Source organism: Pseudomonas paraeruginosa (assembly GCF_003025345.2).
GTDB classification, from domain to species: domain Bacteria; phylum Pseudomonadota; class Gammaproteobacteria; order Pseudomonadales; family Pseudomonadaceae; genus Pseudomonas; species Pseudomonas paraeruginosa.
In genome coordinates this window covers 727,773-956,924 of record NZ_CP020560.1, presented here as the reverse complement: position 1 = coordinate 956,924, position 229,152 = coordinate 727,773, and the positions used below count along the sequence as shown (strand labels likewise).

The 229,152-nt window shown below is 68.3% G+C and carries 193 protein-coding genes, 10 pseudogenes and 1 riboswitch (2 of these 204 running past the window's edge); of the genes and pseudogenes, 120 read left to right on the top strand and 83 right to left on the bottom strand.

The genetic code is table 11. The annotated features are described in order from the left end of the window. The 6 genes from exaC to B7D75_RS04615 all read left to right on the top strand — a co-directional run. Window positions 1–1,291, top strand: partial view of an acetaldehyde dehydrogenase ExaC gene (exaC, locus tag B7D75_RS04640; RefSeq protein WP_053813409.1) — the 3' portion only. Its footprint begins 230 nt before the window's first position; the window shows 1,291 of its 1,521 coding nt (coding positions 231–1,521); the start codon falls outside the window, past its left edge; it ends in the stop codon at window positions 1,289–1,291. 205 nt (window positions 1,292–1,496) lie between these two features. Then, the gene (gene eat / locus B7D75_RS04635) at window positions 1,497–2,945 is read left to right on the top strand and encodes an ethanolamine permease (RefSeq protein ID WP_003155254.1); all 1,449 of its coding nucleotides are present in this window, start codon (window positions 1,497–1,499) and stop codon (window positions 2,943–2,945) included. 60 nt (window positions 2,946–3,005) lie between these two features. Next, the gene (locus tag B7D75_RS04630; protein ID WP_012074408.1) at window positions 3,006–4,400 is read left to right on the top strand and encodes an ethanolamine ammonia-lyase subunit EutB; all 1,395 of its coding nucleotides are present in this window, start codon (window positions 3,006–3,008) and stop codon (window positions 4,398–4,400) included. Window positions 4,401–4,410: 10 nt separating this feature from the next. Next, the gene (gene eutC, locus B7D75_RS04625) at window positions 4,411–5,232 is read left to right on the top strand and encodes an ethanolamine ammonia-lyase subunit EutC (RefSeq protein WP_034081731.1); all 822 of its coding nucleotides are present in this window, start codon (window positions 4,411–4,413) and stop codon (window positions 5,230–5,232) included. Window positions 5,233–5,392: 160 nt separating this feature from the next. Further along, complete coding sequence (locus B7D75_RS04620; RefSeq protein WP_003156278.1) at window positions 5,393–5,854, top strand: GNAT family N-acetyltransferase; 462 nt, start codon at window positions 5,393–5,395, stop codon at window positions 5,852–5,854. Between the two features lie 46 nt (window positions 5,855–5,900). Next, window positions 5,901–6,797, top strand: a complete 897-nt coding sequence (locus B7D75_RS04615) for a substrate-binding periplasmic protein (RefSeq protein WP_107113784.1) — start codon at window positions 5,901–5,903, stop codon at window positions 6,795–6,797. On the opposite strand, the gene B7D75_RS04610 is transcribed toward B7D75_RS04615, so the two are convergent. After that, complete coding sequence (locus tag B7D75_RS04610; protein WP_107113783.1) at window positions 6,690–8,273, bottom strand: serine/threonine-protein kinase; 1,584 nt, start codon at window positions 8,271–8,273, stop codon at window positions 6,690–6,692. The genes B7D75_RS04615 and B7D75_RS04610 overlap by 108 nt on opposite strands. 193 nt (window positions 8,274–8,466) lie before the next feature. Here B7D75_RS04610 and B7D75_RS04605 point away from each other — a divergent pair, with 193 nt between their 5' ends. The 3 genes from B7D75_RS04605 (at window position 8,467) to ppa (ending at window position 10,573) form a co-directional block, all read left to right on the top strand. After that, window positions 8,467–9,132: a DedA family protein gene (locus B7D75_RS04605; protein ID WP_058129391.1), complete on the top strand. Its 666-nt coding sequence runs from the start codon at window positions 8,467–8,469 to the stop codon at window positions 9,130–9,132. 2 nt (window positions 9,133–9,134) lie between these two features. Continuing rightward, complete coding sequence (locus B7D75_RS04600; protein ID WP_053816699.1) at window positions 9,135–9,965, top strand: M90 family metallopeptidase; 831 nt, start codon at window positions 9,135–9,137, stop codon at window positions 9,963–9,965. 80 nt (window positions 9,966–10,045) lie between these two features. Next, a complete protein-coding gene (gene ppa / locus B7D75_RS04595) occupies window positions 10,046–10,573 on the top strand; it encodes an inorganic diphosphatase (RefSeq protein ID WP_003093248.1) in 528 nt (175 codons plus the stop codon). Between the two features lie 64 nt (window positions 10,574–10,637). Here the strand turns inward: ppa and B7D75_RS04590 are convergent, their stop codons facing one another. Continuing rightward, on the bottom strand, window positions 10,638–11,354 hold the full coding sequence (locus tag B7D75_RS04590; protein WP_003150475.1) for a response regulator transcription factor: 717 nt from the start codon (window positions 11,352–11,354) through the stop codon (window positions 10,638–10,640). Window positions 11,355–11,548: 194 nt separating this feature from the next. Here B7D75_RS04590 and mucE point away from each other — a divergent pair, with 194 nt between their 5' ends. The 9 genes and pseudogenes from mucE to B7D75_RS04545 all read left to right on the top strand — a co-directional run. Beyond that, complete coding sequence (gene mucE, locus B7D75_RS04585; RefSeq protein WP_107113782.1) at window positions 11,549–11,818, top strand: mucoid induction factor MucE; 270 nt, start codon at window positions 11,549–11,551, stop codon at window positions 11,816–11,818. A 346-nt stretch (window positions 11,819–12,164) separates the two neighbouring features. Then, window positions 12,165–12,854 carry an aquaporin Z gene (gene aqpZ / locus B7D75_RS04580; protein WP_012074400.1) on the top strand — a complete coding sequence of 230 codons (690 nt, stop codon included), beginning with the start codon at window positions 12,165–12,167 and terminating at the stop codon, window positions 12,852–12,854. A gap of 164 nt (window positions 12,855–13,018) precedes the next feature. Further along, entirely contained in the window at window positions 13,019–14,026 is a 1,008-nt protein-coding gene (locus tag B7D75_RS04575) for a FecR family protein (protein WP_043101472.1), read from the top strand. Between the two features lie 18 nt (window positions 14,027–14,044). After that, entirely contained in the window at window positions 14,045–16,345 is a 2,301-nt protein-coding gene (locus B7D75_RS04570) for a CHASE2 domain-containing protein (protein WP_107113781.1), read from the top strand. 350 nt (window positions 16,346–16,695) lie between these two features. After that, a complete protein-coding gene (locus B7D75_RS04565) occupies window positions 16,696–17,622 on the top strand; it encodes an ABC transporter ATP-binding protein (RefSeq protein ID WP_053816696.1) in 927 nt (308 codons plus the stop codon). After that, a complete protein-coding gene (locus B7D75_RS04560; RefSeq protein WP_012074397.1) occupies window positions 17,619–18,353 on the top strand; it encodes an ABC transporter permease in 735 nt (244 codons plus the stop codon). Before B7D75_RS04565 ends, B7D75_RS04560 begins: the two co-directional genes overlap by 4 nt. 9 nt (window positions 18,354–18,362) lie before the next feature. Further along, a complete protein-coding gene (locus B7D75_RS04555; RefSeq protein ID WP_034081718.1) occupies window positions 18,363–20,165 on the top strand; it encodes a GldG family protein in 1,803 nt (600 codons plus the stop codon). Window position 20,166: 1 nt separating this feature from the next. Then, complete coding sequence (locus tag B7D75_RS04550) at window positions 20,167–21,174, top strand: DUF4340 domain-containing protein (RefSeq protein WP_053813401.1); 1,008 nt, start codon at window positions 20,167–20,169, stop codon at window positions 21,172–21,174. 249 nt (window positions 21,175–21,423) lie between these two features. Next, window positions 21,424–22,287 (top strand): annotated as a pseudogene (locus tag B7D75_RS04545) (DDE-type integrase/transposase/recombinase); the annotation flags it as partial. A gap of 29 nt (window positions 22,288–22,316) precedes the next feature. Here the strand turns inward: B7D75_RS04545 and B7D75_RS04540 are convergent. Further along, a protein-coding gene (locus tag B7D75_RS04540) for an IS3-like element ISPa32 family transposase (RefSeq protein ID WP_107113780.1) occupies window positions 22,317–23,455 on the bottom strand; the annotation gives its coding sequence in 2 pieces (ribosomal slippage) (window positions 22,317–23,206 and window positions 23,206–23,455; 1,140 coding nt in all). Window positions 23,456–23,523: 68 nt separating this feature from the next. Between B7D75_RS04540 and B7D75_RS04535 the strand changes: the two are divergent. Further along, window positions 23,524–23,769 (top strand): annotated as a pseudogene (locus B7D75_RS04535) (integrase core domain-containing protein); the annotation flags it as partial. A 133-nt stretch (window positions 23,770–23,902) separates the two neighbouring features. On the opposite strand, the pseudogene B7D75_RS30070 reads toward B7D75_RS04535, so the two are convergent. The 7 genes and pseudogenes from B7D75_RS30070 to B7D75_RS04505 all read right to left on the bottom strand — a co-directional run. Beyond that, window positions 23,903–24,097, bottom strand: a pseudogene (locus B7D75_RS30070) (helix-turn-helix domain-containing protein); the annotation flags it as partial. Window positions 24,098–24,190: 93 nt separating this feature from the next. Further along, on the bottom strand, window positions 24,191–25,585 hold the full coding sequence (locus B7D75_RS04525; protein WP_107113779.1) for a hypothetical protein: 1,395 nt from the start codon (window positions 25,583–25,585) through the stop codon (window positions 24,191–24,193). Further along, a complete protein-coding gene (locus tag B7D75_RS04520) occupies window positions 25,582–26,508 on the bottom strand; it encodes a ParA family protein (RefSeq protein WP_239481363.1) in 927 nt (308 codons plus the stop codon). The genes B7D75_RS04525 and B7D75_RS04520 overlap by 4 nt, the downstream gene beginning before the upstream one ends. Before the next feature lie 14 nt (window positions 26,509–26,522). Then, window positions 26,523–26,930 carry a hypothetical protein gene (locus tag B7D75_RS29690; protein ID WP_239481362.1) on the bottom strand — a complete coding sequence of 136 codons (408 nt, stop codon included), beginning with the start codon at window positions 26,928–26,930 and terminating at the stop codon, window positions 26,523–26,525. Beyond that, on the bottom strand, window positions 26,927–27,343 hold the full coding sequence (locus tag B7D75_RS04515) for an SAM-dependent methyltransferase (protein WP_107113778.1): 417 nt from the start codon (window positions 27,341–27,343) through the stop codon (window positions 26,927–26,929). Before B7D75_RS04515 ends, B7D75_RS29690 begins: the two co-directional genes overlap by 4 nt. Window positions 27,344–27,436: 93 nt before the next feature. After that, the gene (locus tag B7D75_RS04510; protein WP_107113777.1) at window positions 27,437–27,634 is read right to left on the bottom strand and encodes a hypothetical protein; all 198 of its coding nucleotides are present in this window, start codon (window positions 27,632–27,634) and stop codon (window positions 27,437–27,439) included. A gap of 395 nt (window positions 27,635–28,029) precedes the next feature. After that, complete coding sequence (locus B7D75_RS04505) at window positions 28,030–29,196, bottom strand: enolase C-terminal domain-like protein (RefSeq protein WP_107113776.1); 1,167 nt, start codon at window positions 29,194–29,196, stop codon at window positions 28,030–28,032. A 156-nt stretch (window positions 29,197–29,352) separates the two neighbouring features. Here B7D75_RS04505 and B7D75_RS04500 point away from each other — a divergent pair, with 156 nt between their 5' ends. The 3 genes and pseudogenes from B7D75_RS04500 to dxs all read left to right on the top strand — a co-directional run bounded on the left by B7D75_RS04500 (window position 29,353) and on the right by dxs (window position 32,470). Next, the gene (locus tag B7D75_RS04500; RefSeq protein WP_053816693.1) at window positions 29,353–29,595 is read left to right on the top strand and encodes an exodeoxyribonuclease VII small subunit; all 243 of its coding nucleotides are present in this window, start codon (window positions 29,353–29,355) and stop codon (window positions 29,593–29,595) included. Beyond that, window positions 29,592–30,479, top strand: a complete 888-nt coding sequence (locus tag B7D75_RS04495; protein ID WP_043099381.1) for a polyprenyl synthetase family protein — start codon at window positions 29,592–29,594, stop codon at window positions 30,477–30,479. The genes B7D75_RS04500 and B7D75_RS04495 overlap by 4 nt, the downstream gene beginning before the upstream one ends. 108 nt (window positions 30,480–30,587) lie before the next feature. Next, window positions 30,588–32,470, top strand: a pseudogene (gene dxs / locus B7D75_RS04490) (1-deoxy-D-xylulose-5-phosphate synthase). Window positions 32,471–32,652: 182 nt separating this feature from the next. Here the strand turns inward: dxs and B7D75_RS04485 are convergent. The 13 genes from B7D75_RS04485 to nrdR all read right to left on the bottom strand — a co-directional run bounded on the left by B7D75_RS04485 (window position 32,653) and on the right by nrdR (window position 42,373). Next, a complete protein-coding gene (locus tag B7D75_RS04485) occupies window positions 32,653–33,450 on the bottom strand; it encodes a cobalamin-binding protein (RefSeq protein ID WP_043099383.1) in 798 nt (265 codons plus the stop codon). Beyond that, window positions 33,450–33,869, bottom strand: a complete 420-nt coding sequence (locus tag B7D75_RS04480; RefSeq protein ID WP_034081705.1) for a hypothetical protein — start codon at window positions 33,867–33,869, stop codon at window positions 33,450–33,452. The genes B7D75_RS04485 and B7D75_RS04480 overlap by 1 nt, the downstream gene beginning before the upstream one ends. Then, window positions 33,866–34,483: a GTP cyclohydrolase II gene (gene ribA, locus B7D75_RS04475; RefSeq protein ID WP_012074386.1), complete on the bottom strand. Its 618-nt coding sequence runs from the start codon at window positions 34,481–34,483 to the stop codon at window positions 33,866–33,868. Before ribA ends, B7D75_RS04480 begins: the two co-directional genes overlap by 4 nt. A gap of 130 nt (window positions 34,484–34,613) precedes the next feature. Then, window positions 34,614–35,258, bottom strand: coding sequence for a TIGR02281 family clan AA aspartic protease (locus B7D75_RS04470; RefSeq protein WP_003155194.1), 645 nt, complete (start codon window positions 35,256–35,258; stop codon window positions 34,614–34,616). A gap of 4 nt (window positions 35,259–35,262) precedes the next feature. Then, on the bottom strand, window positions 35,263–36,006 hold the full coding sequence (locus tag B7D75_RS04465; RefSeq protein ID WP_012074385.1) for a substrate-binding periplasmic protein: 744 nt from the start codon (window positions 36,004–36,006) through the stop codon (window positions 35,263–35,265). An 8-nt stretch (window positions 36,007–36,014) separates the two neighbouring features. Next, window positions 36,015–36,530, bottom strand: coding sequence for a phosphatidylglycerophosphatase A family protein (locus tag B7D75_RS04460; protein ID WP_012074384.1), 516 nt, complete (start codon window positions 36,528–36,530; stop codon window positions 36,015–36,017). After that, a complete protein-coding gene (gene thiL, locus B7D75_RS04455; RefSeq protein ID WP_043099385.1) occupies window positions 36,523–37,491 on the bottom strand; it encodes a thiamine-phosphate kinase in 969 nt (322 codons plus the stop codon). The genes B7D75_RS04460 and thiL overlap by 8 nt, the downstream gene beginning before the upstream one ends. Before the next feature lie 18 nt (window positions 37,492–37,509). Further along, window positions 37,510–37,989: a transcription antitermination factor NusB gene (gene nusB, locus B7D75_RS04450; RefSeq protein ID WP_012074382.1), complete on the bottom strand. Its 480-nt coding sequence runs from the start codon at window positions 37,987–37,989 to the stop codon at window positions 37,510–37,512. Further along, complete coding sequence (gene ribH, locus B7D75_RS04445; RefSeq protein ID WP_003093311.1) at window positions 37,986–38,462, bottom strand: 6,7-dimethyl-8-ribityllumazine synthase; 477 nt, start codon at window positions 38,460–38,462, stop codon at window positions 37,986–37,988. Before ribH ends, nusB begins: the two co-directional genes overlap by 4 nt. 117 nt (window positions 38,463–38,579) lie before the next feature. After that, window positions 38,580–39,677, bottom strand: a complete 1,098-nt coding sequence (ribBA, locus tag B7D75_RS04440; RefSeq protein WP_003093313.1) for a bifunctional 3,4-dihydroxy-2-butanone-4-phosphate synthase/GTP cyclohydrolase II — start codon at window positions 39,675–39,677, stop codon at window positions 38,580–38,582. A gap of 26 nt (window positions 39,678–39,703) precedes the next feature. Further along, complete coding sequence (locus B7D75_RS04435) at window positions 39,704–40,363, bottom strand: riboflavin synthase (RefSeq protein ID WP_107113775.1); 660 nt, start codon at window positions 40,361–40,363, stop codon at window positions 39,704–39,706. Window positions 40,364–40,546: 183 nt separating this feature from the next. Continuing rightward, window positions 40,547–40,709, bottom strand: a riboswitch (FMN riboswitch). Between the two features lie 81 nt (window positions 40,710–40,790). Next, entirely contained in the window at window positions 40,791–41,912 is a 1,122-nt protein-coding gene (gene ribD / locus B7D75_RS04430) for a bifunctional diaminohydroxyphosphoribosylaminopyrimidine deaminase/5-amino-6-(5-phosphoribosylamino)uracil reductase RibD (protein ID WP_053816690.1), read from the bottom strand. Continuing rightward, entirely contained in the window at window positions 41,909–42,373 is a 465-nt protein-coding gene (gene nrdR, locus B7D75_RS04425) for a transcriptional regulator NrdR (protein ID WP_003107181.1), read from the bottom strand. Before nrdR ends, ribD begins: the two co-directional genes overlap by 4 nt. A 198-nt stretch (window positions 42,374–42,571) precedes the next feature. Here nrdR and B7D75_RS04415 point away from each other — a divergent pair, with 198 nt between their 5' ends. The 3 genes from B7D75_RS04415 (at window position 42,572) to trxA (ending at window position 44,630) form a co-directional block, all read left to right on the top strand. Further along, window positions 42,572–43,030 carry a YbaY family lipoprotein gene (locus B7D75_RS04415; RefSeq protein WP_185269328.1) on the top strand — a complete coding sequence of 153 codons (459 nt, stop codon included), beginning with the start codon at window positions 42,572–42,574 and terminating at the stop codon, window positions 43,028–43,030. Continuing rightward, window positions 43,027–43,689, top strand: coding sequence for a class I SAM-dependent methyltransferase (locus B7D75_RS04410; RefSeq protein WP_012074376.1), 663 nt, complete (start codon window positions 43,027–43,029; stop codon window positions 43,687–43,689). The genes B7D75_RS04415 and B7D75_RS04410 overlap by 4 nt, the downstream gene beginning before the upstream one ends. Window positions 43,690–43,760: 71 nt before the next feature. Next, window positions 43,761–44,630, top strand: coding sequence for a thioredoxin (gene trxA / locus B7D75_RS04405; RefSeq protein WP_012074375.1), 870 nt, complete (start codon window positions 43,761–43,763; stop codon window positions 44,628–44,630). Window positions 44,631–44,655: 25 nt separating this feature from the next. On the opposite strand, the gene B7D75_RS04400 is transcribed toward trxA, so the two are convergent. Then, window positions 44,656–45,012, bottom strand: a complete 357-nt coding sequence (locus B7D75_RS04400; RefSeq protein ID WP_034081699.1) for a hypothetical protein — start codon at window positions 45,010–45,012, stop codon at window positions 44,656–44,658. Between the two features lie 132 nt (window positions 45,013–45,144). Between B7D75_RS04400 and B7D75_RS04395 the strand changes: the two genes are divergently transcribed. The 6 genes from B7D75_RS04395 (at window position 45,145) to B7D75_RS04370 (ending at window position 49,597) form a co-directional block, all read left to right on the top strand. Beyond that, complete coding sequence (locus tag B7D75_RS04395; protein ID WP_043099398.1) at window positions 45,145–45,717, top strand: DUF2796 domain-containing protein; 573 nt, start codon at window positions 45,145–45,147, stop codon at window positions 45,715–45,717. 88 nt (window positions 45,718–45,805) lie between these two features. Next, window positions 45,806–46,510 carry an ABC transporter ATP-binding protein gene (locus B7D75_RS04390; protein WP_053813393.1) on the top strand — a complete coding sequence of 235 codons (705 nt, stop codon included), beginning with the start codon at window positions 45,806–45,808 and terminating at the stop codon, window positions 46,508–46,510. Window positions 46,511–46,512: 2 nt separating this feature from the next. Next, the gene (locus tag B7D75_RS04385; RefSeq protein ID WP_033998287.1) at window positions 46,513–47,778 is read left to right on the top strand and encodes an ABC transporter permease; all 1,266 of its coding nucleotides are present in this window, start codon (window positions 46,513–46,515) and stop codon (window positions 47,776–47,778) included. 17 nt (window positions 47,779–47,795) lie between these two features. Then, window positions 47,796–48,314: a DUF3299 domain-containing protein gene (locus B7D75_RS04380; RefSeq protein ID WP_012074371.1), complete on the top strand. Its 519-nt coding sequence runs from the start codon at window positions 47,796–47,798 to the stop codon at window positions 48,312–48,314. 148 nt (window positions 48,315–48,462) lie between these two features. Next, the gene (gene oprG / locus B7D75_RS04375; RefSeq protein WP_012074370.1) at window positions 48,463–49,161 is read left to right on the top strand and encodes an outer membrane protein OprG; all 699 of its coding nucleotides are present in this window, start codon (window positions 48,463–48,465) and stop codon (window positions 49,159–49,161) included. Between the two features lie 79 nt (window positions 49,162–49,240). After that, a complete protein-coding gene (locus B7D75_RS04370) occupies window positions 49,241–49,597 on the top strand; it encodes a SirB2 family protein (protein ID WP_043099400.1) in 357 nt (118 codons plus the stop codon). On the opposite strand, the gene B7D75_RS04365 is transcribed toward B7D75_RS04370, so the two are convergent. From B7D75_RS04365 to B7D75_RS04340, 6 genes are all read right to left on the bottom strand, one after another. Further along, the gene (locus tag B7D75_RS04365) at window positions 49,598–50,527 is read right to left on the bottom strand and encodes an NAD-dependent epimerase/dehydratase family protein (RefSeq protein ID WP_003153847.1); all 930 of its coding nucleotides are present in this window, start codon (window positions 50,525–50,527) and stop codon (window positions 49,598–49,600) included. After that, window positions 50,520–51,404: a dTDP-4-dehydrorhamnose reductase gene (locus B7D75_RS04360; RefSeq protein ID WP_003153849.1), complete on the bottom strand. Its 885-nt coding sequence runs from the start codon at window positions 51,402–51,404 to the stop codon at window positions 50,520–50,522. Before B7D75_RS04360 ends, B7D75_RS04365 begins: the two co-directional genes overlap by 8 nt. A 269-nt stretch (window positions 51,405–51,673) precedes the next feature. Then, window positions 51,674–52,624, bottom strand: a complete 951-nt coding sequence (gene feaR / locus B7D75_RS04355; protein WP_003153851.1) for a transcriptional regulator FeaR — start codon at window positions 52,622–52,624, stop codon at window positions 51,674–51,676. Window positions 52,625–52,773: 149 nt separating this feature from the next. Next, on the bottom strand, window positions 52,774–53,349 hold the full coding sequence (locus B7D75_RS04350; protein WP_107113773.1) for a DUF3156 family protein: 576 nt from the start codon (window positions 53,347–53,349) through the stop codon (window positions 52,774–52,776). Beyond that, a complete protein-coding gene (locus B7D75_RS04345; protein ID WP_079976407.1) occupies window positions 53,324–54,817 on the bottom strand; it encodes an APC family permease in 1,494 nt (497 codons plus the stop codon). Before B7D75_RS04345 ends, B7D75_RS04350 begins: the two co-directional genes overlap by 26 nt. A gap of 190 nt (window positions 54,818–55,007) precedes the next feature. Beyond that, window positions 55,008–56,495: an aldehyde dehydrogenase family protein gene (locus B7D75_RS04340; protein ID WP_034081693.1), complete on the bottom strand. Its 1,488-nt coding sequence runs from the start codon at window positions 56,493–56,495 to the stop codon at window positions 55,008–55,010. 228 nt (window positions 56,496–56,723) lie between these two features. Between B7D75_RS04340 and B7D75_RS04335 the strand changes: the two genes are divergently transcribed. The 5 genes from B7D75_RS04335 to B7D75_RS04315 all read left to right on the top strand — a co-directional run bounded on the left by B7D75_RS04335 (window position 56,724) and on the right by B7D75_RS04315 (window position 62,119). After that, window positions 56,724–57,392: a helix-turn-helix transcriptional regulator gene (locus tag B7D75_RS04335; protein ID WP_043099404.1), complete on the top strand. Its 669-nt coding sequence runs from the start codon at window positions 56,724–56,726 to the stop codon at window positions 57,390–57,392. A gap of 173 nt (window positions 57,393–57,565) precedes the next feature. Beyond that, window positions 57,566–57,940, top strand: a complete 375-nt coding sequence (locus tag B7D75_RS04330; RefSeq protein WP_058135562.1) for a hypothetical protein — start codon at window positions 57,566–57,568, stop codon at window positions 57,938–57,940. Next, the gene (locus B7D75_RS04325; RefSeq protein WP_012074365.1) at window positions 57,937–58,143 is read left to right on the top strand and encodes a helix-turn-helix transcriptional regulator; all 207 of its coding nucleotides are present in this window, start codon (window positions 57,937–57,939) and stop codon (window positions 58,141–58,143) included. Before B7D75_RS04330 ends, B7D75_RS04325 begins: the two co-directional genes overlap by 4 nt. 210 nt (window positions 58,144–58,353) lie before the next feature. Then, complete coding sequence (locus B7D75_RS04320) at window positions 58,354–61,332, top strand: thioester reductase domain-containing protein (protein ID WP_043099408.1); 2,979 nt, start codon at window positions 58,354–58,356, stop codon at window positions 61,330–61,332. Window positions 61,333–61,429: 97 nt separating this feature from the next. Further along, on the top strand, window positions 61,430–62,119 hold the full coding sequence (locus tag B7D75_RS04315) for an SDR family oxidoreductase (protein ID WP_012074362.1): 690 nt from the start codon (window positions 61,430–61,432) through the stop codon (window positions 62,117–62,119). A gap of 19 nt (window positions 62,120–62,138) precedes the next feature. Here the strand turns inward: B7D75_RS04315 and B7D75_RS04310 are convergent, their stop codons facing one another. Then, the gene (locus B7D75_RS04310) at window positions 62,139–62,783 is read right to left on the bottom strand and encodes a response regulator transcription factor (protein WP_012074361.1); all 645 of its coding nucleotides are present in this window, start codon (window positions 62,781–62,783) and stop codon (window positions 62,139–62,141) included. A 499-nt stretch (window positions 62,784–63,282) separates the two neighbouring features. Between B7D75_RS04310 and B7D75_RS04305 the strand changes: the two genes are divergently transcribed. Beyond that, window positions 63,283–64,482, top strand: a complete 1,200-nt coding sequence (locus B7D75_RS04305) for an EAL domain-containing response regulator (RefSeq protein WP_058145568.1) — start codon at window positions 63,283–63,285, stop codon at window positions 64,480–64,482. 517 nt (window positions 64,483–64,999) lie between these two features. On the opposite strand, the gene B7D75_RS04300 is transcribed toward B7D75_RS04305, so the two are convergent. The 6 genes from B7D75_RS04300 to B7D75_RS04275 all read right to left on the bottom strand — a co-directional run bounded on the left by B7D75_RS04300 (window position 65,000) and on the right by B7D75_RS04275 (window position 74,274). Next, window positions 65,000–66,139 (bottom strand): fimbrial protein, encoded by a 1,140-nt coding sequence (locus B7D75_RS04300; protein WP_034081685.1) that lies wholly within the window; start codon window positions 66,137–66,139, stop codon window positions 65,000–65,002. Between the two features lie 108 nt (window positions 66,140–66,247). Then, window positions 66,248–69,277, bottom strand: coding sequence for a two-partner secretion domain-containing protein (locus B7D75_RS04295; RefSeq protein ID WP_034081684.1), 3,030 nt, complete (start codon window positions 69,275–69,277; stop codon window positions 66,248–66,250). Window positions 69,278–69,366: 89 nt separating this feature from the next. Next, window positions 69,367–70,119: a fimbrial biogenesis chaperone gene (locus B7D75_RS04290; protein WP_043099418.1), complete on the bottom strand. Its 753-nt coding sequence runs from the start codon at window positions 70,117–70,119 to the stop codon at window positions 69,367–69,369. Then, complete coding sequence (locus tag B7D75_RS04285; RefSeq protein ID WP_107113772.1) at window positions 70,116–72,662, bottom strand: fimbria/pilus outer membrane usher protein; 2,547 nt, start codon at window positions 72,660–72,662, stop codon at window positions 70,116–70,118. The genes B7D75_RS04290 and B7D75_RS04285 overlap by 4 nt, the downstream gene beginning before the upstream one ends. A 276-nt stretch (window positions 72,663–72,938) precedes the next feature. Next, window positions 72,939–73,685: a fimbrial biogenesis chaperone gene (locus tag B7D75_RS04280; protein WP_043099420.1), complete on the bottom strand. Its 747-nt coding sequence runs from the start codon at window positions 73,683–73,685 to the stop codon at window positions 72,939–72,941. A gap of 25 nt (window positions 73,686–73,710) precedes the next feature. Continuing rightward, entirely contained in the window at window positions 73,711–74,274 is a 564-nt protein-coding gene (locus B7D75_RS04275; RefSeq protein ID WP_107113771.1) for a fimbrial protein, read from the bottom strand. Window positions 74,275–74,732: 458 nt separating this feature from the next. Between B7D75_RS04275 and B7D75_RS04270 the strand changes: the two genes are divergently transcribed. The 6 genes from B7D75_RS04270 to hpaC all read left to right on the top strand — a co-directional run bounded on the left by B7D75_RS04270 (window position 74,733) and on the right by hpaC (window position 80,601). After that, a complete protein-coding gene (locus B7D75_RS04270) occupies window positions 74,733–75,557 on the top strand; it encodes a molybdenum cofactor biosynthesis F family protein (protein ID WP_034081678.1) in 825 nt (274 codons plus the stop codon). Window positions 75,558–75,564: 7 nt separating this feature from the next. Then, complete coding sequence (locus B7D75_RS04265; RefSeq protein ID WP_107113770.1) at window positions 75,565–76,953, top strand: aspartate aminotransferase family protein; 1,389 nt, start codon at window positions 75,565–75,567, stop codon at window positions 76,951–76,953. After that, window positions 76,950–77,711 carry an SDR family oxidoreductase gene (locus tag B7D75_RS04260; RefSeq protein ID WP_012074350.1) on the top strand — a complete coding sequence of 254 codons (762 nt, stop codon included), beginning with the start codon at window positions 76,950–76,952 and terminating at the stop codon, window positions 77,709–77,711. The genes B7D75_RS04265 and B7D75_RS04260 overlap by 4 nt, the downstream gene beginning before the upstream one ends. 337 nt (window positions 77,712–78,048) lie before the next feature. Beyond that, window positions 78,049–78,339: a DUF2218 domain-containing protein gene (locus B7D75_RS04255; RefSeq protein WP_058135558.1), complete on the top strand. Its 291-nt coding sequence runs from the start codon at window positions 78,049–78,051 to the stop codon at window positions 78,337–78,339. A 157-nt stretch (window positions 78,340–78,496) separates the two neighbouring features. Next, a complete protein-coding gene (gene hpaB / locus B7D75_RS04250; protein ID WP_034081675.1) occupies window positions 78,497–80,059 on the top strand; it encodes a 4-hydroxyphenylacetate 3-monooxygenase, oxygenase component in 1,563 nt (520 codons plus the stop codon). A 29-nt stretch (window positions 80,060–80,088) separates the two neighbouring features. Next, window positions 80,089–80,601, top strand: a complete 513-nt coding sequence (hpaC, locus tag B7D75_RS04245; RefSeq protein ID WP_043099427.1) for a 4-hydroxyphenylacetate 3-monooxygenase, reductase component — start codon at window positions 80,089–80,091, stop codon at window positions 80,599–80,601. A 33-nt stretch (window positions 80,602–80,634) separates the two neighbouring features. Here the strand turns inward: hpaC and B7D75_RS04240 are convergent, their stop codons facing one another. Further along, a complete protein-coding gene (locus B7D75_RS04240) occupies window positions 80,635–81,051 on the bottom strand; it encodes a PaaI family thioesterase (RefSeq protein WP_003157014.1) in 417 nt (138 codons plus the stop codon). A 43-nt stretch (window positions 81,052–81,094) separates the two neighbouring features. Continuing rightward, window positions 81,095–82,054, bottom strand: coding sequence for an AraC family transcriptional regulator (locus B7D75_RS04235; protein WP_107113769.1), 960 nt, complete (start codon window positions 82,052–82,054; stop codon window positions 81,095–81,097). 312 nt (window positions 82,055–82,366) lie between these two features. Here B7D75_RS04235 and B7D75_RS04230 point away from each other — a divergent pair, with 312 nt between their 5' ends. From B7D75_RS04230 to B7D75_RS04205, 6 genes are all read left to right on the top strand, one after another. Beyond that, entirely contained in the window at window positions 82,367–82,900 is a 534-nt protein-coding gene (locus tag B7D75_RS04230) for a 2,4'-dihydroxyacetophenone dioxygenase family protein (protein ID WP_003093399.1), read from the top strand. A gap of 70 nt (window positions 82,901–82,970) precedes the next feature. Then, on the top strand, window positions 82,971–84,230 hold the full coding sequence (locus B7D75_RS04225; protein ID WP_033998307.1) for an MFS transporter: 1,260 nt from the start codon (window positions 82,971–82,973) through the stop codon (window positions 84,228–84,230). Continuing rightward, window positions 84,227–85,285 (top strand): 2,3-butanediol dehydrogenase, encoded by a 1,059-nt coding sequence (locus tag B7D75_RS04220; protein WP_107113768.1) that lies wholly within the window; start codon window positions 84,227–84,229, stop codon window positions 85,283–85,285. The genes B7D75_RS04225 and B7D75_RS04220 overlap by 4 nt, the downstream gene beginning before the upstream one ends. A gap of 14 nt (window positions 85,286–85,299) precedes the next feature. Next, window positions 85,300–86,025, top strand: a complete 726-nt coding sequence (locus tag B7D75_RS04215) for an SDR family NAD(P)-dependent oxidoreductase (protein WP_107113767.1) — start codon at window positions 85,300–85,302, stop codon at window positions 86,023–86,025. 84 nt (window positions 86,026–86,109) lie between these two features. Further along, on the top strand, window positions 86,110–87,414 hold the full coding sequence (locus tag B7D75_RS04210) for a carbohydrate porin (protein WP_107113766.1): 1,305 nt from the start codon (window positions 86,110–86,112) through the stop codon (window positions 87,412–87,414). A 152-nt stretch (window positions 87,415–87,566) separates the two neighbouring features. Continuing rightward, entirely contained in the window at window positions 87,567–89,246 is a 1,680-nt protein-coding gene (locus B7D75_RS04205) for a GMC family oxidoreductase (RefSeq protein WP_107113765.1), read from the top strand. 105 nt (window positions 89,247–89,351) lie between these two features. Here B7D75_RS04205 and B7D75_RS04200 read toward each other — a convergent pair whose 3' ends face one another. After that, window positions 89,352–89,612, bottom strand: a complete 261-nt coding sequence (locus B7D75_RS04200; RefSeq protein ID WP_107113764.1) for a DUF2790 domain-containing protein — start codon at window positions 89,610–89,612, stop codon at window positions 89,352–89,354. Window positions 89,613–89,966: 354 nt separating this feature from the next. On the opposite strand from B7D75_RS04200, the gene bfmR reads away from it, so the two are divergent. The 4 genes and pseudogenes from bfmR (at window position 89,967) to B7D75_RS04180 (ending at window position 93,306) form a co-directional block, all read left to right on the top strand. Next, window positions 89,967–90,707 carry a two-component system response regulator BfmR gene (gene bfmR / locus B7D75_RS04195; protein ID WP_012074337.1) on the top strand — a complete coding sequence of 247 codons (741 nt, stop codon included), beginning with the start codon at window positions 89,967–89,969 and terminating at the stop codon, window positions 90,705–90,707. Further along, a pseudogene (locus B7D75_RS04190) lies at window positions 90,704–92,007 on the top strand (sensor histidine kinase). Before bfmR ends, B7D75_RS04190 begins: the two are co-directional and overlap by 4 nt. 128 nt (window positions 92,008–92,135) lie before the next feature. Then, the gene (locus B7D75_RS04185; RefSeq protein WP_012074335.1) at window positions 92,136–92,765 is read left to right on the top strand and encodes a ferric reductase-like transmembrane domain-containing protein; all 630 of its coding nucleotides are present in this window, start codon (window positions 92,136–92,138) and stop codon (window positions 92,763–92,765) included. Window positions 92,766–92,796: 31 nt separating this feature from the next. Then, entirely contained in the window at window positions 92,797–93,306 is a 510-nt protein-coding gene (locus B7D75_RS04180; RefSeq protein ID WP_012074334.1) for an HvfX family Cu-binding RiPP maturation protein, read from the top strand. A gap of 190 nt (window positions 93,307–93,496) precedes the next feature. Here B7D75_RS04180 and B7D75_RS04175 read toward each other — a convergent pair whose 3' ends face one another. From B7D75_RS04175 to B7D75_RS04165, 3 genes and pseudogenes are all read right to left on the bottom strand, one after another. Beyond that, window positions 93,497–94,246: an HvfC family RiPP maturation protein gene (locus tag B7D75_RS04175; protein ID WP_034081667.1), complete on the bottom strand. Its 750-nt coding sequence runs from the start codon at window positions 94,244–94,246 to the stop codon at window positions 93,497–93,499. Then, window positions 94,239–95,069 carry an HvfB family MNIO-type RiPP peptide maturase gene (locus B7D75_RS04170; RefSeq protein WP_107113763.1) on the bottom strand — a complete coding sequence of 277 codons (831 nt, stop codon included), beginning with the start codon at window positions 95,067–95,069 and terminating at the stop codon, window positions 94,239–94,241. The genes B7D75_RS04175 and B7D75_RS04170 overlap by 8 nt, the downstream gene beginning before the upstream one ends. 74 nt (window positions 95,070–95,143) lie before the next feature. Then, window positions 95,144–95,607: pseudogene (locus B7D75_RS04165) on the bottom strand (HvfA family oxazolone/thioamide-modified RiPP metallophore). Window positions 95,608–95,945: 338 nt separating this feature from the next. Here B7D75_RS04165 and B7D75_RS04160 point away from each other — a divergent pair. Together B7D75_RS04160 and B7D75_RS29505 are read left to right on the top strand one after the other, a co-directional pair. Then, the gene (locus B7D75_RS04160) at window positions 95,946–97,187 is read left to right on the top strand and encodes a cyclic di-GMP phosphodiesterase (RefSeq protein WP_107114651.1); all 1,242 of its coding nucleotides are present in this window, start codon (window positions 95,946–95,948) and stop codon (window positions 97,185–97,187) included. A gap of 157 nt (window positions 97,188–97,344) precedes the next feature. Then, window positions 97,345–97,743 carry a hypothetical protein gene (locus B7D75_RS29505; protein ID WP_181263680.1) on the top strand — a complete coding sequence of 133 codons (399 nt, stop codon included), beginning with the start codon at window positions 97,345–97,347 and terminating at the stop codon, window positions 97,741–97,743. Between the two features lie 3 nt (window positions 97,744–97,746). On the opposite strand, the gene ampR is transcribed toward B7D75_RS29505, so the two are convergent. Next, a complete protein-coding gene (ampR, locus tag B7D75_RS04150) occupies window positions 97,747–98,637 on the bottom strand; it encodes a LysR family transcriptional regulator AmpR (protein ID WP_034081665.1) in 891 nt (296 codons plus the stop codon). 147 nt (window positions 98,638–98,784) lie between these two features. On the opposite strand from ampR, the gene B7D75_RS04145 reads away from it, so the two are divergent. Then, window positions 98,785–99,978: a class C beta-lactamase PDC-41 gene (locus B7D75_RS04145; protein ID WP_034081664.1), complete on the top strand. Its 1,194-nt coding sequence runs from the start codon at window positions 98,785–98,787 to the stop codon at window positions 99,976–99,978. 62 nt (window positions 99,979–100,040) lie between these two features. Next, a complete protein-coding gene (locus B7D75_RS04140; protein WP_058135552.1) occupies window positions 100,041–100,439 on the top strand; it encodes a hypothetical protein in 399 nt (132 codons plus the stop codon). A 1,151-nt stretch (window positions 100,440–101,590) separates the two neighbouring features. Here the strand turns inward: B7D75_RS04140 and B7D75_RS04130 are convergent. The 3 genes from B7D75_RS04130 to B7D75_RS04120 all read right to left on the bottom strand — a co-directional run bounded on the left by B7D75_RS04130 (window position 101,591) and on the right by B7D75_RS04120 (window position 107,812). Then, window positions 101,591–105,847: a PAS domain-containing hybrid sensor histidine kinase/response regulator gene (locus B7D75_RS04130; RefSeq protein WP_107113762.1), complete on the bottom strand. Its 4,257-nt coding sequence runs from the start codon at window positions 105,845–105,847 to the stop codon at window positions 101,591–101,593. A gap of 124 nt (window positions 105,848–105,971) precedes the next feature. Beyond that, complete coding sequence (locus B7D75_RS04125) at window positions 105,972–107,162, bottom strand: sugar transporter (RefSeq protein WP_107113761.1); 1,191 nt, start codon at window positions 107,160–107,162, stop codon at window positions 105,972–105,974. Between the two features lie 152 nt (window positions 107,163–107,314). Further along, window positions 107,315–107,812: a GNAT family N-acetyltransferase gene (locus B7D75_RS04120; protein WP_043099444.1), complete on the bottom strand. Its 498-nt coding sequence runs from the start codon at window positions 107,810–107,812 to the stop codon at window positions 107,315–107,317. A 419-nt stretch (window positions 107,813–108,231) separates the two neighbouring features. On the opposite strand from B7D75_RS04120, the gene ppnN reads away from it, so the two are divergent. The 4 genes from ppnN to B7D75_RS04100 all read left to right on the top strand — a co-directional run bounded on the left by ppnN (window position 108,232) and on the right by B7D75_RS04100 (window position 113,182). Further along, window positions 108,232–109,617, top strand: a complete 1,386-nt coding sequence (ppnN, locus tag B7D75_RS04115) for a nucleotide 5'-monophosphate nucleosidase PpnN (RefSeq protein ID WP_034081656.1) — start codon at window positions 108,232–108,234, stop codon at window positions 109,615–109,617. A 116-nt stretch (window positions 109,618–109,733) separates the two neighbouring features. Next, entirely contained in the window at window positions 109,734–110,321 is a 588-nt protein-coding gene (locus B7D75_RS04110) for a biliverdin-producing heme oxygenase (RefSeq protein WP_053813378.1), read from the top strand. Between the two features lie 27 nt (window positions 110,322–110,348). After that, the gene (bphP, locus tag B7D75_RS04105) at window positions 110,349–112,535 is read left to right on the top strand and encodes a bacteriophytochrome BphP (RefSeq protein ID WP_058145579.1); all 2,187 of its coding nucleotides are present in this window, start codon (window positions 110,349–110,351) and stop codon (window positions 112,533–112,535) included. Window positions 112,536–112,612: 77 nt separating this feature from the next. Further along, entirely contained in the window at window positions 112,613–113,182 is a 570-nt protein-coding gene (locus B7D75_RS04100; protein ID WP_003157057.1) for a COG3904 family protein, read from the top strand. A gap of 124 nt (window positions 113,183–113,306) precedes the next feature. Here B7D75_RS04100 and B7D75_RS04095 read toward each other — a convergent pair whose 3' ends face one another. Beyond that, window positions 113,307–114,113: an APH(3')-II family aminoglycoside O-phosphotransferase gene (locus B7D75_RS04095; RefSeq protein WP_003157056.1), complete on the bottom strand. Its 807-nt coding sequence runs from the start codon at window positions 114,111–114,113 to the stop codon at window positions 113,307–113,309. Window positions 114,114–114,162: 49 nt separating this feature from the next. Beyond that, window positions 114,163–115,074 (bottom strand): 4-hydroxyphenylacetate catabolism regulatory protein HpaA, encoded by a 912-nt coding sequence (gene hpaA, locus B7D75_RS04090; protein ID WP_033998328.1) that lies wholly within the window; start codon window positions 115,072–115,074, stop codon window positions 114,163–114,165. A gap of 218 nt (window positions 115,075–115,292) precedes the next feature. Here hpaA and B7D75_RS04085 point away from each other — a divergent pair, with 218 nt between their 5' ends. The 8 genes from B7D75_RS04085 (at window position 115,293) to hpaI (ending at window position 122,694) form a co-directional block, all read left to right on the top strand. After that, complete coding sequence (locus B7D75_RS04085; protein WP_004368426.1) at window positions 115,293–115,952, top strand: fumarylacetoacetate hydrolase family protein; 660 nt, start codon at window positions 115,293–115,295, stop codon at window positions 115,950–115,952. 10 nt (window positions 115,953–115,962) lie between these two features. After that, the gene (locus tag B7D75_RS04080) at window positions 115,963–116,742 is read left to right on the top strand and encodes a fumarylacetoacetate hydrolase family protein (RefSeq protein WP_053816668.1); all 780 of its coding nucleotides are present in this window, start codon (window positions 115,963–115,965) and stop codon (window positions 116,740–116,742) included. Next, on the top strand, window positions 116,739–118,199 hold the full coding sequence (gene hpaE, locus B7D75_RS04075) for a 5-carboxymethyl-2-hydroxymuconate semialdehyde dehydrogenase (RefSeq protein ID WP_034081648.1): 1,461 nt from the start codon (window positions 116,739–116,741) through the stop codon (window positions 118,197–118,199). Before B7D75_RS04080 ends, hpaE begins: the two co-directional genes overlap by 4 nt. Before the next feature lie 131 nt (window positions 118,200–118,330). Next, a complete protein-coding gene (hpaD, locus tag B7D75_RS04070) occupies window positions 118,331–119,254 on the top strand; it encodes a 3,4-dihydroxyphenylacetate 2,3-dioxygenase (RefSeq protein WP_012074316.1) in 924 nt (307 codons plus the stop codon). 10 nt (window positions 119,255–119,264) lie between these two features. Beyond that, window positions 119,265–119,657, top strand: coding sequence for a 5-carboxymethyl-2-hydroxymuconate Delta-isomerase (locus B7D75_RS04065; protein ID WP_012074315.1), 393 nt, complete (start codon window positions 119,265–119,267; stop codon window positions 119,655–119,657). A gap of 92 nt (window positions 119,658–119,749) precedes the next feature. Beyond that, window positions 119,750–121,054, top strand: coding sequence for an MFS transporter (locus tag B7D75_RS04060; protein ID WP_003157583.1), 1,305 nt, complete (start codon window positions 119,750–119,752; stop codon window positions 121,052–121,054). A gap of 17 nt (window positions 121,055–121,071) precedes the next feature. Further along, window positions 121,072–121,875 (top strand): 2-oxo-hept-4-ene-1,7-dioate hydratase, encoded by an 804-nt coding sequence (gene hpaH / locus B7D75_RS04055; RefSeq protein ID WP_003157584.1) that lies wholly within the window; start codon window positions 121,072–121,074, stop codon window positions 121,873–121,875. Window positions 121,876–121,887: 12 nt separating this feature from the next. Beyond that, a complete protein-coding gene (hpaI, locus tag B7D75_RS04050) occupies window positions 121,888–122,694 on the top strand; it encodes a 4-hydroxy-2-oxoheptanedioate aldolase (RefSeq protein ID WP_053813374.1) in 807 nt (268 codons plus the stop codon). A gap of 88 nt (window positions 122,695–122,782) precedes the next feature. Here hpaI and B7D75_RS04045 read toward each other — a convergent pair whose 3' ends face one another. Continuing rightward, window positions 122,783–123,271 carry a DUF934 domain-containing protein gene (locus B7D75_RS04045; protein ID WP_107113760.1) on the bottom strand — a complete coding sequence of 163 codons (489 nt, stop codon included), beginning with the start codon at window positions 123,269–123,271 and terminating at the stop codon, window positions 122,783–122,785. Next, window positions 123,268–124,941 (bottom strand): nitrite/sulfite reductase, encoded by a 1,674-nt coding sequence (locus tag B7D75_RS04040; RefSeq protein ID WP_107113759.1) that lies wholly within the window; start codon window positions 124,939–124,941, stop codon window positions 123,268–123,270. The genes B7D75_RS04045 and B7D75_RS04040 overlap by 4 nt, the downstream gene beginning before the upstream one ends. A 104-nt stretch (window positions 124,942–125,045) precedes the next feature. On the opposite strand from B7D75_RS04040, the gene ccoG reads away from it, so the two are divergent. From ccoG to B7D75_RS04020, 4 genes are all read left to right on the top strand, one after another. Then, window positions 125,046–126,767, top strand: coding sequence for a cytochrome c oxidase accessory protein CcoG (gene ccoG / locus B7D75_RS04035; protein ID WP_079741047.1), 1,722 nt, complete (start codon window positions 125,046–125,048; stop codon window positions 126,765–126,767). Window positions 126,768–126,864: 97 nt separating this feature from the next. Beyond that, window positions 126,865–128,280 (top strand): GntR family transcriptional regulator MpaR, encoded by a 1,416-nt coding sequence (mapR, locus tag B7D75_RS04030; protein WP_033998400.1) that lies wholly within the window; start codon window positions 126,865–126,867, stop codon window positions 128,278–128,280. A gap of 264 nt (window positions 128,281–128,544) precedes the next feature. Continuing rightward, window positions 128,545–129,972: a cytochrome-c oxidase, cbb3-type subunit I gene (gene ccoN, locus B7D75_RS04025; protein ID WP_012074307.1), complete on the top strand. Its 1,428-nt coding sequence runs from the start codon at window positions 128,545–128,547 to the stop codon at window positions 129,970–129,972. Between the two features lie 83 nt (window positions 129,973–130,055). Next, entirely contained in the window at window positions 130,056–130,298 is a 243-nt protein-coding gene (locus B7D75_RS04020; RefSeq protein ID WP_012074306.1) for a hypothetical protein, read from the top strand. 15 nt (window positions 130,299–130,313) lie between these two features. Here the strand turns inward: B7D75_RS04020 and hpaR are convergent, their stop codons facing one another. After that, window positions 130,314–130,736 carry a homoprotocatechuate degradation operon regulator HpaR gene (hpaR, locus tag B7D75_RS04015; RefSeq protein WP_012074305.1) on the bottom strand — a complete coding sequence of 141 codons (423 nt, stop codon included), beginning with the start codon at window positions 130,734–130,736 and terminating at the stop codon, window positions 130,314–130,316. 85 nt (window positions 130,737–130,821) lie between these two features. Continuing rightward, a complete protein-coding gene (locus B7D75_RS04010; protein WP_107113758.1) occupies window positions 130,822–132,030 on the bottom strand; it encodes a Bcr/CflA family multidrug efflux MFS transporter in 1,209 nt (402 codons plus the stop codon). Window positions 132,031–132,423: 393 nt separating this feature from the next. Between B7D75_RS04010 and B7D75_RS04005 the strand changes: the two genes are divergently transcribed. After that, window positions 132,424–133,680 carry an OprD family porin gene (locus tag B7D75_RS04005; protein ID WP_012074302.1) on the top strand — a complete coding sequence of 419 codons (1,257 nt, stop codon included), beginning with the start codon at window positions 132,424–132,426 and terminating at the stop codon, window positions 133,678–133,680. Between the two features lie 29 nt (window positions 133,681–133,709). On the opposite strand, the gene tyrS is transcribed toward B7D75_RS04005, so the two are convergent. Further along, entirely contained in the window at window positions 133,710–134,948 is a 1,239-nt protein-coding gene (gene tyrS, locus B7D75_RS04000; protein WP_107113757.1) for a tyrosine--tRNA ligase, read from the bottom strand. 745 nt (window positions 134,949–135,693) lie between these two features. Between tyrS and B7D75_RS03995 the strand changes: the two genes are divergently transcribed. The 6 genes from B7D75_RS03995 to B7D75_RS03970 all read left to right on the top strand — a co-directional run bounded on the left by B7D75_RS03995 (window position 135,694) and on the right by B7D75_RS03970 (window position 144,523). Next, window positions 135,694–135,993 carry a hypothetical protein gene (locus B7D75_RS03995; RefSeq protein WP_003157161.1) on the top strand — a complete coding sequence of 100 codons (300 nt, stop codon included), beginning with the start codon at window positions 135,694–135,696 and terminating at the stop codon, window positions 135,991–135,993. Window positions 135,994–136,118: 125 nt separating this feature from the next. Next, complete coding sequence (locus B7D75_RS03990) at window positions 136,119–137,906, top strand: cholesterol oxidase substrate-binding domain-containing protein (RefSeq protein WP_012074298.1); 1,788 nt, start codon at window positions 136,119–136,121, stop codon at window positions 137,904–137,906. 787 nt (window positions 137,907–138,693) lie between these two features. Then, the gene (locus tag B7D75_RS03985) at window positions 138,694–139,950 is read left to right on the top strand and encodes an HlyD family secretion protein (protein WP_079741046.1); all 1,257 of its coding nucleotides are present in this window, start codon (window positions 138,694–138,696) and stop codon (window positions 139,948–139,950) included. Window positions 139,951–139,959: 9 nt separating this feature from the next. Continuing rightward, a complete protein-coding gene (locus B7D75_RS03980; protein ID WP_034081631.1) occupies window positions 139,960–142,119 on the top strand; it encodes a peptidase domain-containing ABC transporter in 2,160 nt (719 codons plus the stop codon). Continuing rightward, window positions 142,119–143,537 carry a TolC family protein gene (locus tag B7D75_RS03975; RefSeq protein WP_107113756.1) on the top strand — a complete coding sequence of 473 codons (1,419 nt, stop codon included), beginning with the start codon at window positions 142,119–142,121 and terminating at the stop codon, window positions 143,535–143,537. The genes B7D75_RS03980 and B7D75_RS03975 overlap by 1 nt, the downstream gene beginning before the upstream one ends. A gap of 95 nt (window positions 143,538–143,632) precedes the next feature. Further along, on the top strand, window positions 143,633–144,523 hold the full coding sequence (locus B7D75_RS03970; RefSeq protein WP_058135543.1) for a LysR family transcriptional regulator: 891 nt from the start codon (window positions 143,633–143,635) through the stop codon (window positions 144,521–144,523). Here B7D75_RS03970 and B7D75_RS03965 read toward each other — a convergent pair. Beyond that, entirely contained in the window at window positions 144,510–145,121 is a 612-nt protein-coding gene (locus tag B7D75_RS03965) for a LysE family translocator (protein ID WP_107113755.1), read from the bottom strand. The two genes, B7D75_RS03970 and B7D75_RS03965, sit on opposite strands and share 14 nt — an antisense overlap. Window positions 145,122–145,326: 205 nt before the next feature. Then, window positions 145,327–147,204, bottom strand: coding sequence for a sigma-54-dependent Fis family transcriptional regulator (locus tag B7D75_RS03960; protein ID WP_058129418.1), 1,878 nt, complete (start codon window positions 147,202–147,204; stop codon window positions 145,327–145,329). A 331-nt stretch (window positions 147,205–147,535) separates the two neighbouring features. Between B7D75_RS03960 and B7D75_RS03955 the strand changes: the two are divergent. From B7D75_RS03955 to B7D75_RS03930, 6 genes and pseudogenes are all read left to right on the top strand, one after another. Beyond that, window positions 147,536–147,628 (top strand): annotated as a pseudogene (locus tag B7D75_RS03955) (SDR family NAD(P)-dependent oxidoreductase); the annotation flags it as partial. 17 nt (window positions 147,629–147,645) lie between these two features. Next, complete coding sequence (locus tag B7D75_RS03950; protein WP_034081620.1) at window positions 147,646–148,686, top strand: ATP-NAD kinase family protein; 1,041 nt, start codon at window positions 147,646–147,648, stop codon at window positions 148,684–148,686. A 22-nt stretch (window positions 148,687–148,708) separates the two neighbouring features. Further along, window positions 148,709–149,683: a thiamine pyrophosphate-dependent dehydrogenase E1 component subunit alpha gene (locus B7D75_RS03945; RefSeq protein WP_034081619.1), complete on the top strand. Its 975-nt coding sequence runs from the start codon at window positions 148,709–148,711 to the stop codon at window positions 149,681–149,683. Window positions 149,684–149,715: 32 nt separating this feature from the next. Next, complete coding sequence (locus B7D75_RS03940) at window positions 149,716–150,735, top strand: alpha-ketoacid dehydrogenase subunit beta (RefSeq protein WP_012074287.1); 1,020 nt, start codon at window positions 149,716–149,718, stop codon at window positions 150,733–150,735. Continuing rightward, window positions 150,732–151,844, top strand: coding sequence for an acetoin dehydrogenase dihydrolipoyllysine-residue acetyltransferase subunit (locus tag B7D75_RS03935; protein WP_003151801.1), 1,113 nt, complete (start codon window positions 150,732–150,734; stop codon window positions 151,842–151,844). Before B7D75_RS03940 ends, B7D75_RS03935 begins: the two co-directional genes overlap by 4 nt. A gap of 43 nt (window positions 151,845–151,887) precedes the next feature. Further along, complete coding sequence (locus tag B7D75_RS03930) at window positions 151,888–152,949, top strand: 2,3-butanediol dehydrogenase (protein WP_239481366.1); 1,062 nt, start codon at window positions 151,888–151,890, stop codon at window positions 152,947–152,949. Window positions 152,950–153,032: 83 nt separating this feature from the next. Here B7D75_RS03930 and B7D75_RS03925 read toward each other — a convergent pair whose 3' ends face one another. Together B7D75_RS03925 and B7D75_RS03920 are read right to left on the bottom strand one after the other, a co-directional pair. Beyond that, window positions 153,033–153,701 (bottom strand): TIGR04211 family SH3 domain-containing protein, encoded by a 669-nt coding sequence (locus B7D75_RS03925; RefSeq protein ID WP_003151799.1) that lies wholly within the window; start codon window positions 153,699–153,701, stop codon window positions 153,033–153,035. Between the two features lie 427 nt (window positions 153,702–154,128). Beyond that, window positions 154,129–155,040, bottom strand: coding sequence for a LysR family transcriptional regulator (locus tag B7D75_RS03920; protein ID WP_012074284.1), 912 nt, complete (start codon window positions 155,038–155,040; stop codon window positions 154,129–154,131). A 102-nt stretch (window positions 155,041–155,142) separates the two neighbouring features. Here B7D75_RS03920 and B7D75_RS03915 point away from each other — a divergent pair, with 102 nt between their 5' ends. From B7D75_RS03915 to B7D75_RS03900, 4 genes are all read left to right on the top strand, one after another. Beyond that, window positions 155,143–155,520 carry a YybH family protein gene (locus tag B7D75_RS03915; protein ID WP_003151795.1) on the top strand — a complete coding sequence of 126 codons (378 nt, stop codon included), beginning with the start codon at window positions 155,143–155,145 and terminating at the stop codon, window positions 155,518–155,520. Window positions 155,521–155,532: 12 nt separating this feature from the next. Then, window positions 155,533–156,519, top strand: coding sequence for a zinc-binding alcohol dehydrogenase family protein (locus B7D75_RS03910; protein ID WP_058174480.1), 987 nt, complete (start codon window positions 155,533–155,535; stop codon window positions 156,517–156,519). Between the two features lie 13 nt (window positions 156,520–156,532). Beyond that, a complete protein-coding gene (locus B7D75_RS03905) occupies window positions 156,533–157,024 on the top strand; it encodes a YybH family protein (protein WP_053813358.1) in 492 nt (163 codons plus the stop codon). Between the two features lie 217 nt (window positions 157,025–157,241). Next, a complete protein-coding gene (locus B7D75_RS03900) occupies window positions 157,242–158,951 on the top strand; it encodes an amidase (RefSeq protein ID WP_012074280.1) in 1,710 nt (569 codons plus the stop codon). Here the strand turns inward: B7D75_RS03900 and B7D75_RS03895 are convergent. The 3 genes from B7D75_RS03895 to dkgB all read right to left on the bottom strand — a co-directional run bounded on the left by B7D75_RS03895 (window position 158,852) and on the right by dkgB (window position 161,344). Continuing rightward, the gene (locus tag B7D75_RS03895) at window positions 158,852–159,385 is read right to left on the bottom strand and encodes an SRPBCC family protein (protein WP_052151127.1); all 534 of its coding nucleotides are present in this window, start codon (window positions 159,383–159,385) and stop codon (window positions 158,852–158,854) included. The two genes, B7D75_RS03900 and B7D75_RS03895, sit on opposite strands and share 100 nt — an antisense overlap. Before the next feature lie 76 nt (window positions 159,386–159,461). Then, window positions 159,462–160,400, bottom strand: a complete 939-nt coding sequence (locus B7D75_RS03890; protein ID WP_003157311.1) for a cyclase family protein — start codon at window positions 160,398–160,400, stop codon at window positions 159,462–159,464. Between the two features lie 125 nt (window positions 160,401–160,525). Beyond that, window positions 160,526–161,344, bottom strand: coding sequence for a 2,5-didehydrogluconate reductase DkgB (gene dkgB / locus B7D75_RS03885; protein WP_107113753.1), 819 nt, complete (start codon window positions 161,342–161,344; stop codon window positions 160,526–160,528). Between the two features lie 207 nt (window positions 161,345–161,551). On the opposite strand from dkgB, the pseudogene B7D75_RS30065 reads away from it, so the two are divergent. Beyond that, a pseudogene (locus tag B7D75_RS30065) lies at window positions 161,552–161,644 on the top strand (hypothetical protein); the annotation flags it as partial. A 65-nt stretch (window positions 161,645–161,709) separates the two neighbouring features. On the opposite strand, the gene B7D75_RS03880 reads toward B7D75_RS30065, so the two are convergent. After that, a complete protein-coding gene (locus B7D75_RS03880; protein WP_003157314.1) occupies window positions 161,710–162,138 on the bottom strand; it encodes an Rrf2 family transcriptional regulator in 429 nt (142 codons plus the stop codon). An 83-nt stretch (window positions 162,139–162,221) separates the two neighbouring features. On the opposite strand from B7D75_RS03880, the gene B7D75_RS03875 reads away from it, so the two are divergent. The 5 genes from B7D75_RS03875 to piv all read left to right on the top strand — a co-directional run bounded on the left by B7D75_RS03875 (window position 162,222) and on the right by piv (window position 167,273). After that, window positions 162,222–163,154 (top strand): NAD(P)/FAD-dependent oxidoreductase, encoded by a 933-nt coding sequence (locus B7D75_RS03875; protein WP_074197476.1) that lies wholly within the window; start codon window positions 162,222–162,224, stop codon window positions 163,152–163,154. Window positions 163,155–163,286: 132 nt separating this feature from the next. Further along, window positions 163,287–163,850 carry a DJ-1/PfpI/YhbO family deglycase/protease gene (locus tag B7D75_RS03870; protein WP_058145591.1) on the top strand — a complete coding sequence of 188 codons (564 nt, stop codon included), beginning with the start codon at window positions 163,287–163,289 and terminating at the stop codon, window positions 163,848–163,850. A 22-nt stretch (window positions 163,851–163,872) separates the two neighbouring features. Beyond that, window positions 163,873–164,658: an exodeoxyribonuclease III gene (gene xth / locus B7D75_RS03865; RefSeq protein WP_107113752.1), complete on the top strand. Its 786-nt coding sequence runs from the start codon at window positions 163,873–163,875 to the stop codon at window positions 164,656–164,658. Between the two features lie 187 nt (window positions 164,659–164,845). Continuing rightward, window positions 164,846–165,355 carry a GrpB family protein gene (locus B7D75_RS03860; protein WP_034081610.1) on the top strand — a complete coding sequence of 170 codons (510 nt, stop codon included), beginning with the start codon at window positions 164,846–164,848 and terminating at the stop codon, window positions 165,353–165,355. A gap of 529 nt (window positions 165,356–165,884) precedes the next feature. Continuing rightward, complete coding sequence (piv, locus tag B7D75_RS03855) at window positions 165,885–167,273, top strand: protease IV (protein ID WP_107113751.1); 1,389 nt, start codon at window positions 165,885–165,887, stop codon at window positions 167,271–167,273. Between the two features lie 177 nt (window positions 167,274–167,450). Here piv and B7D75_RS03850 read toward each other — a convergent pair whose 3' ends face one another. Next, window positions 167,451–167,732, bottom strand: a complete 282-nt coding sequence (locus B7D75_RS03850) for a peptidylprolyl isomerase (RefSeq protein ID WP_003157456.1) — start codon at window positions 167,730–167,732, stop codon at window positions 167,451–167,453. A 345-nt stretch (window positions 167,733–168,077) separates the two neighbouring features. Between B7D75_RS03850 and B7D75_RS03840 the strand changes: the two genes are divergently transcribed. Next, window positions 168,078–168,821, top strand: a complete 744-nt coding sequence (locus B7D75_RS03840) for a class I SAM-dependent DNA methyltransferase (protein ID WP_003157457.1) — start codon at window positions 168,078–168,080, stop codon at window positions 168,819–168,821. 36 nt (window positions 168,822–168,857) lie between these two features. Here the strand turns inward: B7D75_RS03840 and B7D75_RS03835 are convergent, their stop codons facing one another. Both B7D75_RS03835 and B7D75_RS03830 read right to left on the bottom strand, forming a co-directional pair. Continuing rightward, complete coding sequence (locus B7D75_RS03835) at window positions 168,858–169,877, bottom strand: fatty acid desaturase family protein (protein ID WP_052151126.1); 1,020 nt, start codon at window positions 169,875–169,877, stop codon at window positions 168,858–168,860. A gap of 16 nt (window positions 169,878–169,893) precedes the next feature. Beyond that, window positions 169,894–170,778: a PaaX family transcriptional regulator C-terminal domain-containing protein gene (locus B7D75_RS03830; RefSeq protein ID WP_407692171.1), complete on the bottom strand. Its 885-nt coding sequence runs from the start codon at window positions 170,776–170,778 to the stop codon at window positions 169,894–169,896. Window positions 170,779–170,955: 177 nt separating this feature from the next. Here B7D75_RS03830 and B7D75_RS03825 point away from each other — a divergent pair, with 177 nt between their 5' ends. Then, a complete protein-coding gene (locus tag B7D75_RS03825) occupies window positions 170,956–172,251 on the top strand; it encodes an OprD family porin (protein ID WP_107113750.1) in 1,296 nt (431 codons plus the stop codon). 42 nt (window positions 172,252–172,293) lie between these two features. On the opposite strand, the gene B7D75_RS03820 is transcribed toward B7D75_RS03825, so the two are convergent. Further along, complete coding sequence (locus B7D75_RS03820; RefSeq protein ID WP_034081606.1) at window positions 172,294–173,937, bottom strand: acetolactate synthase large subunit; 1,644 nt, start codon at window positions 173,935–173,937, stop codon at window positions 172,294–172,296. A 7-nt stretch (window positions 173,938–173,944) separates the two neighbouring features. Beyond that, window positions 173,945–174,169, bottom strand: coding sequence for a hypothetical protein (locus B7D75_RS03815; protein WP_012074272.1), 225 nt, complete (start codon window positions 174,167–174,169; stop codon window positions 173,945–173,947). Window positions 174,170–174,235: 66 nt separating this feature from the next. Between B7D75_RS03815 and B7D75_RS03810 the strand changes: the two genes are divergently transcribed. Both B7D75_RS03810 and B7D75_RS03805 read left to right on the top strand, forming a co-directional pair. Then, window positions 174,236–174,955, top strand: coding sequence for a B3/B4 domain-containing protein (locus B7D75_RS03810; protein WP_034081605.1), 720 nt, complete (start codon window positions 174,236–174,238; stop codon window positions 174,953–174,955). Between the two features lie 28 nt (window positions 174,956–174,983). After that, window positions 174,984–175,622, top strand: coding sequence for an FMN-binding negative transcriptional regulator (locus tag B7D75_RS03805; protein WP_012074270.1), 639 nt, complete (start codon window positions 174,984–174,986; stop codon window positions 175,620–175,622). 7 nt (window positions 175,623–175,629) lie between these two features. On the opposite strand, the gene gcvA is transcribed toward B7D75_RS03805, so the two are convergent. Further along, complete coding sequence (gcvA, locus tag B7D75_RS03800; RefSeq protein WP_033998375.1) at window positions 175,630–176,562, bottom strand: transcriptional regulator GcvA; 933 nt, start codon at window positions 176,560–176,562, stop codon at window positions 175,630–175,632. 179 nt (window positions 176,563–176,741) lie between these two features. On the opposite strand from gcvA, the gene B7D75_RS03795 reads away from it, so the two are divergent. Further along, window positions 176,742–177,515: an SDR family NAD(P)-dependent oxidoreductase gene (locus tag B7D75_RS03795; RefSeq protein WP_012074268.1), complete on the top strand. Its 774-nt coding sequence runs from the start codon at window positions 176,742–176,744 to the stop codon at window positions 177,513–177,515. A 91-nt stretch (window positions 177,516–177,606) separates the two neighbouring features. Here the strand turns inward: B7D75_RS03795 and B7D75_RS03790 are convergent, their stop codons facing one another. Continuing rightward, complete coding sequence (locus B7D75_RS03790; protein WP_034081602.1) at window positions 177,607–178,629, bottom strand: GlxA family transcriptional regulator; 1,023 nt, start codon at window positions 178,627–178,629, stop codon at window positions 177,607–177,609. 169 nt (window positions 178,630–178,798) lie between these two features. Next, the gene (locus tag B7D75_RS03785) at window positions 178,799–179,674 is read right to left on the bottom strand and encodes an N-acetylmuramoyl-L-alanine amidase (protein ID WP_234599964.1); all 876 of its coding nucleotides are present in this window, start codon (window positions 179,672–179,674) and stop codon (window positions 178,799–178,801) included. 275 nt (window positions 179,675–179,949) lie between these two features. Here B7D75_RS03785 and pqsL point away from each other — a divergent pair, with 275 nt between their 5' ends. Further along, the gene (gene pqsL / locus B7D75_RS03780; RefSeq protein ID WP_033998379.1) at window positions 179,950–181,155 is read left to right on the top strand and encodes an FAD-dependent monooxygenase PqsL; all 1,206 of its coding nucleotides are present in this window, start codon (window positions 179,950–179,952) and stop codon (window positions 181,153–181,155) included. A gap of 12 nt (window positions 181,156–181,167) precedes the next feature. On the opposite strand, the gene bfiR is transcribed toward pqsL, so the two are convergent. After that, window positions 181,168–181,812 (bottom strand): two-component system response regulator BfiR, encoded by a 645-nt coding sequence (gene bfiR, locus B7D75_RS03775; protein WP_033998380.1) that lies wholly within the window; start codon window positions 181,810–181,812, stop codon window positions 181,168–181,170. After that, a complete protein-coding gene (gene bfiS, locus B7D75_RS03770) occupies window positions 181,799–184,090 on the bottom strand; it encodes a two-component system sensor histidine kinase BfiS (protein ID WP_043100478.1) in 2,292 nt (763 codons plus the stop codon). Before bfiS ends, bfiR begins: the two co-directional genes overlap by 14 nt. Before the next feature lie 236 nt (window positions 184,091–184,326). Between bfiS and B7D75_RS03765 the strand changes: the two genes are divergently transcribed. The 3 genes from B7D75_RS03765 (at window position 184,327) to B7D75_RS03755 (ending at window position 188,870) form a co-directional block, all read left to right on the top strand. Then, window positions 184,327–185,949, top strand: a complete 1,623-nt coding sequence (locus tag B7D75_RS03765; protein ID WP_003151352.1) for an acyl-CoA synthetase — start codon at window positions 184,327–184,329, stop codon at window positions 185,947–185,949. 117 nt (window positions 185,950–186,066) lie between these two features. Next, window positions 186,067–187,848 carry an acyl-CoA dehydrogenase C-terminal domain-containing protein gene (locus tag B7D75_RS03760; protein WP_107113749.1) on the top strand — a complete coding sequence of 594 codons (1,782 nt, stop codon included), beginning with the start codon at window positions 186,067–186,069 and terminating at the stop codon, window positions 187,846–187,848. Window positions 187,849–188,003: 155 nt separating this feature from the next. Beyond that, a complete protein-coding gene (locus tag B7D75_RS03755; RefSeq protein WP_034081597.1) occupies window positions 188,004–188,870 on the top strand; it encodes an MBL fold metallo-hydrolase in 867 nt (288 codons plus the stop codon). Between the two features lie 39 nt (window positions 188,871–188,909). Here B7D75_RS03755 and B7D75_RS03750 read toward each other — a convergent pair whose 3' ends face one another. Next, window positions 188,910–189,950 (bottom strand): D-alanine--D-alanine ligase, encoded by a 1,041-nt coding sequence (locus B7D75_RS03750; protein WP_012074258.1) that lies wholly within the window; start codon window positions 189,948–189,950, stop codon window positions 188,910–188,912. Window positions 189,951–190,045: 95 nt separating this feature from the next. Further along, a complete protein-coding gene (nmoA, locus tag B7D75_RS03745; protein WP_053816644.1) occupies window positions 190,046–191,101 on the bottom strand; it encodes a nitronate monooxygenase in 1,056 nt (351 codons plus the stop codon). A gap of 107 nt (window positions 191,102–191,208) precedes the next feature. Here nmoA and nmoR point away from each other — a divergent pair, with 107 nt between their 5' ends. The 6 genes from nmoR to B7D75_RS03710 all read left to right on the top strand — a co-directional run bounded on the left by nmoR (window position 191,209) and on the right by B7D75_RS03710 (window position 200,195). Beyond that, entirely contained in the window at window positions 191,209–192,063 is an 855-nt protein-coding gene (gene nmoR, locus B7D75_RS03740; RefSeq protein ID WP_107113748.1) for a LysR family transcriptional regulator NmoR, read from the top strand. A 78-nt stretch (window positions 192,064–192,141) separates the two neighbouring features. Then, a complete protein-coding gene (gene ppgL, locus B7D75_RS03735) occupies window positions 192,142–193,308 on the top strand; it encodes a gluconolactonase PpgL (RefSeq protein WP_043100490.1) in 1,167 nt (388 codons plus the stop codon). Between the two features lie 779 nt (window positions 193,309–194,087). Next, complete coding sequence (mexG, locus tag B7D75_RS03725; protein ID WP_012074254.1) at window positions 194,088–194,534, top strand: multidrug efflux RND transporter inhibitory subunit MexG; 447 nt, start codon at window positions 194,088–194,090, stop codon at window positions 194,532–194,534. Window positions 194,535–194,541: 7 nt separating this feature from the next. Then, entirely contained in the window at window positions 194,542–195,654 is a 1,113-nt protein-coding gene (mexH, locus tag B7D75_RS03720) for a multidrug efflux RND transporter periplasmic adaptor MexH (RefSeq protein ID WP_043100492.1), read from the top strand. 12 nt (window positions 195,655–195,666) lie between these two features. Continuing rightward, window positions 195,667–198,756: a multidrug efflux RND transporter permease MexI gene (mexI, locus tag B7D75_RS03715; protein WP_043100494.1), complete on the top strand. Its 3,090-nt coding sequence runs from the start codon at window positions 195,667–195,669 to the stop codon at window positions 198,754–198,756. Beyond that, window positions 198,753–200,195: an efflux transporter outer membrane subunit gene (locus tag B7D75_RS03710; protein ID WP_033998390.1), complete on the top strand. Its 1,443-nt coding sequence runs from the start codon at window positions 198,753–198,755 to the stop codon at window positions 200,193–200,195. Before mexI ends, B7D75_RS03710 begins: the two co-directional genes overlap by 4 nt. A gap of 10 nt (window positions 200,196–200,205) precedes the next feature. Here the strand turns inward: B7D75_RS03710 and B7D75_RS03705 are convergent, their stop codons facing one another. After that, entirely contained in the window at window positions 200,206–201,210 is a 1,005-nt protein-coding gene (locus tag B7D75_RS03705) for a methyltransferase (protein ID WP_034081428.1), read from the bottom strand. Between the two features lie 698 nt (window positions 201,211–201,908). Between B7D75_RS03705 and B7D75_RS29500 the strand changes: the two are divergent. The 8 genes and pseudogenes from B7D75_RS29500 to phzM form a co-directional block, all read left to right on the top strand. Further along, window positions 201,909–202,394, top strand: a pseudogene (locus tag B7D75_RS29500) (PhzA/PhzB family protein); the annotation flags it as partial. 33 nt (window positions 202,395–202,427) lie between these two features. Continuing rightward, window positions 202,428–202,916 (top strand): phenazine biosynthesis protein, encoded by a 489-nt coding sequence (locus tag B7D75_RS29495; protein ID WP_041025452.1) that lies wholly within the window; start codon window positions 202,428–202,430, stop codon window positions 202,914–202,916. Window positions 202,917–202,951: 35 nt separating this feature from the next. Continuing rightward, the gene (gene phzC, locus B7D75_RS03690; protein ID WP_043104239.1) at window positions 202,952–204,169 is read left to right on the top strand and encodes a phenazine biosynthesis protein PhzC; all 1,218 of its coding nucleotides are present in this window, start codon (window positions 202,952–202,954) and stop codon (window positions 204,167–204,169) included. Beyond that, window positions 204,166–204,789 (top strand): phenazine biosynthesis protein PhzD, encoded by a 624-nt coding sequence (phzD, locus tag B7D75_RS03685; RefSeq protein WP_003157855.1) that lies wholly within the window; start codon window positions 204,166–204,168, stop codon window positions 204,787–204,789. Before phzC ends, phzD begins: the two co-directional genes overlap by 4 nt. Beyond that, the gene (phzE, locus tag B7D75_RS03680; RefSeq protein ID WP_107113745.1) at window positions 204,786–206,669 is read left to right on the top strand and encodes a phenazine biosynthesis protein PhzE; all 1,884 of its coding nucleotides are present in this window, start codon (window positions 204,786–204,788) and stop codon (window positions 206,667–206,669) included. Before phzD ends, phzE begins: the two co-directional genes overlap by 4 nt. A 13-nt stretch (window positions 206,670–206,682) precedes the next feature. Further along, entirely contained in the window at window positions 206,683–207,519 is an 837-nt protein-coding gene (gene phzF, locus B7D75_RS03675) for a phenazine biosynthesis protein PhzF (protein WP_012074246.1), read from the top strand. A 25-nt stretch (window positions 207,520–207,544) separates the two neighbouring features. Beyond that, entirely contained in the window at window positions 207,545–208,189 is a 645-nt protein-coding gene (gene phzG, locus B7D75_RS03670; RefSeq protein ID WP_043104244.1) for a phenazine biosynthesis FMN-dependent oxidase PhzG, read from the top strand. Between the two features lie 243 nt (window positions 208,190–208,432). Next, window positions 208,433–209,641, top strand: a complete 1,209-nt coding sequence (gene phzM / locus B7D75_RS03660; protein WP_107113744.1) for a pyocyanin biosynthetic protein PhzM — start codon at window positions 208,433–208,435, stop codon at window positions 209,639–209,641. A gap of 103 nt (window positions 209,642–209,744) precedes the next feature. Here the strand turns inward: phzM and B7D75_RS03655 are convergent, their stop codons facing one another. The 8 genes and pseudogenes from B7D75_RS03655 to pchR form a co-directional block, all read right to left on the bottom strand. Next, complete coding sequence (locus tag B7D75_RS03655) at window positions 209,745–210,989, bottom strand: RhtX/FptX family siderophore transporter (protein ID WP_053816640.1); 1,245 nt, start codon at window positions 210,987–210,989, stop codon at window positions 209,745–209,747. A 69-nt stretch (window positions 210,990–211,058) separates the two neighbouring features. Next, the gene (fptA, locus tag B7D75_RS03650; RefSeq protein ID WP_058129650.1) at window positions 211,059–213,218 is read right to left on the bottom strand and encodes a Fe(3+)-pyochelin receptor FptA; all 2,160 of its coding nucleotides are present in this window, start codon (window positions 213,216–213,218) and stop codon (window positions 211,059–211,061) included. Between the two features lie 89 nt (window positions 213,219–213,307). Further along, on the bottom strand, window positions 213,308–215,032 hold the full coding sequence (locus B7D75_RS03645) for an ATP-binding cassette domain-containing protein (protein ID WP_107113743.1): 1,725 nt from the start codon (window positions 215,030–215,032) through the stop codon (window positions 213,308–213,310). Then, complete coding sequence (locus B7D75_RS03640) at window positions 215,029–216,741, bottom strand: ABC transporter ATP-binding protein (protein ID WP_107113742.1); 1,713 nt, start codon at window positions 216,739–216,741, stop codon at window positions 215,029–215,031. The genes B7D75_RS03645 and B7D75_RS03640 overlap by 4 nt, the downstream gene beginning before the upstream one ends. Then, window positions 216,738–217,787, bottom strand: a complete 1,050-nt coding sequence (pchG, locus tag B7D75_RS03635) for a pyochelin biosynthesis thiazoline reductase PchG (protein WP_058163177.1) — start codon at window positions 217,785–217,787, stop codon at window positions 216,738–216,740. The genes B7D75_RS03640 and pchG overlap by 4 nt, the downstream gene beginning before the upstream one ends. After that, window positions 217,784–223,213: a pyochelin non-ribosomal peptide synthetase PchF gene (gene pchF, locus B7D75_RS03630; RefSeq protein ID WP_107113741.1), complete on the bottom strand. Its 5,430-nt coding sequence runs from the start codon at window positions 223,211–223,213 to the stop codon at window positions 217,784–217,786. The genes pchG and pchF overlap by 4 nt, the downstream gene beginning before the upstream one ends. After that, window positions 223,210–227,519 (bottom strand): annotated as a pseudogene (pchE, locus tag B7D75_RS03625) (pyochelin non-ribosomal peptide synthetase PchE). The gene pchF and the pseudogene pchE overlap by 4 nt, the downstream one beginning before the upstream one ends. 194 nt (window positions 227,520–227,713) lie before the next feature. Then, window positions 227,714–228,601, bottom strand: coding sequence for a pyochelin biosynthesis transcriptional regulator PchR (gene pchR, locus B7D75_RS03620; protein ID WP_003157556.1), 888 nt, complete (start codon window positions 228,599–228,601; stop codon window positions 227,714–227,716). 230 nt (window positions 228,602–228,831) lie between these two features. Here pchR and B7D75_RS03615 point away from each other — a divergent pair, with 230 nt between their 5' ends. Then, window positions 228,832–229,152, top strand: partial view of a (2,3-dihydroxybenzoyl)adenylate synthase gene (locus B7D75_RS03615; protein ID WP_003157555.1) — the 5' end (the start) only. 1,323 nt of this gene lie beyond the right edge of the window; 321 of the gene's 1,644 nt are visible here — the first part of the coding sequence; its start codon is at window positions 228,832–228,834; its stop codon lies off the right edge, out of view.

The following is a 229,152-nucleotide window of genomic DNA, read 5'->3' as shown; positions in this document are numbered from 1 at the left end:
GCAGGAGCGCTCGAACATCCTGCTGAAGATCGCCGACCGCATCGAACAGAACCTGGAACTGCTCGCCGTCACCGAGACCTGGGACAACGGCAAGGCCGTGCGCGAGACCCTCAACGCCGACATCCCCCTGGCCGCCGACCACTTCCGCTACTTCGCCGGCTGCATCCGCGCCCAGGAAGGCTCCGCCGCCGAGATCAACGACAGCACCGTGGCCTACCACATCCATGAGCCGCTGGGCGTGGTCGGGCAGATCATCCCGTGGAACTTCCCGCTGCTGATGGCCGCCTGGAAGCTGGCCCCGGCGCTGGCCGCCGGCAACTGCGTGGTGCTCAAGCCGGCCGAGCAGACCCCGCTGGGCATCTGCGTGCTGCTGGAACTCATCGGCGACCTGCTGCCGCCGGGCGTGCTCAACGTCGTCCAGGGCTTCGGCAGGGAGGCCGGCGAGGCCCTGGCCACCAGCAAGCGCATCGCCAAGATCGCCTTCACCGGTTCCACCCCGGTCGGCTCGCACATCCTCAAGTGCGCGGCGGAGAACATCATTCCCTCCACCGTCGAGCTGGGCGGCAAGAGCCCGAACATCTATTTCGAAGACATCATGCAGGCCGAGCCGGCGTTCATCGAGAAGGCCGCCGAGGGCCTGGTGCTGGCCTTCTTCAACCAGGGCGAGGTGTGCACCTGCCCGTCCCGCGCGCTGGTCCAGGAGTCGATCTACCCGGCGTTCATGGAAGAAGTGCTGAAGAAGGTCAGGGCGATCAAGCGCGGCGACCCCCTGGACACCGAGACCATGGTCGGCGCCCAGGCCTCGCAGCAGCAGTACGAGAAGATCCTCTCCTACCTCGACATCGCCCAGCAGGAAGGCGCCGAAGTGCTCACCGGCGGCAGCGCCGAGAAGCTCGAAGGCAACCTGGCCAGCGGCTACTACATCCAGCCGACCCTGCTCAAGGGGCACAACGGCATGCGCGTGTTCCAGGAGGAAATCTTCGGCCCGGTGGTCGGCGTCACCACCTTCAAGGACGAGGCGGAAGCCCTGGCCATCGCCAACGACACCGAGTACGGCCTCGGCGCCGGCCTCTGGACCCGCGACATCAACCGCGCCTACCGCATGGGCCGGGGGATCAAGGCCGGCCGCGTGTGGACCAACTGCTACCACCTGTACCCGGCCCACGCCGCGTTCGGCGGCTACAAGAAGTCCGGCGTCGGCCGCGAGACGCACAAGATGATGCTCGACCACTACCAGCAGACCAAGAACCTGCTGGTGAGCTACGACATCAATCCGCTGGGCTTCTTCTAAGACCTCGGATCGGCCGCGACCGCTCTTTCCCGGAGCGGTCGCGGTGGCTCGTGAAACTCGCCGCCGAGGCTGACGGCGGCGCCCCTTCCACCTCCTCGCCAGGCCGATTGCAGAGCGGCTGGCACAGCTATTGCCTGCGTTCACCACGTACAGCACACCACCGGGAAAACCCGGGGTCGATAACAACAAGATGAGGTGAAAACCCATGTCCCTCGAACAAACCGGCCATGCGCCCGCAACCTCCGGGGTCGACTTCGAAAGCGTCGACGCCGACTACTTCCAACACCGTCAACTGAAGAAAGGCGCCGCCGGCTGGGTCCTGCTGGTCGGCCTCGGCGTCGCCTACGTGATCTCCGGCGACTATGCCGGCTGGAACTTCGGCCTGGCCCAGGGTGGCTGGGGCGGGATGTTCCTCGCCACCCTGCTGATGGCCACCATGTACCTGTGCATGTGCTTCTCGCTGGCCGAACTGTCCTCGATGATCCCCACCGCCGGCGGCGGCTACGGTTTCGCCCGCAGCGCCTTCGGTCCCTGGGGCGGCTTCCTCACCGGCACCGCGATCCTCATCGAATACGCCATCGCCCCGGCGGCCATCGCCTGCTTCATCGGCGCCTACTGCGAATCGCTGTTCGGCGTCGGCGGCTGGCTGATCTACCTGGTGTTCTACATGGTGTTCATCGGCATCCACATTCTCGGCGCCGGCGAGGCGCTGAAGCTGATGTTCATCATCACCGCGGTAGCGGCCATAGCCCTCGGCGTGTTCATCGTCGCGATGGTTCCGCACTTCGACCCGGCCAACCTGTTCAACATCCCGCAGACCACGGCGACCGGCGCCAGCAGCTTCCTGCCGTTCGGCTATGTCGGGGTGTGGGCGGCGATCCCCTACGCCATCTGGTTCTTCCTCGCCGTCGAAGGCGTACCGCTGGCCGCCGAGGAGACCGAGAACCCCAAGCGCGACCTGCCGCGCGGCCTGATCGGCGCCATGCTGGTGCTTCTCGCCTTCGCCGCACTGATTCTGGTCGTCGGGCCGGGCGCCGCCGGGGCCAAGGAGCTGATGGGCTCGGGAAATCCGCTGGTGGAGGCGCTGGAGTCGGCCTACAAGGGTTCGACCTGGATGAGCCAGTTCGTCAACCTGGTCGGCCTGGCCGGGCTGATCGCCAGCTTCTTCTCGATCATCTATGCCTACTCGCGGCAGATCTTCGCCCTCTCCCGCGCCGGCTACCTGCCGCGCAGCCTCTCGCTGACCAACCGCAAGAAGGCGCCGGTGCTGGCCCTGGTGGTGCCGGGGGTGATCGGCTTCGGCCTGTCGCTGACCGGCCAGGGCGACCTGCTGATCCTGGTCGCGGTGTTCGGCGCGACCATCTCCTACGTGCTGATGATGGCCGCGCACATCACCCTGCGCGTGCGCCGTCCGGACATGCAGCGCCCCTACCGCACCCCTGGTGGCGTCCTCACCTCCGGCGTGGCCCTGGCGCTGGCCTGCGTCGCGGTGGTCGCCGGCTTCCTGGTCGATCCGCGGGTCGTGGTCGGCGCGGTGGCGATCTACGCTGTACTGATCGGCTACTTCGCCCTGTACAGTCGGCATCATCTGGTGTCCGGCACCCCGGAAGAGGAGTTCGCCGCGATCCAGGCGGCGGAACAGGACCTGCGCTGAGCGACAACGACAAGCAAAGCCCGGCCCGCCGCACGGCGAGGCCGGGCGCTGGAGAAACACATGGCACGATTCACCCATAGCGTCGGCGGCGAGACCTACCGTTTCGACAGCCTCAAGGACGTGATGGCCAAGGCCAGCCCCGCGCGCTCCGGCGATTTCCTCGCCGGCGTCGCGGCGAGCAACGACGGCGAGCGGGTCGCCGCGCAGATGGCCCTGGCCGACATCCCGCTCAAACACTTCCTCGACGAAGCGCTGATCCCCTACGAGGACGACGAGGTCACCCGCCTGATCATCGACACCCACCAGCGCGACGCCTTCGCCCCGGTGTCCCACCTCACCGTCGGCGGCTTTCGCGACTGGCTGCTCGGCGACGCCGCCGACGAGGCCAGCCTGCGCGCCCTGGCTCCGGGCCTGACGCCGGAGATGGCGGCGGCGGTGTCGAAGATCATGCGCGTCCAGGACCTGGTCCTGGTGGCGCAGAAGATCCGCGTGGTCACCCGCTTCCGCAACACCCTCGGCCTGCGCGGCCGGCTCTCCACCCGCCTGCAGCCGAACCACCCGACCGACGACCCGGCCGGTATCGCCGCGAGCATCCTCGACGGTCTGCTGTTCGGCAATGGCGACGCCATGCTCGGGATCAACCCGGCCACCGACAGCATGGCCTCGATCTGCGCCCTGCTGGAGATGCTCGACGCGATCATCCAGCGCTACGAGATTCCCACCCAGGCCTGCGTGCTGACCCACGTCACCAGCTCCATCGAGGCGATCAATCGCGGCGTGCCGCTGGACCTGGTGTTCCAGTCGATCGCCGGCACCGAGGCGGCCAACGCCAGCTTCGGCATCAGCCTGAAGATCCTCCAGGAAGGCTACGAGGCCGGGCTCAGCCAGAAGCGCGGCACCCTCGGCAACAACCTGATGTACTTCGAGACCGGCCAGGGCAGCGCGCTCTCGGCCAACGCCCACCATGGCGTCGATCAGCAGACCTGCGAGACCCGCGCCTACGCAGTGGCGCGCCACTTCAAGCCGTTCCTGGTGAACACCGTGGTCGGCTTCATCGGTCCCGAGTACCTGTACAACGGCAAGCAGATCATCCGCGCCGGCCTGGAAGACCACTTCTGCGGCAAGCTGCTCGGCGTGCCGATGGGCTGCGACATCTGCTACACCAACCACGCCGAGGCCGACCAGGACGACATGGACATGCTCCTGACCCTGCTGGGCGTCGCCGGGATCAACTTCATCATGGGCATTCCCGGCTCCGACGACGTGATGCTCAACTACCAGACCACTTCCTTCCACGACGCCCTCTACGCGCGCCAGACGCTGGGCCTGAAGCCAGCGCCGGAATTCGAGGACTGGTTGCAGCGGATGGGCATCTTCACCCAGGCCGACGGGCGTATCCGCTTCGGTGAGGAACTACCGCCGGCGTTCCGCCAGGCCCTGGCGCAACTGGCCTGAGGAGACGCCGATGAACGACAAGCACCTGCCCGACGCCAACGCCGAGAACCCCTGGCTGCCGCTGCGCCAGCTGACCCCCGCGCGGATCGCCCTGGGCCGCACCGGCACCAGCCTGCCGACCCGCCCGCAACTGGACTTCCAGTACGCCCACGCCCAGGCGCGCGACGCCGTGCACCTGCCCTTCGACCATGCGTCCATCGGCGACGGCCTGCGCCAGCGCGGCCGCGACAGCCTGCTGCTGCACAGCGCCGCCGCCGACCGCCACGTCTACCTGCAACGCCCGGACCTCGGCCGGCGCCTCGACGAGGCCTCGGTGCGTCGCCTGCGCGAGCACGCCGCCGGCTACGACGGGCAGATCGACCTGGCCATCGTGGTCGCCGACGGCCTCTCCGCGCTGGCCGTGCAGCGTCACACCCTGCCCTTCCTCGAACGCCTGGAGGAACAGGCGCTGGCCGAAGGCTGGTCGCTGTCCCCGGTGGTCCTGGTGGAACAGGGACGGGTGGCGGTGGCCGACGAGATCGGCGAACTGCTGCGGGCCAGGATGAGCGTGATCCTGATCGGCGAGCGTCCCGGCCTCAGCTCGCCGGACAGTCTCGGCCTGTACTTCACCTGGGCGCCACGGGTCGGTCTCACCGATGCCTACCGCAACTGCATCTCCAACGTCCGCCTGGAAGGCCTCAGCTACGGCATGGCCGCGCACCGCCTGCTGTACCTCATGCGCGAGGCCTGCCGGCGGCAGCTTTCCGGGGTCAACCTGAAGGATGAAGCCGAGGTCCAGTCGCTGGAAGGCGACGCTCCGCGCACCGGCAACTTCCTCCTGGCAAGGGACTGAGCCCCGGCCGAAGGACGGGCGGGCGCCAGCCGCCCGCTCTTCGCACCATTCGGCCGCTCGCCTGGATTGCGCTTTGCAGGGAGATTGGGCAGCATCGGGACATTGCTGGCATGCAGCCTGCATCGTTCCGACAGCCCCTTCCCGCACCGCGAGGTCCGTCATGCGAATCGTGCAAGCCACCCTCGAACACCTCGACCTGCTGGCGCCGCTGTTCGTCAGGTACCGCGAGTTCTACGGCATGCTGTCCTACCCCGAGTCGTCGCGCAAATTCCTCGAGAAACGCCTGCGCCGCAAGGAGTCGGTGATCTACCTGGCACTGGCCGACGAAGAAGACCGGCTGCTCGGTTTCTGCCAGCTCTATCCGAGCTTTTCCTCGCTGTCGCTCAAGCGCGTATGGATTCTCAACGACATCTACGTCGCCGAGGAAGCGCGCCGGCAACTGGTCGCCGACCACCTGCTGCAGCACGCCAAGCAGATGGCCCGGGACACCCATGCGGTGCGCATGCGGGTGTCCACCAGCGTCGACAACGAGGTGGCGCAGAAGGTCTACGAGTCGATCGGTTTCCGCGAGGACCACGAGTTCAAGAACTACACCCTGCCGATCAGCGACGAACTAAGCTGAAGGCAGAGGTTCTCCCACTACCCGATCGCGTAGCGCAGAGGCAACCATGGGTTCGCGCCCTTCGTCGCACTGGCCCGCAGTCCTGCTCGGCCTGCTCCTGGCCGTGGCCGGCGCGCAGGCCGACACCCTGCGTGTGGCAACCCTCGACTGGGCGCCCTACGTCGGCCCCGACCTGCCGGGGCACGGCCTCGCCAGCCGCATCCTGGCCGAAGCCCTGGCGCTCGACGGGCATCGCGCGGAGCTGGTCTTCCTGCCCTGGCAGCGCGCCCTGAAGGAGACCGCCGAGGGCCGCTTCGACGCCCTGATGCCGGCCTACCTGTCGCCCGAGCGAGGCGAACTGTTCCATGCCACCATTCCCCTGCTCGATTCGCAGCTGGGCTTCTTCCGCCAGCGCGAACGCCTCCTGCCGGTCGACCCGGCGCACCTGGAAAGCCTGCGTCCGTACCGCATCGGCGTGGTCCGCGGCTACGTCAACCGGCAGGACTTCGACGCCGACCGCAGCCTGACCAGGGACACGGTGACCAACGACTGGCAGAACCTCGAGAAGCTCCTGCGCGGGCGTATCGACCTGGCCGTGGTCGATCGCTACACCGGCTACCATCTGCTGGCGCGCAACGTGCCGGCGTTGAAGGACCGCCTGGTGTTCATCGAGCCGCCACTGGAAGTCAAGCCGCTCTATGTGCTGGTGCCGAAGAAACTCGGCCGCGGCGCGGCCCTGGCCGCCAGCCTCGATCGCAACCTGCGCCTGATGCGCCGCAGCGGCCGGCTGGAGCAACTCATCGCCGAAGCGCACCTGGAACGCAGCGGACAGACCCGCACGCTGGCGATCGATCCGCTAACCGGCCAGGCCGACCAGCAGCGCCAGCCCGACCAGGAGCAGGACCAGCAGCACCCCGCCCAAGCCCGGCCGGCGTGGCGGCTGGGCTCGCTGGGGATGCGCTAGCGGCCTCTGCAAGGCCAGCCAGAATTCCGACAACGCCTCGAAGCGCGCCTCCGGCCGCGGCGCCAGCGCCCGCGCCAGGACGCCGTCCCAGCCCACCGGCAGGCCCGCGTGACGCTCGCCCAGCGGCTCGTAGCGGCTGCCGGCGGCGCCCTCCGTGGTGGCGACCGGCGGCCAGCGCCCACTGAGCAGCCAATAGAGCAGCGCCGCCAGGGCGAACTGGTCGGCACGGCCGTCGGCCGCCTCGCCACCGCGCAGTTCCGGTGCCAGTGGCACGATCCCGGCCGGCATGGCCTGGCGCGCCACGCCCGGCAGAATCGCCGCGGCCTCGGGGAGGAACAGCAGGCGTCCGCCCTCGTCCAGCAGGATCTGCCGCGGCGCCAGCCACAGCCCCTGCACACCGCGCCGCTGCAGGGCGCGAACGGCCTCGATCAGTTGTTCCAGCAGGACCAGAGCGCATTCGGGATCCAGCGGCAGGTGCGCCGGCGCCCAGTCTTGCAGGCTACGCACCGGCCACTTCGGCGGGGCGAACAGCTGGTAAGCATGCCGGCGCGGCCGTTGCGACGACAGCACCCGTGGCAGGCTTTCCACCCGGCAACGGCGCAACGCCCACTCACGCTGCCAGAACGCTTCGTCGGCGTCCGTCATCGCGAGCAGCAGCCAGGCCTCACGACCCACCTCGTCGCGGGCGCGGAACAGTCGCCCGGACGGGCCGAATGCACAGGCCGCCTGCAAGGTCCAGCCGTCCAGGCACTCGCCCGGCCGCGCGCTGCGCAGCGCCGGCCAGCCGGCGTGCCGTGGCGCCGGGGGCGCCGCCCCCATGGCCCCCGGCAGGACCAGCGCCACCGCTCCCGGCGCCTGCAGCAAAGGTTGCAGTACCTCGTCCAGGCGCTCCTCGGCCAGCCCGGCGCAGCGCTCGCCGAGGGCGCGCAGGTCGGCCACTTCGAGCAACGGCTGCGGCGCCAGCAACAGCGGCTCGCCTGTCACCTGGGCCAGGTTGTGCTGGACCAGCGCCAGTTCCGCGCTGCTGCCCAGCGCCTGGCCACTGCCGCCCAGGCGCTGCAGGCTGCCCCGGCGATTGCGCAGCAGGCCGACCGCGCCGCACTGGAAGAAGTGCACGCCGCCGTCGTGGACCAGCAGCAACCCCGCCGCCAGTTCCAGCACCCCCGGCTCGCCCTCCCGGCGTCGGCGGTACAGTTGCATGTTCAGCGAGGCGAGCACCTGACGTACCGCCTGCGCTTCCGGCCAGCCCTCGGGAGTGCAGGCGTAGTCGGCGAACAGGCCGTCGAGATGTCCTTCGAGCGCCTGCACCACGTTGGCGCAGCCATGTCCCCAGAGCAGCGCCAGGAGAAACGCCGGCGCCCGCCCGGGGCGCGCCACGAGCCACTCGGCGCGGGCCCGCGCGGCCTGCCCGGCGAGGTCGCGCCCGGCACCCAGCGTGAAGCTGAGCGCTGGCCGGGCATCAGGCTGGAATGTCATGGCGGGTCCTTCCCTGCTAGAAATTTCTCCTGTTCTTGCAGGCTTTATGCCGACCAATTTCGGAAAAATTACCGAAACATCCTGCAATCAGTGGTTTTGCCGGGATCGCGACAAACAACCCCCCGCCCATCCGGACGCCCCCCTATAATGGCGGCCCTCTGCCGCTCAACGCGTTGTCTCCGCAGGTTGCTCAATGGACTTCAACCCAATCGATCTGATCCTTCACCTGGACACCTACCTGGCCATGCTGGTCAGCAATTATGGCGTCTGGATCTACGCCATCCTGTTCCTGGTGATCTTCTGTGAAACCGGCCTGGTGGTGACCCCGTTCCTTCCCGGCGACTCGCTGCTGTTCATTGCCGGCGCCATCTGCGCCACCGGCGGCATGGATCCCTGGCTGCTCGGCGGCCTGCTGATGATCGCGGCGATCACCGGCGACAGCACCAACTATGTGATAGGCAGGACCCTCGGCAAGCGGCTGTTCAGCAACCCCGACTCCAAGGTGTTCCGCCGCGACTACCTCGACCGCACCCACGAGTTCTACGCCCGCCACGGCGGCAAGACCGTGACCCTGGCGCGCTTCCTGCCGATCGTGCGGACCTTCGCGCCCTTCGTCGCCGGCATGGCGAAGATGCATTACCCGCGCTTCGTCATGTTCAGCGTGGCCGGCACCGTGGCCTGGGTCGGTGGCCTGGTGACCCTGGGCTACTTCTTCGGCAACGTGCCCTTCATCAAGAAGAACCTGTCGCTGCTGGTGATCGGCATCATCCTGCTGTCGCTGCTGCCGATGATCCTCGGCTTCATCCGCCATCGCCTGCAGGTCAGCGCCGCCAAGCAGGCCAAGGCCCAGAGCGACTGAACATGTGGTCGTTCCGCGCCTGGCGGCGCCGACGCCTGCTGGCGCGCCACCCGGTGGCGGACGAACTCTGGCGGCAGGTGCGCCGGCACCTGCCGATCCTCGACGGCCTGGACGCCGACGAGGACCGCCGCCTGCGCGAGCGGGCCGTGCTGTTTCTCGCCGACAAGCACCTGACCGCACTCTCCGGCGTCGATCTCGACGACTTCGGCCGCCTGCTGCTGGCGGCGCAGGCGCAACTGCCGCTGCTGCACCTGCCGGACCTGAACTGGTACCAGGGCTTCCATGAACTGGTGCTGTATCCCGACGACTTCGTCAGTCCGCAGAAACACCGCGACGCCAGCGGCGTGGTCCATGAGTTCGACGACGAACGCAGCGGCGAGACGTCCCTGCAAGGGCCGGTGGTCCTGGCCTGGCCCGGCGTCGTCGGCGGGGGCGGCTGGGACGCCTACAACCTGGTGATCCACGAGCTGGCGCACAAGCTGGACATGCTCAACGGCGACGCCAACGGCCTGCCGCCGCTGCATGCCGGCATGCGCATCGGCGACTGGGCGAGCGCCATGCAGGCCGCCTACGACGAGATGAACGCGCTGCTCGACCGCGACCCCGACGCGCAGACCGCCATCGATCCCTACGCGGCGGAAGACCCGGCGGAATTCTTCGCGGTCACCAGCGAGTACTTCTTCAGCGCCCCGGACCTTCTCCACGAGGCCTACCCGGCGGTCTACCAGCAGCTCCAGCTGTTCTACCGCCAGGATCCGCTGCAACGCCTGCGGCGCCTGCAGGCCGAGCACCCGGACTACCGCGAGGCGGCGGGCGGCACGACTAACGGCTGAATGCCGGTACATGGCATCGCCAGGCGAATATGCCTATAATCGCGGCCTCTTTTTTGGCCAGAAACCTCTGGAGTCAACCCATGAGCTACAGCAAGATCCCGGCCGGCAAGGACCTGCCGAACGACATCTACGTCGCTATCGAGATTCCGGCCAACCATGCGCCGATCAAGTACGAGATCGACAAGGACACCGATTGCCTGTTCGTCGACCGCTTCATGGCCACCCCGATGTTCTACCCGGCCAACTACGGCTTCATCCCCAACACCCTGGCCGACGACGGCGACCCGCTGGACGTGCTGGTGGTGACCCCCTATCCGGTGGCGCCGGGCTCGGTGATCCGCGCCCGTCCGGTCGGCGTCCTGCACATGACCGACGAAGCCGGTGGCGACGCCAAGCTGATCGCGGTGCCGCACGACAAGCTGAGCGTCCTATACAAGGACGTGAAGGAATACACCGACCTGCCGGCCCTGCTGCTGGAGCAGATCAAGCACTTCTTCGAGAACTACAAGGATCTGGAGAAGGGCAAGTGGGTCAAGGTCGAAGGCTGGGGCAACGCCGACGCCGCCCGCGCCGAAATCACCAAGGCCGTGGCCGCGTTCCAGAAGTAAGCGCCGCCCAGCCAGAAAAAGCCCCGCACCCGCGGGGCTTTTTCATTTCCGCCGGCGCGACGGGTCACTCCCCGGCCGCCACGCTCTCCAGGCGGTAGCCGTAGCCATAGATGGTCAGCAGTTGCCAGCCACGCTCGGCGGTCAGGCCGAGCTTGTTGCGCAGACGGTAGATGTGGGTGTCCAGCGGTCGCGAGGAAAGCACCTCCTCGTGAGGCCAGAAGCGCTCGTAGAGATATTCCCGCGACAGCGGCCGCCCCAGGTTGGCGAACAGGCAGCGAGCCAGGCGGTATTCGCGCTCGGTCAGGCTGATCGGCGCGCCGGCGCGGGTCACGGTCAGTTCGGCGTCGTCGAAGCTGAGGTCATTGAAGGTCTGCCTCTCGTGCTGCGCCGGTCGCGTCGCCGCGTGGCGACGCAGCACGGCGGCGACCCGCGCCTTCAGTTCGTTGGGGCGGAACGGCTTGCTGACGTAGTCATCGGCGCCGCTGTTCAGCGCCTGCACGATGTCCTGCTCGGCGTCGCGGCTGGTCAGCATGATCGCCGGCGGCGGCGCGTCGAGATGCTCGCGGCTCCAGCGCAGCAACTGCAGGCCGCTGAGGTCCGGCAGCTGCCAGTCGAGGATCAGCAGGTCGAAGGTTTCCCGCTTGAGTTGCTTGAGCAGGTCCTCGCCCCGGGAGAAACGGTGCACCACCCAGGCCTGTTCGCCCTGCGCGGGTATCTGCTGGAGGGTCTGCTCGACCCGGTCCAGTTCGGCCGACTCGTCGTCCAGTATCGCGACACGCATAGAAAGCTGGTCCTGTTCAATCGGGCTATCGCCCTTTTTTCGCTCCAGGAACGGTTGATTACGTACAAATCTGAAGAATTGTGACGAATCTCTCTGGTGGCGACCAGCCCTTGATAGCCTGATTCCAAATAGCCATTAAGCGGGACAGAGAACCCGCGCGCCAGTGCCAGCCTGACTATCAAGGAGTCGTAGCCATGGGTTTCCGGCCAGTTCGCCAACGTTTGCGTGACATCAACCTGCAGGCCTTCGGCAAGTTTTCCTGCCTGGCCCTGATCCTCGGCCTCGAATCGGTCGGCCCGCCGTCCACCACTCCCCTCGCCCCGGTGTTCAACCAGGGCACCAGCAGCCCTTCCTTCGCCGCTCCGCTCGGCCTCGACAACAGCGCGCGGGCAGGCGTGGAACTGTGGAACGTCGGCCTGTCCGGCGCAGTCAGCGTGCGGGACGAGACGCGCTGGGTGTTTTGAATCCTGTGAATCTGAAATTTCGCGAAAGAATCTGAAGAAATATGGCAAATCCCGCAGCAGGCGAAAGCCGCTTGGTAGATTTCCAACCGCTGAGTAGGCCAAGGAGCAAATGGATTGCTCCGACACAGGGACGTGTAAACCCGCCTCGGCGGGCCGTGGGACGAGATCACTCGAACCACAGTCGGGGGCCGGTAACGGACGACCGCCCCAGGCGACCGAGCCAATCCCCCCAGGGCTGGCTTCGACACACGGATGTGTCATCTCCCCTTCCTTATCCGAATCATCCCCTCCCGACATCCGGACGCCTCGTTCCGCGTCCCACCCTGGATCTGAAAAGGACCTCATCATGAAACGATACGGAGCAGAGTTCTTCGGCACCTTCTGGCTGGTACTGGGCGGTTGCGGCAGCGCCGTGCTCGCCGCCGGCGTACCGGAACTGGGAATCGGCTACCTCGGCGTGGCCCTGGCGTTCGGCCTCAGCGTGCTGACCATGGCCTATGCCATCGGGCCGATCTCCGGCGCCCACCTGAACCCGGCGGTATCCATCGGCCTGTGGGTCGGCGGGCGCTTTCCGGCCAGCCAGTTGCTACCCTACATCGTCGCCCAGGTGCTCGGCGGCCTGGCCGCCGGCGGTGTGCTGTACCTGATCGCCAGCGGCAAGGCCGGCTTCGACCTGGCCGCCGGCTTCGCCTCCAACGGCTACGGCGAGCATTCGCCGGGCGGCTATTCGCTGCAGGCCGCGCTGGTCAGCGAAGTGGTGCTCACCGGCATGTTCCTGCTGATCATCCTCGGCGCCACCTCCAAGCGCGCGCCCCAGGGTTTCGCGCCGATCGCCATCGGCCTGACCCTGACCCTGATCCACCTGATCAGCATCCCGGTCACCAACACCTCGGTGAACCCCGCGCGCAGCACCGCGGTCGCCCTGTACGTCGGCGACTGGGCGGTATCCCAGCTGTGGCTGTTCTGGGTCGCGCCGATCCTCGGCGCGGTACTCGGCGCCCTGGCCTATCGCCTGATCGGCGACAAGAACGACTGAACCGAAGCGCCTGGCCCGGTCGCCAGGCGCTGCGGCCGAGGAAACGTCGCGGGAGCCTGCGGGCTCCCGATGTCGTTGCAAGGATTGCGAAACCGCCGCCCGATCAGGCAGATTGCAGCCTGACCGGACCGCCAGCGATACCTTACCCGCCGCCAGTGAAGCCTATGACAGCCCTCGCCTCTACACCCCGTACCTTCCTTCCGGCCTGCGCCGCCCTGGCGCTGGGCGGTCTGTTGGCGCTGCTCGCCAACCCCGTCGCGGCCGTGCCGGCCAAGGCGAAACGGCCGCCGTTCATCGAGCAGGGCGAAACCTGCCTGCCCCAGCCGCTCCCCGCCAGCGTGCTCTATCTCGCCGGCGACGCCTGGAAGCTCGATGCCAAGGGCAACCAGACGCCCCTGGAAGAAGGCATGGACATCGACGACCTGGAAGGTGTGAAAACCTCCCCGACCGCCTTCGTCAGCCTGCTGCTCGGCGACGGCAGCCGCATCGTCCTGCCCTCCAGCTCGGAAGTCACCCTGCACCTGGACGAGGACACCGGCATTCCGCAGATCGCCCTGCGCGCGGGGCAGGTCGAGTCGTATGTCCTGAAGAGAAAGAGCGATCACGACCGCTTCCAGGTGCTGACCCCGGTCGGCGTGCTGGGCGTGCGCGGTACCCATTTCCGCGCCCGCACCGAGGACGGCCAGACGCTGACCGAAGTGCTCGACGGACGCGTCGCGGTGAACCGCGAGCTGACCAGCGACGACCTGCCGCTCAACGGCGGGCGCCCCGCCCGCAAGTCGCCGCAGGCGCGGACCGTCCCCGACGAGGACGTGCTGGTCGATGCGCGCCGCGGGTTGAAGGTCAGGCCGCAGGGCAAGCTGACCCCGGTCGACCTGCTGCCCGCTCCGCAACTGCGCGGCCAGGGCGGCGAGCATGGCGACTCGCCGGTGTGGAAGCTGTACCTCGCGCCGCTGCAGGGCGCCAAGCGCTACCGCGCCCAGGTGGCCAGCGACCCGGACTTCCTGCGCATCCAGCAGGAACGCTTCTCGAGCACCCCGGAGGTCGCCTTCAGCGGCCTGAAGGCGGCCTTCTACCACGTCCGCCTCTCGGCCTTCGACAACGACGGCCTGGAAGGCGAAACCAGCGTCTACGACATCCTCTATTACCCCCGGGGCGGCAGTGCCCGGTAAGGCGCCGGGGCCCCGGCGGTGATTGCGCCTTCCCGGCGGGACGAATCCAGCCAGGCGCAGCGGTTGTTCCGCGGCCTGGTACGCGAATGGCTGCTGGTCAGCCTGGTGCTCCTGCCGCTCACCGCGCTGCTTTCGCTGAGCGCCGGGCTGCCACTGAACAACCTGCTCTATGATCGCCTGCGCAACCTCACGCCCCTGGCGGTCGACCCACGCATCCTCATCGTCGCCATCGACGATCGCAGCCTGGAAAGCCTCGGCCGCTGGCCCTGGCCACGCAGCGTCCACGCCGAACTGCTGGAGCGCCTGAGCGCCGCCGGCGCGCGCAGCGTGCTGCTCGACGTGATCTTCAGCGAACCCTCCGCCGATCCGGACAACGACCGCCAACTGGCGCAGTCGCTGTGCCGGGCCGGCAACGTGCTGCTGCCGCTGCTGCGCGAAAGCGTCCCGCGCTACGGCGAACCGCCCCGGGAGATACCGCCGGCGGCGCAGCTGGCGAGCTGCGCCGCCGGCATCGGCCATATCAACGTGGAGGCCGACAGCGATGGCACGGTGCGCAGCGTCTACCTGCGCGAGGGGCCGCTCGGCCAGCCACGCCCGCTGCTCGCCTGGCAGGTCTTCGCCAGCCTCGGCGAAACGCCGATGCCCGGGCTCGACACGAAGCGCAACCTGCCCGGCTGGCAGCGCGACCACGCGATCCGCATTCCCTTCATCAGCGCCGCCGCGGGCTTCCCCAGCGTGCCCTACGTCAGCGTGCTGCGCGGCGAAGTGCCGGACACCCTGCTGCGCGACCGCCTGGTCCTGGTCGGCGCCACTGCGCCGGGCCTCGGCGATCGCTACGTCACCCCGCTCTCGGCCAGCCTCGGTACCACGCCGGGGGTGGAAATCCAGGCGAACATCCTCAACGGCCTGCTGCAGCAGCGCAGCAGCGTCGACCTGCAACCCTGGCTCGCCGCGCTGCTCTCCGCCGCCAGCGTCGCCCTGCTGCTCGGCCTGATGCTGTTCCGCTCGCGCCACGCCTTGCTCCTCACCCTGACCTGCGCGGCGCTGGCCCTCGGCCTGTCCTGGGTCCTGCTTTTGAACGGCTGGTGGTGGTCGCCACTGGCCAGCCTGGTCGGCCTGCTGCTGGCCTACCTGATCTGGAGCTGGCGCCGGCTGAACGCGGTGCTCGCCTATTTCGGCTGGGAGCTGGCGCGCCTCGACCAGGAGCCCAAGGTGCTTCCCGAACGGAGCCGCGCGCCAGCCGCCGGCAACGATCCCCTGCAGAACCGCATCGCCGCCCTGGAACAGGCGGTCAGCCGCACCCGCGACAGCCGACGCTTCATGGCCGATGGCCTGGAAGGGCTGCCGGTGGCAACGCTGATCTGCGATCCGGAAGGCGGGATCCTGCTGGCCAATCGCAAGGCCCGGGAACTGTTCGGCCGGGACCTGCGCGGCGACGAATTGCGCCAGCGCCTGGCCGAGCTCGGCCACCCGAGTCTCGCCGGCGACAACCCTCCGCCACTGGGGAGCCTCGAAGCGGTGGAGTTCCATGACCGCCACGAACGCGACCTGCGCGTCGAACTGGCGCGCCTGCTGCCGGTGCAAAGCGAAACCGCCATCGGCTGGCTGGTCAGCCTGATCGACCTGAGCGCCGAGCGTGACGCCGAGCGCCAGCGCGCCACCCTGCTGCGCTTCCTCTCCCACGACCTGCGCGCGCCGCACTCGGCGATCCTCGCCCTGCTCGACGTGCGCCGCGCCGAGGGCGAAGCGGGCCAGAGGGTCTACCGGCAGATCGAGCAGCAGGTCCGCCGCGCCCTGGGCCTGACCGACGCCTTCGTGCAACTGGCCAAGGCCGAGTCCGACGCCTACCGCTTCGAACCGTGCATGTTCACCATGCTGGCGATGGACGCCGCCGACCAGCTCTGGCCACTGGCGCAGCAGAAGGACATCGAGCTGCACCGCGATTGGGACGACGAGCAGGAACCGATGGTCTGGGCCGACCCCGGCCTGCTCACCCGCGCGCTGTTCAACCTGCTGGAAAACGCCGTCAAGTACAGCCCGGCGGGTAGTCGCGTCAGCCTTGGCATCCACCTCGATGGCGACGGGCTGTCCTGCCGGATCGCCGACCAGGGCCGGGGCATCGCCGCCGAGGAATTGCCGCGCCTGTTCGGCCAGTACCAGCGCTTCGCCTCCGCCGAAGGCAGCGCCGGCCTCGGCCTGGGCCTGGCCATGGTGAAGACGGTGATAGACCGCCACGGCGGCAGGATCACCTGCGAAAGCCAGGTCGGCCAAGGCACCACGTTCGAGATTCGCCTGCCGCTGCTGAAAAGCGAAGGCTGACTCGCCCCCTGGCGGACCATGAGCGACATCCGCCCAGCCATTGCCGCGCCGTGCGATGCCGCTGCAGGCAGGCAAAGCCCCTCCTTGCCTGCCTTCGACGCTCAACTCGAATGCCTTCATGCCTACGATATCCGGCGATATTGAATTCGACGTTTAACCCGCTTTATCTGCCGAACGCCGGAACAACTTTCATGCATGGGCAAAGTTCGTAGGAAGTTTCCCAAGCGTACAAGTAACTAATCCCAAAAAGAGCGGGCCTAAAAAATTAACCGGCAACTCCCGGTAATCTACCGCGCTCACGCGATCCCCTCCGCATAAAAGGCAAACGGTTCAACCACTGCAGTGAAACCATGATCGACATAGACAGACTGACCAAACGTTTTTCTGGCCGGACGGTAGTGAACGATCTGAGCTTCCGCATTGGCCGGGGGGAGATCGTCGGCCTCCTCGGCCCCAACGGAGCCGGCAAGTCGACCACCCTGAAGATGCTTTCCGGCTTCCTCCCGCCGAGCGCCGGCAGCGTTCGCATCTTCGGCTTCGACATGCAGGACAGGGCGCGCCAGGCGCAGAAGCTGATCGGCTATCTCCCGGAAAACGCCCCCAGCTACGGCGAAATGACCGTCGAAGGCTTCCTCGCCTTCGTCGCTTCCATCCGCAACTACAGCGGCCGGGAAAAACGGCGCCGCCTCGACCACGCCATGCAGTGCATGGAACTGCATGGCGAGCGCCGGAGCGTCATCGAGACCCTGTCCAAGGGCTTCAAGCGCCGCGTAGGGCTGGCCCAGGCGATCCTCCACGATCCCGAACTGCTGTTGCTCGACGAACCCACCGACGGCCTCGACCCGAATCAGAAGCACCAGGTGCGGCAACTGGTGAAGAATCTCTCGGAAAGCAAGATCGTGGTGATTTCCACGCACATCCTCGAGGAAGTCTCCTTCATGTGCAGCCGTGCCCTGGTGATCAGCGGCGGCCGCCTGCTGGCCGACAACACCCCGGGCGAACTGAAGACCCGCAGCCGCTACCACCATGCCGTCAGCCTGACCATCGAAGCACCGGTGGATCCCCTGGCGATCGCGATGCTCCCCGGTGTCGCCGGAATCGAAGGGCGGCCCGACCGGGCCGGCACCCTGACCATCCTGGCCCGCCCCGGCACGCAGATACTGCCCGGACTCAACCACCTGATCCACGGCAAGGGCTGGCGGGTCTCGGGCCTGCGTACCGAGCACGGCCAACTGGAAGAAGTGTTCCGCCAACTGACCCGGGAAAACCCCGCATGACCGCCATCGGCACCATTTTCAGACGCGAGCTGGGCAGCTACTTCGCGACGCCGCTCGCCTATGTATTCACCCTGATCTTCCTGGTCCTCGCCGGCCTCACGACGTTCTACCAGGGGGAGTTCTTCGAACGCGGCCAGGCCGACCTGGTGCCGTTCTTCTCGATCCTGCCGTGGCTATACCTGTTGCTGATACCCGCCCTGTCCATGCGCCTGTGGGCGGAGGAGCGCAAGTCGGGCTCCATCGAGATGCTGATGACCCTGCCGGTCTCCGGTGCCACGGTGGTGGCCGGCAAGTTCCTGGCGGCCTGGTTCTTCTCCGGCCTGGCCTTGCTGCTGACCTTCCCGATGCCGCTGACGGTCAACTACCTGGGTTCCCCGGACAACGGCGCGATCGTCGCCGGCTACCTGGCCGGCTGGCTGCTGGCCGGCGGCTACCTGGCCATCGGCTCCTGCATGTCGGCACTGGCGAAGAACCAGATCATCGCCTTCGCCCTGACCGTCCTGACCTGCCTGCTGTTCGTCGGCAGCGGCGCTGCCGATGTGCAACAGGCACTCGCCGGCTGGCTGCCGCAATGGCTGCTCGACGGAATTGCCTCGCTGAGCGTGCTGGTGCGTTTCGAGGCGCTTGGCCGGGGCGTGCTCGACCTGCGCGACCTGGCCTATTTCCTCAGCCTGATCGTCGCCTGGCTGGCCGCCACCACCATCATCATCGACCTGAAAAAGGCGGCCTAGGAAGCAACCATGAAACGAACCCTGTACTCGGGCGCCGGCCTGTTGCTGGTCGGCCTGCTGTTCCTCGTCTTCAATCTCCTGTCCGGCCTGCTGCTGCGCAACCTGCAGGTCGACCTCACGCAGCAGAAGCTCTACACCTTCAGCGACGGCACCCGGGAGATCCTCGACCAGCTCGACGAACCGCTGAACCTCTACCTGTTCTTTTCGAAAAGCCGCGCCGGTGACCTGGTCGCCCTGCGCAACTACGCCCGCCGTGTCGAGGAAGTGCTGGACCTGTATGTACAGCGCAGCCACGGCAAGATCCGCCTGTTCGTGATCGATCCCCTGCCGTTCTCCGACGACGAGGACCGCGCCTCGCGCTTCGGTCTGCAGGCCCTGCCCCTCGGCCCGAACGAAGAAGGCATCTACTTCGGCCTGGCGGCTACCAACGCCACCGACGGCATCCAGGTGATTCCGTTCTTCTCGCCGGAGGAGGAACCGCTGCTCGAATATGACCTGAGCCGCCTGGTGCAGGCTCTCGCCGAGAGGGAACGCACCGTCGTGGGGCTGATGAGCAGCCTGCCCATGAACGGCCAGGCCGCCACCGACAGCCAGCCGGGCAGCCGGCCGTGGGCGATGATGGACAAGCTCCACCAGCAGTTCGACATCCGTACCCTGGGGCTGGCCACCACGGAAATTCCCGCCGAGATTTCGGTATTGATGCTGGTCCATCCCAGGCAGTTGTCCGAACCGACCCTACGCGCCATCGACCGCTTCGTCCTGCGCGGCGGCAAGCTCCTGGCTTTCGTCGATCCGTTGAGCCTGGCCGACCCTTCCGCCGACAAGGGCTCCGACCTCTCCCCCCTGCTGCGCGCCTGGGGCGTCCAGCTGCGACCGGACACCCTGCTGGCGGATGCCGCGTTCGCCATGATCAGGCCGAACGCCGAGCGGCGGCCGGAACGCAATCCGACCTGGCTGCACCTTCCCGGGCATTCGTTCCCCCAGAACAACGTCCTGACCACCGGGCTGGAAGGACTCAACCTCGCCACCGCCGGCCTGCTCGAACCCCTTGCCGAAGCGTCCACCCGCTTCATCCCGCTGATGTACAGCTCGGAGCGCAGCATGCCGCTGTCGCTGGAGCGCTTCCAGCGGTCCACCACCGACGAACTCAACGCCTCCCTGGCCCCGACCGGCGAGCGCTACGTGCTTGCCGCCAAGCTCGAAGGCCCGGCGAAGAGCGCGTTCGCGCCGGAGCCGGGAAAGCCGGCCGACGGCCCGGCGGAGAGCGCCAACATCCATGTCCTGCTGGTCGCCGACAGCGACCTGCTGAGCGATCCACTCTGGCTGCAGGAACAGGCGGGGCCTGGCGGCCCGCGGGTCTGGGCGGACAACGACCTGTTCGTCGGCAACGCCCTCGACTATCTCTCCGGATCGGACGCGTTGATCGACCTGCGCTCGCGCGGCCATACGAACCGTCCCTTCACCCGCGTGGAGGAGTTGCGTCGCGAAGCCGGGATGCGCGTCCAGGAACAGCTCAACGTCCTGCAGCAAAGCCTGAACGATACCGAGAAGAACCTGCAGGAGCTGCAACAGTCGATGGACGGCGCCGAACAGGACGTCACCCCGGAAATGGAAGCGACCCTGCGGCGTTTCGTCGACGACAAGCTGCGCATCCGCCAGCAACTGCGCCAGCTGCAGTTCCAGCTGAACGCCGACATCGACCGCCTGGCGGAGCAGGTGAAACTGGTCAACACGGTCCTGGTGCCGGCGCTGCTCACATTCCTTCTCCTGCTGCACTGGACCTGGCGCAGACTGCGCCGAAGGAGCGCCTGACATGCGCCTGCGAACCGTAGCGGGCCTTTCCCTCGCCCTCGTCCTGCTCGCCGCCGCCTTCAGCTGGTTGCACGAGCGCCAGCAGCCTCCGGCGCAAGCGCCCGCCAGCCGCGCCTGGCTACCGGAGCTGAAACCGCACCAGGTAACCGCACTGTGCATTGCCACCCCCGGCAAGCCGCCGATTCGCCTCAGGCGCGACGGCAAGGTCTGGAAACTCGCCAGCCGTGCCGACTATCCCGCTTCCGGCGTGGCGATCCGGCAACTGCTACGGACCCTGGCGGACGCCCGCCTGCTGGAAGAAAAGAGCGCCTCTGCGGAAAACCGCGAGCGCATGGGGCTCGCCGACGAAGGCAAGGGCCAGGCCAGCCGTATCACCCTGGAGCGCGGCGACGCCGCTCCCCTGGTGCTGTTGCTGGGCAAGCCCACTCCGCAGGGCGGGCAACTGGTCAGGCAGGGCGAAGACGCCCGTGCCTGGCTGATCGACCGCACGGTGGGCCTGCCCCTTGGCGACCTAGCACTGCTCGATCGAAAGCTCACCGCCTTGCCCTTCGAGCAACTGCGTGAACTGACGTTGTCCTACAGCAACGGCGTGCGGCTGGGCATCTCCCGCAGCAGCGAGCAGGACGCCGGCATCCGTCTGCAGCAGTTTCCCTCCAAGCCGCGGCTGATGGGCGAGGCGGAAGCGGAACAGGCCGCGCGGCTGTTCAGCGCGCTCACCCTGGTGGATGTCGCGCCGGCCGCCGAAACGCGACAGAAGCCGCTGCTCACCTTCACCCTGAAAAGCTTCGCCGGTGGCGTCCTGCAGGGCCAGCTCTTCGAGCTGGGCCGCCAGTACTGGCTGCAACTGTCCAAGAGCAAGGGCTTCGCCGAGGGCCAGGTGGCCGCCCTCCAGGGCTGGCGCTACCGGGTCGAAGGCCTGGCGCCGGACACCGCCCCCGCGCCCAGCCCACCCAAGGCGTCGCCGGTGAAGAAGCGCAAGCCGGCGAAGCCTTCGCCGCCCAAATGCTGAACGTCCCCGCCAGCCGCCGGTCGATGCCCGGCGCAATAGCGCGCTGGGCAGGGCCCGCCGAGTTTGCTAGAGTACCGCCTCCTCCACGGGCCACGGGCTCGTCGATGCAGAATTCCTAAGGCAGGCGCGGCTTATCAGAAGTAAGCCAACCCCACCCCAGAAAAGCCGGCCACAAGCCGGCTTTTTTAATGCCTCTGTCCCGTCCTGAATAAGGTTTACACCTCCCATGCCGATTTTCCGGAGAGCTAGATGGAGCAAGGTGTAAAGCGCACACAGCGAGATTACTCACTGTCTTTTAAATTGGCCGTCGTTGATCAGATCGAAAAAGGCGAACTGACCTACAAGCAGGCCCAGGTGCGGTATGGCATCCAGGGCCGGTCGACGGTTCTGGTATGGTTGCGCAAACATGGTCGGCAGATTGGAGCCAAGAGGCGTCGATTCGGGCCGAGAGGAGTTGCGCGATGTCTGCCCCCAAAACGCTCACTCCAGAGCAGCGGATCAAGAGCTTGAGCAGCAGCTTGAGTTGATGAGCCAGAAGGCTCAGTTCTTCGAGACCGTCGTCGATGTCCTGAAAAATGATTACGGTGTATCGGTCGTAAAAAAGCGATCCGGCAAGTCCTCTCGCAAGGTCAAGTCGCAGGACTGAGCATTGCCAGGGCTTGTCAGTTCCTTGGCATGAGCCGACAGGCTTACTACAAGCGCAATCGAGCTGCTGATAGCAAAGCACGCCAGGCAGATCGGGTTGTCGAATTTGTTCAACAAAAGCGCCGTTTGCTGGTGTTGCCCAAGCGGGCGTATCACAAGACAACACAAAGCTTTCATCGCTTCCACCGCCATCCGAACCTACTCAAGTCAGGCCCGAACCAGATTGTCCCGTCAGGGCCGGAGCATGTTTGGGTGGCGGACATTACTTACCTGCCAGCCAGTAGCGGCCCGCTGTACCTAAGCCTGGTAACGGATGCGTATTCCAGAAAAATTGTTGGTCACCATGTGCATGAAAGCCTGCATGCCAAGTCAGTTGCACAAGCCTTTAGGCAGTCCCTACGCAAACGGCAGCGTCGCCAGTCACTGGTCCACCACTCGGATCGCGGTATTCAATATTGCTCGGCACTTTGACCTGCCCCCAGTTTTAGTACCGCTGCCTAGTTAGTAGGCCCTGGGGTTGATATTAATTTTTCCTGCTTCAGCTGCTGCTGGCGAGTTCGCCAACTTGCAGCAAATTCTGCCGGGGTGAGATTGCCAATCGCGCTGTGCGGTCGGTGTTCGTTGTAATCCCGCCGCCAGGCCGCGATGCGGATTCTCGCTTCGGCCAGCGAACAGAACCAGTGCTCATTGAGGCATTCGTCCCGGAACTTACCGTTGAACGACTCGATGAAGGCATTCTGCGTGGGCTTACCAGGCTGAATCAGCTTCAGCTTGATGTCGCGCTGATAGGCCCATTGATCGAGTGCCTTGCCGGTGAACTCGGGCCCCTGGTCGGTGCGGATCGCTTTCGGGTAGCCGCGAAACCGCGCCATCTCGTCCAGCGCCCGTGTGACGCGAAAGCCGCTGATACCGTGCTTCACCAGGATGCCGACCGACTCCTTGGTGAAGTCATCGACCACCGTCAGGCATTTGATCCGCCGCCCGGTGCTCAGTGCATCGAAGACGAAGTCCATCGACCAGACCTGGTTTGGTGCGCTCGGCAAACTCAGACGTTCGCGCTCCACCGCGACGCCATGGCGGCGGCGCCGCCATTTCACCATCAAGCCGGCAGCGCGGTACAGGCGATAGATCCGCTTGTGGTTGACCTGCACGCCAGCACGCCGCAGCAGGATGTGCAGGCGGCGATAGCCAAAGCGCCGGCGCTCTTGGGCCAGTTCCACCAGTTGGGCTTGCAGCTCGGTGTTTTGCACACTGGCTCGCGGCTGGTAGCGCAACACCGAGCGGGACAGCCCGATCAACTGACAGGCACGACGCTCGGAGATGCCGGTTCGCGCCTGCATCTCCTGCACCGTCTCCCGCCGTGCTGTCGGGCTTACCCTTTTCCCCGGGCGACCACTTTCAGCGACTCGATGTCGAGATGGGCCTCGGCGAGCAACTTCTTCAATCGGCTGTTTTCCAGTTCAAGATCCTTCAACCGTTTGGCGTCCGCCACGGTCATACCGCCAAACTTGGCCCGCCAGGTGTAGAACGAGGCATCACTGAAGCCGTGTCGGCGACACAGTTCCTTCACCGGCACACCGGCCTCCGCCTGCTTGAGGAAGTCGAGAATCTGCTCTTCGGTAAAACGCTTTTTCACTGCCGTCTCCTGCTCGGAAAACGGACTCTACTAAGTTTGACGTGGTACTGAAATCGGGGGCAGGTCAACTGTATCAGTCACTGCATGCACGGCATGGCGTCCAGTGCTCAATGACTGACGGATATGACTGCTACCAGAACGCGCTAGCTGAGCGCATCACCGGAATCCTCAAAACAGAGCTGCTGCTGAGTAGCCCTGAAAATCTGGATCAGGCAAGGAAGATGGTTGCTGAAGCCGTGCAGATCTACAACACAGAGCGGCCTCACATGGCCCTGAAAAACAAAGCGCCCGATGCGGTGCATCGGGCGCTTTGAGACCTATCGGCCTACCTGAGCAGGTGGAAACCTATTTCAGGACTAGACACCCTCACTCACATCAACCTTCGCGCCCGGTCAGCCTTATGCTGGTCGGGCGTTTTTATGTATGCAGGCAAAGATGAAAGCAACGTCGACGCGACTGATCCTCCAAGCACGAACTGCCCTCGGTCGGCAGGCCGACGGTCTCACAGCCGAAGATTGCCGCGAGGGCAACCAGACGTTAGACGTTGGGTATCACGACTCTACGCTCGATGCCCCAGCCGATCCCCAAACGCTTCGCGACCTACTCCTGGCTCAGCTTGCAGCGTACTCGCTGGCGAGCAATTGCTTGTAGCTCTGGACACCGACCAGATGGGACATCAGGGCAGTGGCCTCCAGCCGATGGGTACGCGAAGAAAAGTGGCGAGTGATCAAAGCCTTAAACCTTGGGCTTCACGCCACCCTTGCGGCCGAGGCCGAAACCGACGCGGTACAGGTCAGGCATGTCAATACGTCCATCTTTTTTGGTCTCCAACAAGCCAAGACGCTGCAAATCTTCACGAACACCGTCCCAACCACGATCAACGTGCTGTGCTGGAAGACGCCCAGAGCTGATGCCTTGTGCTCCAGTGGGAAATCTCTCTTCCCATTTCCCCTTCACAGCATCGAATTCAGCAGGTACGTTCATGCCAGTCAATGCAGAAAGAACTTCGGGCACCCAGGGGTAGTCCTCAGCCATCTCCTGCACACGGATTTCCGAAGCTTTTTGGATGCCGCGCTTGATGCTCTCGAAGTGCAAGGCGTAGTCATGCTGTGGATAACGTTCTCTGGAGTCTTCTGCTGCTTGCTGGATTGCCGCGAGAAAGGATCTCGGCGATGTTTGCCCGCGCCCATCGGACAAATGCCCCACCGACCATGAGTAAGGCACGCCACGTCGCCTGTCCCGCCCCATCCATGGACCTGCCAACGTTTCAAAAGCCTTCTTCTGCACCTCAGATTCCAACTTCATCTCTGGAGCGACATGCCATACATCACCCTGCTCGATGCTTTTACAGACACGACGCATCTGTTCGCCTTGTACATCTGGAGCATTGATAAGCCGCTGCCAGAGCAACCCATGCAGATCATGTCTGGCCCACACCAGTTCAGCCTTAGTTGCAGTGAGCTTGGATGCGTCCGGGAAGTTGAAAACCGTACGCTCCGCCTGATCCTCACGCAAAAATACCTTGGCGTATAGCCCGGGGAAGGTTTTCAACCAAAGAACCGTGCGCAACAGGCCCCGCACGATGTCATCCATACGCCGCCAGTCTGAGCTCGTACGATCCAGCGCATCAAAGAGAATCAAACCTTGCCAATCACGTGGACGTTGCATCAGGCGCGCGGCTGCTTCCGGTTGTTTCTTTAGCCAATCGACTGTCTGTTGCCAGTCACTATTCGGAATGCTCTCGCTTTCTTTTTGGGCAACCCAGCGCAGAATCACTGCCCGCCATAAATCGTAGGGATCACCATTCTCGTCAAGGAAAGCGGAAAACACGTCGGCATTCGGATGGTTGTCGATGACCTCTGCATTGCTGAAGCCTGCAAAAACATGGATGCCTTTCAGCTCAGTGGCCACTGCCCCCAGTTGAGCGCGAAGCGATTCGGATTGCAGCGCCGCTGTCCAGAACGATTTACCTACCCCTCGACCTCCCACGACTATATGCGAATCAAGTCTCAATGCCTTGAGATGAGAGGGCGGTAGATACAGAGTCCCGACCTGCGGAGTTTCACCAAAGTTGCTGGTCTCAAGGGGCGCAGCCAAGATGGCTTCGCGCAGTTGTTGAGCTTGCGTCATGACGGTTTCCTCGAATCGGTGGCATCACTGACTCCACCGATCAGCGGCCCAAAGACAGATTGCACTTCTAGAGCGTCAATGGAGGAAAGCCGCCCCTGCAAAGATCGTAGGCCGGCAAAACTGCGGTGCCAGTTCACTGCCCACGGATAATGGGGAGCGCCTTCATCAGCCTCATCAAAATTCCATCCTTCAACAAAGTCTTCGACACGCCACTTCCCGTCTCCATTAGAAGTTGGTCCGATAGCCTCTGGCTTCGCAGGTGCTATCTCGTCATAGAGCGTATCAACAAAAATCCAGTAAGCGCTTTCACGTAAGCCCTCAAGATAAGTCACGCGATCCAGTTCGGGCACAATGGCACCAACAATCTTTAGACGTTCACGGATCGTCTCTGCAACATGGGCTCGTTGCCATTGCTCGAACAGCATCCGATAACCATTCCAAGTCTGCTCACCTTCCAGCGCAAACAGCAGAATCAGATTGGCACCGAGTTCAGTAATGCAAGCCGACGCAATTTCATCAATTCCAGAACGCGAGTCGATAAGGATCACATCAGGTTGGACACGCGCCTCCAAGGCTTGAAGCAAGCGTCCAAGTCGGGCGGACCACATTTCGCGCGTGCCATCTGCATGCAACTTTGGCATCCAGACGCGTCCCATCTTGGCAATGTATTCACCGTGATTAGTGCCATGTGCAGGCACAACATGAATTTCACCGTCATGGGAAAGATTACTAGTGGCCACCATGCTGTCAAAAACGGCATTGCCGTTGTCCACCAGATCCTCAACTAACCAATCGGTGATGCCGTACATTGGTTGGCGATCCGACGGTAATAGAGCGGAAGACAAGCCTGGAGACTCCAAGTCAAGGTCTAGCACCAGCACCCGCTTTCCAGCCTGGGCGAGGCTCCATGCGGTGGCAGCCAAGGCGGTGGAGCGACCTACCCCCCCTTGATAGAGAAAAAGACGATACGCGGAACGCTCTCCGTTTCAGGTGCGATGTATGACCAATTGGTTTCTGTTACAAGCCGATCCACCATCCACACATTGCCTAATTCGCTCAGAGCGAAATGAGATGCGCCCTGGCACGTCAGTTCCCGGCTCGCCTCATACAGAACGCCCGAACCGGCAGAATAGGCATGGGATGCAAGACGTTCAGATAGTTCCGTATAGATGGCTTCGAGCGCAGCTCGCTGAACCGCGTTGTCTCGGAGTTGTTCCGGCGCAATAAAGCGCACCCGACCGTTAAGGTCACGGTTGATAACCAGCCACTCCAACTGCGCAATCTTATCGCGGTGAGCAACCAGTATCTCGATTGAGAGAGGCAGGATTTGATCAAAGGTGGTCATAGCAAGCCCTCACGTTGTGCCTTGGCGATCAGACTGCGAACTGCCTGAGCACCTGCTTGATGCACCTGCGCTAGAACTTGATCGAAATTGGACTGATGTGCGTAGCGATCCGAGACATCCCAGTTGATGAAAGGATCATTAGCAGGCAATACGTAACCAACTCCTAGTGCGTGCCCGCTGCGGTAGCTCTCAAAACGCGCCCAGGCACCATTGGCGTGCACCCGATCCGAGAAATTGGAAGGCCGGTCTTTAGTCGCGTCGTAAGGCATCCCAAACGCCAACATCAGCCGCTTCAACCCACACTCTGCTGCCATGCCGTACAAATGATCGGCATTTGCCCAACGCTGAGCCTGCAACAAACGTTCGGCATCATCCCAATGACGCTCATGTGCATTCAGAAAATCCGCTTGCATGCAATCTCCCTTATTCGCCGAAGCGAAGATTATTGAGGCGCGCGCCCAACAGCTCGGCGGCAAAGTGCATCTCGGATTGCGTAAGCGTTATGATCATGAATGCGCTCCATTGCTGTCTTCGGCTGTCTCAGAGTGCACAATCGCAATGCCGTGGCGCTCGCAGTAGTCCCGAATGAGAACCTCGACCATATTCGCGATGGAGCGGTGTTCCAGATCCGCCGCAGTGCGAAGCGCTTCCTTCAGTCCGGGTTCGATACGAAATGTGAGCGTGGCGGTCTTGACGGTGGCCATAGGGTCTCCAGAAACCACTGCAAATGTACTGCATGCTACAGTACCGGCTTTATCTCGACAATTTGGGATATTCGGAATGCCTTGCCTGCCTTTCCACCTCCGAAGCTCCTAACAGCAATCACTTACGTGGCACTGCGCAAGATAGCTAAGCCCCCTGCGGAGGATTTGCGTACTGCCCCCACCTGGTCCATGACGGGATGGTGCGTGCCGATGACCACAAGCGTTCCGTCTGATGAGTATCTAACCAGCCGGGCACAACGCAAACGAAACGTGGGGGGGGACAAATAGATGAAAAATTCAGTTCCCCTTAAAAATCAAATCGTATGGCATTAAAAAAGCCGGCCACAAGCCGGCTTTTTTAATGCCTCCGCACAACCCCAGCCAATCACCGTTCTCTAGGCCTCCAGAAGCTTGCGGAACAGCCCGGCAAGTGTCGCCTGGCGCTCGAAGCCGATACCAGGCGATTGTGGCAATCCCGCCAGTCCCGAGGAAAACGGCAGGGCACCGGCGAAATCGTCGAATGGCCGGAAAGCCGACGGCGTAGCCTCCGCCCAGCCCAGGCGCAGGGCCGCCACCAGATGCAGGCTGAACAGTTGCCCGGCGTGCGGACGGAAGGCCGAGCGCGGCCAGCCACGGGCGCAGAGCGCGTCGAGTATCGCCAGGTAACCCGGCAGACCGTAGCAATGCACCGGGTCGAACAGCAGCACGTCACGCTCCCGCCGCAGGCCGCCGTAGGCATCGAGCAGGCGCGCCTCGGCCAGGGAGAACAGGGCCTCGCCCGCAGCGATGGGCCCCGGGTAGAAAGCCGCCACCTCGGCCTGGGTGGGAAAGTCGTGGGGATCGCAGATGTCCTCGAACCACCACAACCCCAGCGGCGCCAGGGCTTTCGCTGCGTCGACGGCGCCCCCCGCGTCGTAGCGGTTCATCGCGTCGACCGCCAGCCGCGAAGCGTCGCCGAGAACCCGCAACGCCGTGTCGATACGGCGCAGGTCCCGGTCCAGCCCGGCCGCGCCGATCTTGATCTTGGCGTGGGTGTAGCCGAGATCGACGAAGCGCCGCAGCTCCTCCTCCAGGCGCGCCAGGTCGTCGTGCGGATAGGGGTAGCCGCCGCTGGCGTAGACCGGTACGCGCCGCGGATAGTCCTGCGCCAGCCCCAGGCGTCGCGCCAGGAAGCGATGCAGCGGCAGCCCGGCGGCCTTGGCCGCGGCATCCCATAACGCCATGTCCAGGGCGCCCACCGCCACGCAGCGCTCGCCATGCCCGCCGGGTTTCTCGTCGCGCATCATCACGCTCCAGGCGCGGAACGGATCGATACCGCCGTCGTCGCCCAGCAGGCTGCCTGCCGGGGCCGCCAGCAGGCGCGGGGCGAAACGCTCGCGGATCAGTCCGCCCTGGGCGTAGCGCCCTACCGAAGCGTGGCCGTAGCCGACGACTCGCCGGCCGTCGCGCACGACATCGGTGCGCACCGCCACCAGGCTGGTGCTCAGCCCGCCCGCGGCGGCGGCCACCCCGGCGTAGCGGGACAGCGGAATGCTGCGTTCGTAGATTTCCTGGATTCGCATCGCTGGCCGGTTCCTCCTCGATCCGCCCTCCTTCACCTTAGCCAAGCTCGCCGCGACGGTCGCCCGACCGGCTGTCCCGACCTTCCGCCGATTTGCCCGGCCCCCGCCCCTCTGCTAGTGTCGCGGGGTTTTGAACACCTCGCCGAGACTCCCCCGATGGCCCGCAAGAAAACCCTCGATTTCGAACAGTCCCTCACCGAGCTGCAAACCCTGGTGGAACGCCTGGAAAGCGGCGAGCTGTCGCTGGAAGAGTCGCTGGGCGCCTTCGAGCAGGGTATCCGCCTGACCCGCGAATGCCAGGCCTCGCTGAGCCAGGCCGAGCAGAAGGTGCAGATCCTTCTCGAGCGCGACGGCGAACTCAGCGAAGCGCCGTTCGAAACGGAAGGCGACGAGGCATGATCGCGGCGTACCAGGCGCGCTGCCAGGCGCGCGTCGACGGCGCCCTGGACGCCCTGTTCGTCGCCCCTCGCGAAGAGCTGCATCGCCTCTACCAGGCGATGCGCTACAGCGTCATGAACGGCGGCAAGCGGGTCCGCCCGCTGCTCGCCTACGCCGCCTGCGAAGCCCTTCAAGGCGAGGCGCAGCGTGCCGACGCCGCGGCCTGCGCGGTGGAGCTGATCCATGCTTACTCGCTGGTCCACGACGACCTGCCGGCGATGGATGACGACGACCTGCGCCGCGGCCAGCCGACCACCCACCGGGCCTTCGACGAAGCCACCGCGATCCTCGCCGCCGACGGGCTGCAGGCGCTGGCCTTCGAAGTGCTCGCCGACGGCCGGCGCAATCCGCAGGAACCTGCCGTCTGTCTGGAAATGCTCACCCACCTGGCCCGCGCCGCCGGTTCCGCCGGCATGGTCGGCGGCCAGGCGATCGACCTCGGCTCGGTCGGCGTGGCGCTCGACCAGGCGGCCCTGGAGGTCATGCACCGGCACAAGACCGGCGCTCTGATCGAAGCCAGCGTGCGCCTCGGCGCCCTCGCCAGCGGCCGCGCCGAGGCCGCCACCCTGGCCGCCCTGGAGCGCTACGCCCAGGCGATCGGCCTGGCCTTCCAGGTACAGGACGACATCCTCGACGTGGAAAGCGACACCGCGACCCTCGGCAAGACCCAGGGCAAGGACCAGGCGCACAACAAGCCCACCTACCCCGCCCTGCTCGGCCTGGAGGCCGCCAAGGCCTATGCCCTGGAGCTGCGCGACCAGGCCCTCGCGGCCCTCGAAGGCTTCCCGGCGAGCGCCGACCCGCTGCGCCAGCTGGCCCGCTATATCGTCGAGCGGCGCAACTGACCGACGGGTCGTCGCAAGACCCCGGCAAAGGTAGGGGTTGCCTTGCTTGGGCGTGGCCGGTGCATCAGGTAAACTGCTGCCCTCTCCGGATTGCATAACGACAGCCTGATGCCCAAGACGCTCCATGAGATTCCCCGCGAGCGCCCCGCCACGCCCCTGCTCGACCGCGCCTCTTCGCCGGCCGAGCTGCGCCGGCTGGGCGAGGCGGACCTGGAAACCCTGGCCGACGAGCTGCGCCAGTACCTGCTGTATACCGTCGGCCAGACCGGCGGTCACTTCGGCGCCGGCCTCGGCGTGGTCGAACTGACCATCGCCCTGCATTACGTCTTCGACACTCCGGACGACCGCCTGGTCTGGGACGTCGGCCACCAGGCCTATCCGCACAAGATCCTCACCGAGCGCCGCGAGCTGATGGGCACCCTGCGCCAGAAGGACGGCCTGGCCGCCTTCCCGCGTCGCGCCGAGAGCGAATACGACACCTTCGGCGTCGGTCATTCCAGCACCTCCATCAGCGCCGCCCTCGGCATGGCCATCGCCGCCCGCCTGCAGGGCAAGGAGCGCAAGTCGGTGGCGGTGATCGGCGACGGCGCGCTGACCGCCGGCATGGCCTTCGAGGCGCTCAACCATGCCTCGGAAGTCGACGCCGACATGCTGGTGATCCTCAACGACAACGACATGTCGATCTCGCACAATGTCGGCGGACTCTCCAACTACTTGGCGAAGATCCTCTCCAGCCGCACCTACAGCAGCATGCGCGAGGGCAGCAAGAAGGTCCTCTCGCGCCTGCCCGGGGCCTGGGAGATCGCCCGCCGCACCGAGGAATACGCCAAGGGCATGCTGGTCCCCGGCACCCTGTTCGAGGAACTCGGCTGGAACTACATCGGCCCGATCGACGGCCACGACCTGCCGACCCTGGTCGCCACCCTGCGCAACATGCGCGACATGAAGGGCCCGCAGTTCCTTCACGTGGTGACCAAGAAAGGCAAGGGCTTCGCCCCGGCCGAGCTGGACCCCATCGGCTACCACGCGATCACCAAGCTGGAAGCCCCGGCAGCGCGCCGAAGAAGACCGGTGGCCCGAAGTACTCCAGCGTCTTCGGCCAGTGGCTGTGCGACATGGCCGCCCAGGACGCGCGCCTGCTCGGCATCACCCCGGCGATGAAGGAAGGCTCCGACCTGGTGGCCTTCAGCGAACGCTACCCGGAACGCTACTTCGACGTCGCCATCGCCGAGCAGCACGCCGTGACCCTGGCCGCCGGCATGGCCTGCGAGGGCATGAAGCCGGTGGTGGCGATCTACTCGACCTTCCTCCAGCGCGCCTACGACCAGCTGATCCATGACGTCGCCGTGCAGCACCTCGACGTGCTCTTCGCCATCGACCGCGCCGGCCTGGTCGGCGAGGACGGACCGACCCACGCCGGCAGCTTCGACATCTCCTACCTGCGCTGCATCCCCGGCATGCTGGTGATGACCCCCAGCGACGAGAACGAGCTGCGCAAGCTGCTCACCACCGGCTACCTGTTCGACGGCCCGGCCGCGGTGCGCTATCCGCGCGGCAGCGGCCCCAACCACCCGATCGATCCCGACCTGCAGCCGGTGGAGATCGGCAAGGGCGTGGTCCGCCGCCGTGGCGGCAAGGTCGCCCTGCTGGTCTTCGGCGTGCAACTGGCGGAGGCGATGAAGGTCGCCGAAGGGCTCGACGCCACGGTCGCCGACATGCGTTTCGTCAAACCCCTCGACGAAGCCCTGGTGCGCGAACTGGCGGGCAGCCACGAACTGCTGGTGAGCATCGAGGAAAACGCGGTGATGGGCGGCGCCGGCTCGGCGGTCGGCGAGTTCCTCGCCCGCGAGGGCCTCGAAGTCCCGCTGCTGCAACTGGGCCTGCCCGATTACTACGTCGAGCACGCCAAGCCCAGCGAGATGCTCGCCGAGTGCGGCCTGGATGCCGCCGGCATCGAAAAAGCCGTGCGCCAGCGCCTCGACCGGCAGTAGCGCCAAACCCAGCGACAACGGCGGATAACCGCGTTGCGGTTATTCGCCCTCCCCCCAATTGCCCGTAGGGCGAATAACGCCGCCGGCGTTATCCGCCGATACACCGCCATGCCGACACGCACCGCGTGGCAGCGACAACGCCACCGGCGTCATCCGCCGGTACAGCGCGATACCGGCAGCACTCAGCGCGCCCCGGCGAGCGAGCGGCAGAGCTTCTCGGTCGCCGCCAGCATGGCGAAGCTCGGCCGTTCGAGGTTCTTGTCTTCGATCCGGTACAGCTGTCCGCGCCGCGTCGCCGCCAGCGCCGGCCACTGACGCCAGAGTTCCAGCTGGGCGTGACTGCCAGCCACGATGACCGCCGGATCGCGCGCCAGCACCGCTTCGACGCTGACCTGCGGCGCCGGTTGCGGCAGATCGTCGAACAGGTTCTCGGCGCCACAGACGCGCAGCGCATCGCTGATCACCTGGCGTCCGCCGATGGTGTACAGCGGCCGGTCCCAGACCTGGTAGAACACCTTCAGCGGCTTGTCCCGCCGGTAGCGCTCGGCCAGGCGCCGCATGCCTTCGCGGAACCTGGCCGACAACCGCTGGCCGGCCTCGGCCTCGCCCAATGCCTCGCCCAGCGAAGCCAGTTGCCGAGCCAGTTCGTCGAGGTTGTGCGGTTCGGCGATGAAGAGGGAGATGCCGAAATCGCGCAGACGCTGCAACTGCGCCTCGGGCACGCTGCCCGGCCAGACCAGGATCAGATCGGGTTGCAGCTCGAGCAGGCGTTCGAGGTTGACCTGGCCGTAGCGGCCGACGGAAGGCAGGTCCCGGATCGCCGCCGGCCGTTCGCCGCCGTCCAGCACGCCGACCAGGCGGCCCGCGGCGCCGAGTTCGAGCACGCTATCGGTCAACGAAGGCGCCAGGCTGACCACCCGCTGCGCCGCCCCGGCGGAAAGGCTGAGGAGCAGGCAGGCAAGCAGCCAGAACGAACGCATCAGCCCAGTTGACGCGGAATACGGTAGAGCCAGAACAGCACCAGGCTGGTGATCCCGAGCAGGATCAGCGCGACGCCGTTGAGCCCGGCGAACATGCCCGGCACGGCGATCCAGGCCGGCAGGCTGGCGCCCAGCAGGGCCTTGCGGCGCACCTGGGCCAGGCTGCTCCAGGCGGCGGCTTCCTCCGGCGTATCCAGCGCTTTCTGGGTGGCGATGAGGCCACGCTTGTAGGCACCGAACAGCGGCAGGTTGACGAACATCGACAGCAGCGCGGCGATGAACAACGGCATCGCCAGGCCATGGGGAAGGGGTTGCAGTGCGCCGAGGAAGAACTCGACCAGGATCAGCGGCAACAGCGCCAACGCCAGCTGCAACCACCAGGCGCGTCCCAGCGCGCCGCGGGCTTGCTGGCGACTCACGTGGTTTCCGCCTCGCCCTGGTGCAGGCTGCCGAGCATGTGGCCGAGCTTGCCGGCCTTGGTCGCCAGGTAGCGCCTGTTGTGCTTGTTCAGGCCCTTCTGCAGCGGCACGCGCTCGGCCACGGTGACGGCATAGCTTTCCAGCGCCTTGACCTTGCGCGGATTGTTGGTCATCAGGCGCAGGGAGGAAACGCCCAGGTGCGCGAGCATCGGCTGGCACATGGCGTAGTCGCGCTGGTCGGCGCCGAAGCCCAGTTGCAGGTTCGCCTCGACGGTGTCGGCGCCGCCATCCTGCAGCTCGTAGGCGCGGATCTTGTTCAGCAGGCCGATGCCGCGGCCTTCCTGGCGCAGGTAGAGGAGCACGCCGCGGCCTTCCTCGGCGATCGCGGCGAGCGCGCCTTCCAGCTGGAAACCGCAATCGCAGCGCAGGCTGAACAGCGCGTCGCCGGTCAGGCATTCGGAATGCAGGCGGCCGAGCACCGGCGCGCCATCGGCGATGTCGCCCATGGTCAGGGCCACATGCTCCTTGCCACTCTCCTCGTCGAGGAAGCCGTGCATGGTGAATTCGCCGAAGGGAGTCGGCAGTTTGGAGGCGGCGACGAACACGACGGACACCGGGGAACTCCTAGGGAAACGGAAGTCCGCCATTGTACCAGCAGCGTCCGGCGCCCGGTCAGTTCGAAATGCCGCAAATACCTATCGAGATGGACGATGGATAGAATCCCGGGTTATGAACGACCGGCGTTCAATGCTTGGCCTCGATAAGCAGCATCCCCTGCTCCTCGCGCCAACGCACCCGGTTGAGGAAGCTCATGCCGAGCAGGGCTTCGGTCGGATGATCGCCTTCGATCACCGCCGCCTCGACGCCCAGCACTTCGATGCCGCCGATCTTCACCCGGTCCAGGGTCACCCGCCAGCCGCGCGAGGTGCCACTGGCGGTGGAGGCGACCATCGGCTTGCCGGCCACCCGGTAGTCGATGCCCAGGCGGCGCGCCTCGTTCTCGTTCATGGCGATGCTGGTGGCGCCGGTATCCACCAGGAACTGCATGTTCTGCCCGTTCACCGACCCCGCCACCCAGTAGTGCCCGCCGGTACCTCGGGCGATGCTGAAGGCCTGCCGCTGCGGCGTCGAGTAGCCGGCCTCGTTGTACTCGCGGCTCAACTCGTAGGTGCGTTCGACGCCATCGACCCGCAGCACCGCCTTGCGACTGTCGGCGCTGACCACCTGGACGCCCTGCGGGCCGGTCTGGCCGACCCTGACCAGCTTGCGCTGGCCGTCGACGTTGAGCACCGCCGCGCCAGGAAACAGGCCGACCACGAACACCTGGGGCGCAGCCAGCGAGGGCAGCGCGAGAATGCTGGAAAACAGGGCGACGCACAGGCGCGGCATGGAATCACTCCTTGGGTGGCAGGATCGCCTGCAACGGCGCGTAGGGCCAGTTCCAGCGGGCGAAGATGCGTTCCAGCTCGCCGCTGGCGTGCAGCCGCCGCATGCGCCGGTCGAACAGCGCCAGCAGCTCGCGGCCCCTGGGGGTATCGGAGAAGCCAAGATACAACGGCAGCCGGGTGACGTCGGTGATGCGGTACTCAGCCGCCAGCGCTCCGGCTCCGGCGAGCATTTCTTCCAGTTCCGGACGTGAATCGATGAAGTAGTCGACCCGGTGGTTGAGCAGCATCGGCAGCACCGAGGTGCGGCGCTGCACCTCGCTGTGCGGGGCCAATGGGATATAGCGGGCGAAGGCGTAGCCACGCATCCAGGCCAGGCGGAACCGGCTCAGGCCTTCGAGTGGCGGCGGCGGGTTGTCCCTCAGGGAAAGCACGGCGATCGGATCGACGTCATAGGGCCAGCGAGGGTAGAGCGCTTCGTCGACTTCCCCGCGGTAGGCGCCGACCCAGGCGTCGGCCTCGCCACGCAGGACCAGGCCGACCGCCCGGGTATAGGGCTCGTTGGCGATGCGCAGGCGCACCCCGGCCGGCTCGTAGACCGCGCGCAGCAAGTCCCAGGCGACCCCGCGACCATCCTCCTGGGTGTAGCGCGTCCAGGTTTCGCTGACCACGCGGATCTCGCCGGGAGCGGACGCGGCAGACGCGACAGCGGACAACAGCCACAGGCAGCAGAACAGGACGAGCAGACGCATGGGAGGCCTCAGACCAGCCAGTGTACCCATCCCCAGACTAGACCCTGCATGACCAGCCAGGCGAATACCCCGGCCAGGACGTCGTCGAGCATGATGCCGACGCCGCCGTGCACGTTGCGGTCAACCCAGCTGATCGGCCAGGGCTTGAGGATATCGACGATGCGGAACACGACGAAGCCGACCAGCAGCCACCACCAGCCCTCCGGCACCAGCCAGAGGGTTATCCACATGCCGACCATCTCGTCCCAGACGATGCCCTCGTGGTCATGCACGCGCAGGTCGTCGGCGACCTTGCCGCACAGCCAGAAGCCGAACAGCATGGTGACTCCCAGCATCAGCCAGTAGCCCCAGTCCGGCAGCATCTGCCACAGCGGGATGAACGGGATGGCCACCAGCGAACCCCAGGTACCCGGTGCCTTGGGCAGGGTACCGGAGCCGAAGCCGAAGGCGAGGAAATGCCAGGGATTGCGCCAGACCGACGGCGGCACCGGCTGCGCCGGCGCCTGATCAGGATGCTCAGTCACGTTGGGTTCCGAAATGTTGGTAGCCGGCCGCGGCCGGCGTGAGTTCCTTTCCGCTGGCGTCGAGCAGGTGCACCCCCTGCCCCACCTCGACCCGGCCGATGACCGCCATGGCCGGCCAGGCGGCACGAATCTCGTCGAGGTGCGCGGGCGGCAGGGTGAAGGCCAGCACATAGTCGTCGCCGGCGGCCAGTTGCTGGCGCAAGGCTTCCTCGCCGACGAGCAGGCCGCTCAACGCGGCGCTCGCCGGCAAGCGCTGGCATTCGACCAGCAGGGCGACGCCGGAAGCGCGGGCGATATGTCCGCAGTCGGCGAGCAGCCCGTCGGAGATGTCCAGGGCGGCGCTGGCCTTGCCGCGCAGGGCGAGGCCCAGCTCGAATTGCGGGGCCGGCGTCCAGTAGCGCGCCAGCAGGGGCTCGGCCACCTCGGCGGGCGCCGATCTTCGCTCCAGCACCAGTTCCAGCGCCGCTCCAGCCTCGCCGAGCGGGCCACCGACGCAGAGCAGGTCGCCCGGGCGCGCACCGGCGCGGGTCAGCGCCTGGCCGGCCGGCACCCTGCCGAACACGGTCAGGGTCATGCTCAGCGGGCCGCGCGTGGTGTCGCCGCCGACCAGGACCAGGCCACATTGCCGGGCCATGGCGTCGAGGCCGCGGGCGAAGCCCTGCAGCCACTCGGCGTCGGCCTGCGGCAGGGTCAGGGCCAGGGTGAAGGCCAGGGGCGCGGCGCCCATCGCCGCCAGGTCGCTGGCGGACACCGCCAGGGCGCGCTGGGCAAGAAGGAAAGGGTCGCAACCGGCGGGGAAATGCACACCTTCCACCAGGGTATCGGTGGAGACCGCCAGCTGTTCGCCGGCTGGCGGCGCCAGCAGGGCGCAGTCGTCGCCGATGCCGAGGGCCACGCCCTCCGCCTGCGCCGCGCAGGCGGCCGCGGCGAAGAAGCGGCGGATCAGCTCGAACTCACCCATGACGCCGCCGGCGCGGGATCAGCGCTTGCCGCCGCGCAGCTCGGCGGCGCGCAGGCGCGGCGCCAGCTTGTCGAGCACGCCGTTGACGAACTTGTGGCCGTCGGTGGCGCCGAAGGTCTTGGCCAACTCGATACCCTCGTTGATCACCACCTTGTAGGGCACGTCGATGCGGTTGCGCAGCTCGTAGGTGGACAGCCGCAGGATGGCCAGCTCGACCGGGTCGATCTCGGCCAGCGGGCGGTCCAGGCAGGGCTCGAAGGTGGAGTCCAGCTCGCTCTTCTGCCGCGGCACGCCGTGCAGGATCTCGTGGAAGTAGGCGCCGTCGACCTCGGAGAAGTCGTTGTCGGTACGGAACTGCGCCTCGATCTCGTGCAGGGGCTGGCCGGCGATCTGCCAGGAATACAGGGCCTGGACGGCCAGGCTGCGGGCCTTGCGGCGAGCGGCGGTCTTGCCTTTGGGCGGCTTGGCTGCCGGGCTGCCGCTGTCTTGATTGCTCACTTGGCCTCCAACTGCGCCAGCAGGCTGACCATTTCCAGGGCCGACAGCGCTGCTTCCGCGCCCTTGTTGCCGGCCTTGGTGCCGGAGCGCTCGATGGCCTGCTCGATGGAGTCGACGGTGAGGACGCCGAAGGCGACCGGGATGCCGAACTGCAGGGACACCTGGGCCAGGCCCTTGGTGCACTCGCCGGCCACGTATTCGAAGTGCGGGGTGCCGCCACGGATCACCGCGCCGAGGGCGATGATGGCGTCGAAGCCGCCCTGCTGGGCGACCTTCTGGGTCACCAGCGGAATCTCGAAGGCGCCCGGGGCGCGGATGATGGTGATCTCGCTTTCAGCCACGCCGTGGCGGACCAGGGCGTCGACGGCGCCGCTGACCAGGCTTTCCACGACGAAGCTGTTGAAGCGGCCGACCACCAGGGCGTAGCGGCCTTTGGGAGCAATGAAGGTACCTTCGATGGTCTTCAGGGTCATGAGCAGGTCTCATCTGTTAAAGAGCCGGGGCGCCGTTGCGCCCCGAGCGAAAAGGGTCGAAAGGTCCGTCCAGCATAGCGCCCGCCGCGATCTTGCACGCGGCGGGCGGGACAGGCCTTATTCGGCGGGCAGGTATTCTACAACTTCCAGGTCGAAACCGGATATCGCATTGAAGCGCATCGGCGCGCTCAGCAGGCGCATCTTGCGCACGCCGAGGTCGCGCAGGATCTGCGAGCCGGCACCCACGGTGCTGTAGGTGGTGGTGGCCTTGGGCGCCGGGGCCGGCGCCGAAGCGATCTCGCGGACGTGCGCGAGCAGGTCGTCGCCGCCGATCTGGTGGCCGAGCAGCAGCACCACGCCGCTGCCCGCCTCGGCGACCTTGGTCATCGCCGCGCGCAGGCTCCAGCGGCCCGGCTGGTTGACCTGCAGCAGGTCGCGCAGCGGGTCCATGTTGTGCACGCGGACCAGGGTCGGCTCTTCCGCGCAGACCTTGCCGAGGGTCAGCGCCAGGTGCACGTCGCCCTCCACCGAGTCGCGGTAGGTGATCAGGTTGAAGTGCCCCAGTTCGCTGTCCAGCGGCTGCTCGGCGATGCGCTCCACGGTGCGCTCGTGGATCAGCCGATAGTGGATCAGGTCGGCGATGGTGCCGATCTTGATCCCGTGCTCGGCGGCGAACGCCTCCAGCTCGGGCCGGCGGGCCATGCTGCCGTCGTCGTTCATCACCTCGCAGATCACCCCGGACGGCTCGAACCCGGCCATCCGCGCCAGGTCGCAGGCCGCCTCGGTATGCCCGGCGCGCGCCAGGGTACCGCCCGGCTGGGCCATCAGCGGGAAGATGTGGCCGGGGCTGACGATGTCGGCGGCCACCGCGTTCTTCGCCGCCGCGGCCTGCACGGTGCGGGCGCGGTCGGCGGCGGAGATGCCGGTGGTGACGCCCTCGGCGGCCTCGATGGAGACGGTGAACTTGGTGCCGAAGCCGGAGCCGTTGCGCTGCACCATCAGCGGCAGGCCGAGGCGCTCGCAACGCTCGCGGGTCATCGGCATGCAGACCAGGCCGCGGGCATGCTTGACCATGAAGTTGATGTCTTCGGTGCGGACGCATTCGGCGGCCATGATCAGGTCGCCTTCGTTCTCGCGATCCTCGTCATCCATCAGGATGACCATCTTGCCTTGGCGGATGTCTTCGATCAGTTCGTCAATCGTGTTGAGTGCCATGGGCACCCCCTTGTGCAATTCGTGGGTTACTTGAGAAAACCGTTCTCGGCGAGAAACGCTTCGCTGATGCCGGATACGCTGGGCTCGGCGGCCTTGTCGCCGAGCAGCAGGCGTTCCAGGTAACGCGCCAGCAGGTCGACCTCGAGATTGACCCGGCGCCCGGGCTGGTACTCGGCCATGATGGTTTCGCTGAGCGTATGCGGGACGATGGTCAGTTCGAACTCCGCGCCGTTCACCGCGTTCACCGTGAGGCTGGTGCCGTCGACGGTGATCGAACCCTTGTGCGCCATGTACCTGGCCAGTTCGCGCGGGGCGCGCACGGTGAACTGGATGGCGCGGGCGTTCTCCTCGCGCTTGAGCACCTCGCCAACGCCGTCGACATGGCCGCTGACCAGGTGCCCGCCGAGGCGGGTGGTCGGCGTCAGGGCCTTTTCCAGGTTCACCCGGCTACCCACCTTCAGGTGCTGGAAGGCGGTGCGCGCCAGGCTCTCGCGGCTGACGTCGGCCCAGAAGCCATCGCCGGGCAGGTCCACCGCGGTGAGGCAGACGCCGTTGACCGCGATGCTGTCGCCGAGCTTGACATCGCCCAGGTCGAGCTTGCCGGTGGCGATGTAGACCCGCAGGTCGCCGCCCTTGGGCGTCATCGCGCGGATGCTGCCGATCGACTCGATTATGCCGGTGAACATGCGACCTCCCGTTTTTCCGCCGCACAGGCGCGCAGCCCGGCCGGCGCGACGCCGAGCGGCCTACATGCCATAGCGCGGGTATTCCAAGATGAAGACATATGACGAACTCCTGTTTCGTGAAAAACAGGGCTTTTTGGATCGAAGGGGATCTTGCGGGCGCACGCGGTACGCCCAGGCAGGCAATCCCGTTCTCTCTTTATCCGGACTATGACCGTCGGCCCCGGAATCGCACCGGATCTGCTGACCTTGTCGTCCGGCGGTGGCCGGTCCGGCAAGCGCTCGCGGGCTAGGCGCGTTGCGCGCCATTACCGCCGGTGGGGACTTTCACCCCGCCCTGAGAACGTTACGGCCACCGAGATGGCCGTGTGGCGTTTTACCACAGTTGCGCCGCTTGTGCATCGTCCTGCGCGTCGCCGCGCAGCGAAGTTCAGGCGTCCTGCGGACGGGGCCGCGCGGTGACCAGCCAGTCGTCGCCCACCGCGCGGATGTCGTCGATCTCCAGCTCCGCCGCATCGGCCATCCGCGCCAGCGGCCAGTCGAGCAAAGGACGGGCGCTGGAGCCGAGGAACTTCGGTGCGACGAATAGCCGGTACTCATCCACCAGCCCCAGCCGGGCGAAGGCGCCGGCCAGGCGCGGGCCGGCCTCCACCAGCACTTCGTTGGCACCGCGCGCCGCCAGTTCCAGGAGCAGCTTGTGCAGGTCGACGTGGCCCTCGGCGGAGGGCAGCGCCAGCAGTTCGTGGCCGGCATCCTGGAAGCGTTCGCGCGCGGAGGCGGCGGCGCAGGTCGCCACCAGCGCCGGGCCGGCCTGGTAGAACGCCGACTCCAGCGGCACCCGCAGGCGCCCGTCGACCAGCACCCGCAACGGCTGGCGAGCCGCGGCGAGCGCGGTAAGCTCGGCGTTCAGGCCCAGTTCGTCGGGGCGTACGTTGAGCCGCGCATCGTCCGCCAGCAGCGTATCGGCGCCGGACAACACCACGCTTGAGCGAGCGCGCAAGCGCTGCACCGCCGAACGCGCGGCGGGGCCGGTGATCCACTGGCTTTCCCCGCTGGCCATGGCGGTGCGCCCGTCCAGGCTCATCGCCAGCTTGACCCGGACGAACGGCAGGCCATGTTCCATGCGCTTGATGAAACCGATGTTGAGTTCCCGCGCCTCGGCCTCGAGGACCCCGCTGTGCACCGCGATGCCTGCCTGCATCAGACGCAGCAGGCCGCGGCCGGCAACCTCGGGGTTTGGATCCTGCATCGCCGCGACCACCCGCGCCACCCCGGCGCCCACCAGCGCATCGGCGCACGGCGGGGTGCGGCCGAAGTGGCTGCAGGGCTCGAGGGTCACGTAGGCGGTGGCGCCGCGTGCCTTCTCGCCGGCCTGGCGCAGGGCATGGACCTCGGCGTGCGGCTCGCCGGCGCGGACGTGCCAGCCCTCGCCGACCACCTGGCCGTCCCTGACCAGCACGCAGCCGACGCGCGGATTCGGATGGGTGGAGTACAGCCCCTGGCGCGCCAGCTCCAGGGCGCGGGCCATGTACAGCGGGTCGGCGGCGTTCATTCCTTGGCCGGCTCGCGGGCGAGGCGTTCGATCTCCTCGCGGAATTCGTTGAGGTCCTGGAAGCGCCGGTAGACCGAGGCGAAGCGGATGTAGGCGACTTCGTCGAGCTTCTGCAGCTCGGCCATCACCAGTTCGCCCAGCACCCGCGACTTGATCTCGCGCTCGCCGGTGGCGCGCAGCTGGTGCTTGATGTGGCCGATGGCCGCTTCCAGGCGTTCGACGCTGACCGGACGCTTCTCCAGGGCACGCTGCATGCCGGCGCGCAGCTTGTCCTCGTCGAACGGCTGGCGGCTGCCGTCCTGCTTGATCAGACGCGGCATGACCAGCTCGGCGGTCTCGAAGGTGGTGAAGCGTTCGCCGCAGGCCAGGCACTCGCGGCGCCGGCGCACCTGATCGCCCTCGGCGACCAGTCGCGAGTCAATCACTTTGGTGTCATGGGCACCGCAGAAGGGACAATGCATGGTGCAGGTACAGGCGTAGCTGAAGGAAGCCGCATGGTAGCGCATCCGCGCCCGGCCGAGCACCCGCAGAATCGACCGGCGCCGGCGCGATGGGAAAGGCGGGAGGAATCGGACGTTGCGGCCCACGCGAAGCGCGACAAGAATCACACTTTGCGCTATACAAGCGCCGCCCCGGATTCCACCGCCATGGAGCAGCCCATGACCCTGCGCCCGATCGCCCTGCTGGCTTTTCTTCTCCTCGCCGCTTGTTCCAGCGACAAGCCGAAGCCCGCGCCGACACCGCCAGTCCCGCGCAGCGTGAGCATGGTCGAGCCGGTGCTGCCGGCCCACCTGCGCGAGCTGAGCGGAACCCTGAGCAGCGTCCAGGGCAGCCTGCCGCGCGGCAGCGAGGTGCAGATGGCGCTGCTGGTGATCGACGAGCGCGACCGCCCGCAGCGACTGCTGGCCAGCGAGACGGTGCTGGCCTCCGGCGAACTCATGCCCTTCCGCCTGCCTTTCAACCCTGAATCCTTCCCGCCGGCCGGCGGCGCGCTGCGCGTCGAACTGCACGCCCGGGTGATCCAGTCCGGCCAGTTGGCCTGGCGCCTGCACCCGTTGCGGATCGCCCAGCCGACCACCCAGGCCCTCGGCGAACTGCGCCTGGTACGCGCACCGTGACGGCACCGCAAGCCCTGACCCAGGCGCTGGGCGAACTGCTCGGCGACGCCCGGCTCAGCGCCACCGCGCTGCCCGGCACCGACCTGCGCCTGTGGCTGATCGACGCGCGGAACATGGACCGCCAGTTCAGTCCGGAGGAAACCCGCCGCATCCTCGAGGAGCCGCCGTACTGGTGCTTCTGCTGGGCCAGCGGGCTGGTCCTGGCGCGCTGGCTGGCGGAGCGCCCGCAGTGGGTCCGCGGCAAGCGCGTGCTGGACTTCGGCAGCGGCTCCGGGGTGGCGGCGATCGCCGCGGCCCGCGCCGGCGCCGCCGAGGTGGTGGCCTGCGACCTGGATCCCCTGGCGCTGGCGGCGAGCCGGGCGAACGCCGAACTGAACGGAGTGGCGCTGAATTATTCGGCGGACTTCTTCGCCGAAGACGATCGCTTCGACCTGATCCTGGTCGCCGACGTGCTCTATGACCGCGCCAACCTGCCGCTGCTCGACCAGTTCCTCAGTCGCGGCCGCCAGGCGCTGGTCGCCGACTCGCGGGTGCGTGACTTCCGTCATCCGCTGTACCGGCGCCTGGACGTGCTCGACGCCTGTACCTGGCCGGACCTCGCCGAGCCCGCCGAATTCCGCCTGGTCAGCCTGTATCACGCCGAACGCGGGCAAGCCTGAGGCACGGGCTTGTTTGCGCGCGGCGCGCCCCCACTTATAGTGGTCACCACCTTGCGTTTCCGAGAATCGACATGAGCGATACGCCCTACATCTTCGACGTCACCGGCGCCAACTTCGAGCAGCTGGTCATCGAGAACTCGTTCCACAAGCCGGTCCTGGTGGACTTCTGGGCCGACTGGTGCGCCCCGTGCAAGGCGCTGATGCCGCTGCTGGCGCAGATCGCCGAGTCCTATCAGGGCGAATTGCTGCTGGCCAAGGTCAACTGCGACGTCGAGCAGGACATCGTGATGCGCTTCGGCATCCGCAGCCTGCCGACCGTGGTCCTGTTCAAGGATGGCCAGCCGGTCGACGGCTTCGCCGGCGCCCAGCCCGAGTCGCAGATCCGCGCCCTGCTGGAACCCCATGTGAAAGCCCCGGCGCTACCCGACGAAGACCCGCTGGAAGTGGCCCAGGCGCTGTTCGCCGAAGGTCGCATCGGCGACGCCGAAGCGACCCTGAAGGCCCTGCTGGCGGAGCACAACGACAACCCCGCTGCGCTGATCCTCTACGCCCGCTGCCTGGCCGAGCGCGGCGAACTGGAAGAGGCGCAGGCCATCCTCGACGCGGTGAAGAGCGACGAGCACAAGCAGGCCCTGGCCGGCGCCCGCGCGCAGCTGACCTTCCTGCGCCAGGCCGCCGACCTGCCCGACGCCGCCGAGCTGAAGAGTCGCCTGGCGAACGACGCCGGCGACGACGAGGCCGCCTACCAGCTGGCCATCCAGCAGCTCGCCCGGCAGCAGTACGAAGCGGCGCTGGATGGCCTGCTCAAGCTGTTCCTGCGCAACCGCGGCTACCAGGACGACCTGCCGCGCAAGACCCTGGTACAGGTGTTCGACCTGCTCGGCAACGACCACCCGCTGGTCACCACCTATCGCCGCAAGCTCTACCAGGCGCTCTACTGAGTGGTCCGGGCCCCGTCCGCGGGGCTCACTCTTCCTGCCAGACGAATACCTGGGTACCGTCGACCACCTCGACCCTGACCCGCGCGTTGTGCCGCAGGCGCACCAGCAGATGCTTGGCGGCCCCGGCGTTGCCGGTGAAGGCCTGCAGTTCCGCGAGCAGTTGCGGTCCCTCGATCCGTCCACTGCCGCGCAGCAGGTCGATGGCAGCCTGCCACAGGCGATCCTGCGGCGCTTCCGCCACCGGCGTCCTGGCCGCCGCGGCCTGCGGCTCGCCCGGCGGCGGCGGGGGCAAGTGTTGCGCCAGCTGGCGCCAATCCTCGGCGTCCAGCTCCAGGGTCAGGTCCACCGGCCAATCGCCGATGCTTCCGCGAATCCGCACCATCTCGTTTCTCCACAAGCGAATCGCGCCATGCTCCCACGTCGGCGCGAATGGACCAAATCAACCAGGCTAGGCAGGCGGAAAAATTCGTTATAACGTAACGAATCATTTCCCATCCTTGCCGGAGTCCTGTCCATGCGCCCACTGCTGTTAGCCCTCGCCTTGCTGCCGTTCGCCGTCCAGGCCCATGACGATCATGACCATGACCACGCCCACGGCAGCCTCGGCAAGCACGAGCACGGCGTAGCCCAGTTGAACGTGGCGCTGGACGGCAAGAGCCTCGAACTGGAGCTGGACAGCCCGGCGATGAACCTGGTCGGCTTCGAGCATGCCGCCAGCAGCGAAGCGGACAAGGCCGCCGTGACCAAGGCCCGCGCACAGCTGGAAAAACCGCTGGAGCTGTTCGCCCTGCCGGTCACCGCCGGCTGCTCGGTGGCCAGCCAGGAGCTGCGGAGCCCGCTGTTCGGCGACAAGGCGGCGGCCCACGCGCACAAGGAGGAGGCAGGCCACGAGCACGAACACGGCCATGCCGATATCCACGCCCATTACCGGCTCAGCTGCGAGAAGCCCGAGCTGCTCAAGCTGCTGACCCTCGCCGAGTTCTTCAAGCGCTTCCCCGCCACCCAGAAAATTCAGGTACAACTGATCGGTCCCGACGGCCAGAAAGGCGCCGACCTGGCTCCGGCCAGCGCCGAGCTGAAGCTGTAGGATCGTTCCGGAGGCGCCGCGAGGGATTCGGCGCGGCGCCCCTCCATCCATTCTCGAGGCTCCGGCGGAGCGTTCCGCCCCTACCCCCATGAGCGCACTGATCACCCTGAGCAACCTCGGCTTCGCCTGGCCCGGCCAGGCGGAGTTGCTGGACATCCCAAGCTTCCATCTCGAACGCGGCGAGAGCCTGTTCCTCAAGGGGCCTTCCGGCAGCGGCAAGACCACCCTGCTCGGCCTCCTCGGCGGCGTGCAGAAGCCCGGCCGCGGCAGCATCCGCCTGCTCGGCGAGGACCTGGAAAAGCTGTCCGCCGCGCGCCGCGACCATTTCCGCGTCGACCACACCGGCTACATCTTCCAGCAGTTCAACCTGCTGCCGTTCCTCTCGGTGCGCGAGAACGTCGAACTGCCCTGCCACTTTTCCACCTTGCGCCGCCAGCGCGCCCGCGAACGCCACGGTAGCCCGGCGCAGGCCGCCAGCCATCTGCTCGGCCAGCTCGGCCTCGGCGGCGAACTGCACGAACGCCGCGCCGACAGCCTGTCCATCGGCCAGCAGCAGCGGGTCGCCGCCGCCCGTGCGCTGATCGGCCAGCCGGAACTGGTGATCGCCGACGAGCCGACCTCGGCGCTCGACGCCGACAGCCGCGAGGCGTTTCTCCAACTGCTCTTCGCCGAATGCCGCGAGGCCGGCGCCAGCCTGCTGTTCGTCAGCCACGACCAGAGCCTGGCCGGGCTGTTCGACCGCAGCCTGTCCCTTTCCGATCTCAACCGCGCCGCCCGGCCGGCAGGACTCTGAGCATGTATCTCTTCCGACTGGCTCTGGCCAGCCTGGCCAACCGCCGCTTCACCGCCCTGCTGACGATCTTCGCCATCGCCCTCTCCGCCTGCCTGCTGCTGGCGGTGGAGCGGGTCCGCAGCGAGGCCAAGGCCAGCTTCGCCAGTACCATCTCCGGTACCGACCTGATCGTCGGCGCGCGCTCCGGCTCGGTGAACCTGCTGCTCTACTCGGTGTTCCGCATCGGCAACGCGACCAACAACATCCGCTGGGACAGCTACCGGCACTTCGCCGACAACCCGCGGGTGAAGTGGGCGATTCCCATCTCCCTGGGCGACTCGCACCGCGGCTACCGGGTGATGGGCACCGACGCCGGCTATTTCGAGCATTACCGCTACGGGCGCGGCCAGGCACTGCAACTGGCCGAGGGCCGCGCCTTCGGCCAGGACCTGTTCGACGTGGTGCTCGGCGCCGAGGTGGCCGAGGCCCTGCACTACAAGCTCGGCGAGAGGATCGTGCTGGCCCACGGGGTGAGCACGGTGAGCCTGGTGAAGCACGACGACAAGCCGTTCACCGTGGTCGGCATCCTCCAGCGCACCGGCACGCCGGTGGACCGCACCCTGCACATCTCCCTCGCCGGCATGGAGGCGCTGCACGTCGACTGGCGCAACGGTGTGCCGGCGCTGGGCGCCGGGCGCGTCAGCGCCGAGCAGGCACGGCACATGGAGCTGCAGCCGCAGGCGATTACGGCGTTCCTGGTCGGCCTGAAGAGCAAGGTGGCGACCTTCGCCCTGCAACGCGAGGTCAACGACTATCCCGGCGAACCGCTGATGGCGATCCTCCCCGGTGTCGCCCTGCAGGAACTGTGGGGCCTGATGGGCACCGCGGAGAAGGCGCTGTTCGTGGTCTCGCTGTTCGTCGTCCTGACCGGCCTGATCGGCATGCTCACGGCGATCCTCACCAGCCTCAACGAGCGCCGCCGCGAAATGGCCATCCTGCGCTCGGTGGGCGCACGTCCCTGGCATATCTTCGGCCTGCTGCTGGCCGAGGCCTTCAGCCTGGCGCTGGCCGGCGTCGGCCTCGGCCTCGGCCTGCTCTACCTGGGCATCGCCGCCAGCCAGGGCTACGTCCAGGCCAGCTACGGCATCTACCTGCCGCTGGCCTGGCCGAGCGACTATGAGTGGAGCCTGCTCGGGGCTATCCTGGCGGCCGCCGTGCTGATCGGCTGCGTGCCGGCCTGGCGCGCCTACCGCCAGTCCCTGGCCGATGGCCTGTCGATCCGCCTATGACCCGGAGATATTCCCCGATGCTGCGCTCCCTGACCGTCCTCCTGCTGGCTTTCGCCCTGCTCCTGGGCAGTGCCGTGGCGCGCGCCGCGCCGCGCGAACTGACCTGGTCGCAACTGATCCCGGCCGGCGCCCCGCCGGCACCGGCGCCACTGCCGATCCACGACCTGGCCAACGCCCTCAGCGAAGCCGGCCCGGCGGCCAGCCAGCAGAGCCCCAACGCCCCGGTGGTGAAGGCACTGGACGGCATCGAGGCCAAGCTGCCGGGCTACATCGTGCCGCTGGAAATCAGCGAGGCCGGGCTGGTCACCGAGTTCCTCCTGGTGCCCTACTACGGCGCCTGCATCCACGTGCCACCGCCGCCGTCGAACCAGATCGTCTACGTGAAGACCGCCAAGGGCGTGCAGATGGACGAGCTGTACCAGCCGTTCTGGGTCGAGGGCACCTTCAAGGTGGAAAACGCCAGCAGCGAGCTGGCGGCGGCCGGCTACCGCATGCAGGCGAGCAAGGTAACACCCTATGAATACGAAGATGGCTGAACGGCATGCGACAATCCGCCGCGCGCATTAGGTTGCGGCGGTCACATTTGCCCCTAGGATTGATTGAGCTGTGTCAAGGAAGGCAACTGTTAGCTGGCTGACCATTAGCAGCACCAACACTCTTCTAATACAAGGAATGGAGCTCATCATGCGTAAGTCCTGGCTTACCGCTTCCCTGCTGGCCCTCACCGTCGCCTCCCCGTTCGCCGCTGCGGATATTCAAGGACACAAGGCCGGTGACTTCATCATCCGCGGCGGCTTCGCCACCGTCGATCCCGACGACAGCAGTTCCGACATCAAGCTGGACGGCGCCAAGCAGCGCGGTACCAAGGCGACTGTCGACAGCGATACCCAGCTCGGTCTGACCTTCACCTACATGTTCGCCGACAAGTGGGGCGTGGAACTGGTCGCCGCCACCCCGTTCAACCACCAGGTCGACGTCAAGGGCCTCGGCCCGGGCCTGGACGGCAAGCTGGCCGACATCAAGCAACTGCCGCCGACCCTGCTGCTCCAGTACTACCCCATGGGCGGCACCAACAGCGCCTTCCAGCCCTACGGCGGCCTCGGCGTGAACTACACCACCTTCTTCGACGAAGACCTCGCCAGCAACCGCAAGGCGCAGGGTTTCAGCAGCATGAAGCTGCAGGACTCCTGGGGCCTGGCCGGCGAACTGGGCTTCGACTACATGCTCAACGAGCACGCGCTGTTCAACATGGCCGTCTGGTACATGGACATCGACACCAAGGCCAGCATCAACGGCCCGAGCGCGCTGGGCGTGAGCAAGACCAAGGTCGACGTGGACGTCGATCCGTGGGTCTACATGATCGGTTTCGGCTACAAGTTCTGAGCCGTAGACTGACGCGGGGCACGCCCCCGACCAGAAAGGCGCCTCCGGGCGCCTTTCTTTCATCCTGTGGAAAGGGCCCATGTACCTCTGGCTGAAAACCCTGCACATCGCCTTGGCCCTGAGCAGCGCCGCGCTGTTCGCCTGGCGCCTGGCCTGGAACTGGTGCGGACGCAAGAGCGCCGGCATCCGCCGCTGGGGACCGCACCTGGTGGATACCCTGCTGCTGCTCAGCGCGCTGGGCCTGGTGCACCTGGCGATGCCCTGGCCGCTGCCGCTGTGGCTGCAGGCGAAGCTGGGCCTGTTGTTGGGCTATATCGTCTGCGCGGCGTTCGCCCTGCGCATGGCCCGGGGGATCGGCAAGGGCCTGCTCAGCGCCCTCAGTCTCGCCCTGCTGGGCGGGATCTTCTACCTGGCGCTGAACAAGCCCTGGTGGTGATCAACGGCCGAGCAGGCGCGCCAGGCCCACGCTCATCGGCGTCGGCTGATCGAAGCGGAAGCGCTGCAGCAAGCGGTCGTTGTTCGCCCGCGAATGCTTGATATCGCCGGCCCGCGCCTCGGCGTGGCTCACCGGCGGCAGGCCGCCGAGCACCTGGCCGATCTCGGCCAGCAGCTGCTTCAGGCTGGTGGCGCGGTTCAGGCCGACGTTCACCGCGCCGGACTCCACCGCCTGTGCCTCCAGCGCCTGGACGAGGAAGTCGACCAGGTCGGCGACGTAGATGAAATCACGGGTCTGCTCGCCATCGCCGAACACGGTGATCGGGGTTCCCTTGAGCGCGCGCTCGGTGAAGATGCTGATCACTCCGGAATAGGGCGAGGACGGGTCCTGGCGCGGCCCGTAGACGTTGAAGAAGCGGAAGATCGCCGGCTCCAGGCCATGCTGGCGACGATAGAAATCCAGGTAATACTCGCTGGCCAGCTTGTCCGAGGCGTAAGGCGTCAGCGGGGATTTCGGGGTGTCCTCGTCGATCGCGCTGCCTTCGCCATTCTGCCCGTAGACCGCTGCGCTCGAGGCGAACACCACGCGCCTGACGCCCTGCTCGCGCATCGCTTCGCAGAGATTCAGGGTGGCGATGAAATTGCTCTGGTGGGTGGCGACCGGATCGTCCACCGAGGCCTGCACCGAGGCCACCGCCGCCAGGTGGGCGACCGCCGCGCAGCCCTTCAGGGCCGCCGCCAGGGTCGCCGCGTCGGCGGCGTCGCCTTCGATCAGCTCGACCCGCCCGTCGTCCAGGGGCAGGTTGTCGCGCTTGCCGGTGGACAGGTTGTCCAGCACCCGCACGCGGTGGCCGCGCGCGAGCAGCGCGTCGGTCAGGTGGGAGCCGATGAAACCGGCGCCGCCGGTGATCAGGATCGGTCGTTCAGACATGCCTGTAGTACCTGTCCAGTAACGGGGGCAAGCCCGCGCGCCAGGCGCGCGGCTTGATGCCGAAGGTGTGGAGGATTTTCTTGCAGACCATCACTGCGTGCTGCGGTTCGTCCGCGGCATCGGGACGAGCGGCGTGGGCTTCCGCCGACGGCTCCTGGATGAGGTTGGAGCGGTAGCTGCGCGCCTCGTTGAGGATCACCTGGCCCAGGGCCAGGGTGGTGGTCGCTTCCAGACCGCCGTAGTGATAGGTGCCCCACAGCGGGGCCTGGCAATCCAGTTGCTTGAGTACCGAGAGCACCACCCGCGCGGCGTCGTCCACCGGAGTCGGGTTGCCGCGCCGGTCGTCGGCGAGGTACAGCGGCTGCGGCTGCTCGGCGCGACTGAGGAAGCGCCCCAGCAGGCCGTTCGGGCTTTCGTCGAGCAGCCAGCCGAAGCGGATCAGCACATGCCGCGGACAGGCCGCACGCACGCTCTGCTCCATGCGCCAGAGCGCCTGGCCGCGCAGGCCTAGCGGCAGGGTCTCGTCCTTCTCGCTGTAGGCGGTGGCCCGGGCGCCATCGAAAACCCGGTAGCTGGACGGCTGGATCAGCAGGATCTCGTAGTGCTGGCAGAGCTCGGCGAGGCGCTCGACCGCGCGCTCCTGGGCATTCAGACGCGCCGCTTCGACCTGCTCGGCCTGGAACCAGTCATGGTAGAAGGCGAGGTTGATCACCGCATCGGGACGCGTTTCGTCCAGCAGGGTGGTGAGGCTGGCGGCATCCCAGCCCTGCTCGGGTGGTCTGGGCGCGAGGAAACCGATGTCTTCCTCCGCCCCGAGGCGGATCAGCGCCTGTCCAAGGGCATTACCGCCGCCCAAAAGCATCAGGCGCATTCGCATGGTGTAGGGGGGCACTCGAAATCTGATAGTGGTTGGCGACGCGGCGCACGCCCCAAGGCAGTGACGTCCTGCGCCTCGCTGGCGACATGAAAGGGTCGGGCATCGGGTGCTGCTTTATCGCGGCAAGTATCCCGGACAGCGCCGCCGTTATTTTCATGCAACCTGACACGCCGCATTCTTGCTGTGCCTTCGGTACAGCGTCAAGCATTCACCGGGCCAGCTCCGCCAGCGGCGCGGATCAGCGTGACGAATGGCAACGCGTGGAGGAATCAGGCCGGTAGTGCGGCGGCCCGATAGTCTTTCGGCGAAACCTCGAACTGCTTCTTGAACGCCCGGCTGAAGTGCGCCGAGTCGCTGAAGCCCCACTTGAACGCGATGGAGGTGATCGACTCGCCGCGCAGCGCCGGGTTGCCGAGATCGGCGGCGCTGCGCCCCAGGCGCTGGCGGAGGATGTAGCGACAGACGCTGTCACCCTGGTCCTCGAACAACCGGTACAGCTGGCGCACCGAAATGCGCAGGCGCGCGGCGAGCATATCCGGGCTCAGGCGCGGCTCCTGCAACGACTGCTCGATGAGCCGCTCCGCATGACGCCGCAGGCTGTAGCCGTAGAGCCCGGCCAGTGCCCCATCCTGCGCCTCGCCGGCGTGCTGCAGGGCCGGCCCGAGCAGGGCGATCAGCGCCTCCTGCAACGCCCCGCCCTCACCCGCCAGCGCCCACGGCTGCAGCTCGCCGGCGCACACCTGCTGCACCAGCAGGAGCAGGAGACGACCGCTGGCGCAGTTCGGCGAGAGTTTGCCAAAGGCCCGCTGGCTGGGTGGCAGCTGTCGGCATACCTGCTCGCGGGAGAGATGGAACGAGGTGTGTTCGATGAGGCCGTGGGGAATGATCTCGCAGCCGCCCGCGGAGTCCATCAGCGCCATCTCCCCTGGCGCCAGCTCCATGCTGTCCCCACCCTGGCGCAATTGCGCATGGCCGCTGCGCTGGACGACCAGGAAGCAGTGGCGGTCGTCGTCATGGTCGGCATGGGTGGTCTGGCGAGCGATGCGCCCGGCGTTGGTGCGGATCTGCGCCAGCTCCAGGCCGCCGAGATCCTGCCGCGATATATCGCCGATGAACAGCGTCCGGTTCAGCGCGGGCTGCGACTCGAAGCGACCGCAGACCTGGCGCAATGCCCGGTCCCAGGCCTCGAAGCTGTTGGGTGCGGAAGACAGGGTATGCACCGGGCACCTCCTGACGGCAATGGCCATCGTTATTGTTGTATGGGCGGCAGGAGATGTGGCCACGCCGCTTTAGCGACATGATTAACATGTTATCGATATACCGACAAGCTACCGGAATGGTCGCTCGGAAGCGTACCGGGGTGGTGGGCTCAGGAGGAAGAAAGCAGGCGCTGCAATTGCACGAAGGTCCCCAGCAGCGCCTGGCGCTGCTCGCCGACCAGGGGAATGTAGCGGCGGTAGGCGGGCATCCGGTTGACCACTTCGCAGGCCCCCAGGTGCTCCAGGCTCAGGTTCCAGCCCAGGCTGTCGCGGCGCAGGCGCAGGCTGCGGAAATCCAGGGGCATGAGCTGCTCCCGCAAGGCCCGGTCCTCCTCCAGGATCGCCGGCAACGGCCCGCGAACACCGCCACGACGCACCACGCAGACGATCCCGCGGCGGCGAAGCCAGCCGTCATGGCGCAGCTCCAGGCTGACCGGCGGATATCCCGGAGCCGGGACGAACAGGCGGAACTCGGTGGTGACGATATGCATCAGCAGGTGCGCCTGGACCCGCTCGCGGACCTCGATACTCAGATCCTTCGTACGCAGCAACAGCCTGCCATCCTGCTCCACGCAGTCGATACCCGCCAGGTTTCGACGCACCAGCGCCAGGGTCGCGCCCGGTCGATAGGCCGAGGGCAACCACTCGCGCCAGTAGCGCTCATACCAGCGCGCCCAGGCGGACATTCGCCCTCTCCCGCTGCTGTTGCAGTTCTTCCACGGCGAACTCCTTCTCCAGCACCTCCTCCACCGACAGCGGGCGGAACGGGTTGACCCGCTGTACGCACAGGGTCCAGAACAGCGCATAGGCGGCTGCCAGCCCGAGCATCAGGGCGAACGGCAGGTAGATGTCGGCGGGGTCCATCCCCGGCGGCGTGATGTAGCACATTCCAAGCAGGATTCCGGCGCTGGAAAACAGCTGCGGCAAAGGGAACAGCGGCGAGCGATAGGCGCGCGGCAGGTCCGGCCGGCGGATGCGCAGCAGCACCACCGAGAGGGTCACCAGCAGATAGGCGGTACCCCAGGCGCAGACCGCCGCCAGCACCAGGTGGATGATCCCTTCGCTGTCGCCGCCCAGCCACCAGGCATGCAGGCAGGGGATCGCAGCCGCCACGGCGATGCACAGCAGCGGCGTCTTGAAGCGTGGATGCAGGTAGGTGAAGGCCTTCGGCAAGGCGCCATCCAGCGCCATCCCGTAGAGGATCCGTGGCAGTCCGGCCATCAGCGTGTTGATGGTGGCGGCCCCGGCGAACAGCAGGCCGACGCCCAGCCAGACGCGGCCGAACGGACCCATCACCTGCTCGGCGAATCGCGGGATCGCCATCGGCGTCTCCAGCAGGTGCACGCCGCTGCCAAGGTCGAGGTTCTCCACCTGCCGGCGCATCGCCGCGCCATACAGGAACATGCAACTGGCCACCCCGACCAGCCCCAGCGCCATCGCCCGCGGCAAGGTCCGCGAGGCGTGGCGTACCTCCGGCGCCAGCGGAGTGACGAATTCGCAACCGACGAACATGAACATCGCCATGCCCACCAGCGACAGCAGGGTCGGCAGGTCGCTGCCGACCATCGATGCGCCGAACCAGCCTTGCGACTCCACCGCGGGCAGGCGCAGCAGACCGCCCACGGCGAAGATCATCAGGGTGCTCCACATGCCGAAGGTGAGGATCACCTCGGCGCGGCTGAAGGCGGTGACCCCCACCGCATTGAGCAGGCCGAAGCCGAGCACCATGCCGACACCCACCAGCCAGGCGCCGCCCCCGGGTTCGGTGAGGGTGTTCAGCGATTCGAAGTTGACCAGCGCCATGGTCCCGCTGAGCATGGTTTCGGCGGTGCCGGCGAACACATGGACGATCAGGTAGGCCGAGAGCGTGCCGGTGATCGCGAAGAAACGCCCGAGGCCGCACGACAGGTAGTCGTAGACCGAGCCGCGGGTGGGCAGCAGACAGGCGGCCTCGGCGAAGGTAGTGGACTGCGCCAGCATGAGCAGCAGCGCCACCAGCATCGCCGCCGCGAAGGTCCCGCCCCCCAGGCCGAAGCCGGTGGTGGCGGTGAGGATCACCGGGCTGGCCATGATCAGCCCGACCGAACTGGCCAGGGCGGTGGGAAAACCGACCCGTCCCCGGAGCAGGTGCTGGGTGAGTCTGGAGTTCGACATCGACATATCCTCGACGGCAGGGTTGGCGTTGTTGTTCTTGCGTCAGGCTCCTGGCGGGAGCGGCGGCTCCCTGCGCGGCGTGTCGGCGCCCCGCGCGCCGCGCCTGGCGTGGCACGGCGCATCGAATGAACGGCTGCCCCGGCAGGGCAGCGAAAGAGCCGAGCGCATCGGCTCCTCCCTATCGTCTCCCTCAGTAGGCGATGCACACCGACTTGTTCTCGGTGTACGCCTCGATCGCCGCATGGCCCATCTCGCGGCCGATGCCGGATTGCTTGAAGCCGCCGAAGGGCATCGACGGATCGAGCATGTTGTGGGTGTTCACCCATACCGTGCCGGCCTTGATCCGCGGCACCAGGTCCATTACCTGGCGCAGGTCGTTGGACCAGATGCTCGCGCCCAGTCCATAGATGCTGTCGTTGGCCAGGCGCACGGCCTCGTCCAGGTCGTCGAAGGGCGTCGCCACCAGGACCGGGCCGAAGATTTCCTCGCGCACCACCTGCATCCGCGGGGTGACGTCGGCGAGGACCGTCGGCTGCACGTAGAAACCCGTCTCGCCCGCCCGCGCTCCGCCGCAGACCACGCGGGCACCCTCCGCCACGCCGCCCTCGATCATTCCCAGCACACGGCCCTGCTGCCTGGCCGATACCAGCGGATTGATCTGCGCCGCGGGGTCCAGGCCGGGGCCGATGTTCAGGTCGGCGGCGATGCTCGCCAGGCGCTCGAGCACCTGCTCGAAGCGCTTGCGCTGTACATAGAGACGCGAGCCGGCGGTACAGACTTGCCCCTGGTTGAAGAAGATCGCGGCGGCGGAACCGGCGGCAGCCATGTCCAGGCTGGTGTCATCGAGGATGATCACCGGGGATTTGCCGCCGAGTTCGAGGGAAAAACGCGTCATGTTCTCCACCGCGGCATGCCCGATCAGCTTGCCCACCGGGGTCGAGCCGGTGAATGCCAGCTTGTCGATGCCCGGGTGCGCCGCCAGCGCCGCGCCGGCCTCGGCGCCCGTGCCGGTGACGATGTTCACCACCCCTGGCGGAATCCCCGCCTCCAGGCACAACTGGCCGAGGCGCAGGGCGGTCAGCGGCGTCTCGTCGGCCGGCTTGAGGACCACGGTGCAGCCGCAGGCCAGGGCCGGGACGATCTTCCAGACCGCCATCAGCAGGGGAAAATTCCACGGCACGATCGCCCCCACCACCCCCACCGGCTCCGGCACCGTGTAGGCCCGGTAGCGCGCGCCGGGAACCGCGGCGATCGACAGGTCGAGACTGCGGCCCTCGATCTTGGTCGCCCAACCGGCCATGTAGCGGATGAATTCGACCGAGGCGCCGACCTCCAGCGCCCGCGACAGGTTGATCGACTTGCCGTTGTTCAGGGTCTCCAGCTGCGCCAGTTGCTCGCCATGCGCCTCCAGCCGCTCGGCCAGGCACAACAGCAGGCGCTCGCGATCGGCCGGGCGCTGTTGCGCCCAGCTGCCCTCGAAGGCACGCCGCGCCGCGGCGACCGCCAGGTCGACGTCGTCGGCAGCGGCGCGCGCCACCCGGGCCAGCTCGGCGCCGCTGGCGGGGTCGTACAGCGGCATGTCGGCGCCGGAGCGCGCTGGCCTGGACTCACCGTCGATCAGCAGCCCATGGTGGCTACGCAGGAACGCGGTGACGGACGGGTCGATGGCAATACTCATGAGTGCTCCTCGGCTGTGCGACGGCGCTGCATCGTGCAGGCGCCTACTACCCGGGGAATACTCTGGACCCGCCCACGCCCCGCCCGCTTGACCCAGCCTGCCGGGTTTCTTGCCGTTGCCTGCCAACTCCGGCAGGCGCAAACAAGACGCCATGCCGAAGCCTGGACAAGCTGTCCCGCAGGCGGGACAGTGACCATCCCGCCGCCTCGCCCCACGGGAGCCCGCGCCATGCCTTCGACCCTCTCGCCCGACCTCGGCCAACGCTGCATGCAGGCCTTCACCCAGGTGGTGCCGGCCAGCCTGTGCGTGTTCTACCGCATCGACCGGGAATACCGCGCGCACGACTTCCAGCTGCTGCGAATGCCGGCTTCCATGCACCGCGACTACCTACGCCACTACCGCGACTACGACCCGCTGCTACCGCGCCACTGTCTGGCCAGCGCCTCGCCGGTGGTGCCGTTGCGCCAGGGCATGGCCCGCCAGGACGCGCGACACACCGCGCTGTACCAGGGTTTCCTGCGCCGCCACGGGGTCTGCGATGTGGTCGAGGTGCTGGCCCGCGCGCAGGATCGCCCGGTGGCCGCCCTGTCGCTGCTGCGCGGTACCGAGCTGGGCGCCTTTTCCGGCCATGACCTGCAGCAGTTGCAGGCCCTGCATGGCCTGATGGAACTGGCCGCGCAGGCCTGGGTGGACGAACCGGCGCACGGCGACCGCCTGCACGGCCTGACGCCGCGGGAACGGCAGATCGCCCTGCTGCTGCGCGACGGAATCAGCAACAAGTGCCTGGCCCGGCAACTCGGCCTCGGCCTGCCGACGGTGAAGACCCACCTGCTCAATCTGTTCCGCAAGACCGGAGCGCGCAACCGTACGGAGCTGGTGCGGCAGTTGTTCCTCTAGGCCTCGGCGAAGCGGCAGGCGCCACCGAGGCCTTGCGCGCCTCCTCGCGAGACCGCCCGCTACCTTCGCCGGGCCGCTCACCGAGACAGGCCTGGAGCGCGATGTAAAGCACGCTTGACAAAGCTGATCAATCCGGATCAATGTAAAGCCTACTTTACATGGATGACCCCGCAATGACCTGCAAGCGCTTTTTCCTCGTACTGCTTCTCGCGCTGGCGGCCTACGCCGCCGCCGTTCTCCTCTCCGGCCGGTTCCTCGCCGGACTGGAGGCGGGCGCCGGCCGCGTGCTCCTCGCCCTGCTGCCGGTGCCGCCGATGATCGCCATGGCCCTGGTGGTGATCCGCCAGTTACGGCGACTCGACGAGATGGGCCGGCGTATCCACCTCGAAGCGCTCGCGCTGGCCTTCGTCTGCACCGCCCTGCTCACCTTCGCCTACGGATTCCTCGAAACCATCGGTTTTCCGAAGCTCTCGATGTTCTTCGTCTGGCCGCTGATGGGCGCGACCTGGGCTATCGGTTGCGTCCTGGCGCTGAGGCGCTACGCATGAGGAACCGGGTCCGCGAGCTGCGCGCGGAGCATGGCTGGTCGCAGGCCGACCTGGCGGCGAAGCTGGAGGTATCGCGGCAGACGGTGAACGCCATCGAGACCGGGCGCTACGACCCCAGCCTGCCGCTGGCCTTCAGGTTCGCCCGGGTCTTCGGACTGGCAATAGAAGCGATATTCGACGACCGGGAACAGCACCCCGACTGACACCCCGCCACGCTTGCGCGCCAGGCAGGGAGACGGCTTGGCGCGCCCCACCCGCCACGGCCGAAGCGAGCCCCCTGTCGCAAATGGCAGTTGCCGCATTTCCCGCCACTGCTAGGTTGAGGGTCAGGCCTATCGCCAGCCATCGCCTGGTCCCCGCTCGATACGCTGAAAAACCACGGAATAACGTCCTTTCAACCTGGAGTGCCAGCCATGTCGAAAGATTCTGTTCTGGGCTTGTTCAGCCAGCAAGCGAAGAGCCATCCCGAGCGCCTGGCCATCGTCGACCACGCGCGCTCGCTCACCTATCGCGAACTGGACCGGCTCAGCGACCGGCTTGCCGCCCGGCTCGCCGGGCGCGGCGTCGGCAAGGGCGCCCTGCTGCCCCTGCTGGCCGAACGTTCGCCCGAGCTGGTCATCGCCATCCTCGCGGCGGCCAAGTGCGCGGCGGCCTATGTCCCGGTAGACCGGCGGCAGCCGGACAAGCGCAAGCAGGAGATCCTCCGGCAATGCCGGGCGCCGCTGGTCCTTGCCACCCAGGCCGGGGAGCTGCCGGGGCACGCCGTCGAGACCATCGCGGAGCTCCTCGACCAGGCCACCCGGGCAAGCCCGGCGGGTCCGGAGCCTGGCGGCAGCGACGCGCTCTATGTGATCTTCACCTCGGGCACCACCGGCGAACCCAAGGGCGTGGTGGTCGAGAGCCGCTCCCTGGCCAACCTGGTGCGCTGGCACAACCGGCGCTTCGAAATGTCCGGGCAGAGCCGCACCACCCTGATGGCCGGCGTCGGCTTCGACGTATCCCAGTGGGAAATATGGTCCACCCTGTGCGCCGGCGCCTGCCTGCACCTGGTGCCCGAGGACGTCCGCCCCGATCCCGCGGCGCTGCTGGCGTTCTTCGCCGAACAGCGGATCAGCCACGCCTTCGCCCCTACCGTGATGGTCCCCGCGCTGGTGGAGCGCCCCGTCCCGGCCTCGCTGGCGCTGCGCTACCTGTTCTGCGCCGGGGAAAAGCTGCCACCGGTGGCCACCGGTAGCCTGCCCTATACCCTCGTGGATTACTACGGACCGACCGAAGCCACGGTCTTCGCCACCTGCCGCGTCGTCGACGCCGAGGCCTGCCGGCGACCGGCGTCGATCGGCTTGCCGATCGGCGGCTGCGAGGCATTCATCCTCGATGCCGAGGACCGCCCATGTCGCGGCGACACACCCGGCGAGCTCAATCTGGCCGGGATCTGCCTGGCGCGCGGCTACCTGAACGACCCGGTGATGACCGAGCGTCGTTTCCATCACGCCCCGCACCTCCGGCGTCGCCTCTACCGCACCGGCGACCGCGCCCGCTGGCTGGCCGACGGCAGCCTGCAATTCCTCGGCCGCCTGGACGACCAGGTGAAGATCCGCGGCAACCGTGTCGAGCTCGGCGACGTCGAAGCCGCACTGCTGCGCCAGCCGGCGATCCATGGCGCGGTGGTGCTGGCGCACGCCGACGACAGCTCCGGCAGCCAGCAGTTGAGCGCCTTCGTCGTCCCCCGCGAGCGCGCCGTCGCCCCCGCGGCCCTGCTCGCCGCCCTGAAGTCGGGATTGCGCCAGGAATTGCCCGACTACATGCTGCCCAGCCGCTACCTGCTGCTGGAGCGGCTGCCGACCACGGCCAACGGCAAGACCGATCGCCAGGCCCTGCGGCGGAGCCTCGCGGAACACCGGCATGAGCGGCTCGACACCCAGCGCTTCGGGACGCCGGACCAACTGCAGGCGGCCCTGGCCTGGCAGGAAGTGCTGGGGCATAACGACTTCGGCCTCGACGACAGCTTCTTCGATGTCGGCGGGCACTCCCTGCTGGCCGCGGCGCTGGTCCGCGAGCTGAGCCGGCGCTTCGGCAGCCGCGCCTATATCCACGACGTCTATCGCACGCCCAGCGTGCGGCAGCAGGCCGCCAGCCTGGCTCGACGCGCCGGACAGGCGCCGGCGGAACTGGACAGCGAGCCGGCCCAGGAGCTGCGGCAGGACGTGCGCCTGCCGGAAGGCCTCGACTTCGGCCGCTCCCCACACCCCGAGCAGTTGCAGACGCCACGGCACCTCCTGCTGACCGGGGCCACCGGCCTGATCGGCGCGCACCTGCTCGCCGAACTGCTGGCCAGCCGCGATGCCGAGCTGCACTGCCCGGTACGCGCGCAGAGCGACGCGCACGCCCTCGAGCGCCTGCGCCAGGCCACGCGCCAATACCGCATCGAACTCGCCGAGACGGACTGGCGAAGGGTCAGGGCCTACGCCGCCGACCTCGCCGAACCAGGCTTCGGACTACCGGCGGAGACCTACCGCGAACTGGCCGGCAGCGTCGACCAGGTATTCCACTCCGCCAGCGCGGTGAACTTCATCCAGCCGTACAGCTACATGAAGCGCGACAACGTCCAGGGACTCGAAGAGGTCCTGCGCTTCTGCGCCTGCGGCCAGGCCAAGCCGCTGATGTTGCTGTCGAGCATCTCGGTGTACAGCTGGGGGCACCTGCACACCGGCAAGCGCCTGATGCGCGAGGACGACGATCTCGACCAGAACCTGCCGGCGGTGCTCACCGACATGGGCTACGTGCGCAGCAAATGGGTGATGGAGAAGATCGCCGACCTCGCCGCCGAACGGGGCCTGGCGCTGATGACCTTCCGCCTCGGCTACGCCACCTGCCACAGCCGCAGCGGTGCCCATGCCGACTACCAGTGGTGGAGCCGGCTGGCGCGGACCTGCCTGGAATACCGGGCGGTGCCGCTGTTGCGCGAACTGCGCGAGGGCCTCACCACGGTGGACTACATGGTCGGCGCGATCAGCGCCATCGCCCGCCAGCCGACGGCGCTGGGCAAGAAATTCAACCTGGTGCCGAGCATCCCTCGCTGCCTGACCCTGGAGGAGTTCTTCGCCCGCCTCGGCGAACGCGCCGGCCAGCCGCTGCGTCCTATGCCCTTCCACGACTGGGTCAGCCTCTGGGAGGAGAATCGCGACGCTCCGCTCCATCCCCTGCTGAGCATGTTCCGCGACAACATGTATGCCGGCCGCAGCACCGTCGAACTGTACCAGGACACCTACCTGTGGGACTGCGCCAACGTCGAGGAGCATCTGCGCGGCAGCGGCATACGCGAGCCGGAGTTCGACGCCCGCCTGCTCGACCTCTATCTCGCCAGCCTGACCGGCGCCGCCGCTACCCGCTGAAGCCGTCCGTCGCGGTCGATCGCCGCGGCGGGCGCGGCATGCTTACCGCCGCGCGGCGCGCTTGGGTATGCTGGGTTCTTTTCGACGGGAGAACCCCATGCACAACGTCCTGATCGTCGGCGCCTCGCGCGGCATTGGCCTGGGTCTGGTGGCACGCTACCTCGACAGCGGCGCCCGGGTCTACGCCGTGGCCCGCCGGCCGGAAGACTCCGCGGGCCTGCAGGCCTTGCGGCACGCCAGCGGTGATCGCCTGCAACTGGTGACCGGCAACCTCGACGACGCGCAGTGCGCCGGCGCCATCCTGCACGCACTGGCGGAGGAGCGGCTCGATCGGCTGGTGGTGAATGCCGGTGTCTATGGTCCGGCGGACCAGGATGTGACGACGATCGACGGCGCCCAGATCGCCCAGCTCTTCCTCACCAACGCCATCGCCCCGCTGCGCCTGGCCAGGGCCCTGTCCGGGAAGGTGCGCGAAGGCGGCGTGGTGGCCTTCATGAGTTCGCAGATGGCCAGCCTGGGGCTGGGCCTCTCGGCCACGATGCCCCTCTACGGAGCCAGCAAGGCCACGCTGAACAGCCTGGTGCGCAGCTGGCAGGCGGAGTTGGGAGAACTGCCGTTCAGCCTGCTGCTCCTGCATCCCGGCTGGGTACGTACCGAAATGGGCGGCGAGAGCGCGCCGCTGAGCGTCGAGGAAAGCTCCGCCGGGCTGGTCGCCGCGGTGGAGGATGCCGCGGGCGCGAATGCCTGCCGCTTCGTCGACTACCGGAACCAGCCGCTGCCGTGGTGAAGCCGCGCCACCCGGCGCTTCAACGAACGCGACTGTCGCCTTCCGCCGCGTAGCGGATCAGGTCGGCGTCGCGCTTGATCCCCAGCTTCTTCATCGCGCTGACCTTCTGCGTGCTGATGGTCTGCACGCTACGGTGCGACTGCTCGGCGATCTCGGTGATGGTCAGTCCGGAGCCGAACAGCCGGACGATCTCCGCCTCGCGCGCGGTCAGGCGCTCGGTGTGGGAAGAGAGAACCTGGTTGACGAAGATGTCCCTGATGGACGGGGAGAAATACTGGTTTCGCGAATAGGCCGCACTCACCGCCATCAGCAGATGACTGGTCGAGTCGGACTTGCTCAGGATGCAGTTGATTCCCTGCTTGAGAATGGCCCGGATAAGTCCCGGATTATTCAACATGGTGAAAACCACCAATTGCAGGCGAGGATAACGACGCCGCAGCAATGACAATAACGTCAGCCCATCACCATACTTTCCGCCAGGCATCGTATAATCCACGATAGCCACGTCACAGACATGTTCATTGAGTTGCGCGATCAGTTCGGTAGAATTCGAAACTTGTCCAAGTACTTCCAGCGAATCATTCCGACTCAGTTCGTAGGAAATACCTAGCGAGATGGCGGGATGATCATCCGCAACCATGACACGAATGCTATGTACGGACATCCTTGCTTCTCCTTAAACTACACACGGCATGGCCGGGGAACAGCATCGCCAGGGAACGGGGAAGCTCGACCCGCGCTGTCCATGCTCCGGCGAGGCACCATCCGCGCAGCGCGGGAACGGCGTGCCGATCCGCAGGCAAGGAAGCACGGACCGGGAGCCCGTACAGCACATGTCCCGACCCCAAGTGAACGAGTGTATTCTCTAGTAAACCCCGCCACGCTTTACATAGTAAAACTACTATTTTTCCATTTGGAAAACTAACAACAAAGACACTTGAAAAGCCTCTGGAAACCGCTTACCCACACAACCTGAAGATATATAAAAACCGAAAAACCACCCAACAGAAGAAACCTCCAGGCACTTCCCAAACAAAAAATCCAAGCAATTAAAAAACCCGAAATCCCATAGGAAAATTTCTACAAAAAATACGGAAACCGACTATTTACCCAACAATCGCTCCACCATAAAGATTAAAAAACATTTAAAAAGCCTGTAACTCATGCGGCAGATCAGCGTCCTGGTTCTGGAAGATCATCCGTTCCTACGCTTGGCAGCGGTCACCGCCCTGCGCCGGGCGGGTCTCGTCGACATCCACGAAGCGCAGAACGGCAGCGAGGCCCTGGCCCTGCTCAAGCAACGCGGTGGGGTGGATATCGCCATCTGCGACCTGCAGATGCCGGAAATGGATGGCCTGGCCTTCATCCGGGCGGTGAGCGAAGTCGGCCTGGTGCGGGCCGTCGCCCTGAGTTCCTCGGTGGAGAGCCCGCTGCGGACGGCGGCCACCAGCCTGATCCAGCGCCTCGGGCTGGATTTCATCGGCGACCTCGGCAAATCCTTCGATACCCGGGCGGTGCTCGATGCGCTGTCCGCCTTCAGGAACATGCCCAGGCTGCTTCCGCCCGCTCTTCCCGCCTTGCCGCAAAGACCCACGCCGTCGCCGGCGGACGTCCGTCGCGGCCTGGCCTGCAACGAGTTCGAAGCCTATTACCAGCCCAAGCTCCTGTTACGGGGCAACCAGATGCAGGGCGCGGAAATACTCGCCCGCTGGAACCATCCTCGCCTGGGCCTGCTGACCCCGGGATCCTTCCTGGAAGTACTGCAGGCAGCGGGACTCGCCGACGACCTGCTGGCCCGCCTGCTCGGCCAGGGGCTGGAGTGGCAACGACAATTGCGCCGCTACGCGTACGGAAAACCGGTGGAGCTGGCTTTCAACCTGGCGCCGGCCCAGGCGATCTCGCCCGGCCTGATGGAGTTCCTCGCGCAGACCCTGCGGCGCCATCGCGCCTGCGCCGAACATGTCCTTTTCGAACTCACCGAAGAACCCTTCGCGCACTCGCCCACCCTGCTGCTGGAGAACCTGACACGCCTGCGCATGCTCGGTTGCGGATTGGCCATGGATGACTTCGGCTCGGGCCATTCCTCCCTGGAACGCCTGCTCGACCTGCCATTCACCCAGATAAAGCTGGCCATTCCCTTCACCCACCACCTGCTGGGCAACCCCGATTGCCAGGCCATCATCCACGCCACCGTGCTACTGGCCAGGAGCCTCGGCGTGCAACTGGTGGCCACCGGCGTGGAAAGCGCCGAGCAGCGCCTGTTGCTCGGCGAACTGGGCGTGACGCTCGGCCAGGGGGTCGCCCTCGCCCCGCCCATGAGCGGCCGCGATTTCATGCATTATTGCCTGGGACAGAAGCACTGATCCGCCTGGAGCCAGCGGACTGGCGGTCGTTGCGATATCAACTTGCCGTTTAAGGTCGGGCGTGCAGCAGGACAAGACGAACCGGGCCTGGCTGCCGCGCAAGCGCACCCAGTCTCGGCACCACCACCCGCGACTTCCCGCCGCTGGCCATCGTCTACCGCGACGGCGGCCATGACCGGCTGAGCGCCGACATCGCCTCGTTGCTCAAGGATCGCCTGGGCGCCGAGGTGCCAGCCTCCAGTGGCGAACCCCGTGCCCTTCCGGCGAACCTGCGCGGGCTGGCCATGCCAGGCGACATCGCGGCCCTGGGCGGTATCCTCCATCGCCTGCAAGGCATGGCGCACATGGTCGGCGAAGTGCGCCTGATGGCAAGCTGCAGCGCGCGCTCCAGGGCTTGCACCGAGGATTCGCTGGATGGCTCGCCGCCCCTAGACCTGTACTTGGGGTGGAGCCCGCGATCCTGGAACCGGAGCAGACCTATGGCGTGATCTCCCCATGAGTCCCGCGCCCGCTCCGCTCAGGGGAAGGTGAAGCTGAACTCGGCCGCGCCGTCGGCCACCCCGGCCTTGAGCTCGGCCGCGGTGCCGGTACGGATGTAGGCGGCGCTCAGGGGAATGTCGGCGGTGTCGCCGACGCGGCGCATCGGGTAAGGCGTGCCGTCGAAGCGGATGCGCCTGCCGCTGTCCAGGCCGTTCTCGACGACGATGCCGAAACCCTTGGCACCGCCGTCCTTCAGGCTGAGGATCGTCGGATCGGCCGGGGCCACGGAGGCGTACTTGTCCTGGAAGGCCACCTGCGGCTTCGCCGCCGCCGCGCATTCGCTCAGGGTGATGCTGAAGTGGCGCGCCCTGGAGGTATCGTTGATCTGCGGAAAATCCTTCAGCGCGACGCTGCCCAGCTCGACCGGGATGGTCTGCCCGACCTCGACCTTGCACTTGTTAGGAATCAGCGGCGGCGGTCCGCCGCCGATATTGATCGCCTCCGGCCCGACCAGCCGATAAGGCGTCCGGCATACACCAACCGGCGTGTTGCTGGTGGGAATGTCGAAGCGCCCCCCCAAGGACGTTTCGCCCTTGAGCATGTCCACCGCCCAGAGGTTCAGCATTGCACTGCCGGAAACGCGGGTGACCAGCAGTTCGCCACTGGGGAGGTCCCTGGGATCGACCGTCAGCACCAGTTCCTGCAGGTAGTCGTTGACCGCGCCTCCGGCATTGTCGGTCGCGCGTCGATCGAGGGCGTGAGGAATGTTATCGATGGGGATCGGTCGCTTGACGCCATCCTGGGCGTCCATGGAGATCCGGTAGCCGATCCCGTGGATGTTGGTCTGTACCGTCCCGTAGGGTTCCGGATAGCCGACCCCGCTCCAGTTTCCCCCCAGGATCAACTCATGCGGCTCCGCGGAGTACGACACCTTGTAGTCGATAAACAGGTTGACCGGCCTGATGAACAACACGGTGCCCTTGGGCGTGTTGCTGGTCAGGTCGTTGACTGCGCGCCAGGGGCCTCCCAGGCCGTTGCGGAAGGTGCAGTCGCGCGCGATCTCGTCCAGCGCCGAGGCCGGCTGCAGGGACAGCCCGGCGAGCAGGGAGCACAGAAGCAGCGGCCGGCAGGCACGTCCGGCGGGGATATGGCCGAAGGGAAAAGACCTCGCGCTCATGGGATTCTCCAGGTTGTTCTTGTGGAAAAGGCGGCCGCCGCAGGAATCCGGAAGGCCGCCGTCGACGCGGAAAGGGAGCCCCCCTGCCGGGGGGGCTCCCCGCCTGCCTTACCAGATTTGCCCGTAGTCGACGCCGGCAGGCGGCAGGACCGCCGCCTCGCCGGTCACGTAGTTGCCGACGAGGACGCCACGGTTCTCGCCCACCAGGGAGCCGTAGATCTGCCCATAGTTGGATTGCGGCCTGAAGTTGATCCTGCCGCTGACGCCGGAGTACTCGATCCGCCCCAGGTTGACTCCGGCAATACCGCCCATGGTGGTGTAGTAGTCGCCGCTGACGGTGCTCTCCGAGCTGGAAGAGCTGATTCGTCCCTGAATCTGGTTCTCGCCCACCAGACCGCCGATGCGGCTGCGGCTCCCGCCCCGCACGTCGTTCTTGCTGCTGGATGCCATGATGCTGCCGAAGTTGGTCCCTACCAGGCCGCCGAGCGAACTGTTCGAGCCACCGGAGACGATGCCGCTGGTATCCGCGCTGGAGATCTCGCCGCTGTTGCTGCCGGCGATTCCGCCGACCTGGCTGTTGATGCCGCCGAACACGTCGCCGCGGGCGATCACATGATCGAGCGAGGCGCTGATGTTGCTGCCGACCAGACCGCCGACCCGGCTGTTGGCGCCCCCGGAGACCTTGCCGGTCGCCTCGGCGGTATCCACCCGCGCGGCGGTGTTGACTCCGATCAGGCCGCCGATGTCCGCACCGTAGCTGTCCGTGACATTGCCGCTGGCCTTGACGTTCCTCAGCTCGCTGTCGCCCTCGTTCCTGCCCACCAACCCGCCGGTCGCCAGGCCGCTGCTGCTGGAAACCATGCCGCTGGCCTGGGACTGCGAAATCACACCGTTGCTGTTCAGGCCAACCAGGCCGCCGGTATAGCCGGCGCTGCCCGCCACCACCTGGCCGCTGGCGCTGCTGCGGAATATCTCGCCCATCAGGTTGAAGCCGACCAGGCCACCCACGTTGAGGCCGGCCCTGGAGGCATCGACCCGGCCTTGGCTATGGGAGTTGTTGATCACGCCGCGCGAATTCAACCCGACCAGGCCGCCGACGCCGCCCAGGCTGTTGCGCTCGGTGGACCTGGCGGCGATCTGCACGCTGGAATTACTGTCCTCGATCAGCGCCTGCCGACCATTGGAAGCGTTCTCGCCGACCAAACCGCCGATCGCGGTGGTGGGCGCGTAGCCGCTGACCGTGCCGCTGACGCTGGCGGCGCGAATCCGCCCGCCGTTATTGCGGCCGACCAGGCCGCCCACGGCGTTGGAGCGCGAACTGCTGCCATTGACGCTGACCCGGGTGGCGGTGACATTGGAAACCAGGCCGTTGTTGATACCCACCAGCGCGCCGAGGGAGGACGGCCCGGCGCCGTAGTTGCTGTCGGAGACCCGCAGGTTGTCCAGCTTCAGGTTGGACAGGGTGCCGGAAGAGCGGGCGAACAGGCCGACGTTGGCCCCGGTGTTGGTGATCGAGAGGTTGCCGATGGTGTTGCCCAGACCATCCAGGGTTCCGGTGAAGACGCCGGCGGGACCGCCGATGGACTGCAATGCCGTGCAGTAGTAGCTGCCCAGGATGTTGTTGCCGAGGACGTAGAGGCCGTCCAGGTTGGTGTTGATCGCCTGCAGTTGCGCCAGGGTCTGGACCACCGTGTAGTAATAACCGCCCGAGACATAGCTCGCATTGGCGCCGGACAGCGTGACCGACGCATTGCCGTTCACCCGATGTCCGTTGCCGGCATCCAGGCTCATGCCGCTGGAGGCGCCGCTGATCACGATCTTGTCGTTGATCTCGATCCCGCCCTTGGCCTGCAGACCCAGCCTGGCATTGACGCCGGTAGCGGTCAGCTTGCCGTTCAGGTTCAGGTCGCCGGCGGAGTTCAGCGCCAGCCGGTTGCCCGACGCCCAGGCCACCGGGCCATTCAGGTTCAGGTCGCCCTTGGTCGAGTTCAGTTCGATATTGGTGGTCGCCAGGTTGCGCGACAGGGTATCGACATGCACGGTGCCGCCGCTGGCCAGCGCCGTGCGATGGACGTCGACCTTGTCGGCGCTGATCTTCCAGATGCCATTGTTGCCGTTGCTGGCCAGGGTGTTCACCTGGGTCGCCAGGTTGACCTCGACCTCGGCCGCTTTCATCTCCACCGTGCCACCGTGGCCCGGCTCGTTCAGCGCATTGGCGGACAGCGCGCCGGCCACGAGCACCTTGCCCGAACCGCCATCGAGGATGATCTTGCCGGACTGGCCGCGCAGACTCCTGGCCTCGATGGCGCCCTGGTTGTTCACCACCGAGCCGAGGACGGTGGTGGTTGCCCTGGCGGTCATCAGCACCTGGCCGCCATCGGCCTTCAGCAGGCCGCCGTTCTTCGCCAGCGCATCGGTGACGGCGCCGTTGACCTGGATATCGAGCAGCCGGTTGCCATCGAAGTTCAGGGTGAAATCGCCACCTGCGCCGAGAGCGGCGGTGCCCATCTGCGCCAGGATCGTCCCCTGGTTGTCGACCCGGGCGCCCAGCAAGGCGATGGATCCCCCTTCCGCCGCGCTCAGGCGCCCCATGTTGAGCACTTCGCTGGTCGACGAGCCGGAGAACTGGAACTTGCTGGCCAGGAAATCGGCGTCCTTGATGTTCTGCGTCGAAACCACCAGGCCACCGACGTTGACCTGGGCATTACGGCCGAAGAGCACACCGTTGGGGTTGACCAGGAATACCTTGCCGTTGGCGTCGATATTGCCCTGGATATCGCTGCCCCTGGTGCCGAGCACCCGGTTCAGGGCAATCGAAGTCGAGGTTGGCTGGTTGAAGGTTACTCGCTCGCCGGCGCCGACGCTGAAGGAATCCCAGTTGGTGATCAGCTTCTCGGTGTGCTGGTTGATCGACATGTTCTTGGCGCCGACCAGCTGGATGTCTCCGCTGCCGGCCACCACCTTGGGGTCGGTCGGCAGTGCATAGGCCGGAGCCAGGACGCCCGCGCCCATCAGGGCGAGGAGCGAGGCCGCCACCGCCCGTACGCCAGCGGTCTTGCCACGCCGACGGGTACCTTCGCTGGCGACGTTCCAGCAGCCCTGGGATGCGTTCCAGACCAGTGCATAGCATTTGTTCATCTGTCTACTTCCTCTCCAATGAAGCCCCGCAACCTATTTGCAGGGCCATGCTGCGGCAGCGCCCCATCTCCCCGGGCCCTGCCGAACTCCTAGGGGTGTTCCGCCACGGGCGGGCCGGTCGACGCCACGCCGACCTCGATCCGGCCCTGGTCATCCACGACCTCGTAGTGAACCCGCGCGCCCGCGCGCGCCGGCTTGGGCAGTGGCAGCGGGGTACGGCTGAATGGCGGCAGGGTCGGGTGGCCAAGGGCGATCGCCACGTCCCCCTCGCGCAGTTCCAGGCGGGTCAGGGAAACGTGATAGGGGGAACGGTTGTCGGCCTCGAGCACCGCCAGCTTCCCCGGCGACGCGGCCGGCAACAGACGCCAGGCCACCTGTCCGGCGGCCGCCCGTGGATCGCCGGGCAATCCCCGCGGGCGAAACAGGACCTTCATCCGCAGGCGGTAGCTCAGCAGCAGCAGGTTGTCGCGGCCCTCGTCCCGCGATGGCACCTCGAGCAGGTTCAGCCAGAACAGCGATTCACGGTCGTCCGGCAGCGGCTCGCCGGTGTAGCGCAGCTGCAACGCGTACTTTTCCTGCGGCTCGACACGCGACAATGGCCGAGACAGGACGAAGGGCACCTGGACGGTGCTCGGGTCGGCGGAGCCATCGCCGCGATCCAACCAGGCCTGGACCAGGATCGGCCGCTGGCCGCCATTGCCGATACGGATGCTCAGGGCCTCGCTCTGCGCCGGATAGATGAAGCGGCTACCGACCACGTTCAGCGCCGCGTCGACGCTCGCCGGCAGCGCGAGAGAAAGGCCGAGCGCCAAGCCGCAGCGATGCAGGCATCGGCGGATCACGAGCGCAGTCCTCCGGCCACCGGCCGGCACGCCAGCTTCAGGACCGTCGAGGTCTGCGCGCGCGCCGGCAACGCATAGTCCAGCAGGCACTGCTGGTCGGGCGCGTCGCCCCAGCGCACGCGCAACGTGCCGCGTTCCCGTTCGACGCGCAGCACCAGGCGGCTGCCCTGGCCGACGGCACCGACGTTCTCTCCGCTCTGCGCATCGACGACTTCCGCGGCGAAGGGCAGCGGCTCGCCGCTGGGCATCCGGCTGTCGACCAGCAGCGGGCGGGCGATCCGCGTCGGATACTCTAGGCGCACCACCGCCCCGGCGGTGGGCGCCACGTTGCGCGAGCTGGCCTTCAGTTCCACCGCCTCGGGCATCCCGAGGGGATCGAGGTCGATACTGTTCGACTGGTAGGGAATCAGGTTGGGGACCACCGCGTAGCCACTGCGGTCGACCCTGTTGCCGGCATAGCCGGCGCGTGCGCCCAGGGCATCGGCGGCATGCACCAGGGCAATGGTCTCGCCCAGCATCTGGGTGGCGGTGAGCCCGCCGGCATGGGCGACCAGGCCGCCGGACGCCTTGAGCGACACCTGGCGATAACCCGGGCCCTGCGACAGGCTCGAACCCAGTTCCACCTGCGGCAGGCGGTAGTCGAGGCTGGCGTTCTTCGAGGTCTCTCCGCGCTCGCGATCGTGGGAGGCCGACAGCGCGTAGGAAAGCTCATCGCGCCTGCCCAGCAGGCCGGACACCCCACTGGTCAGCTGCGTGCCGCTGGCGCTGTCATGGGTGAGGTAGCTGCTCAGGGTCGGCGAGCCACGGCCGGGACCGCCCAGCGGAATGGAAACGCTCAGGCTGAACAGGGTACTGCTGGCGCCGCCGCGCTCACGGTCGGAGAAGCCCTCGTACTGGCTGCGCAGACGTTGCGCGGAGAGGGTATAGCTGACGTCGCGCCACTGGTTGCTGTAGCCGACCGAGAAGTTCACGGCCCGGCCACCATGGCTCCAGTAGCGCTGCGCGGAACCGTTGAGGTACAGGTGGCCCCCGCCGGCGCCGAGCTGCTGGCTGATGTTGGCATCCACGCGATTGCGCAGGCGCGAGAACGACTCCAGCGGCTCGCCCCTGTCCACCCGGTCCTGCATGAACACCGCGTCGCGCAGCCCCAGGTAGCCACTGGTGGAATAGCGGTAGGCGAGCAGCGAGAAGTTGGTGCCGGTGTTCGGCAGGTTCTTGCTGTAGGAAAGCCGGTAGCTCGAACCGTTCAACTGGCCGCCACCGCCGGGCACGTCGGTTCGCGCCAGCGTCACGTCCCCGGCGAAGCCGCCGATCGGCGTGTTCAGGGCCAGGCCCAGCAGCGCCGACATGTAGCTGCCGGTGAAGGCCCCACCCCCATAGGCGGTCAGGTCGTTGCCCAGGCCGCGCTGGTAGATGCCTTGCACCAGGTTCGGTCGCCGCTCCAGGCTGGGGTCGTTGACCTGCCCGGCGGTCAGGCTGTAGCGCGTGGTGCCGGGACGCAGCAGTTGTACCGTGGTGGCGAACGGCACGATGAAGGTGCGCACCTCGCCGCTGGCCTCGGCCACCCGCACTTCCAGGTCGCCGCCGAAGCTTGCGGCCTGCAGTTCGTCGAGCGCGAAGGCGCCGGGGGCCACGGTGGTCTCGTAGATCAGGTAGCCGCGCTGGTAGACCGAGACCCGCGCATTGGTGTTGGCCGTTCCGCGCACCACCGGCGCGTAATAGCGCAGCGAATCGGGCAGCATCCGGTCGTCGCTGGAAAGCCGCGCGCCACGGAACGACACCGGGTCGAAGAACTCGCTGCTGGTCGAACTTTCCCCCACCAGCAGTTGCGAGCGCCAGGCCGGAAGATCGGTCTGGCCGTAGGTGGCGCTGCGCTGGTAGTGGCTGCCGTTGCGCCGCGACCAGGTGGCCGTGCCGTTGTGGCGCAGCCGCAGCCGGCCCAGGTTCAGGCCGGCGTTCAGCCCGGCATAACCGCTGGTGTCGCTCCTGCCGCGGGTATCGGTGTTGTAGAGGCTGGCGTTGTAGTTGAGCAGCGCGGCGGAAATGCCGTTGTCCCAGCTCGACGGATCGACGTAGGTCTTCGAGGAGGCCAGGCTCAGGTAAAACTCGGGCACCGAGAGATAGATGGCCTGCTCGGCGATGTCCAGCCTGGTCGTGGCGCCCGGCACGTGGCGCGCCAGTGGCTCGCAGGCCAGTCCCTCGGGCAGCGGGACGCCGCCGGAAACGCCGTCCTGCCCGCGCGCGCTCCTGGCCAGGTCGATACCGGCCCGCTCCAGCAGGCGCCGGTCGTAGCAGAGCACCGCGCTGTCCTGGCCCGGCTCGCGGCGCAACTCGACGTCCTCGACACCCCGCCACTGGTTGTTGACCAGCAGGTCGAGACGATAGCGCCCCGGCTCGATGACGTTGCCGCGCTCGAAGCGCGAAGTGTCGATGGCGCGGCCCCCCGCTCCCAGCGACAGCATCTGCGCATCGAAGACGATCCGGCGCGGCGGCGCGCCCCTGGCGCCAGGCGTCGCCGGCAACACGGGGCCGTTCGCAGCCATGGGCTCGGCCTGCCGTGGCGCTCCTTCACGCGGCCCGGCACTGGCGCTGCCGGTCCAGGCAAGGGAAGGCAACGACATGAGCGCAAGAACAAGGCACCGGGTGCGCATGGAGAAACATCCTTGTTCCGCCATGCGCGACGGGAGAAGCTGCCCCCGGCCCGAGCCACGAGCCGACGGCCCCCCATGACGAAAAACTTTAGGCATATGTAATCCCTGCGGCGATGGATAATCGCCACCCATATGTCGAACCAGAGAGAGAAACCGCGGGAAACCGCTTTACTCGCCGAACGCTCGCTCGAGCGTGGAACGGCCGCCGTAATCGTTGATCACCTCGTAGCGGACGGAAGCGTTCCGGCTATCGAGCGGCATGTTCTTCTTTGCGCCGAAGTCCTTCCGGGAGAACGGGGAAACCATGCCATTGCCGATCGAGACGGCGCGTCCATCGACAAGCACCTCGACGTCGGAGAAAGAAACGAAATACGGCGTGGGATTATCGACTCGAACGACTGGACTTCGTCCCGCACTTCCAACCAACTTCCAGCGGAGCTTTTCAGGTGCGGATTCGGCACTTTTCAACTGGCTGGGACGGAAGAACAACTTGAGGCGAGAACGGAAGGAGAACTGCAAGGCATTCTCGTCGCTCTCGTCCCGTGGCGGCACTTCCAGGATATTCAGCCAGAACACCGACTCGCGGTCCTTCGGCAATGCCGTGCCGAGGTAGGCGACGCGCAGGACCAGGCCCCCGTTGGGCTCCACCCGGGCGACCGCGGGGGTGATGCTGAACGGCATGTTCAGTTGCTCGGGCGGCACATCCTCGCGTCCATCGTCGATCCAGGCCTGCGCCAGCACCGGCACGCTGGAGGTATTGTTGACCCGCAGGGTGACTTCGCGCTCATTGCCAGGAAACACGACGCGGGTGCCCTGGGCGACCAGCCCGGCCTCGGCCGGGGAGACGCCCAGGGCGAAGACCACGGCGCTCGCCGCAACCCAAGAGAGGAGAACATTGTGCATTGGCGAAGCCATGGTCGCGCCCCTGTGTCCGAGCTGCTTACTGGTACGCCAGCACGTAGCGGATATGGGACACGCCGCTGCCCGGAATGACGGTGGCGGCGGTGGAGACATAGGACGCCTTGTATTTCAGGGTCGCGGTGTTGTTCTTGATCTCGGCCTGTTGCGGCGAAGCCTCGGCCGAGCCCAGCGGGATCTTGGAATTGTTGCCGGCGTTGTTGTAGATCTGGATCTGCACGCCGCCAGCCGGGGAGTTGCTGGTCAGCTTCAGGTTGCCGGTGGACTGGTCCACGTTGGTCACGGCGTCGAAGGCGATGGAAGCCTTCTTGCCATCGGTGCAGCCGGCGCCGGACAGGACCAGGTCGAAGTTCTTGAAGGGGGATGCGGTGCCGACCGCGGTGAATACGCCGGGAGCTACGGTACCCAGGTCGACATGGGTGACGTTGCCGATACCCGGCGCCTGGCCGTTGATGTCACAGGTCACGTCGGAGATGCTGCCCATGAAGTTGACCACGCCATCGGCGGCGAACGCGGGAGATCCCATGGCCAGGAGAGCGCCGGAAACGGCGAGGGGAGCGAGAACGCTACGCTTGAACATGTTCATCTGATTTCCTTTCAAGTGGATGGAACATCCTGACAACACCGTCGAGATCCGCTGCAAGTTCGGATCGAGTGGGGCGAGCCAAGTCTTTTCGTGCAAATAAGGAACAGCCACTGCGAGCGACCATGACTGCGGGGCAGTTGGAGAACATCGCTCGAAGCGCGAAGAAAGATGTTAGAAAGAAAGGAAAATCATAAAAATAATAAACATACGAAAATATATGTAGTCCTTTTCCGAGAGCAATGCTTAAAGCACTTCCACATCAAGACTCGCAACAGAAAAACATTAAATCTTCAATATCAGACCAATCATTCGAACTACCAAAAGTATTTTCCTACGCAAACTTTCACGTTATTCAAGGAAATGTCCGTAGACCGCATCGGCACCTCAACCATCCGGTCGATACCGTGCGACGTCGCGACACGCCAGCATGGCGCTTTCCCAACGACCGGAGACTCGCCATGCCCGCCTCCCCCCACCCCGAATGGATCACCGTCGGCGCCCTGGCCGATGGCTTCGCCCCGGACAGCCACGTCCTGCCCGCCAGCCTCGACCTCGACGGACGCGAGCTGGTCCTGCACTTCGCCAACGGCTGGATCATCCAGCACGCCTTCGGCCGACAACGCCTGCGCTGGCGCCTGGCGGACGGCAGCGTCAGCGGCGAGTCGGCCTATCGCGCCAGTTCGCTGCGGGAAAACGTCTACTTGGTGGACTTCCTCAAGCAGGAAGACGGCCGGACGGTGTCGGTCAGCCTGGTGCTGGATTTCCACCACCTGGCATTCACCGCGGTACTCGGCCGGTTGCCAACCCGCGCCACCTGCGAGCAGGGCCTGTTCAGCCGTGCGCTCAGCGGCCAGGAACCGACCGGCGTCGAGGCCGGGTTCCTGCACGGCAGCCTCGGGCGTCCCTGGCAGCCCGGCGCCTGCCCGCACGCGCCCAGCGAAGAACTGCTCGGCCTGCGCAACCAGTACGTCTACAGCGCCAGCGAGGCCTACGAGCACATCTACCTGAATCCGCGCTTCTATACCTGGCATTGCCTGCGCGGCGCCGAGCAGGGCCTGGCCGACACCGACCGCTGCCACCACTACCGACTGGCCGAGCGTCTGTACCTCTTCGTCTGGCGCGAAAAGATCGTGCCGACCCTCGGCGTGCTGCTCATCGACCTCGAAGCCGGGCGTACCGACGGCAAGATCTTCGGCTACCAGGGCGACGACTTCGCCACCCCGGTGAACTTCCCGGTCGGCGCCCTCGCCCGGGTACTCGGCCAGACCCGCCACGAACAGTGAGGCCAGCATGGAAAACAACATCCTCGGCCTCGACCTGGCTCGTGTCGAAACCCTGTTCCAGCGCGAACTGCAGTGCTTCGACGCGTTGCATCCGCGCTCCATGGCGGCATACCGGGAGAATCTCCGTCACTGGCTGTACGGCGCCCCGCTGCACTGGATGCAGCAATGGCCGGGCAATTGCCCGCTGGTGGTCAAGGCCGCCCGGGGCGCGCGGGTCACCGATATCGACGGACGCCACCATGTCGACTTCGCCCTCGGCGACACCGGCGCCATGTTCGGCCACGCCCAGCCGGCGGTGGCCGAGGCCATCGCCCGGCAGGCGCGGCACGGTTCGACCCTGATGCTGCCGAGCGAGGACAGCCTGTGGGTGGGCGCCGAACTGGCGCGCCGCTTCGGCCTGCCCTACTGGCAGGTGACCACCTCGGCGACCGATGCCAACCGCTTCGTCCTGCGCCTGTGCCGGATGCTCAGCGGCCGCGACAAGGTGGTGGTTTTCAACTGCAACTACCACGGCAGCGTCGACGAATCGCAGGTGGAGTTCGACGGCGAGGGCCGGATGGTCCCGCGCGAAGGCGTGCATCCCAACGGCGTGCGCCACGACGCCACCACCCGCCTGGTGGAGTTCAATGACCTCGGCGCGCTGGAAGCCGCCCTCGCCCACGGCGACGTCGCCGCAGTGCTGACCGAGCCGTTCATGACCAATGTCGGCATGGTCCCGCCAGCCGAGGGTTTCCACGCCGGCCTGCGCGAACTGACTCGCCGCCACGGCGTGGCCCTGGTCATCGACGAAACCCACACCATCTCCTGCGGCCCTTCCGGCTACAGCGGCGCACATGGCCTGGAGCCGGACTTCCTGGTCCTCGGCAAATGCATCGCCGGCGGCATTCCCAGCGCGGTCTGGGGTTGCAGCCAGGCGCTGGCGGAGCGCATCTGGGCGGTGCTCCCGCATTTTCGCCCGGGACAGGCGATCAACCACTTCGGCTTCGGCGGCACGCTGGCCGGCAATGCCCTGCAACTGGCGGCGATGCGCGCGACCTTCGCCGAGGTGATGACCGAAGCCGCCTACCGGCACATGTTCGAACTCGCCGCCCGGCTCGAAGAGGGTGTCCGGGCGATACTCAAGGACATGCGCCTGCCCTGGCACGTGACACGCATCGGCGCGCGCGTCGAATACCTGTTCATGACCCATGCCCCGCGCAACGGTGGCGAAGCCCATCATGCGCGGCACGGGCTGATCGAGGCATACCTGCATCTCTATCTGCTGAACCGCGGGGTCCTGCTGACGCCCTTCCACAACATGGCGCTGGTCTGCCCGGCGACCCGGACAGAAGATGTCGACCTGCACAACCGCCTGCTGCGCGACTGCCTGGGCGAACTGCTGGAGGATGACGCATGAGGCGCCTGGAAAGTCGCGTCGCGCTGGTCACCGGCGCTGGCCAGGGCATCGGCCGCGCCATCGCCGAGCACTTCGCCGCGCAGGGCGCCAGGGTGCTGCTGGCGACCCGCACCGCCAGCAGCGGCCAGGCCACCCTTGCGGCGATCCGCGCGGCGGGGGGCGAAGCCGAACTGCTGGCCGTCGACCTGGGCAGCCGCGACGCCGCCGAGCGCGCGGTGCTCGCCACCCTGGAGCGCTTCGGCCAGTTGGACATCCTCCTGCACAATGCCGCGGCCTTCGCCCAGTGCACTCTCGCCGACCTGGGCGACGAGACGCTGGAGCAAACCCTCGCGGTGAACCTGAAAAGCTGCTTCTGGCTGACCCAGGCCGCCCTTCCCGCCCTGCGGCGCAGCCTGGCGGGGCGGGTACTGGTGACATCCTCGGTGACCGGCCCGCGCACGGCGATCGCCGGACTCGCCCACTATGCAGCGAGCAAGGCCGGGGTCAACGGTTTCATCCGCGCCGCCGCGCTGGAACTGGCCGGCGACGGGATCACCGTCAACGGCGTCGAACCCGGCCTCATCGCCACCCCGGCGCTGGGCAACCTCGGCGACGCCGGCCGTCTCGCGGCGCACATCCCTCTCGGCCGCGTCGGCCAGCCACGGGATATCGCCCACGCCATGCTGTTCCTCGCGTCCGACGAGGCGAGCTATATCACCGGACAGACGCTGGTGGTGGATGGCGGCGCGCTGCTACCGGAGAACGGCGGACTGGCCTGAACGCCCACCCACCTCTGGCGCTCGCCGGCCTGGCTCGCCCTCTCCCCCGCCTTCTCCCTGAAGGGAGAGGAGCCGTTCGGCGCACGCGGCAAGCACCTCCGCCCGCCGCGGCTCCGGCAGGGCGAATGACCGCTCGCGGTTCTCCGCCAGGCCTGCCGTCCCCCGCCCTCTCCCTGGAGGGGGCCGTTGGGTGCATGCGGCAAGCGCCCTCGCCCTGCCGCGCGGGCGAGGACCGCCCAATTTGCCGGGCGATTATCGAAAGCCCCTGCAAAATGGATGAATAAGAACGACTCTCAGCGGGTTAGTATCGGAAATCCCAACCGAGAGGATTCGCTTCATGTTCCGCTCCATGTCCCATGTCCGTACCGAATCGGCCGCCCGCTACATCAACCGCCTGTGCAAGCACTGGGGGCACAAGTTCGAGGTCGAGCTGAGCGCCGAGCGCGGCTTCATCGACTTCGGCGACTCCAACTGCGAGCTGCTGGCCCAGCCCGACCATGTGCTGCTGGTTCTCAACAGCCCCGACGAGGACAGCCTCGCGCACATGCAGAACGTGGTCGCCGACCACCTGCAGCGCATGGCCAGCAGCGAAAGCCTGGAAATCAGCTGGCAAGCCGCCGACAGTTGAGCGCCTGGCCACCCGGCCGCCCCCTGGCGACCGGCGTCATGGCCACCATGAAAAGTGCAATTCATTCCCCGGAAAAGCCATTCAGCTCGCTCTCCCCGCGTCCCATCATCGTCTCCAGGCGCTCTCGCGCAGATAACAACAATGACTGGAGTCGATGATGAAACCCGAAGATTTCCGTGCCTCTGCCACCCGTCCGTTCACCGGCGAGGAATACCTCGCCAGCCTGCGCGACGACCGTGAGATCTACATCTACGGCGACCGCGTCAAGGACGTCACCAGCCACCCCGCCTTCCGCAACGCGGCCGCCTCCATGGCCCGGCTCTACGACGCCCTGCACGATCCGCAGAGCAAGGACAGGCTCTGCTGGGAGACCGACACCGGCAACGGCGGCTATACCCACAAGTTCTTCCGCTACGCGCGCAGCGCCGACGAACTGCGCCAGCAGCGCGACGCCATCGCCGAGTGGTCGCGCCTGACCTACGGCTGGATGGGCCGCACCCCCGACTACAAGGCCGCCTTCGGCAGCGCGCTGGGCGCCAACCCGGGCTTCTACGGCAAGTTCGAGGACAACGCGAGGACCTGGTACAAACGCATCCAGGAAGCCTGCCTGTATCTCAACCACGCCATCGTCAACCCGCCGATCGACCGCGACAAGCCGGTGGACCAGGTCAAGGACGTGTTCATCTCGGTGGACGAGGAGGTCGACGGAGGCATCATCGTCAGCGGCGCCAAGGTGGTCGCCACCAACTCCGCGCTGACCCACTACAACTTCGTCGGCCAGGGCTCGGCGCAGCTGCTCGGCGACAACACCGACTTCGCCCTGATGTTCATCGCGCCGATGAACACCCCCGGCATGAAGCTGATCTGCCGCCCCTCCTACGAACTGGTGGCGGGTATCGCCGGCTCGCCGTTCGACTACCCGCTGTCCAGCCGTTTCGACGAGAACGACGCGATCCTGGTGATGGACAAGGTGTTCATCCCCTGGGAGAACGTACTGATCTACCGCGACTTCGAGCGCTGCAAGCAGTGGTTCCCCCAGGGTGGCTTCGGCCGGCTGTTCCCGATGCAGGGCTGCACCCGCCTGGCGGTCAAGCTCGACTTCATCACCGGCGCCCTCTACAAGGCCCTGCAATGCACCGGTTCCCTGGAGTTCCGCGGGGTGCAGGCGCAGGTCGGCGAGGTGGTGGCCTGGCGCAACCTGTTCTGGTCGCTGACCGACGCCATGCACGGCAATGCCAGCGAGTGGCACGGCGGCGCCTTCCTGCCCAGCGCCGAGGCCTTGCAGGCCTACCGGGTGCTGGCGCCGCAGGCCTATCCGGAAATCAAGAAGACCATCGAGCAGGTGGTCGCCAGCGGCCTGATCTACCTGCCTTCCGGCGTCCGCGACCTGCACAACCCGCAGCTCGACAAGTACCTCGCCACCTATTGCCGCGGCTCCGGCGGAATGGGGCACCGCGAGCGGATCAAGATCCTCAAGCTGCTCTGGGACGCCATCGGCAGCGAGTTCGGCGGCCGCCACGAGCTGTACGAGATCAACTACGCCGGCAGCCAGGACGAGATCCGCATGCAGGCCCTGCGCCAGGCGCTCGGCAGCGGCGCGATGAAGGGCATGCTCGGCATGGTCGAGCAGTGCATGGGCGACTACGACGAGAACGGCTGGACCGTGCCGCACCTGCACAACCCGGACGACATCAACGTGCTCGACCGCATCCGCCAATGACGCCCGCGTCGCGTCCGGAGGTTCTTCCCATGACCCAGCTCGAACCCAGGCAGCAAGCCTTCCGCAACGCCATGGCGCATCTCTCGGCGGCAGTCAACGTGATCACCAGCAACGGCCCCGCCGGACGCTGCGGGATCACCGCCACCGCGGTCTGCTCGGTCACCGACAGCCCGCCGACGCTGATGGTCTGCATCAACCGCAACAGCGAGATGAACCCCGTGTTCAAGGCCAATGGCCGGCTCTGCGTGAACGTCCTCAGCGGCGAGCACGAGGAAGTGGCGCGCCATTTCGCCGGCATGACCGGGGTGGCGATGGAGCGGCGCTTCGCCCTGCACGACTGGCACGACGGCATCCATGGCCTGCCGCTGCTGCACGGCGCCCTGGCCAACCTGCAGGGACGCATCGCCGAGGTCCAGGAAATCGGCACCCACTCGGTGCTGCTGCTGGAACTGGAGGATATCCAGGTGCTCGAGCAGGGCGACGGGCTGGTCTACTTCAGCCGTGGCTTCCACCGCCTGCAACGGGACCGCCGCGCGGCCTGAACACGCAGGCCGCGCCGCCACGCCGACTCCCGCTCAGCGCCGATGCGCCGGCGGGATCGAGTAGGTGCCGACCACATGCGCCACCGGTTCCGCGTCGCCCTCGGAGAACAGCGCCACCTCGCCCATCGCCAGGGTCTTGCCGACCTTCATCAGCCGGCAGTCGGCGACGATCCGCCGGTCCGCCGCCGGGCGACGCAGGAAGTTGATGGTCAGGCTGGTGGTCACCGCCAGCGGAACGATGCCGATCTCGCCGAGCACCGCCACGTACAGCGCGACATCGGCGATGGCCATCAGGGTCGGCCCGGAAACCGTGCCGCCGGGGCGCAGGTCGCTGGCGTCGACCGCCTGCCAGACCGTGGCGCTACGCTCGCCGACGGCTTCGACCACGACCCGGGTCTGGGGAAATTCGTGCTGGATGAAACGGGCTATCTGCTCTTTCTTGTCGGTCACGGAACTGTCCTTGGCAGCAGGAGGAAGGATACGGCAATCGGATCTAGCGGCCACGCGCCTCGCTCGGCGTCACTCCGTAGCGCGCCTTGAAGGCCCGGGCGAAATGCGCCTGGCTGGAGAAGCCGTGGCGATAGGCGACCTCGGCGACATCCAGGCGCCGGCCCTGGGGCGAAGCGAGCAACTGGCGGGCGCGCTCCAGCCGCCGCTCCTGCAGGTAGCGGCCGGGCGAGCGGCCTTCCTGGGCGAACAGCCGCGCCAGGTGCCGGCTGGAGACACCGGTGGCGGCGGCCACCCGCTCGCAGCTCAGGGCCGGATCGTCGAGGTGCTGCTGGATGTACTGCTTGGCCGCCAGCAGGTAGGAGGCGCTCAACGCGCTGGCGCGGTGCTCGCCGGCATGGTCGCTGATGATGCTCGCCAGCAGGTCGTAGGCCTCCTCCTGGAAACGGGCCGCGCCAGCGCCGTCGGGACGGTCGAAGAAGCCCTGGGCGCGCGTCCCCAGGGTACGCACCAGCAGGCGCTGCACCGGGCTTTCCGCGCCGATCTTCAGCGGTCCCTTGAAATCGCGCAGGCAGCGCTCGGCGAAGTCGTCCTGGGGCATGTCGAAGATGAACTGCCGCATCGGTCCGGAGAAACCGAACAGGTAGGGCTTGTCGGTCCGGTAGATCATCAGCTCGCCTGGCTGTAGCAGGTTGCAGCCGTTGTCCTGGTAGAAGAACGACTGGCTGCCGAGCACCAGGGAAACGAAGATCGACTCCTTGGGCACCGCGCGGATCATCGAGCGGTCGCGTTCCACCACGTGCTCGGTGCCGCCGATGCGGGCCATCCGCAGGCGTTCGAGGCAGAGGTTGTCCTGGGTAGCGGCGAAGCCGGCCTGGGAGTACGAGGAACATTTCAGGCCGACCAGGATGGAAGCGTTGTAGTCCTCCCAGAACGCCAGCCGCTGCTCCAGGGGGATGTCCTGGGTGCTGGCCCGCCGGGTTTCGAGCAAGGCATGTGCGGGCATTTTTATTCTTCTCGTCGAACGCTGCGTGGACCACCCGGGGCTCAGGCAAGGCATCCGGGGCCAGGCGCCGCGGTGCCCGGCCAACCTCGGGCGGTCGGACAGTAGCGGCGCTCCTTCATTAACATCTGAATCCTCGCCCCCGTCAATCGCCCGCCGGCCCTCGCCGACGGCGGGCTGGCCAGGTTGGCGCAGCGGCGACGGGCGCGCCAGGCGATGTCCGAAAAGCGCAAGCATCCCGGCCGCCAGGGTCAAACCCGCACGCCCATGCCTGGCTAGAGTCGGCCCGACGACAACAATGACAGAGGCCGCCCCATGCCCGAACTCGCCACCCGTGAATTCTGGAAAGACCTGCAACCGATTCCCGACTGCTTCAAGCCGGACGCCAAGCCCGAGGTCTACCTGCGCAACGCGCCGACCGAGGACGAGCGCCTCTACGTGCCCTTCACCGAGACCGTGAAGTCGCGCCCGCTGTGGATCTCGCCGAGCGAGAACCGCTGGTGCGACATCCTGATGGCGACGAGCGCCGGCCTGGTCAACCGCCACTACCACCCGCACGAGGTGTTCGCCTACACCATCAGCGGCAAGTGGGGCTACCTGGAGCACGACTGGACCGCCACCGCCGGCGACTTCGTCTACGAGACGCCCGGCGAGGGCCACACCCTGGTGGCCTACGAGCACGAGCAGCCGATGCGCGCGTTCTTCATCGTCAAGGGGCCGCTGGTCTGGCTCGACGAGAAGGGCAACGCGGACGGCATCTTCGACGTCCACGACTACATCGCGATGTGCCGTGCGCACTACGACAAGATCGGCGTCGGCGCCGCCTACATCGACTCCCTGTTCCGCTGACCCCGGGCGCGCGCCGCCCATGCGGACGCGCGCCTCCCCGCCGGCCGGCCCGCCCGGCCTGGAGACCGACATGGCGCATAACAACAATTCCGCCAGTTACGAAAACGTCCTGCTCTGCGTGCTGTTCCTGACCTTCGGCTTCGTCTTCTTCGACCGCCTGGCGCTGTCCTTCCTGTTTCCCTTCATGGAACAGGAGCTGCAACTGAGCAACAGCCACCTGGGCATGCTTTCCTCGGTGCTGGCCCTGGCCTGGGCGGTATCCGGCGCGCTGGTCGGCGCCTGGTCCGACCGCCGCGGCCAGCGCAAGCCGCTGCTGATCGTCGCGGTGATCCTGTTCTCGCTGTGCTCGGCGTTGTCCGGGCTGGTCGGCGGCTTCCTCGGCCTGCTGCTGTTCCGCGGCATCATGGGGCTGGCCGAGGGGCCGATCCTGCCGCTCTCGCAATCGCTGATGGTGGAGGCCTCCTCGCCGCATCGCCGGGGCCTCAACATGGGCCTGCTGCAGGGCTCGGCCGCCGGCCTGCTCGGCGCGGTGCTCGGCCCGCCGCTGCTGGTGGCCCTGGCCGAAGCCTTCGGCTGGCGCCACGCCTTCATCGTCTCGCTGTTGCCGGGGCTGCTGATCGCCTGGCTGATCTGGCGCCACGTGCGCCCCGATCCACCCCGCGAACGGGTCCCGGCAATCCACGCGCACGCCGCGAAAGGCAGCCGCCTGGCACTGCTGAAGAGCCGCAACATCCTGCTCTGCACCCTGATCAGCTGCGTATTCGTCACCTGGTTCATCGTGCTGATTTCCTTTACCCCGACCTTCCTGGTCAATGCCCGCGGCTTCAGCCCGGCGACCATGGGCAGGCTGATGAGTTGCCTGGGCGTCGCCTGGGTGATCTGGGGTTTCGCCGTGCCGGCGATCTCCGACCGCCTCGGCCGCCGGCCGACCCTGGTGGCGTTCTCGCTGCTCGCCGCCTGCTGCCCGCTGGCGCTGCTCTACGCGCCGACCGCGACCAGCCTCGGCCTGCTGTTGCTGCTGACCTACACCGGGCTCGGCTGCTTCACCCTGTTCATGGCCACCATCCCGGCGGAAACCGTCTCGCGTACCGCCATCGCCACCGCCCTCGGCCTGATCATGGGTCTGGGCGAACTGATCGGCGGCTTCGTCGCGCCCACCGTCGCCGGTTTCGCCGCCGACCGCTTCGGCCTTTCCGTGGTCATGTGGATGTCCTGCGGCGGCGCCCTGCTCGCCGCGTTCCTCTCGCTGTTCCTGCGCGAAACCGCGCCGGCCGCGCTGGCCCGCCGCGGCACGCCGAACGCTTCCATCCTGCAAGGAAACCAACCATGAAAGCACTGCGCTGGCACGCCGCCCGCGACCTTCGCCTGAGCGAGCTGGTAAGCCAGGCGCCGCGGCCCGGCGAAGTCGAACTGGAAGTCGCCTACTGCGGCATCTGCGGCAGCGACCTGCATGAATACCAGGACGGCCCGCACTCGATCCCCCACGCCGCCCCCCATCCCCTGTCCGGCTGCCGCGCGCCGCTGACCCTCGGCCACGAGTTCTGCGGCGTGGTCGTCGGCCTCGGTCCGGGAGTCGAGGGACTGGCGCTCGGCGAGCGGGTCGCGGTCGAGCCGGAATACCGCTGCGGCGAATGCCGCTATTGCCGCGAAGGCCGCTACAACCTCTGCGAGTCGATGGGTTTCATCGGCCTGATGGGCGACGGCGGCTTCGCCGAGCGCGCGCGGGTGCCGGCCTACATGCTGCATCGCCTGCCGGACACGGTCAGCTTCCGCCAGGCCGCCGTGCTCGAACCGGCCGCCGTGGCCCTGCATGCCCTGCGCCAGAGCAGCCTGGAGGCGGGACAGCGCTGCGCGGTGTTCGGCCTCGGGCCGATCGGCCTGCTGCTGGTGATGCTCGCCCGCCTGCGCGGGATAACGGACATCGCGGCGGTCGACGTCAGTCCCGAACGCCTGGCCCTGGCCAGCGGGTTCGGCGCCAGCCGGGTACTCGACGCCCGCGACGACGGGGTGGCGACGCGCCTGAGCGAGGGCGGCGCGCTCGATTGCGCGTTCGAGGCAGCCGGCAGCCAGGCCAGCCTCGACGCGGCCCTGGCCAGCCTGCGCAAGGGTGGCGAGCTGGTGCTGGTGAGCCTGATGGGCGAGGTCCGGCTGGACGCCTTCGACCTGGTCAACCGCGAGCTGCGCCTGCTCGGCAGCGTCGGTTACCGCCACGCCTATCCGGAGCTGATCGCGCTGCTCGCCGAGGGTCGCCTCGACCTGGCCCGCGTGGTGACCCGCAGCGTGTCCCTGGAGCAGGCGGTGGAGCACGGTTTCGAAGCGCTGCTGCGGGACAAGTCGCAAGTCAAGGTACTGGTCAATCCCAACCCGGCCCTGGCCGACGCCTGAAGGAGCATCCGCCCATGGTTTTCCAGAAAGATCTCTACGCCGGCCGGCAGGTGCTGGTCACCGGCGGCAGCTCCGGCATCGGCGCGGCCATGGCCATGCAGTTCGCCGAACTCGGCGCCGAAGTCGTCGCCCTCGGCCTGGATGCCGACGGCGTGCACGCCCCGCGCCACCCGCGGATTCGCCGGGAAGAACTGGACATCACCGACAGCCAGCGCCTGCAACGGCTGTTCGAAGAGCTACCGCGCCTGGATGTGCTGGTGAACAACGCCGGCATCAGCCGCGACCGCGAGGAATACGACCTGGCTACCTTCGAACGGGTGCTGCGCCTCAACCTGAGCGCCGCCATGCTCGCCAGCCAGCTGGCCCGGCCGCTGCTGGCGCAGCGCGGTGGCAGCATCCTCAACATCGCCTCGATGTACAGCACCTTCGGCTCCGCCGACCGCCCGGCCTACAGCGCCAGCAAGGGCGCGATCGTCCAACTGACCAGATCGCTGGCCTGCGAGTACGCCGGCCAGCGCATCCGGGTCAACGCCATCGCCCCCGGCTGGATCGACACGCCGCTGGGCGCCGGGCTCAAGGCCGACGCCGAAGCCACCCGGCGGATCATGCAGCGCACGCCGCTGGCGCGCTGGGGCGCAGCGGCCGAGGTGGCCAGCGCCGCGGCGTTCCTCTGCGGTCCCGGCGCCAGCTTCGTCACCGGCGCCGTGCTGGCGGTGGACGGCGGCTACCTCTGCGCCTGAGCCGCCTTCGCTCCGGATGTACCCGTCCGCTTGGAGCGGACAGCGATTCGCACGACAGAACAACAACAAGACGAGTGCCTTGCCATGAAAACCCTCCGTACCCTGCCGGCGCTGTTCTGCGCCGGTCTCCTCGGCCTGTCCGCGCAGGCCGCCGAAAGTCCCCGCGGCGGTCCGCTGGCCGGTCTCGGCGCACAGCTCGAACGGCATGGCGTGAAGACCCACGCGCAGTTCTGGAGCCTGTCGCTGAAGAACCTCGACACCGGTCCGCGCCCGCACAGCTTCGGCAACAGCGGCGACCTGTTCCTCGGCGCCGATCTCGACCTCGCGACCCTTGCCGGCATCGACGGCGCCTCGCTGCATGTCGAGGAGACCGTGTTCATCCTCGACCGTGGCACCGGCCAGCCCACCGGGCCGAGCTGGCAGGGCGCGGTGGGCAGCTATTTCGGCGGCGCGCCGCTGCACAACGACATCGGCGCCAACCAGCTGAGCCTGCTCACCTGGCAGCAGAAATGGCTGGACGGACGCCTCGCCAGCCACCTCGGACGGACCAATGCGCGGCGCTACTTCCTGGTCTACAACTGCGAGACCGTGGTCACCTGCAACGACCCGGTCATCGACGCCTCCACCGGTATCCTGCCGCCACCCTACGGCGCCTGGGGCGGCTACCTGAAATACCAGGCGACCCCGGCGCTGTACCTGCACGCCGGGGCCTTCGAGTCCAACCCGGTGGATTACCTGAAGAAGCGCCACGGCCTCGACTTCAGCACCGACGACGCCAGCGGCACCAGCCTGCTGCTGGGGATCGGCGACAAGCGCGAGGAAAGCCTCGATCCCTACCGCTCGCACTACGAACTCAACGCCTACCTGAACACCGCCAGCCAGGTCGACCCGCTCACCGGCGCCCGCGACCACGGCAGTGCCGGCAGCTTCTTCAAGTTCCAGCAGCTGTTCTGGCGCGCCGACGGCGGCCGCCTCGACTCGCCACGGGCGCTGGGGATGTTCGGCTCGCTCTCGGTGTCGGCCGACGCCAAGCAGCCGTTCCGCCACTTCGCCGAGCTGGGCCTGACCTACTACGCGCCCTTCGACCGGCCGCTGGACAAGCTCAACCTCAAGGCCAGCTACCTGCGCCTGAACGACCACCAGCTGGAATTCCAGCGCCAGGCGCGAGTCGCCGCCGGCGGCGATCCGCGCCTGGGCCAGCGCGACGTGTACGCCCTGGAAACCAATGCGCACATCGCCCTGACCCCGCACATCGCCCTGGAACCCTCGGTGCAGTACATCTTCAACCCGGACAACTACTACAACCCCGGCGCCCGCGAACTGAGCGGCGACGGTTTCGTCGTCGGCCTGCAACTGATGGTCGACATGGGCTCGCTGCTGGGGCTTTAGCGCGCCGCCTGGCAGCCTCGGTCAATCCCGCCGGCAGGCTGGGACAAGCGGCCGGGCGCGCTTCCCCGTCCAATGGAGTAGCGTCGCGCCCATGGGCGCGGGCGAAAAGAACGCCGGGCGAGGCCCGGCAGCACACCCAGAAAGGTGCCGACATGACTTCCACTGCCCGCCGCGCGTTCGACTACATCGTGGTCGGCGCCGGTTCCGCCGGCTGCGTCCTGGCCAACCGGCTGTCCGCCGACCCCGCCGTTTCCGTCTGCCTGGTCGAGGCCGGACCGAGCGACCGCACGCCGCTGCCCGCCGCCTACATCCGCACGCCGGCCGGGATCATCCGCCTGATCGCCAATCCGAAATGGAACTGGATGCACCGTTTCGCCGCCCAGCCCGGCACCGCCGGGCAGCCGATCGCCTGCCCGCGCGGCAAGGTCTGGGGCGGTTCCAGCGCGATCAACGGAATGATCTACATCCGCGGCGACCGCCACGACTACGACCGCTGGGCGGCGTTGGGCAACCGCGGCTGGAGCTACGACGAACTGCTGCCCTACTTCCGCCGCTCGGAACATTTCGAGCCGGGCGAATCCCCCTGGCACGGCCGCGGCGGCGAGCTGAACGTCGCCGAACAGCGTAGCCCGAGCCCGATCAACCAGGTGTTCTTCCAGGCCGCCGAGGAAATGGGCTGGCCCTACAACGCCGACTTCAACGGCGAACGACAGGAAGGCGTCGGACCGTTCCACGTCACCCAGGTCAACGGCGAGCGTTGCAGCGCGGCGCGTGCCTTCCTGCACCCGGCCCTGGCGCGGCCCAACCTCACCGTGCTCAGTCCGGCGCTGACCCTGCGCGTGCTGCTGGAAGGCACCCGCGCCAGCGGCGTGGAGATCAGCCAGGCTGGCGAAGTCGTGCGATTGCAGGCGCGCCGCGAGGTGATCCTCAGCGCCGGCTCGATCAACTCGCCGCAGCTCCTGCTGCTCTCGGGCATCGGCCCGGCGGCGGAACTGGCGCGCCACGGCATCGTCCAGCGCCACGAGCTGCCGGGGGTCGGCGAAAACCTGCAGGACCACCAGGACATCGTGCTGATGTACCGCACCGAGGCCGACCTCGGCTATGGCCTCGGCCTCTCGCCGAGGGGCTGGCTGCCGCTGCTGCGCTCGCCCTGGCAGTACCTGTTCGGCCGGCGCGGGGCGCTGACCTCGAATACCGTCGAGTCCGGCGGCTTCCTCCGCCTCGACCCGCAGGCACCGACCCCGGAGCTCGGCCTGATCGTCGCCCCGGCACTGAAGAACCAGCCGCGGCGGCTGGTCCCCTTCGGCCATGGGGTCAGCCTGCATGTGGCGGTGATGCATCCGCAGAGTCGCGGGAGGATCCGCCTGAACTCGCCGGACCCGCACGACCGGCCGCTGGTCGAGGCCAACTTCCTCAGCCATCCGGCCGACCTCGACACCCTGGTCCAGGGCTTCCAGCTGATCCGCAGGCTGGCCGCCAGCCGCAGCTTCGCCCGCCACCTCAAGGGCGAACTGGTGCCGGGCCCGCAGGTCTCCAGCCGCGGCCAGATCGAGGCCTGGATCCGCGCCAGCCTCGGCACCGTGTTCCATCCGGTGGGCACCTGCAAGATGGGCCACGACGAGCTCGCCGTGGTCGACGACCAGTTGCGCGTGCACGGCCTGGAGGGCCTGCGGGTGGCCGATGCGTCGATCATGCCGACGCTGATCACCGGCAACACCAACGCCCCGGCGATCATGATCGGCGAGAAGGCCGCCGACCTGATCCTCGGCAAGCCGGCGCCGGCGGCGCACGCCACAGGACAAGCGCTCCGGGAGGCACTCGCCGACGCCTAGCGGGCGCCCGGCCCCATCGGCGGCGATGCGCTGGTCGTCCCCGGCCAGGCCGCCCCCTGGTTCGACCGGCGCAAGCCGATGTTCCAGCCGCCGTCCCACGCCTGGCTAGCCGCCCTGGCTGCAGGCACTGGCGTACTTGCGGTAGGCCAGCGAGTGCAGCTTGCCGGAGGAATCGAGGTAGTCCATCCGCGCATCGACGATCTCGCAGGTGGTCGACGCCTGTTCCTGGGTCGCCACGACCTTGCGCACATCCAGCGGCATGCCGTAGTGGTAGCTTTCGATCGCCACCGGCGCGGCGGGCTGGGCGGCGAACGCGGGAGCCGCCAGGGCGGCGAACAGGGTGGTGGCGAGCAGGGTGCGAGTCATGGTGGTTCTCCTGGCGGCAGGTCCGCATCGGTGGAAGGCGACGTGCCTTCGTCGATGCCTATTCCAGGCCAGGGAGTTGTCCCGCATGTGTCACCGGAACGCCCGGTTCGTCAGTCGCTGTATCGCCGCCGCCGACCGATACACGCACGTACATTCGCCACGCCCACAGCCACGCGACGAACACGCGCAGCGCCAGCCGCCAGCGCCCCGCGCGCGGCAGTGACAGCCGGTTTTTTTGCACGCCCCGGTATTCGCTCCGGCACCGGATACAGTGCAATACAAACCCCGGCAGGCAAGCGCCGCGAGCGCGGATACACTGCTTGCAATCACACCAACCGCCACGGGAGCCGGGCAATGGAGCATGTCGATCACGTCCTGATCGTCGACGATGACCGCGAGATTCGCGAGCTGGTAGGCAATTACCTGAAGAAGAACGGCCTGCGCACCACCATCGTCGCCGATGGCCGGCAGATGCGCGCGTTCCTCGAAGCCAACACGGTGGACCTGATCGTCCTCGATATCATGATGCCCGGCGACGACGGCCTGCTGCTCTGTCGCGAGCTGCGCGTCGGCAAGCACAAGGCCACGCCGGTGCTGATGCTCACCGCGCGCAACGACGAGACCGACCGCATCATCGGCCTGGAGATGGGTGCCGACGACTACCTGACCAAGCCCTTCTCCGCCCGCGAGCTGCTCGCGCGGATCAACGCCGTGCTGCGGCGCACGCGGATGCTGCCGCCGAACCTGACCGTGACCGAAAGCAGCCGCCTGATCGGCTTCGGCCAGTGGCAGCTGGATACCAGCGCGCGCCACCTGCTCGATGGCGCGGGCACCGTGGTCGCCCTCAGCGGCGCCGAATACCGTCTGCTACGGGTATTCCTCGACCACCCGCAGCGGGTGCTCAGCCGCGACCAGTTGCTCAACCTGACCCAGGGCCGCGAGGCGGACATCTTCGATCGCTCCATCGACCTGCTGGTCAGCCGTCTGCGCCAACGACTCGGCGACGACGCCCGCGAGCCGGAGTACATCAAGACCGTGCGCAGCGAAGGCTATGTGTTCTCGCTACCGGTACGACTGCTCGAGGCCCATCCATGAAGCTTGCCGTGCCGCGTCCGCGCAGCCTCGCCGCGCGCCTGGCGCTCATTCTCTTCGCCGGGCTGGTGCTGGCCTACGGACTGTCCTTCGCCTCGCAGTTCTACGAGCGCTACCAGACCGCGAAGCACATGATGCTCGACAGCCTCGAACAGGACGTGGCGATCTCGGTGGCCATGCTCGACCGCCTGACGCCCGCCGAGCGCCAGGCCTGGCTGCCGCGCCTGGAGCGACGCACCTACCGCTACCGCCTCGACGCCGGCGAGCCCGGCCAGCCGCTGGCACTGGCCGACGCGCCGGTCGCCGCGCACTCCATCGAGCGCGCCCTCGACGGGCAATACCCCCTGGCCCTGCAGACGGTGGCCGACAGCCGACCGCACTTCCAGGTCCGCCTGAGCCTGCGCGACGGCAGCCCGCTGACCATCGATGTCACGCCGGCGCCGGTACCGCTGTCCGGCTGGCTGCCGCTGGTGCTGCTGGTGCAACTGGCCCTCCTGCTGCTCTGCACCGGACTCGCGGTGCGCACCGCCATCGGCCCGCTGACCCGGCTGGTGAAGGCCGTGGAACACCTCGATCCGAATCGTCCCGCACAACCGCTCGCGGAAACCGGCCCACGCGAAGTGGCGCACGCTGCGGCGGCTTTCAACGCCATGCAGGTGCGCATCGCCGAACACCTCAAGGAACGCATGCAACTGCTGGCGGCGATTTCCCACGACCTGCAGACGCCGATCACACGGATGAAGCTGCGCGTCGAATTCATGGACGCTTCCAGCGACAGGGACAAGCTCTGGAACGATCTCGAAGAAATGCAGCACCTGGTCCGCGAAGGCGTGGCCTACGCCCGCAGCATGCATGGCAGCGCCGAGGCCACTTGCCGGGTCGATCTCGATGCCTTCCTCGACAGCCTGGTGTTCGATTACCAGGACAGCGGCAAGCAGGTGCAGCTCGACGGTCGCACCGCAGCGGTGATCGACACCCGTCCGCACGCCCTGCGCCGGGTGCTGGTGAACCTGATCGACAACGCGCTGAAGTTCGCCGGCGCCGCGCGCCTGGAAGTGGAGCGCCGCGCCGATGGCGGCACGCGAATCCAGGTGCTGGACAATGGCCCCGGGATTCCCCCGGGGAACTCGACGAGGTGCTCAAGCCCTTCTACCGGGTGGAGAACTCGCGCAACCGCGACACCGGCGGCACCGGTCTCGGCCTGGCCATCGCCCAGCAACTGACCCTGGCCATCGGCGCTCGCCTGAGCCTGGCCAACCGCCCTGCTGGAGGGCTCTGCGCGCGCATCGAACTGGACGCCTGAGACGCTGGTACAGAGCGATACATAACCGCCCGCGGCGGACACACTGCGGATAAACCCGCTTGCAACACTCCTGACCACGGGAAGCGGCGGCACATCGCCGAGCCGCTCCCGCCACCAGGAGCCCCACCATGACCACCCGATCCCTGCAATCCCCCTGGCACGGCTGGCGCCTGTTCGCCGTCCTCGCTATCGCCGTGCTGGCCATGACCGCCCTCGTCCTGGCCCTCCAGCCGCAGGCGGTGGAAGGCCTGCGCAGCGCCATCCGCGCCACCGCGCGCAGTTCCTTCGCGCTGTTTCTCGCCGCCTTCCTCGCGTCTTCGCTGGCGATCCTGGTGCCCGGACCGGGTACCCGCGCGCTGCTTCGCGAACGTCGCTACCTGGGCCTGGCCTTTGCCTTTTCCCACGCGGTCCATGCGCTGCTGATCCTGGCCTACTGGAAACTGTACCCGGATACCTTCTGGAATGGCCGTTCGGTGACAGCGAACATCCCCGGCTCGATCGGCTACCTGTTCATCCTCCTGCTCACCCTCACCTCCTTCCGCGCCCCGGCCCGCCTGCTCGGCCCACGCGCCTGGAAAGCCCTGCATTCGACCGGCACCTGGGTGCTGGCGGGGATCTTCTGCCTGTCGTTCTTCAAGCGCATCCCCATGGGCGGCTGGTACGCGCTGGCATTCGCCACGATCTTCTCCGCCATCGTCCTCAAGCTCACCGCCAAGCTCGCCGTGCGCCTGCGTCGTCGCGACGCCCAGCCTGCCTGACCCATCCAGCCCCTTCTACGAGACATCGATCATGCAAGCATCCGACCTGCGCGCCTGGCGCCTCCCCTTCGTCCTGCTCGACCGCTGCGGCGGCTGGTGCGCCGACCTGTCCCTGCGATTGTTCCTGGCCTGGGAGTTCTTCGAGTCCGGCTGGGAAAAGTGGAACGGCGAGAACTGGTTCGGCGACATCCAGTCGGCCTTCCCGTTCCCCTTCGACCGCCTGCCCGCCGTCCTCAACTGGGAACTGTCGATGTGGGCCGAACTGCTCGGCGCGCTGTTGCTCCTGCTCGGCCTCGGTACCCGCCTGAGCGCCCTGGTGCTGATCGTCGTCACCCTGGTGGCGACCGCCGCCGTACACTGGCCGGCCGAGTGGTCGAGCCTGGCGGAACTGGCCCGCGGTTACTCGATCACCGACCACGGCTTCGGCAATTTCAAGCTCCCGGCGATCTACCTGGCGGCACTGCTGCCGCTGCTGTTGGCGGGAGCGGGGAAGCTGAGCCTCGACCATTGGCTCGGGCGGCGCCTGGGCCTGTCCCGCTAGGAATCGGCCAGCCACGAAAAACCCCGGAAGGCGATCGCCTCCGGGGTTTTTCTTCGTCGGGACAGCCAGCCAGGACCAACCTGTGCACCGCGTAGGGCGAATAGCGCCGACGGCGCTATCCGCCGATGCACCGGACCCGCCACGGCGGATAACCGCAGGCGGACATACGCCCTGCGCCAGGGCAGCGTCGTCATTCGCCCGCCGGATCGCGATCCAGGGTTCCGAGTACGATACCCTGGGTCCGCAACGCTTCCAGCAACGCCAGCCCCGCCGCGTCGAAGGTTCCTGGCGCGCGCCCCGCTTCGAGCGCCAGCGCCGCCAGATGCTCGCGCCCGCTCAGGCGCCGGCTCGCCAGTGACACCAGCAGGCGATAGGCCAGCGGGGTCAGGCGCGCGGTGTGCACGCGATGCGAGGAGTCGCGACGCATCAGCAGCAGAGTCGGTGCCGCTGCCGGTTCGGCAGGATCCGCGTCGAGGTCATGCACCGCCCAGCGATAGCCGAGCGGCAACGCCAGGCTCGACAACAGCGGCACCTCGTCCAGCAGCTCGCCATCAGGCCGGTGCGGCGGGTCGTCCGGCTCGGCCAGATAGAGGCGCGTCTCGCTCCACTCGAAATGGGCCAGCTCCGCCTGCCAGGCCTGGTCGGCCCCGACGTTCGCCTGCAAGTAGTCGACGAACACCCCGGCGATACGGGTGAACAGTGGGGTATGGCTTCTCTCCTCGCGATAGAACTCACGCACCCGGCCATGCCAGTCCGGGTCGCCAAGCAGTCCGCGCAAACGCGGGAAGCCGCTGGCGAGAACCCCTTCGATGGCGTTGTAGAACAGCTCGCGGTAGACCCGCAGGCGCCGCTCTTCGAGACCCGGCGGCGGCGCGTTGCCAAGCGGGTCGCGCAGGTGCCTGGCGAGGCTGAACTGCTGTTGGCGCAGGCGCTCATCCATGACGGCGCCCCTCTTCGCGTTGCCATTGGCGGATCTGCTCCACTTCCCGCAGCAGTTCGCCCAGTGGCGGATAGTTGAAGTCCCGCTCGAGCAGGGTCGGGCGCACGCCGAAGCGCCGGTAGGCGGCGCCGAGCAGGGACCAGACGCCGGGCTTCACGGCGGCGCCGTGAGTGTCGATCTTCAGGTCCGGCGCCTCGTCGTAGTGCCCCGCCACATGGTAGGCGGCGACCCGCCCGGGCGGCAGCCGGGCGAGGAACTCGAAGGCGTTGTAGCCATGGTTGCAGGCGTTGACGAACAGGTTGTTGACGTCCAGCAGCAGGTCGCAGTCGGCCTCGTCGAGTACCGCGTTGACGAACTCGATCTCGCTGATCTCCCGGTACGGCGCGGCATAGTAGGAAATGTTCTCCACCGCGATGCGCCGCTCCAGCCGTTCCTGCGCCTCGCGAATGCGCGCGGCGACATGGCGCACCGCAGCCTCGGTGAACGGCAGCGGCAACAGGTCGTAGAGATGGCCATCGTCGGAACAGTAGCTGAGGTGCTCGCTGTACAACGCTACCCGGTGGCGGTCGAGGAAGCGCCGGGTCTGTCCGAGGAAGGCGCCGTCCAGCGGCGCGGGACCGCCGAGGGACAACGACAGGCCGTGGCAGGTCAGCGGAAAGCGCTCCACCAGGCGCTCCAGGTCGGCGCCGAAGGCACCGCCGACGCCGATCCAGTTGTCCGGCGCGCATTCGAGGAAGTCCACCGAGCCAGCCTCCATCGCCAACAGTTGGGGCAGCAGGCCGCGCCTCAGGCCGAGGCCGGCGGCATTGTCGATCAGGGTCATGGGATCGCTCCGGAAACGGCGACGCCCCCGCTTTCCCGGAGGAAAGAGAGGGCGCCGCCAGGGTGAGGAAAGGTTCAGTGCCGGCTTTGTTCCAGCCTGCTGAACAGCCCTGCGGGCATCGGCTTGCCGTTGGCCTCGTAGGTCTTGCGCAGGTGCTCGTAGGCCTCGGCTTCGGAAATGAAGCCATCGTGGTCGGTGTCGATGCTGTCGAACTCGCCGGCACGCTCCTTGGCCACCGCGAGAAACTCGGCGCGCGAAACCTTGCCATCGTGGTCGGTATCGGTACGGGCGAACGAGGCGTCACCGCACTTGCCCTCTCCGCACTTGCCTTCGGCGCCAGCCTTGGCCGAGGCCTGCGCCCCGCCGCTGCCGCACTTGCCCTCGCCACACTTGCCTTCGCCGGCGCTGGCCGCCGCCAGTTGCAGGCCCTGCCCGAGCGGCTCGACGGCGAACGCCGAACCACCGAGCAGCATTCCCCCACCAGCACGGCGCCGAGCAGGCTGGCGGAAGTCTTTTGACGCGAATCGAAAACGGACATGCTTCTTCTCCACAGTGAACGCGGCCGGGCCGCAGGCGCGGCGCCGCCTTCGGCGCCGGTTCGAACCGGGCGGCGGGACCTTGTCTGGCCGACTCGCCCGTCCCGGTTCGGACGGGCCCATTTCGCCTGGAAGATGTATCGGCGATGTATCGCCCGGCGCATCGATTTGTACCCCGCTCGTATCGGCGCTGGGCGCAGATACAGAGCGATACGCGGCGAACGCCGCGACCGGCCGTCTCGCCATGCCGGGAAGTGGCGGATAACGCTCGTTTCCGCCGGAGCAACTCGGCTACCGTATGGAGACAGCCCCCTGGGCCTGCCACGAGATCACCTCCATCGTGCTGAAACGCATTCCGGTCACCCAGCTTCGCCCCGGCATGTTCATCCAGAGCCTGTGCGGCTCCTGGCTGGACCATCCGTTCTGGAAAAGAGGCAGCTTCCTGCTCGACAACCAGGCCGACCTGCAACGCCTGCGCGAAAGCGCGGTGAAAGAGGTCTGGATCGATGTCGGCAAGGGCCTCGACCTGCCCACCGAAGCCGCCGCAGCGGCAGCCGTGCTGCCGGTGACCATGCCGGCCGCGCCAGCGCCGGCGCGGGTCGCCCTGGAGGAAGAAATCCGCCAGGCCGCCCTGCTCTGCGGCAAGGCCAAGCGCGCGGTGGTCAGCATGTTCCGCGACGCGCGCATGGGCCAGGCCATCGACACCGCGCATGCCGCCGCGCTGGTGGACGACATCTCCGCCTCGGTGCTGCGCCACCCCAACGCCCTGGTCAGCCTGGTGCGGCTGAAGACTTCGGACGAGTACACCTACATGCACTCGGTGGCGGTCTGCGCCCTCATGATCGCCCTCGCCCGCCAGCTCGACCTGGCCGAGCCGCTGGTGCGCGAAGCGGGGCTCGCCGGGTTGCTCCACGACATCGGCAAGATGGCGGTGCCGGAACCGATCCTGAGCAAACCCGGCAAGCTCACCGAACAGGAGTTCGGCCTGGTCCGCCGGCATCCGCAGAACGGCGCGCGGATGCTGCTCGATTGCCGCCAGGTCAGCGCCCTGGTGGTGGATGTCTGCCTGCACCACCATGAACGCGTCGACGGCACCGGCTACCCCTTCGGCCTGGCCGAAGAGCAGATCAGCCTGCTGGCGCGAATGGGCGCGGTCTGCGACGTCTACGACGCGCTCACCTCCGACCGCCCCTACAAGAAGGGCTGGAACGCCGCCGAGGCGATCCGGCGCATGGCCGAATGGAACGGGCACTTCGACCCGCAGGTGTTCCGCGCCTTCGTCAAGGCGGTGGGCATCTACCCGGTCGGCGTACTGGTCCGGCTGGAAAGCGGGCGCCTCGGCGTGGTCCTCGAACAACACGGTCGCTCGCTGCTGACGCCACGGGTCAGGGTATTCTTCTCGGCCCGCTCGAGGGTGCCGATCCCACAACAGGTGGTGGACCTCGGTCAGGCCGGGCAGACCGACCGGATCGTCGGTTTCGAGCCGGCGGAGGCGTGGAACTTCCGCAATCTCGATGAGTTGTGGACGGGGCTGCCCGGCAGCGGCGGATCGTATTTCGACACGGGAACGGGGAAACCGTAGACGCCTTCCGCCGGCGACGCCGGGACGCCGCTCCCGTAGGACGCATAACGCGAAGCGTTATCCGCCGTTTCACCGCAGCCATCGCCTGCTCCCGATTGCTTCAAGCGCGCCATCGTCAATACTGCTGGCGATCCGCCGACAATCTTCAAGAGGCCATATGAGCCCGCTCCTGAAGACCATCGAAGAGCACAGCAAAAATGGCTGTGCTCAATCCAAAGCGCTGCTTGCCCTGCGGTCCGCAGGCGCCGATCTGAGGCTTTCCCCGAGGAAGGCTGGCCGCCTATGCGAACTTGCCGTCGTTGCCGCGGCAGGGAAAGAAGGCATGCCGGAGAGCGAGATCGTTGCGGCACGCCGGGCGTATGCCGCCAGCCTGGGGCTGACGCTTGACGGACCGACCAGCAACGCTGACGAGCCACGCCATATCCGCCATGCTGTCAGCGACTCCAATCACAACCCCAACGCCAGAAACCGTATCAATCTCGGAAATGCCATCGCGTACAAAAAAGAGTCCGAACAGGAAGATCGCTTCTTCCTTACTATTCCAAACGCTGGTTAAGCGCTATCTCTTACCGACTTCGGCAGAAGCCTGTTCCAGCAACCACTCCCTGAACGCCAGCATGGCCCCGGTCTCCCCCCGCGACTGCAAGCGCGTCAGCCAGTAGCTGCCGGTGCTCACCTCGGTGGCGAACGGCCGCCGGATGCTTTCGCTGGCCAGTTGCCGGGCGAACATCGCCGCCGGCGCCAGGGCCACCCCGACACCCTGCCGCGCCGCCTCGAGCATGGCCAGGGAGGTGTCGAAGACCATGCTGCGGGTCAGCGGCACGTGCGCCGGCAGGCCGGCGGCCTGGAACCACAGCGGCCATTCGTCGGCGCGGTAGGAGCGCAGCAGGGTGTGTTGCAGCAGGTCGGCGGGGCTGCGCAACCGGGTCGCCAGCTCGGCGCAGCAGAGCACCGTCAGCGGCGCCTCGAACAGGGCCAGCGCCTCGGTGCCGTGCCAGGCACCGCCGCCGAAGCGGATCGCGTAGTCGAGGCCCTCAGCGGCGATATCGACACGGTTGTTGTGGGTCGACAGGCGCAGGTCGATGAATGGATGGCGCGCCTGGAAGTCCGCGAGACGCGGCAACAGCCAGCCGACGGTGAAGGTGCCGACCGCGCCGACGGTGAGCACGTCGCGATAGTGGCCGCCCTCGAAACGCTCCAGCAGCCCGGCGATGCGGTCGAAGGAGTCGCACAGCACCGGCAGCAGGCTTTCGCCTTCATGGGTCAGCATCAGCCCGCGCGGCAGACGCTTGAACAGGGTCACGCCGAGACGCTCCTCGAGACTCTTCACCTGGTGGCTGACCGCCGCCTGGGTCACGCACAGCTCGATGGCCGCGCGGGTGAAGCTCAGGTGCCGGGCGGAAGCCTCGAAGGCCCGCAGGGCGTTCAGCGGCAAATGCGGTCGAACCATGTCTGCTCCAAATTTTTCTAATGGCTACTGCGAGTATTCATCGTTTGCCCAACGAGCCGCGCAAGCCTAGATTTTCCTCGCCCGCCGACGAAGGAGCGCTCCCGGGGCGGTTTTCCCTGCAGCCAACGACATAGGACGCCAATCCCCATGCGCCATGCGACAATCCTCAACCTGTGCGGCCTCGCCGCTTCCACCCTGTTCTTCGCGACAACATCGGCCTTCGCCACGGAGGCGCCGGCGGAGCGCCTGAAGGCTCTGGTGGACGCCGCCGTGCAACCGGTCATGAAGGCCAATGATATCCCGGGACTGGCCGTCGCCATCACTCTCAAGGGCGAACCGCATTACTTCAGTTATGGGGTGGCCTCGAAGGAGGACGCCCGCAAGGTGACCCCCGAGACCCTGTTCGAGATCGGCTCGGTGAGCAAGACCTTCACCGCCACCCTCGCCGGCTACGCCCTGGCCCAGGACAAGATGCGCCTCGACGACCGCGCCAGCCGGCACTGGCCCGCCCTGCAGGGCAGCCGCTTCGACGGTATCAGCCTGCTCGACCTCGGCACCTACACCGCTGGCGGCCTGCCGCTACAGTTCCCCGATGCGGTGCAGAAGGATCCGGCGCAGATCCGCGACTATTACCGCCAGTGGCAACCGACCTACGCCCCGGGCAGCCACCGCCAGTACTCCAACCCGAGCATCGGTCTGTTCGGCTATCTCGCCGCGCGCAGCCTGGGCCAGCCATTCGAGCGCAGCATGGAACGGCAGCTGTTCCCGGCGCTCGGCCTGGAGCACACCTTTATCCGGGTGCCCGCCGCGCAGCAGGGGCTGTACGCCCAGGGCTACGGCAAGGACGACCACCCGCTGCGGGTCGGACCCGGTCCGCTGGACGCCGAGGCCTACGGGCTGAAGTCCAGCGCTGCGGACCTGCTGCGCTTCGTCGAGGCCAACCTGCACCCCGAGCGCCTGGAGAAGCCCTGGGCGCAGGCCCTCGACGCCACCCATCGCGGCTACTACAAGGTGGGCGACATGACCCAGGGCCTGGGTTGGGAAGCCTACGATTGGCCGATCGACCTGAAGCGCCTGCAGGCGGGCAACTCGGCGCCGATGGCGCTACAGGCGCACAAGGTCGCCAGGTTGCCGGCGCCGCAAGCCCTGGACGGCCAGCGCCTGCTGAACAAGACCGGCTCCACCAACGGTTTCGGCGCCTACCTGGCGTTCATCCCGGGACGCGACGTCGGCCTGGTGATCCTGGCCAATCGCAACTACCCCAATGCCGAGCGGGTGAAGATCGCCTACGCCATCCTCAGCGGCCTGGAACAGCAGGCCAAGGTACCGCTGGTGCGCTGAGGCCTCTCGCGCGACGATGGCGCGTTGCGGCACGGAGCGCCGGTCATGGCTATGATGGAGCCATGACCCTCTCCCCGCCCCTCCGCCAGCCCTGCCCGCCCGGCGCCTGCGTCTGCGAACGCGAGCGCCTGGAGGCACCCGGCTCGGACCGCCGCATCCTCCTCCTGACCCGCCAGGAAGAACAGCGCCTGCTGGCGCGCCTGGAGGTCCTGCGCAGCCTGGATGACCTGCAACGCCTGCTGCGGCGCATGGAAGACCAGTTGGGCATCCGCCTGCGGATCGCCCCGGCGTTCGGCGAAGTGCGTAGCATGCGCGGCATCCGCATGCATTTCGAGGAACAGCCGGGGCTCTGCCGCAAGACCCGCCAGGCGATTCCCGCCGCCATCCGCCGTGGCCTGGAGAAACGCCCGGAAATCGCCTACGCCCTGCTCAACGCCCACGACCTGCTGCGCGACGCCTGAACGGCACGGCAGCGGATCCGGGCCATTGCACCGATGCAGCCCTATGGATTTCCTGGTTGTCGCTATGGCGGTGAACCCGGCCGCACCCACGGCGACGTCATGCCGGGCGTTTCCTAGTTGGGCTCCTCGTTCTCGTCGAGCAGGCGGGTCGGGGCGAGGATGCTGAGCGCCGATTGCAGGCGCGCTTTCGCGCTCTCGAACAACTGGCCGCGTGGCGCCTGGGCGTCCTGGTACAGCGTGGCGTTGCGTGGGAACCAGTTGGCCTGCGAGGCGGGCAGCAGCGGGATGAAGCGGAGGGACGTTCTGTGACGGAAGGGGTGGACGTATCATTCAGCTTAGCCATGGGTCAGCTCCTATTGAGCTGGGTTGTGGTTAGCGGGTCGTGGGTGTTGCAAGCACCTGCGGCCCGTGTCGTTTCGGGCGCTGGAACGCATCTTGGAAGATGGTCTTGGCGACCCCTCCATCATCCTCCTACTGGGTTTTTCTCCAATTCCTGGGCGTCCGAGAGAGGCAGGGGAAATGTCCGGAGGAGTTGTCCGGCGTTTCCAGGGCATGTAGGGCGAACAACGCCATGGGCGTTATCCACCGATACCCCGGATAAGCGGCGGATAACCGCAAGCGGTTATTCACCCTACGAACCCGGCATCGGAGTGTGGAGGCGGCGAACCCGCCCCGTCAGGAGGCCGAGCGGAGTCGTTGCGCAGGGGGACGAGCGTCAGGAAGCCGCGAGAGCCGCCTCGGCCCACGAAGGACCGTGGCGGCGGGCCCCCGGCGCGGCGGTGGAGCGAGGGCACCCCAGTCGCCTAGCGGCTGGGGCGAGTCTTTCGGTTCCTTTTGGACGCTTGCAAAAGGAACTCGCCCGGGAGGGCGAAACAGGAAGTCGAGGCAGGCACGACAAGCAACCAGATCACCCAGCCTGAAGCACACTCAGGCTTGAAGCTGCATCCTCCCCCTGTGTCACTGCCGTGCAGGCAGCGAAGAAAAGTACCAGCGATCCGGGAAAAGCAGGAAACCTCAATTCACTGCCGTACAGGCAACCCCAAAATCGCGAACGCTGTCGCTGCAACGGTCCCGGCTGAACCCTGGGACGCTATTCGCAGAGGCGGTTGCTGCTGGCGTTCCGACGGGGCCGCGCCTGGTCCCGCCGGCGTTCAGCTCGCCGATTCCGCCTGCACGTCGCCGAACATTCCCTGCAGGCGCTGCAGGCAGGTATCGCGCAGGGCGCGCAGCTCGTCGAGGCGGATGCCGGCCAGGCACTCCGCGCCGTCCAGCGGATCGACGCGACGCAGCGCCAGTTCCAGCTCGCCGGCGCGACCGGCCAGGGCGCTGGCGCCGACGGTGGCGGCACTGCCCTTGATGGTGTGCAGGGTCGCCGCGCAGCCCTGGATATCTCCCTCGCCCAACTGGCGTTCGAGCTGGCCGAGGAGTTCCTGCATGTCCGGCACGAAGCGTCGCAGCACCTGGACGATCAGCTCGAGGCTGCCGCCGAAGCGGCCGACGATGTCGCCACGCGCCTCGACCAGTTCGGTCGTCTCCGCCGCCGGCACCGGCACCGCAGCCGTGTCGACGGACCGGCCGAGATGACCGAGCAGGCAGAGCACCAGACGCTCCTTGTCGATGGGCTTGGCCACATGATCGTCCATCCCCGCCGCCAGGCAGGCCTCGCGGTCGGACAGCGAGGCGTTGGCGGTCATGGCCAGGATCGGCAGCCCGGCGAAGCGGCCGTCGGCGCGGATCCGCCGGGTCGCCTCGAGGCCGTCGATATCCGGCATCTGCATGTCCATCAGCACCGCGTCGAACGGCACGCCGGCCTCCAGCACCTGCTGCACGCCCGCCAGCCCGCCATCGGCGAGGGATACCCGGGCGCCCTCGCTGCTCAACAGCTCGGCGGCGACCTGACGGTTCAGCGCGTTGTCCTCCACCACCAGCAGGCGTACGCCCCGCAGGCGTTGCGGGCGCTCCTGCGGGCGCGGCGGCGGATTGGCCGGGGCGCCCTGTTCGCCGTGCAGCGCGTGCAGCACCGAGTCGGCCAGTTGCTTGGGGGTGACCGGCTTGGTCAGGAAGTCGACGAAGGGCGGCGCGCTGTGGTCGCGGGCGTCGGCGAGCACCTCGCGGCCATAGGCGGTGATCATGATCACCATCGGGGGCGGCAGGTCGCCCTGCAACTGGCGGATCAGTTGCGCCGCGCTCAGGCCGTCGAGGTCGGGCATGCGCCAGTCCATCAGTACCACGTCGTAACGACGACCCTCGGCCATCGCCGCCTGTACCCGCGCCACCGCCTCGCTGCCGCTGCCGACACAATCGGCGCGCCAGCCGAGGGCTCCCACCGTGCGCTCGAGCAGTTCACCGGCGATCAGGTTGTCGTCGGCCACCAGCAGCCGCAGAGGTTCGCCGACTCCAGGGCAGGCCGCGCGCAGCGGTTCGCCGCGAGCCACGTCGAGGTCCAGGTCGAACCAGAACCGGCTGCCGCTTCCCGGCGAGCTTTCCACCTGCAACCGGCCGCCCATCAGGTCGACCAGGCGCTTGCAGATGAACAGGCCGAGGCCGGTGCCGCCGAAACGCCGCGAGGTGGACGCCTCGGCCTGGGTGAACCCTTCGAAGATGCGCTGCTGCTGCTCGGCACTGATGCCGATGCCGGTATCCGCCACCAGGACGCGCAGGCCTACCCGATGCGCGTCGTGCGCCAGCCGCCGCAGGCTGACCAGCACATGACCGTGGGCGGTGAACTTCAGCGCGTTGCCGGCCAGGTTGATGAGGATCTGCTGCAGCCGCAGGCGGTCGCCGACCACCGCGCTGGGGAGTTCGGGATCGATGTCGAAGATCACCTCCACGTCCTTGTCGCCCTGGTTGCCGGAGAGCACCACGGCGAGGTCCTGCATCAGCGGCTCCAGCTCGAACGGGAGCATTTCCAGGAGCAGCTTGCCGGCCTCGATCTTCGAGTAGTCGAGGATGTCGTTGAGCAGGCCGAGCAATGAGGTCGCCGCCGAGCTAGCCTTGTCCAGGTAATCGCGCTGGCGTTCGTTGAGGTCGGTCTGCCGGGCCAGCTGCAACATGCCCAGCACGGCGTTCATCGGCGTGCGGATCTCGTGGCTCATGTTGGCCAGGAACGAAGACTTCGCCGCGCTGGCGGCGTCCGCCTGCTCCTTGGCCTCGCGCAGGCGCGCCTGCAGCTGCTGGTCGCTGGTGATATCGATGTTGATCCCGGTGACCTGCAGCGGCGTGCCGTCGGCGTCGCGCTCGACCTGGGCGCCGGCCTGGATGAAGCGGATGCCGCCGTCGGGCAGCAGCACGCGGAAGATCACGTCGTAGTTGCCGCGCCCTTCCACCGCCGCGCGCAGGCTGGCCTCGGTGCGCTCGAGGTCTTCCGGATGCAGGCGGCTGCGCCAGTGCTCGTAGACCAGCCCGCCTTCGCGCAGCGCCAGCGGCTGGCCATACAGTTCGCACATGCGCTCGTTCCACTGCAGGCTGTCGTCGGCCAGGGTCCAGCGCCAGATGCCCAGGCGCGCCACGTCGGCGGCCATCTGCAGCTGGTCGCGCGCCGCGGCCATCTCGCGCTCGGCGTTGCGCCACTCGGTGACGTCGACGGCGATACCCAGGTAGCCGTTGATCGCCCCGGCCTCGTCGCGCAGGACGGTGACCGAGAGGGTCACGCTCAGTGGCGAACCGTCCTTGCGCAGGTACGTCCATTCGCGGGTCTCGGCGCCTTCCCGCTCCGCACGCGCCACCAGCACGCGGAAACCCTGCTCGCCCAGTTCACGGCCACGGGCGAGCAGTTCCCGCTCGCTGTGCAGGAGAGTCGGCGAGACCTTGCCGACCACCTCCTCGGCGCGGTAGCCGAGCATCCGCTCGGCACCGAGGTTGAAACCGCTGATGATGCCGTCGCGGTCGAGGGTGATGATCGAAACCTCGGAGGCCGCCTGCAGCACGCTGCCGAGCAGCACGTTGAGCCGGCGCAGTTCGGCGGTACGCTCGGCGACCTGGTGTTCCAGACCGGCGTTGAGTTCGCGGATGCGCGCCTCGGCGGCCTTCTTCGCGGAAATGTCGCGCACCGTCTTCGACGCGCCGACCACCCTGCCGTCCCCATCGAGGATCGGCGAGACGGTCACCGCCACGTCGAGCAGGTGGCCGTCCTGGTGCCGGCGCACGGTGTCGAAGCTGACCACCTGTTCGTTGCGGGCGATGCGGGCAAGGATGTCGAGTTCCTCGCTCTCCTTCGATGGCGGCACCAGCAGGTCCACCACCCGCCGCCCGACCGCCTCCTCCTCGCGGTAGCCGAACAACGCCTCGGCGCCGCGATTCCAGTCGGTGATGGTGCCGTCGAGCGCGGCGCCGATGATGCCGTCCGCCGAATTGCCGACGATCGCCGCCAGCCGCGCCTGGGTCGCCGCCTCGCGCCGCCGGCGCTGGCGGCCGAGGGCTCCGGCGTTGACCAGCGCCGCCAGCAGCAGGCTGACCAGGCCGCCGGCCAGGAACAGGATGCGCGGGGACGGCTGGTGCAGGCGCTGGACGAACAACGGCAGGGCGCTGAACTCCATCTGCCAGTGGCGGCCGTATATCTCCCGCTGCAACTCCTGGCCGAACAGGCGCTGGCCCGGGGCCGCGGCGCCGTTGACGAAGAACGGCACGGCGGCGCCATCGCCGGTGACGTCGCTGAGCTCCAGGTGGATCGCGGCGTTGTCGATGGGCAGCCCGGCCAGCACCTCGCTGGTCAGCAGCGGCGCGTAGCTCCAGCCGAAGCCTTCGAGTTCGCGCTGGGCGCCGGCGGGCGGGGTGGTGCCGCTACGGTAGATCGGCATCAGGATGAGGAACGACTGCTGGCGCAGGCCGCTGGCCTGGACCAGGGTGATCGGCCCGGTCAGGCGCACCTGCCCGCTTTCCAGGGCGGCGCGGGCGGCCTCGCGACGATTGGTTTCCGAGGCGATGTCCAGGCCCAGAGCCTGGTCGTTGCGCGCCAGCGGCTCGATGTACTGGATGACGTAGCGCTCGCCATCGTGCGGAGTCAGTTGCTGGATGCGAAACTCCGGCTGGCCATCGGCCCGCGCCTGGCCCAGGAACCCGGCCTCGTCGGCGGCCGCCACCCGGCGGATGAAACCGAAGCCGCGGGCGCCGGGAAACTCGCGGTCGATGTCGCGGGTCAGGCTGTAGCGACGGAACAGCTCGCGGTCGATGTGCGCCTCGCCGGCGGTCAGCAATGCCCCGCGCACGCCACGCAGGCCATACTGGTAAAGCTCGATGCGCCGCGTCACCGCCTCGGCCACCAGTTCAGCCTCACGCTCCAGCGCCGCCCGCGCCTGCTGCTGGTTGACCAGCGCCAGGCCCCAGGCGCCCAGCCCGGACAGCAGCAGGCCGAGCAGCAGCGTCGCGCCGGCCCAGCGGCTCAATTTGAACTTGCTCTGTCGTACGTTCACCCGGTTCGTCCATCCCTGCCAGTGCAGCGCCGGTCAGCCCTGCGGTCCCTGCGCCTTGGTTCCAGAAGACTAGATCAAGCAGGCGGATTCCACCGCCGAGTCATCCGGGCCAGTTAATGGGCTCTTACAACGAGGTCGTTTTCAACGCCCCTGCGTAGCGCAGCGCGGTGAACAGCGCCAGCAGCAGGCCGGCCAGCGCCAGCGCGGCGCCGACGTAGCCGATCGCGGCCAGCCCCAGGCGTTCGCTGACCACGCTGCCGAGCAGGGCGCCGGCACCGATGCCGACGTTGTACAGGCCGGAAAACAGCGCCATGGCCACGTCGGTGGCGTCCGAGGCCAGGCGCAGCACACGGGACTGCTGGGCCAGGCCGAAACACATGATCGACATGCCCCAGAGCACGCTGAGCGCCATCAGCCAGGTCGGCTGCGCGGAAAACGGCAGCAGAAGCGCCAGGCTGGTGCCCAGGGCGAGGATCGCGGCGAGCAGGAAACCGCGCGGGAAGGCCTCGCTGTAGCGGCTGAAGAGGAGCGAGCCGAAGATCCCGGCGCCGCCGAACAGCAACAGCAGCAGGGTGGTGGCTTCGCCGCCCATCTGCGCCACCTGCCTGGCGAAGGGCTCGATGTAGCTGTAGGCGGTGAACTGGGCGCTGATCACCACCACGGTCAGGATGTACAGGCAGACCAGCGCGGGTCGCCGGAACAGCATCGGCAGGCTGCGCAGGGAGCCGGAGTTCTGGCTCGGCAGCGGCGGCAGGGAGCGCACCAGGTAGAGCAGGGTCAGCACCGAGAGCCCGGCGATGGCCATGAAGGTGGTGCGCCAGCCCAGCGCCTCGCCGACCACCCGCCCCAGCGGGATGCCGAGGACCATCGCCAGGGTGGTGCCGGTGGCCAGCAGGCCGAGCGCCTTGGCCTGCTGGCCGGGCGGCGCCACGCGCACCGCCAGCGAGGCGGTGATGGCCCAGAACACCGCATGGGCGAAGGCGATGCCGATCCGGCTGAGCATCAGCACCGGGAAGTTCCAGGCCAGCCCGGACAGCACATGGCTGGCGATGAACAGCAGGAACACCCCGACCAGCAGCTTGCGCCGCTCGATATTGCGGGTCAGCAGCATCATCGGCAAGGAAGCCAGCGACACCACCCAGGCGTAGATGGTCAGCATCAGGCCGACCTGCGAGGTGGGCATGTCGAAGCTGTGCCCGATGTCGCTGAGCAGACCGACCGGGACGAACTCGGTGGTATTGAAGATGAAGGCGGCCAGGGCCAGGGCGATCACGCTCAGCCAGCTGCCGCTGCGGATTTCGGAGGTGCTGTGCATGGGGTATTCGGTTCCGGAGCAGGGGACGGACGGGCAGGCCCCGCGCCCAGGTCGCGCACGACGGAAACCGCCCCGGACGGAGGAGTCCGGGGCGGCGTTGCGCGTTGGGTAGTCGTTGTAGGTATAGGGGGGAGCTGCCGAATGTCCCGATTCTACGCCGGGAAGCCGCTCGCTGCACGCACGCCCGGCGTCCCGGACCGATGGGACGGCTCCGGCAGCATCAGGCAGGCCATCGTCTCGCCCCAGGGCGCCAGGCCCTGCTCGACGAAGCCGGCGTCCCGATAAAGCTGGCGGGCCACATCGTTGTCGACGGCGTAGGCGACCATCAGCCGGTCGCTGCGCCGCCTCGTCCGGCGCACGCTGGCGATGATCCGTTGCAGGGCGGCGCGGCCGTGCCCCTTGCCCTGGTGGCGACGGTCGATCATCAGGCGATAGAGCCAATAGTGGCCGTCGTCGGCGTCGGGACCGTAGAGGGCGAAGCCGACCATGCGCCCACCGTGGTGGATGCCGACCGCGCGGAACCCCGGCAGGAAGCGGCTCTGGGCCAGCGAATAGAGGTTGGAAGCGACGAAGTGCGCCTGGTGGCGGGCGACCTTCAGGTCAATGCAGGTTTCCCAGTCGTCGCGGGTGATGGTTCTGAGTTCGATCATGGATGACAGGCTCTTGGAAAAAGGAGGAAAGAAAGTCGCTACGTACGCTGCTGGACTGTTCATACGTCATGGTTCGTTCCTCCCTTCGACTGGCCGAGCATCCGGCGGAAGCGCAACGATATCAGGAGAAAGGCAGATTATCCCGGCCGATGGCGGATTTTTTCGCCCGCGCTCGACGACAGGATTATCCCGCGGCCAGGCCATCGACAGATAAATTCGAGATTTTCCTTGTCAGATCAGTCAGGTTCTCGTTATTACGTTCAATCATGACCCCTGGAGCCAAGCCCCAGCGCACGGTTGCCTCGTCGCCCCACTCCGACGGCTGATCGCCCTCTCTCCCGGCACGCAACCCGCCCGGCGCTCCCTTACCCGGACGCGGCGGCGCCCACCGCCCCCGCCTCCCCTGCATGGAATCGCACATGTCCCATCGTCCTGTGATCAATGCCTCGGTCAGCCCCAAAGGCACCCTGGAAACCCTCTCCCAACGCGAAGTGCAGCAACTCAGCGAAACCGCCAACGGCAAGACCTACCAACTGTTCCGCCAGTGCGCCCTGGCGATCCTCAACACCGGCGCCCACAGCGACAACGCCAAGACCATCCTCGACGCCTACAAGGACTTCGAGGTGCGCATCCACCAGCAGGACCGTGGCGTGCGCCTGGAACTGATCAACGCGCCGGCCGATGCCTTCGTCGATGGCGAGATGATCGCCAGTACCCGCGAGATGCTCTTCAGCGCCCTGCGCGACATCGTCTACACGCAGAGCGGGCTGGACAGTCAGCACGTCGACCTGGACAGTTCCCAGGGCCTCACCGACTACGTCTTCCAGCTGCTGCGCAACGCCCGTACCCTGCGCCCCGGCGTCGAGCCGAAGATCGTCGTCTGCTGGGGCGGCCACTCGATCAGCAGCGAGGAGTACAAGTACACCAAGAAGGTCGGCCACGAGCTCGGCCTGCGCAGCCTGGACGTCTGCACCGGCTGCGGGCCGGGAGTGATGAAAGGGCCGATGAAGGGCGCCACCATCAGCCACGCCAAGCAGCGCATCGTCGGTGGCCGCTACCTGGGCCTGACCGAGCCCGGGATCATCGCCGCCGAGGCGCCGAACCCGATCGTCAACGAGCTGGTGATCCTGCCGGACATCGAGAAGCGCCTGGAAGCCTTCGTCCGCGTAGGACATGGCATCATCATCTTCCCCGGCGGCGCCGGCACCGCGGAGGAATTCCTCTACCTGCTGGGCATTCTCATGCATCCGGACAACCAGGACGTGCCCTTCCCGGTCATCCTCACCGGCCCGCGCAGCGCCGAGGCCTACCTGCAGCAGCTCCACGAGTTCGTCGGCGCCACCCTCGGCAACGCGGCGCAGCGCCACTACCGGATCATCGTCGACGACCCGGCCGAGGTGGCCAAGCAGATGGCCCAGGGTCTGAAGGAGGTCAAGCAGTTCCGCCGCGAGCGCAACGACGCCTTCCACTTCAACTGGCTGCTGAAGATCGACGAAAGCTTCCAGCGCCCGTTCGAGCCGACCCACGAGAACATGGCCAGCCTCCAGCTCAGCCGCAGCCTGCCTCCGCATGAACTGGCGGCCAACCTGCGGCGGGCGTTCTCCGGGATCGTCGCCGGCAACGTCAAGGACAACGGCATCCGCATGATCGAACAGTACGGGCCCTACGAGATCCACGGCGATCCGGCGGTGATGCTGCCGCTGGACCGCCTGCTGCAGGCGTTCGTCAAGCAGCACCGGATGAAGCTGCCCGGTGGCGCGGCCTATGTGCCCTGCTACCGCGTCGTGCAGACCGAGGCCGCCTGAGTCCTCCCGCGCGGCTTCCCTGCGCCCCGGCGCGGGGAGGCTTTTTTATTTGGAGCCAGCCCCCCGGCTTCCTGCTACTCTCTGCGCTCATGCCCCGAAACGCTGGCCCTGACACCATGTCCCCACGTCCTTCGCCAGCCCTCGCCGCACTACGCGACGCCACCCGTGACCTGCACGCCGAGCTGGACCGCCGTTCGCCCTTGGGCGCCGAGGATCTCGACCAGCGGGACTATCTCGAACATGCCGGGCGCATCCTGGGCTGGCTGGAACCCCTGGAACGCGCGTTTCGTGACAACCGCGGCGGCTGGCCGGCGACCCTGGGAGCCGAGGCGCGGCTGGTGAAAAGCGCCTGGCTGGAAAGCGACCTGCTGGCCGGCGGCCTGAGCCATGCCGAGGTGCAGGCGCTGCCGCGCTGCGCCGACCTGCCCGTCGCGACACGCGCCGCGCAGGTCTTCGGCGTGGCCTACGTGATGGAGGGTGCGACGCTGGGCGGCGCGTATCTCTACAAACGACTAGCTCCCCGCCTGCCAGGTCTGCCGCTACAGTGGCTGCAAGGCTACGGCCAGGCCACCGGGCCGCGCTGGCAGGACTTTCTCGAGCAGCTCGCCCGCCAGGTCGTCAGCCCCGAATCCATTGGCCTGGCGCAGGACGCGGCACGGGCTACCTTTGTTTCGTTTCGTCGGTGGGTCATCGACGAAGCCTGATCGCCTGGGCTCCAGGCTGGACGACAGATGACGAGCATCACCCCGGTAACCCTGGCGAACTGCGAGGACGAAGCCATCCACGTGCCCGGCGCGATCCAGCCGCACGGCGCGCTGCTCGCCCTGCGCGCGGATGGCATGGTGCTCGCCGCGAGCGAGAACATCCAGGCGCTGCTCGGTTTCGTCGCCGCGCCGGGCAGCTACCTGCAGGAACAGCAGGTCGGCGCCGAGGTCCTGCGCATGCTCGAGGACGGACTGCTCGGCGGCGGCCCCTGGGCGAACAGCGTGGAGACGCGGATCGGCGAGCACCTGTTCGATGTGATCGGGCACAGCTACAAGGACGTGTTCTACCTGGAGTTCGAGGTCCGCACCACGGATACCCTGTCGATCACGTCCTTCACCCTCAACGCCCAGCGCATCATCGCCCAGGTGCAGCTGCACAACGACACCGCGACCCTGCTCAGCAGCGTCACCGAGGAGCTGCGCCGGATGACCGGCTACGACCGGGTGATGGCCTACCGCTTCCGCCATGACGATTCCGGCGAGGTGGTCGCCGAAAGCCGTCGCGACGACCTGGAAAGCTACCTCGGCCAGCGTTACCCGGCCTCGGACATCCCGGCACAGGCACGCCGCCTGTACATCCAGAACCCGATCCGGCTGATCGCCGACGTGGCCTACATCCCGATGCGCGTGTTTCCGACGCTCAATCCGGAAAGTGGCGGGTCCTTCGACCTGAGCTACAGCGTGCTGCGCAGCGTTTCGCCGATCCACTGCGAGTACCTGACCAACATGGGCGTGCGCGCCTCGATGAGCATATCCATCGTGGTCGGCGGCAAGCTCTGGGGCCTGTTCTCCTGCCACCATATGTCGCCCAAGCTGATTCCCTACCCGGTGCGCATGTCGTTCCAGATCTTCTCGCAGGTCTGCAGCGCCATCGTCGACCGCCTCGAGCAGGGGCGCATCGCCGAATTGCTGCGCGTTTCCACCGAGCGCCGGCTTGCCCTGGCGCGACGCGCGCGGGACGCCGACGACCTGTTCGGCGCCCTGGCCCACCCGGACGACGGCATCGCCGGGCTGATTCCCTGCGACGGTGCGCTGGTCATGCTCGGCGGACGCACTCTGAGCATCCGCGGCGACTTCGAGCGCCAGGCCGGCAACGTCCTGCAGCGCCTGCAGCGCGACCCTGAGCGGGACATCTACCACACCGACAACTGGCCGCAACCCAGCGCCGACTCGCCGGACGGCGGCGACTGCTGCGGGGTGCTGGCGATCCGTTTCCACCGCCAGGAATCCGGCTGGATCTTCTGGTTCCGCCACGAGGAGGTGCACCGTATCCGTTGGGGCGGCAAGCCGGAGAAGCTGCTGAGCATCGGTCCCTCCGGCCCGCGCCTGACCCCGCGCGGTTCGTTCGAGGCCTGGGAGGAAGTGGTCCGCGGCCACTCCACGCCGTGGAGCGAAACCGACCTGGCGATCGCCGAGAAGCTGCGCCTGGACCTGATGGAACTGTGCCTCAACCATGCGGCCGAGATCGACCGCATGCGCCAGCGCCTGATCGCGGTGCTCGGCCACGACCTGCGCAACCCGCTGCAGTCGATCTCGATGGCCGCCGCCCTGCTCTCCTCCAGCGATACCCGCACCACCGAGCTGCGCCAGCACATTTCCGCCTCCAGCAGCCGCATGGAGCGGCTGGTCAGCCAGATCCTCGACATGAGCCGCCTGCAGTCGGGCATCGGCCTCACCGTGGCGCCGGTGGACACCGACGTTTCGCAGCTGGTACGGCAGATCGTCTGCGAGACCGACGTCGCCTATCCCGGCCTGGTGATCGAGGTCGCCATCGACCCGCAGGTCCGCGCCGTGGTCGACCCGGACCGCTACGCCCAGGTCGCCGCCAACCTGCTGAGCAACGCCCGGCATCACGGCCTGCCCGGACGGCCGGTACTGGTGACGCTGACCCGCCAGGGCGACGAGGTCTGCCTGAGCGTGCTCAACGAAACCAGCGGCCTGTCCAAGGCGCAGCTGGCCAACCTGTTCGAGCCGTTCAAGCGCGAATCGGCGGACAACCAGCGCAATCGCAACGGCCTGGGCATCGGCCTGTACATTTCCCAGGCCATCGCCCAGGCCCACCGGGGGCGCATCGAGGTGGACTGCCAGGACGACGTCATCAGCTTCTGCCTGCGTCTGCCGGCGAGCCGGGAGGCGGCGGGATCCTCGTCCTGACGACGAGGACCGTGCGGAATGCAACGCTTGCAGGTATCTTCGGCAGCCATCACCGTCTGACAGGATCGTTCCGCTCCATGCGCCGTCTCCGCCTCCGCACCGCCCTCGCCTGCCTCGCCGCGCTCTGCTCGGCCCCCGCACTGGCCAAGGTCGAGGTGCACTCCCTGCAGCACAAGAGCATGGGCCGGGTGCTGACGGTACGGGTCTCCGAGGAAATAGCGCCGGGCGACTACGAGACCCTGCTCAAGGGCCTGCGCAACAATCCGGGTACCTTCTCGCGCAAGCTGCTGTTGCTCGATAGCATCGGCGGCAGCGTGCCCGAGGCGATCCGCATGGGCCGCCTGCTGCGCGAGACCGGCTTCGACGCGCTGGTGCCGTCGAGCAGCGTCTGCCAGGGCACCTGCGTCTACCTGCTGGCGGCCGGCAAGCGCAAGACCGTGCGCGGCTACGTCGGCCTGCACCGTCCCTACTACGCCCACGGCGACTCGCTGCACTCGCGCTCGGCCAACGGCATGCGCTACGACTCCGCGGCCTACTTCCGCGAAATGGATGTCCCGAGCAGCCTGGTACAGGCCATGCAAAGCACCGATCCGAAGCGGATGCGCGTGCTCTCGGCGAAGGAACTGGCGCAATACCGGCTGAACTGAGCCGGCGATTCCACGGAACAGGCGAGAGAGGGCGCGCTGCCGTTCGCGACGGTGGCTGGTGCCGTTGTACCTCCGTTTGCGCGCAACGGCAGGCCGGATGCAGTCCGGATCCGAACCGGCCCTACTAGAAGAACTCGTCCAGCAGCCTGAAGTACGCCAGCCGTTCGCCGTCGATATCGCCGCCGTACGCCTCCAGGAAGGCCTCGGCCCAGGGCGCGCCGAGGTCGGTCTCGATGTCCCGCGCGGCCAGTGCCAGGTCCTGGTGGCGGTCGGCGACGCCGAGGCGGCCGCAATCGATGAAGCCACTGAAGCGTCGGCCCTCAGCCAGCAGGTTGGGCAGGCAGGCGTCGCCATGGGTGACTACCAGGTCCTCGACCGCCGGGCGCCGGTCGAGCAGCAGGCGGTACAGCTCCACGGCGCTGCGCCCGCGATGCTCGTCGTCGAAGTCCGTCTCCTCCACCAGCCCGGCCTCGACACGCCGGCGCACGCTTTCCAGGCGCCGCTCGAGGCGGTGGTCGAAGGGGCAGGCGGCCGGGTCGAGGTCGTGCAGCCGGCGCAGGGCGGCGGCCACCAGACGCACCAGGCGCTCCGGCTCCAGCTCGCCGCGCTGCGCCAGCGCGGAGAGCGTGTCTCCCGCTACGGCGCTCATCAGCAACCACTGCCGACCACCACCCTGGGTTTCGTTCAGTACCTGCGGGCAGTCGATGCCGGCACCGTGCAGCCAGCGCAGGCGAGCGATCTCGTCGGGCAGTTCGGCCTGCTCGGAGAGCGCCTCGTGCTTGACGAACAGGGTCGGCCGCCGGGCCGCATCGAGACGATGGACAGCGGCCGCTGAGCAGCCTTCGCGCTGTGCCTGCCAGCGGTAGCCGGAAAGATAATCGGCCCAGGCGGCGGGCGCCTGGGGCGGTAGGGAGGCGGCTGCGTCATGCATGGAAGAGCTTTCCTTTCGAGTGGGAGCGCGAGTATACCCGCGCTCCCACTCAGCGACCGGCCGTTCCGTCGACCTGCCGCTGCCGGTAGGCGCTGGGAGTCATGCCGGCGTAGCGGACGAAGAAGCGGCTGAAATAGGCCGGGTCCTTGAAGCCCAGCTGGTAGCAGATCTCGTTCACCGACCCGCCGGTGAACAGCAGCAGGCGCTTGGACTCCTGCATCAGCCGCTCGTAGACCAGGCGCTTCGACGGCAGGTCGGCGATGCGCCGGCAGACATCGTTGAGGCGCGCCTCGGTGACACCGATCCGGCTGGCGTAGCGTGACAGCGGCCAGTGCTCGGCGTAGCGCTCCTCGATCAGCGCATTGAAGCGCTGGAAGATCTGCAGGTCTTCGTGACGCATCGGCCGGGCCGCCACCGGATTGGTCGAAAGGCGCAGCAGGCTGATCATCACCAGGCGGGTCAGCGCCAGCAGCGTCTGCTGGCGACCGGGCCGGCTGGCCATCGATTCGCTGCGCAACTGATCGAAGAGCAGCGCCAGGCGCGCGCCCTCCTCGGCCGCCGCTCCCTCCAGGCCGCCCAGGGCCACGCAGGCCGGCGCCACCTGCGGACCGGGCGCCAGGCATGGTTCGGCCTCGAGGAGGCTCCAGACCAGTTGCTGGCGCACGGTCAGCACATGACCGTCGGCGTCCGCCTCGGTGACGAAGGCATGCGGCACGGTCGGCGGGGTGAGGAAGAACATCGGCCCGGACTCCAGGTACCGCCGGTCGTCGAGGAACACCCGCACCGTGCCGCGCTTCACGTAGTGCACCTGGAAGAACCGGTCGTGGCGGTGCGCCGGCATGTTGCGGCCGAAGAAGCCGGCGAGGTTGCCGAGCGCGTCGTAGTGCACCTCGGCATCGCTGTAGCGCTGGTCGTAGACCTGCCCGATGTTGATGTTGGGGATCGGCTGGCGCTCTGGCATGGCGATCTTCTCTTGTTGTTCTTGCGGCTGCGTGCGCAAGCCGTCGCGGGCATCCGTATACCGCAGGCGGCGCCTCTTGCCACCTGGCCGGGACGAATGGCGGGGCGTTCGGGCTTGACGATCATTAACATGTTAAATATAACGCTAACACATTAACGAGTTTTCGCCAGGACAGCCGCTTGGCCGTCCGTCCATCGCGCCAGGAGACACCAACCACAATGAGCCGCGCACTGAATGACGTCGCCGCCGGCACCCTGTTCGGCGTCGCGCTGAACTACAAGGGCCTGCTCGACAGCCGCCTGCCGGAGTTCCGCCAGCCGCCGTACCAGAAGCCGCCGGTGAAGCCGGTGCTGTTCATCAAGACACCGAACACCCGCAATGGCCATGGCGCTGCGGTGGTCTTCCCGCGCGGCGTCGAGCGCCTGCAACCGGGCCCGGCGCTGGGCGTGGTGATCGGTCGCGACGCCAGCCGGGTGAAAGCCGGGGAAGCCATGGCGCATGTCGCCGGCTACGTGATCGTCAACGAGTTCAGCCTGCCGGAAGACAGCTACTACCGCCCGGCGGTGAAAGCCAAGTGCCGCGACGGCTTCTGCCCGCTCGGTCCGCAACTGGTGCCGGCGCAAGAGATCGTCGCCCCCCATGCGCTGGAGCTGAAGCTGTACGTCAACGGTGAACTGCGCCAGCGCAACAGCACCGCCAACCTGGTGCGCGGCATTCCCCAGCTGATCGCCGAGATCAGCGAGTTCATGACCCTGCATGCCGGCGACGTGCTGATCACCGGCACCCCCGAGGGCCGTGTCGACGTGCATCCCGGCGACCGCGTCGAGGTCGAGGTCGACGGCCTCGGCCGCCTCGCCAACAGCATCGTCGCGGAATGAGGAGCCGACCATGAAACACGCACGCATCCGCTACCAGGGCCAGGTCCACCAGGTGACGGTGGAAGAGTCCAACGCCGTGCGCCTGGCCGACGGCACCCTGCTCGCCGAGGACCGGGTGGAGTGGCTGCCGCCGGCCACCGGGAGCATGTTCGCCCTCGGCCTGAACTACGCCGACCACGCCGCCGAACTGTCGTTCAAGGCGCCCAGCGAACCGCTGGCGTTCATCAAGTCGCCGGGCACCTACACCGGCCACCGCCAGGTCAGCTGGCGCCCGGACAACGTCGACTACATGCACTACGAGTGCGAACTGGTGGCGGTGATCGGCAAGCCGGCGCGCAACGTCCGCCGCGAGGACGCCCTCGGCTACCTGGCCGGCTACACGGTGTGCAACGACTACGCGATCCGCGACTACCTGGAGAACTACTACCGGCCCAACCTGCGGGTGAAGAACCGCGACGCCACCACCCCGGTGGGACCGTGGATCGTCGACGCGGCCGACGTGCCGGAACCGAACCGGCTGGTCCTGCGCACCTGGGTCAACGGCGAACTGCGCCAGGAAGGCAGCACCGCGGACATGATCTTCGACATCCCCTACCTGATCGAATACTTCTCCAGCTTCATGACCCTGCAGCCGGGCGACATGATCGCCACCGGCACCCCGGAAGGCCTGTCCGACGTGGTCCCCGGCGACGAAGTGGTGGTGGAAGTGGAAGGCGTCGGTCGCCTGGTCAACCGAATCGTCAGCGAGGCCGAATTCTTCCGCGCCCGCGCACAGGAGCACGCAGAATGATCAAACACTGGATCGATGGCCGCGAGGTCGAAAGCAAGGACGTCTTCGAGAACTACAACCCGGCCACCGGCGAGCTGATCGGCGAGGTCGCCAGCGGCGGCGCGGCGGAAATCGACGCGGCGGTGGCGGCGGCCCGGGAAGCCTTCCCGAAATGGGCCAATACCCCGGCCAAGGAGCGCGCGCGCCTGATGCGCCGGCTCGGCGAGCTGATCGACCGGAACGTGCCGCACCTGGCGGAGCTGGAAACCCTCGATACCGGCCTGCCGATCCACCAGACGAAGAACGTGCTGATCCCGCGCGCCTCGCACAACTTCGAGTTCTTCGCCGAGGTCTGCACGCGAATGAACGGGCACAGCTATCCGGTCGACGACCAGATGCTCAACTACACCCTGTACCAGCCGGTCGGCGTCTGCGGGCTGGTCTCGCCGTGGAACGTACCGTTCATGACCGCCACCTGGAAGACCGCGCCGTGCCTGGCGCTGGGCAATACGGCGGTGCTGAAGATGTCCGAGCTGTCGCCGCTGACCGCCAACGAGCTGGGCCGCCTGGTGCACGAGGCGGGCATCCCGCCGGGGGTGTTCAACGTGGTCCAGGGCTACGGCGCCAGCGCCGGCGACGCGCTGGTCCGCCACCGCGACGTGCGCGCGGTGTCCTTCACCGGCGGCACCGCCACCGGGCGACGAATCATGGAGGCGGCCGGGATCAAGAAGTACTCGATGGAGCTGGGCGGCAAGTCGCCGGTGCTGGTCTTCGAGGACGCCGACCTCGAGCGCGCGCTGGACGCCGCGCTGTTCACCATCTTCTCGCTGAACGGCGAGCGCTGCACCGCCGGCAGCCGCATCTTCGTCCAGGAAAGTGTCTACCCGCGGTTCGTCACCGAATTCGCCGCGCGTGCCAAGCGCCTGGTCGTCGGCGACCCGCAGGACCCGAAGACCCAGGTCGGCTCGATGATCACCCAGGCCCACTACGACAAGGTCACCGGCTACATCCGCATCGGCCTCGAGGAAGGCGCCAGGCTGGTGGCCGGCGGCCTGGAGCGTCCGGCCGGGCTGCCGGCGCACCTGGGCAAGGGGCAGTTCATCCAGCCCACGGTGTTCGCCGACGTGGACAACCGCATGCGCATCGCCCAGGAGGAGATCTTCGGCCCGGTGGTCTGCCTGATCCCGTTCAAGGACGAGGCCGAGGCGCTGCGCCTGGCCAACGACGTGGAATACGGCCTGGCCTCCTACATCTGGACCCAGGACATCGGCAAGGCCCATCGCCTGGCGCGTGGCATCGAGGCCGGGATGGTCTTCATCAACAGCCAGAACGTGCGCGACCTGCGCCAGCCGTTCGGCGGGGTGAAGGCCTCGGGCACCGGACGCGAAGGCGGGGAATACAGCTTCGAGGTATTCGCCGAGATCAAGAACGTGTGTATATCCATGGGCAGCCATCACATCCCCCGCTGGGGCGTGTAGGGCGCGCTCGTGCAGAGCGGCCGCCCGAGGCCGCCAGCAGCGCCGGCGTGCAGACACAATCAGAAGAATCCGGGCCAGCCGCCAACGGCCGCGCCCGCTGCCAGGCCCAACGGGCCACCAGGAGAATCGTCATGGGCAAAGTCGCTCTGGCTGCCAAGATCACCCACGTACCCTCGCTGTACCTGTCCGAGCTGCCCGGCCCGCGCCACGGCTGCCGCCAGCCGGCGATCGACGGGCACCGCGAGATCGGCCGGCGCTGCCGCGAACTGGGGGTCGACACCATCGTGGTGTTCGACACCCACTGGCTGGTCAACGCCGGCTACCACATCAACTGCGCGCCGCACTTCGAGGGGCTCTACACCAGCAACGAGCTGCCGCACTTCATCGCCAACATGGAGTACGGTTTCCCCGGCAACCCGGAGCTGGGCCGCATCCTCGCCGAGGGCTGCAACGCACTCGGCGTGGAGACCCTGGCCCACGACGCCACCACCCTCGGCCCGGAGTACGGCACCCTGGTACCGATGCGCTACATGAACCAGGACCGCCACTTCAAGGTGGTCTCGGTCTCCGCCCTGTGCACCGTGCATTACCTGAACGACAGCGCGCGCCTGGGCTGGGCCATGCGCAAGGCGGTGGAGGAACACTACGACGGCACGGTGGCGTTCCTCGCCAGCGGCTCGCTGTCCCACCGCTTCGCCCAGAACGGCCAGGCGCCGGACTTCTCCGACCGCATCTGGAGCCCGTTCCTCGAGGTCCTCGACCATGAAGTCGTGCAGATGTGGCAGGAGGGCCGCTGGGCCGAGTTCTGCGGGATGCTCCCGGAGTACGCCTCCAAGGGCCATGGCGAAGGTTTCATGCACGACACCGCGATGCTCCTCGGCGCCCTCGGCTGGTCGGACTACGACGGCAAGGCGGAGGTGGTGACGCCCTACTTCGGCTCCTCCGGCACCGGGCAGATCAACGCGGTCTTCCCGGTCACCGCCCAGGACGGCGCGGCGATCCCCGCCGCCCAGGCCGGCAACCCGGCCGGCGCCAGCTGCGCCAGTCGCCTCTGAGGACGCCGCCATGCCGCACTTCATCGCCGAATACACCGACAACATCGAAGCCGAAGCCGACCTGCCCGGCCTGTTCGAGAAGGTCCACGCCTGCCTCGGCGCCAGCGGCGTGTTCCCGCTCGGCGGCATCCGCAGCCGCGGCGTACGCCTGGACACCTGGCGCATGGCCGACGGCAGGCACGACTACGCCTTCGTCCACATGACCCTGAAAGTCGGCGCCGGTCGCGACCTGGAGACTCGCCGGCAAGTCGCCGAGGCACTTTTCGAGGTGATCACCGCGCACTTCGCCGAGCTCCAGGCGCGACGCCTGCTGGCGCTGTCCTTCGAACTCAGCGAACTGGACGCGGAGCTGAACTACAAGCGCAACAACGTGCATGAATTCCTGAACAACCCGGCGGGCTGACCGGCCCGCCATAACGCTGCACTCACCCAGCCCGCCTTCCGGCCACCGACAGGTCGCCGGGACGTCCGGGCGCTCACAAAAAGTACAAGATCATGAGCACAGCCAGCACCCTGAACAGCACCACCCCGCCTCTCAGCGACAGCACCCACGGCCGCGTCACCTGGCGGCTGATGCCGCTGTTGCTGGTGTGCTACGTGTTCGCCCACCTGGACCGCATCAACATCGGTTTCGCCAAGTTGCAGATGAGCGCCGACCTGCACTTCAGCGACACCGTCTACGGTCTCGGCGCCGGGCTGTTCTTCATCGCCTACGCGCTGTTCGGCCTGCCCAGCAACCTGATGCTGGAACGGATCGGCCCGCGCCGCTGGATCGCCTGCCTCATGGTGGTCTGGGGCTGTCTCTCCACCGCCATGCTGCTGGTGGAGAGCGCGCGCGGCTTCTACCTGCTGCGCCTGCTCCTGGGGGTCGCCGAGGCCGGCTTCTTCCCCGGTATCCTGGTCTACCTGAACCGCTGGTTCCCGGCGCGCCGACGCGGGCAGGTCACCGCCCTGTTCGCCATCGCCGTGCCCATGGCCGGGGTGATCGGCGGACCGCTGTCGGGCTGGATCCTCGAGGGTTTCCACGACGCCCTCGGCCTGCGCGGCTGGCAATGGATGTTCCTGATCGAAGGCCTGCCGGTAGTGCTGCTCGGCGTGGTGGTCTGGTGCGCGCTGCCGGAAAGCTTCGAACGGGTGGCCTGGCTCGGCGACGAGCAGAAGCGCCTGCTGCGCGAAGAACTGGCCGGCGAGGAGCAGCGCAAGACCATCACCTCCTTTTCCGGGATCTTCAGCAATCCCCAGGTGTGGCTGCTGGTGGCGATCTATTTCGCGGTGATGCTGGCGGTGAACACCATCGCGTTCTGGATGCCGAGCCTGATCCATGGCGCCGGCATCGCCCGGGACAGCCGCATCGGCATGCTCAGCGCGGTGCCCTATCTCGCCGGCTGCGCCTTCATGATCTTCATCGGCCGCTCCTCCGACCGCCTGCGCGAGCGCCGCTGGCACCTCGGCATCCCGTTGCTGATGGCCGCCGCCGGTCTCAGCCTGGCAGCCCTGGCGCCGACCAGCGCCTGGCTGGTGATGGCCGGCCTGGTGATCGCCGGGATGGGTGCCAGCGCCGCCCTGCCGATGTTCTGGCAATTGCCGCCGGCCTTCCTTTCCAGCGCCACCCTCGCCGCGGGAATCGCCCTGATCAGCTCCTTCGGCAGCATCGCCGCCTTCCTCGCGCCCTACCTGATCGGCTGGATGCGCGACACCACCCAGAGCGCCAGCCTGGCCCTGTACCTGCTGGCCATCCTCATCGCCCTCGGCGCCGGCCTGGTCCTGCGGACCCCCGCCGCCGTGGTCAACCCACGCTGAACCGAGAGACCCCGACCATGCTCGATCCCCGCCTGATCCAGGACGCCGCCAACCGCCTCGACGCCGCCGAGCGCTCGCGCCAGCAGGTAAGGCAGTTCTCCCTCGACTACCCGGACATCGCCATCGAGGACGCCTACGCCATCCAGCGCGCCTGGGTCGAGCGCAAGATCGCCGACGGGCGCGTGCTCAAGGGCCACAAGATCGGCCTGACCTCGCGCGCCATGCAGGTCTCGTCGAATATCAGCGAACCGGACTATGGCGCCCTGCTCGACGACATGTTCTTCGAGGAGGGCAGCGATATCCCCTTCCAGCGCTTCATCGTGCCGCGGGTCGAGGTGGAGCTGGCGTTCATCCTCGGCAAGCCGCTGAAGGGGCCGGGCTGCACCCTGTTCGACGTGCTCGAGGCCACCGAGTGGGTGATCCCGGCGCTGGAGATCATCGATGCGCGCATCCAGCAGGTCGATCCGCAGACGAAAGTCACGCGCAAGGTCTTCGACACCATCTCCGACAACGCCGCCAACGCCGGCGTGGTGATGGGCGGCCGCGCCGTGCGGCCGGGCGAGATCGACCTGCGGCGGGTGCCGGCGATCCTCTACCGCAACGGCGTGATCGAAGAGTCCGGGGTCTCCGCCGCGGTGCTCAACCACCCGGCCAAGGGCGTCGCCTGGCTGGCCAACAAGCTGGCGCCCCACGGCGTCTGCCTGGAGGCCGGCCAGGTGATCCTCGGCGGCTCCTTCACCCGTCCGGTGGCGGCCGCGCCGGGGGACACCTTCCACGTCGACTACGACTTGCTCGGCAGCATCTCCTGCCGTTTCGTCTGAGGAGGCATTTCCATGGACCTGCCCGTCAATCGCTTCAAGCAACGCCTGCGCGGCGGCGAGGCGCAGATCGGACTGTGGCTCGGCCTGGCCGATCCCTACTGCGCGGAACTGGCCGCCAACGCCGGCTTCGACTGGCTGCTGCTGGACGGCGAGCACGCGCCCAACGACCTGCGCAGCCTGCTCGGCCAGTTGCAGGCGCTGGCCCCCTACCCCGGCCAGCCGGTGATCCGCCCGGTGCAGGGCGACACCGCGCTGATCAAGCAACTGCTCGACATCGGCGTGCAGACCCTGCTGGTGCCGATGGTGGACAGCGCCGCCCAGGCCGAAGGGCTGGTGCGCGCCGTGCGCTATCCGCCAGCGGGCGTGCGCGGGGTCGGCAGCGCGCTGGCCCGGGCCTCGCGCTGGAACAGCGTGGCGGAGTACCTCGACCACGCCGACGAGCAGATGTGCCTGCTGGTCCAGGTGGAAAACCTGGAGGGCCTGGCCAACCTCGACGCGATCGCCGCCGTCGATGGCGTCGACGGCGTGTTCATCGGTCCGGCCGACCTCAGCGCAGCCATGGGTCATCGCGGCAATCCCGGCCACCCCGAGGTGCAGGCGGCGATCGAGGACGCCATCCGCCGCATCCGCGCGGCCGGCAAGGCCGCCGGCATCCTCTCCGCCGACGAGGCGCTGGCGCGGCGCTACCTGGAGCTGGGCTGCGCGTTCGTCGCGGTGGGCGTGGACACCAGCCTGCTGATGCGTTCGCTGCGCGAACTGGCCGGGCGTTTCAAGGGCGGCGCGCCGGCGCCGTCCGCCGCTTCCTCGGTCTACGGCTGAAGGCCGCGCCCTATCCCCTCTCCCGCTTGCGGGAGAGGGGACGACCGAGATTGCGGCCAGGCAGCGGCCCAGTCCGCAAAGCCTGTGCTTAGCGCCGGCGGAACAACGGTCGCGGCTCGATCGCCGAGCGGCCATAGAGCACGCTCAGCCCGGCCAGCCCCTTGAGCGCGTCCTCGACGTTCTTGTCCTCGCGCACCGCGAAGGCATCGAAGCCACACTGGCGCATGTGGCTGAGCTGGTCGCGCAACACGTCGCCCACCGCGCGCAATTCGCCGCTCCAGCCCAGGCGCACGCGCAGCAGGTAGGCCAGGCTGTAGCCACGGCCATCGCGGAAGCTGGGAAAGTCGACGGCGATCAGCGGCAGCTCGGCGAAGTACGGCAACAGCACCTCCACCTCGTCGTCCGGCGCCAGCCAGGGCGCCACGGATCCGCCCTCGCCACGGCGCTCCAGCCACGCCGCCAGCGGCAACAGCAGCGGCCCCGGCGGCAGCGCATCGGGCACCTCGCGCAGGAGTTGCCAGGGATCCTCGCGGCAGACCTCGGCGACGCCATCGCGCAAACGGATCAGGTTGTTCATGCCGGTTCCTCCGTCCTGGCGTAGACCCGGGCCTTGAACGGCTCCAGGCCGACCCGGTTGAAGGTGTCGATGAAGCGCTCCGGGCCGACCCGCAGGTCGATGAAGGTCTCGACGATCCGCTCGATCACCGCCGGCACCTCGGCGGCGCTGAACGACGGGCCGATCACCTTGCCCAGCGCGCTGTCCTTGCCCTGGGCGCCGCCGAGGGTGACCTGGTACCACTCGCTGCCGTTCTTGTCGACGCCGAGGATGCCGATGTTGCCGATATGGTGGTGGCCGCAGGCGTTCATGCAGCCGGAGATGTTCAGGCTCAGCTCGCCGATGTCGTGCAGGTGGTCGAGGTCCTCGAAGCGCTGCTGGATGCCCTGGGCGATGGGGATCGACTTGGCGTTGGCCAGCGCGCAGTAGTCGCCGCCGGGGCAGGCGATGATGTCGCTGAGCAGACCCTGGTTCGGCGTGCCCAGGCCCGCGGCGCAGGCTTCGAGCCAGAGCGCGTGGAGGTGCTCCAGGCGCACGTCGGGCAGCACCAGGTTCTGTTCGTGGGCCACGCGGATCTCGCCGAAGCCGTAGCGCTCGGCCCAGTCGGCGACCCGCTCCATCTGTTCCGCGGTGACGTCGCCGGGCGGCGCGCTGGCGCCGGGTTTGGTCGACAGCACCACCGAGGCATAGCCCGGCACCTTGTTCGCCTGGACGTTGCGCGAGGCCCAGCGGGCGAACGCCGGATCGGCCGCGCGGGCGCTGCCGTAGGCCAGCTCGCCGCCGGCCGGGGCCAGGTAGCGCGGCAATACGAAACGCTCGGCGACCCGCTGGCACTCCTCGGCGGTCAGTTGCGCCGGGCCGTCGCGCAGGTGCTGCCACTCTTCCTCCACCTCGCGGGCGAAGGCCTCGATGCCCAGCGCCTTGACCAGGATCTTGATCCGCGCCTTGTACTTGTTGTCGCGCCGGCCGTGGCGGTTGTAGACCCGCAGGATCGCCTCGACGTAGGACAGCAGGTGCTGCCAGGGCAGGTCGTCGCGGATCACCTGGCCGAGCATCGGCGTGCGTCCCAGGCCGCCGCCGACCAGCACCCTCAGGCGCAGCTCGCCGTCCTCGGCGTGGCGGTAGAGGTACAGGCCGATGTCGTGCATCTGCACCGCGGCGCGGTCCTCCACCGCCGAGCTGAGGGCGATCTTGAACTTGCGCGGCAGGAACAGGAACTCCGGGTTCACCGTCGACCACTGGCGCAGGATCTCGGCCAGCGGCCGCGGGTCGGTCCACTCGTCCGCGGCGACCCCGGCGAAGGCTTCGGTGGTGATGTTGCGCACGCAGTTGCCGGAGGTCTGGATCGCGTGCATCTGCGCGCCGGCGAGATGTTCGAGGATGTCGCCGACCTGCTCCAGTTCGATCCAGTTGAACTGGATGTTCTGCCGCGTGGTGAAGTGGCCGTAGCCGCGATCGTACCGCCGGGCGACATGCGCCAGGGCGCGCAACTGCGGCGCCGACAGGGTGCCGTAGGGAATCGCCACGCGCAGCATGTAGGCATGCTTCTGCAGGTAAAGGCCGTTCTGCAGGCGCAGCGGGAGGAACTCCTCCTCGCTCAGTTCGCCGCCAAGGCGGCGGGCGATCTGGTCGCGGAACTGCGCCACCCGCTCGCTCACCAGCGCCTGGTCGTATTCGTCGTACTGGTACATCGCAAAGCCCTCATCGACAGGGTTTCTCCACCGAGGACGGGCAGGGTGCGGGCGAAGAAACCGGGGACCGGCTGCGCCCCTGTTTCTGGCGACAGGATGGGCCGGTGTTCACTGGCGTCCACTATCGCCTGCGTACAGACAGCGAAACAGCGGCAGATTCCGCCGAAAAAAACACATCAGATGGCCGACGGCGGCGAATTCGCGCCGCCTGCGACCGGTTGCCACGGGGCGCATATCTGTACTGCCCGAAGTCGCCCGGCAACCCGCGGCAACGCTGGGCCGGCGCTTTGCGGAGGCATCTGATACGGTTTTTCCCGCTCGATCTGCCGCTGTTTCGCCCATCAGCCGGTTCCTATAGTCGCAACCGCCTCTCCAGCCTGATGGGCCTACGAAAAATGAGCGAAAGAATTCCCGCGATCCAGGTCGAGCCCGCCGCACCGGCCGCTCCGTCGAAACAGCCGCCCGCGCCCGGCAAACTGCCGTCGGCGGTGAACGGCCCGATCTACACCCGCAGCTTCACCGGTCTGTTCCGCAATTTCCGCCGGCTCGGCGGCGGCCTGCTGTTCCTGCTGTTCTTCGGCACCCTGTGGTTGAACTGGAACGGCCGCCAGGCGGTGCTCTGGGACCTGCCCGAGCGCAAGTTCTACATCTTCGGCGCGACCTTCTGGCCGCAGGACTTCATCCTGCTCTCGGCGCTGCTGATCATCGCCGCCTTCGGCCTGTTCTTCATCACCGTGTTCGCCGGCCGCGTCTGGTGCGGCTACACCTGCCCGCAGAGCGTATGGACCTGGGTGTTCATGTGGTGCGAGAAGGTCACCGAGGGCGACCGCAACGCGCGGATCAAGCTCGACCAGGGCCCGGCGAGCGCCGCCAAGCTCCTGCGCAAGACCGCCAAGCACGCGCTGTGGCTGGGGGTCAGCCTGGTCACCGCGATCACCTTCATCGGCTACTTCACCCCGGTACGGCCGCTGGTGGCCGACCTGTTCAGCTTCCAGCTGGACCTGGAAAGCCTGTTCTGGGTGCTGTTCTTCACCGCCGCCACCTATGTCAACGCCGGCTGGCTGCGCGAGCAGGTGTGCATCCACATGTGCCCCTACTCGCGCTTCCAGAGCGTGATGTTCGACAAGGACACCCTGATCGTTTCCTACGACGCCGCCCGCGGCGAATCGCGCGGCGCCCGCAAGAAAGGCAGCGATCCGCGCGCCCAGGGGCTCGGCGACTGCATCGACTGCCAGCAATGCGTGCAGGTCTGCCCGACCGGCATCGACATCCGCGACGGCCTGCAGATCGCCTGCATCGGCTGCGCCGCCTGCGTCGACGCCTGCGACTCGATCATGGACAAGATGGGCTACGAACGCGGCCTGGTGCGCTACACCTCGGAACGCGCCCTGGAAGGTGGCAGGACCCGCTTCCTGCGTCCGCGCCTGGTCGGCTACGCGGCGGTGATGCTGGCGATGATCGGCGCCTTCGTCGTCGCCCTGGATGCCCGCCCGCTGGCCTCGCTGGACGTGACCCGCGACCGTGGGCTGTTCCGCGAGAACGCCGCCGGGCAGATCGAGAACATCTACACCCTCAAGGTCATCAACAAGACCCAGCAGCCACAGCGCTACCGCCTGCAACTCGACGACGCGCCGGAGTTCCGCCTGCAGGGCGAGCACATCCTGAGCCTGAAGCCCGGCGAGATCCTCGACTTCCCGGTGTCGGTGGCCTCCACCGCCGAACGCGCCAGGGCCGGCTCGCAACCGCTGGCGTTCAGCCTGCGCGGCATCGACGACCCGGGGCTGGCGGTCGGCAGCACCAGCACCTTCGTTTCGCCGGCGCGCTGAGGAGGCCGCGATGAGGCATGACAACACGGTCTCGGCGCGCATAGAGTGGGCGCCAGCGGCCGTGCCCACGGCCAGCCAGGACAGCGGCCAGGACAAGATGAAGCGCTACGAGAAATTCGCCGACGAGATTGCCGAGCTGATCCGTACCGGCGTCCTCGCCCCCGGGCAGAAGGTGCCTTCGGTGCGGCACGCCAGCCGCACCTATGGGGTCAGCGCGTCCACCGTGTTCCAGGCCTACTACCTGCTGGAAAGCCGCGGGCTGATCATGGCCCGCGCGCGCTCCGGCTACTTCGTCTGCCAGCACGTGCAACGGCCGCTGCCGGAACCGGAGATCAGCCCGCGCCAGGCCGACGCCACCGAGGTCGACGTCAGCGAGCTGGTGTTCTCCGTGCTCAGCTCGATCAAGGACCCGGACACCGTGCCCTTCGGTTCGGCCTTCCCCAGCCCGCAGCTGTTCCCCCTGCCGCGCCTGGCGCGCTCCATGGCCCACGCGGTGCGCGACATGGACCCGCAGTCGGTGGTCGCCGACATGACCCCCGGCAACCACGGCCTGCGCCGGCAGATCGCGCTGCGCTACATGGTCGGCGGCCTGCTGCTGCCGGTGGAAGAGCTGGTGATCAGCAATGGCGCGCTGGAGGCGCTCAACCTCTGCCTGCAGGTGGTCACCCGTCCCGGCGACCTGGTGGCCATCGAGGCGCCGGCGTTCTATGCCACCCTGCAGGTGCTGGAACGGCTGAAGCTGAAGGCGGTGGAGATCCCCGTGCACCCGCGCGAGGGCATCGACCTGGAAGTGCTCGCCGACAGTCTGCAGCGCCTGCCGATCAAAGCCTGCTGGTTCATGAGCAACTTCCAGAACCCGATGGGCGCGAGCATGGACGACGAGAAGAAACGCGCCCTCGCCGAACTGCTGGCGCGCCACCAGGTGCCGATGATCGAGGACGACGTCTACGCCGAGCTGTACTTCGGCCAGCAGGCGCCGAAGCCGGTCAAGGCCTACGACCAGGAAGGCCTGGTGATGCACTGCAGCTCCTTCTCCAAGAGCCTGGCGCCGGGCTACCGGGTCGGCTGGGTGGCCGGCGGGCGCTATGCCGAGCAGATCGAGCGGCTGAAGCTGATGACCAGCCTGTCGGCGTCGATCCCGGCCCAGGCGGCCATCGCCGACTATCTCCAGCACGGCGGCTACGATCGCCACCTGCGCAAGCTGCGCTACGCCCTGGAAACCCAGCAGAACGCCATGCTCGCGGCGGTGGCGCGCTACTTCCCCGAGCAGACCCGGGTCAGCCGCCCGAGCGGCGGCTATTTCCTCTGGCTGGAACTGCCCGAGGCGGTCGATTCGCTGCGCCTGTTCCAACTGGCCCTGGCCCAGGGCATCAGCCTCGCCCCAGGGCCGATCTTCTCCGCCACCCGCCGTTTCGCCCACTGTGCCCGGCTCAACTACGGGCATCCGTGGAGCGCGCGGCAGGAGAAGGCGATGGAAACCCTCGGGCGGATCGCCCAGTCGCTGGCGGGATGACGCCCCGCAGACGGAAAGCCACCCCGGTGTAGGGCGGATAACCGCACGCGGTTATCCGCCCTGATCGGCTCGCGTCCCCCCATCCCGGTATGCGCCGCCGCCCTGCGCGAACGCATTCTCCTGCCGCATCTGATACCCAAATTCCATATCGACCTGAAGCTGTTTTACCCCCGCCCCAGCCCTTAGATTGCAGGCTCCGGCCGGCGCCCCGTCTCCCCCCTCGACGGCGGTCGCCGGCTGTTCCTTTCTTTCGGGACTGTACAGATGAACAAAGCAACGACGGAACCTGCCTACAACTACAAGGTGGTTCGCCAGTTCGCCATCATGACCGTGGTATGGGGCGTGATCGGCATGGGGTTGGGCGTACTCATCGCCTCGCAGCTGGTCTGGCCCCAGATGAACTTCGACCTGCCCTGGACCAGCTTCGGCCGCCTGCGGCCGCTGCACACCAACCTGGTGATCTTCGCCTTCGGTGGCTGCGCGCTGTTCGCCACCAGCTACTACACGGTGCAGCGCACCTGCCAGGTACGACTGTTCTCCGATACCCTGGCGGCCTTCACCTTCTGGGGCTGGCAGGCGGTGGCGGTGATCCTGCTGATCAGCCTGCCGCTGGGCAACACCACCACCAAGGAATACGCCGAGATCGAGTTCACCGGCGCGGTCTGGCTGGCGATCGTCTGGGTCGCCTACGCGGTGGTGTTCTTCGGCACCCTGCTCAAGCGCAAGGTCAGGCACATCTATGTCGGCAACTGGTTCTTCGGCTCGTTCATCCTGACCACCGCGATGCTGCACATCGTCAACCACATGTCGCTGCCGGTGAGCTGGTTCAAGTCCTACTCGATGTACTCCGGCGCCACCGACGCCATGGTCCAGTGGTGGTACGGGCACAACGCGGTGGGCTTCTTCCTGACCACCGGCTTCCTCGGCATGATGTACTACTTCGTGCCCAAGCAGGCCGGGCGCCCGGTCTACTCCTACCGGCTGTCCATCGTCCACTTCTGGGCGCTGATCACCCTGTACATCTGGGCCGGCCCGCACCACCTGCACTACACCGCGCTGCCGGACTGGGCGCAGTCGCTGGGCATGGTGATGTCGCTGATCCTCCTGGCGCCGAGCTGGGGCGGCATGATCAACGGCATGATGACCCTCTCCGGCGCCTGGCATAAGCTGCGCGACGACCCGATCCTGCGCTTCCTGGTGGTCTCCCTGGCGTTCTACGGCATGTCCACCTTCGAAGGCCCGATGATGGCGATCAAGACCGTCAACGCCCTTTCCCACTACACCGACTGGACCATCGGCCACGTCCATGCCGGCGCCCTCGGCTGGGTGGCGATGATCACCATCGGCTCGCTCTACCACCTGATTCCCAAGGTCTACGGGGTGGAGAAGATGCACAGCGTCGGCCTGATCAACGCGCACTTCTGGCTGGCCACCATCGGCACCGTGCTGTACATCGCCTCGCTGTGGGTCAACGGCATCACCCAGGGCCTGATGTGGCGCGCGGTCAACGAGGACGGCACGCTGACCTACTCGTTCGTCGAGTCCCTGGTGGCCAGCCACCCGGGCTTCATCGTGCGCCTGGTCGGCGGCGGGTTCTTCCTCACCGGCATGCTGCTGATGAGCTACAACACCTGGCGCACGGTGCGCCAGGCGCGCCCGGAAGGAGTCCTCGCGGCGGCCCGCATGGCCTGAATCGCGACGGCGCGTCCCTTCCCTCCCCGGACCTCGCCCGCCACGCTGCGGGCAAGGTTCGTCAACCGACGAGGAGAATCATCATGGAATTCAGTTGGAGCGAGCTCCTGCCGGAGCTGCTGGCGGTCGCCGTGCTGTTCTTCGGCGTGCACTGGAGCCTGCGCCACGCCAAGACCCTGGACCAGGCGAGCATGCTGCCGTTCGCCGACGACGAGGAAGTGGCCCGCCGGGTCGAGCGGGAAACCGGCAGGAGCCGCACCGGCTGCGGCTGCCCCGGTCGCTGCCAGGGCGATTGCCGGCACTGGGACAAGGACTGGCCGGCATGACGCCTGCCAGTCGCCTCAGGGCTTGATCTTCTTCAGTTCGTTGAGCAGATCGAGTAGCTGCGCGAGCTTGTCCTCGCCGAACCGCTCCTGGATGCGCTGGTAGTTCTTCTCCATGTCACCGCTCATCGAGACGAAGCACTGCTGGCCCTTCTCGGTCAGGTTCACGTAGACCCGCCGCTGGTCCTTGGGCGCCTTCCAGCGCCGCACGATGCCGTCGCGCTCCAGGCGCGCCAGCACGCCGGTCATGCTCGGGCGCAGGATGCAGGCCTGGTTGGCCAACTGATAGCTCTCCATCTCGCCTTGCTGGCGCAGGATGCGGATCACCCGCCACTGCTGCTCGGTAAGGCCATGCTGGTTGAGGGAGGGGCGGAAGAAACTCATCGCGGCTTCGCGAGCCTGCAACAGGGTCAGGGTCAGGGAGGGTCTTGGCGTCGACATAGGGTCCGAGCTTGGATGGCTGGTTTCGAAAGTGCAGAAGAGTAGCGGAAAAAACACAGACTGCATGCGGGCATGCAGCAGGAAATCAACGGCCTCCGTGCAATAGCGCAAGGCCCAGCGCCAGCAGGCTGCCGATGCCGCAGATGGCCATCACCAGCGCCATCGGCAGCACGCCCGGCAACGCCAGCCAGCCGACCGCCAGGCTGGCCAGGCAGCCGAGGCCGAACTGGCCGGACACCGCCACCGCCGACGCCGCCCCGGCCTGCCCGGGATACAACGCCAGCAGGCTGGCGATGCAGTTGGCCCCGAGCAGGCCGGTGACGCTGACGAAGCACAGCAGTCCCGGCACCAGCGCCCACAATCCGCCCGGCTCGCCGAGCGCGGCATGGGCCAGCAGGAACAGGCCGGAGACGCACGCCAGCAGGCTGCCGGTCAGCAGCAGCGGTCGCGGGCCGAGGCGACGCACCAGGCGCGCGCTGCTCCAGGTGGCGAGCATCACGCCGAGGATGTTCAGGCCGAAGAACCAGCCGAAGCGCTCCGCCGGCACGCCGAAGTGCTCGATGAACACGAAGGGCGCGGCGCTGATGTAGGCGAACATTCCGGCGAACGCCAGGCCCATGCACAGCACGTAGCCCAGCGCGCGACGGTCGCCGAGCAGCCGCCCGTAGGCGAGGAAGGCCTGGGCAAGGCTGCCGCCGCGGCGCTCCGGCGGATGGCTTTCGGCGACCCGCCAGACCGCCAGCAGGCAGAGCCCGGCGAACAGCGCGAGGGCCACGAACAGCGCGCGCCAGCCGGCCCAGAGCATCAGGTAGCCGCCGAGCAGCGGCGCGGCCAACGGCGCCAGCATGGTCACCAGATGCATCAGCGCCAGCATCCGCGCGGCCTCGTCCAGCGGATAGAGGTCGCGCACCATGGCTCGCGCCAGTACCGAGGCGGCACCTCCGCCGAGAGCCTGGAGCACCCGCAGCGACAGCAGTTGCCCGGCGCTGCCGGCCAGGGCGCAGGCCAGGCTGCTGGCCAGGTACAGGGCGATCCCGGCGAGCAGCACCGGGCGCCGGCCGAAACGGTCGGACAACGGCCCGTAGAACAGCATGCCGACGCAGAAGCCGACCAGGAAACCGCTGATGCTCCGCTGCACCTGCGCATCGCTGGCGCCGAGGTCGGCGGCGATCGCCGGCAGGCTCGGCAGGTACATGTCGATCGACAAGGGGCCGAACGCCACCAGCGCCGACAACAGCGGCAACAGGTGGCGTCCGGCGCCCCCGGGATGGTTCTTCGCTGCACTCGCCGGCATGCCCTCGCTCCTTTCTTCTTCGCTGTCCCGGCCCATGGCCGTTGCCTCCAGGCAATACCCGCGCGCGCAGGGATTCAATGCCGGCGCCCGGGAAATCCCGGTGGCGCGACGTCGTTCGCCTTCGACCGCGCCGGCGGCACAACGTTAACAGGTTAACGAAACCACGAAAACCATGCTGGCCACGATCCGCGCGCCCTGGCGGCGGCAAGAGACGGCGCCCCTTGCATGCCGGCAGCGGAAGCCCACGAGGAAACGCTTTTTTCCAACCTCGTCCCGACCACCGCTTCCGGGCAGGATCGCCAGCACTTCATTAACAAGTTAACAATATGATAGAACTCGCCGTGCAATCGGCGTCACCCAGACCTACAAGAACAACAACCAAGGGAAGAATCGATGATCACGGCAAGCCCCCGGCCGCACGCCTGGCGCGGCTACGCGCTCGGCCTCGGCCTCCTGCCCCTCGCCGCGCAGGCGGAATTCCTCGCGGACAGCAGCGCCCACCTCGACCTGCGCAACTTCTACCAGTTGCGCGACTACCGCCAGCACGCCGCGCCCCAGGCGCAGGCCGGCAACTGGTCGCAGGGCTTCGTCCTGCGCCTGCAATCGGGCTTCAGCGAGGGACCGCTGGGCGTCGGCCTGGACGCCACCGGGCTGCTCGGCGTCAAGCTCGACTCGGGACGCGGACGCAGCAACGACGGCACGCTGCCGTTCGGACCGAACTCGAAGCAACCGGTGGACGATTACAGCCACCTCGGCCTGACCGCCAAGCTGCGCCACTCGAAGACCCTGCTGCAGGTCGGCATCCTCATGCCGCAACTGCCGGTGGTGTTCCGCGACGACATGCGCCTGCTGCCGCAGACCTTCGACGGCGCGCTGCTGACCTCCAGCGAGTTCGACGGCCTGACCCTCAGCGCCGGCCAGTTGTGGAAATCGCGCACCCGCGAATCGGCCGGCAGCGACGACATGTACATCATGGGCCGCGACAAGGCCCACGCCAGCGACGAGTTCAACCTCGCCGGGGCGACCTATGCCCTCACCCCGCGGCTCAGCGCCAGCTACTACTACGGTCAGCTGAAGGACATCTACCAGCAGCATTACCTCGGCCTGCTGCACAGCCTGCCGCTGGGCGAAGGCCTCTCGCTGCGCAGCGACCTGCGCTTCTTCGACAGCGACGCGGACGGCGCGGCGATCTCCGGGCCGGTGGACAACCGCAATCTCAACGGCATGTTCACCCTGCGCGCCGGCGCCCATGCCTTCGGCGTCGGCTTGCAGAAGATGATCGGCAACGACGCCTTCCCGGTGCTCAACGGCTACACCCCACCCTACGTGGCCAACCTGATGACCTACCAGACCTTCACCCGGCCGCAGGAGAAATCCTGGCAGCTGCGCTACGACTACGACTTCGCCGGCCTCGGCCTGCCCGGCCTGAACTTCATGACCCGCTATGTGCAGGGCCGTGACATCGAGCGCGGCGCCGGCCGCGCCGACGACAGCGAGTGGGAGCGCAACAGCGACCTGTCCTATGTGATCCAGAGCGGGCCGCTGAAGAGCGTCGCGCTGAAATGGCGCAACGTCACCTACCGCAGTCGCTACGGCACGGACCTGGACGAGAACCGCCTGATCGTCAACTACACCCTGAAGCTCTGGTGAAACGCGGCCCGCCCGGGGCCGCGAGTTCCTCAGTCATCGAGGCGCAACTGCAGGTGCTGCTTCTTGCCCAGGCTCAGGCGCCGGCCATCCACCTCACCCGTCAGCGGCGCGTCCGGGTCGGCGACCGGCATGCCGTCCAGGCGCAGGCCGCCGCCGGCGGCGAGACGACGGACCGCGCCACGGGAGGCTTGCAGGGCGTTGTCCACCAGCAGCTCGGTCAGCGACAGGCCCTGCGCCAGGCGCTCGCGGGAGATCCTGACGAGCGGCAGCCCGGCGTCCCGCGCGCCATCGGCGAACACTCCGCGTGCGGCATCGGCCGCGGCCCGCGCGGCGTCCGCGCCGTGGGCCAGGGCGGTGGCGGCATTGGCCAGGACCACCTTCGCTTCGTTCAGCTCGGCGCCCTGCAAGGCGCCCAGGCGGCGCACCTCGTCCATCGGCAATTCGCTGAACAGGGCGAGGAAGCGAGCGACATCGCGATCGTCGCAGTTGCGCCAGAACTGCCAGAAATCGAACGGCGCCAGCCGCTCGGCGTTGAGCCAGACCGCGCCCTGCGCCGACTTGCCCATCTTGCGTCCGTCACTGGTGGCCAGCAGCGGCATGGTCAGGCCGAACAGCTGGGCGCCGCCCTGGCGCCGCGACAGCTCCACGCCGTTGATGATGTTCGCCCACTGGTCGGCGCCGCCGAGCTGCAGGGTGCAGCCATGCCGGCGCGACAGTTCGACGAAGTCGTAGGCCTGCAGCAGGGTGTAGCCGAACTCGAGGAACGACAGCGAATGCTCGCGGTCCAGGCGCTGCCTGATGGCGTCGAAGGTGAGCAGGCGGTTGATCGAGAAATGCCGGCCGACCTGGTCGAGGAATTCCAGGTAGCCGACCCCGTCAAGCCACTCGGCGTTGTTCACCAGGCTGCCCTCGTCCAGCGCGACGTAGCGCGAGAAGACCCGGACGATGCCGTCGATGTTGGCCTGGATCTGCGCCTCGCCGAGGATCGGCCGGCTCGAATCGCGGAAGCTCGGATCGCCGATCCGGGTGGTGGCGCCGCCGATCAGCAGCAACGGGCGGTGCCCGGCCTGCTGTAGCCAGCGCATCAGCATCAGGCCCTGCAGGTGGCCGACGTGCAGGCTGTCGGCGGTGGCGTCGAAGCCCAGGTAGGCGGTCACCGGGCCGGCGGCCAGGTGCGCGGCCAGGCCTTCGCGGTCGGTGCACTGGTGGACGAAGCCACGCTCTTCGAGCAGGGCGATCAGGTCTTGCTGATGGGTCGGGGCGGACACGGATATCTCCTTTGGCACGGTGGGTGCCCGAGGAGACTGGTTGGGAGTGGGTTCACCGGACCGCCGCCTCGGGCGGTTCGGGAATGCAGCGACGCACCTACCGCCTCAATGAGGGAGCAGATAGGCGTAATAACGATCGAAGGAAAAGGCTGCGCGTTTCATGCGGGGCACTCTACCCGCCCGCGCCGTGCTGTCAAGCCGCAAAGGCGCTTCGCCGATTATCCCCCGCGGAGGTCGAAGCCAGGCAAAGAAGCTCGAAAAATATTCTCCACACGGTTTTCTGACGCCACTTCGCCAACTTCGAAAACCCAACTTTGAATAGGCCTCTAATTTGCTATTACTACGATGCGAAACCTATCAGCAAGGAACTTGAAATTTTCTGAAAAACCAAATCACGACATAAGCAAGCCATTGTCGCGACGCATCGTAAAAATACAGACCGAGTTGAACCGAACACCCGGAAAATCTAAAACAACCACCTGCGGATACCTTATCGGCAGCCTTCGAAAAAACATCTTCCACCCCAGCGACAAAATATCGGCGCCATTCCAATATCGAACTTTCATCCTATCAATCCCCCGCATTGACACCGTCACCAGCGTCTCAGTAATTTTTAATGACCAGCCGGCAAAGTGCCTCTCCAGAGCGGCTGGCAACCGATAGCCAACTCCCCTTCGCGCAAACTTTCGATTTACGCGAGATGGCCGGCTATCGCTCAAAACTTGATTGATGAAGGAATAGCGCCATGCAACTCGCCACGCTTCAGGAACTGAATCTCGATGAAATCGACCAGGTATCGGGCGCCGGACTCTTCAGCTTCGTCGGCGATGCCATCGTCGATGTGGTCAAGGTGTCCAACGACGTACTCAATACCTCGGTCATCTCTTCGGTCGGCAAGGTCTTCAATGCCGTCGGCCTGACGCCCATCCATCAACTGGCCGACACCCTCGGCTACGGCGTGTTCAAGGGCGTCGCCGCGATCGGCGGCCTGCTCGGCGGCGACACCAGCCGCATCGACTACCACTACGACACCGAGTGGACCTGATCCCGGGCCCCCGCCCGCTCCCTTTCGGGCGGGCTTTCCCCCAGCCAGCGGCCCGAGCGCCACAGCGACGGCCAAGGACCCGACGACGGGAAGGGGCGGATGAACGCCCCGTCAGGAGAACCTCCATGCACGACCCCATCCAGCAAACCACCCCCGCCTCGCCCGCTGCCGACGCCGCCGGCCTGTCGCGGCGCGACTTTCTCGGCAAGAGTGCCACGCTCGGCGCGGTCGGCCTGCTCGCCGGCTGGACGCCGGCCTTCGTCATCCAGCCGGCCGAAGCCGCCGCCAGCAGCTGCCCGGCGCCGGCGGGCTTCCCGGCCGGCCTCGAGCTGTATCGCAGGGCGTTCCGCAACTGGTCGGGCGAAATCGCCGCCGACGACCTCTGGAGCTGCGCCCCGCGCAACAACCAGGAAGTCCTCGCGGTGGTCAACTGGGCCTGGCAAAACGGTTTCAAGGTGCGCCCCCGCGGCATGGGCCACAACTGGTCCCCCCTGCTCCTGCAAGGCGGCGAGAACTGCGAGAGCCGCATCGTGCTGGTGGAAACCAGCCGCTACCTGACCCGCGTGCAGATCGACGCCCAGGGCGAGTTCGGCCTGTTCACCGCGCAGGCCGGAGTGACCATGGAGGCACTGCTGAAGCAGCTGGAGCGAGTCAGGCTCGGCTTCGTCGCCACCCCGGCGCCCGGCGACCTGACCCTCGGCGGGGTACTCGCCATCGACGGCCACGGCACCGGCATCCCGGCTCGGGGCGAGACGCGCCTGCCGGGACAGAGCTACGGCTCCCTGAGCAACAGCATCGTGGCGCTGACCGCGGTGGTCTGGGACGGCGCCGCCGGGCAATACGCACTGAAGACCTTCCGCCGCGACGATCCGGCCTGCGCGCCGTTCCTCACCCACCTCGGCCGCGCCTTCATCGTCGAGGCGACCCTGCAGGCCGGGGTCAACAAGCGCATGCGCTGCCAGAGCTACGTGAACATCCCCGCCCGCGAGATGTTCGCTCCCGCCGGCAGCGGCGGACGGACCTTCGACAGCTTCCTGCAGAAGAGCGGACGCGCCGAGGCCATCTGGTTCCCCTTCACCGACAAGCCGTGGCTGAAGGTCTGGACCCCGACCCCGCGCTGCCCGCTGGGCGCCCGCGCGGTGAACGGACCGTTCAACTACCCGTTCTCCGACAACATCCCCAAGGTCGTCTCCGACCTGCTCGCCTCGATCAACACCGGCCACCCGGAACTCACCCCGCTGCTCGGCAAGCTGCAGTACGACCTGGTGGTGAGCGGCATGGCGCTGACCCTGGGCTACGACCTGTGGGGCTGGAGCAAGGACCTGCTGCTGTACATCAAGCCCAGCACCCTGCGCGTCACCGCCAACGGCTACGCGGTGCTGACCCGGCGGCGCGACGTGCAGCGGGTGATCAACGACTTCTACCAGCAGTACCAGGCGATGGTCGACCGCTACCGCGCCAACGGCCACTACCCGATGAACGGGCCGGTGGAGATCCGCGTCACCGGGCTCGACCAGCCGGGCGAATCGATCGTCCCCGGCGCCCAGGCTCCCAGCCTGTCGGCGATCCGCCCGCGCCCGGACCAGCCGGAATGGGACACGGCGATCTGGCTGGACATCCTCAGCCTGCCCGGAACCCCGCAGGCCAACGCTTTCTACCATGAGTTCGAGACCTGGCTGTTCAGCCACTTCAGCGGCGACTACGCCTCGCTGCGGGTGGAATGGAGCAAGGGCTGGGGCTACAGCCCCGCGGCCGCCTGGGACGAACCGGCGGTGGTCGACCAGTTGGTCGCGCAGTCGCTGCGCCAGGGACTGGTCGCCGGCGACGACTGGGACAGCGCCGTGCGCCAGCTCAACGAAGCCGATCCGCATCGGCTGTTCAGTTCACCGTTGCTCGAACGGCTGATGCCCTGAGGAAGGTCGGAGGCATCTGAGCGGTTCGCCACCCCGGTAATTACCCAAGTGGCGAATCGAATCATTCATTCGGATAAACAGTTTCCTGTGCGACACCCGATAACCAACTTGATAAAGCGGAGTCCGGAAAATTCAGAGCCCTACTATTTCATGCCCGGCAAATTCCCAGCGATTATCCTCGCCGAATGCAGACAGCGTCTCATTCGCAAAGGAAAGTTACTATCAACCAGTGAGGTAATCATGGAACTCTTGAATGAAAGCGAGATGGAAAACGTAGCGGGCGGCGATGTGTGGGGAACGCCGGTCCCCTCCTTCCCCGGCGCCAAGGCGCGCGGGTTAGGCGAGATCGATCCTGGCTTCGACGGAACCCGCCTGGCCAGGGGCTTCTGGCCCTGGTGGAACTGCCGGCCGGTGATGCCGCCGGTATGTCCGCCTCCGCCGTGCCGTCCGCGGCCCTGCTGATTCAGTTTCAATATTGAAAGAGCAAGTTGAACACCGAACTTCCCGAACACCTCGAGTGCAATGCAACACGCACGAGAAGTTCTCCAGTTGCAACTTGTGAAACGGGCTGTTTCCTGAACTTTCAGGAAAGGTCGGGAACCGCTCCGAACAATAGTGACCGGTTCCGTCGCGGCTCCGGAATATCGGCACCCTCGCCAGCCGGTATCTCCGGAGCGGGCTCCTTCCGCGCCCTTCGAAGGCGCCATGAATCATCAGAGCGTGGCCTCCCGCACCCGCCTGCCGCCTTTCCAGCCAGAGGTACGTCCCCTCGATGAGCAGTCCCCCCTTGTTCCGCCAGGAAGCCCTGGACGCCCAGCACGCCGGCAGCCTCGGCCGGATCGTGCTGATCCGCCCGGTCTCCTTCACTTTTCTCACCCTGCTGGCCGCGGCGATGGCGCTACTGGTGGTCGGCTTCTTCCTGTTCGGCAGCTACACCAAGCGCAGCACCGTCAGCGGCCAGTTGGTTCCCGCCAGCGGCCAGGTCAAGGTGCACGCGCCACAAGCTGGCATCGTGCTGCGCAAGTTCGTCGAGGAAGGCCAGGCGGTACGGCGCGGCGAGCGCCTGATGGTGCTCTCCAGCGAACGCTACGGCAGCGACGCCGGACCGGTGCAGGCCGGCATCAGCCGCCAGCTGGAACAGCGCCGCGACTCCCTGCGCGACGAACTGGAAAAGCTTCGCCGCCTGCAAGACGACGAGCGCGCCAGCCTGGCCAGCAAGGTCGCCAGCCTGCAGCGCGAGCTGGCCACCCTCGCCGCCCAGACCGACAGCCAGCAGCGCTTGCTGGCACTGGCCAGCGACGCCGCCGCGCGCTACCAGGGGCTGATGGACAAGGGCTACATCTCCATGGACCAGTTGCAGCAGCGCCAGGCCGAGCTTCTCGGCCAGCGCCAGACCCTGCAGGGACTAGCCCGCGAGCGCACGTCGCTGGAACAGCAACTGACCGAGCGCCGCAACGAACTCGCCGGGCTTTCCGCGCGACAGGCCAACCAGCTCGCGGAAACCCGCCGCCAGCTCAGCGCGGTGCAGCAGGACCTGGCCGAAAGCGAAGCCAAGCGCACCCTGCTGGTCACCGCGCCGGAGAGCGGCATCGCCACCGCCGTGCTCGCCGAGGCCGGGCAGACCGTCGACAGCTCGCGTCCGCTGCTGAGCATCGTTCCCGCCGACACCCCGTTGCAGGCCGAACTCTATGCGCCGAGCAAGTCCATCGGCTTCATCCGGCCGGGCGACGCGGTGCTGATCCGCTACCAGGCCTATCCGTACCAGAAGTTCGGCCAGTACCACGGCAAGGTGCGGTCGATCTCCCGCGCCAGCGTCTCCTACGCCGAGCTTTCCAGCATGGTCGGCGGCGTACCGGGACTCGGCCAGGATGGCGAGCAACTGTACCGGCTGCGGGTAACCCTCGACGACCAGGCGGTGACCGCCTACGGCCAGCCGCGCCCGCTGCAGAGCGGCATGCTGCTCGAGGCCGACATCCTCCAGGACACCCGGCGCCTCTACGAGTGGGTGCTGGAACCGCTCTACAGCCTGACCGGCAAACTCTAGGAACGAGCCATGGCCTTTCTCGACACCCTCGCCCTGCGCCTGGGCCGGCGCCTGCCGCTGGTACTGCAGACCGAAGCCACCGAATGCGGCCTGGCCTGCCTGGCGATGATCGCCGGCTACCACGGCCACCACACCGGTCTGATGGAACTGCGCCGGCGCTTCTCGGTATCGCTCAAGGGCATCTCCCTCAAGCAGTTGATCCACACCGCCCACCGCCTCGGCCTGGGCAGCCGCGCGGTGAAGCTCGAGCTAGCCGACCTGGGCAAGCTCAAGCTGCCCTGCGTGCTGCACTGGAACTTCAATCACTTCGTCGTGCTCAAGGCCGTCGATGGCCGTGGCGTGGTGCTCCACGACCCCGCGCACGGCCTGCGCCGGCTGGGCCTGGATGAGGTGTCGCGGAGCTTCACCGGAGTGGCCCTGGAACTGTGGCCGGAGAGCGGCTTCGAGAAGCAGGAGGCGCCGCCGCGGATCAGGCTGCTGGGCATGCTCGGCAAGGTCACCGGGCTGTACCGCTCGCTGGCCCAGGTCCTGCTGCTGGCCGGCGCGCTGGAAGTGTTCTCGCTGGTCAGTCCGTTCTTCCTGCAATGGACCATCGACAACGTCATCGTCAGCGAGGACCGCGACCTGCTCAGTACCCTGGCCATCGGCTTCGGCCTGTTACTGCTGATGCAGCAGGCGGTCAGCGGGGTGCGCGCCTGGGTGATGATGCACATGAGCACCCTGCTCGGCGTGCAGTGGCAGGCCAACGTCTTCAGCCATCTGCTGCGCCTGCCCGCGCAGTACTTCGAGAAGCGCCACCTGGGCGACGTGGTGTCGCGCTTCGGCGCGGTGAACAGCATCCAGCAGACCCTCACCGCGGCCTTCCTCTCGGCGGTGCTGGACGGCCTGATGACCCTCGCCACCCTCGCCATGATGCTGCTCTACAGCCCGCCGCTGGCGGCCATCGCCATCGCCGCCATGAGCCTCTACGCCCTCGGCCGGTGGATCTGGTACCGCCCGCTGCGCAACGCCACCGAGGAGCAGATCGTCCACGCCGCACGCCAGCAGAGCCATTTCCTCGAGACGGTGCGCGGCATCCGTCCGCTGAAGCTGTTCCAGCGCCAGGACGAGCGCCGCTCGGTGTGGCTCGGCCTGCTGGTGGAACAGATCAACGCCGGCCTGCGCACGCAGAAGCTGCAACTGTTCTACCAGCAGCTCAACGGCCTGCTGTTCGGCGTGGAAAACCTGCTGGTGATCTGGCTCGGCGCGACCATGGTGATGGACGGCCAGTTCAGCGTCGGTATCCTGATGGCTTTCAACGCCTACAAGTCGCAGTTCGACGGCCGCGTCGGCAGCCTGATCGACAAGTTCTTCGAGCTGCGCATGCTCCAGTTGCAGGGCGAGCGCCTGGCCGACATCGTCCTCCAGGCCCCGGAGGCCAACCACGGCGACACCCTCCCGGACAACCTCCGCGAGCGCGAGGCGAGCATCGAGATCCAGGGCCTGCGCTACCGCTACTCGGACCAGGAGCCCTGGGTCCTCGACGGCCTCGACCTGCGCATCGCCGGCGGCGAGTCGGTGGCCATCGTCGGCCCCTCGGGCTGCGGCAAGAGCACCCTGTTCAACGTCCTGCTGGGCATCCTCCCGCCGGTGGAGGGACAGATCCGCATGGCCGGCCTGGAGCTTTCCCAGCTGGGCCTGGACGGCCTGCGCGAACTGGTCGGCACGGTGCTGCAGGACGACGTGCTGTTCGCCGGCTCGCTCAGCGACAACATCAGTTTCTTCGACCCGCAGCCGGACCTGCCCTGGCTGCTGCAGTGCGCGCAGATGGCCGCGATCCACGACGACATCCAGGCCATGCCGATGGGCTACAACACCCTGGTCGGCGACATGGGCACGGTGCTCTCCGGCGGCCAGAAGCAGCGGGTGATGCTGGCCCGGGCGCTGTACAAGAAGCCGCGCATCCTGTTCCTCGACGAAGCCACCAGCCACCTCGACGTGCATTGCGAACAGCGGGTCAACGCCGCCATCCGCGCGCTGCGCATCACCCGCATCATGGTCGCCCACCGTCCCGAGACCATCGCCTCGGCGGATCGCGTGGTGGTCCTCGGCCAGGGCAAGGTGACGCTCGACGAAAGCACCGCGCGCCTGGCCGAACGCCAGGCCGCCGCGGCGCGGGAGCAGGCCTGATGCGTGGCGCGCTCGCCGGCCTGTTGTGCGGGCTGCTCGGCCTGGTTCCCGGCGCCGCGGCCTACGAACCGGACGTGTTCGGCACCGCCGGCCAGGTCGCCGGCCAGGCGGTCTACGACCTCGGCGGCAGCGGCCTGCCGTGTCGTGGCGGGCCACCGCCGGCCGAGCTGAGCCTGGAGGAAGCCATCGAGCGGATTCTCTGCCACGACCCGCAGACCCGCCTCGCCTGGGCCAACGCCAAGGCCCAGGCGGCCCAGGTCGGGCTCGGCAAGGCCGCGTACCTGCCACGCCTGGACGGCCGCCTCGACGCCAGCCGTAGCGACAGCGACCTGGACTACCGCGAAGCACCCTACCCGTCCACCGACAGCCATCGCCGCCAACGGAGCGCCAGCCTCGGGCTGAGCTGGGTACTGTTCGATTTCGGCCGCCGCAGCGCCGCCCTGCGCAACGCCCAGCAGTTGCTGCTGGCGGCCAACGCCAGCCAGGACGCGACCCTGCAGAACACCTTCGCCCTCGCCGCTCAGGCCTACTACGACGCCCTCGCCGCCCAGCGCAGCCTGGCCGCCTCGCGACAGGTGGCGGAACTGGCGGCGCAGAACCTGGAGGCCGCCGACGCCAAGTACAAGGCCGGCGCCGCCGCCCTCTCCGACCGCCTGCAGGCGCAGACCGCGCTGTCCCAGGCGAGCCTCGCCCAGGTCCGCGACGAGGGCGCCCTGAGCAACGCCCTGGGCGTCATCGCCCTGCGCATGGGCCTGGCGCCGGACACCCCGCTGCATCTCTCCGGCGAACTGGAAGCGCAGCCCGACACCGGCTTCGTCAAGGCCATCGACGCGATGCTCGCCGAGGCCCGCCGCGAGCATCCGGCCATGCTCGCCGCCCAGGCGCGGCTGAAGGCCGCCGCCGCCTCGGTGGAGGAAAGCCGCGCCGCCGGCCGGCCGAGCCTGGCGCTGAGCGCCAACCTGGCACGCAGCTACACCGACCAGTCGCTGGCGGCCGGGGGCGATACCCGCGGGCGCGACCGCAGCATCGGCCTGCAACTGAACATCCCGTTGTTCGAAGGCTTCGAACGTACCTACCAGGTCCGCAACGCCCTGGCCCGGCGCGAAGCCAGCGAAGCGGAGCTGGCCGACACCGAGCAGCAGGTTTCGCTGGAGGTGTGGAACAACTACCAGTCGCTCAGCGTCGAGAGCCGCAGCCTGGCGCGCACCCGCGAACTGGTCGAACAATCGCGGCAAAGCCTGGAGGTGGTGCAAGGCCGCTACCGCTCAGGGGTCGGCAGCATGATCGAACTGCTCAATGCCCTGACCGCCTACGCCAGCGCCGAGGACCAGCACATCCGCGCCCTCGGCAACTGGCAGACTTCGCGCCTGCGGCTGGCGGCGAGCCTGGGTCGCCTGGGCTTCTGGAGCCTGCGCTGAAACGCCCGGAGTTCGCCGCCGCCCGCTATCTCTCGCGCTTGTCCGGCTGGCCGCCTTCGCGCAGGATGCACCCAGCCACCGCGACGAGAGCCCGCATGATCGACGATATCCGCTACCTGATCGTATTCGCCCGCATCGCCGAGAGCGGTTCCATTTCCGCCGGCGCCGAGGCGCTCGGCCTGAGCGCGGCGACCGCCAGCCTGCATCTATCCAGGCTGGAAAGGAACCTCGGCTGCGCGCTGCTCTACCGCAACAGCCGCAAGCTGTCCCTGACCCAGGATGGCAGCCGCCTGCTGGAAACCGCGCGATCCATGCTGGAACTCTACGAAAAGGGCTTTATCGAGTTCCGCCAGCGCGCCGTCTCGACCCGCAACAGCCTGCGCATCTCGATACCCGCGGTGTTCATCAATGGCGACTTCACCCGTCACCTGGCGAGCTTCATCGAGGAACATCCGGACCTCGATCTCAGCGTCGCCTGCGACGACAGCCGCCACGACATCATCGCCGACGGCATCGACATCGCCTTCCGCATCGGCGACCTGCCGGACAGCTCGCTGAAGGCCCGCCACCTGTTCCTGCTGCCGCGCCAGGTGGTGGCGAGCCCGGCGTTCCTCGCCCGCCAGGCGCCGCCGGAACATCCGCGCGACCTCGAACGCCTGGAATGGATCGGCCTCGACATGCGCCCCGACAGCCGCGTGTTCGAGCACGCCGCCAGCGGCGAGCAAGCGCAGGTCCGCTACACCCCGCGGATACGCGTCGACAGTGTCGAGGCCTCCTGTCGCCTGGCGCGCCTCGGCGTCGGCCTGGCCGCGCCGCCGACCTACCTGGGCGACGAACCGATACGCCGCGGCGAGTTGCGCGCGGTGCTGCCGGAATGGCGCCTGGCGCCGTTGAAGGTGTATGCGGTGTGGCCGCCGAACGTTCCCGCCAGCGGCATCGCCTACCGCCTCATCAAGCACCTGCACGACGCGTTCAACCCGGGCTAGCGGCGAACTGCAGGTAAAGCATGTAGCCGGCGGTGAACACCAGCGTCGCGCCCATCGCCCGGTTGAACAGGCGCACCCGCCGGGGGCTGTCGAGCAGCAGCGCCACGCGGTCGCCGAGCAGCGCCCAGGCGGCTAGCGAGAGGTAGCAGACCACCAGGTAGATGGCCATGAAGACCAGCAGCGGCGCGTGCGTGCCCGGGCTGGCGAACATTGCCACGCCGGAAGCGCAGGCGATCCAGGCCTTGGGATTGAGCCATTGCAGGAACACGCCCTGGAAGAACCCGGGGACCCCGTTTTCCTCGAGGGCCAGGCGTGGATCCGCGGTGGCGATGCGGTAGCCGACATAGGCGATGAACGCCGCTCCGGCAACGCCCAGATAGTCGAAGAAGCGCGGGTAGGCCGCGATCAGGCGGACGAACCAGAAGCCGACGAACGCCAGCAGCAGGACGAAGCCGAGGGTGGCCCCGGAAACGAACGGCAGGGTCCGGCGAAAGCCATGGTTGGCGCCGGAGGCGACGATGGTCAGGCTCACCGGGCCGGGAGAGATGGACATGCCCAGGGAGAACGCGCCCATGGCGAGCAGCAGGGCTAGCGGCATGGGTCGAACTCCCCGGTCGGGTTGCGGGCTGGCTGGTGCGGGGCGGGCATCGGGGTTCCTCCGTAGGCTCCTGGCGGGGCGCGCCCGAACGGGGCGCGCCGCTGCCCGGAACGCTACAGGGAAAGCCCCCGAGCTTTAACGGGGCAGGACTCAAGGCTGGTTTTGATTTTCCGTGCTTGACGACCGCGCCATCCGCAGGTGCGTGTCAGTCGCCCGCCTGGCCCGGCATGCGGATGCCATGCCGGCGCACCCGCCGATACAGGGTCGCGCGCGAGATGCCCAGCTCACGGGCTGCGGCCAGGGGTTTCCAGCGATGCCGCACGAGGGCGTCGAGCAACGCGTCGCGTTCCGGGCCACCGCCGCTCTCCACCGGATTGACCGGAGCCTGGCCGGCGCCGCGCAGCTCCGCCGGCAGGTCGGCGAGTTGCAGGGTGGGTCCGCCACACAGCGCGCAGGCGTAGCGCAGCACATGGCGCAGCTGGCGGACGTTGCCTGGCCAACGGTAGCCGAGCAGGCACTCCAGCGCCGCCTCGCCGAGTTCGATGCGCACGCCGCAGTGCGCGGTTTCCTCGTCGAGGATGCGCCGGATCAGCGCCAGCCGGTCGCTGCGTTCGCGCAGCGGCGGCAGCTCGAAGCGCGCGCCGCCGAGGCGGAAGTACAGGTCCTCGCGGAAGCCGCCGGCCGCCACCAGCGCCGCCAGGTCGCGGTGGGTGGCGCAGATCACCTGGATATCCACAGCCTGCCGGCGCGCCGCCCCCAGCGGCGCCACCTCGCCCTCGGCGAGCACGCGCAGCAGGCGGGTCTGCAGGCCCAGCGGCATGTCGCCGATCTCGTCGAGGAACAGGGTGCCGCCGTCGGCCTGTTGCAGCAGGCCGCGCATGCCTTTCGCCGCCGCGCCGGTGAAAGCCCCGGCGACATAACCGAACAGCTCGCTCTCGATCAGGCTTTCGGGAATCGCCGCGCAGTTCAGCGCGACGAAGGGTTTGTCGCGGCGGGCGCTGGCCTGGTGCAACTGGCGGGCGAAGACCTCCTTGCCGGCGCCGGTCTCGCCCTGGATCAGCACCGGCAGGTTGCGGTCCTTGACCCGCACCGCCAGGCGCAGGCTCTCGGCGATGCGCGGATCGAGCGCTGTGTCAGCGGCCACTTCGCGCTCCAGCCGCCGCGCCTTCACCCGCGGCGCGCTGAGGCGCACGTGCAGTTCGCCGGCCTGGCCGCGCAGCAGACACGGCGCCTGGTCGGCGGCGGCATGCAGGGCATCGAGGTCGAACACTTCGCCGATGTGGCCCGGCAACCGCCCCAGGCGCTGCCGCAGGAAGTGCCGCGCCGCCGGGTTCAGCGCCAGCAGGCGCCCGTCGGCGTCCCAGGCGAACAGGTAGTCCGGCTGGCTGTCGACATAGCCCGGCGCGCGGTGCGCGCGCAGCACCCAATGGCCCTGGGCGCTGTGCATGAAGAAGGCGTTCTCGATCTCCCGCGCGCTCTGCGCCACCATCTGCCGGATCAGGTGCTGGCTGCGGCGGTCGTCCGGCGATTGCACGGCGGAAACGTCGAGCACGCCGAGCAACTCGCCCTGCGGATCGAAGACCGGCGCCGCGGAACAGGTCAGGTCGATGAAGGCGGCGCGGAAGTGGTCGCGCTTGTGCACCGTCACCGGCGCCCGGTCGGTGAGCACGGCGGCCACCCCGCAGGTGCCCTCCTCGCCTTCCGACCAGCAGGTGCCGAGGTACAGCCCGGCCTTGCGGCAGTCGTTGCGGATGGTCGACTCGACACGGTAGTCGATGGTCCGCCCCTGGGCATCGGTGAGCAGTACGCAATAGTCGGCATCGCGCACCCGTCCATGCAGTCGCGCCACCTCTTCGCTGGCGATGCGCAGGAACAGTTCGGAACGCTCGCGGCATTCGTCGAGGAGGGTCTGCGAGAGGATCCGCGGTCCTTGCAGGGAACCGGGGTCGAGACGGTGCTGCTCCATGGAGCGCCGCCAGGAGTCGAGGATCGGCGTCGGCACCGGCGCCTGCGGCAGGCGCGCGGCGTTCCTCAGGACACGGCTGACACAGTCCACATGGTCCTTCGAGTGTGCGGAAAGCATGGGGCCTCCGTTGCTCGGCATCTTGTTGTTGTGCCGCCCATTAAGCGCCCATCGATGCCCCTCGACAAGCGCCGGGCGACCCCGGCCGACGACTGAGACGAAGCGTCTCAGCGTCTCGCCGGGAACCCGTGCGCGATGACATGGGTTGTCTCGCCGGACGTCGCCCCGGCGGTCGCCGGCCTTCCCATGCCGGCGCTCTACGACGGGCCTTCCGGCCGCCACGCCGCAACCTGGCATCGGCCTTGCTCCAGCCACGGCGACGGCAGGGCGGACTGTCCGCTCCTCCCAACGCCCTGCCGCATACACCCACAAGAACAATCAGAGGTGAAGCATGCACGCTACGTCGTCCGACGATTTTTCCCTGCACTCCCGGGTCGCCCTGGTGACCGGCGCCGGGCGCGGCATCGGCCGGGGCATCGCCCTCGACGGCGGCTTCTCGCTATGAAGCCGGCCTCGCCGCTCGTCGGCATCATCGCCAACCCGGCCTCCGGGCGCGACCTGCGTCGCCTCACCGCGCATGCCGGGCTGCATTCCAGCACCGACAAGGCATCGGTGGTGCAACGCCTGCTCGCCGCCTTCGGCGCCACCGGCATCCGCCACGCGTTGCTGCCGCCGGACATGACCGGCATCGCCGCCGCCGTGCTCCGGGCCAGCCAGACCCGCCAGGCCCGCGACGGCCACTGGCCGTTCCTGGAGTTCCTTGACATGCCGCTGCGCCAGAGCGTCGAGGATACCCGCCTGGCGGCGCGGCGCATGGTCGAGCGCGGTGTGGCGCTGATCGCCGTGCTCGGCGGCGACGGCACGCACAAGGCGGTGGCCGCCGAGGTCGGCGACGTCCCCCTGCTGGCGCTGTCCACCGGAACCAACAACGCCTTCCCGGAGCTACGCGAAGCCACTGGCGCGGGGCTCGCCGGCGGCCTCTGCGCCAGCGGCCGGGTGCCGCCGGAGATCGGCCTGCGACGCAACAAGCGCCTGCTGGTGCGCGAGGCGCGCCGCGGGCTCTGCGAGTGGGCGCTGGTGGACGTCGCGGTGTCGCCGCAGCCGTTCATCGGCGCCCGCGCCATCAGTCGCGCCGAAGACCTCGCCGAGGTCTTCGTCAGCTTCGCCGAACCCCACGCCATCGGCCTCTCGGCGCTTTGCGGACTGTGGTCGCCGGTGAGCCGCGAGGAGCCCCACGGCGCCTGGATGCGCCTGCATCCGGACGCCCGCGAGAGCCTGCTGGTGCCGCTGGCGCCGGGCCTGCTGGTGGACTGCGGGGTCTCTGCCGCCGGCTACCTGCAACCGGGCGTGGCCCACGCGCCGAGCCTGTCCAGCGGGACCCTGGCGCTGGACGGCGAGCGCGAGATCGAGTTCAGCGCCACCGACCGCCCGAGCATCACCCTCGACCCTTCCGGCCCGTTCAGCGTCGATGTGCCGGCCACCCTCGCCTACGCCGCCCGCCATCGCCTGCTGGCCGGCCAGCGAACCCCGATGACCCCGTGAAGACAACCTGGAGAACAACAAGATGTCCACTCTGAGCACCGACCAACTGCTCCATGCCTACCGCGTGATGCGCACCATCCGCGCCTTCGAGGAACGTCTGCACGTCGAGTTCGCCACGGGCGAGATACCCGGCTTCGTCCACCTCTACGCCGGCGAGGAAGCCTCCGCCGCCGGCGTGATGGCGCACCTGCGCGACGACGACTGCATCGCCTCCACCCACCGCGGCCACGGCCACTGCATCGCCAAGGGCGTCGACGTGCACGGCATGATGGCGGAGATCTACGGCAAGAAGACCGGCGTCTGCCAGGGCAAGGGCGGCTCCATGCATATCGCCGACCTGGAGAAGGGCATGCTCGGCGCCAACGGCATCGTCGGCGCCGGCGCGCCGCTGGCCGCCGGCGCCGCGCTGGCGGCCAGGCTGAAAGGCAGCGATGCGGTGGCGGTGGCCTTCTTCGGCGACGGCGGCTCCAACGAAGGCGCGGTGTTCGAAGCGATGAACCTGGCCGCGGTGTGGAACCTGCCGTGCCTGTTCGTCGCCGAGAACAACGGCTATGCCGAGGCCACCGCGGCCAACTGGTCGGTGGCCTGCGACCACATCGCCGACCGCGCCGCCGGCTTCGGCATGCCCGGGGTGACCGTCGACGGCTTCGACTTCTTCGCCGTCCACGAAGCCGCCGGTGCCGCCATCGAGCGCGCCCGCGCCGGCGAGGGGCCGTCGCTGATCGAAGTCAAGCTGACCCGCTACTACGGTCACTTCGAGGGCGACGCACAGACCTACCGCGACCCCGGCGAAGTGAAGCACTACCGGGAAACCCGCGACTGCCTCAAGCAGTTCCGCGAACGCACCAGCCATGCCGGCCTGCTCTCCACCGACGACCTGGACGCCATCGACGCCGAGGTCCAAGCGCATATCGAGGATGCCGTGCAGCGCGCCAAGAACGATCCCAAGCCGGAGCCGGCCGACCTGCTGCGCGACGTCTACGTGTCCTATCCCTGAGCCGCCCGACAACAAGAACGAGGAGAACCATCATGGCGAGAAAGATCAGCTACCAGCAGGCCATCAACGAGGCGCTGGCCCAGGAAATGCGCCGCGACCCGAGCGTCTTCATCATGGGCGAGGACAATGCCGGCGGCGCCGGCGCGCCCGGCGAGGACGACGCCTGGGGCGGCGTGCTGGGGGTCACCAAGGGCCTCTACCACCAGTTCCCCGGCCGCGTGCTGGACACCCCGCTGTCGGAGATCGGCTACGTCGGCGCCGCGGTCGGCGCCGCCACCCGCGGCATGCGCCCGGTGTGCGAACTGATGTTCGTCGACTTCGCCGGCTGCTGCCTGGACCAGATCCTCAACCAGGCCGCCAAGTTCCGCTACATGTTCGGCGGCAAGGCGGTCACCCCGCTGGTGATCCGCACCATGGTCGGCGCCGGCCTGCGCGCCGCCGCCCAGCATTCGCAGATGCTCACCTCGCTATGGACCCACATCCCCGGCCTCAAGGTGGTCTGCCCGTCGTCGCCCTACGATGCCAAGGGCCTGCTGATCCAGGCGATCCGCGACAACGACCCGGTGATCTTCTGCGAACACAAGCTGCTCTACTCGATGCAGGGGGAGGTACCCGAGGAGCTGTACACGGTGCCCTTCGGCGAGGCCAATTTCCTCCGCGACGGCGACGACGTCACCCTGGTGACCTACGGGCGCATGGTCCACCTGGCCATGGACGCCGCCGCCAGCCTGGCACGCCAGGGCATCTCCTGCGAGGTACTGGACCTGCGCAGCACCAGCCCGCTGGACGAGGACAGCATTCTCGAAAGCGTGGAAAAGACCGGCCGCCTGGTGGTGATCGACGAAGCCAACCCACGCTGCTCGATGGCCACCGACATCGCCGCGCTGGTCGCCGAACGGGCCTTCTCCGCGCTGCGCGCGCCGATCCGCCGGGTCACCGCGCCGCACACGCCGGTGCCTTTCTCCGACGCCCTGGAAGACCTCTACATCCCCGACGCGGCGAAGATCGAGGCGGCCGTGCGCCAGGCCCTGGAAGGGAGGGACGCGGCATGAGCCGGATCCATACGCTGACCATGCCCAAGTGGGGCCTGTCGATGAGCGAGGGCCGGGTGGATGCCTGGCTCAAGGAAGAAGGCGCGCACATCGAGAAAGGCGACGAGGTGCTCGACGTGGAGACCGACAAGATCTCCAGCAGCGTCGAGGCGCCCTTCTCCGGCGTGCTGCGGCGCCAGGTGGCGCGCGCGGACGAGACCCTGGCGGTCGGCGCGCTGCTCGGCGTGGTGGTCGAGGGCGAGGCCAGCGAGGAGGAGATCGACGCCGTGGTGCAACGCTTCCAGGCCGAGTTCGTCCCCGGCCACCAGGACGCCGCGGACAGCGGACCGGCCCCCCGCAAGGTCGAGCTGGATGGCCGCGTCCTGCGCTACTTCGACCGTGGCGAGGGAGATGCGCCGCTGCTGCTGATCCACGGTTTCGCCGGCGACCTGAACAACTGGCTGTTCAACCACGAGGCGCTGGCCGCCGAGCGTCGGGTGATCGCCCTGGACCTGCCGGGCCACGGCGAGTCCGGCAAGCTCCTGGCGCGCGGCGACCTCGACGAACTCAGCGCCAGCGTGCTGGCCCTGCTCGATCACCTCGAACTGGAACACGCGCACCTGGCCGGCCACTCCATGGGCGGCGCGGTGGCGCTGAACTGCGCGCGCCTGGCGCCGCAGCGGGTGCTGTCGCTGAGCCTGATCGGCAGCGCCGGCCTCGGCGAGGAGATCAACGGCGACTACCTGCGCGGCTTCGTCGAGGCGGCCAACCGCAACGCGCTGAAGCCACAACTGGTGCAGTTGTTCTCCGACCCGGCGCTGGTCACCCGGCAGATGCTCGAGGACATGCTCCGCTACAAGCGCCTGGAGGGCGTCGATGCGGCCCTGCGCCAGTTGCTGGACAACCTGTTCGCCGACGGTCGCCAGCGCAACGACCTGCGTGCCGTGGTGAGCGAGGGCCGCCAGCCGGTCCTGGCGATCTGGGGCGGCGATGACGCGATCATCCCGGCGCGGCATGCCGAGGGTCTGTCGGCCCAGGTAGAGATCATTCCCGGACAGGCGCACATGGTGCAGATGGAAGCCGCCGAGCAGGTCAACCGCCTGCTGCTCGACTTCCTCCGCCAGCACTGAGGAGACGACCGCCATGAACAGTTTCCCGCAAGCCAACGCGGCGATGCGCGCCGCCGTCTGGCACGGTCGCCACGACATCCGCGTGGAAGACGTGCCGCTCCCGGGCGAACCGCCGCCCGGCTGGGTGCAGATCCGCGTGCATTGGTGCGGCATCTGCGGTTCCGACCTGCACGAATACCTGGCCGGCCCGGTGTTCATCCCGGTGGAGACGCCGCACCCGCTCACCGGCCTCAAGGGCCAGTGCATCCTCGGCCACGAGTTCAGCGGCGAGATCGTCCGCCTCGGCGGCGGCGTGGCCGGCTTCGCCGTCGGCCAGGTGGTAGCCGCCGATGCCTGCCAGCACTGCGGCACCTGCTACTACTGCCGCCACGGGCTGTACAACATCTGCGAAAACCTGGCCTTCACCGGGCTGATGAACAACGGCGCCTTCGCCGAGTACGTCAACGTCCCGGCCAACCTGCTCTATGCCCTGCCGGCCGGATTTCCCAGCGAGGCCGGCGCGCTGATCGAGCCGCTGGCGGTGGGCATGCATGCGGTGAAGAAGGCCGGCAGCCTGCTCGGGCAGAACGTGGTGGTGGTCGGCGCCGGCACCATCGGCCTGTGCACCATCATGTGCGCGCGCGCCGCCGGCGCGGCGCAGGTGATCGCCCTGGAGATGTCCTCGGCGCGCAAGGCCAAGGCCCTGGAGGTCGGCGCCAGCCAGGTGCTGGACCCCTCGCGGTGCGACGCCCTCGGCGAAATCCGCGCCCTCACCGGCGGGCTTGGCGCCGACGTCAGCTTCGAATGCATCGGCAACAAGCACACCGCCAAGCTGGCCATCGACGCCATCCGCAAGGCCGGCAAGTGCGTGCTGGTGGGAATCTTCGAGGAGCCCAGCGAATTCAATTTCTTCGAGCTGGTTTCCACCGAGAAGCAGGTGCTCGGCGCACTCGCCTACAACGGCGAGTTCGCCGACGTGATCGCCTTCATCGCCGACGGCCGCCTCGACATCGCACCGCTGGTGACCGGTCGGATCGGCCTGGAAGAAATCGTCGAGCGCGGTTTCGAAGAGTTGGTGAACAACAAGGAGCACAACGTGAAGATCATCGTCTCGCCGGGCGGCTGACGCTTCAGCCCTTGTCGCGCTTGCGACGCAGCCCCGCGGCCGGCGGGGCTTCCTTTACGAAACGTAGAGACGCGGGCGGAGGTTCAGAACCACTTGTCGTTGCGCTTGCGCCGCACCCGCAGCAACGACGGCAGGATCAACCCGGCGAACAGGCCGGCGCCGGCGATGCTGCCGCCGTAGACCATGTAGCGCATCAGCACCTGCTTGTTCTCGTCGCCCAGCTGCGCCTGCACCGCCCGCAGGTCGGAGCGGGCCTTGCCAAGCTCGGCATCGAGGTTGCTGCGCGCCGCCTGCAATTCGTCGATCAGCTTCTTGCGCGTGTCGAGGGTTTCCTGCATGCCCTGCACGCGGGTCTTCCAGGTGTCGTTGATGCCGTCCAGCTCGGCGGTCAGGGCGGCCACCTTCTGTTCCAGCTGCGGCAGGCGCTCGGCCTGGCCGGGAACCTCCTGCAGGTCGCGGCTGGGGATCCACACGGTGCTGCCGTTCTCGCCGCGCACCTGGCTGTAATTGCCCTGGGTGCCGAGGAGCTCGACCTTCTGCCCGGAAGTGAGGGTGCCGACGATGCGATAGCCGTCGGTGGGGCCGCTGCGCACGAAAGTGGTCAGGCTGTCGCTCACCCAGCGCGCGTTGCCGGTCGCCTCCTCGGCCTGCGCCGGAGCGCCGGCCGCCAGCAGGCCGCCGAGCAGGCAGGCTCCGATGACGCGGTTCTGGAACGGGGAAAGAGCGGCGGGGAAGCGACGGGATAGGGACATGGCAATCTTCACATGGCGAGAGAACGAAACCCGCAAAGGGGAGCGAAAAAGCCGGCCAGTCGAATTGTTATGGACAAGCGCGCGACCGGGACGGGGCTACCGCATGGCCAAGGGCCATGCGCCCGGCCCGGTTGGGCCGACGGCTGACAGACAGCGTCCGGTGGGATTGAGTTCACTCGTTTCCGCAGGAATGGATGGATGGTTGTAACAATAAAATTTCGCCGTTCACGCAGGCCCGGTGCGATGCGGAAGCGAGGCCCCTGCGGATCGATCCTCGGAATCATCCTCGGATTTCCGCGCCAGCGGCAAACCGCCTCCGACAGCGCCGCGGGCAGCTTGCCATGGCAGCCCGCACACATGGCAAACCGAGCTCCCGGCCGGGCCGCTCGCCGAGACCGAGTGACATCGCGAGCCGGGCGGCGCCCTGTCAGCCCTCGGCGGGCGGCGGCTCGTCCAGCCCGCAGGCCTCGCGCAACAGGTCCAGGTGCTGCTGGCAGAAATCCAGGTAGGTCCTGACGAGGGTCGAGGGATGTCGGTGCGACGGATAGAGCAGGTGGATTTCCTGCTCTGGCAACGGCGACCGCGGCAGCAGCTCGACCAGTTCCCCGGCCCGTACCGCGGCGGCGGCCATGAACGGCGGTAACTCGGCGACCAGTTCGGCGGCCAGGGCACGGGCGCGCAGGTGCGCGTAGTCGTTGGTCGCCAGCACCACCCGCGGCTTGACCGGCTGCCCGCCCAGCGACCAGGCGCCCTCGCCGCTGCCGCCGGGGGACCACATGCCGGCCGGGAACCGGCGCAGGTCATCGAGCGTCTCCGCCAGGCCCTCGCGCTCGAGCAGGCGCGGACTGGCCACCAGTACATGTCGGTAGGCCAGCAGGCGACGCGCCACCATCGTCTCATGAGCGACCGCGCCGACCCGAAGGGCCACGTCGACGCCATCCTCGATCAGGTCGATGCGCCGTTCGGTGGTGAACACCTGCACGCGGATCTCCGGATAGCGCCGCTGGAACAGCCCGAGCAACTCCCACCAGGGTTCGAAACCGGGCGGCAGTGACAGCCGCAGGCGACCCTTGAGCCGCGCCTGGTCCGAGACCAGGGCCTGCTCCGCCTCGTGCAGCATCTCGACACCGCGAGAGGCATTCTCGTAGAGCCGCATGCCCGCCTCGGTCAACCGCGTCCCGCGCACCGAACGCTCAAGCAACTGCACAGCGAGCTGGCGCTCCAGGTCGCGGACCCGCCGGCTGAGCGTCGGCAGGGGAATCCCGAGGCGACCGGCGGCGGCCGACAGGCTACCCGCCTGGACTACGCCAACGAACATGCGAAGCGCGTTCAGGTCCATGCCTACCTCTCATCGATGGGAACCATCTTCTCTATCTTGTGCATTTTTTATCGAATGCGGAAGGAGGAAGGTAACGACCGTCCACCACGGGAGATTCCGTCCATGAGCATCCAGTCCATCCTGCGATCCTACGAGACCGCACTCAACGCGAACGACATCGACACCATCCTCGAACTCTACGGCGACGCGCCGGTGTTCATGCCGCAGCATGCCCCGGCCCTGGTCGGCCGCGAAGCGGTGCGCGCCGGCTACCGGCAGGTGTTCGCCAGCATCAGCCTGCAGGTCCGCTTCGACATCCACGAGGTCGAGGTCGCCGGCGACTGGGCCTGGGCCCGCACCAGTTCGGCCGGGCGCACCCGTCTGCTGGCCGACGGTGTGGAAATCGCCGAGGGCAACAACGAGCTGTTCGTGTTCCGGCGCGAACAGGGTCACTGGAAGATCCACCGTTATCTCTTCGCCACCAACCAGTCGCGCGCCTGAGGAACCACCGCCATGAAAGCCTATGTCATCGAACAAGCCGGCGGTCCGGAAGTCCTGCGCCTGCGCGACATCGCCTCGCCGGAACCGAACGCCAACGAAGTGCGGATCCGCGTGCGCGCCTTCGGCCTCAACCGCGCCGAGCTCTATCGGCGCGCCGGCAAGATGGGTCCGATCACCGGGCCGGTAGTTCCCGGCATCGAAGCGGTCGGCGAGGTCCTGCTGGACCCGTCCGGGCGCTTCCGGGTCGGCCAGCGGGTCGCCACCGCGATGGGTGGCCTGCAGTTCAGCCGCAACGGCAGCTACGCGGAAGAGGTCACGGTCCTGCGCAGCAATGTGCTCGCCCTGCCCGATACCTATCTGTCCTGGGAGGAGCTGGCAGCACTGCCGCAAGCCTACCTGACCATCTGGGGCGCGTTGGATCGCAGCCTGGCGATCCAACCCGGGCAGACCCTGCTGGTACGCGGCGCCACCTCCTCGGTCGGCCTGGCCGCCCTGACCTACGCCAAGGCACGCGGCCTGCGGGTGCTGGCCAGCACCCGCAGCGCGGAAAACACGGAGCGCCTGCGGCAGTTGGGAGCCGACCTGGTATTCGTCGACAACGGCGAGCTCTCCGCGTCGATCCTCGCAGCGCTGCCGGAGGGCGTGGACGCCGCGCTGGAGGTGGTCGGCGCGCCAACCCTGCGCGACAGCGTCCGCAGCCTGCGCCCGTTCGGCTCGGCATGCGTGATCGGCCTGCTCGGTGGCCCGCCATCGCTCGAACGGTTCCAACTGATGCAGGACCTGCCCGGCGCGGCCCGCCTGAGCTTCTTCCCCAGCGACCTGCTCGGCGGCGCGTACCTGGACCTGGGCGATTCGCCGTTGGGCTGGGTGGTGCAGGAACTGGCCAGCGGCCGCCTGCCCTCGCTGCTGTCCGCCACCTTCGATTTCGACGACCTGCCCCGCGCCCACAGCCTCATGGAGGCCAATCGCGCCTTCGGCAAGTTCGTGGTCCGCGTCTAGAGGAGAACCGACCATGCTTCATATTCCCCTTGCCCGACTGGCGCTCCCGTTCCTGTGCACCACCCTCTCACCATTCGCGGCGCACGCCGCCGCAGCGGACCCCACCATCGAGGCCGCCGTCACCCGGCAGCTGGAACGCTATGAAGAGGCGCTGAACGCCTCCGACGTCGACGCGGTGATGAGACTCTATGCCCGCGACCCGGTGTTCATGCCGCAACACAGCCTGCCCGCGGTGGGCCGCGAGGCGGTACGCGCGGCCTACCGGCAGGTGTTCGCGAAGATCCGCCTGGACATCGACTTCAGCATCGACGAGATCCGCCCGCTGGGCCCGGACTGGGCCTTCGCCCGGACCCGCTCCAACGGTACGCTGAAAGTGCTGGGCGTCGACGCTCCCGCAAACGCCGAGGCCAACCAGGAGGTGTTCCTCCTGCACCGCGAAAACGACGGCCAATGGCGCTTCGCCCGCTACATCTTCAGCACCACCAATCCTCCCCGGCTGCCCTGAGGCCGGGCCTGGCCAGGGACGGTCGCGACACGCCGGCCGGACAGCGCCGCCACCGGCCAAGTTGGTACACTGGCGCTTCCGGCGACGATCCGGCGCCGGGCGAAGGGCCGGGCAACCGGGCGCGGGCTCGCCCCCGTCGCAGCAAGCAGTGAACAAGAGGAACGATGATGAGCGTCGCTAACGGTATCCCCGCATCCATACGCCAGGCGGTGACAGCATGATCGAGGTCACCGAGGTTTCCATCGCCGAGCTGCGTGACGCGCTCGACTCCGGCCGTACCACGGCGGTCGAACTGGTCCGGGCCTATCTGGCGCGGATCGACGCCTACGATGCGCCCGGCACGCCCACCGCGCTGAACGCGGTGGTGGTGCGCAATCCCGACGCGCTGGCCGAAGCGCAGGCCTCCGACGCCCGCCGGGCGCGTGGCGAGACCCTCGGCCCGCTGGACGGCATTCCCTACACCGCCAAGGACAGCTACCTGGTCAAGGGCCTCACTGCGGCCTCCGGCAGCCCTGCGTTCAAGGACCTGGTGGCCCAGCGCGATGCCTTCACCGTCGAGCGCCTGCGTGCCGCCGGGGCGATCTGCCTGGGCAAGACCAATATGCCGCCCATGGCCAACGGCGGCATGCAGCGCGGCGTCTACGGCCGCGCGGAGAGCCCTTACAACGCCGCCTACCTCACCGCGCCCTTCGCCTCGGGTTCCTCCAACGGCGCCGGCACCGCCACCGCGGCCAGCTTCGCCGCCTTCGGCCTGGCCGAGGAAACCTGGTCGAGCGGGCGCGGCCCGGCGTCGAACAACGGGCTGTGCGCCTACACGCCGTCGCGCGGGGTGATCTCGGTGCGTGGCAACTGGCCGCTGACGCCGACCATGGACGTGGTGGTGCCTTACGCACGGAACATGGCCGACCTCCTGGAAATCCTCGACGTGGTGGTCGCCGACGATCCCGATACCCGCGGCGACCTCTGGCGCATGCAGCCCTGGGTGCCGATCCCCAAGGCCTCCGAGGTGCGCCCGGCGAGCTACCCGGCCCTGGCCGCAGGCGCCGAGGCCCTGGCCGGCAAGCGCTTTGGCGTGCCGCGCATGTTCATCAACGCCGACCCCGATGCGGGCACCAGCGAATCCCCCGGGATCGGCGGCCCGACGGGCCAGCGCATCCAGACCCGGCCCTCGGTCATCGCCCTCTGGGAACAGGCGCGCAAGGCCCTGGAAGCCGCCGGCGCGGAGGTGATCGAGGTGGACTTCCCGCTGGTTTCGAACTGCGAGGGCGACCGCCCCGGCGCGCCCACCGTGTTCAACCGCGGCCTGGTGTCGAAGGAATTCCTCCACGACGAGTTGTGGGAACTTTCGGCCTGGGGCTTCGACGACTTCCTGCGCGCCAATGGCGATCCGAAGCTGAACCGCCTGGCGGATGTCGACGGCCCGCAGATCTTCCCCCACGACCCCGGCACCCTGCCCAACCGCGAGGGCGACCTGGCCGCCGGCATGGACGAATACGTGCGGATGGCCGAGCGCGGCATCAAGCCCTGGGACCGGATCGCGACCCTGCCCGATGGCCTGCGCGGCCTCGAGGAAACCCGGCGGATCGACCTCGAGGAGTGGATGCAGGGCCTGCGCCTGGACGCAGTGCTGTTCCCCACCGTCGCCGACGTCGGCCCGGCGGACGCCGACGTCAACCCGGCCTCGGCCGACATCGCCTGGAGCAACGGCGTCTGGGTCGCCAACGGCAACCTCGCCATCCGCCACCTCGGCGTGCCCACCGTCACCGTGCCGATGGGGGTGATGGCCGACATCGGCATGCCGGTGGGCCTGACCTTCGCCGGCCGCGCCTACGACGACTCGGCGCTGCTGCGCTTCGCCGCAGCCTTCGAGTCGACCGGCGCGCGGCGCATCGTGCCGCCGCGCACGCCGCCGCTGGTACGCGAGTGACCCTCTGGCCGGGAGGCCCCCGCCTCCCGGCCTTGTTCTTCCGTCCAAGGTAGTTCTCGGTGCCTCGACTCTTCGTCTGCGCCAGCCTCGGCCCCGGCCGTTCCGACCAATGCGCACCGCGGAAGGTCGCAGGGCAATGGTCGACGGCCGTCGGCGAGCGGCAGGACGCGCAGGGTCGCCTGGCAGTCGCGCACCGGGGCCGGGTCCTGGAGGATGGCGTGGGTATGGTTGCGCCCGGCCTCGCTGAAGTCGAGCAGGCGTTCGACGCTGGTGCCGCCCTCGACGCTCTCCAGCGTTCGGACCCGGCCGCCCTCGCTGGGCACGCTCTGCAGGATGAACGGCAGCCAGTCAGGCAGCGCGTCGAAACCGCCGATCAGGCGCCAGACCTGTTCGGCGTCGTTGCGTAGATCGATGGATGCACGGGCCTTGGCCATCACGATGGCTCCCGGGGCATGCGCCCCGCCGATTCGATGAAGGAAGGTGCCGGGCGCACCGCCTGGGTGGAACGGTTCATCGGATGGCCACCGGGTTGATGTTGACCTGGGTCGAGCCGACGTACAGCGGCTGGCCGAGGACGAAGAGGAACTCCCAGGCCTGGTCGCGAACCAGCGCGCGACTGTCGATCAGCTCCAGGTTGTAGATGCCGCGCTTGGCCAGCATGTACTGGTTGACCGGGAACTCGTCCTTGCCGTGCGGGTTGGGATACACCTCGGAGGCCCAGGTGTCGCCGCCGAAGGCCACGATGCCCTGGTCGGCCAGCCACTTCGCGGCCTCCATGCCGATGCCCGGCTCGACTTCGAGGAACTGCTTGTTGTCCCTGCCGATCAGTTCCAGCCAGCCGGTGTTGAACAGCACCACGTCGCCCTTGCGCAGGGCCAGGCCTTGCTTCTTCAGCACCGCCTGGATGTCGGCGACGCTGAACTCGGTGCCGCCGGGGACGATGTCCTTGCCATAGTGGGCGGTCATGTCCAGCACCACGCCGCGGGTCACGAACGGCGGGACCTTCTCGATGCCGAGTTTCTTCACGCCTTCGACGGTGACGAAGTCGGCGGCCTGGTTGCCGTTGTAGTAGCGGTTGTCGATACCGATGTGGCCGATGCCGTTGAGCTGGGTGCCGACACCGGTCCAGGCGTTCACCAGTTCGTCGTTGAAGGTGAACCTGTTCGGGCCGAGGGACTGCCCGGCCTGTTCGCCCGGCTGGATGTTGTAGAGGCGGAAGCTGCGGTGGCGGAAGGCCGGAAGGTTCTTGTCCACCGGCACCGCCAGCGGGTAGGTCTTGCCGGTCCTGACCAGGCCGACCGCCTGTTTCACCACTTCCGGGGTGAGCAGGTTGGCGGCGCCGATTTCGTCCTTCGCGCCGTAGGCGGAAGGGTACCAGTCGGCGGCCGCGGCGGATTGTGCGGCGAACGGCAGCGCGGCGGCCAGGGCGAGCATGGCGAAGGTTTTCATGGTGATTCTCCTGTGTTCGTCGAGACCGGCGGGGGGACGCGGAGCGTCCTCGCCCGGCGTCGGGTGGAAGGCATTGGGGTCGACGGCGCACCGCTGCGGCGCGCCGGGAGGATGGGAAGGCCGGCTCAGTCCCAGGCCGGCGCAAGGCCTTCGGGGCTGACTTCACGGCCGTTGCGCTCGAGGCCGGCGATCCGCGCCATGTCCTCGTCGTCCAGGCGCAGGTCGCGGGCCAGCAGGTTGCTGGCAAGGTTCTCGCGGCGGGTCGAGGACGGGATCACCGCGTAGCCCAGTTGCATCGCCCAGGCCAGCGCAACCTGGGCCACGGTGGCCTGGTGCTTGGCGGCGATGCCGGCCAGCAGCGGGTCCTTCAGGACCTTGCCGTAGGCCAGGGTCATGTAGGAGGTGACCGCGATGCCCTGCTCCTCGAGGAAGGCGGTCAGCGCACGATTCTGCAGGTAGGGGCTGAGCTCGATCTGGTTGGTGGATATCTCGCCCGCACCGACCGCGGCGATGGCCTGGCGGGTCAGCTCGATATTGAAGTTGGAGACACCGATCCGGCGGGTCAGGCCCAGGGCCTTGGCTTCGGCCAGCGCCGCCATGTATTCCGGTAGCTCGGCGCCGTTGCCCGGCGCCGGCCAGTGGATCAGGGTCAGGTCGACCTGATCGGTGCGAAGCTTTTCCAGGCTCTCGCGCAGGCTGGCGACCAGCCTGCCCCTGGCGTAGTTGTCGACCCAGATCTTGGTGGTCAGGAACAGCTCGGATCGGGCTACGCCGCTCTCGGCGATGGCCTGGCCGATGTCCGCTTCATTGCCGTAGATCTGCGCGGTGTCGATGGCGCGGTAGCCCAGTTCGAGGGCGCTGCGCACCGAGTCGATGACGGCCTGGCCGGTCAGGCGGAAGGTGCCGAGGCCGAAGGACGGGAAAGAGTGGACGGTGGAAGACATGGCTGCGCTCCGTGGGCGGGATGGCTCGAATGAAGCGCAGTGTGGCGGCTTGCAACTCTTCGATTAAGACGAGAATGGAGCAAATTCATTTGCGCTGGAGTCACGAATCAAGGAGGTCTTCACTGGAGGTCTCCAGCGGAAATCGCCAGCCTCTGGCAGAACGCAGTTCATCGGCTTCGCCTCGACGGCCACGGCGGCCGGGGCAGCCTGTGCGACAAGTACCGTTACAGCGGCATCGACTTCGGCAACCTCAACTACGGCGAGCCGCGCAACCTGATGTCCACGGTGAAGTACACGCTCCGGGCCCGGACCGCCGCCGTGCCTCCACAGGCGCGGCGGCGCTGTTCGCCCCCCTTCCAGCCGCCTCAGCAGGGCCGGTAGCGGCGCTCGAACTCGCTCGCCAACTGCTCCAGCGTAACGCTACCCAGGCGCTCCAGGAGCAGCGCCTGCGCCGCCTCGAACGCTTCGCCGAGCGCTTCGTTGACCGCCTGCTCGACCAGGCATTCCGGATGGTCGGTAGACAGGCCGATGGCGAAGATCGAGGACGCTCCCAGTGCCTGGTGGATATCCAGCAAAGTGATGTCCGCCAGCGGCTTGGCCAGCCTCCAACCGCCGCGATGGCCCTTCTCCGAACTCACGTAGCCTTCGTTCTTCAGCAGCGCCATGGTCCGCCGCACCACCACCGGGTTGGTGCCAAGCATATGCGCGATGGCTTCGGAGGTCGCCGGCCCTTCGTGGCGGGCCATATGGATCAGCACATGGAGCATGCGCGAGAGGCGGGTGTCGTTTCTCATGGACGGCGGGCTCGTGGAGACGGAAAGGCCATGAGTATCTCTCGCTACAGAAAAAGTTACGAGAGCGTTGACAAGCCCATATCATGAAACTTATGTTGTTTCATGACTATCCGAATGGGAGATACGCCATGACTTTCGACGTGATCATCGTGGGCGGCAGCTATGCCGGCATCTCCGCGGGCATGCAACTGGCGCGGGCGCGGCGCAGGGTGCTGGTGATGGATACGGGCCTGCGACGCAACCGCTTCGCCCGGGCCTCCCATGGCTTTCTCGGCCAGGACGGCCGCGATCCGGCGGCCATCGCCGATGACGCCCGCGCACAGTTGCTGGCCTATCCCAGCGTCGAGTGGCTGTCCGAAGCCGCCGTCGCGGCGAAGAAGGAGGCTGACGGTTTCGTGGTGAAGGCCGCCAACGGAGAACGCTTCACCGCGCGCCGGCTGATCCTCGCCAGCGGGGTAGCCGACGACCTGCCGGAGATCCCCGGTCTTGCGGAGCGCTGGGGCCGGCACGTGTTCCATTGCCCGTATTGCCACGGCTACGAACTGGACGGTGGGCCGATTGGCGTACTGGCGGCCTCGCCGCTGGCCATCCACCACGCCCTGATGTTGCCCGACTGGGGAACGACCACCTTCTTCCTCAACGGCGTCTTCGAACCTGATGCCGAGCAAATGTCCAGGCTGGACCGGCGCGGCGTGGCGATCGAGCGCGAAGCCGTGGTCGCTCTGGGCGGCGTGCGCGCCGACGTGATCCTGGCCAGCGGACGCACGATTCCGCTCGCGGGGTTGTTCACCCAGCCACGTACGCGCATGGCCAGCCCGCTGGCGGCATTGCTCGGCTGCGAGTTCGAGGATGGACCGAGCGGGCCGTTCATCAGGACCGACGGCATGCGCGAAACCAGCGTTCCCGGCGTCTTCGCCTGCGGCGACGCGGCGCTGGCGGCCGGCAACGTCGCCATCGCAGTGGGCGACGGCGCGCGCACCGGTGGCGCGGTGCATCATTCGCTGCTGTTCCGCTGACGGCGGAGCCGGCGGCCAAGGAGCGGCCCACCGCCCGGCAAATCTTTCGAACTCCCCGGCGCTCCAGCTTTCCACTCTCCTGCATGTCACGCCACGGCGCCCGTCACGGGCGCCCCGACAAAGGAGAAAACCATGAGCACGAACCTGCAAGGCAAGAAGGTACTGGTCATCACCGCCAACGCCGGGATCGAGCGCGACGAGTTGCTCGAACCGCTGAAAGCCCTGAAGCGACAGGGCGCCGCGGTCACCCATGCGACCATCGAAGGCGGCGAGGCGCAGACCTGGGTACATGACCGCGAGAAAGACCTGATCGTCGACTCCGACGCCCGGCTGCAAGGCCAGCGCGCCGAGGACTACGACCTGCTGCTGGTGCCCGGCGGCACGGTGAACGCCGACACCCTGCGCCAGGACAGCGAGGCCCGGCGCCTGGTCAAGGAGTTCAGCGAAGCGGGCAAGACGGTCGCCGCCATCTGCCACGGCCCGTGGCTGCTGATCGATGCGGGCGTGGCCAGCGGCAAGACCCTGACCTCCTATTCCAGCGTGCGCATCGACCTGAGCAATGCCGGTGCCGACTGGGTCGACGCCCAGGTGAAGACCTGTCCGGCGAACGGCTGGACCCTGATCACCTCGCGCAACCCGGGCGACCTGCAGGCGTTCAGCCAGGCCATCGGCGAGGCCCTGCGGGCGGCGGCCTGATCGTCGCTCGTGGAGACAATCGGTGGGCACCCTGAAGATCGCCACCTTCAACGTCAACGGCATCCAGACCCGGCTGGCCGCGCTGCTCGCCTGGCTGGAGCGGGAGACGCCGGACATCGTCTGCCTGCAGGAATTGAAGACGCCCGACGCGCGCTTCCCCGCCGCGGCGCTGGAGAAGGCCGGATACGGCGCGATCTGGCAGGGCCAGTCGGCGTGGAACGGCGTCGCCATCCTCGCCCGCGACAGCCAGCCGCTGGAGGTTCGCCGGGGCCTGCCGGGCAACGCCAGCGACCCGCAGAGCCGCTACCTCGAGGCGGCCGTCGACGGCCTGCTGGTGGCCAGCCTGTACCTGCCCAACGGCAATCCCCAGCCTGGGCCGAAGTTCGACTACAAGCTGGCCTGGTTCGAGCACCTCATCCGCCACGCCGCCGAGCTGATGAAGAGCGGCCACCCGGTGGTGCTGGCCGGCGACTTCAACGTCGTGCCCACGGATTTCGACATCTACGACATCCGTTCCTGGAAGAAGGACGCGCTGCTCCAGCCGGAGTCCCGCGAGTGCTTCGAGCGCCTCCTGCGGCAGGGCTGGGTGGACGCGCTGCGCCAGCGTTTCCCCGACCGGCGCCTCTATACCTTCTGGGACTACTTCCGCCAGCACTGGCAACGCGACGCCGGGCTGCGCATCGACCACCTGCTGCTCAGCGCCAGCCTGGCGGAACGCCTGGTGGATGCCGGGGTGGATCGCTGGGTGCGCGGCGAGGAGCACGCCAGCGACCACGCGCCGGCCTGGGTAAGCCTGCGCCGACCCTGACCGTGTCGCGGCGCCACGCCGGACGACGCAGGAACGGTAAGCGCCGGCAGCCTTCATCGGCCACTTATCGTTCCTGGTTCGACGGCGCTCCGCCGAGCCTGCCAGGACAGGCTCGCCAGGGCAGGCGGCGGGGTAGTAGCATCGCCCGACCGAAACGTCCCACCGTCCCCTCGCGAGGCGCCGCCCCATGGTCCTGACCAGCACCATCACCCTCTACGACGAGCGCTGGCCCATACGCTTCCAGGTCGCCCGCGCACAGATCGCTGGTGCCTTCGGCGACGAGCTGCTGGCCATCCATCATGTCGGCAGCACCGCCGTACCGGGGCTCGCGGCCAAGCCGGAGATCGACCTGCTGGTGGTGGTTTCGGCACAGCGTGACGAGGTCCGCCGCGACGAGGCGTTGCGCGACCTCGGTTATGTGCGCGGCAGCGACCTGTCGGCGGGGCACCATTTCCATCGGCGCGACGTCGACGGCGTGCGCACTCACAAGATTCATGTCTGCACCGAGGGTCATGCACAGATCGACAGGATGCTGCGTTTCCGCGACCTGCTGCGCAAGGATTCGCTCCTGCGCCAACGCTACCAGGACCTCAAGCTGGCCCTGGAGGCGGAAAATACCGGCGGCATCGGCGAGTACCTCGCCGGCAAGGCGCCCTTCATCGACAGCGTGATGGCCCCCTGTGCCGAACGGTCCTGACCTCAGCGGAACATGAGTAATCTCGTACCGCCTTGCCGGCCCCAGTATCAGGCACGGCGCCATCCGCTCGCTGAGCGTATATATCCGGCAATCATAAGAAAGCATCAAATCAATATGCATCAAAAGAAATAAGACATATAAATTCCAACCGGAAACAAACCAACCAACCAAAGCGCCGCCCGGCGGAAAAGTCCGAATACTCCAAGTTCATATTCGTTAACTCCGTCACAATCCATAGCACACCAGGAAAGTGCGCCATCGCTCGGCAAAGCTCTAGGCATGAACCTACCAAGTGCGCATTGCAGAGCGCCTGTATCCCGAACTTCCGTTGGATTCCGACGAACTTCAAAATATTCATCCAGCCCGCACTAATAGCTATTCCTTTTGCTAACCGGCCACACTTGCGCAGAATTAATAGCTAGCAGAAACGAACATAAAAAATATTTGAACGACTCCGTCACCCCTGCATATCTTTCGCCACGCGAATGATTAAGGAAGTTGCCCTCCCCCACACTCAAGGAGTCGATTCATGCATAAGCTTACATACCTGAATGCATGCCTGATTCTCGCGCTGGCTGTCGGCGCGAACCAGGCCTCGGCGGCGCCCGGTGCGAACGAAATGGCTGGCGACGTCGCCGTGCTCCAGGCTTCTCCGGCGAGCACCGGTCACGCCCGCTTCGCCAACCCCAACGCAGCGACCTCGGCGGCCGGCATCCACTTCGCCGCGCCCCCCGCCCGCCGCGTGGCACGCGCCGCGCCGCTGGCGCCGAAACCGGGTACGCCGCTGCAAGTGGGCGTGGGTCTGAAGACGGCGACGCCGGAAATCGACCTGGCCACCCTCGAGTGGATCGACACCCCGGACGGCCGCCATACCGCTCGCTTCCCGGTCAGCGCCGCGGGGGCCGCCAGCCTGCGCGCCGCGATTCGCCTGGAAACCCGCAGCGGCTCGCTGCCCGACGACGTCGTGCTGCACTTCGCCGGTGCCGGCAAGGAGATCTTCGAGGCCAGCGGCAAGGATCTGTCGCCCAACCGCCCCTACTGGAGCCCGGTGATCGAGGGCGACACCCTGACCGTGGAGCTGGTCCTGCCGGCCAGCCTGCAACCGGGGGACCTGCGCCTGTCGGTACCCCAGGTATCGTATTTCGCCGACTCGCTGTACAAGGCCGGCTACCGCGACGGCTTCGGTGCCAGCGGCAGCTGCGAGGTGGATGCGGTCTGCGCGACCCAGAGCGGCACGCCGGCCTACGACAACGCCACCGCCGCGGTGGCGAAGATGGTCTTCACCAACTCGGCCGACGGTGGCAGCTACATCTGCACCGGCACCCTGCTGAACAACGGCAACTCGCCCAAGCGCCAGCTGTTCTGGTCGGCCGCGCACTGCATCGAGGACCAGGCTACCGCCGCGACGCTGCAGACCATCTGGTTCTACAACACCACCCAGTGCTACGGCGACGCCTCGACCATCAACCAGAGCGTCACCGTGCTGACCGGCGGGGCGAACATCCTGCACCGCGACGAGAAGCGCGACACCCTGCTGCTGGAACTCAAGCGTACCCCGCCGGCCGGGGTGTTCTACCAGGGCTGGAGCGCCACGCCGATCGCCAACGGCGCGCTCGGCCATGACATCCACCATCCGCGCGGCGACGCGAAGAAGTACTCGCAGGGCAACGTCACGGCGGTGGGCGTCACCTACGACGGGCATACCGCCCTGACCCGCGTCGACTGGCCGTCGGCGGTGGTCGAGGGTGGCTCGTCCGGCTCGGGCCTGCTGACCCAGGCCAGCGACGGTTCCTACCAGCTGCGCGGCGGCCTCTACGGCGGCCCCTCGTACTGCGGCGCACCGACCGCCAAGCGCAACGATTACTTCTCCGACTTCAGCGGCGTCTACTCGCAGATCGCCCGCTACTTCGCGCCCTGAAGACCGGGCAGGCTACCGAGCGCGCGGGGTCGTCAACCCGCGCATCGGCGGATAACCGCGCGGCGGTTATTCGCCCTACGCCTGGATCGGCGCGTGGAAGTGCGGTTTCTTTCGTCGGTCAGGGACACGTAGGGCGCATGACGCCGGTGGCGTCATGCGCCGATCCCCGCCGTCTGTTCAGTCCTGGCGGCTGGTGACTTCCAGCAGGTGGTAGCCGAACTGGGTCTTCACCGGTCCCTGGACCACGTTCAGCGGCGCGCTGAAGACCACCTGGTCGAATTCGCGGACCATCTGGCCGGGCCCGAAGGACCCGAGGTTGCCGCCGTCGCGGCCGGAGGGACAGGTCGAATGCTGGCGGGCGATCTCGGCGAAGTCGGCGCCGCCTTCGATGGCGGTCTTCAGTTCGTTGCACTTGGCTTCGCTGGAAACCAGGATGTGGCGGGCAGTGGCTCGGGCCATGGGGAGGTACTCCTCGGTTGAAAGCGCAGAGCCTAGCAGACATCCAGCCCGGCACCGACAACCCGCGACCGCGGGGAGGCTCGACAACCGCGACACGGCCTGCTTGACTCGGCCCCCTTCGCGCAACCACGGACGCCCTGGGCAGCCTGGACACGCCGCTACTCGCGTAGAAGCAGAAGCACGTCCAGGTGGCGTCGCGGGCCTGCTGGTAGCGGATCGCCGATGACTGGCCACGGCACGACTGAGCGCCCGGTGGCGATCCGCCGGCCGGCGGGCGGTTTTTAGCCGGTAGCGCCCGGGACTGGGGTACCATGCCGCGCCGAAACCGCCGTCGACCTCCCGTCCATGTCCTCCAACGCGCTGTACACCGACCTGTCCGCCTACTACGACCTGATGTGCGCCGACATCGACTACCAGGCGCAGAGCCACTGCGTGCGGCGCCTGCACCAGCTGTTCGGCAACCAGGGGCGCCGCCACCTGGACCTGGCCTGCGGCACCGGCCCGCACGTGCGCCACTTCCTGGACTTCGGCTACCGCAGCGCCGGCCTGGACATCAACCAGCCGATGCTCGACCTCGCCCGGCAGCGCTGCCCCGAGGCACGTTTCAGTCGCCAGGACATGGCCGACTTCCAGGTCGAGGAAACGCTCGACCTGATCACCTGCTTCCTCTACTCGATCCACTACAACGCCGGCCTGGCTCCCCTGCGGGCCTGCCTGGCGAGCGTCCACGAGGCGCTTGGAGACGGCGGGGTCTTCTGCTTCAACGCGGTGGACAAGCACCGGATCGACAACCGTTCGTTCGTCCGCCACACCCTGGAACACGAGGGCAGCCGCTTCACCTTCGGCTCCGGCTGGCACTACGGCGGCGAGGGCGAGCGACAGACGCTGCGCCTCGGCATCGAGAAGACCACGGCGGGAACCACCCAGGCCTGGCAGGATGAACACCCCATGGTCGCCCTCGGCTTCGGCGAGCTGCTGGAACTGCTGCGGCCGCACTTCGAGGTACAGGTCTTCGAGCACGACTACCAGCGGATCACTCCCTGGGACGGCGACTCCGGCAACGCGCTGTTCGTCTGCGTCAGGCGCTAGGCCGCAAGCCCTGCGCGAGCCGGCGCTCGGGAGGCTTCAGGCGGCCCGGCGCGACGACACGATCCGCAGCACTTCCAGGTAGCCCGGCGGCGCACCGGTGGCGTTGCGCTCGCGCAGCATCCGGTGCATCAACGGCAGGCGGAAGTACGGCACCGAGGCCATCACGTGGTGTTCGATGTGGTAGTTCACGTTGATGGGCGCCACCGTGGCCCTGGCGATCCAGCCGGCGCGGGTGGTGCGGGTGTTGAGGAAGTTGTCGGCGACGTTCTCGGTACAGGCATGCTCGGCCATGGAGCGGATACGCACGAAGGCGGCGAAGGGTGTCATGTAGGCGACCACCCAGGCGAGGTACAGCCAGGCATGTCCGGCGGTCCAGAGCAGGCCGAAGAGCAGCGCGTTGGTGATGAGGGTGGGCGTCGCGTTGCGCAGGAACAGCAGTCCGCGACTGGCGAACGTCTGCCCGTCGGCGGGCAGCCTGACCCGCTCGTTGGCCACCGTCCACCTGAGGTAGCCGGCATCCATGAGAAAGCGACCGATGAAGAACTTCACCCCGGTCAGGCCGCTGAGGTCGCGCAGCAGCTTGCGCGCCAGCGACGCCCGGGTCGTCGGGAAGGGCGCCACCAGCGAGAGATCCGGATCGTCCGCCTGGCCGGTCCGGGCGTGATGCGCGAGATGATGGCTGCGGTATTTCTTCAGGTCGTTCCAGATCGGCCTGGCGCACACCCAGTCGGCGAAGACCTCGTTGAGCCAGCGATGCCTGAACAAGGTGCCGTGGGAGGCATCGTGCATGAGTATCGCCAGGGCCAGTTGCCGCCCGGCGATCAGTGCGATGGCGAGCAGGAACACCGGGACCGCCAGCGCCGGCGCCTGCCCGCTGGCCCAGGCCATGGCGGCGAACGCCAGGGCGATGACGCCCCAGGTGAAGCCGACGGCGGCGAATCCCATGAGATCCGAGCGCCGGGTCAGCATGCGGATTTCGTCGCGGCTGAACAACTGCGTGAGCTTGCGGCGCGTGGCGGGTGAACGTTCCTGGCGAACGGCGGCATCCTGGAGCATGGCAACCTCGTGACGGTCAGTGGCGGACAGGTTCGGCGGCGCTGCCGGCCGGCGCCCCGGCAAGCGCCGGCGCTCGCAGGCTGCGCCAGATGGCTCGGCCGGCATCGTCGTAGCGCAACAGGGCCTCGATGAAGGCGCGGCGCTCGTGCGGATCAACCAGTGGCTCGGGGAGCAGCGGGTCGTAGACCAACTGGCGGATCGCCGCGCTGCCGAGCAGGAAGGACTCGCGCGCCGCCGCCTCGGGCTCCATCGCATCGGCCCGCGCCATCCAGCCGCGGAGCTTCTCGGCGGTCCTGCGGTAGCCGCGATCGAGGCCCTTGCCATCCCAGAGGCCGCGCGCGCGCGCCTCGCGGGTCGGGTCGAACTGCATCGCCAGGAACACACAGGCCGAAGGTTCGAGGCCGAGCTTGAGCAGGCGCTCCCTGACCATCGTCACGCCGCCCAGCAGATTGTCCGGACGCACGAACAACTCGCGCTCCAGCTCGCGGAACCCCAGCAGTTCCAGCGCTCGTTCGCGCCGGCGCAGCTGTGCGCGATCGGTGCGTCCCAGGCCGGCGCAATGCGCGACGATCCAGGCACCGCTCCAGGGTCCCACGCGCGACTCGGCGTTGCGCCAGTCGCGCACGTCCTCCGCCAGGTCGCTGGCATTGGCACCCAGGCGATAGGCGCCGCGCTCGGCTGCCTCGATCATGCCGGCGGCGGCCAGGCGCACCAGCGCGACCCTGACGCTGTTCTCGCGGATGCCGAACAGCGCGCAGGCGGCCACCGCGTCGCGCGCGGTCAACTGGCCGTCGTCGGCGCTCAGGAGGAACTTGAGGATCAGGTCGCGGGAGCGGGGGACATTTTCATGACTTCTTTTATCATTCGATGCAAACAACTGTAATATTACATTCAGATTCACATCAATGATTTTCTTGTAATCAATCCCCGACCGAACGATGGGTGCGAGACTGTAACGGTGCCGGGGATGCCTGCGGAGCGTGACGCCACCTTCGGCTAGACCAAGGTCGCAAAGACCCCGCCGGTCATCTGTGACACCTTCGCGCGCTTTTTTTACCCCGCTGTCGAGAGTCACCGCATGTCCGCCCCGTTTTCCCCTCCTTCGTCCCGCACGCTCCGCGGCCTGGGCGCCCTCGCCCTGTGCGGCGGTTTCGTCACCCCGGCCAGCGCCGCCTTCCTCGAGGACAGCAGCGCGCGCCTGGAGGCGCGCACCGTCTACTTCAACCGCGATTTCCGCGACGGCAGCTCATCCAGCCCGCAGGGCGCCGCCAAGCGCGAGGAAGCCGCGCAGGGCTTCATCCTCGACCTGCGCTCGGGCTATACCGAAGGGGCGCTGGGCTTCGGCGTGGACACCCTGGCGATGCTCGGGATCAAGCTCGACTCCAGCCCCGCCGACAGCAACAGCGGCCTGCTGCCCTCCAGCGGCCACGATCCGCGTCGCTCGGTCGACCAGTACGCCAAGGCCGGCGTCACCGGCAAGATGCGCTTCTCGCAGACACAGTTCAGGTACGGCGCGATGCTGCCGGACATGCCGTTGCTGAAATACAACGACGGACGCCTGCTGCCGACCCTGTTCCACGGCGCGCAGCTGACCAGCGAGGAGATCGCCGGGCTCAGGCTTTCCGCCACCCGCCTGGAACGCTACACCGCGCGTGACTCCAGCGACGCCCAGGACATCCGCCTGCACTGCAAGAACAAGCGCTACGCCTGCGACATCACCGGCAGCCGCTTCGACGCCTACCAGCTCGACTACCAGGTCAACGACGGCCTGCTGCTGCAATACGCCCAGGGCGGCCTGCGCAACGTCTATCGCCAGCGCTACCTCGGCGCGGTGGGCAAGCGGCAGCTCGGCGCCGGCAAGCTGAGCGCCGACCTGCGCTGGTTCGACAGCGAGGACGCCGGCGCGGCCCGCGCCGGCAGGATCGACAACCGCGCCCTCAGCCTGCTGCTCGCCTACGCCCAGGGCGGCCACACGCTCAGCGCCGGCTGGCAGCGGATGAACGGCGCCAGCTCGATGCCCTACCTCGACGGCAGCAATCCGTACCTGGCCAACTACCTGCAGGTGAACGACTTCGCCAACCCCGAGGAACGCTCCTGGCAACTGCGCTACGACTTCGACCTGCGCAGCGTCGGCGTGCCCGGCCTGAGCTTCATGACCCGCTACGTCAACGGCGACCATATCCGCCTGGCCAACGGCGACGAGGGCAAGGAATGGGAGCGCGACGTCGAGCTGAAGTACGTGGTACAGAGCGGCCGCTTCAAGGACCTCAGCCTGCGCCTGCGCAACGCCACCTACCGCACCGACTTCGAGCGCTCGGCGCGCGACGTGGACGAGGTGCGCCTGATCGCCAGCTACAACCTGTCGCTGTTCTGAGCCGTCGCGCCGGAACGCACGCCGGCGCGACGCCCCGGCGGTTCAGACCGCCAGGGCGCGTTCGCGCAGCTCGACGTTGAGGATGCGGTCGTTCTCCGAGTAATCCACCGGGCAATCGATCACATGCACCCCGGGCGTGCCCAGGCAGCGCTCCAGCAGCGGCAGGAAGCCCTCGGCGCTGTCGACCCGGTGGCCGTGGGCGCCGTAGGCCTCGGCGTAGCGCACGAAGTCCGGGTTGCCGTAGTCCAGGCCGAAGTCGGCGAAGCCCATGTTCGATTGCTTCCAGCGGATCATCCCGTAGCCGTTGTCGCGCAGGATGATCACCGTCAGGTTCATCTTCAGCCGCACCGCGGTTTCCAGTTCCTGGCTGTTCATCATGAAGCCGCCATCGCCGCACACCGCGACGATCGGCCGGTCCGGGTAGACCAGGTGCGCGGCCATCGCCGAGGGCAGGCCGGCGCCCATGGTGGCGAGGGCGTTGTCCAGCAGCACGGTGTTGGGCATGTGCGCCTTGTAGTTGCGGGCGAACCAGATCTTGTACATGCCGTTGTCCAGGGCAACGATGCCCTGCGACGGCAACGCCCGGCGCACATCGGCCACCAGGCGCTGCGGATAGAGCGGGAAGCGCGGGTCGTCGGCGCCTTCGGCGACCTGCGCCTCGTTGGCCTCGCGGATCGCCAGCAGGCGGCTGAAGTCCCAGTGCGCGGTATCGTCCAACGCCTCGCCGATCTGCCAGACGGCGTTGGCGATGTCGCCCACCACCTCGATCTGCGGGAAATACACCGGGTCCACCTCGGCGGAACGGAAGTTCACGTGGATCACCTCGGTACCGCCGCGAACCATGAAGAACGGCGGCTTCTCGATCACGTCGTGGCCGATGTTGACGATCAGGTCGGCCGCCTCCACCGCGCGGTGCACGAAGTCGCCGGCGGACAGCGCGGCGTTGCCGAGGAAGCGCGGGTGGCGCTCGTCGACCACGCCCTTGCCCATCTGGGTGGTGACGAAGGGAATGCCGGTCTTGTCGATCAGTTGCTTGAGGACCTTGGCGGTCATCTTGCGGTTGGCCCCGGCGCCGATCACCAGGATCGGACTGCGCGCGGCGCGCAGCTTCTCCACCGCGGCGCAGATCGCCTTGTATTCCGCCAGCGGCCGGCGGCTCAGGCTCGGCGGGATCGGCAGGCTGTCGGTCTGCTCGGCGGCGATGTCCTCCGGCAGCTCCAGATGCACCGCGCCGGGCTTCTCCTCCTCGGCCAGGCGGAACGCCTCGCGGACCCGCGAGGGGATGATGTCGGCGGAGGCCAGTTGATGGGTGTACTTGGTCAGCGGCTGCATCATGCCGACCACGTCGAGGATCTGGAAGCGCCCCTGCTTGGACTTCTTGATCGGCTTCTGCCCGGTGATCATCAGCATCGGCATGCCGCCCAGGTAGGCGTAGGCGCCGGCGGTGACCAGGTTGGTGGCGCCCGGGCCGAGGGTCGACAGGCTGACCCCGGTCTTGCCGGTGAGGCGCCCGTAGGTGGCGGCCATGAAGCCGGCCGACTGCTCGTGGCGGGTCAGCACCAGGCGGATCTGCGACTTGCGCAGGGATTCCAGCAGGTCGAGATTTTCCTCGCCGGGAATGCCGAAGACGTATTGCACGCCCTCGTTCTCCAGGCATTGCACAACCACATCGGCTGCCTTGGCCATCTGCGTATTACCTCGGGTGGTGGCGATTTCTGACCGCTCGAACACTGCGCCCCTGGCGTCGCGCTGTCCAGCCCTTCTGGCCGGCGGCAGGCTCTGGCGTCGGCTTCGCCGGCACGCGGCGGCCGCCAACGATCATCAGCGCAGCTGAAGCCACCTGCCCGATCATCAGCACAGCTAATAATTCATTCGCTGATTTCATGGCGAGGCCGATGCCCGGATGGTAGAAATCCACCCGCCGCTTCCCGGGCCCGCCATCCTGAATGCTCCCCTCCTGTCTCCCATCGAACAAGAAGACGCCATGCCCGACCACGCCCCGAACATCCCCGTCATCGCCGCCGAGGTGGCTGCCCTCGCCCCCGGCTTCCGCGCCCTGAGCCTCACCGTCGAGGCGGCGCCGATCGTTCGTCCGGAAATCGCCGGCCGCGCCATGGAACGCGCCTGCCAGGCGCTGGCGCGAGGCGAACCGGCCTGGGCCGAGGCGCACCTGGCGGCCTGGGCCGAGACCTTCCGCCGCTTCGGCGCCAAGCCGCAGCGCACCCCCTGCTCCGCCGAGGCCCTGCGCAAGCGCGCGCTGCGCGACGGCAGGTTGCCGGGCATCGACCCGGTGGTGGACCTGTACAACGCCATCAGCGTGCAGTTCGCCATTCCGGCAGGCGGCGAGAACCTCGCCGCCTACGCCGGTACGCCGCGCCTGGTGCTCGCCGACGGCAGCGAAACCTTCGACACCCTGAGCAATGGCGAGGCGGTGGTCGAGTCGCCGGAAGCCGGCGAGGTGGTCTGGCGCGACGACCTCGGCGTCACCTGCCGCCGCTGGAACTGGCGCCAGGGCGTGCGCACCCGCCTGGACGCCAGCGCCCGGCGCATGTGGTTCATCCTCGAGAGCCTGCCGGAGATGCCGCTGCGAGCCCTGTACGAAGCGGGCGACCTGCTGCTCGACGAACTGCGCCTGATGATGCCCGGCATGCGCGCCGACGCGCGCCTGTTGCCCGTGGCGGCATCGCCCACGGAAAGCGTATAAAGGCGCTGCCCCGAGAGGAGAACGGAACATGTACCTGCCTTCGCATTTCGAAGAGCCCGACCCGCAGGCGCTGCACGCGCTGATCCGCGAATACCCGCTGGGCCTGCTGCTGACCCACGGCGAAGCGGGTCTGGACGCCAACCACCTGCCGTTCGAGCTGAGCCCGGAAAAGGGCGCGCAAGGCACCCTGGAAGCCCATGTCGCGCGCAACAACCCGGTGTGGCGCGAGCTGCGCGACGGCGACGAGGTGCTGGTGGTGTTCCGCGCCGGCGACGCCTACATCTCGCCGCAGTGGTACCCGAGCAAGCAGGAGCACCACCGCCAGGTGCCGACCTGGAACTACCGGGTGGTCCACGCCCACGGCCGGGTGCGGATCCGCGACGACCAACGCTACGTGCGCGGCCTGGTGGCGCGCCTGACGCGCACCCACGAGGCGTCCCAGGCGCAGCCCTGGAAGATGACCGACGGCCCCGCCGAGTACATCGACGAGATGCTCCGGCTGATCGTCGGCATCGAGGTCGAGATCACCCGCCTGGTCGGCAAGTTCAAGCTCAGCCAGAACAAGGAAGCCCGCGACATCCAGGGCGCCAGCGAGGCGCTGCTGGCGCGCGGCGAGCAGGCGCTCGGCGCGGCCATGGGCGACTGCGCGCGGGCAAGGCGCGGCTGAACGCACCTCAGCCCGCGGCCGGCCTGCCGGCCTCGCCCAGCAACCAGTCGCGGAACGCGCGGACCTTCTCCAGCGCCCCGCATTCGGGCCGGTAGACCACGTAGTAGGCCTGGGCCAGCGCGCGCTCCGTGCCGTTGCGGCCGATCAGCGGGCGGACCAGGCGGCCCGCCGCCAGGTCGTCCTGCACCATCACACTGCGGGCCAGGGCCAGCCCCTGGCCGTCCATCGCCGCCTGCAGCACCGCCGCCGAGTTGTTGATCGCCAGGCCGTGGTCGGCGCCGAGATCGCCGTGTCCCGCCGCGTCCAGCCAGGTGCGCCAGGTCGGATAGTCGGGATCGCTGGCCATCGACAGGTCATGGATCAGGGTGCAGCGCGCCAGCGCCGCGCGGCTCAGCCGGCCGTTGCGCAACGGCGGGTAGCCGGGCGCGCAGACCGGGAACATCACCTCGTCCAGCAGGCGGATCGCGGCCAGGCCCGGCCAGCGACCGGCGCCGTAGCGCACGCCAATGTCGATGCGCTCGTGATGGAAATCCAGCGAGCGCGAGTTGGTGTCCAGCAACACGTCGATGCGCGGGTGAGCCTGCTGGAAACGCTCGATGCGCGGCAGCAGCCACTTCGCCGCGAAGGCCGGGCTGACCGTCACCGTCAGGCCCGCCTGGCGGCCGCTGTCCTTCAGCCTGGCCAGGCCGCTGGCCAGGCGTTCGAAGCCGGCGCGGATATCCGGCAACGCGGCGCGCGCGGCCTCGGTCAGGGTCAGGCGCGCGGCACCGTGGCCGGCGCGGATGAACAATTCGCTGCCCAGCCAGGCCTCGAGATTGCGCACCTGTTGGCCAACGGCGGCGGGAGTGACGTTCAGCTCGGCCGCCGCGGCGGAGAAGCTCAGGTGCCGCGCGGCGGCTTCGAAGGCGCGCAGGGCGTTGAGATACACGGGACCGTTCATCGATAGATTTTCTTTTCCGCAAGGAAAGAACTCATGCGTTGTGGCGACATCCCCGCGGTTCGACAATCCGCTCCGTACAGGTCGCGCCTCTTGCCGAAAATAGCAGCTTTGCGGGAGAGACGTGGCCTCTTTCCCACAAACGCAACAGTTTCGCCCAACCCGCTTGGGGGAGGTCCATCATGAATAGTTTTTCTGACAAGGTCGCGATCGTCACCGGCGGCGGCTCGGGGATCGGCAAGGAGGTCGCCCGGCGCCTGGTCGAGGCCGGCGCACGGGTGGTCATCGGCGGCCGCGACGCGGCCAAGCTGGAGCGCGCCGCCCGTGACATCGACCCCGTCGGCGACAGCGTCCGCACCCTCGCCGGCGACATCGCCGACCCGGCCACCGCCCAGGCGCTGGTGGACCTGGCCAGCGCCACCTTCGGCGGCGTCGACATCCTGGTCAACAACGCCGGGATCTTCCGTCCCAAGCCGTTCCTCGAGGTCACCCCGGAGGAGTACGACGATTTCCTCGATACCATCCTCAAGGGCAAGTACTTCATGGCCCAGGCCGCCGCCCGCGCCATGCTCCGGCGCGGCGCCGGGGCCATCGTGCAGACCGGCTCGCTATGGGCGATCCAGGCCGTCGGCGCGACGCCCTCGGCCGCCTACTCGGCGGCCAACGCCGGAGTCCACGCGCTGACCCGCAACCTCGCCCTGGAACTGGCCGGCGCCAATATCCGCATCAATACCGTGGCGCCGGCGGTGGTCGAGACCCCGGTCTACGCCACTTTCATGGACCCCGAACAGGTCCGCGAGGTGCTGCCCGGCTTCAACGCCTTCCATCCCCTGGGGCGCAACGGCCAGCCGGGCGACGTCGCCGCGGCCATCCTGTTCCTCGCCTCGGACGCCGCCGGCTGGATCACCGGGACCGTGCTGCCGGTCGACGGCGGGGTGACCGCGGGACGTCCCTGAGAGCCTCGCTCAGGTCCCGCCGGTCTCGCCCGGCTGCGGCCGGTGGTGGACGAACTCCGCCACCGGCCGTCCGGCAGCAGGTAAAACGCCTTCATTTCGCCGAGCGGACGTTGCCGTAGCGCACTTCCTTCGACGGCGGATAGCCATAGAAGGCGGTGTAGCACTTGCTGAAATGGCTGGGCGAGACGAAGCCGCAGGCGACCAGCACCTCGAGCATGGTCAGGTCGGAGTGCTGTAGCAGGCGCCGGCATTCGGTGATGCGCAGCTCCAGGTAATAGCGCACCGGGGTGGTGCCGAGCTGCTGCTGGAACAGCCGCTCGATCTGCCGCCGCGAGCGGCCCACGTACTGGGAAAGCTGTTCCTGGCTGAGCGGCTCCTCGATGTTCGCCGCCATCAGGTTGATCACCTCGCGCAGCGGCTCGCTCATCTTCTCGTGCAACGCCGGACGCACCCGTCGGTAGCGCGACTCTTCGAAGGCGAGGATGTCCACCACCGCCTCCACCAGGTCGCGCCCGTGGCGCCGGGCGATCCACTCCAGCGCCAGGTTGAAGGCGCCGGTGGGGCTGGCCGCGGTCAGCCGGTCGCGGTCGACCATGTAACTGTCGCTGGTCACCTGGCTGTGGCGGGCGATCTCGGCGAGCGCGGCGCGGTGCTCCGGGTGGATGCAGCAGCGGTAGCCATCCAGCAGGCCGGCGTCGCCGAGGAACCAGGCACCGTTCCACAACCCGGCCAGGGCGATGCCGTGCGCCGCCGCCTCCCGCAACGCCTCCCTCAGCACGCCGGAGGAACGCAGCGGCGTGCGCAGCCCGCCGCACACCACCAGCAGGTCCAGCCCTTCCACGGCCGCCGCGGAGAGCGCCAGGTCCGGGCAGATCAGCAGGCCGAGGTCGCTGGTCACCGGCTCGCCGCCGAGGCTGAAATTGCTCACCGCGAAGGACTCGCCGCGGATCAGGTTGGCGGTCACCAGGGAGTCCAGTGCCTGGGTGAAGGCCGGCAGGGAAAAATGCTCGAGCAGCAGGAAGCCCACCCGCGCCCGCGCGCGGGCGCCCGCTCCGCCCCCGGTGAAGCGGAGATTCTGCCCTTGCAGGGCGGCGCTGAAACGCCTTCTTTGCATCGCTTGCGGCCTCTTGTTTTTCTTCTGGTTCGTTCGCCAGCGAAGCACAGCGAAACAGGCAGCGATGGCTGGCTGGTTTCGACAGGCCTTCGCTTCGGCGAAGCCCCATGATAGGCGCAAGACGGATGCTTGCAGTAGCACCGGAGCAGCGCTGTCGCGGAATCCGGGCTCAGGAGTAGCGCTCGTTCAGCGCATAGAGGATCGCCGCCGTCTCGGCATCCGCCACGCCATCGTGGTTGTCCGGGCGGAAATGCATCTGGAATGCCCGCAGCAGCTTGGCGAAGTCCTCGTCATTGCCCCTTTCGGGCACGGCGTAGCCATAGCGGCGCAAGGCTTCCAGCCACTCTGCGCGCGACGGCAGCCCGTCGCGTTCGAAGCGTGCCTGGTAGCGATCGCGGGTGGCGTCGTCGTACCAGGCGCCGATGCCGGCGTCGTGGAGTTCCTTCCAGGGCAGTTTCGGACCGGGGTCGGACTTGCGCCCCACGGCGATATCGGAATGCCCGAGGACGTGCTTGGGTGAGATGTCCGGGTAGCGCTGCAGGATGTTCCGCGCCAGTTGCCTGAGCGCCTCGATCTGCGACGGTTCGTAGTCCGGGAAGGTGAATACGCCATCGTCGTCGCGGGCGAGGTTGACGATCTCGATGCCGATGGAACTGTCGTTCAGCCCTTCGCGTCCGCCCCAGCTGCTGACCCCGGCATGCCAGGCGCGGTCGTTCTCGTCGACCAGGTTGAAGATCCGCTGCCCGCTGAAGCCGGCGCGGCGGTAGCTGGCGTCGGCCGGCGAAGGCACCAGGTAGTGGGCGCTGCCCGGCCCCCGGGTGAGCACCTCCACCGAACGCGAGAAGTCCAGCGCCGTGTAGTGCAGTACCAGGTAGCGCACTCTCTTGTTGTAGGCGGCGCTGGTCCGGTAGCTGTTGTAGTCGATCGCCAGCGGCGGCGGCGCCAGCGTTTCCCCATGCGCGTCGGGCCGCTCGACCACGGCGCCCTGCAGGCAGCCGGCCAGACCCAGCGCGCAGGCCAGGACACAAAGGTTTTTCGTCGTCATCCATCCCCCACGGGCAGTCGCCGCTGGCCACGCCACCCCACGCCGGACGTGGCAGGCGGACAGCCGCGCTTCGCTGAAATGCCGGCGATGCCGGCGCGGGGGAATCTAGCGATGGCGCCGTTGCGGTTATGTAGGACGAGTCAGAAAACCGGTGTCGCCGGTTCGCCGAACAGGCGACCAGGTGCAGGACAACACCCATTCTGCATAACGTTCCGTCGTTATGCTGCTGCCTCCACCCTTCCCTTTTCCGCCAGGAACGACACGGAGACTCATCCATGACGGACATCCACATCGACGTACTCATCAACGGCTGCGGCATCGGCGGGGCGATGCTCGCCTACCTGCTCGGCCGCCAGGGCCACCGCGTGGCGGTGGTGGAGCAGGCGCGGCGGGAACGCGCGATCAACGGCGCCGACCTGCTCAAGCCGGCCGGCATCCGGGTGGTCGAGGCGGCCGGGTTGCTGGCCGAGGTGACCCGCCGCGGCGGACGGGTCCGCCATGAGCTGGAGGTCTATCACGACGGCGAGCTGCTTCGCCATTTCAACTATTCCAGCGTCGACCCGCGCGGCTACTTCATCCTCATGCCCTGCGAGTCGCTGCGCCGCCTGGTACTGGAAAAGATCGACGGCGAAGCGACCGTCGAGATGCTGTTCGAGACCCGCATCGAGGCGGTGCAGCGCGACGAGCGCCATGCGGTCGGCCAGGTGCGCCTGAACGACGGCCGCGTGCTGCGTCCACGGGTGGTGGTGGGCGCCGACGGTATCGCCTCCTACGTGCGCCGCCGGCTGCTGGACATCGAGGTGGAGCGCCACCCCTACCCGTCGCCGATGCTGGTGGGGACCTTCGCCCTGGCGCCCTGCGTGGCCGAGCGCAACCGGCTGTACGTGGACTCGCGCGGCGGGCTGGCCTACTTCTATCCGATCGGTTTCGACCGCGCGCGACTGGTGGTGAGCTTTCCCAGGGAGGAGTCGCGCGAGCTGATGGCCGACACCCGCGGCGAGTCGCTGCGCCGGCGCCTGCAACGGTTCGTCGGCGACGAGAGCGCCGAGGCGATCGCCGCCGTCACCGGCACCTCGCGCTTCAAGGGCATCCCCATCGGCTACCTGAACCTGGACCGCTACTGGGCGGGCAACGTGGCGATGCTCGGCGACGCCATCCACAACGTGCACCCGATCACCGGCCAGGGCATGAACCTGGCCATCGAGGACGCCAGCGCCCTGGCCGACGCCCTCGACCTGGCCCTGCGCGACGCCTGCGCGCTGGAGGAAGCCCTGGCCGGCTACCAGGCCGAGCGCTTCCCGGTGAACCAGGCGATCGTCTCGTATGGACATGCGCTGGCCACCAGCCTGGAAGACCGCCAGCGCTTCGCCGGGGTCTTCGACACCGCCCTGCAAGGCAGCAGCCGGGCGCCGGAAGCGCTGGGCGGCGAACGTTCCTACCAGCCGGTGCGGTCGCCATCCCGGGAGCTTACGCGCAACTGATCCAGCGCGCGCTCAGGAGCCCTCGCGCAGGCGCAGCGGATCCACCAGCCCGGCGGCGATGGCCATGCCCACCAGGTCCGCCAGGGTCTGCGCCTGCATGCGCCTCATCACCCGCGCGCGATAGAGGTCGACGGTCTTCACGCTGACCTCCAGTTGCTCGGCCACCTCGCGGCTGGTGTAGCCGCGCACCAGCGGCAGCAGCACGTCGCGCTCGCGCGGGGTGAGGCTGTCCAGGCGTTCGCGCAACCCGGCGTCGAGATCGCGGTGCCGGCGCCGACGGGCGTGGCGATCGAGGGCCTGCTGCACGCTATCGAGCAGCAATTGTTCGTTGTAGGGTTTCTCGATGAAATCCACCGCGCCGGCCTTGAAGGCGCGCACCACGATGGGCACGTCGGCGTGGCCGCTGACGAAGATCACCGGCAGGTCGATGCCGCGCGCCAGCAGTTCGTCCTGCACGTTCAGCCCGCCCATGCCTGGCATCCGCACGTCGAGCAGGACGCAGGCGTGGCGGCCGCCCTCGCAGGCGTCGAGGAAGGCCCGGCCCTGGGTGAAGGGCAGGGCCTTGAGGCCGACCGACTCCAGCAGCCAGACCGTCGATTCGAGCATGCCCTGGTCGTCGTCGACCACGTAGACCAGCGCTTCGTCAGGCATCGCCATCCTTTCCTCCGGTGGCGCCGGCGGCGAACGGCAGCCGGCAGTTCATGAGCAATCCGCCATCCGCCGGCAGCCCGGCTTCGAGGGTGCCGCCGAAGCCTTCGACGATGCTGCGGCTCATCGACAGGCCCAGGCCCAGCCCTTCCGCCTTGCTGGTGTGGAACGGCGTGAAAATGTGTTCCAGTTGATCCGCCGGCACCCCCGGGCCTTCATCGCGGACCCACAGGCAGAGCAGCCCGCCGGGCTCGACGCGGCTGCCGATGACGACCCGCGACGGCGCCCCCGGGTGTGCCTCGCGGTTGGCCTCGATGGCGTTGCGCAGCAGGTTGAGGAACACCTGTTCGAGCAGCACGCGGTCGGCGTACAGCGGCGGCGGATTGTCGGTCATCGCCTCCTCCACCGCCACCTGCCAGTGGCTGGCTTCCCAGGCGCAGAGGCCGATGGCCTCGCGCGCCACCTGGTTCACGTCGAGCGCCTGCAGGCGCCGCTGGCCCTTGCGCAGGAAGGCGCGCAGGCGCCTGATCACCTCCGCCGCGTGACCGGCGTGCTCGGCGATCCGCGCCAGGCCCTCGGCGACCCGCTCGGCGGCTTGCGGCTGGCTGCCGAGGCCGGCCAGGTAGCGCTGGCTGGCGCCGGCGTAGTTCATCACCGCGGCCAGCGGCTGGTTGATCTCGTGGGCGATGCCCGAGGCCAGCTCGCCGAGAGTGACCAGCCGCGCGGTGTGCGCCAGCTCGTCCTGGTGGCGGCGCTGCTGCGCCTCGCGCAGTTCGCGTTCGGTCATGTCGCGGGCCACCAGCGAGTAGTAGCGCTCCGCGCCGCTGCCGCGGTGGGCCAGCAGCACCAGCGAAACCGGCAGCGGCGGCCGCCCGTCCTGCGGCTGCAGGCGCCCTTCGCGGCTCCAGACGCCGCGCTCGCCAGCCTGCCGCCAGCCCTCCTCGGCCAGCCGCGCCAGCGTGTCGGCGGCCAGCAGGCGCTCCAGCGCCGGCGGCGCCAGGCCGTCGGCGATGCCGAGGGCCGCCCGCGCCGAGGGATTGAGGTAGGTGAGGCGGCCGCCGGCGTCGACGAACAGCACCAGATCGGTGTTCGCCTCGACCACCTCGGCCAAGCGCCGGCGATTCTCCTCCGCCTCGACCCGCCGGGTGACGTCGCGGGATACGCTGACCACCTCCACCACCGCTCCCGTGTAGGTCTCGCGGATCGCCCGGCTGGCAGTCTCGAACCAGCGGTAGCGGCCGTCGCGATGGCGGATGCGGTAGGTGATGGTCAGGTAGCCGTCCTGCTCCAGCGCTTCGCGCGCGCGCAGCGCCACCTGGCCGCGGTCCCGGGGATGGAACAGCGCCTGCGCCGGCCGCCCGCGCAGCTCCTCCGGCCAGTAGCCGAGCAGGGTCCAGGAGGCTGGCGAGGCGTCGAGGAAGACGCCGTCGAGGGTGTGCCGGGAAATCAGGTCGGTGGTGTTCTCGGTGATCAGCCGGTACAGCCGGCTGGCCCGCGCCGCCTCGCGCTCGCCACGCAGGCTGGCGGTGGCGTCGCGGCAGCGCGCCAGCACCCGGCCCTCGGCGCTGTCGGGAATGAACTGCCAGAGCAGGATGCGCCCGTCGCACTCCGCCTCCACTTCGCCGAGGGCGCGCGCCTGGCCCAGGCTGGCGCGCACCAGTTGCCCATGGTTGGCCGGGAGGAAAGCGCGCCAGGCTTCGCGCGGACGCTCGCCAAGCAAGGCAAGGAAGGCCTGGTTGAATTCCACCGCCTGCGCCTGGCCGTCGAGCAGCAGCGCCGGCTGCGGGTCGGCGGCGAGGAACGGCGCGGCACGGGTGACGCCGCGGGCGGCGGCGAGCAACGGTGCGAGAAGCAGGCCGAGCCAGTCCAGCGCGGCGCTCTGCGGCGTATCGCAGGCCACCAGCAGCAGGCCTTCGTCGCCAGCCTGCAAATCCAGGGCGAGGGCCATGCCATGCTCCACGCCGGCGCGCCGCAGGCGCGCGCCGAGCCAGGAAGCCGAACGCCGCAATTCGTCCAGCGTCAGCCGGCCCTCGCGCGCCAGGCGCTCGCGCAACGCCAGGTCGCTGGCCCGGTTCGGCTCGCCGGCGCCCGGCGGCAGGGCCGGCGACGGCGGTACCGGGGTATAGCTCTGCGCCTGCGGCTGCCAGGCCAGGTACCAGGCCTGGCGCGTGCCCGGATGTTCGAGCAGCAGGCGGCGCAGCGCGCCGACCCGCTCGGCCAGCGGCGCGCCCTCGCGCAGCAGGCGCAGGAGACTGTTGAGGGCCGGTGAGGCGGGAAGCGGACTCATGGACGGAAAAGGACTCTGCAAATGCATATGGTACTTATACTATAAGCTTATGGTTTAACTTCCATATATTTTTCATCGTTGCTATAAATCGCACCCACCCAGGGAAACCCCTGGAAGCTGTTCACGATCCGCCGAGCCAGGCAAAGACACGCGATTTCAACGCGGTTTTTCCGACATCCAGCAAATCGTGACCCTTACCCAGAACAGAGCTAACAATCAGCCACGGGGTACTCTTCATGTCGATCTTCGAACAGGGTCTCGCGCCCGCCTCCGTCAACCATATCGCCCTGACGCCGCTGAGCTTCATCGAGCGCACCGCCAGCGTCTATCCGCACTACCCCGCGGTGATCCACGGCAACATCCGCCGCGACTGGGCGCAGACCTACCAACGCTGCCGGCGCCTGGCCTCGGCCCTGGCCGGACGCGGCATCGGCCAAGGCGACACGGTAGCGGTGATGCTGCCGAACATCCCCGAGATGCTCGAGGCGCACTATGGCGTGCCGATGATCGGCGCGGTGCTGAACACCCTCAACGTACGCCTCGACGCCGAAGCCATCGCCTTCATGTTGCAGCACGGCGAAGCCAAGGTGCTGATCACCGACTACGAGTTCCACGAGGTGATCCACGCCGCCATCGGCATGCTCGACCACCCGCCGCTGGTGGTCGACGTCAACGATCCCGAATACGGCGAAGGCCGCCCGGTGGGCGAGCTGGACTACGAGGCGCTGCTCGCCGAGGGCGACCCGCAGTTCGCCTGGGAGTGGCCGCGCGACGAATGGCAGGCGATCTCGCTGAACTACACCTCGGGCACCACCGGCAACCCCAAGGGCGTGGTCTACCACCACCGCGGCGCCTACCTGAACGCGCTGGGCAACCAGATGACCTGGTCGATGGGCCAGCACCCGGTGTACCTCTGGACCCTGCCGATGTTCCACTGCAACGGCTGGTGCTATCCGTGGACGGTGACCGCGCTGGCCGGCGTCCACGTCTGCCTGCGGCGGGTCGATCCGCAGAAGATCCTCACCCTGATCCGCGAACACCAGGTCAGCCACCTGTGCGGCGCGCCCATCGTGCTCAACGCGCTGATCAACATGCCCGACTCGGCCAAGGCCGCCATCGACCATCCGGTGCACGCCATGGTCGCCGGCGCCGCGCCGCCGGCCAAGGTGATCGGCGCGGTGGAGGAGATGGGCATTCGCGTCACCCACGTCTACGGCCTCACCGAGGTCTACGGGCCGGTCACGGTCTGCGCCTGGCACGGCGAATGGGACGAACTGCCGCTGGAGCGGCGCGCCGCGATCAAGTCGCGCCAGGGCGTACGCTATCCGACTCTCGAAGGAGTGATGGTGGCCGATCCGAAGACCCTCGAGCCGGTGCCGCGCGACGGCCAGTCGATCGGCGAGATCTTCATGCGCGGCAACACCGTGATGAAGGGCTACCTGAAGAATCCCAGCGCCACCGAGGAAGCCTTCGCCGGCGGCTGGTTCCATACCGGCGACCTGGCGGTCTGCCATCCGGACGGCTACATCGAGATCCGCGACCGGCTCAAGGACATCATCATCTCCGGCGGCGAAAACATCTCCACCATCGAACTGGAGGGCGTGCTCTACCGCCATCCGGCGGTGCTGGAGGCGGCGGTGGTGGCGCGTCCCGACGAAAAGTGGGGGGAAACGCCCTGTGCGTTCATTACCCTGAAGAGCGATCATCAGGGAATCGCCGAGAGCGAGATCGTCGCGTTCTGTCGCGAACACCTGGCCGCGTTCAAGATTCCGCGTACCGTGGTGTTCTCCGAGCTGCCGAAGACCTCCACCGGCAAGATTCAGAAATACGTGCTGCGCGAGTGGGCCGCCGCCCTCTGAGCGCCGCCCGCCGAATTGCCCGTGCAGCGGCCATGCCATGGCGGCCGTAGGCAGGATGGGCACGGACGAACCTGTACCTGCGGCCGCTCCGCCGGCCGCTCACCGACGAGGTGTGCAATGCCTGACTACAACGCCCCGCTGCGCGACATGCGCTTCCTGCTCAACGACGTGTTCGACGCCCCCGCCCTCTGGCAGCGCCTGCCGCGACTGGCCGAGCGGATCGACGCCGACACCGCCGACGCCATCCTCGAGGAAGCGGCCAAGGTCACCGGCGGCCTGCTCGCGCCGCTCAACCGCAGCGGCGACGAGGAAGGCGCGCAGTGGCAGGACGGCGCGGTGCGCACCCCGGCCGGCTTCCGCGAGGCCTACACGACCTACGCCGAGGGCGGCTGGGTCGGCCTTACCGGCAATCCGGCCCATGGCGGCATGGGCATGCCGAAGATGCTGGCGGTGCAGTTCGAGGAAATGATGTACGCGGCCAACGCCAGCTTCAGCCTCTACTCGACCCTCTCCGCCGGCGCCTGCCTGGCCCTCGATGCCCACGGCAGCGAGGAGCTGAGGAACAGGTACCTGCCGAACATGTACGCCGGCACCTGGGCCGGCTCCATGTGCCTGACCGAACCGCACGCCGGCACCGACCTGGGCATGATCCGCACCAGGGCCGAACCGCAGGCCGACGGCTCCTACCGGATCAGCGGGACGAAGATCTTCATCACCGGCGGCGAGCAGGACCTCACCGAGAACATCATCCACCTGGTGCTGGCCAAGCTGCCCGACGCCCCAGCCGGTTCGCGCGGCATCTCGCTGTTCCTGGTGCCGAAGTTCCTGGTCGGCGACGACGGCGCGCTCGGCGCGCGCAACCCAGTGCATTGCGGCTCCATCGAGCACAAGATGGGGATCAAGGCCTCGGCCACCTGCGTGATGAACTTCGACGGCGCCAGCGGCTGGCTGGTCGGCGAAGTCAACAAGGGCCTGGCGGCGATGTTCACCATGATGAACTACGAGCGCCTGTCCATCGGCATCCAGGGCATCGGCTGCGCCGAGATGTCCTACCAGGGCGCCGTCGCCTACGCCCGCGAACGCCTGCAGAGTCGCGCGCCGACCGGCCCGGTGGCGAAGGACAAGGCCGCCGACCCGATCATCGTGCATCCCGACGTGCGCCGCATGCTGCTCACCATGAAGGCGCTGACCGAAGGCGGCCGCGCCTTCTCCACCTACGTCGGCCAGCAGCTCGACCTGGCCAAGTACGCCGAGGACCAGGAGGAACGCAGCCAGGCCGAAGCCCTGGTGGCCCTGCTGACCCCGGTGGCCAAGGCCTTCTTCACCGATACCGGCCTGGAGAGCTGCGTGCTCGGCCAGCAGGTGTTCGGCGGCCATGGCTACATTCGCGAGTGGGGCCAGGAGCAACTGGTGCGCGACGTGCGCATCGCGCAGATCTACGAAGGCACCAACGGCATCCAGGCGCTCGACCTGATGGGCCGCAAGGTGGTCGCCAACGGCGGGCTGTTCCTCTCCATCTTCAGCCGCGAAGTGCGCGCCTTCGCCGCCGCGGCCGGCGCCGGGCTGGCGGAATTCACCACCCCGCTGCTGGCCGCCCTGGACCTGCTGGACAACCTCACCCAGGGCATCGTCGCCCGCGCCGGCAACGACCCGCGCGAGATCGGCGCGGCCTCGGTGGAATACCTGCACCTGTTCGGCTACACCGCCTACGCCTACCTCTGGGCACGCATGGCCGCCGCCGCGCTGCGCCAGCGCGACGCCGACCCGGCGTTCCACGACGGCAAGCTGGCCACCGCGCGCTTCTACTTCGCCCGCATCCTGCCCCGCGTGCACTCCCTCGCCGCCGCCGTCGAAGCCGGCAGCGAAAGCCTGTACGGCCTGGAGGCGGAGCAGTTCTGAAACGCCCGTCGCGCGTTGTCCGCCGACAGCCCGCGATAACGGCGGATAACCGCGAAGCGGTTATCCGCCCTACGACTCCCGGGAAGCCGGCCAGGTATTCCTGAAAAACGACGCAACCGTCGGTTATTCGCTAGACCAGGAACAAGGACCTATCCATGCGAACCCTCACCACCCTCCTCGGCAACAGCCAGAAACTCGACGGCGGCGCCATGTTCGGCAATGCCCCGCGCGCGCTCTGGTCACGCTGGATGCAGCCCGACGCGGAGAACCGCATCGACCTCGGCTGCCGTGCCCTGCTGGTGCGCGACGGCGAGCGCAACGTACTGGTGGAGACCGGCATCGGCGCCTTCTTCCCGCCCGCCCTGCGCCAGCGCTATGGCGTCCAGGAAGAGCGCCACGTATTGCTCGACAGCCTCGCCGCGGCCGGCCTGGGCGACGCCGACATCGACGTGGTACTGCTCACCCACCTGCACTTCGACCACGCCGGCGGCCTGCTCGCCGCCTGGGAAGAAGGCCAGCCGGCGCGCCTGCTGTTCCCCAACGCGCAGTTCGTCACCGGCCGCCGCCACTGGCAGCGCGCGCGCCAGCCGCACCCGCGCGACCGTGCCTCGTTCGTGCCGGAACTGCTCGACCTGCTGCAGGCCAGTGGGCGCCTGGAGTTGCTCGACGACGGCGAGCGCTCGGCGCACCTGGGCGAAGGCTGGCGTTTCCATTTCAGCGAAGGCCATACCCCGGGCCAGATGCTCCCGGAGATCGCCATGCCCGACGGCCCGGTGGTATTCAGCGGCGACCTGATCCCCGGCGCGCCCTGGGTGCACCTGCCGCTGACCATGGGCTACGACCGCTTCCCGGAAGGCCTGATCGAGGAGAAGGAACGCCTGCTGGACAGCCTGATCGCCCGCAACGGCCGGCTGGTCTTCACCCATGACCCGAGCGTCGCCATGGGCCGGGTGCGACGCGACGAACAGGAGCGCTACAGCCTCTACGACACCGTCGAGCGGGTCGAGAACCTCCAGGCCTGAGCGAAAGGCGCGGCCCGCCCCGGCGGCGGGCCGCGGGAATCAGCAACGCGCCTTGCGCGCGCCCTTGCAACGCTGGATGCCGAGCCGGCAGATCCGCTCGCAGAGTTCGGCGAAACCGATCCCGGCCGCCGCCGCGGCCTGCGGCAGCAGGCTGGTGGCGGTCATTCCCGGCAGGGTATTGACCTCCAGGCACCAGAGCCGGCCCTGTTCGTCGAGGCGGAAGTCGGTGCGGCTGTAGCCGCTCAGCTTCAGCGCCCGGTGCACCTTCAGCGCCAGGCGCTGGGCCTCGGCGGCGACCGCCGGCGGCAGGTCGGCGGGAAACACCTCGCGCACCGCGCCGGCCTGGTACTTGTGCTCGTAGTCGAAGACTTCCTGGCCGCCGAGGAGAATCTCGCCCACCGGCAGCGCCTGGTCGTCGAGCACCCCGACGGTGACCTCGCGGCCGGCGACGAAGCGCTCCAGCATCACCTCGTCGCCATAGCGCCCGGCCAGTTCGATGGCCGGCTGCAATTCGGCCTGGGAATGCACGATGGACAGCCCCACGGTGGAACCCTGGCTGTTCGGCTTGACCACCAGGGGGAAGCCCAGTTGCTCGCGCACCGCCTCTTCCGAGGCCGGCGCCATCAGCCAGCTGGCGGTCTCCACCCCGGCGGCGAGGAACAGGCGCTTGGCCACGTCCTTGTCCATCGCCATGGCGCTGGCCAGGTGGCCGCTGCCGGTATAGGCGAAGCCGCCGGCATCCAGCAGCGCCTGCAGGGTGCCGTCCTCGCCGGTGCCGCCGTGCAGGGCGAGGAAGAACACGTCGACCCCGGCCAGCTCGCCGGCGCTCAGCAGGCCCTGCTTGCCGCTGCGGATGATCGCCAGCGAGTCGGAATCCGGCGGAACCTCCTTCACCTTGCTCGCCAGCAGGCGCCGCTCTTCCTCCGCGCCGAGCAGGCCGCTGGCGGTATCCACCGCCAGCACCTCGTGGCCGGCGCTGCGCAGCGCCTGGATCACCTGCGCGCCGCTGGCGATGGAGACGTCCCGCTCCTCACTGCTGCCGCCGAAGAGAACGGCGACCTTCAACTTGTCCTGTCCCATGTTCCACCTGTCGTTCCAGTGCTGGAGGCAGAAAAGCACAACACAGGGGCGGCTGAACAGACACAGTCATCGCCGCGCGGAACGAACGGTCAGGCTCAGCCGCGCAACTCCTCGACCAGCGTGCGCAACAGCTCGGCGGCCGGCAACTCGCGCGCCAGCGCCGCGCCCTGGCCGGCCCACTGGGCGGCGAAATCATGGTTGCCATGAGCCAATGCCGCGGCCTGCAACGCCTTGGTCGCGTCGTAGACGAACGGATAGTCCGGCAGCGGCGGCACGCCAGGCGCGGCGGGGTCGAAGAACATCCGGTTGGGCAGGCCGCGGGCGCTGCGCCCGGACATGCTCAGGGTCAGCGCGGTGCGCGCCGCGCGCGGCCCTTTCAGCGCCTCGCGGTAGGCGGCGTTGGCCGAGGACTCCGGGCAGAGGACGAAGGCGGTGCCCATCTGTACGGCGCTCGCGCCCAGCTCCAGGGCGGCGCGGATGCCGCGTCCGTCCATGATCCCGCCGGCGGCGACCACCGGCAGCGAACCGCGCGCCGCCAGCAGGCGGACCAGCGCCAGGGTGCCGATGGCGGCGTCGCCGCGCTCCGGCTCGAACACCCCGCGATGACCACCGGCCTCGATGCCCTGGGCGACCACCGCATCGGCGCCGGCAGCCTCCACCAGGGCCGCTTCCTCCGGCGTGGTGGCACTGACCAGTACGCGGATGCCCGCCGCCTGCAACGCGCGGACCTGGTCGCGGGGCGGCGCGCCGAAATGGAAGCTGACCGCCGCCGGCCGCTCTTCCAGCAGCATCGGCAGCAGGGTCGGGTCTTCGAGGAAACTCAGGTAGATGTTCTTCAGCCGCGCCGGCGGCTCGGCGCCGAACTCGGCGAACAGCGGCTTCAGGTAGTCCAGCCAGGCGCGCTCGCGGGACGGGTCGGCCCGCCCCGGGCGGTGGCAGAACAGGTTTACGTTGAATGGCTTGTCGGTCAGCCCGCGCACCTCGCGGATCAGCGCCCGGCCCTTCTCGGCGGCGCTACCGGTGATGGCGATCGAACCGAGCCCGCCGGCATTCGACACGGCGGCGGCCAGCGCCGGCGTGGAGACGCCGAGCATGGGTGCCTGGATGATCGGCTGCCGGATGCCGAGCAGGCGCGTGAAGCGGTCAGTCATGGCGATTCCCTCTCCCGGTCGGACGACACCGCGTCGGCCGACGCTTGACCAATATATCTTCATAAAAGAATATTTTTAACAGAACATTCTCAAAAAGAGATAAATAGATGGACCTTTCCTCCCTCGAAATCTTCCGCGCGGTCGCCGGCGAAGCCAGCGTCACCCGCGCCGCGCAGCGGTTGCAGCGCGCGCAGTCGAACGTCACCACGCGGATCCGCCAGCTCGAGGAGGAGCTGGGCGTCGAACTGTTCCTGCGCGACGGCAAGCGCATGAGCCTGACCGAACGCGGCAGCCAGTTCCTCGCCTACGCCGAGCAGTTGCTGGCTCTCGCCGACGAGGCACGGCAGTCGATGCATCCCGCCGAGCCCGGCGGACGCCTGCGCCTGGGCAGCATGGAAAGCACCGCCGCCAGCCGCCTGCCGGCGCTGCTGGCGACCTATCACAAGGCCTGTCCGCGGGTCGTCCTGGAAGTCTCCACCGGTACCAGTCGCGCATTGTTCGACGGGGTGCGGGCGCGGCGCCTGGACTGCGCGCTGGTGGCCGCCGGCCCGGGCTGGGCCGGTGAGCTCGATGGCAGCGGCCTGCGCGGCGAGCCGCTGTTCCGCGAGGAACTGCTGATGATCCTGCCAACCGAACACCCGCCGGTCCACGATGTCGCCGAGGTACGCCTGCGCACCCTGGCCGGCTTCGCCCGCGGCTGTACCTACCGGCAACTGGCCGAGGACAGCCTCGGCGCGCCGCTGACGGTGCAGGAAGTCGGCTCCTACCATGCGATCCTCGCCTGCGTCGCCGCCGGCGCCTGTGTCGGCGTGCTGCCGCGCTCGGTGCTGCAACTGCTCGGCGCGGCACCGGTGCGCAGCCTGTCCCTCGCGGAGGTGGACACCTGGCTGGTCTGGCGCGAGGGTTACGCGACCGCCGCCTTCGAACGCTGGCGCGGCCTGCTGGGTGAAAGCGGCGGCTGAGCGCCGAGGGCGAACCCGCTGGCCCGGCTCCGGTCCAACCCCGAGCCACCAGAACAATAGCGAGCCAAGGAGTTGCCCATGAGAAGACTGCCCACCCTCTGCCTGCTGGCCCTCGCGCCGCTCACCGGCGTAGCGCCCCAGGCCCAGGCCGCCAGCCTCTACAACCTGCTGGTGGGGACCTATACCGAAGGCTCCAGCGAGGGTATCCAGGTGTACCGCTTCGACGGTGCCGACGGCTCGGTGAAAGGCCCGCTGCGCGTGGCTCACACCAGCAATCCCTCGTACCTGACCTTCGCCCCGGACCAGCGCACCCTGTTCGTCGTCAACGAGAACGGCCGTGGCGGCAAGGGCGATACCATCGGTCGCGCCACGTCCTACCATTTCGACCCGATCAGCGGCCGCCTGCAGCAGATCAGCCAGGTCCAGACCCTCGGCGACCACCCGACCTACAGCAGCCTCAGCCACGACGGCCGCTACCTGTTCGTCGCCAACTACTCGGTGCAGCCGGAAGGCTCGGTGGCGGTACTGCCGGTGCGCGCGGACGGCTCGCTGGCGCCGGCGGTGCAGGTGGAATCGCACCAGGCCAGCAAGGTGCAGCCGCGCCAGGCGTCCGGCCACGTGCATTCGGTGGTGTCCTCGCCCGACGGCCAGTACCTGTTCGCCCCCGACCTCGGCGCCGACAAGGTGTTCGTCTACCGCTACGCCCCGGAGCAGGCCGAGCGCCCGCTGCAGGTGGCCGACCCGGCGTTCGTCCCCACCCCTCCCGGCAGCGGTCCGCGCCACCTGGTCTTCAGCGCCGACGGACGCTTCGCCTACCTGACCCTGGAGCTGAGCGGCCAGGTGATGGTCTTCGCCCATGAAGGCCATGGCCGCCTGCGCCAGTTGCAGACCTACGACCTGGCCCCGGCCGGCTTCCAGGGCAAGGTCGGCGCCGGCGCCCTGCACCTGTCCGCCGACGGCCGCTTCCTCGGCGTGCTCAACCGTGGCGACGACAACCACCTGGTGACCTTCGCCGTCGACCCGGCCAGCGGTCAGCTGCGCTTCGTCGAGCGGCGCTCGATGGAAGGCGCGGAACCGCGCGAGTTCGCCTTCGCGCCCGGCGGGCGCTTCGTCCTCGTGGCCAACCAGAACAGCAACCAGCTACGGGTGTTCGCTCGCGATCCGCAGAGCGGGCAGGTGGGCAAGACGTTGCAGAGCGTCGAGGTGGGCTCGCCGAGTGATTTGCGGTTCGTGGCGGTGCCGTGAGTTCGCGTTCGGCCCGCTGGTGAGACAGGTACGCCGCCCGGGAGGGCGAAACAAGACGCTGAGGCAGGCACGGCAAGCCGCTAGGCCGCCCAGCCTGAAGCCGGTTCAAGCTTTAAGCGACACCCTCCCTCAGTTGTTAACTGCCATGCAGGCAGCCAAGTCGCGAGCGATATAGAGCCGTAGGGCGAATGCCGCCATAGGCGGTATCCGCCGAAACCCCAGATAAGCGGCGGATAACCGCAAGCGGTCATCCGCCCTACGGAACCCGGCTCGACCTGTGGCGGTCTGGCATGCACGAAGCCATGCTTGCCCGCCAATCGGTGGAGCGAGGGAAACGCAGTAACAGCCGAAGGCTGGAACCCCGGTCGCGCAGCGGCTGGGGCCGGATGCCGGGGCGAACGCTCCTGGTTAGTTCTTTCGGGCCGGCCATCGGGCGCTTGAAAGAAGTGACTCGCCCGGGAAGGCGAAACAGGACGTCGGGGCAGGCACGGCAAGCAGCCAGACCACCCAGCCTGACGCCCACCCAAGCTTTGAGCGACACCCTCCCCCTGCGACAAATCGCCAGCCCCCTCCTCCCACAGCTCAACGGCGCCCGCAAATCCGCCCGCAGCCCGCGCCCGCCAAGCCCTCCAGCCCTGTCCGCGGCGCCCTTGACCTCAACTTAAGTTGAGGTTCTATAGTCCCCGCAGCGGTCACACCGCTCCGTTTCCCCAAGGACCACGAACAGCCCCGGCGGCCGCTTCGCGACGCCGGATGGCGCCCAGCACAAGGAACGACACATGCAGCGCTTCATCGATAACTCGCTCGAAAGCAACTGGCTCTGGCTCACCGCCCGGATCTGCCTGGCCCTGATGTTCGTCGCCTCGGGACTGGCGAAGCTGTTCGACTACCAGGCCAGCCTGGAGGAAATGCGCGCCGCCGGCCTGGAGCCGGCCTGGCTGTTCAACATCGCCACCGCCATCACCCTGCTGGCCGGCTCCGCGCTGGTCCTGCTGGACCGCAAGCTTTGGCTCGGCGCCGGGGCGCTGGCGGTGTTCCTGCTGCTGACCATCCTCATCGTCCATACCTTCTGGAGCAAGACCGGCGTCGAAGCCAAGCTGGCGATGTTCTTCGCCCTCGAGCACATCGCGGTGATCGGCGGCCTGATCGCCACGGCGATCGCCAGCGCGCTGCGCCAGCGACTGCGCCAGGAAACGCCCGTCGCCGCCACCTACCAGAAGGCCTGAGACAATCATGCAGAAACCCGTCCTGATCGCCAGTGCCGCGCTGCTCTGCGCGGCCGTCGTCGGCATCGCCGTGTACGCCACCGGTTCGGCGAAGAAAGACACCGGCGGCTTCGCCGGCTACCCACCGGTGAAAGTCGCCCTCGCCACGGTGGAGCGGCGGGTGGTGCCGCGTCTCTTCGACGGCGTCGGCGAACTGGAAGCGGGCCGCCAGGTCCAGGTGGCCGCCGAAGCGGCCGGACGGATCACCCGCATCGCCTTCGAGTCCGGCCAGCAGGTCGAACGGGGCCAGTTGCTGGTGCAGCTCAACGACGCGGTGGAACAGGCCGACCTGATCCGTCTCAAGGCGCAGTTGCGCAACGCCGAGATCCTGCATGCCCGGGCGCGCAAGCTGGTGGAGCGCAACGTCGCCTCGCAGGAGCAGCTGGACAATGCCGTCGCCGCCCGCGACATGGCGCTCGGCGCGGTGCGCCAGACCCAGGCGCTGATCGAGCAGAAGGCGATCCGCGCGCCCTTCTCCGGCCGGCTCGGCATCCGCCGCGTGCACCTCGGCCAATACCTCGGCATCGCCGAGCCGGTGGCCAGCCTGGTGGATGCGCGGACCCTCAAGAGCAACTTTTCCCTGGACGAAAGCACCAGCCCCGAGCTGAAGGTCGGACAGACCCTCGAGGTGCTGGTCGACGCCTACCCGGGGCGCAGCTTCCCGGCGCGCATCAGCGCCATCGACCCGCTGATCGGCAAGTCGCGCACGGTGCAGGTCCAGGCCGTGCTGGAGAACCCCGAGGGCCTGCTCGCCGCCGGGATGTTCGCCAGCGTTCGCGTCTCGCGCAAGGCCGACGCGCCGTCGCTGAGCGTGCCGGAAACCGCGGTCACCTACACCGCCTACGGCGACACCGTGTTCGTCGCCCGCCAGGAGGGCGACCAGCCGCTCAGCGCCAGGCGCGTCTCGGTGCGGGTCGGCGAGCGCTGGGACGGTCGCGTGGAAATCCTCCAGGGCCTCGCCGAGGGCGACCGGGTGGTGACCTCCGGGCAGATCAACCTGAGCGACGGCATGGCCGTGGAACCGGTCAAGGAAGACACCCTGAGCAGCGCCGCGCTCCCCGTGCCGGTCGCCGGCCGCTGAAGGAAACCCGCGATGACCTTTACCGACCTGTTCGTCCGCCGGCCGGTGCTGGCGCTGGTGGTCAGCACGCTGATCCTGCTGCTCGGCCTGTTCTCCCTGGGCAAGCTGCCGATCCGCCAGTATCCGCTGCTGGAAAGCTCGACCATCACCGTCACCACCGAATATCCCGGCGCCTCCGCCGACCTCATGCAGGGCTTCGTCACCCAGCCGATCGCCCAGGCGGTGTCCTCGGTGGAAGGCATCGACTACCTGTCCTCGACCTCGGTGCAGGGGCGCAGCGTGGTGACCATCCGCATGCTGCTCAACCGCGACTCGACCCAGGCGATGACCGAGACCATGGCCAAGGTCAACTCGGTGCGCTACAAGCTGCCCGAGCGTGCCTACGACTCGGTGATCGAGCGCTCTTCCGGCGAGACCACCGCGGTGGCCTATGTCGGCTTCTCCAGCAAGACCCTGCCGATCCCGGCGCTGACCGACTACCTGTCGCGGGTGGTCGAGCCGATGTTCTCCTCCATCGACGGCGTGGCCAAGGTCCAGACCTTCGGCGGCCAGCGCCTGGCCATGCGCCTCTGGCTCGACGCCGATCGCCTCGCCGGGCGCGGCCTGACCGCCTCCGACGTGGCCGAGGCGATCCGCCGCAACAACTACCAGGCCGCGCCGGGAATGGTGAAGGGTCAGTACGTGCTGTCCAACGTGCGGGTCAACACCGACCTGACCAATGTCGACGACTTCCGCGAGATGGTCATCCGCAACGATGGCAACGGCCTGGTCCGCCTGCGCGATGTCGGCACCGTCGAGCTGGGCGCCGCGGCCACCGAGACCAGCGCGCTGATGGACGGCGAACCGGCGGTGCACCTGGGGCTGTTCCCGACGCCCACCGGCAACCCGCTGGTGATCGTCGACGGCATCCGCAAGCTGCTGCCGGATATCCAGAAGACCCTGCCGCCGGACGTCCGCGTCGACCTCGCCTACGAGACCTCGCGCTTCATCCAGGCGTCCATCGACGAGGTGGTGCGGACCCTGGTCGAGGCCCTGGTGATCGTGGTGCTGGTGATCTACCTCTGCCTCGGCTCGCTGCGCAGCGTGCTGATCCCGGTGGCGACCATTCCTCTGTCGATGCTCGGCGCCGCCGCGCTGATGCTGGCCTTCGGCTTCAGCGTCAACCTGCTGACCCTGCTGGCGATGGTGCTGGCCATCGGGCTGGTGGTGGACGACGCCATCGTGGTGGTGGAGAACGTCCACCGCCACATCGAGGAAGGCAAGTCGCCGGTGGCGGCGGCGCTGATCGGCGCCCGCGAAGTGGCCGGCCCGGTGATCGCCATGACCATCACCCTGGCCGCCGTATATACCCCCATCGGCCTGATGGGCGGCCTCACCGGCGCGCTGTTCCGCGAGTTCGCCCTGACCCTGGCCGGCGCGGTGATCGTTTCCGGGGTGGTGGCGCTGACCCTGTCGCCGGTGATGAGTTCGCTGCTGCTCCAGCCCCACCAGAACGAGGGCCGCATGGGCCGCGCCGCCGAATGGTTCTTCGGCGGCCTGACGCGGCGCTACGGGCAGGTCCTGGAATTCTCCCTGGGCCACCGCTGGCTGACCGGCGGCCTGGCATTGCTGGTGTGCATCAGCCTGCCGCTGCTGTATTCGATGCCCAAGCGCGAACTGGCGCCGACCGAGGACCAGGCCGCGGTGCTCACCGCGATCAAGGCACCGCAGCACGCCAACCTCGACTACGTCGAACTGTTCGCGCGCAAGCTCGACCGGGTCTACACCAGCATCCCGGAAACCGTGGGCACCTGGATCATCAACGGCACCGACGGACCGGCGGCGAGCTTCGGCGGGATCAACCTGGCGGCCTGGGACAAGCGCGAGCGCGACGCCTCGGCGATCCAGTCCGAGCTGCAGGGCAAGGTCGGCGACGTCGAGGGCAGCAGCATCTTCGCCTTCCAGCTGGCCGCCCTGCCCGGCTCCACCGGCGGCCTGCCGGTACAACTGGTGCTGCGCAGCCCGCAGGACTACCCGGTGCTCTACCGGACCATGGAAGAGATCAAGCAGAAGGCCCGGCAGAGCGGCCTGTTCGTGGTGGTCGACAGCGACCTGGACTACAACAACCCGGTGGTGCAGATCCGTATCGACCGGGCCAAGGCCAACAGCCTGGGCATCCGCATGCAGGACATCGGCGAGTCGCTGGCGGTGCTGGTGGGCGAGAACTACATCAACCGCTTCGGCATGGAAGGCCGCTCCTACGACGTGATCCCGCAGAGCCTGCGCGACCAGCGCTTCACCCCGCAGGCGCTGGCCCGGCAGTTCGTGCGCACCCAGGACGGCAATCTGGTGCCGCTGTCGACGGTGGTACGGGTGGAACTCAAGGTCGAGCCGAACAAGCTGATCCAGTTCGACCAGCAGAACGCCGCGACCCTCCAGGCGATTCCCGCGCCCGGCGTCTCCATGGGCCAGGCGGTGGCCTTCCTCGACGAGGTGGCGCGCGGCCTGCCGGCCGGCTTCAGCCACGACTGGCAATCCGACTCGCGGCAGTACACCCAGGAAGGCAATACCCTGGCCTTCGCCTTCCTCGCCGCGCTGGTGGTGATCTACCTGGTGCTCGCCGCGCAGTACGAGAGCCTGGCCGACCCGCTGATCATCCTGATCACCGTGCCGCTGTCGATCTGCGGCGCCCTGCTGCCACTGGCGCTGGGCTACGCGACGATGAACATCTATACGCAGATCGGCCTGGTCACCCTGATCGGCCTGATCAGCAAGCACGGCATCCTCATGGTCGAGTTCGCCAACGAACTGCAGGTCCACGAGCGCCTCGACCGCCGCGCGGCGATCCTGCGCGCCGCGCAGATCCGCCTGCGACCGGTGCTGATGACCACCGCGGCGATGGTCTTCGGTCTGGTGCCACTGCTCTTCGCCAGCGGCGCAGGCGCCGCCAGCCGCTTCGGCCTGGGCGTGGTGATCGTCTGCGGGATGCTGGTCGGCACCCTCTTCACCCTGTTCGTGCTGCCCACCGTCTACACCCTGCTGGCGCGCAACCACGCGGAAGTCGACCAGAGCCCGCGCAACCGCCAACTGGCCGAGGCCGACCTCCTGGTGAACAAGACATGAAGCATCCGCACTTCCCGCGCCTGGCGCTGGCCCTGGGCATCGCCGCGAGCCTGGCGGCCTGCAGCGTCGGCCCCGACTACCAGCGCCCGCAGACACCGGCGACACGCATCGCCAGCCAGCACGCCGGCGAGTTCTCCGCCGAGCGGCGGCAGGCGCCCTGGTGGAGCTTCTTCGACGACCCGCAACTGGTGCGCCTCGTCGACCAGGCGCTGGCGCACAACCACGATATCCGCGAGGCCCGCGCCAACCTGCGCAGCGCCCGCGCGCTGTACGACGAGCGCTGGCTCGACCAGTTGCCCCAAGTGACCAGCCAGGCCGGCTACAACCGCAGCCTCGCGCAACAGGCGGACTACGACGGCGAGCCGCGCCGGAGACTTTCGGAGAGCTACCGCGCCGGCTTCGACGCGCAATGGGAAATCGATCTGTTCGGCCGCCTCGGGCATCTTTCCGATGCCGCCCTGGCGCGTGCCGAAGCGGCCAGTGCCGACCTCGAGCTGGCGCGCCTGAGCATCGCCGCCGACACCGCCCGCGCCTACTTCGAGGTCCAGGGCTACCAGCGCCGCCTGGACGTGGCCCGCGCCCAGGTGCGCAGCTGGCGCGACACCCTGGAACTGACCCGCAGCAGCCTGCAGTTGGGCAGCGGCCTGCCGGAAGAGGTGGAGAACGCCCAGGCCAACCTGTCGCGCAGCGAAGCGGCGGTTCCGCCGCTGACCAGCGCGCTGGAGGCCGCTCGCTACCGCCTCGACGTGCTGCGCGGCGAGGCGCCGGGCAGCGGCGCCCCGGTACTCGACGGCGGCGCCGCGCCATTGGCGAAGAACCTGCCGCTGGGCGACGTCGACTACCTGATCCTCCAGCGCCCCGACGTCATCAGCGCCGAACGGCAACTGGCGGCGAGCAGCGAGGATGTCGGCGCGGCCACCGCCGAGCTGTATCCGCGCCTCGACCTGGGCGGCTTCATCGGCTTCTTCGCCTTGCGCAGCGGCGACCTCGGCAGCGCTTCGCGTGCCTTCGAACTGGCGCCCGCGGTCAGCTGGCCGGCGTTCCGCCTGGGCAACGTGCGGGCGCGCCTGCGCGCCGCCGAGGCGCAGTCCGACGCCGCCCTGGCGCGCTACCAGCGCACCCTGCTGCTGGCCCAGGAGGATGTCGGCAACGCTCTCAACCAGTTGGCCGAGCACCAGCGCCGGCTGGTCGCCCTGGTGCGCTCCGCGAGCCACGCCGGCAACGCCCTGGAGATCGCCAACGAACGCTACCGCGCCGGCGCCGGCAGCTACCTGGCGGTGCTGGAGAACCAGCGCGCGCTGTATCAGATCCGCGAGGAACTGGCACAGGCGGAGACCGCCTCGTTCGTCAACGTCATCGCCCTCTACAAGGCACTCGGCTGGGGCACCGACAGTCGTTTGCCGGAGGTCCGCCAACTGGCCGCCGGCGAAGGCCGTTGAGGCGGCCGGCTCAGGCCCTGGCGGCGACGATCATGCGCGTCTCCATCGGCAGGTCGACGATCCGCTCCACCGCGAAGCCGCCACGCCCTAGCAGCCCGACGACCTCCTCGGTGGTGCGGTGGCGGCCGTCGCAGGCCATGAACAGGTGCACGTCCCAGAGCACCGACATCGGCGACGGTTCGCTGGCCGAGATGGTCCGCTCGATCACCACCACCCGGCCGTCCTCGGCCATCGCCTGGCGGCAGTTGCCGAGCAGGACGAGACTGGTGGCCTCGTCGAGGTCGCCGATGATCCGCGACAACAGGTAGAAGTCGCCGTTGGCCGGCACCTCGCGCAACATGTCGCCGCCCACCAGGCTGACACGCTCGCCCGCCAGCAGGCCGGCGAGGTTGTCGCGGGCCACGGCGAGCGAACCTTCGCGATCGAGCATCACCCCGCGTGCGCTGGGCTCGGCTTCCAGGATCACCTTGGTCAGTTCGCCGGAACCGCCACCGACGTCGACGAAGCAGCGCTCGCGGAAGTCCAGGAGACCGGGGATCTGGTGGAAGGCCAGGTTGCTCGCCTTCATCGCCAGCAGGAAGCGCCGGCCGGCGTCCGGACAGCGACGCAGGTAGGCATAGAAACTCTCGCCGAAGGCCAGCTCGAAGCCCGGCGTGCCGCCGAGCAGGGCTTCGTAGGCGTGGGTCCAGGCGGCATGGAACTCCTCGCCGTAGAACAGCACCATGTCGCGGAAGGAGCCGGGCGCTTCGCGCAGCAACTGGCTGGTGGGGGTGTTGGTGTAGCCGCCACGGGCATCGCCCTGGAATATCTCGAAGCCCACCAGCAGGCGCATCAGCCGGTGGATGCGTTCGGCATCGGAGCCGACCGCGGCGGCCAGGGCTTCGTCGGTGTCGACCCCGCTTTCGATCAGGTCGGCCAGCCCCAGCCGCGTGGCGGCGTAGACGCAACGCGACTTCCATTCCCCCGTAACAACTTGTATCAAATCGCGCGCAGCAGCAAGATTCGTATTGTTCATGTTTTATTCTCTCTCGTTACACATTTCTGTAACCCGAGAACTATCCGAGCGCTCTAACTCGCACTTTTCACCGCCATGGCGAAAAACACCACAGAACGCAAAAGTTCATTCGGATCATTGAGAAGAAAATGCGCCCACCCCTTGGGGCCAGCGCCACCTGGATCTCGGTGCAACAACAACTCTGGAATATTCGAAGCGCCCGTTCCAGAGCTATTCCCCGTCTATCGAAAGTACGAAATGACAACTTCGACACAGCCAGCGACGGTGCGGGGAAGCCCAGCTTAGCAATTCCGGATACCCTGTCTGGCACCTACCAGATCTTGTAGTTGAGCCGGCACGATCGTTCTGTGTTTTATGCAATCCACATCAGCGACCAGGGATGCTGGCTATTTGAACTACTTCACGGAATCACGCTGAAAGTCTCCGCGACCTCGTCCATCGCAACTTAACGAAAGCATTACGAACTCATTACCAAAAGGTTTCCAATGGAAACCCGACAGGGAATTTCTATTGCCTTTCGAAAAGTCGAAAACGCGAACGACGACATGTAACGCGGGATTTCAAGGCCCCTGTAAATAGTGTGCGCATCGAATCTCGCTCCTTTGCTGAGCGACGAACTCCCGCGCCTCGACGAATGACGACTGCCGCATGGAAGAAGTTTTCCCCCGGCATACCCGAGAGACCTCCCGGAGGCAGGCATGAGCGGCCAGCGCTACAGCGATACCCCGGTCGACATCCAGCGAATGCGGCGCCTGAATCGCGCCACGGTGGAGCGCTACATGGCGCTGAAGGGCGCCGAGCGGCTGCAGCGGCACCGCCTGTTCCACGCCGATGGCTGCGCCGGGAACTGGACCACCGACAGCGGCGAGCCCCTGGTTTTCCAAGGCCACGAGAGCCTGGCGCGGCTCGAGCACTGGCTCGAGGAGTGCTTTCCCGACTGGCAGTGGCACAACGTGCGGATCTTCGAGACCGACGATCCGAACCACTTCTGGGTGGAGTGCGACGGACGCGGCAAGGTGCTGCTGCCCGGCTACCCGGAGGGCTATTGCGAGAACCACTACATCCATTCCTTCGAACTCGAGAGCGGCCGGATAAAACGCAATCGCGAGTTCATGAACCCGTTGCAGAAGTTCCGCGCCCTGGGAATTCCCGTGCCTTCAATACAACGTGAAGGCCTTCCCAGTTCGAATGTCATCGACCGCCATGGAGTAGCAAAGATGCCCGACACGACCAGCCTTTCCAACTACAGCGAAACCGAGCAACTTCGCGAAAAGAATCGCGCCACCGTAGAAAAATACATGAATACCAAGGGCCAGGATCGCCTGCGCCGCCATGAACTTTTCGTCGAGGATGGTTGCGGCGGCCTGTGGACCACCGATACCGGCGAACCGATCGTCATTCGCGGCAAGGACAAACTTGCAGAACATGCCGTCTGGTCATTGAAATGTTTTCCCGACTGGGAGTGGTACAACATCAAGATATTCGGAACCGACGACCCCAATCATTTCTGGGTCGAATGCGATGGCCACGGCAAGATTCTCTTTCCAGGTTATCCCGAAGGTTATTACGAAAATCACTTCCTGCATTCCTTCGAACTCGAAGACGGCAAGATAAAACGCAACCGCGAGTTCATGAATGTATTCCAGCAACTGCGCGCCTTGAGCATTCCGGTTCCGGAAATAAAACGCGAAGGCATTCCCACTTGATCGAATCGATATCTCCGGCCGAAGGGGGACCCAGCATGGACGATCTATTGCAACGCGTACGGCGCTGCGAAGCGCTGCAGCAACCCGAGTGGGGCGATGCGTCGCGGCTGCGCGAGGTGCAGGCGTACCTGCGCGGCAGCCCGGCGCTGATCCGCGCCGGCGACATCCTGGCCCTGCGCGCGACCCTGGCGCGGGTGGCGCGCGGCGAGGCGCTGGTGGTGCAGTGCGGCGACTGCGCCGAGGACATGGACGACCACCATGCCGAGAACGTGGCGCGCAAGGCGGCGGTGCTGGAACTGCTGGCCGGCGCCCTGCGCCTGGCCGGCAAGCGCCCGGTGATCCGCGTCGGGCGCATCGCCGGGCAGTACGCCAAGCCGCGCTCCAAGCCGCACGAGCAGGTCGACGGGCAGACCCTGCCGGTCTACCGCGGCGACATGGTCAACGGCCGCGAGGCTCACGCCGAGCGGCGCCAGGCCGATCCGCAGCGGATCCTCAAGGGCTACGCGGCGGCGCGCAACGTCATGCGTCACCTGGGCTGGGACGCCGCTTCCGGGCAGGAGGCGAACGCCTCGCCGGTGTGGACCAGCCACGAGATGCTGCTGCTCGACTACGAGCTGGCGATGCTGCGCGAGGACGAGCAGCGCCGGGTCTACCTCGGCTCGACCCATTGGCCGTGGATCGGCGAACGCACCCGCCAGGTCGACGGCGCCCACGTGGCGCTGCTGGCCGAGGTGCTCAACCCGGTGGCCTGCAAGGTCGGCCCGGAGATCGGCCGCGAGCAGTTGCTGGCGCTCTGCGAGCGCCTCGATCCGCGCCGCGAGCCGGGGCGCCTGACGCTGATCGCGCGGATGGGCGCGCAGAAGGTCGGCGAGCGCCTGCCGCCGCTGGTGGAGGCGGTGCGCGCGGCCGGGCACCCGGTGATCTGGCTGAGCGACCCGATGCACGGCAACACCATCGTCGCCCCCTGCGGCAACAAGACCCGCCTGGTGCGCAGCATCGCCGAGGAGGTGGCGGCGTTCCGCCTGGCGGTGTCCGGCTCCGGCGGGGTGGCCGCCGGGCTGCACCTGGAGACCACCCCGGACGACGTCACCGAGTGCGTCGCCGATTCCAGCGGCCTGCACCAGGTCGGCCGGCACTACACCAGCCTCTGCGATCCGCGGCTCAACCCCTGGCAGGCGCTCAGCGCGGTGATGGCCTGGTCCGGCGCGCAGGCGAGCCCGAGCGCAACCTTCCCCCTGGAGACCGTGGCATGAGCGGCATTCCCGAAATCCTCGCCTATCCCTTGCCGACCGCCGGCCAGCTGCCGGCCAACCTGGCGCGCTGGAACCTGGAGCCGGCGCGCGCGGTGCTGCTGGTGCACGACATGCAGCGCTACTTCCTGCGCCCGCTGCCGGCGAGCCTGCGCGCCGACCTGGTGGCCAACGCCGCGCGACTGCGCCGCTGGTGCGCCGGGCAGGGCGTGCAGATCGCCTACACCGCCCAGCCGGGCAGCATGACCGAGGAGCAGCGCGGCCTGCTCAAGGACTTCTGGGGCCCGGGCATGCGCGCCAGTCCCGCCGACCGCGAGGTGGTCGAGGAGCTGGCGCCGGGGCCGGACGACTGGCTGCTGACCAAGTGGCGCTACAGCGCCTTCTTCCACTCCGACCTGTTGCAGCGCATGCGCGCCGCCGGCCGCGACCAGCTGGTGCTGTGCGGCGTGTATGCCCACGTCGGGGTGCTGATCTCCACGGTCGACGCCTACTCCAACGACATCCAGCCGTTCCTGGTGGCCGACGCCATCGCCGACTTCAGCGAGGCGCACCACCGCATGGCCCTGGAATACGCTGCCAGCCGCTGCGCGATGGTGGTCACCACCGACGAGGTGCTCGCATGAACGGCCTGCCCACATCGCTGCTGCAACGCCTGCTCGAGCGGCCGGCGCCGTTCGCCTTGCTCTACCGTCCGGAAAGCAATGGCCCGGGCCTGCTCGACGTGATCCGTGGCGAGGCGCACGAGCTGCGCAGCCTGGCCGAGCTGCCGCTGGACGAGCCCGGCGCCGGCCTGCCGCGCCACGACCTGCTGGCGCTGATTCCCTACCGGCAGATCGCCGAGCGCGGCTTCGAGGCGCTCGACGACGGCGCGCCGCTGCTGGCGCTGAAGGTCCTGGAGCAGGAGCTGCTGCCGCTGGAACAGGCCCTGGCGCTGCTGCCGAACCAGGCGCTGGCCCTGGACGAGGAAGGCTTCGACCTCGACGACGAGGAATACGCCGAGGTGGTCCGGCGGGTCATCGCCGACGAGATCGGCCGCGGCGAAGGCGCCAACTTCGTGATCAAGCGGCGCTTCCAGGCGCGCATCGACGGCTACGCCACGGCCAGCGCGCTGAGCTTCTTCCGCCAGTTGCTGCTGCGCGAGAAGGGCGCCTACTGGACCTTCATCATCCACACCGGCGAACGCACCCTGGTCGGCGCCTCGCCCGAGCGGCACATCAGCGTGCGCGACGGCCTGGCGGTGATGAACCCGATCAGCGGCACCTACCGCTATCCGCCGAGCGGGCCGGACCTGGCCGAGGTCATGGAATTCCTCGACAACCGCAAGGAAGCCGACGAGCTGTACATGGTGGTCGACGAGGAACTGAAGATGATGGCGCGGATCTGCGAGGACGGCGGCCGGGTGCTCGGACCCTACCTCAAGGAGATGGCGCACCTGGCGCACACCGAGTACTTCATCGAGGGCCAGAGCAACCGCGACGTGCGCGAGATCCTGCGCGAGACGCTGTTCGCCCCGACCGTCACCGGCAGCCCGCTGGAAAGCGCCTGCCGGGTGATCCGCCGCTACGAGCCGCAGGGGCGCGGCTACTACAGCGGGGTCGCGGCGCTGATCGGCGGCGACGGCCAGGGCGGGCGCACGCTGGACTCGGCGATCCTGATCCGCACCGCCGAGATCGAGGCCGACGGTCGCCTGCGCATCGGCGTCGGCTCGACCATCGTGCGCCACTCCGATCCCCGCGGCGAGGCCGCGGAAAGCCGCGCCAAGGCCTCCGGGCTGATCGCCGCGCTGAAGAGCCAGGCACCGCAGCGCCTGGGCTCGCATCCGCACGTGGTGGCGGCGCTGGCCAGCCGCAACGCGCCGATCGCCGACTTCTGGCTGCGCGGCGCCAGCGAGCGCCAGCAGTTGCAGGCCGACCTCTCCGGACGCGAGGTGCTGATCGTCGACGCCGAGGACACCTTCACCTCGATGATCGCCAAGCAGCTCAAGTCGCTGGGCCTGGCGGTGAACGTGCGCGGCTTCCAGGAGCCGTACTCGTTCGACGGCTACGACCTGGTGATCATGGGCCCCGGCCCGGGCAACCCCACCGAGGTCGGCCAGCCGAAGATCGGCCACCTGCACCTGGCCATCCGTTCGCTGCTCAGCGAGCGCCGGCCGTTCCTCGCCGTGTGCCTGAGCCACCAGGTGCTGAGCCTGTGCCTGGGCCTGGACCTGCAACGCCGGCAGGAGCCCAACCAGGGCGTGCAGAAACAGATCGACCTGTTCGGCGCCGCCGAGCGCGTCGGCTTCTACAACACCTTCGCCGCGCGCGCCCTGCAGGACCGCATCGAGATCCCCGAGGTCGGCCCGATCGAGATCAGCCGCGACCGCGAGACCGGCGAGGTCCATGCCCTGCGCGGGCCGCGCTTCGCCTCCATGCAATTCCACCCCGAATCGGTGCTGACCCGCGAGGGTCCGCGCATCATCGCCGACCTGCTGCGCCACGCGCTGGTCGAGCGGCGGCCCTGAGCCAGGAGACCCCATGCACAGATATGTCGTGATAGACGCCTTCGCCAGCGAACCGCTGCAAGGCAACCCGGTGGCGGTGTTCTTCGACTGCGACGACCTCAGCGGCGAGCGCATGCAGCGCATGGCGCGGGAGATGAACCTGTCGGAGAGCACCTTCGTGCTCCGCCCGCAAGAGGACGGCGACGCGCGCATCCGCATCTTCACCCCGGTCAACGAACTGCCGTTCGCCGGCCACCCGCTGCTGGGCACCGCCATCGCCCTGGGCGCCGAGACCGACAAGGACAGCCTGTTCCTGGAGACCAGGATGGGCACCGTGCCCTTCACCCTGGAGCGCCAGGACGGCAAGGTGGTGGCCTGCAGCATGCGGCAGCCGATCCCCACCTGGGAGCACTTCGGCCGCCCGGCCGAGCTGCTCGCCGCCCTCGGCCTGAAGGGCTCGACCTTTCCCATCGAGGTCTACCGCAACGGCCCGCGCCACGTCTTCGTCGGCCTGGAGAGCGTCGCCGCGCTGTCCGCGCTGCACCCCGACCACCGCGCCCTGTGCGACTTCCCGGACCTGGCGGTGAACTGCTTCGCCGGCGCCGGGCGGCACTGGCGCAGCCGCATGTTCTCGCCGGCCTACGGCGTGGTCGAGGACGCCGCCACCGGCTCCGCCGCCGGGCCGCTGGCGATCCACCTGGCGCGCCACCGGCAGATCCCCTACGGGCAGCAGATCGAGATCCTCCAGGGCGTCGAGATCGGCCGGCCGTCGCGCATGTACGCGCGCGCCGAGGGCGCCGGCGAGCGGGTCTCGGCGGTGGAAGTGTCGGGCAACGGCGCGGCCTTCGCCGAAGGCCGGGCCTACCTGTGAACCCCCAGAGCAAAGGAGCGCCGCCATGGGCGTGAACCCGAACATCTCCGAGTCCCTCACCGGGACCATCGAAGCCGCCTTCCCGGAGTTCGAGGCGCCGCCGGCGAACCCCATGCAGGTGCTGCGCAACTGGCTGGAACGCGCCCGCCGCTATGGCGTGCGCGAGCCGCGGGCGCTGGCCCTGGCCACGGTCGACGGGCAGGGCCGGCCATCGACGCGGATCGTGGTGATCGCCGAGCTCGGCGAGCGCGGGGTGGTGTTCGCCACCCACGCCGACAGCCAGAAGGGCCGCGAACTGGCGCAGAACCCCTGGGCCTCGGGAGTGCTGTACTGGCGCGAGAGCAGCCAGCAGGTGATCCTCAACGGCATCGCCGAACGCCTGCCCGACGCACGCGCCGACGCCCAGTGGCTGAGCCGCCCGTACCAGACCCACCCGATGTCCATCGCCTCGCGGCAGAGCCAGACCCTCGCCGACATCCACGCCCTGCGCGCCGAGGCCCGCCGCCTGGCCGAAACCGCCGGCCCGCTGCCGCGCCCGCCGGGCTATTGCCTGTTCGAGCTGTGCCTAGAGTCGGTGGAGTTCTGGGGCAACGGCACCGAGCGCCTGCACGAACGCCTGCGCTACGACCGCGACGAGGGAGGCTGGAGGCACCGCTACCTGCAACCGTGACGATGCCGTAGCGCCGGCGTTTCACGGCGGATAACCGCACGCGGTTATTCGCCCTACGCGGCCTCGGAGCCCACCCGGTTCACGGTGGATAACCGCACGTGGCCTCGGAGTCCGGCCGTAGGGCGAATAACGCCACCGGCGTTATCCGCCGCTGCTCCGGCGTTTCACGGCGGATGATCGCAAGCGCTCATCCGTCGCAGCCGAACATCCATCGATTCGAACACTCGAGAAAAGGAAGCACCCATGAGCGAACCCATCGATATCCTCATCGCCGGCGCCGGCATCGGCGGCCTCAGTTGCGCCCTGGCCCTGCACCAGGCCGGCATCGGCAAGGTCACGCTGCTGGAAAGCAGCAGCGAGATACGCCCCCTCGGCGTCGGCATCAATATCCAGCCGGCGGCGGTCGAGGCCCTCGCCGAACTGGGCCTCGGCCCGGCGCTGGCGGCAACCGCCATCCCCACCCACGAGTTGCGCTACATCGACCAGAGCGGCGCCACGGTGTGGTCCGAGCCGCGCGGGGTGGAAGCCGGCAACGCCTATCCGCAGTACTCCATTCACCGCGGCGAACTGCAGATGATCCTGCTCGCCGCGGTGCGCGAACGCCTCGGCCAACAGGCGGTACGCACCGGCCTCGGCGTGGAGCGCATCGAGGAGCACGACGGCCGCGTGCTGATCGGTGCCCGCGACGGACACGGCAAGCCCCAGGCGCTCGGTGCCGATGTGCTGGTCGGCGCCGATGGCATCCATTCGAAGGTGCGCGCGCACCTGCATCCCGACCAGGGGCCGCTGTCCCATGGTGGGATCACCATGTGGCGCGGCGTCACCGAGTTCGACCGCTTCCTCGACGGCAAGACCATGATCGTCGCCAACGACGAGCACTGGTCGCGCCTGGTCGCCTACCCCATCTCGGCGCGCCACGCGGCCGAAGGCAAGTCGCTGGTGAACTGGGTGTGCATGGTGCCGAGCGCCGCCGTCGGCCAGCTCGACAACGAGGCCGACTGGAACCGTGACGGGCGCCTGGAAGACGTGCTGCCGTTCTTCGCCGACTGGGACCTGGGCTGGTTCGACATCCGCGACCTGCTGACCCGCAACCAGTTGATCCTGCAGTACCCGATGGTCGACCGCGATCCGCTGCCGCACTGGGGCCGGGGACGCATCACCCTGCTCGGCGACGCTGCTCACCTGATGTATCCGATGGGCGCCAACGGCGCCTCGCAGGCGATCCTCGACGGCATCGAGCTGGCCGCCGCGTTGGCGCGCAACGCCGACGTGGCCGGGGCCCTGCGCGAATACGAGGAGGCGCGGCGGCCGATGGCCAACAAGATCATCCTGGCCAACCGCGAACGGGAAAAAGAGGAATGGGCCGCTGCCTCGCGGCCGAAAACCGAGAAGAGCGCGGCGCTGGAGGCGATCACCGGCAGCTACCGCAACCAGGTGGAACGGCCGCGCTAGCAAGGCCGGGCAGGCCGCCGCGCCTGCCCTCTCCCAGCTCTCCCGCGAGCGGGAGAGGTGGCGTCCGTGCGGTGCCGGGCGCAGCGCTCCTATCGGCAGCGCCTCAGGCCTCTTCCGCCCGCCCCTTCCACTCCCCGCGCCCTTCGCGGGCCTGCAGTCGCAGGGCGAGCAGCAGGGCCAGCACCGCCAGGGCGCTGCCGCTGAGGAAACCGCCGGCGTAGCCGATCTGTGCGGTGAGGCTGACCAGGAACGAAGATGCCAGCATCTCGCCGAGGTCGCGGGTGCTCTGCACCGCGGTGACGTCGGTGCCGGCCTGATCGCCCTGGCCGGCGAAGCGCATCGCCGCGGTGAGGATCGCCACCGAGGTGATGCCGGTGGCCAGCGAGCCGATCAGCACGCAGGCCCAGGCCAGTCCTTCGCTCAGCGCCAACCAGCGGCTGGCCTGCAGATACCAGAGCAGCGCCGAGCAGCCGGCGAGCACCACGCCGAGGGCGAAACCGCGCCACAGGCCGATCCGCCGGACCAGCCAGGCGCCGCCGCCGCAACCGAGGAATACCGTGACCAGGCCGCCGCTCATACCCAGCCGGCCGATGTCCTGCAAGGACCAGCCGGCATCGCTGAGGTACAGCTTGGAGAGGCCGAAGCCGGATACCGCGGTCATCGCCGACAGCAGCGCCAGCGCCAGCAGCGAAGGCGCCAGCGGCCGACGCAGGAAGCGCAGCAGGCTGGCCTTGGCGGCCGGCGCCGGGGGTAGTTCGTGGGGATCGCCACGGCCCAGGGCGAGCACGCAGCACAGGCTTGCCAGCGGCACGCAGGCCATGACCAGGAAGGCTGCGCGCGGGCCGAAGTGGCCGGCAAGGATCAGGCTGCCGGCGCCACCGCCGAAGAAGCCGATCATCACCCCGGCGATCTGCACCGCGTTGACCTTGGCCAGCAGCTCACCGCTGAAGTGCTCGGCCGCCATGCCGTCGGTGGCGATGTCCTGGGTCGCGCTGGCCAGCGAAGCCAGCGCCAGCAGGCCGACCGCCCAGCCGGCGCTGGCCACGCCGAGGCCGAGCGCCGCCAGGCCGAGCAGGCAGGCGAGGACGAGGCACTGCATCGGCAGGATCCAGCTGCGCCGCCGGCCGAGCCGGCGCGACCAGTGGTTGTCGACCCAGGGCGCCCAGAGGAACTTGACCACCCACGGCAGCCCAACCAACGGCAGGAAGGCCAGCGCCTGCAACGGCGCGCCGTCCTGGCGCAGGAGGGTGGGCAGGGCGTCCATCGCCAGGCCGATGGGTATGCCCTGGGACAGGTAGAGCAACGCCAGGGTGATGACCAGGCGACGGTGGCGATACAGCTCAAGCATGGCGGTCTCCGGGGAGGCGGGAAGGAATGGCGGGCGCCTGCGGGCGGCGGGCAGCGAACCGCCGGGGCATCAGAAGGTGCCCCGCAGGCTGACGTTGAAGCTGCGCGGCTCGCCGTAGCGGTTGTTCCAGTTGGGGTTGGACAGGCTCTGGTAATAGGTGCGGTCGAACAGGTTGTTGACGTTGACCGCCGCCGTCCAGTGCTCGTCGACCCTGTAGCCCAGGCGCAGGTTGACCAGCGCATAACCGCCCTGGCGCATGTCCACGCCGCGATAGTCGACGCTGTAGTCGCTCTGCGCCTGGACCCCGCCGCCGACGCTCCAGCGCCGGTCCTGCCAGGGCAGGTCGTAGTTGCTCCACAGGCGCAGCAGGTGCCGCGGGGTGAAGGTGGAATAGCGCGTACCCGAATCGACCTGGCTGTCCTTGAGGTACTCGGTGCTGGTGTAGGTGTAGCCCGCCGACAGGCTCCAGTAGGGCGTCAGGTAGCCGGTGCCTTCGAGTTCGAAGCCCTGGCTGCGGACCTTGCCGCCACTGATGTAGTACGGGTTGTTCGGCGGTCCGGGATGGTCCGGATCCTCCTGCGGGTTGTTCTCCAGGTCGATGCGGAACGCCGCCAGCGACAGGTTCAGGCGGCCATCGGCCAGCTCGCCCTTGATCCCGGTCTCGTAGGTCTTGCCTTCCACCGGGCGCAACGGTTCGCTGTTCCAGGTCTGGCGGTCCTGCGGCTGGTAGACCTCGGCATAGCTGGCGTACCACGACCAGTCGCGGGCGAAGTCCCAGATCAGGCCGCCGTAGGGGGTGAACTGGCGGCCCGGCTTGAAGCGGGTCGCCGGGGTGTCCTGGTCCCACCAGCTTTCGCGGCCGCCGAGCACCAGGGTCAGCGGCTCGGCCAGCTTGATCCGGCCCAGGGCATAGATGCCCTTCTGGGTGGTCGTGGTGGTGCCAGGCGAGCGATATGCGCCGATCTGCGGACGCGGCACGCTGTGCGGATCCCAGCGGTAGACGTTGACCGGGGTTTCCGCCAGGTTGAGGAGTTGCGCGGTGTCCTGGCGGGTCTCGCCCTGGGCGTAGGTGATCCCGCCGAGCAGTTCGTGGGTCAGGCCGAACAGTTGCAGCGGCCCGTTGAGGTTGGCGTCGAGGCTGCGCTGGATGCTCTTGAACTTGTAGGCGGCGCCCATCAGCCGGCCGCCATCGCCGGTCTGCGGGTCGATGGCGCCGAGCGAGCCGGCGTAGCGCAGGCGCGAGTCGGCTTCCTGGTATTCGGCGCTGACCTTGCCCTTCCAGCCGCCGCCCAGTTGCTGCTCCAGGGAGCCGAAGGCGCGGTAGGTATCCCACTTGAAGCGGTCCCAGTCGACGTCCAGGTAGGTATCGCGGGACAGCCCGAGGCTGGAACCGTCCTTGGCCATCGGCACACCGGCCATGTTGGTGATCGAGTCGATGTGCTGGTACTGCGCGCCGACGGTGAGCAGGGTGTCGGGACTCAGGTCGAACTCGGTCACCCCGTAGAGCAGGCGGGTGCCCTGGTCGGCCACGTCGTAGAAATAGTCGCGGTCCTCGTAGGCCGCCACCGCGCGGCCGCGCACGTTGCCGCTGGCGTTCAGCGGGCCGCCGACATCGACCTCGGCGCGATAGCGGTCCCAGCGCCCGGCGCTGAGCGTGGTGCTGGCGGCGAACTCGCGCTGCGGGCGCTTGCGCACCAGGTTGACGGTGGCCGCCGGGTTGCCGGTGCCGTGCAGCAGGCCGTTGGAGCCGCGGAGAATCTCCACCCGCTCGTAGATCGCCATGTCCTGCGGCGAGCTGGCGGTGTTGCCGAGCAGCGCCGGCACCCCGTCCAGTTCGAAGGAGTCGACCTTGAAGCCGCGCACGTAGTAGGCGGTGGTCAGCAACTGGAACGGCTGCACGGTGACCCCGGTGGCCTGCTGCATGGCCTCGTCGAGGCTGAACAGGTTCTGCTGCTCGAGGCGCTCGCGGTCGATGACGCTGGCCGACTGTGGGATTTCCCGTGGCTTGAGCGGCATCTTGCCCAGGGTGGTCACCCCCGGCGGCTGGCTGGCGGAAGTGCCTTCGCCGCTGATCACCATGTCCGGCAGCTCCGTCTCGCCGTCCTTGCGCGCGTCGGCCACGGCCATCGCCAGCGGGCTCAGCGCCAGCAGCAGGCCCAGGCACAGCGGGGCATGCCGAGTAGGGGCGATGCCCTGGCGTCCCTTGTTCACCTTCGTCTCCGTCTTCATCGTTCGACAGCCTCGGGGATATACGATTTGATAATGCTTATCATTATGAAGAATTCATCCCCCGGGCTTTTTCGATTGCCGGCCTTTCTCTATCGATCCACGGCCGACGTGGAACTTTCCCCCGCCGCCGCGCCGGCGAAAGCGGCGTACCAGGCATCGCCGGCACTCAGCCCGGCATGCTCGCCACGCGCGCGCAGGCGGCCCTCCTCCAGCACCAGCACCTGGTCGGCGAGGCGCGCCAGCGCCGGGCGATGGGTCACTACCAGCAGGGTGCGGCGGCCACGCAACCCGAGCAGGCTGCGCAGCACCTGCGCCTCGCTGGCGGCATCGAGGCTCGCGGTGGGTTCGTCGAGCAGCAGCAGCGGCGCCGTCGAAAGCAGGCCGCGCGCCAGGCACAGGCGCTGCCGCTGGCCGCCGGAAAGCAGCGCGCCGCCGGGGCCGACATCGCTGTCCCAGCCCTGCGGCCAGGCCTCGATCTCTTCCAGCAGGCCAACCGCCCGCGCCACCTCCCGGAGCGCCTGGAGATCGGCGTCGGGTCGCGCCATGCGCAGGTTCCAGGCGACGCTGCCGCGGAACAGGCCGTTGTCCTGGAATACCAGGTTGCGACTGGCGGCGAGGGTCGTTTCGCTCAACCGGCGGACATCCACGCCACCCAGCAGGACGCGCCCGCCGTCGGCGTCGTGGAGCCGCCCGAGCAGCGCCAGCAGGCTGCTCTTGCCGGCCCCGGAGGGGCCGACGAGGACGTTCAGCGAGCCCGGCTCCAGCCTCAGGGAAATGTCCTCGAGCAGAGCGCGGCCATCTTCCAGGCGCAGATCCAGGGCCTCGGCCACCAGGCTGGCGTCGTGCGGCCGCTCGCCCGGCTCGGGGCTGCGCAGCGGAGCCAGGGCGAACACCCGCAGCAGGCTGTCCAGCGCCTGCCAGGCGCCGCGCAACGCCTGGTCGAGATGGGTGAGCTGGGCCAGCGGCTCGATGAAGCGCACCAGCAGCACCAGCACCGCCACCAGTCGCGCGCCGTCCAGCCATTGCCGCTCCACCGCCCAGGCGCCGCCGAGCAGGGCGAAGGCGAACGCCGCCTGCACCGCCAGGGCGAAGCCGAGCCCACTGGGCAGGCTGCGCCGCAACAGTTCCAGGGTACTGCGATGGAGACTGCGCAAGGCCTCTTCCAGGCCCTGGCGAGCGACGCTTTCGCGCTGTGCCGCGCGCAGCAGCGGCTGGCGTTCGGCGAATGCCTGCAACTGCCGCGCGGCGTCGCGCTCGGCGGTCAGCCGGGCATCCTCCGCCGCCAGATTGCGCCGCCCGCTCCAGCGCAACAGCGCGGCGAGGACGGCACCGGCAAGTAGCAGGCCGAGGGCGATGGACGGGTCGATCAGGAACAGCCCGAGGATCACCCCGAGCGGCGTCACCAGCGCGGCGATCAGCGGCCCCAGCAGGTGCGCCGGGATGCCCATCGCCTGCAGCACCGGACCGCGCAGCAGGCCTTCGGCCGGCGCGACCCGGCGCAGCGCCGGCGGCGCCAGGCGCGGCAAGCGCGCCACCAGGCTGCGCACCAGCCCGGCCGCCAGCGAGCCGCCGGCGGCGAAACCGCGACGCAGGGCCAGGTACTGCACCAGCGCCTGCGCCAGGCTCAGGCCGAGCAACGCGGCGACCCAGCGCCAGGGCAGCGCGCCCTCGGCGAACCAGGCCTCGACCAGCGGCACCAGCAATACGCCGCAGGCGGCGTCCAGCAGCGCCGCCAGGACCGCCCAGGCGCTCGCCCGGCGCAACGCGGCACGGCAGTCCTCGGGCAGGGCGCGCATTCGTTCGAACAGGTTCATGCCGCCACCTCAGTGCCGCTCTGTTCGCGCCACAAGCGCGCATAGGTACCGTCCGCCGCCAACAGCGCCGCATGCTCGCCGCGTTCGACCAGACGACCGTCGGCCAGCACCAGGATCAGGTCGGCATCGCTGACTTCGGCCAGGCGATGGGCGACGATCACCCGGGTCCGGCCGCCGCCGCGCTCGCGCAGGTTGCGCAGCACTTGCCGGGCGGTCCGCGGATCCAGCGCCGAGGTCGGCTCGTCGAGCAGCAACAGGCGCGCCGGCGATAGCAGCGCACGGGCCAGGGCCAGTCGTTGCAGTTCGCCGCCGGACAGTTGCAGGTCGCGTCCCGGCACGCTGTCATAGCCGCGCGGCAGGGCCATGATGCGCTCGTCGAGACAGGCGTCGCGGGCCGCCTGGCGAATCTCCTGGAGATCGGCATCGGGGCGGAACAGGGCGATGTTGTCGGCCAGGGATATCTCCAGCGCCGCCGCCTGCTGGCCGACCAGCGCGAGATGCCGGTGGCGCATGGCCGAAGGCATGTCCCGCAGCGCCACGCCGCCGACCCGCAGTTCGCCGCGTGTCGCGTCCATGTGGCGCGCCAGCAGGTGCAGCAGGGTGCTCTTGCCGGAACCCGAAGGGCCGACCAAGGCCACCAGGCTGCCGTCGGCCAGTTCCAGGTCGATGTCGGCGAGGACCTCGCGGTCGTCGTAGGCGTGGCCGAGGCCACGCAGCGAGACCGAACCGTCGGCAGGCTCGGTGGCGCATCGTCCCTCCTCCAGCGGCGGCTGGTCGAACACCTGTTGCAGGCGCTCGGCGGCGGCGCGTGCGCTGATCAAGGCGTCGCCGCCGTGGCCGAGGGCCTGCACCGGCGCCGCCAGCGCCCGCAACAGGAGCAGGAAGGCGCAGGCCTGGCCGAGCGCCAGGGGCATGCCGAGGGCGTCCAGGGCCAGCGCGCCGAGCAGGACCCAGGCCAGCAGCCAGGGCGTCGCCAGTTGCACGTAGACCAGCGCGGCGAGATGCCCGACCCGCGACACCCAGGCGCCGAACGCCGCGCCGAAGTCCGCCGCCGCGGCCTCGACACCCCGCTGCACGCCGGCCCCGGGGTACTGCCGGGCGAGCAGCAGGTTGTGGGCGAACTCGCCGTATTCCGCCGAGAGCGCCTCCAGCGCCGCGTTGCGCCGCAGCACCTGCTCGCGGTAGCGCGCCGAGCGCAGCAGCAGGAAGCCGGCGACGGCCATTACCAGCGGCAGCAGGCAGAACAGCAACAGCCAGGGTTGCAGCCAGGCCAGCCAGAGCAGCGCGACCAGCGGCACCACCAGCAGGTTGCTGAGATCGTTGGGAGCGTGCGCGATCAGTTGGTGCAGGGCCCGCACGTCCTGCTCCACCAGGCGCGCCACGCCGTCCGGGCCCTGGCGGCCGAACCAGTCCAGCGGCAGCCGTTGCAGGTGCGCCAGCAGGCGCAGGCGCAGGTCGTTGCAGAGGTCCGCGTCGACCCGGTGGGCCAGGTGCGCGGCCAGCGCCTGGCAGAACAGCCAGGCCAGCACCGCCAGCAGCACCAGGGCCAGCAGCGCCGGCTGCGCCTGGCCGCGCGCCAGCGGCTCGGCGAGCCAGGCGAGAAGCATCCAGGGCAACAGCGAGCAGAGCCCGGCCAGGGCCTGCAACCCCATGGCCGCCGCCAGCCGCCAGCGATAGGTGCGCAGCAGGCGCCACAGCACCGGGGTCACGAGGCTTGCTCCAGCACCTGTTCCAGGCTCGCCGGCGCCAGCGACGCCGGCGGCGCCTCGGGGAAGCCAAGGCGCTCGCCGATCCGCTGCCACAGGGCGGCGACCTCCAGGCTGCGTTGGTTGCGCCGACGCACCGCGTCGCCGTCGGCGAGCAGCGCCAGCGCCTCGGCCGCCGCCGCCGGCCACAGGCGCTGGTGCACCTGGGCCCAGCTGCACGGTTCGGCATACCAGAGCTGGGCGCTGGGCAGCGGTTCACCGGGTATCTCGTCGAACAGCGCGAACAGGCCGTCGTCATCCTCGGCCGGTACCGCCACCGCAGGCGTCCACAACAACGGGCCATGGGGGCTGAGCAGGCTCAACGTGCCACGGTCGGTGGTCAGGCTGACGCGTTGCAACAGGGTCATGCGCCCGTCGTCGGCGGCCGCCAGTTCGTTGAGCACGTGCAGGCTCAACGGCACTTCCGCCAGCACCAGGGATAATCCGCGCATCGCCGACAGGTCGCTCGATGGCGATTCCAGCGACCAGGGGCCGACGCCCTCCAGCAACGCGGCGAGGATGTCCAGGGTGGCGAAGCCGACCTGCACCCCGCAGGCCGCGTCCAGGTGGCGGATGCCGCGCCGGCGGTGCAACTGGCGGCCCAGTTCGATGAAACGCGCCACCGCCGGCAACTGCGGATAGAAGGTGTTGAGCAGGCAGCGCCGGCCCAGGCGCTCGGCGCTGCGCAGCAGGTCCTGCCATTCGCGCGGCAGCAACGGGTGCTCGATCAGCACGTCGATGCCGCGCGCCATCAGCGCCTCGGCCAGCGCCGGGCCCTGCTCGCCGCGCGCCGCGCCGCCGACCGCGACGCAGGCCAGGCGGACATCGTCCGGCAGCGCCTCGACCTCGCGCCAGGACTCCACCCCGAGACGCTCGGCCAGCGCCCGCGAACGCCGGCTGCCCTGGCCAAGGATGCCGCGCAGGACGAAGCGTGGATCGGCGGCGACGCCGGCGGCATAGAACTGGCCGAACCGGGAACCGGCGACCACCACGGAACGGACGTCGCTCATCGACTCGCCTCCTCTGGCATGGGTTGGGACAGGGATTGCGCCAGGGCCTCGCCCAGGCAGTCGAAGTGCCCGCCGGGCACCTCGTGGATGCCGCACGCGCCGAGCGCGACGGTCCGCCAGTGGTTCGCCAGGGCCTCGGCATAGCGCGGCACCAATGGGTTGCCGGCGTCCGGCACGAACAGCCGCAGGGCGCCGACGTAGGGCTCCGGCGCCTCGGCCTGGCTGGCACGCACCGAGTGGCAGAACAGGCGGTAGAGGGTGTCGCGCTCGACGCTGGCGGCGTCGGCGCTACCGCTGGCCGCCTGCAGCACGCGGCCGCGCAGGGCGACGAGATCGGCCAGGCCCGGTAGCCCCGCCAGCGCCTCGGCGCCCAGACGTTCCGGTGTCTGCGCGAGCGCCGCCTGCACCGCCTGGCCAAGACGCTCCGGCGCGGGGAAGCCGAGCGTCGCGGTATCCAGGCCCAATGTGGCGGCGAAGCTGAACAACAGCAGGCGCTCGTCGTCCACCCGGTAGGGAATCCGGTAGCTGGAGACGATATCCAGCTGGCGTACGCGCACCCCGCGCTGGACCAGGGACTTGGCGGTCTCCAGGGCGACCAGCCCGCCGGAGCAGTAGCCGAGCAGGTCGACCTCGCGCAGCCCGGCGCCGTGGAGCGCCTCGGCGTAGCGGCGGCCGAGGCAGGCGTTGAGATGCTCGGCGGGGATCGCCAGGTAGGCGTCGCTGTCATGCACGGCCAGCCCCAGCAACGGCCGCCCCTCACCCAGGGCGCGAAGCAGCGGGCGGTACGGCAGCAGCGTGCCGAGGCCTTCGTGGACCAGCACCCGCGGCACGCCCTCGCCGGGCACCAGGCGCACCAGCGGATCGAGCGCCACCGCCCCCTCGGCGAGCGGTGCGCGCGACAGGCCGGCGTGCACCGGGGCGACGCCGCGCGACGCTGCCAGGGCTGGCCCGCGGCCCTCTTCCGGCGCGCCGCGCAGGCGCTCGGCCAGGCCGCGCGGGGTCGGCTGGCTGAGCGCCCAGCGCAGCAGGCGATCGAACGGATGTCGGCGGGCGCTTTCCAGGCGTTCGCGCAAGCGGGCGATCAACTGGGCGATCAACAGCGAGTCGCCGCCGGCGGCGAAGAAGTCTTGCTCGACACCCAGCGACGGGTTGTCCAGCACCTCGCGCCAGAGCGCCAGCAGCGCATTCTCCAGTTCGTCGGCCGGCGCCTGCGCGACGCCACGCCGAAGGTCCGCCTGGGGCTGGCGGGCAAAGCCGGTCAGGGCCTTGCGGTCGATCTTGCCGTTGCCGGTGACCGGCAGGCGTTCGAGCACGCGCAACTGCGCCGGGAGCATGTAGCGCGGCACCCGCGCTTCGACGAAGGCCAGCAGCTCGGCCGGCTCCAGGCGGGCGCGGTCGGTCTTGCAGCGGGCCAGCAGGACATCGTAGCCAAGCAGGTCGAGAGCGCTGCCGGGCGGGACCACGCCGCAAGCCAGGTCGCCGCTCTGTCCCGCCAGCCACTCCAGCCATTGCCCGGTGTGGACGAACAGTTGCCGGCGCTCGTCGCGGAGGTCGCGCGGGTTTTCCATCATCAGGCTCTGGCTGACGCTGATCTCGTTGTGCTCGCGCGTCAGTTCCTGGATCGCCAGCCAGGCGTCGGCGCCCAGCAGCTCGCGCAGACCGGCCAGCAGCGCCGGGGTGTCCAGCGCGTTGTTCAGCGCCCCGGAGCTGAGCAGGATATCCACCGAGTGCGGCGCCACGCCCTGGTCGAGGAGATCGCCGTTCATGTCGAAGCGGCCGAAGCGTACCCACGGCTGGTCGGCGAAGCGCTCGCGGGCGGCGGCGAGGAAGTAGCTGGAAACGTCGGTGAACAGGTAGTCCACCTCCACCCCTCGCTGCACCAGCGGCGCCAACCGGGCAATCACCGCGCGGCTGGCGGCGGCGGTACCGGCGCCCAGCTCCAGCAGGCGCCAGCGCCGTTGCGGCTGGCGCTCGACGATCGCGGCAATGGCCTCGGCCATCGCCGCGTGCAGCGCCTGGGCATGCAGGCCCTGGCTGTACATGGCCTCGGCGATGCGCGCCGAGCCCTGCGGGAACATCAGAGCCGCGGGGCTGATCCGCCCGGCCAGTTGCTCGCCGAGGGATTGCGCGCTATCGCGCAGGTAGGCGACCAGCTCGGCCGGCCAGAGCGCCTCCGGCGCGCAGCCGGCGAACGCCGCCCAGGCGTCCTCCGGACTCTGCGCGGGACGCTCGGCGCAGCCCAGCCAGCCGTCACCCCCGGCGCGCAGGTAGCCGCCCTCCTCCAACTGGCGCAACCAGTGGCGCAGCAGGCGCTGGCGCTTCTCGGCGATACCCAGGCGCTGGCAGAGGGTGGCGAAATCCAGCGGCGTCGCGCTGGCGAACAGCCCGCTGCCGGCCAGCCAGGCGGCCAACGAGGCGAGGCAGGCGCGGTCGAGTGCGGCCACCGCCGCGGCGATGTCCTCCTCGCTGCCCCAGTCGCGGCGCAACGCCTGGGCCGCCCGCTGGCGCACCGCGTCGAGCGCCGTACGCGGATCCTCGCCAGCCTCCGCCGACGCATGCAGGGTGACGAAGCTGGCCAGGCTGCGCTCGTGGGTCTCGCCGAGCACCACGGTGGCCGCCAGGTTGACCTGCGGATGGGCGCACAGCGCGGCGTCCAGTTCGGCCAGTTCGATGCGGTGGCCGCGAATCTTCACCTGGTCGTCCTCGCGGCCGAGGAACTCGATGCTGCCGTCGGCCAGGTAGCGGCCGAGGTCGCCGGTGCGATACAGGCGGCGCCCATCGGGATGACGGACGAAGCGTTCGGCGGTGCGCTGCGGATCGCCGGCGTAGCCGAGCGCCAGGCCCACCCCGCCGATGTGGATCTCGCCGCGCACGCCCGGCGGGCAGCGTCGCCCGCGGGCATCCAGGACTTCCACGCTCTGCCCACGCAGGGCACGGCCATAAGGAATGCTGGCCAGCTCGGTGTGCTGCGGGCGGATCGGCTGCTCGATCGACCAGATCGCCGCCTCGGTGGCGCCGCCCAGGCTGAACAGCGCGCTGTCCGGCCAGCGCCGCCACCAGCGGGTCGGCAGGCTGACCGGAATCCAGTCGCCGGACCAGAGCACGCAGCGCGGTCCCGGCAGGTGGCGTTGCGGCTCGCTCTCCAGGTAATCGATGAGCATCTGCCCCTGGGCCGGCACCGAGTTCCACAGGGTGATGGCGTGGCGTTCCAGCAGTTCCGCCCAGTGCGATGGATCGCTGCCGCGCGCCGGGTCCGGGAGGACCACCTGGGCCCCCGCCGCGGTGGCGCCGAAGAAGTCGTAGACCGAGAGGTCGAAGCTCAGCTCGGCGAGGCCGAGGACGCGGTCGTTGGCATCGACGCCGTAGCGCTGGTTGATGTCGAGCAGGGTGTTGCATACCGCCGCATGGCTGAGCATCACGCCCTTGGGCGTGCCGGTGGAGCCGGAGGTGTAGATCACGTAGGCGAGGTCGTCCGCCGCCACCTCCGCCGCGGGCGGCGGCGGCCAGTCGCTGTCGGCGGCCAGCCGGTCGATGGCCACGCAGGCGCAGCCGGCGTCCGGGACATCGCTTTCCAGGCAGACCAGCGCGACCACTTCGGCGCTGGCGAGGATCGCCTGGCGACGCAGCGGCGGCTGGCGGATGTCCACCGGCACATAGGCGGCGCCGGCCTGGAGGATGCCGAGCACCGCGACCAGTTGCGCGGCGCTTTTCGGCAGCATCACCGCGACCCGCCGGCCACGGCCCGCGCCGTGCGCTTCCAGGGCCCGGCGCAGGGCGCTGGCATGCTGGGCGACCTGGCGGTAGCTGTAGCTGCCGGCGGCATCGTGGATCACCGTGGCGTCGGGGGTCAGCAGGGCACGCTCGGCGAAACCGGCGGCGATGCTCCGGGCGCTGCCGGGCAACGCCTGCGGCGGCGCCTCGACGGGTTCCGTGGCATCGCCGTCGGTCCAGGCGCGCGGGCTCTGCGCCAGGCGCCGGAGCAGCCCGACGAAGTCGTCGAACATGGCCTCCGCCTGGCCCTCGGGGAACAACCCCAGGCGTACGTCCCAGCCGATCTCCAGGCCGCCGAACTGGTCGGTGACCTGGCAGTCCAGCCAGACCTGCGGGGTCTGGCTGATCATGTAGCGTGGCGTGCACGGCGCCTCGCCATCGCCGAGCAGGCGTTGCACGCTGCCGATGCCGCTGGTGAACACCACCGGCATCAGGTCGGCGCCGCGACCGCGCCGGCGCGCCAGCTCGCGCAGCAGGTCGACGCCGCTGAAGCTCGGGTGGTCGAGGTCGTCGAACATCTGCTCGCCGATGCGCCGGGCGCGCTCGACGAAACTCTCGCCGTGGCGGCTGTCCACCGCCAGCAGGCTGAGCGCGGTGAAGTCACCGAGCACCTGCGCCAGCTGCGGATGCAGCGGCGGCCGGTTGAGTACCGTCAGGTTGAGACAGAACGCCGGTGCCTGGCTCCAGCGACCGATGGTCTCGGCGAAGGCCGCCAGGGCCACGCCGGCAGCGCTCAGGCCGTGTTCGCCGGCGCGCGCGCCGAGCGCCTGCCAGGCGGCCTCGTCGAGGCGCGCGTGGAAGTGCCGGAAGCGCGTGGAGCGCGTGTCCGGCTGCGCCCGCAGCGGCAGGTCGGGACGCCCCGGCAGCGCGTCGAGGCGTGCCAGCCACCAGTCGCGGTCGCGCTGCCAGGCCGGCGACTGGCGTCGACGCTGCTCGACCCCGACATAGTCGCGGAAGGTCGCCTCCAGCGGTTCCGCCGTCCATTGCGGATCGAGATAGCGGCGGCGCCATTCGCCAAGCAGCAGTTGCAGGCTGGCGTAGTCGACCAGGGTGAAATCCACCGCACAGTGCAGTACGCAGGCATCCCGGCCGATACTCAGCTCGGGGCGCAGGACCGGCCACTGGTCGAGCGCCGCGCAGGCGTGGTCGAGGCGTTCGCGGACCCGCTCCAGGTGCGCCTGGAAACCGGCTTCGTCGAGCTCCGCGCAGGCATGCACGGTCAGCCGCTGCCAGGGCACCTCGGGCAGGACGCGTTGCCAGGCGTTGTCCTCGATCACCGCGCGCAGCATCGGGTGGCGCGCGACCATGGCGTTCCAGGCCGCCTCCAGGCGCGCCGGATCGGTGTCCGCCGGCCAGTCGTACTCGGCGTACAGCTGGCAGGCGTTGCCACCGTAATCGAAGGCCGCCTGGCGGCCCAGCACGTAGGCGGCCTGCACCGGGGTCAGCGGGAAACGCTGGTGGGCCAGCTCGGGCTCGGCGCGCCAGCCAGGGCCGCCTTCCAGGTGTTCCAGCAGGGCCTCGCGCTCGGCCCGCAGGCGTTCGGCGAGGCCGGCGTCGAGGGCGCCCTGGGGGGCGCGATAGCGCAGGCGGCCCGCCTCGCTCCAGAGTTCGATGCGCCGGCTGCGGCAGGTTTCCAGCAGTTCGCCGAGGCTCATAGCACGCCCTCTTCCAGTTGGGTTTCCTCAATGTCGTCGGTCTGCGCCTGCAAGTGGCGGGCGAGCCCGGCCAGGGTCGGCTGGCGATAGAAGTCGGCCATGCCCAGGCGTACGCCGAAACGCTCGCGTATGCCGGCCAGCAGGCGGGTCGCCAGCAGGCTGTCGCCGCCGAGGCTGAAGAAGCTCGCCTCGCGACGACGCACCGGGCGTTTAAGAACCGCTTCCCAGCAGTCGGCCAGCGCCTGCTCATGGGCTTCCAGCGGCTCCTCCGCCGAGGGCTCGTCGCGACACTCGCCGAGCGCGCGGGTCATGCTCCCGGCCAGGCGGCGACGGTCGACCTTGCCATTGCCGTTCAACGGCAGGCTTGGCAGGCACCACAGGCGTTCGGGCCGCATCGCCTGGGGCAGGCGTTGCTCCAGTCCGGCCTGGAGCGCGGCGGCGTCGAGCCCGAGCCCCGGCGCCAGCGCCTCGACCAGGGCGATCCGTTCGCTGCGCCACAGGCAACGCGGCGCCAGTCCCGCAGCGGCGAGATCGGCCAACAGGCTCGGCAGTTCCGCCAGGCGCAGCGGCCGGTCGTCGAGCAGGGCCGCACCGAGCAACGCCAGCGGCGACTCGCGCAGCAGGTCGACCAGCAGCAGGCGGCCCTGTGGGCGCAGCAACGCCGCGGCCAGCGCCAGGCCATCGCGGCTGGCGTCGTAGGCGTGCAACGCGGCGAAGCTGATCACCCGGTCGTAGCGACCGAGGTGCTCGGCAGGTAGCAGGCCGTCGTCCAGCGCCTGCACCGCGATCCGCTCCGGCAGGCGGGTGGCGGCAACGTCGAGGAGGACGCGGCTGCGTTCGAAGAGGGTCAGTTCCAGTCCCGGACGTAGCAGCGAGGCCATGCCCTGGTCGAGCCAGAGCCCGGCGCGGGTGTCCAGCACCGCCACCCGCAGGCGTTCGCCGGCAGCCGGCGTCGGCAACGCCTCGAGCAGGCGCGCCAAGGCCTCGCGGCCGTCCGGCAGGCGCGCGGCCACCGCCTGCGGCGCCAGCCAGGGATCGAGGAGCAGCGCGGCCGGCGCCTGTTCGCCGGCGAGCAGGCCGCGCAAGGCGTTGCCCATCGCGGTCAGCCCCGCGGCCTGCCAGCCGAGCCGGCGCAACGCCTCGTCGAGCGGCGGCAGCGCGCTGGCGGCGGAGTCCGCCAGCCAGTCCAGCCAGCGCCGGCGCAAACCGTCGTCGAGCTCCAGCGGCGCCTCCAGCAACGCGCCGAGGATCTCCCGGGTGAGCACCGCCTCGGCCTCTGCCAGGCCGGCGAAAGGCTGTGCGGCCGGCAGTTCCATGGAGCCTTCGGCCCGTGGCGCCAGGCGCGCTACCAGCACCGCGCCGAGGCTCGCCACGCCACCGCCGAGCACCGCCGCGCAGGCGCTCTCCACGCCGGCCTGGGCGCACAGCGCGGCCTCCACCTCGCCCAACTCGATGCGCTGGCCGCGCACTTTCACCTGCTGGTCGACCCGGCCGAGGAATTCCAGGGTGCCGTCCCCCAGTAGCGCCCGCGATCGCCGGTGCGGTACCAGCGGCCCTGGGCATCGTGGACGAAACGCCGGGCACTGAGCTCGGGGTCGTTGCGATAGCCACGGGCCAGGCTGGCGCCGCCGATCCACAGTTCGCCGACCACCAGGTCCGGCACGTCGCGCCCGTGCGCGTCGACCACCCGGTAGGCCTGTCCCGGCAACGGCCGGCCGTAGGGAATCGAACGCCAGTGCGGCCGCACCGTATCGACGCTCTGCAGATTCGACCAGATACCCGCTTCGGTGGCGCCGCCGAGCACATGCAGGCGGCACTCGCTGGAGCCGCGCGGGCGCAGCCGGGCGGGCAGGTCCAGGGCCACCCAGTCGCCGGACAGCAGCACCGCCCGCAGGCTGCGGTAGTCGGCCTGGCTCGCCGGCAGGCTGAGGGCCATCTCCAGCAGTGCCGGCGCCGAGTTCCACAGGCTCACCGCATGCCGCTGGATGGCCTCCGCCCAGGCGGCGGCGTCGCGCGCCTGTTCCTGGGTCGGCAGGACCAGGCTGGCACCGGCGCCGAGGCCGCCGAACAGGTCGAAGACCGACAGATCGAAGTCCAGCGCGGAGACCGCCAGCAAGCGATCCGATGCGTCCACCCGCAGCAGGTCGAGCAGCGCGTCGATGGTATTGATCGCCGCCGCGTGGCTGACCTCGACGCCCTTTGGCACCCCGGTGGAACCCGAGGTGTAGATCACATAGGCGCTCGCCTGCGGCGCCAGCGGCACGGGGGCGGCCAGCGCCGGACCGCGCAGCAGGCGCTGGAGGTCCAGGCGCGGCGGCAAGGCTTGCGGATCGTCCTCCTCGGTGATCGCCAGGCATACCCCGGCGGCCTCTTCGATCAGGCGCCGCCGTGCGGGCGGCTGGTCGATGTCCAGCGGCACGTAGCAGGCGCCGGCGGCGAGCACGCCGAATACCGCCGCGACCTGCTGCGGCCCGCGCGGCAGGCTGACCTCGACCGCGTCGCCAGGGCGTACCCCGGCCTCGCGCAGGCCGCCGGCGATGCGCAGCGCATGCTCGGCCAGTTCGCCGCGAGTGACACGTCGGTCGCGATAGAGCAGCGCGTCGGCATCCGGCGCCTCGGCGGCACGAAGGAAGAAGTCTCGATGCAGGGTGCGCGCCGTGGCGCATGCCGGCTGGCCGTTGAGCGCGGCCCGGCGCGCCTGCTGCGCCCAGGGCAGCGGCAGCTCGGCGGGCTGCTCCCAGGCGCTGTCGCAGAGACGCTGGAGCAATCCCACGTAGGCTTCGAACATGGTTTCCGGCAGGCCTTCGGGGAACAGCCCGACGACGCTGTCCCAGGCCAGCAGGATACCGTCGCCCACCCGGTAGAGCTGGTGGTCGAGCCAGACCTGCGGGGTCTGCGAGAGCATGTCGTGGAGATCGCCGAAGACTTCGCGGAACGCCGCCGGGACGAAGCCTTCCTCGCCCAGGTTGCTGGCGAACACCACCGGCGCCGAACGCGGCTGGCCCTGCCGGCGTGCCTCGCGCAGCACTTCGAGGGCGGGGAAGGCGGCATGGTCGATGGCGCCGTGGAGGGTGCGCTGGAAGCCCTTCACCGCCTCGGCGAAGGACACCCCGGCCTGCATCCGGCACTCCAGCAGCAACAGGGTGGTGAAGTCGGCGATCACTTCGCCGATGCGCGGGTCGTCGGCATGCCGATCGAACAGCGGTACGTTGAGGAGAAACTCCGGGGTTTCGCTCCAGCGCGCCAGGACCAGCGCGAAGGCGCAGCCGAACACGCAGGACAAGGTCACGCCATGCTGCGCCGCGAGACGCTCCAGGCGCCGGCTCTCGCCGGCGGAAAGCTGGAAGGCGAGGCGCCGGGTGCGCGGCTGGCGGATGCTTTGCGGCGCGCAGGCCAGCGGCAGGGCCGGCGCGTCCGGCAGGCGCGGCAGGCGTTCCAGCCAGTAATCGCGGGCCCGCGCCGAGGCCTCGGCGCGTTGCGCCGCACGGCACGCCAGGTAGTCGGCGAAATGCAGCACCGGCGGTTCCGCCAGGCGTTCCGGCGCGACATAGGCGGCGCCCAGCTCGGCGAGCAGCAGGCGCAGGCTTTCGACATCGGCGGCAAGCAGGTCGAGGCTCAGCCAGAGGCGGTCCTCGCCGCCCGGCATGCGCACCAGCCCGAGCAGGAACACCTGGCCGCGCTCCACCGCCAGGCATTCATGGGCGCGCCACTCGCGCAGCGCCCGCCAGTCGTGCTCGGCTTCGTCGGTTTGCCGCGCGCGCCAGTCCTGCAGGTCGAAGCACGGCAGCGGCGGCGCAGCGAGGACCTGCTGCAGGCCGTCGAAAAAGCGCGCGCGCAGCATCGGATGTCGCTGGCGCACGCACTCCGCCGCCGCGGCCAGGCGCTGCGGGTCGAGGTCGCGAGCGCGGAATTCGAGGAACGCGTGGCAACTGATGTTGCCCAGCACCTCGTCGGCGCCGCGCCCCAGCCAGTAGGCCTGCTGCACGGACGACAATTCGAATGGCCGGTCATGCGCCAGCGGCGCGGCCACCGCGGGCGGAACCCCGAGCGGCGCCGCGCCGGCCAGCAGCTCGAGCCAGGCGCCCAGGCTCGGTCGCTGCGCCAACTGGGCGAAATCCACCGCCAAGCCGCGTGCCCGCACGCGCTCCTGCAGGTACATCAGGCGAATCGAATCGAGGCCGCAACCCAGCAGATCGTCGTCGTCGGCCAGGGCGCGCACGTCGTCGAGCGGTTCGCCAAGCAATTCGGCGAGCTGCTCGGCCAGCCAGTCGCGCAGGGCGGTACGGGAATCGGGGGGCAGATCCATGGGGGCTCCCTAGGGCAAGCATCGGAGGTCGGCCGCCAGTTACTGGCAACCATTATCAAATGCGACCTTATCTCACCTGAGCAGGAGCGCAGGCCGGCAATGCTTTAGCCAGCCGGACTGTTTCGTTAGATGCAGGGACAACCGGAAACGACGACGCCCCTCCCGCGGCCGGGTCGGGGCAGCGTCGCGCCGGCTCAGCGGATTTCGCTGGGGGAAATGCCGTAGCGCTTGCGGAAGGCGATGGAAAAATGCGCCGGGCTGTAGCCGACCCGATAGGCGACCGTGGACACGTTGGCCTCTTCGTCGCAGAGCATCCGGTGTGCTTCGCGCAGGCGGTACTCCTGCAAGTAGCCGAACACGCTGGCGCCGAACACCTTGCGGAAGCCGGCGGTGAGCTTGCGGGGGTTCATCCCCACGCGGCTGGCCAGGGCGTCCAGCGACGGCGGCTCCTGCAGCTCGCCCACCAGCAGGTCGCGGGCGGCGTGGATGCGCTCGACCTCGGTGCAGGTGATGCGCCGCTCCTCTGCCGGACGCGCCTCGCCGGAAAGGAACTGGGCGCTCAGCGCAGCCAGTTCCAGGGCCTTGCCGCCCAGGTACAGGTCGCGGGTCGGACCGAGCATCTGGCAGGTGGCGATCTGCGAGGCCAGCGCCTGCATCGCCCGCGGCGCCGGGCAGCTCATGATCCGCGGATCCCCGCCGGGGCGCCGCACCAGCTGCTCGGGCAACCAGCCGAGGCGACTGTCGAGGGCTTCGATGCCGAGCTGGACGATGGTGTAGCGCAGCGGCTTGTCGGTGCCGTAGATCTGCGCCGAGGTGAAGTCGCCGTCGTTGGCGATGGTACACAGGCTCGGCCCCTCGATGAGGTGCTCGGGCTGGCCGGGAATCCGGCAGCGCAACTGGCCGCTCTGCACCAGGATCAGGCGCAGGCCGCGCTCCAGCGGTTCCTCGAACCAGTCCTCGCTGGCCGAGCAGAAGGTCCCGGTCACCAGCTTCATGTTCGGATCGATGTGCGCCACCCCGGGCCGGTTGCCCGGCACCGGCGCGGCACCGTCGGCCTGTGGAGCGATGATGGTGATGGTCATCAGGTTTTCCTGTAGCCCGGGCGCCACCGACGCGGCGACGCCTTCCTCGAAACGTGGAGACAGGGGGGACTTTTTAGCGGAGATGGACAAAGCATCCGGCACTCCGTCCCTGTAGCGAATGAAAAAGCCCCGCAATCGAAAGGCGCGGGCTTGCGCGGTCCCTGCCAGCCGCCAATGATAATAAATCTCATTTCCCAGCCTTGGCAATCGACCGCATCCACGGAGATCGCATGACTTCCTCGCCCGTCCCTCGAACGGCCGTCGACGACGCCCCCGACTGGCCCGCCGACTTCGCTCGCCGCTACATCGCCGCTGGCCACTGGCAGCAGCAGAGCTTCGCCGAAGCCCTCGCCGCCAGCGCCGCGCGCCATCCGCAACGGATCGCGCTGTGCGCCGACCAGCAGCGCCTCAGCTACGCCGAGCTGCTGCTGCGCTGTCGCCGCCTGGCTGCCGGCCTGCGCCAGCTCGGTCTGGCGCGCGGCGACACGGTGGTGCTGCACCTGCCCAACGGAATCGCCTTCGTCGAGACCTGCTTCGCCCTGTTCCAGCTC

Bases quoted from the DNA above. Each gene is read 5' to 3' on its own strand.
- eat (WP_003155254.1), top strand. From the start codon at position 1,497: ATGTCCCTCGAACAAACCGGCCATGCGCCCGCAACCTCCGGGGTCGAC.
- B7D75_RS04630 (WP_012074408.1), top strand. From the start codon at position 3,006: ATGGCACGATTCACCCATAGCGTCGGCGGCGAGACCTACCGTTTCGAC.
- eutC (WP_034081731.1), top strand. From the start codon at position 4,411: ATGAACGACAAGCACCTGCCCGACGCCAACGCCGAGAACCCCTGGCTG.
- B7D75_RS04620 (WP_003156278.1), top strand. From the start codon at position 5,393: ATGCGAATCGTGCAAGCCACCCTCGAACACCTCGACCTGCTGGCGCCG.
- B7D75_RS04615 (WP_107113784.1), top strand. From the start codon at position 5,901: ATGGGTTCGCGCCCTTCGTCGCACTGGCCCGCAGTCCTGCTCGGCCTG.
- B7D75_RS04610 (WP_107113783.1), bottom strand. From the start codon at position 8,273: ATGACATTCCAGCCTGATGCCCGGCCAGCGCTCAGCTTCACGCTGGGT.
- B7D75_RS04605 (WP_058129391.1), top strand. From the start codon at position 8,467: ATGGACTTCAACCCAATCGATCTGATCCTTCACCTGGACACCTACCTG.
- B7D75_RS04600 (WP_053816699.1), top strand. From the start codon at position 9,135: ATGTGGTCGTTCCGCGCCTGGCGGCGCCGACGCCTGCTGGCGCGCCAC.
- ppa (WP_003093248.1), top strand. From the start codon at position 10,046: ATGAGCTACAGCAAGATCCCGGCCGGCAAGGACCTGCCGAACGACATC.
- B7D75_RS04590 (WP_003150475.1), bottom strand. From the start codon at position 11,354: ATGCGTGTCGCGATACTGGACGACGAGTCGGCCGAACTGGACCGGGTC.
- mucE (WP_107113782.1), top strand. From the start codon at position 11,549: ATGGGTTTCCGGCCAGTTCGCCAACGTTTGCGTGACATCAACCTGCAG.
- aqpZ (WP_012074400.1), top strand. From the start codon at position 12,165: ATGAAACGATACGGAGCAGAGTTCTTCGGCACCTTCTGGCTGGTACTG.
- B7D75_RS04575 (WP_043101472.1), top strand. From the start codon at position 13,019: ATGACAGCCCTCGCCTCTACACCCCGTACCTTCCTTCCGGCCTGCGCC.
- B7D75_RS04565 (WP_053816696.1), top strand. From the start codon at position 16,696: ATGATCGACATAGACAGACTGACCAAACGTTTTTCTGGCCGGACGGTA.
- B7D75_RS04560 (WP_012074397.1), top strand. From the start codon at position 17,619: ATGACCGCCATCGGCACCATTTTCAGACGCGAGCTGGGCAGCTACTTC.
- B7D75_RS04555 (WP_034081718.1), top strand. From the start codon at position 18,363: ATGAAACGAACCCTGTACTCGGGCGCCGGCCTGTTGCTGGTCGGCCTG.
- B7D75_RS04550 (WP_053813401.1), top strand. From the start codon at position 20,167: ATGCGCCTGCGAACCGTAGCGGGCCTTTCCCTCGCCCTCGTCCTGCTC.
- B7D75_RS04525 (WP_107113779.1), bottom strand. From the start codon at position 25,585: ATGACGCAAGCTCAACAACTGCGCGAAGCCATCTTGGCTGCGCCCCTT.
- B7D75_RS29690 (WP_239481362.1), bottom strand. From the start codon at position 26,930: ATGACCACCTTTGATCAAATCCTGCCTCTCTCAATCGAGATACTGGTT.
- B7D75_RS04515 (WP_107113778.1), bottom strand. From the start codon at position 27,343: ATGCAAGCGGATTTTCTGAATGCACATGAGCGTCATTGGGATGATGCC.
- B7D75_RS04510 (WP_107113777.1), bottom strand. From the start codon at position 27,634: ATGGCCACCGTCAAGACCGCCACGCTCACATTTCGTATCGAACCCGGA.
- B7D75_RS04505 (WP_107113776.1), bottom strand. From the start codon at position 29,196: ATGCGAATCCAGGAAATCTACGAACGCAGCATTCCGCTGTCCCGCTAC.
- B7D75_RS04500 (WP_053816693.1), top strand. From the start codon at position 29,353: ATGGCCCGCAAGAAAACCCTCGATTTCGAACAGTCCCTCACCGAGCTG.
- B7D75_RS04495 (WP_043099381.1), top strand. From the start codon at position 29,592: ATGATCGCGGCGTACCAGGCGCGCTGCCAGGCGCGCGTCGACGGCGCC.
- B7D75_RS04485 (WP_043099383.1), bottom strand. From the start codon at position 33,450: ATGCGTTCGTTCTGGCTGCTTGCCTGCCTGCTCCTCAGCCTTTCCGCC.
- B7D75_RS04470 (WP_003155194.1), bottom strand. From the start codon at position 35,258: ATGCCGCGCCTGTGCGTCGCCCTGTTTTCCAGCATTCTCGCGCTGCCC.
- B7D75_RS04465 (WP_012074385.1), bottom strand. From the start codon at position 36,006: ATGCGTCTGCTCGTCCTGTTCTGCTGCCTGTGGCTGTTGTCCGCTGTC.
- thiL (WP_043099385.1), bottom strand. From the start codon at position 37,491: ATGGGTGAGTTCGAGCTGATCCGCCGCTTCTTCGCCGCGGCCGCCTGC.
- ribH (WP_003093311.1), bottom strand. From the start codon at position 38,462: ATGACCCTGAAGACCATCGAAGGTACCTTCATTGCTCCCAAAGGCCGC.
- ribBA (WP_003093313.1), bottom strand. From the start codon at position 39,677: ATGGCACTCAACACGATTGACGAACTGATCGAAGACATCCGCCAAGGC.
- B7D75_RS04435 (WP_107113775.1), bottom strand. From the start codon at position 40,363: ATGTTCACCGGCATAATCGAGTCGATCGGCAGCATCCGCGCGATGACG.
- ribD (WP_053816690.1), bottom strand. From the start codon at position 41,912: ATGAACGCCGCCGACCCGCTGTACATGGCCCGCGCCCTGGAGCTGGCG.
- nrdR (WP_003107181.1), bottom strand. From the start codon at position 42,373: ATGCATTGTCCCTTCTGCGGTGCCCATGACACCAAAGTGATTGACTCG.
- B7D75_RS04415 (WP_185269328.1), top strand. From the start codon at position 42,572: ATGACCCTGCGCCCGATCGCCCTGCTGGCTTTTCTTCTCCTCGCCGCT.
- trxA (WP_012074375.1), top strand. From the start codon at position 43,761: ATGAGCGATACGCCCTACATCTTCGACGTCACCGGCGCCAACTTCGAG.
- B7D75_RS04400 (WP_034081699.1), bottom strand. From the start codon at position 45,012: ATGGTGCGGATTCGCGGAAGCATCGGCGATTGGCCGGTGGACCTGACC.
- B7D75_RS04395 (WP_043099398.1), top strand. From the start codon at position 45,145: ATGCGCCCACTGCTGTTAGCCCTCGCCTTGCTGCCGTTCGCCGTCCAG.
- B7D75_RS04390 (WP_053813393.1), top strand. From the start codon at position 45,806: ATGAGCGCACTGATCACCCTGAGCAACCTCGGCTTCGCCTGGCCCGGC.
- B7D75_RS04385 (WP_033998287.1), top strand. From the start codon at position 46,513: ATGTATCTCTTCCGACTGGCTCTGGCCAGCCTGGCCAACCGCCGCTTC.
- B7D75_RS04380 (WP_012074371.1), top strand. From the start codon at position 47,796: ATGCTGCGCTCCCTGACCGTCCTCCTGCTGGCTTTCGCCCTGCTCCTG.
- oprG (WP_012074370.1), top strand. From the start codon at position 48,463: ATGCGTAAGTCCTGGCTTACCGCTTCCCTGCTGGCCCTCACCGTCGCC.
- B7D75_RS04370 (WP_043099400.1), top strand. From the start codon at position 49,241: ATGTACCTCTGGCTGAAAACCCTGCACATCGCCTTGGCCCTGAGCAGC.
- B7D75_RS04365 (WP_003153847.1), bottom strand. From the start codon at position 50,527: ATGTCTGAACGACCGATCCTGATCACCGGCGGCGCCGGTTTCATCGGC.
- B7D75_RS04360 (WP_003153849.1), bottom strand. From the start codon at position 51,404: ATGCGAATGCGCCTGATGCTTTTGGGCGGCGGTAATGCCCTTGGACAG.
- B7D75_RS04350 (WP_107113773.1), bottom strand. From the start codon at position 53,349: ATGTCCGCCTGGGCGCGCTGGTATGAGCGCTACTGGCGCGAGTGGTTG.
- B7D75_RS04345 (WP_079976407.1), bottom strand. From the start codon at position 54,817: ATGTCGAACTCCAGACTCACCCAGCACCTGCTCCGGGGACGGGTCGGT.
- B7D75_RS04340 (WP_034081693.1), bottom strand. From the start codon at position 56,495: ATGAGTATTGCCATCGACCCGTCCGTCACCGCGTTCCTGCGTAGCCAC.
- B7D75_RS04335 (WP_043099404.1), top strand. From the start codon at position 56,724: ATGCCTTCGACCCTCTCGCCCGACCTCGGCCAACGCTGCATGCAGGCC.
- B7D75_RS04330 (WP_058135562.1), top strand. From the start codon at position 57,566: ATGACCTGCAAGCGCTTTTTCCTCGTACTGCTTCTCGCGCTGGCGGCC.
- B7D75_RS04325 (WP_012074365.1), top strand. From the start codon at position 57,937: ATGAGGAACCGGGTCCGCGAGCTGCGCGCGGAGCATGGCTGGTCGCAG.
- B7D75_RS04320 (WP_043099408.1), top strand. From the start codon at position 58,354: ATGTCGAAAGATTCTGTTCTGGGCTTGTTCAGCCAGCAAGCGAAGAGC.
- B7D75_RS04315 (WP_012074362.1), top strand. From the start codon at position 61,430: ATGCACAACGTCCTGATCGTCGGCGCCTCGCGCGGCATTGGCCTGGGT.
- B7D75_RS04310 (WP_012074361.1), bottom strand. From the start codon at position 62,783: ATGTCCGTACATAGCATTCGTGTCATGGTTGCGGATGATCATCCCGCC.
- B7D75_RS04305 (WP_058145568.1), top strand. From the start codon at position 63,283: ATGCGGCAGATCAGCGTCCTGGTTCTGGAAGATCATCCGTTCCTACGC.
- B7D75_RS04300 (WP_034081685.1), bottom strand. From the start codon at position 66,139: ATGAGCGCGAGGTCTTTTCCCTTCGGCCATATCCCCGCCGGACGTGCC.
- B7D75_RS04295 (WP_034081684.1), bottom strand. From the start codon at position 69,277: ATGAACAAATGCTATGCACTGGTCTGGAACGCATCCCAGGGCTGCTGG.
- B7D75_RS04285 (WP_107113772.1), bottom strand. From the start codon at position 72,662: ATGGCTGCGAACGGCCCCGTGTTGCCGGCGACGCCTGGCGCCAGGGGC.
- B7D75_RS04280 (WP_043099420.1), bottom strand. From the start codon at position 73,685: ATGGCTTCGCCAATGCACAATGTTCTCCTCTCTTGGGTTGCGGCGAGC.
- B7D75_RS04275 (WP_107113771.1), bottom strand. From the start codon at position 74,274: ATGAACATGTTCAAGCGTAGCGTTCTCGCTCCCCTCGCCGTTTCCGGC.
- B7D75_RS04270 (WP_034081678.1), top strand. From the start codon at position 74,733: ATGCCCGCCTCCCCCCACCCCGAATGGATCACCGTCGGCGCCCTGGCC.
- B7D75_RS04265 (WP_107113770.1), top strand. From the start codon at position 75,565: ATGGAAAACAACATCCTCGGCCTCGACCTGGCTCGTGTCGAAACCCTG.
- B7D75_RS04260 (WP_012074350.1), top strand. From the start codon at position 76,950: ATGAGGCGCCTGGAAAGTCGCGTCGCGCTGGTCACCGGCGCTGGCCAG.
- B7D75_RS04255 (WP_058135558.1), top strand. From the start codon at position 78,049: ATGTTCCGCTCCATGTCCCATGTCCGTACCGAATCGGCCGCCCGCTAC.
- hpaB (WP_034081675.1), top strand. From the start codon at position 78,497: ATGAAACCCGAAGATTTCCGTGCCTCTGCCACCCGTCCGTTCACCGGC.
- hpaC (WP_043099427.1), top strand. From the start codon at position 80,089: ATGACCCAGCTCGAACCCAGGCAGCAAGCCTTCCGCAACGCCATGGCG.
- B7D75_RS04235 (WP_107113769.1), bottom strand. From the start codon at position 82,054: ATGCCCGCACATGCCTTGCTCGAAACCCGGCGGGCCAGCACCCAGGAC.
- B7D75_RS04230 (WP_003093399.1), top strand. From the start codon at position 82,367: ATGCCCGAACTCGCCACCCGTGAATTCTGGAAAGACCTGCAACCGATT.
- B7D75_RS04225 (WP_033998307.1), top strand. From the start codon at position 82,971: ATGGCGCATAACAACAATTCCGCCAGTTACGAAAACGTCCTGCTCTGC.
- B7D75_RS04220 (WP_107113768.1), top strand. From the start codon at position 84,227: ATGAAAGCACTGCGCTGGCACGCCGCCCGCGACCTTCGCCTGAGCGAG.
- B7D75_RS04215 (WP_107113767.1), top strand. From the start codon at position 85,300: ATGGTTTTCCAGAAAGATCTCTACGCCGGCCGGCAGGTGCTGGTCACC.
- B7D75_RS04210 (WP_107113766.1), top strand. From the start codon at position 86,110: ATGAAAACCCTCCGTACCCTGCCGGCGCTGTTCTGCGCCGGTCTCCTC.
- B7D75_RS04205 (WP_107113765.1), top strand. From the start codon at position 87,567: ATGACTTCCACTGCCCGCCGCGCGTTCGACTACATCGTGGTCGGCGCC.
- B7D75_RS04200 (WP_107113764.1), bottom strand. From the start codon at position 89,612: ATGACTCGCACCCTGCTCGCCACCACCCTGTTCGCCGCCCTGGCGGCT.
- bfmR (WP_012074337.1), top strand. From the start codon at position 89,967: ATGGAGCATGTCGATCACGTCCTGATCGTCGACGATGACCGCGAGATT.
- B7D75_RS04185 (WP_012074335.1), top strand. From the start codon at position 92,136: ATGACCACCCGATCCCTGCAATCCCCCTGGCACGGCTGGCGCCTGTTC.
- B7D75_RS04180 (WP_012074334.1), top strand. From the start codon at position 92,797: ATGCAAGCATCCGACCTGCGCGCCTGGCGCCTCCCCTTCGTCCTGCTC.
- B7D75_RS04175 (WP_034081667.1), bottom strand. From the start codon at position 94,246: ATGGATGAGCGCCTGCGCCAACAGCAGTTCAGCCTCGCCAGGCACCTG.
- B7D75_RS04170 (WP_107113763.1), bottom strand. From the start codon at position 95,069: ATGACCCTGATCGACAATGCCGCCGGCCTCGGCCTGAGGCGCGGCCTG.
- B7D75_RS29505 (WP_181263680.1), top strand. From the start codon at position 97,345: ATGAGCCCGCTCCTGAAGACCATCGAAGAGCACAGCAAAAATGGCTGT.
- ampR (WP_034081665.1), bottom strand. From the start codon at position 98,637: ATGGTTCGACCGCATTTGCCGCTGAACGCCCTGCGGGCCTTCGAGGCT.
- B7D75_RS04145 (WP_034081664.1), top strand. From the start codon at position 98,785: ATGCGCCATGCGACAATCCTCAACCTGTGCGGCCTCGCCGCTTCCACC.
- B7D75_RS04140 (WP_058135552.1), top strand. From the start codon at position 100,041: ATGACCCTCTCCCCGCCCCTCCGCCAGCCCTGCCCGCCCGGCGCCTGC.
- B7D75_RS04125 (WP_107113761.1), bottom strand. From the start codon at position 107,162: ATGCACAGCACCTCCGAAATCCGCAGCGGCAGCTGGCTGAGCGTGATC.
- B7D75_RS04120 (WP_043099444.1), bottom strand. From the start codon at position 107,812: ATGATCGAACTCAGAACCATCACCCGCGACGACTGGGAAACCTGCATT.
- ppnN (WP_034081656.1), top strand. From the start codon at position 108,232: ATGTCCCATCGTCCTGTGATCAATGCCTCGGTCAGCCCCAAAGGCACC.
- B7D75_RS04110 (WP_053813378.1), top strand. From the start codon at position 109,734: ATGTCCCCACGTCCTTCGCCAGCCCTCGCCGCACTACGCGACGCCACC.
- bphP (WP_058145579.1), top strand. From the start codon at position 110,349: ATGACGAGCATCACCCCGGTAACCCTGGCGAACTGCGAGGACGAAGCC.
- B7D75_RS04100 (WP_003157057.1), top strand. From the start codon at position 112,613: ATGCGCCGTCTCCGCCTCCGCACCGCCCTCGCCTGCCTCGCCGCGCTC.
- B7D75_RS04095 (WP_003157056.1), bottom strand. From the start codon at position 114,113: ATGCATGACGCAGCCGCCTCCCTACCGCCCCAGGCGCCCGCCGCCTGG.
- hpaA (WP_033998328.1), bottom strand. From the start codon at position 115,074: ATGCCAGAGCGCCAGCCGATCCCCAACATCAACATCGGGCAGGTCTAC.
- B7D75_RS04085 (WP_004368426.1), top strand. From the start codon at position 115,293: ATGAGCCGCGCACTGAATGACGTCGCCGCCGGCACCCTGTTCGGCGTC.
- B7D75_RS04080 (WP_053816668.1), top strand. From the start codon at position 115,963: ATGAAACACGCACGCATCCGCTACCAGGGCCAGGTCCACCAGGTGACG.
- hpaE (WP_034081648.1), top strand. From the start codon at position 116,739: ATGATCAAACACTGGATCGATGGCCGCGAGGTCGAAAGCAAGGACGTC.
- hpaD (WP_012074316.1), top strand. From the start codon at position 118,331: ATGGGCAAAGTCGCTCTGGCTGCCAAGATCACCCACGTACCCTCGCTG.
- B7D75_RS04065 (WP_012074315.1), top strand. From the start codon at position 119,265: ATGCCGCACTTCATCGCCGAATACACCGACAACATCGAAGCCGAAGCC.
- B7D75_RS04060 (WP_003157583.1), top strand. From the start codon at position 119,750: ATGAGCACAGCCAGCACCCTGAACAGCACCACCCCGCCTCTCAGCGAC.
- hpaH (WP_003157584.1), top strand. From the start codon at position 121,072: ATGCTCGATCCCCGCCTGATCCAGGACGCCGCCAACCGCCTCGACGCC.
- hpaI (WP_053813374.1), top strand. From the start codon at position 121,888: ATGGACCTGCCCGTCAATCGCTTCAAGCAACGCCTGCGCGGCGGCGAG.
- B7D75_RS04045 (WP_107113760.1), bottom strand. From the start codon at position 123,271: ATGAACAACCTGATCCGTTTGCGCGATGGCGTCGCCGAGGTCTGCCGC.
- B7D75_RS04040 (WP_107113759.1), bottom strand. From the start codon at position 124,941: ATGTACCAGTACGACGAATACGACCAGGCGCTGGTGAGCGAGCGGGTG.
- mapR (WP_033998400.1), top strand. From the start codon at position 126,865: ATGAAGCGCTACGAGAAATTCGCCGACGAGATTGCCGAGCTGATCCGT.
- ccoN (WP_012074307.1), top strand. From the start codon at position 128,545: ATGAACAAAGCAACGACGGAACCTGCCTACAACTACAAGGTGGTTCGC.
- B7D75_RS04020 (WP_012074306.1), top strand. From the start codon at position 130,056: ATGGAATTCAGTTGGAGCGAGCTCCTGCCGGAGCTGCTGGCGGTCGCC.
- hpaR (WP_012074305.1), bottom strand. From the start codon at position 130,736: ATGTCGACGCCAAGACCCTCCCTGACCCTGACCCTGTTGCAGGCTCGC.
- B7D75_RS04010 (WP_107113758.1), bottom strand. From the start codon at position 132,030: ATGCCGGCGAGTGCAGCGAAGAACCATCCCGGGGGCGCCGGACGCCAC.
- B7D75_RS04005 (WP_012074302.1), top strand. From the start codon at position 132,424: ATGATCACGGCAAGCCCCCGGCCGCACGCCTGGCGCGGCTACGCGCTC.
- B7D75_RS03995 (WP_003157161.1), top strand. From the start codon at position 135,694: ATGCAACTCGCCACGCTTCAGGAACTGAATCTCGATGAAATCGACCAG.
- B7D75_RS03990 (WP_012074298.1), top strand. From the start codon at position 136,119: ATGCACGACCCCATCCAGCAAACCACCCCCGCCTCGCCCGCTGCCGAC.
- B7D75_RS03980 (WP_034081631.1), top strand. From the start codon at position 139,960: ATGGCCTTTCTCGACACCCTCGCCCTGCGCCTGGGCCGGCGCCTGCCG.
- B7D75_RS03975 (WP_107113756.1), top strand. From the start codon at position 142,119: ATGCGTGGCGCGCTCGCCGGCCTGTTGTGCGGGCTGCTCGGCCTGGTT.
- B7D75_RS03970 (WP_058135543.1), top strand. From the start codon at position 143,633: ATGATCGACGATATCCGCTACCTGATCGTATTCGCCCGCATCGCCGAG.
- B7D75_RS03965 (WP_107113755.1), bottom strand. From the start codon at position 145,121: ATGCCGCTAGCCCTGCTGCTCGCCATGGGCGCGTTCTCCCTGGGCATG.
- B7D75_RS03960 (WP_058129418.1), bottom strand. From the start codon at position 147,204: ATGCTTTCCGCACACTCGAAGGACCATGTGGACTGTGTCAGCCGTGTC.
- B7D75_RS03950 (WP_034081620.1), top strand. From the start codon at position 147,646: ATGAAGCCGGCCTCGCCGCTCGTCGGCATCATCGCCAACCCGGCCTCC.
- B7D75_RS03945 (WP_034081619.1), top strand. From the start codon at position 148,709: ATGTCCACTCTGAGCACCGACCAACTGCTCCATGCCTACCGCGTGATG.
- B7D75_RS03940 (WP_012074287.1), top strand. From the start codon at position 149,716: ATGGCGAGAAAGATCAGCTACCAGCAGGCCATCAACGAGGCGCTGGCC.
- B7D75_RS03935 (WP_003151801.1), top strand. From the start codon at position 150,732: ATGAGCCGGATCCATACGCTGACCATGCCCAAGTGGGGCCTGTCGATG.
- B7D75_RS03930 (WP_239481366.1), top strand. From the start codon at position 151,888: ATGCGCGCCGCCGTCTGGCACGGTCGCCACGACATCCGCGTGGAAGAC.
- B7D75_RS03925 (WP_003151799.1), bottom strand. From the start codon at position 153,701: ATGTCCCTATCCCGTCGCTTCCCCGCCGCTCTTTCCCCGTTCCAGAAC.
- B7D75_RS03920 (WP_012074284.1), bottom strand. From the start codon at position 155,040: ATGGACCTGAACGCGCTTCGCATGTTCGTTGGCGTAGTCCAGGCGGGT.
- B7D75_RS03915 (WP_003151795.1), top strand. From the start codon at position 155,143: ATGAGCATCCAGTCCATCCTGCGATCCTACGAGACCGCACTCAACGCG.
- B7D75_RS03910 (WP_058174480.1), top strand. From the start codon at position 155,533: ATGAAAGCCTATGTCATCGAACAAGCCGGCGGTCCGGAAGTCCTGCGC.
- B7D75_RS03905 (WP_053813358.1), top strand. From the start codon at position 156,533: ATGCTTCATATTCCCCTTGCCCGACTGGCGCTCCCGTTCCTGTGCACC.
- B7D75_RS03900 (WP_012074280.1), top strand. From the start codon at position 157,242: ATGATCGAGGTCACCGAGGTTTCCATCGCCGAGCTGCGTGACGCGCTC.
- B7D75_RS03895 (WP_052151127.1), bottom strand. From the start codon at position 159,385: ATGGCCAAGGCCCGTGCATCCATCGATCTACGCAACGACGCCGAACAG.
- B7D75_RS03890 (WP_003157311.1), bottom strand. From the start codon at position 160,400: ATGAAAACCTTCGCCATGCTCGCCCTGGCCGCCGCGCTGCCGTTCGCC.
- dkgB (WP_107113753.1), bottom strand. From the start codon at position 161,344: ATGTCTTCCACCGTCCACTCTTTCCCGTCCTTCGGCCTCGGCACCTTC.
- B7D75_RS03880 (WP_003157314.1), bottom strand. From the start codon at position 162,138: ATGAGAAACGACACCCGCCTCTCGCGCATGCTCCATGTGCTGATCCAT.
- B7D75_RS03875 (WP_074197476.1), top strand. From the start codon at position 162,222: ATGAAACTTATGTTGTTTCATGACTATCCGAATGGGAGATACGCCATG.
- B7D75_RS03870 (WP_058145591.1), top strand. From the start codon at position 163,287: ATGAGCACGAACCTGCAAGGCAAGAAGGTACTGGTCATCACCGCCAAC.
- B7D75_RS03860 (WP_034081610.1), top strand. From the start codon at position 164,846: ATGGTCCTGACCAGCACCATCACCCTCTACGACGAGCGCTGGCCCATA.
- piv (WP_107113751.1), top strand. From the start codon at position 165,885: ATGCATAAGCTTACATACCTGAATGCATGCCTGATTCTCGCGCTGGCT.
- B7D75_RS03850 (WP_003157456.1), bottom strand. From the start codon at position 167,732: ATGGCCCGAGCCACTGCCCGCCACATCCTGGTTTCCAGCGAAGCCAAG.
- B7D75_RS03840 (WP_003157457.1), top strand. From the start codon at position 168,078: ATGTCCTCCAACGCGCTGTACACCGACCTGTCCGCCTACTACGACCTG.
- B7D75_RS03835 (WP_052151126.1), bottom strand. From the start codon at position 169,877: ATGCTCCAGGATGCCGCCGTTCGCCAGGAACGTTCACCCGCCACGCGC.
- B7D75_RS03825 (WP_107113750.1), top strand. From the start codon at position 170,956: ATGTCCGCCCCGTTTTCCCCTCCTTCGTCCCGCACGCTCCGCGGCCTG.
- B7D75_RS03820 (WP_034081606.1), bottom strand. From the start codon at position 173,937: ATGGCCAAGGCAGCCGATGTGGTTGTGCAATGCCTGGAGAACGAGGGC.
- B7D75_RS03810 (WP_034081605.1), top strand. From the start codon at position 174,236: ATGCCCGACCACGCCCCGAACATCCCCGTCATCGCCGCCGAGGTGGCT.
- B7D75_RS03805 (WP_012074270.1), top strand. From the start codon at position 174,984: ATGTACCTGCCTTCGCATTTCGAAGAGCCCGACCCGCAGGCGCTGCAC.
- gcvA (WP_033998375.1), bottom strand. From the start codon at position 176,562: ATGAACGGTCCCGTGTATCTCAACGCCCTGCGCGCCTTCGAAGCCGCC.
- B7D75_RS03795 (WP_012074268.1), top strand. From the start codon at position 176,742: ATGAATAGTTTTTCTGACAAGGTCGCGATCGTCACCGGCGGCGGCTCG.
- B7D75_RS03790 (WP_034081602.1), bottom strand. From the start codon at position 178,629: ATGCAAAGAAGGCGTTTCAGCGCCGCCCTGCAAGGGCAGAATCTCCGC.
- B7D75_RS03785 (WP_234599964.1), bottom strand. From the start codon at position 179,674: ATGACGACGAAAAACCTTTGTGTCCTGGCCTGCGCGCTGGGTCTGGCC.
- pqsL (WP_033998379.1), top strand. From the start codon at position 179,950: ATGACGGACATCCACATCGACGTACTCATCAACGGCTGCGGCATCGGC.
- bfiR (WP_033998380.1), bottom strand. From the start codon at position 181,812: ATGGCGATGCCTGACGAAGCGCTGGTCTACGTGGTCGACGACGACCAG.
- bfiS (WP_043100478.1), bottom strand. From the start codon at position 184,090: ATGAGTCCGCTTCCCGCCTCACCGGCCCTCAACAGTCTCCTGCGCCTG.
- B7D75_RS03765 (WP_003151352.1), top strand. From the start codon at position 184,327: ATGTCGATCTTCGAACAGGGTCTCGCGCCCGCCTCCGTCAACCATATC.
- B7D75_RS03760 (WP_107113749.1), top strand. From the start codon at position 186,067: ATGCCTGACTACAACGCCCCGCTGCGCGACATGCGCTTCCTGCTCAAC.
- B7D75_RS03755 (WP_034081597.1), top strand. From the start codon at position 188,004: ATGCGAACCCTCACCACCCTCCTCGGCAACAGCCAGAAACTCGACGGC.
- B7D75_RS03750 (WP_012074258.1), bottom strand. From the start codon at position 189,950: ATGGGACAGGACAAGTTGAAGGTCGCCGTTCTCTTCGGCGGCAGCAGT.
- nmoA (WP_053816644.1), bottom strand. From the start codon at position 191,101: ATGACTGACCGCTTCACGCGCCTGCTCGGCATCCGGCAGCCGATCATC.
- nmoR (WP_107113748.1), top strand. From the start codon at position 191,209: ATGGACCTTTCCTCCCTCGAAATCTTCCGCGCGGTCGCCGGCGAAGCC.
- ppgL (WP_043100490.1), top strand. From the start codon at position 192,142: ATGAGAAGACTGCCCACCCTCTGCCTGCTGGCCCTCGCGCCGCTCACC.
- mexG (WP_012074254.1), top strand. From the start codon at position 194,088: ATGCAGCGCTTCATCGATAACTCGCTCGAAAGCAACTGGCTCTGGCTC.
- mexH (WP_043100492.1), top strand. From the start codon at position 194,542: ATGCAGAAACCCGTCCTGATCGCCAGTGCCGCGCTGCTCTGCGCGGCC.
- mexI (WP_043100494.1), top strand. From the start codon at position 195,667: ATGACCTTTACCGACCTGTTCGTCCGCCGGCCGGTGCTGGCGCTGGTG.
- B7D75_RS03710 (WP_033998390.1), top strand. From the start codon at position 198,753: ATGAAGCATCCGCACTTCCCGCGCCTGGCGCTGGCCCTGGGCATCGCC.
- B7D75_RS03705 (WP_034081428.1), bottom strand. From the start codon at position 201,210: ATGAACAATACGAATCTTGCTGCTGCGCGCGATTTGATACAAGTTGTT.
- B7D75_RS29495 (WP_041025452.1), top strand. From the start codon at position 202,428: ATGCCCGACACGACCAGCCTTTCCAACTACAGCGAAACCGAGCAACTT.
- phzC (WP_043104239.1), top strand. From the start codon at position 202,952: ATGGACGATCTATTGCAACGCGTACGGCGCTGCGAAGCGCTGCAGCAA.
- phzD (WP_003157855.1), top strand. From the start codon at position 204,166: ATGAGCGGCATTCCCGAAATCCTCGCCTATCCCTTGCCGACCGCCGGC.
- phzE (WP_107113745.1), top strand. From the start codon at position 204,786: ATGAACGGCCTGCCCACATCGCTGCTGCAACGCCTGCTCGAGCGGCCG.
- phzF (WP_012074246.1), top strand. From the start codon at position 206,683: ATGCACAGATATGTCGTGATAGACGCCTTCGCCAGCGAACCGCTGCAA.
- phzG (WP_043104244.1), top strand. From the start codon at position 207,545: ATGGGCGTGAACCCGAACATCTCCGAGTCCCTCACCGGGACCATCGAA.
- phzM (WP_107113744.1), top strand. From the start codon at position 208,433: ATGAGCGAACCCATCGATATCCTCATCGCCGGCGCCGGCATCGGCGGC.
- B7D75_RS03655 (WP_053816640.1), bottom strand. From the start codon at position 210,989: ATGCTTGAGCTGTATCGCCACCGTCGCCTGGTCATCACCCTGGCGTTG.
- fptA (WP_058129650.1), bottom strand. From the start codon at position 213,218: ATGAAGACGGAGACGAAGGTGAACAAGGGACGCCAGGGCATCGCCCCT.
- B7D75_RS03645 (WP_107113743.1), bottom strand. From the start codon at position 215,032: ATGAACCTGTTCGAACGAATGCGCGCCCTGCCCGAGGACTGCCGTGCC.
- pchG (WP_058163177.1), bottom strand. From the start codon at position 217,787: ATGAGCGACGTCCGTTCCGTGGTGGTCGCCGGTTCCCGGTTCGGCCAG.
- pchF (WP_107113741.1), bottom strand. From the start codon at position 223,213: ATGAGCCTCGGCGAACTGCTGGAAACCTGCCGCAGCCGGCGCATCGAA.
- pchR (WP_003157556.1), bottom strand. From the start codon at position 228,601: ATGACCATCACCATCATCGCTCCACAGGCCGACGGTGCCGCGCCGGTG.